Origin of the sequence: Wukongibacter baidiensis (assembly GCF_050888315.1) — a bacterium.
In the GTDB taxonomy this organism is placed as follows: Bacteria; Bacillota; Clostridia; order Peptostreptococcales; family Caminicellaceae; genus Wukongibacter; species Wukongibacter baidiensis.
On sequence record NZ_CP138202.1, the window covers coordinates 3,690,967 to 3,921,652 of the forward strand.

188 protein-coding genes, 19 tRNA genes, 12 rRNA genes, 1 other RNA gene, 1 pseudogene, 2 riboswitches and 1 other annotated feature (1 of these 224 cut by a window edge) are annotated in these 230,686 nt (G+C 35.6%); of the genes and pseudogenes, 170 read left to right on the top strand and 51 right to left on the bottom strand.

Annotation, left to right across the window (positions count from 1 at the left end):
- Positions 1-7: 7 nt before the first annotated feature.
- From R9X47_RS16635 to argC, 5 genes are all read right to left on the bottom strand, one after another.
- Positions 8-247 (bottom strand): HPr family phosphocarrier protein, encoded by a 240-nt coding sequence (locus R9X47_RS16635; protein ID WP_432662180.1) that lies wholly within the window; start codon positions 245-247, stop codon positions 8-10.
- Between the two features lie 93 nt (positions 248-340).
- Positions 341-1,219 carry a hypothetical protein gene (locus tag R9X47_RS16640; protein ID WP_432662181.1) on the bottom strand — a complete coding sequence of 293 codons (879 nt, stop codon included), beginning with the start codon at positions 1,217-1,219 and terminating at the stop codon, positions 341-343.
- A 40-nt stretch (positions 1,220-1,259) separates the two neighbouring features.
- On the bottom strand, positions 1,260-1,709 hold the full coding sequence (locus R9X47_RS16645; RefSeq protein WP_432662182.1) for a MarR family winged helix-turn-helix transcriptional regulator: 450 nt from the start codon (positions 1,707-1,709) through the stop codon (positions 1,260-1,262).
- A 233-nt stretch (positions 1,710-1,942) separates the two neighbouring features.
- Positions 1,943-3,157, bottom strand: a complete 1,215-nt coding sequence (gene argJ, locus R9X47_RS16650) for a bifunctional glutamate N-acetyltransferase/amino-acid acetyltransferase ArgJ (RefSeq protein WP_432662183.1) — start codon at positions 3,155-3,157, stop codon at positions 1,943-1,945.
- Positions 3,158-3,183: 26 nt separating this feature from the next.
- A complete protein-coding gene (argC, locus tag R9X47_RS16655) occupies positions 3,184-4,218 on the bottom strand; it encodes an N-acetyl-gamma-glutamyl-phosphate reductase (RefSeq protein ID WP_432662184.1) in 1,035 nt (344 codons plus the stop codon).
- A gap of 162 nt (positions 4,219-4,380) precedes the next feature.
- Here argC and argB point away from each other — a divergent pair, with 162 nt between their 5' ends.
- Genes argB through R9X47_RS16670 form a run of 3 tightly spaced genes read left to right on the top strand, consistent with a single transcriptional unit; the run spans position 4,381 to position 6,924 of the window.
- Positions 4,381-5,262 (top strand): acetylglutamate kinase, encoded by an 882-nt coding sequence (gene argB / locus R9X47_RS16660; RefSeq protein WP_432662185.1) that lies wholly within the window; start codon positions 4,381-4,383, stop codon positions 5,260-5,262.
- A 1-nt stretch (position 5,263) separates the two neighbouring features.
- On the top strand, positions 5,264-6,427 hold the full coding sequence (locus R9X47_RS16665) for an aspartate aminotransferase family protein (protein ID WP_432662186.1): 1,164 nt from the start codon (positions 5,264-5,266) through the stop codon (positions 6,425-6,427).
- 23 nt (positions 6,428-6,450) lie between these two features.
- The gene (locus R9X47_RS16670) at positions 6,451-6,924 is read left to right on the top strand and encodes a hypothetical protein (RefSeq protein WP_432662187.1); all 474 of its coding nucleotides are present in this window, start codon (positions 6,451-6,453) and stop codon (positions 6,922-6,924) included.
- Positions 6,925-7,031: 107 nt separating this feature from the next.
- On the opposite strand, the gene mtnN is transcribed toward R9X47_RS16670, so the two are convergent.
- Positions 7,032-7,754 carry a 5'-methylthioadenosine/S-adenosylhomocysteine nucleosidase gene (gene mtnN, locus R9X47_RS16675; RefSeq protein ID WP_432662188.1) on the bottom strand — a complete coding sequence of 241 codons (723 nt, stop codon included), beginning with the start codon at positions 7,752-7,754 and terminating at the stop codon, positions 7,032-7,034.
- Between the two features lie 327 nt (positions 7,755-8,081).
- Here mtnN and R9X47_RS16680 point away from each other — a divergent pair, with 327 nt between their 5' ends.
- On the top strand, positions 8,082-8,864 hold the full coding sequence (locus R9X47_RS16680) for a peptidylprolyl isomerase (protein WP_432662189.1): 783 nt from the start codon (positions 8,082-8,084) through the stop codon (positions 8,862-8,864).
- Positions 8,865-9,001: 137 nt separating this feature from the next.
- On the opposite strand, the gene R9X47_RS16685 is transcribed toward R9X47_RS16680, so the two are convergent.
- A complete protein-coding gene (locus R9X47_RS16685) occupies positions 9,002-9,802 on the bottom strand; it encodes a 5-deoxy-glucuronate isomerase (protein ID WP_432662190.1) in 801 nt (266 codons plus the stop codon).
- Positions 9,803-10,062: 260 nt separating this feature from the next.
- On the opposite strand from R9X47_RS16685, the gene R9X47_RS16690 reads away from it, so the two are divergent.
- The gene (locus R9X47_RS16690; protein ID WP_432662191.1) at positions 10,063-11,241 is read left to right on the top strand and encodes a Gfo/Idh/MocA family protein; all 1,179 of its coding nucleotides are present in this window, start codon (positions 10,063-10,065) and stop codon (positions 11,239-11,241) included.
- 452 nt (positions 11,242-11,693) lie between these two features.
- Here R9X47_RS16690 and R9X47_RS16695 read toward each other — a convergent pair whose 3' ends face one another.
- A complete protein-coding gene (locus R9X47_RS16695) occupies positions 11,694-12,257 on the bottom strand; it encodes an RNA polymerase sigma factor (protein WP_432662192.1) in 564 nt (187 codons plus the stop codon).
- 542 nt (positions 12,258-12,799) lie between these two features.
- Between R9X47_RS16695 and R9X47_RS16700 the strand changes: the two genes are divergently transcribed.
- From R9X47_RS16700 to R9X47_RS16795, 20 genes are all read left to right on the top strand, one after another.
- Positions 12,800-13,600 carry a lipid II flippase Amj family protein gene (locus R9X47_RS16700; protein WP_432662193.1) on the top strand — a complete coding sequence of 267 codons (801 nt, stop codon included), beginning with the start codon at positions 12,800-12,802 and terminating at the stop codon, positions 13,598-13,600.
- Positions 13,601-13,791: 191 nt separating this feature from the next.
- Entirely contained in the window at positions 13,792-14,784 is a 993-nt protein-coding gene (locus R9X47_RS16705) for a hypothetical protein (RefSeq protein WP_432662194.1), read from the top strand.
- Between the two features lie 235 nt (positions 14,785-15,019).
- Positions 15,020-15,520 carry a hypothetical protein gene (locus R9X47_RS16710; protein ID WP_432662195.1) on the top strand — a complete coding sequence of 167 codons (501 nt, stop codon included), beginning with the start codon at positions 15,020-15,022 and terminating at the stop codon, positions 15,518-15,520.
- A gap of 19 nt (positions 15,521-15,539) precedes the next feature.
- The gene (locus R9X47_RS16715) at positions 15,540-16,280 is read left to right on the top strand and encodes a 2-phosphosulfolactate phosphatase (protein ID WP_432662196.1); all 741 of its coding nucleotides are present in this window, start codon (positions 15,540-15,542) and stop codon (positions 16,278-16,280) included.
- Positions 16,270-16,839: an HD domain-containing protein gene (locus R9X47_RS16720; protein ID WP_432662197.1), complete on the top strand. Its 570-nt coding sequence runs from the start codon at positions 16,270-16,272 to the stop codon at positions 16,837-16,839. The genes R9X47_RS16715 and R9X47_RS16720 overlap by 11 nt, the downstream gene beginning before the upstream one ends.
- 58 nt (positions 16,840-16,897) lie before the next feature.
- Entirely contained in the window at positions 16,898-17,212 is a 315-nt protein-coding gene (locus R9X47_RS16725) for a MazG nucleotide pyrophosphohydrolase domain-containing protein (protein ID WP_432662198.1), read from the top strand.
- A gap of 33 nt (positions 17,213-17,245) precedes the next feature.
- A complete protein-coding gene (locus R9X47_RS16730; RefSeq protein WP_432662199.1) occupies positions 17,246-17,557 on the top strand; it encodes a DUF3795 domain-containing protein in 312 nt (103 codons plus the stop codon).
- A gap of 155 nt (positions 17,558-17,712) precedes the next feature.
- Entirely contained in the window at positions 17,713-19,254 is a 1,542-nt protein-coding gene (locus R9X47_RS16735; protein ID WP_432662200.1) for a M1 family metallopeptidase, read from the top strand.
- Between the two features lie 110 nt (positions 19,255-19,364).
- Positions 19,365-19,532, top strand: a complete 168-nt coding sequence (locus R9X47_RS16740) for a hypothetical protein (protein WP_432667645.1) — start codon at positions 19,365-19,367, stop codon at positions 19,530-19,532.
- Positions 19,533-19,744: 212 nt separating this feature from the next.
- Positions 19,745-19,821: transfer RNA gene (locus tag R9X47_RS16745), tRNA-Arg, on the top strand.
- Positions 19,822-19,858: 37 nt separating this feature from the next.
- Complete coding sequence (gene tadA / locus R9X47_RS16750) at positions 19,859-20,308, top strand: tRNA adenosine(34) deaminase TadA (protein ID WP_432662201.1); 450 nt, start codon at positions 19,859-19,861, stop codon at positions 20,306-20,308.
- Between the two features lie 4 nt (positions 20,309-20,312).
- Positions 20,313-20,401: transfer RNA gene (locus R9X47_RS16755), tRNA-Ser, on the top strand.
- Positions 20,402-20,465: 64 nt separating this feature from the next.
- Positions 20,466-20,731, top strand: an RNA gene (gene ffs, locus R9X47_RS16760) — signal recognition particle sRNA large type.
- A gap of 174 nt (positions 20,732-20,905) precedes the next feature.
- A complete protein-coding gene (locus R9X47_RS16765) occupies positions 20,906-23,551 on the top strand; it encodes an HD domain-containing phosphohydrolase (RefSeq protein WP_432662202.1) in 2,646 nt (881 codons plus the stop codon).
- A gap of 137 nt (positions 23,552-23,688) precedes the next feature.
- A complete protein-coding gene (gene dnaX, locus R9X47_RS16770) occupies positions 23,689-25,392 on the top strand; it encodes a DNA polymerase III subunit gamma/tau (RefSeq protein WP_432662203.1) in 1,704 nt (567 codons plus the stop codon).
- A gap of 183 nt (positions 25,393-25,575) precedes the next feature.
- On the top strand, positions 25,576-25,914 hold the full coding sequence (locus R9X47_RS16775; RefSeq protein WP_432662204.1) for a YbaB/EbfC family nucleoid-associated protein: 339 nt from the start codon (positions 25,576-25,578) through the stop codon (positions 25,912-25,914).
- Positions 25,915-25,987: 73 nt separating this feature from the next.
- Positions 25,988-26,587, top strand: a complete 600-nt coding sequence (gene recR / locus R9X47_RS16780; protein ID WP_432662205.1) for a recombination mediator RecR — start codon at positions 25,988-25,990, stop codon at positions 26,585-26,587.
- Positions 26,588-26,680: 93 nt separating this feature from the next.
- Positions 26,681-26,980 (top strand): DUF2508 family protein, encoded by a 300-nt coding sequence (locus tag R9X47_RS16785; RefSeq protein WP_432662206.1) that lies wholly within the window; start codon positions 26,681-26,683, stop codon positions 26,978-26,980.
- Positions 26,981-27,254: 274 nt separating this feature from the next.
- The gene (locus R9X47_RS16790) at positions 27,255-27,527 is read left to right on the top strand and encodes a pro-sigmaK processing inhibitor BofA family protein (RefSeq protein WP_432662207.1); all 273 of its coding nucleotides are present in this window, start codon (positions 27,255-27,257) and stop codon (positions 27,525-27,527) included.
- A 430-nt stretch (positions 27,528-27,957) separates the two neighbouring features.
- The gene (locus tag R9X47_RS16795; protein WP_432662208.1) at positions 27,958-28,578 is read left to right on the top strand and encodes a 50S ribosomal protein L25; all 621 of its coding nucleotides are present in this window, start codon (positions 27,958-27,960) and stop codon (positions 28,576-28,578) included.
- Positions 28,579-28,619: 41 nt separating this feature from the next.
- Here the strand turns inward: R9X47_RS16795 and R9X47_RS16800 are convergent, their stop codons facing one another.
- Complete coding sequence (locus R9X47_RS16800; protein WP_432662209.1) at positions 28,620-29,798, bottom strand: pyridoxal phosphate-dependent aminotransferase; 1,179 nt, start codon at positions 29,796-29,798, stop codon at positions 28,620-28,622.
- A gap of 520 nt (positions 29,799-30,318) precedes the next feature.
- Between R9X47_RS16800 and R9X47_RS16805 the strand changes: the two genes are divergently transcribed.
- From R9X47_RS16805 to R9X47_RS16970, 34 genes are all read left to right on the top strand, one after another.
- Positions 30,319-31,851, top strand: a 16S ribosomal RNA gene (locus R9X47_RS16805).
- Between the two features lie 158 nt (positions 31,852-32,009).
- A 23S ribosomal RNA gene (locus R9X47_RS16810) occupies positions 32,010-34,932 on the top strand.
- Between the two features lie 93 nt (positions 34,933-35,025).
- Positions 35,026-35,142: ribosomal RNA gene (rrf, locus tag R9X47_RS16815) — 5S ribosomal RNA — on the top strand.
- 318 nt (positions 35,143-35,460) lie between these two features.
- Positions 35,461-36,993 (top strand): 16S ribosomal RNA (locus tag R9X47_RS16820).
- A gap of 59 nt (positions 36,994-37,052) precedes the next feature.
- A tRNA-Ile gene (locus R9X47_RS16825) sits at positions 37,053-37,129 on the top strand.
- 190 nt (positions 37,130-37,319) lie between these two features.
- Positions 37,320-40,242 (top strand): 23S ribosomal RNA (locus tag R9X47_RS16830).
- A 94-nt stretch (positions 40,243-40,336) separates the two neighbouring features.
- Positions 40,337-40,453, top strand: a 5S ribosomal RNA gene (rrf, locus tag R9X47_RS16835).
- Between the two features lie 206 nt (positions 40,454-40,659).
- Positions 40,660-40,734: transfer RNA gene (locus R9X47_RS16840), tRNA-Glu, on the top strand.
- A 32-nt stretch (positions 40,735-40,766) separates the two neighbouring features.
- A tRNA-Val gene (locus R9X47_RS16845) sits at positions 40,767-40,842 on the top strand.
- A 41-nt stretch (positions 40,843-40,883) separates the two neighbouring features.
- Positions 40,884-40,960 (top strand) — tRNA-Asp (locus tag R9X47_RS16850).
- 4 nt (positions 40,961-40,964) lie between these two features.
- Positions 40,965-41,040, top strand: a tRNA-Thr gene (locus R9X47_RS16855).
- A 10-nt stretch (positions 41,041-41,050) separates the two neighbouring features.
- Positions 41,051-41,135: transfer RNA gene (locus R9X47_RS16860), tRNA-Tyr, on the top strand.
- A 6-nt stretch (positions 41,136-41,141) separates the two neighbouring features.
- Positions 41,142-41,225, top strand: a tRNA-Leu gene (locus R9X47_RS16865).
- Positions 41,226-41,237: 12 nt separating this feature from the next.
- Positions 41,238-41,313: transfer RNA gene (locus R9X47_RS16870), tRNA-Gln, on the top strand.
- Between the two features lie 5 nt (positions 41,314-41,318).
- Positions 41,319-41,394: transfer RNA gene (locus R9X47_RS16875), tRNA-Lys, on the top strand.
- 7 nt (positions 41,395-41,401) lie between these two features.
- Positions 41,402-41,490: transfer RNA gene (locus R9X47_RS16880), tRNA-Ser, on the top strand.
- Between the two features lie 6 nt (positions 41,491-41,496).
- A tRNA-Ser gene (locus tag R9X47_RS16885) sits at positions 41,497-41,589 on the top strand.
- Positions 41,590-41,595: 6 nt separating this feature from the next.
- Positions 41,596-41,672: transfer RNA gene (locus R9X47_RS16890), tRNA-Ile, on the top strand.
- A gap of 26 nt (positions 41,673-41,698) precedes the next feature.
- A tRNA-Trp gene (locus R9X47_RS16895) sits at positions 41,699-41,774 on the top strand.
- An 8-nt stretch (positions 41,775-41,782) separates the two neighbouring features.
- Positions 41,783-41,859, top strand: a tRNA-Pro gene (locus R9X47_RS16900).
- 6 nt (positions 41,860-41,865) lie between these two features.
- A tRNA-Val gene (locus R9X47_RS16905) sits at positions 41,866-41,941 on the top strand.
- 41 nt (positions 41,942-41,982) lie between these two features.
- Positions 41,983-42,059 (top strand) — tRNA-Asp (locus R9X47_RS16910).
- A gap of 4 nt (positions 42,060-42,063) precedes the next feature.
- Positions 42,064-42,139: transfer RNA gene (locus R9X47_RS16915), tRNA-Phe, on the top strand.
- Between the two features lie 216 nt (positions 42,140-42,355).
- A 16S ribosomal RNA gene (locus tag R9X47_RS16920) occupies positions 42,356-43,888 on the top strand.
- A gap of 158 nt (positions 43,889-44,046) precedes the next feature.
- Positions 44,047-46,969, top strand: a 23S ribosomal RNA gene (locus R9X47_RS16925).
- A gap of 93 nt (positions 46,970-47,062) precedes the next feature.
- Positions 47,063-47,179, top strand: a 5S ribosomal RNA gene (rrf, locus tag R9X47_RS16930).
- A 318-nt stretch (positions 47,180-47,497) separates the two neighbouring features.
- Positions 47,498-49,030: ribosomal RNA gene (locus R9X47_RS16935) — 16S ribosomal RNA — on the top strand.
- A gap of 158 nt (positions 49,031-49,188) precedes the next feature.
- Positions 49,189-52,110: ribosomal RNA gene (locus tag R9X47_RS16940) — 23S ribosomal RNA — on the top strand.
- A 93-nt stretch (positions 52,111-52,203) separates the two neighbouring features.
- A 5S ribosomal RNA gene (rrf, locus tag R9X47_RS16945) occupies positions 52,204-52,320 on the top strand.
- The 16S, 23S and 5S rRNA genes sit together here with 17 tRNA genes alongside, the layout of an rRNA operon.
- 468 nt (positions 52,321-52,788) lie before the next feature.
- Positions 52,789-53,850 (top strand): LacI family DNA-binding transcriptional regulator, encoded by a 1,062-nt coding sequence (locus tag R9X47_RS16950; RefSeq protein ID WP_432662210.1) that lies wholly within the window; start codon positions 52,789-52,791, stop codon positions 53,848-53,850.
- 99 nt (positions 53,851-53,949) lie between these two features.
- The gene (gene ebgA / locus R9X47_RS16955; RefSeq protein WP_432667646.1) at positions 53,950-57,033 is read left to right on the top strand and encodes a beta-galactosidase subunit alpha; all 3,084 of its coding nucleotides are present in this window, start codon (positions 53,950-53,952) and stop codon (positions 57,031-57,033) included.
- Positions 57,034-57,050: 17 nt separating this feature from the next.
- Positions 57,051-57,983, top strand: a complete 933-nt coding sequence (locus R9X47_RS16960; protein WP_432662211.1) for a carbohydrate ABC transporter permease — start codon at positions 57,051-57,053, stop codon at positions 57,981-57,983.
- A complete protein-coding gene (locus R9X47_RS16965) occupies positions 57,983-58,831 on the top strand; it encodes a carbohydrate ABC transporter permease (protein WP_432662212.1) in 849 nt (282 codons plus the stop codon). Before R9X47_RS16960 ends, R9X47_RS16965 begins: the two co-directional genes overlap by 1 nt.
- A gap of 257 nt (positions 58,832-59,088) precedes the next feature.
- Positions 59,089-60,402 (top strand): ABC transporter substrate-binding protein, encoded by a 1,314-nt coding sequence (locus tag R9X47_RS16970; protein WP_432662213.1) that lies wholly within the window; start codon positions 59,089-59,091, stop codon positions 60,400-60,402.
- A 189-nt stretch (positions 60,403-60,591) separates the two neighbouring features.
- Here R9X47_RS16970 and R9X47_RS16975 read toward each other — a convergent pair whose 3' ends face one another.
- Positions 60,592-62,334 carry a sigma-54 interaction domain-containing protein gene (locus R9X47_RS16975; protein WP_432662214.1) on the bottom strand — a complete coding sequence of 581 codons (1,743 nt, stop codon included), beginning with the start codon at positions 62,332-62,334 and terminating at the stop codon, positions 60,592-60,594.
- A 499-nt stretch (positions 62,335-62,833) separates the two neighbouring features.
- Between R9X47_RS16975 and R9X47_RS16980 the strand changes: the two genes are divergently transcribed.
- From R9X47_RS16980 to R9X47_RS17025, 10 genes are all read left to right on the top strand, one after another.
- The gene (locus tag R9X47_RS16980; RefSeq protein WP_432662215.1) at positions 62,834-63,628 is read left to right on the top strand and encodes an SDR family NAD(P)-dependent oxidoreductase; all 795 of its coding nucleotides are present in this window, start codon (positions 62,834-62,836) and stop codon (positions 63,626-63,628) included.
- Positions 63,629-63,664: 36 nt separating this feature from the next.
- Entirely contained in the window at positions 63,665-65,068 is a 1,404-nt protein-coding gene (gene gcvPA / locus R9X47_RS16985; RefSeq protein ID WP_432662216.1) for an aminomethyl-transferring glycine dehydrogenase subunit GcvPA, read from the top strand.
- 38 nt (positions 65,069-65,106) lie between these two features.
- Positions 65,107-66,690: an aminomethyl-transferring glycine dehydrogenase subunit GcvPB gene (gene gcvPB, locus R9X47_RS16990; protein WP_432662217.1), complete on the top strand. Its 1,584-nt coding sequence runs from the start codon at positions 65,107-65,109 to the stop codon at positions 66,688-66,690.
- 5 nt (positions 66,691-66,695) lie between these two features.
- Complete coding sequence (locus tag R9X47_RS16995) at positions 66,696-67,805, top strand: ATP-NAD kinase family protein (RefSeq protein ID WP_432662218.1); 1,110 nt, start codon at positions 66,696-66,698, stop codon at positions 67,803-67,805.
- Between the two features lie 449 nt (positions 67,806-68,254).
- Positions 68,255-69,736: a Na+/H+ antiporter NhaC family protein gene (locus R9X47_RS17000; protein ID WP_432662219.1), complete on the top strand. Its 1,482-nt coding sequence runs from the start codon at positions 68,255-68,257 to the stop codon at positions 69,734-69,736.
- A gap of 107 nt (positions 69,737-69,843) precedes the next feature.
- Positions 69,844-71,049: a M20 family metallopeptidase gene (locus R9X47_RS17005; protein WP_432662220.1), complete on the top strand. Its 1,206-nt coding sequence runs from the start codon at positions 69,844-69,846 to the stop codon at positions 71,047-71,049.
- Between the two features lie 129 nt (positions 71,050-71,178).
- Positions 71,179-71,976, top strand: a complete 798-nt coding sequence (locus tag R9X47_RS17010; protein WP_432662221.1) for a Cof-type HAD-IIB family hydrolase — start codon at positions 71,179-71,181, stop codon at positions 71,974-71,976.
- Positions 71,977-72,195: 219 nt separating this feature from the next.
- On the top strand, positions 72,196-73,149 hold the full coding sequence (locus R9X47_RS17015) for an ROK family protein (protein WP_432662222.1): 954 nt from the start codon (positions 72,196-72,198) through the stop codon (positions 73,147-73,149).
- A gap of 215 nt (positions 73,150-73,364) precedes the next feature.
- Entirely contained in the window at positions 73,365-74,705 is a 1,341-nt protein-coding gene (locus tag R9X47_RS17020) for a glucose-6-phosphate isomerase (RefSeq protein ID WP_432662223.1), read from the top strand.
- Between the two features lie 875 nt (positions 74,706-75,580).
- The gene (locus R9X47_RS17025) at positions 75,581-76,111 is read left to right on the top strand and encodes a hypothetical protein (RefSeq protein WP_432662224.1); all 531 of its coding nucleotides are present in this window, start codon (positions 75,581-75,583) and stop codon (positions 76,109-76,111) included.
- Positions 76,112-76,337: 226 nt separating this feature from the next.
- On the opposite strand, the gene R9X47_RS17030 is transcribed toward R9X47_RS17025, so the two are convergent.
- On the bottom strand, positions 76,338-76,505 hold the full coding sequence (locus R9X47_RS17030) for a hypothetical protein (RefSeq protein WP_432662225.1): 168 nt from the start codon (positions 76,503-76,505) through the stop codon (positions 76,338-76,340).
- A gap of 278 nt (positions 76,506-76,783) precedes the next feature.
- Here R9X47_RS17030 and R9X47_RS17035 point away from each other — a divergent pair, with 278 nt between their 5' ends.
- The 14 genes from R9X47_RS17035 (at position 76,784) to R9X47_RS17100 (ending at position 89,569) form a co-directional block, all read left to right on the top strand.
- Entirely contained in the window at positions 76,784-78,226 is a 1,443-nt protein-coding gene (locus R9X47_RS17035) for an aminotransferase class I/II-fold pyridoxal phosphate-dependent enzyme (protein WP_432662226.1), read from the top strand.
- Positions 78,227-78,241: 15 nt separating this feature from the next.
- Positions 78,242-78,868, top strand: coding sequence for a dTMP kinase (gene tmk, locus R9X47_RS17040; protein WP_432667647.1), 627 nt, complete (start codon positions 78,242-78,244; stop codon positions 78,866-78,868).
- 69 nt (positions 78,869-78,937) lie between these two features.
- Positions 78,938-79,264: a cyclic-di-AMP receptor gene (locus R9X47_RS17045; RefSeq protein ID WP_432662227.1), complete on the top strand. Its 327-nt coding sequence runs from the start codon at positions 78,938-78,940 to the stop codon at positions 79,262-79,264.
- A 125-nt stretch (positions 79,265-79,389) separates the two neighbouring features.
- Positions 79,390-80,370, top strand: a complete 981-nt coding sequence (gene holB, locus R9X47_RS17050; protein WP_432662228.1) for a DNA polymerase III subunit delta' — start codon at positions 79,390-79,392, stop codon at positions 80,368-80,370.
- 2 nt (positions 80,371-80,372) lie between these two features.
- A complete protein-coding gene (locus R9X47_RS17055; protein WP_432662229.1) occupies positions 80,373-81,266 on the top strand; it encodes a PSP1 domain-containing protein in 894 nt (297 codons plus the stop codon).
- A gap of 213 nt (positions 81,267-81,479) precedes the next feature.
- Entirely contained in the window at positions 81,480-81,650 is a 171-nt protein-coding gene (locus R9X47_RS17060; protein ID WP_432662230.1) for a 4Fe-4S binding protein, read from the top strand.
- 201 nt (positions 81,651-81,851) lie between these two features.
- Entirely contained in the window at positions 81,852-83,525 is a 1,674-nt protein-coding gene (locus R9X47_RS17065; RefSeq protein ID WP_432662231.1) for a LytS/YhcK type 5TM receptor domain-containing protein, read from the top strand.
- Between the two features lie 15 nt (positions 83,526-83,540).
- Positions 83,541-84,266, top strand: a complete 726-nt coding sequence (locus tag R9X47_RS17070) for a LytR/AlgR family response regulator transcription factor (RefSeq protein WP_432662232.1) — start codon at positions 83,541-83,543, stop codon at positions 84,264-84,266.
- Positions 84,267-84,418: 152 nt separating this feature from the next.
- Positions 84,419-85,840 (top strand): carbon starvation CstA family protein, encoded by a 1,422-nt coding sequence (locus R9X47_RS17075; RefSeq protein WP_432662233.1) that lies wholly within the window; start codon positions 84,419-84,421, stop codon positions 85,838-85,840.
- A 211-nt stretch (positions 85,841-86,051) separates the two neighbouring features.
- Positions 86,052-86,747, top strand: coding sequence for a cytochrome c biogenesis CcdA family protein (locus tag R9X47_RS17080; protein ID WP_432662234.1), 696 nt, complete (start codon positions 86,052-86,054; stop codon positions 86,745-86,747).
- Between the two features lie 72 nt (positions 86,748-86,819).
- Positions 86,820-87,446: a TlpA disulfide reductase family protein gene (locus R9X47_RS17085; RefSeq protein WP_432662235.1), complete on the top strand. Its 627-nt coding sequence runs from the start codon at positions 86,820-86,822 to the stop codon at positions 87,444-87,446.
- An 18-nt stretch (positions 87,447-87,464) separates the two neighbouring features.
- On the top strand, positions 87,465-88,220 hold the full coding sequence (locus R9X47_RS17090) for a tRNA1(Val) (adenine(37)-N6)-methyltransferase (RefSeq protein ID WP_432662236.1): 756 nt from the start codon (positions 87,465-87,467) through the stop codon (positions 88,218-88,220).
- 228 nt (positions 88,221-88,448) lie between these two features.
- Positions 88,449-89,291: a 16S rRNA (cytidine(1402)-2'-O)-methyltransferase gene (rsmI, locus tag R9X47_RS17095; protein ID WP_432662237.1), complete on the top strand. Its 843-nt coding sequence runs from the start codon at positions 88,449-88,451 to the stop codon at positions 89,289-89,291.
- Positions 89,292-89,377: 86 nt separating this feature from the next.
- A complete protein-coding gene (locus R9X47_RS17100) occupies positions 89,378-89,569 on the top strand; it encodes a DUF1858 domain-containing protein (RefSeq protein ID WP_432662238.1) in 192 nt (63 codons plus the stop codon).
- 125 nt (positions 89,570-89,694) lie between these two features.
- Here the strand turns inward: R9X47_RS17100 and R9X47_RS17105 are convergent, their stop codons facing one another.
- Positions 89,695-89,940 carry an AbrB/MazE/SpoVT family DNA-binding domain-containing protein gene (locus tag R9X47_RS17105; RefSeq protein ID WP_432406311.1) on the bottom strand — a complete coding sequence of 82 codons (246 nt, stop codon included), beginning with the start codon at positions 89,938-89,940 and terminating at the stop codon, positions 89,695-89,697.
- A 470-nt stretch (positions 89,941-90,410) separates the two neighbouring features.
- Between R9X47_RS17105 and R9X47_RS17110 the strand changes: the two genes are divergently transcribed.
- Together R9X47_RS17110 and R9X47_RS17115 are read left to right on the top strand one after the other, a co-directional pair.
- Complete coding sequence (locus tag R9X47_RS17110; protein WP_432662239.1) at positions 90,411-91,835, top strand: HD domain-containing protein; 1,425 nt, start codon at positions 90,411-90,413, stop codon at positions 91,833-91,835.
- Positions 91,836-91,859: 24 nt separating this feature from the next.
- A complete protein-coding gene (locus R9X47_RS17115; RefSeq protein ID WP_432662240.1) occupies positions 91,860-92,498 on the top strand; it encodes an MtnX-like HAD-IB family phosphatase in 639 nt (212 codons plus the stop codon).
- A gap of 92 nt (positions 92,499-92,590) precedes the next feature.
- Here the strand turns inward: R9X47_RS17115 and R9X47_RS17120 are convergent, their stop codons facing one another.
- The 3 genes from R9X47_RS17120 to R9X47_RS17130 all read right to left on the bottom strand — a co-directional run bounded on the left by R9X47_RS17120 (position 92,591) and on the right by R9X47_RS17130 (position 94,585).
- A complete protein-coding gene (locus R9X47_RS17120; protein ID WP_432662241.1) occupies positions 92,591-93,343 on the bottom strand; it encodes a thermonuclease family protein in 753 nt (250 codons plus the stop codon).
- A gap of 387 nt (positions 93,344-93,730) precedes the next feature.
- A complete protein-coding gene (locus tag R9X47_RS17125) occupies positions 93,731-94,132 on the bottom strand; it encodes a DUF948 domain-containing protein (RefSeq protein WP_432662242.1) in 402 nt (133 codons plus the stop codon).
- Between the two features lie 96 nt (positions 94,133-94,228).
- Positions 94,229-94,585, bottom strand: coding sequence for a YtxH domain-containing protein (locus R9X47_RS17130; RefSeq protein ID WP_432662243.1), 357 nt, complete (start codon positions 94,583-94,585; stop codon positions 94,229-94,231).
- 315 nt (positions 94,586-94,900) lie between these two features.
- Between R9X47_RS17130 and R9X47_RS17135 the strand changes: the two genes are divergently transcribed.
- A complete protein-coding gene (locus R9X47_RS17135; RefSeq protein WP_432662244.1) occupies positions 94,901-95,407 on the top strand; it encodes a flavin reductase family protein in 507 nt (168 codons plus the stop codon).
- A gap of 199 nt (positions 95,408-95,606) precedes the next feature.
- Here the strand turns inward: R9X47_RS17135 and R9X47_RS17140 are convergent, their stop codons facing one another.
- On the bottom strand, positions 95,607-96,020 hold the full coding sequence (locus R9X47_RS17140) for a YxiG family protein (RefSeq protein ID WP_432662245.1): 414 nt from the start codon (positions 96,018-96,020) through the stop codon (positions 95,607-95,609).
- A 388-nt stretch (positions 96,021-96,408) separates the two neighbouring features.
- Here R9X47_RS17140 and R9X47_RS17145 point away from each other — a divergent pair, with 388 nt between their 5' ends.
- From R9X47_RS17145 to R9X47_RS17175, 7 genes are all read left to right on the top strand, one after another.
- Positions 96,409-96,981: a nucleoside recognition domain-containing protein gene (locus R9X47_RS17145; RefSeq protein WP_432662246.1), complete on the top strand. Its 573-nt coding sequence runs from the start codon at positions 96,409-96,411 to the stop codon at positions 96,979-96,981.
- A 4-nt stretch (positions 96,982-96,985) separates the two neighbouring features.
- Positions 96,986-97,519 carry a spore maturation protein gene (locus tag R9X47_RS17150; protein WP_432662247.1) on the top strand — a complete coding sequence of 178 codons (534 nt, stop codon included), beginning with the start codon at positions 96,986-96,988 and terminating at the stop codon, positions 97,517-97,519.
- A gap of 421 nt (positions 97,520-97,940) precedes the next feature.
- Positions 97,941-99,218 (top strand): ATP-binding protein, encoded by a 1,278-nt coding sequence (locus R9X47_RS17155; RefSeq protein WP_432662248.1) that lies wholly within the window; start codon positions 97,941-97,943, stop codon positions 99,216-99,218.
- 538 nt (positions 99,219-99,756) lie between these two features.
- Positions 99,757-101,775, top strand: a complete 2,019-nt coding sequence (locus tag R9X47_RS17160; protein WP_432662249.1) for a transporter substrate-binding domain-containing protein — start codon at positions 99,757-99,759, stop codon at positions 101,773-101,775.
- Positions 101,765-103,126, top strand: coding sequence for a sigma-54-dependent transcriptional regulator (locus R9X47_RS17165; protein WP_432662250.1), 1,362 nt, complete (start codon positions 101,765-101,767; stop codon positions 103,124-103,126). The genes R9X47_RS17160 and R9X47_RS17165 overlap by 11 nt, the downstream gene beginning before the upstream one ends.
- Positions 103,127-103,500: 374 nt before the next feature.
- Positions 103,501-104,970 (top strand): alanine/glycine:cation symporter family protein, encoded by a 1,470-nt coding sequence (locus R9X47_RS17170; protein WP_432662251.1) that lies wholly within the window; start codon positions 103,501-103,503, stop codon positions 104,968-104,970.
- Positions 104,971-105,220: 250 nt separating this feature from the next.
- The gene (locus R9X47_RS17175; protein ID WP_432662252.1) at positions 105,221-106,225 is read left to right on the top strand and encodes an asparaginase; all 1,005 of its coding nucleotides are present in this window, start codon (positions 105,221-105,223) and stop codon (positions 106,223-106,225) included.
- Positions 106,226-106,294: 69 nt separating this feature from the next.
- On the opposite strand, the gene R9X47_RS17180 is transcribed toward R9X47_RS17175, so the two are convergent.
- Positions 106,295-106,834, bottom strand: coding sequence for a S4 domain-containing protein (locus tag R9X47_RS17180; protein ID WP_432662253.1), 540 nt, complete (start codon positions 106,832-106,834; stop codon positions 106,295-106,297).
- A 940-nt stretch (positions 106,835-107,774) separates the two neighbouring features.
- Positions 107,775-107,875, top strand: a riboswitch (glycine riboswitch).
- 3 nt (positions 107,876-107,878) lie between these two features.
- Positions 107,879-107,957: riboswitch (glycine riboswitch) on the top strand.
- Between the two features lie 213 nt (positions 107,958-108,170).
- Here R9X47_RS17180 and nuoE point away from each other — a divergent pair.
- From nuoE to R9X47_RS17200, 4 genes are all read left to right on the top strand, one after another.
- Complete coding sequence (gene nuoE, locus R9X47_RS17185) at positions 108,171-108,692, top strand: NADH-quinone oxidoreductase subunit NuoE (RefSeq protein ID WP_432662254.1); 522 nt, start codon at positions 108,171-108,173, stop codon at positions 108,690-108,692.
- Positions 108,693-108,695: 3 nt separating this feature from the next.
- On the top strand, positions 108,696-110,450 hold the full coding sequence (nuoF, locus tag R9X47_RS17190; RefSeq protein WP_432662255.1) for an NADH-quinone oxidoreductase subunit NuoF: 1,755 nt from the start codon (positions 108,696-108,698) through the stop codon (positions 110,448-110,450).
- A 19-nt stretch (positions 110,451-110,469) separates the two neighbouring features.
- Positions 110,470-114,054 (top strand): molybdopterin-dependent oxidoreductase, encoded by a 3,585-nt coding sequence (locus R9X47_RS17195; RefSeq protein ID WP_432662256.1) that lies wholly within the window; start codon positions 110,470-110,472, stop codon positions 114,052-114,054.
- A 401-nt stretch (positions 114,055-114,455) separates the two neighbouring features.
- Positions 114,456-116,549, top strand: a complete 2,094-nt coding sequence (locus tag R9X47_RS17200) for a putative bifunctional diguanylate cyclase/phosphodiesterase (RefSeq protein WP_432662257.1) — start codon at positions 114,456-114,458, stop codon at positions 116,547-116,549.
- Positions 116,550-116,619: 70 nt separating this feature from the next.
- Here the strand turns inward: R9X47_RS17200 and R9X47_RS17205 are convergent, their stop codons facing one another.
- Positions 116,620-117,669 carry a MerR family transcriptional regulator gene (locus R9X47_RS17205; protein ID WP_432662258.1) on the bottom strand — a complete coding sequence of 350 codons (1,050 nt, stop codon included), beginning with the start codon at positions 117,667-117,669 and terminating at the stop codon, positions 116,620-116,622.
- Positions 117,670-117,884: 215 nt separating this feature from the next.
- Positions 117,885-118,700: a polysaccharide deacetylase family protein gene (locus R9X47_RS17210; protein ID WP_432662259.1), complete on the bottom strand. Its 816-nt coding sequence runs from the start codon at positions 118,698-118,700 to the stop codon at positions 117,885-117,887.
- 260 nt (positions 118,701-118,960) lie between these two features.
- Positions 118,961-119,233 (top strand) — a binding site (T-box leader).
- A 127-nt stretch (positions 119,234-119,360) separates the two neighbouring features.
- On the opposite strand from R9X47_RS17210, the gene metG (R9X47_RS17215) reads away from it, so the two are divergent.
- From metG (R9X47_RS17215) to R9X47_RS17255, 9 genes are all read left to right on the top strand, one after another.
- Entirely contained in the window at positions 119,361-120,980 is a 1,620-nt protein-coding gene (gene metG, locus R9X47_RS17215) for a methionine--tRNA ligase (RefSeq protein ID WP_432662260.1), read from the top strand.
- Between the two features lie 152 nt (positions 120,981-121,132).
- Positions 121,133-123,079: a methionine--tRNA ligase gene (metG, locus tag R9X47_RS17220; RefSeq protein ID WP_432662261.1), complete on the top strand. Its 1,947-nt coding sequence runs from the start codon at positions 121,133-121,135 to the stop codon at positions 123,077-123,079.
- 118 nt (positions 123,080-123,197) lie between these two features.
- A complete protein-coding gene (locus tag R9X47_RS17225) occupies positions 123,198-123,965 on the top strand; it encodes a TatD family hydrolase (protein ID WP_432662262.1) in 768 nt (255 codons plus the stop codon).
- A 948-nt stretch (positions 123,966-124,913) separates the two neighbouring features.
- On the top strand, positions 124,914-125,951 hold the full coding sequence (locus R9X47_RS17230) for a 3D domain-containing protein (protein ID WP_432662263.1): 1,038 nt from the start codon (positions 124,914-124,916) through the stop codon (positions 125,949-125,951).
- Between the two features lie 86 nt (positions 125,952-126,037).
- A complete protein-coding gene (gene rnmV, locus R9X47_RS17235; RefSeq protein ID WP_432667648.1) occupies positions 126,038-126,568 on the top strand; it encodes a ribonuclease M5 in 531 nt (176 codons plus the stop codon).
- Between the two features lie 15 nt (positions 126,569-126,583).
- Positions 126,584-127,447, top strand: a complete 864-nt coding sequence (gene rsmA, locus R9X47_RS17240) for a 16S rRNA (adenine(1518)-N(6)/adenine(1519)-N(6))-dimethyltransferase RsmA (RefSeq protein ID WP_432662264.1) — start codon at positions 126,584-126,586, stop codon at positions 127,445-127,447.
- A gap of 448 nt (positions 127,448-127,895) precedes the next feature.
- A complete protein-coding gene (gene gpmI, locus R9X47_RS17245) occupies positions 127,896-129,458 on the top strand; it encodes a 2,3-bisphosphoglycerate-independent phosphoglycerate mutase (protein WP_432662265.1) in 1,563 nt (520 codons plus the stop codon).
- Positions 129,459-129,675: 217 nt separating this feature from the next.
- Entirely contained in the window at positions 129,676-131,373 is a 1,698-nt protein-coding gene (locus R9X47_RS17250; RefSeq protein ID WP_432662266.1) for a M3 family oligoendopeptidase, read from the top strand.
- A 152-nt stretch (positions 131,374-131,525) separates the two neighbouring features.
- Positions 131,526-132,995, top strand: coding sequence for a phospholipase D family protein (locus tag R9X47_RS17255; protein ID WP_432662267.1), 1,470 nt, complete (start codon positions 131,526-131,528; stop codon positions 132,993-132,995).
- A 70-nt stretch (positions 132,996-133,065) separates the two neighbouring features.
- On the opposite strand, the gene R9X47_RS17260 is transcribed toward R9X47_RS17255, so the two are convergent.
- The gene (locus tag R9X47_RS17260) at positions 133,066-134,205 is read right to left on the bottom strand and encodes a hypothetical protein (RefSeq protein ID WP_432662268.1); all 1,140 of its coding nucleotides are present in this window, start codon (positions 134,203-134,205) and stop codon (positions 133,066-133,068) included.
- 71 nt (positions 134,206-134,276) lie between these two features.
- On the opposite strand from R9X47_RS17260, the gene R9X47_RS17265 reads away from it, so the two are divergent.
- Positions 134,277-135,095, top strand: coding sequence for a hypothetical protein (locus R9X47_RS17265; RefSeq protein WP_432662269.1), 819 nt, complete (start codon positions 134,277-134,279; stop codon positions 135,093-135,095).
- Positions 135,096-135,413: 318 nt separating this feature from the next.
- Entirely contained in the window at positions 135,414-136,946 is a 1,533-nt protein-coding gene (locus R9X47_RS17270) for a hypothetical protein (protein WP_432662270.1), read from the top strand.
- A 33-nt stretch (positions 136,947-136,979) separates the two neighbouring features.
- On the opposite strand, the gene R9X47_RS17275 is transcribed toward R9X47_RS17270, so the two are convergent.
- Positions 136,980-137,429, bottom strand: coding sequence for a rhodanese-like domain-containing protein (locus R9X47_RS17275; protein WP_432662271.1), 450 nt, complete (start codon positions 137,427-137,429; stop codon positions 136,980-136,982).
- 396 nt (positions 137,430-137,825) lie between these two features.
- On the opposite strand from R9X47_RS17275, the gene R9X47_RS17280 reads away from it, so the two are divergent.
- The 7 genes from R9X47_RS17280 (at position 137,826) to R9X47_RS17310 (ending at position 143,119) form a co-directional block, all read left to right on the top strand.
- Complete coding sequence (locus tag R9X47_RS17280; protein WP_432662272.1) at positions 137,826-139,100, top strand: SLC13 family permease; 1,275 nt, start codon at positions 137,826-137,828, stop codon at positions 139,098-139,100.
- Positions 139,101-139,121: 21 nt separating this feature from the next.
- On the top strand, positions 139,122-139,601 hold the full coding sequence (locus R9X47_RS17285; RefSeq protein ID WP_432662273.1) for a hypothetical protein: 480 nt from the start codon (positions 139,122-139,124) through the stop codon (positions 139,599-139,601).
- A gap of 31 nt (positions 139,602-139,632) precedes the next feature.
- Positions 139,633-139,887: a hypothetical protein gene (locus tag R9X47_RS17290; protein ID WP_432662274.1), complete on the top strand. Its 255-nt coding sequence runs from the start codon at positions 139,633-139,635 to the stop codon at positions 139,885-139,887.
- A gap of 418 nt (positions 139,888-140,305) precedes the next feature.
- Positions 140,306-141,961, top strand: a complete 1,656-nt coding sequence (locus R9X47_RS17295; protein WP_432662275.1) for an FAD-dependent oxidoreductase — start codon at positions 140,306-140,308, stop codon at positions 141,959-141,961.
- Between the two features lie 77 nt (positions 141,962-142,038).
- A complete protein-coding gene (locus R9X47_RS17300) occupies positions 142,039-142,263 on the top strand; it encodes a sulfurtransferase TusA family protein (protein WP_432662276.1) in 225 nt (74 codons plus the stop codon).
- Between the two features lie 10 nt (positions 142,264-142,273).
- On the top strand, positions 142,274-142,747 hold the full coding sequence (locus R9X47_RS17305; RefSeq protein ID WP_432662277.1) for a DsrE/DsrF/DrsH-like family protein: 474 nt from the start codon (positions 142,274-142,276) through the stop codon (positions 142,745-142,747).
- Positions 142,748-142,846: 99 nt separating this feature from the next.
- Positions 142,847-143,119 (top strand): metal-sensitive transcriptional regulator, encoded by a 273-nt coding sequence (locus tag R9X47_RS17310; RefSeq protein ID WP_432662278.1) that lies wholly within the window; start codon positions 142,847-142,849, stop codon positions 143,117-143,119.
- A 96-nt stretch (positions 143,120-143,215) separates the two neighbouring features.
- Here R9X47_RS17310 and R9X47_RS17315 read toward each other — a convergent pair whose 3' ends face one another.
- Positions 143,216-143,677 (bottom strand): DUF3189 family protein, encoded by a 462-nt coding sequence (locus tag R9X47_RS17315; protein WP_432662279.1) that lies wholly within the window; start codon positions 143,675-143,677, stop codon positions 143,216-143,218.
- Between the two features lie 321 nt (positions 143,678-143,998).
- On the opposite strand from R9X47_RS17315, the gene R9X47_RS17320 reads away from it, so the two are divergent.
- From R9X47_RS17320 to R9X47_RS17360, 9 genes are all read left to right on the top strand, one after another.
- Positions 143,999-145,480, top strand: coding sequence for a hypothetical protein (locus R9X47_RS17320; protein ID WP_432662280.1), 1,482 nt, complete (start codon positions 143,999-144,001; stop codon positions 145,478-145,480).
- A 135-nt stretch (positions 145,481-145,615) separates the two neighbouring features.
- The gene (locus R9X47_RS17325) at positions 145,616-146,725 is read left to right on the top strand and encodes a M20/M25/M40 family metallo-hydrolase (protein ID WP_432662281.1); all 1,110 of its coding nucleotides are present in this window, start codon (positions 145,616-145,618) and stop codon (positions 146,723-146,725) included.
- A 297-nt stretch (positions 146,726-147,022) separates the two neighbouring features.
- Positions 147,023-147,382 (top strand): hypothetical protein, encoded by a 360-nt coding sequence (locus R9X47_RS17330; protein WP_432662282.1) that lies wholly within the window; start codon positions 147,023-147,025, stop codon positions 147,380-147,382.
- A gap of 55 nt (positions 147,383-147,437) precedes the next feature.
- Entirely contained in the window at positions 147,438-148,661 is a 1,224-nt protein-coding gene (locus tag R9X47_RS17335) for a MerR family transcriptional regulator (protein ID WP_432662283.1), read from the top strand.
- Positions 148,662-148,808: 147 nt separating this feature from the next.
- A complete protein-coding gene (locus R9X47_RS17340; protein WP_432662284.1) occupies positions 148,809-149,504 on the top strand; it encodes a hypothetical protein in 696 nt (231 codons plus the stop codon).
- Between the two features lie 983 nt (positions 149,505-150,487).
- Positions 150,488-151,276: an electron transfer flavoprotein subunit beta/FixA family protein gene (locus tag R9X47_RS17345; RefSeq protein ID WP_432662285.1), complete on the top strand. Its 789-nt coding sequence runs from the start codon at positions 150,488-150,490 to the stop codon at positions 151,274-151,276.
- A gap of 14 nt (positions 151,277-151,290) precedes the next feature.
- Positions 151,291-152,511 (top strand): FAD-binding protein, encoded by a 1,221-nt coding sequence (locus R9X47_RS17350; RefSeq protein ID WP_432662286.1) that lies wholly within the window; start codon positions 151,291-151,293, stop codon positions 152,509-152,511.
- Between the two features lie 12 nt (positions 152,512-152,523).
- On the top strand, positions 152,524-153,918 hold the full coding sequence (locus R9X47_RS17355; protein ID WP_432662287.1) for an FAD-binding oxidoreductase: 1,395 nt from the start codon (positions 152,524-152,526) through the stop codon (positions 153,916-153,918).
- Between the two features lie 364 nt (positions 153,919-154,282).
- Positions 154,283-155,938: an L-lactate permease gene (locus R9X47_RS17360; protein WP_432662288.1), complete on the top strand. Its 1,656-nt coding sequence runs from the start codon at positions 154,283-154,285 to the stop codon at positions 155,936-155,938.
- A gap of 211 nt (positions 155,939-156,149) precedes the next feature.
- On the opposite strand, the gene R9X47_RS17365 is transcribed toward R9X47_RS17360, so the two are convergent.
- Positions 156,150-156,947 (bottom strand): MerR family transcriptional regulator, encoded by a 798-nt coding sequence (locus tag R9X47_RS17365; RefSeq protein ID WP_432662289.1) that lies wholly within the window; start codon positions 156,945-156,947, stop codon positions 156,150-156,152.
- Between the two features lie 235 nt (positions 156,948-157,182).
- Between R9X47_RS17365 and R9X47_RS17370 the strand changes: the two genes are divergently transcribed.
- The 3 genes from R9X47_RS17370 to R9X47_RS17380 all read left to right on the top strand — a co-directional run bounded on the left by R9X47_RS17370 (position 157,183) and on the right by R9X47_RS17380 (position 160,268).
- A complete protein-coding gene (locus tag R9X47_RS17370) occupies positions 157,183-157,857 on the top strand; it encodes a hypothetical protein (protein WP_432662290.1) in 675 nt (224 codons plus the stop codon).
- Positions 157,858-158,032: 175 nt separating this feature from the next.
- Positions 158,033-158,602, top strand: a complete 570-nt coding sequence (locus R9X47_RS17375; RefSeq protein ID WP_432662291.1) for an HDIG domain-containing metalloprotein — start codon at positions 158,033-158,035, stop codon at positions 158,600-158,602.
- 250 nt (positions 158,603-158,852) lie between these two features.
- A complete protein-coding gene (locus tag R9X47_RS17380; RefSeq protein ID WP_432667649.1) occupies positions 158,853-160,268 on the top strand; it encodes an aminotransferase class I/II-fold pyridoxal phosphate-dependent enzyme in 1,416 nt (471 codons plus the stop codon).
- A gap of 163 nt (positions 160,269-160,431) precedes the next feature.
- Here R9X47_RS17380 and R9X47_RS17385 read toward each other — a convergent pair whose 3' ends face one another.
- From R9X47_RS17385 to R9X47_RS17395, 3 genes are all read right to left on the bottom strand, one after another.
- A complete protein-coding gene (locus R9X47_RS17385) occupies positions 160,432-162,204 on the bottom strand; it encodes an NADH-dependent [FeFe] hydrogenase, group A6 (protein WP_432662292.1) in 1,773 nt (590 codons plus the stop codon).
- Positions 162,205-162,280: 76 nt separating this feature from the next.
- Positions 162,281-163,546, bottom strand: a complete 1,266-nt coding sequence (locus tag R9X47_RS17390; protein ID WP_432662293.1) for a complex I 51 kDa subunit family protein — start codon at positions 163,544-163,546, stop codon at positions 162,281-162,283.
- Entirely contained in the window at positions 163,539-164,036 is a 498-nt protein-coding gene (locus tag R9X47_RS17395; RefSeq protein WP_432662294.1) for an NAD(P)H-dependent oxidoreductase subunit E, read from the bottom strand. The genes R9X47_RS17390 and R9X47_RS17395 overlap by 8 nt, the downstream gene beginning before the upstream one ends.
- 469 nt (positions 164,037-164,505) lie before the next feature.
- Here R9X47_RS17395 and R9X47_RS17400 point away from each other — a divergent pair, with 469 nt between their 5' ends.
- The 8 genes from R9X47_RS17400 to ftcD all read left to right on the top strand — a co-directional run bounded on the left by R9X47_RS17400 (position 164,506) and on the right by ftcD (position 175,137).
- Entirely contained in the window at positions 164,506-164,967 is a 462-nt protein-coding gene (locus R9X47_RS17400) for a hypothetical protein (protein ID WP_432662295.1), read from the top strand.
- Positions 164,968-165,220: 253 nt separating this feature from the next.
- Complete coding sequence (locus R9X47_RS17405; RefSeq protein ID WP_432662296.1) at positions 165,221-166,924, top strand: sigma-54 interaction domain-containing protein; 1,704 nt, start codon at positions 165,221-165,223, stop codon at positions 166,922-166,924.
- Positions 166,925-167,175: 251 nt separating this feature from the next.
- The gene (locus R9X47_RS17410) at positions 167,176-168,885 is read left to right on the top strand and encodes a urocanate hydratase (RefSeq protein WP_432662297.1); all 1,710 of its coding nucleotides are present in this window, start codon (positions 167,176-167,178) and stop codon (positions 168,883-168,885) included.
- Between the two features lie 333 nt (positions 168,886-169,218).
- Complete coding sequence (locus tag R9X47_RS17415) at positions 169,219-170,556, top strand: Na+/H+ antiporter family protein (protein WP_432662298.1); 1,338 nt, start codon at positions 169,219-169,221, stop codon at positions 170,554-170,556.
- Positions 170,557-170,686: 130 nt separating this feature from the next.
- The gene (gene hutH, locus R9X47_RS17420; RefSeq protein ID WP_432662299.1) at positions 170,687-172,213 is read left to right on the top strand and encodes a histidine ammonia-lyase; all 1,527 of its coding nucleotides are present in this window, start codon (positions 170,687-170,689) and stop codon (positions 172,211-172,213) included.
- 119 nt (positions 172,214-172,332) lie between these two features.
- Positions 172,333-173,601, top strand: a complete 1,269-nt coding sequence (gene hutI / locus R9X47_RS17425; protein ID WP_432662300.1) for an imidazolonepropionase — start codon at positions 172,333-172,335, stop codon at positions 173,599-173,601.
- A 72-nt stretch (positions 173,602-173,673) separates the two neighbouring features.
- Positions 173,674-174,249 carry a cyclodeaminase/cyclohydrolase family protein gene (locus R9X47_RS17430; RefSeq protein ID WP_432662301.1) on the top strand — a complete coding sequence of 192 codons (576 nt, stop codon included), beginning with the start codon at positions 173,674-173,676 and terminating at the stop codon, positions 174,247-174,249.
- A gap of 15 nt (positions 174,250-174,264) precedes the next feature.
- The gene (gene ftcD, locus R9X47_RS17435; RefSeq protein ID WP_432662302.1) at positions 174,265-175,137 is read left to right on the top strand and encodes a glutamate formimidoyltransferase; all 873 of its coding nucleotides are present in this window, start codon (positions 174,265-174,267) and stop codon (positions 175,135-175,137) included.
- A gap of 42 nt (positions 175,138-175,179) precedes the next feature.
- On the opposite strand, the gene R9X47_RS17440 is transcribed toward ftcD, so the two are convergent.
- Complete coding sequence (locus R9X47_RS17440; RefSeq protein WP_432662303.1) at positions 175,180-175,731, bottom strand: ribonuclease H family protein; 552 nt, start codon at positions 175,729-175,731, stop codon at positions 175,180-175,182.
- Between the two features lie 217 nt (positions 175,732-175,948).
- Here R9X47_RS17440 and R9X47_RS17445 point away from each other — a divergent pair, with 217 nt between their 5' ends.
- The gene (locus R9X47_RS17445) at positions 175,949-176,131 is read left to right on the top strand and encodes an asparagine synthase (RefSeq protein ID WP_432662304.1); all 183 of its coding nucleotides are present in this window, start codon (positions 175,949-175,951) and stop codon (positions 176,129-176,131) included.
- Between the two features lie 20 nt (positions 176,132-176,151).
- Here the strand turns inward: R9X47_RS17445 and R9X47_RS17450 are convergent, their stop codons facing one another.
- Positions 176,152-176,856, bottom strand: a complete 705-nt coding sequence (locus tag R9X47_RS17450) for a lysophospholipid acyltransferase family protein (protein WP_432662305.1) — start codon at positions 176,854-176,856, stop codon at positions 176,152-176,154.
- Between the two features lie 351 nt (positions 176,857-177,207).
- Between R9X47_RS17450 and R9X47_RS17455 the strand changes: the two genes are divergently transcribed.
- Together R9X47_RS17455 and glnA are read left to right on the top strand one after the other, a co-directional pair.
- Positions 177,208-177,666, top strand: a complete 459-nt coding sequence (locus tag R9X47_RS17455) for an Lrp/AsnC family transcriptional regulator (protein ID WP_432662306.1) — start codon at positions 177,208-177,210, stop codon at positions 177,664-177,666.
- A gap of 11 nt (positions 177,667-177,677) precedes the next feature.
- On the top strand, positions 177,678-179,108 hold the full coding sequence (glnA, locus tag R9X47_RS17460; protein ID WP_432662307.1) for a type I glutamate--ammonia ligase: 1,431 nt from the start codon (positions 177,678-177,680) through the stop codon (positions 179,106-179,108).
- A 73-nt stretch (positions 179,109-179,181) separates the two neighbouring features.
- On the opposite strand, the gene R9X47_RS17465 is transcribed toward glnA, so the two are convergent.
- Positions 179,182-179,448: a YkuS family protein gene (locus tag R9X47_RS17465; protein WP_432662308.1), complete on the bottom strand. Its 267-nt coding sequence runs from the start codon at positions 179,446-179,448 to the stop codon at positions 179,182-179,184.
- A gap of 260 nt (positions 179,449-179,708) precedes the next feature.
- On the opposite strand from R9X47_RS17465, the gene R9X47_RS17470 reads away from it, so the two are divergent.
- The 3 genes from R9X47_RS17470 to R9X47_RS17480 all read left to right on the top strand — a co-directional run bounded on the left by R9X47_RS17470 (position 179,709) and on the right by R9X47_RS17480 (position 183,491).
- Positions 179,709-181,040: a tetratricopeptide repeat protein gene (locus tag R9X47_RS17470; protein ID WP_432662309.1), complete on the top strand. Its 1,332-nt coding sequence runs from the start codon at positions 179,709-179,711 to the stop codon at positions 181,038-181,040.
- A gap of 127 nt (positions 181,041-181,167) precedes the next feature.
- The gene (locus R9X47_RS17475; protein ID WP_432662310.1) at positions 181,168-181,299 is read left to right on the top strand and encodes a hypothetical protein; all 132 of its coding nucleotides are present in this window, start codon (positions 181,168-181,170) and stop codon (positions 181,297-181,299) included.
- Between the two features lie 437 nt (positions 181,300-181,736).
- Entirely contained in the window at positions 181,737-183,491 is a 1,755-nt protein-coding gene (locus R9X47_RS17480; RefSeq protein WP_432662311.1) for a S8 family serine peptidase, read from the top strand.
- A 136-nt stretch (positions 183,492-183,627) separates the two neighbouring features.
- Here the strand turns inward: R9X47_RS17480 and R9X47_RS17485 are convergent, their stop codons facing one another.
- Positions 183,628-184,488 carry a 2-oxoacid:ferredoxin oxidoreductase subunit beta gene (locus R9X47_RS17485; protein ID WP_432662312.1) on the bottom strand — a complete coding sequence of 287 codons (861 nt, stop codon included), beginning with the start codon at positions 184,486-184,488 and terminating at the stop codon, positions 183,628-183,630.
- On the bottom strand, positions 184,489-186,210 hold the full coding sequence (locus tag R9X47_RS17490; protein ID WP_432662313.1) for a 2-oxoacid:acceptor oxidoreductase subunit alpha: 1,722 nt from the start codon (positions 186,208-186,210) through the stop codon (positions 184,489-184,491). It abuts the gene before it with no gap.
- A 163-nt stretch (positions 186,211-186,373) separates the two neighbouring features.
- Between R9X47_RS17490 and R9X47_RS17495 the strand changes: the two genes are divergently transcribed.
- The 3 genes from R9X47_RS17495 (at position 186,374) to R9X47_RS17505 (ending at position 188,040) form a co-directional block, all read left to right on the top strand.
- Positions 186,374-186,874 carry a hypothetical protein gene (locus R9X47_RS17495; protein WP_432662314.1) on the top strand — a complete coding sequence of 167 codons (501 nt, stop codon included), beginning with the start codon at positions 186,374-186,376 and terminating at the stop codon, positions 186,872-186,874.
- 73 nt (positions 186,875-186,947) lie between these two features.
- Positions 186,948-187,394: a GNAT family N-acetyltransferase gene (locus R9X47_RS17500; RefSeq protein ID WP_432662315.1), complete on the top strand. Its 447-nt coding sequence runs from the start codon at positions 186,948-186,950 to the stop codon at positions 187,392-187,394.
- Between the two features lie 37 nt (positions 187,395-187,431).
- Positions 187,432-188,040 (top strand): DNA-3-methyladenine glycosylase, encoded by a 609-nt coding sequence (locus R9X47_RS17505; protein WP_432662316.1) that lies wholly within the window; start codon positions 187,432-187,434, stop codon positions 188,038-188,040.
- A gap of 376 nt (positions 188,041-188,416) precedes the next feature.
- Here the strand turns inward: R9X47_RS17505 and R9X47_RS17510 are convergent, their stop codons facing one another.
- Entirely contained in the window at positions 188,417-189,190 is a 774-nt protein-coding gene (locus R9X47_RS17510) for an MBL fold metallo-hydrolase (RefSeq protein WP_432662317.1), read from the bottom strand.
- 149 nt (positions 189,191-189,339) lie between these two features.
- Between R9X47_RS17510 and mgsA the strand changes: the two genes are divergently transcribed.
- Positions 189,340-189,744 carry a methylglyoxal synthase gene (gene mgsA / locus R9X47_RS17515; protein ID WP_432662318.1) on the top strand — a complete coding sequence of 135 codons (405 nt, stop codon included), beginning with the start codon at positions 189,340-189,342 and terminating at the stop codon, positions 189,742-189,744.
- Positions 189,745-189,798: 54 nt separating this feature from the next.
- Here the strand turns inward: mgsA and R9X47_RS17520 are convergent, their stop codons facing one another.
- From R9X47_RS17520 to R9X47_RS17540, 5 genes are all read right to left on the bottom strand, one after another.
- Positions 189,799-189,954: a thioredoxin family protein gene (locus tag R9X47_RS17520; protein WP_432662319.1), complete on the bottom strand. Its 156-nt coding sequence runs from the start codon at positions 189,952-189,954 to the stop codon at positions 189,799-189,801.
- A gap of 114 nt (positions 189,955-190,068) precedes the next feature.
- Positions 190,069-190,302 (bottom strand): thioredoxin family protein, encoded by a 234-nt coding sequence (locus R9X47_RS17525; RefSeq protein ID WP_432662320.1) that lies wholly within the window; start codon positions 190,300-190,302, stop codon positions 190,069-190,071.
- 13 nt (positions 190,303-190,315) lie between these two features.
- A complete protein-coding gene (locus R9X47_RS17530) occupies positions 190,316-190,996 on the bottom strand; it encodes a permease (protein WP_432662321.1) in 681 nt (226 codons plus the stop codon).
- Between the two features lie 12 nt (positions 190,997-191,008).
- Positions 191,009-191,263, bottom strand: coding sequence for a hypothetical protein (locus R9X47_RS17535; RefSeq protein WP_432662322.1), 255 nt, complete (start codon positions 191,261-191,263; stop codon positions 191,009-191,011).
- A 15-nt stretch (positions 191,264-191,278) separates the two neighbouring features.
- Positions 191,279-191,596, bottom strand: a complete 318-nt coding sequence (locus R9X47_RS17540) for an ArsR/SmtB family transcription factor (protein WP_432662323.1) — start codon at positions 191,594-191,596, stop codon at positions 191,279-191,281.
- A 360-nt stretch (positions 191,597-191,956) separates the two neighbouring features.
- Between R9X47_RS17540 and R9X47_RS17545 the strand changes: the two genes are divergently transcribed.
- Positions 191,957-192,601, top strand: coding sequence for a YhcN/YlaJ family sporulation lipoprotein (locus R9X47_RS17545; RefSeq protein ID WP_432662324.1), 645 nt, complete (start codon positions 191,957-191,959; stop codon positions 192,599-192,601).
- Positions 192,602-192,651: 50 nt separating this feature from the next.
- Here R9X47_RS17545 and R9X47_RS17550 read toward each other — a convergent pair whose 3' ends face one another.
- The gene (locus R9X47_RS17550) at positions 192,652-193,038 is read right to left on the bottom strand and encodes a hypothetical protein (RefSeq protein WP_432662325.1); all 387 of its coding nucleotides are present in this window, start codon (positions 193,036-193,038) and stop codon (positions 192,652-192,654) included.
- A gap of 211 nt (positions 193,039-193,249) precedes the next feature.
- Here R9X47_RS17550 and R9X47_RS17555 point away from each other — a divergent pair, with 211 nt between their 5' ends.
- From R9X47_RS17555 to R9X47_RS17565, 3 genes are all read left to right on the top strand, one after another.
- Positions 193,250-194,617 (top strand): sulfite exporter TauE/SafE family protein, encoded by a 1,368-nt coding sequence (locus R9X47_RS17555; RefSeq protein WP_432662326.1) that lies wholly within the window; start codon positions 193,250-193,252, stop codon positions 194,615-194,617.
- Positions 194,618-194,746: 129 nt separating this feature from the next.
- The gene (locus R9X47_RS17560) at positions 194,747-195,499 is read left to right on the top strand and encodes a DUF2087 domain-containing protein (protein WP_432662327.1); all 753 of its coding nucleotides are present in this window, start codon (positions 194,747-194,749) and stop codon (positions 195,497-195,499) included.
- A 20-nt stretch (positions 195,500-195,519) separates the two neighbouring features.
- Complete coding sequence (locus R9X47_RS17565; protein WP_432662328.1) at positions 195,520-196,056, top strand: GNAT family N-acetyltransferase; 537 nt, start codon at positions 195,520-195,522, stop codon at positions 196,054-196,056.
- 113 nt (positions 196,057-196,169) lie between these two features.
- Here R9X47_RS17565 and R9X47_RS17570 read toward each other — a convergent pair whose 3' ends face one another.
- Positions 196,170-196,382: a hypothetical protein gene (locus R9X47_RS17570; protein WP_432662329.1), complete on the bottom strand. Its 213-nt coding sequence runs from the start codon at positions 196,380-196,382 to the stop codon at positions 196,170-196,172.
- A 146-nt stretch (positions 196,383-196,528) separates the two neighbouring features.
- On the opposite strand from R9X47_RS17570, the gene R9X47_RS17575 reads away from it, so the two are divergent.
- Positions 196,529-196,927 (top strand): helix-turn-helix domain-containing protein, encoded by a 399-nt coding sequence (locus R9X47_RS17575; RefSeq protein ID WP_432662330.1) that lies wholly within the window; start codon positions 196,529-196,531, stop codon positions 196,925-196,927.
- Between the two features lie 135 nt (positions 196,928-197,062).
- On the opposite strand, the gene R9X47_RS17580 is transcribed toward R9X47_RS17575, so the two are convergent.
- From R9X47_RS17580 to R9X47_RS17590, 3 genes are all read right to left on the bottom strand, one after another.
- A complete protein-coding gene (locus R9X47_RS17580) occupies positions 197,063-198,472 on the bottom strand; it encodes a sensor histidine kinase (RefSeq protein WP_432662331.1) in 1,410 nt (469 codons plus the stop codon).
- 3 nt (positions 198,473-198,475) lie between these two features.
- Entirely contained in the window at positions 198,476-199,171 is a 696-nt protein-coding gene (locus tag R9X47_RS17585; RefSeq protein ID WP_432662332.1) for a response regulator transcription factor, read from the bottom strand.
- Positions 199,172-199,426: 255 nt separating this feature from the next.
- Positions 199,427-199,663 carry an SHOCT domain-containing protein gene (locus R9X47_RS17590; protein WP_432662333.1) on the bottom strand — a complete coding sequence of 79 codons (237 nt, stop codon included), beginning with the start codon at positions 199,661-199,663 and terminating at the stop codon, positions 199,427-199,429.
- A gap of 210 nt (positions 199,664-199,873) precedes the next feature.
- Here R9X47_RS17590 and R9X47_RS17595 point away from each other — a divergent pair, with 210 nt between their 5' ends.
- From R9X47_RS17595 to R9X47_RS17620, 6 genes are all read left to right on the top strand, one after another.
- Positions 199,874-200,224 (top strand): DUF2680 domain-containing protein, encoded by a 351-nt coding sequence (locus R9X47_RS17595; RefSeq protein WP_432662334.1) that lies wholly within the window; start codon positions 199,874-199,876, stop codon positions 200,222-200,224.
- Between the two features lie 268 nt (positions 200,225-200,492).
- Positions 200,493-201,767 carry an HD-GYP domain-containing protein gene (locus R9X47_RS17600; protein ID WP_432662335.1) on the top strand — a complete coding sequence of 425 codons (1,275 nt, stop codon included), beginning with the start codon at positions 200,493-200,495 and terminating at the stop codon, positions 201,765-201,767.
- A gap of 262 nt (positions 201,768-202,029) precedes the next feature.
- A complete protein-coding gene (locus R9X47_RS17605) occupies positions 202,030-202,683 on the top strand; it encodes a CoA transferase subunit A (RefSeq protein ID WP_432662336.1) in 654 nt (217 codons plus the stop codon).
- Between the two features lies 1 nt (position 202,684).
- Entirely contained in the window at positions 202,685-203,344 is a 660-nt protein-coding gene (locus R9X47_RS17610; protein ID WP_432662337.1) for a 3-oxoacid CoA-transferase subunit B, read from the top strand.
- A gap of 235 nt (positions 203,345-203,579) precedes the next feature.
- Positions 203,580-203,873: a DUF1294 domain-containing protein gene (locus R9X47_RS17615; protein WP_432662338.1), complete on the top strand. Its 294-nt coding sequence runs from the start codon at positions 203,580-203,582 to the stop codon at positions 203,871-203,873.
- 325 nt (positions 203,874-204,198) lie between these two features.
- The gene (locus R9X47_RS17620) at positions 204,199-204,681 is read left to right on the top strand and encodes a C-GCAxxG-C-C family protein (RefSeq protein ID WP_432662339.1); all 483 of its coding nucleotides are present in this window, start codon (positions 204,199-204,201) and stop codon (positions 204,679-204,681) included.
- A gap of 165 nt (positions 204,682-204,846) precedes the next feature.
- Here R9X47_RS17620 and R9X47_RS17625 read toward each other — a convergent pair whose 3' ends face one another.
- Both R9X47_RS17625 and R9X47_RS17630 read right to left on the bottom strand, forming a co-directional pair.
- A complete protein-coding gene (locus R9X47_RS17625; protein ID WP_432662340.1) occupies positions 204,847-204,999 on the bottom strand; it encodes a helix-turn-helix domain-containing protein in 153 nt (50 codons plus the stop codon).
- A 234-nt stretch (positions 205,000-205,233) separates the two neighbouring features.
- A complete protein-coding gene (locus R9X47_RS17630) occupies positions 205,234-205,770 on the bottom strand; it encodes a sigma factor-like helix-turn-helix DNA-binding protein (protein ID WP_432662341.1) in 537 nt (178 codons plus the stop codon).
- Between the two features lie 372 nt (positions 205,771-206,142).
- Between R9X47_RS17630 and R9X47_RS17635 the strand changes: the two genes are divergently transcribed.
- A complete protein-coding gene (locus R9X47_RS17635) occupies positions 206,143-206,298 on the top strand; it encodes a hypothetical protein (protein ID WP_432662342.1) in 156 nt (51 codons plus the stop codon).
- Positions 206,299-207,207: 909 nt separating this feature from the next.
- Positions 207,208-207,672, top strand: a complete 465-nt coding sequence (locus tag R9X47_RS17640; protein WP_432662343.1) for a hypothetical protein — start codon at positions 207,208-207,210, stop codon at positions 207,670-207,672.
- A gap of 129 nt (positions 207,673-207,801) precedes the next feature.
- Here R9X47_RS17640 and R9X47_RS17645 read toward each other — a convergent pair whose 3' ends face one another.
- The 6 genes from R9X47_RS17645 to R9X47_RS17670 all read right to left on the bottom strand — a co-directional run bounded on the left by R9X47_RS17645 (position 207,802) and on the right by R9X47_RS17670 (position 211,136).
- The gene (locus R9X47_RS17645; RefSeq protein ID WP_432662344.1) at positions 207,802-208,182 is read right to left on the bottom strand and encodes a hypothetical protein; all 381 of its coding nucleotides are present in this window, start codon (positions 208,180-208,182) and stop codon (positions 207,802-207,804) included.
- Between the two features lie 25 nt (positions 208,183-208,207).
- Positions 208,208-208,597, bottom strand: coding sequence for a hypothetical protein (locus R9X47_RS17650; protein WP_432662345.1), 390 nt, complete (start codon positions 208,595-208,597; stop codon positions 208,208-208,210).
- A 20-nt stretch (positions 208,598-208,617) separates the two neighbouring features.
- The gene (locus tag R9X47_RS17655) at positions 208,618-209,190 is read right to left on the bottom strand and encodes an N-acetylmuramoyl-L-alanine amidase (RefSeq protein WP_432662346.1); all 573 of its coding nucleotides are present in this window, start codon (positions 209,188-209,190) and stop codon (positions 208,618-208,620) included.
- 160 nt (positions 209,191-209,350) lie between these two features.
- The gene (locus tag R9X47_RS17660) at positions 209,351-209,584 is read right to left on the bottom strand and encodes a BhlA/UviB family holin-like peptide (protein WP_432662347.1); all 234 of its coding nucleotides are present in this window, start codon (positions 209,582-209,584) and stop codon (positions 209,351-209,353) included.
- Positions 209,560-210,120, bottom strand: a complete 561-nt coding sequence (locus tag R9X47_RS17665) for an RNA polymerase sigma factor (protein WP_432662348.1) — start codon at positions 210,118-210,120, stop codon at positions 209,560-209,562. Before R9X47_RS17665 ends, R9X47_RS17660 begins: the two co-directional genes overlap by 25 nt.
- Before the next feature lie 590 nt (positions 210,121-210,710).
- The gene (locus R9X47_RS17670; RefSeq protein WP_432662349.1) at positions 210,711-211,136 is read right to left on the bottom strand and encodes a YjdF family protein; all 426 of its coding nucleotides are present in this window, start codon (positions 211,134-211,136) and stop codon (positions 210,711-210,713) included.
- Positions 211,137-211,549: 413 nt separating this feature from the next.
- On the opposite strand from R9X47_RS17670, the pseudogene R9X47_RS17675 reads away from it, so the two are divergent.
- The 8 genes and pseudogenes from R9X47_RS17675 to R9X47_RS17710 all read left to right on the top strand — a co-directional run bounded on the left by R9X47_RS17675 (position 211,550) and on the right by R9X47_RS17710 (position 226,234).
- Positions 211,550-214,000 (top strand): annotated as a pseudogene (locus R9X47_RS17675) (heavy metal translocating P-type ATPase).
- 36 nt (positions 214,001-214,036) lie between these two features.
- Positions 214,037-214,252, top strand: a complete 216-nt coding sequence (locus R9X47_RS17680) for a heavy-metal-associated domain-containing protein (RefSeq protein ID WP_432662350.1) — start codon at positions 214,037-214,039, stop codon at positions 214,250-214,252.
- 632 nt (positions 214,253-214,884) lie between these two features.
- On the top strand, positions 214,885-217,776 hold the full coding sequence (locus R9X47_RS17685; protein WP_432662351.1) for a beta-ketoacyl synthase N-terminal-like domain-containing protein: 2,892 nt from the start codon (positions 214,885-214,887) through the stop codon (positions 217,774-217,776).
- 12 nt (positions 217,777-217,788) lie between these two features.
- Positions 217,789-219,000: an aminotransferase class I/II-fold pyridoxal phosphate-dependent enzyme gene (locus R9X47_RS17690; protein WP_432662352.1), complete on the top strand. Its 1,212-nt coding sequence runs from the start codon at positions 217,789-217,791 to the stop codon at positions 218,998-219,000.
- Positions 219,001-219,012: 12 nt separating this feature from the next.
- Entirely contained in the window at positions 219,013-224,028 is a 5,016-nt protein-coding gene (locus tag R9X47_RS17695) for an SDR family NAD(P)-dependent oxidoreductase (RefSeq protein ID WP_432662353.1), read from the top strand.
- On the top strand, positions 223,955-224,737 hold the full coding sequence (locus tag R9X47_RS17700) for a 4'-phosphopantetheinyl transferase family protein (protein WP_432662354.1): 783 nt from the start codon (positions 223,955-223,957) through the stop codon (positions 224,735-224,737). Before R9X47_RS17695 ends, R9X47_RS17700 begins: the two co-directional genes overlap by 74 nt.
- Positions 224,738-224,758: 21 nt before the next feature.
- Positions 224,759-225,631: a nitroreductase family protein gene (locus R9X47_RS17705; RefSeq protein ID WP_432662355.1), complete on the top strand. Its 873-nt coding sequence runs from the start codon at positions 224,759-224,761 to the stop codon at positions 225,629-225,631.
- 57 nt (positions 225,632-225,688) lie between these two features.
- Positions 225,689-226,234 carry a dUTP diphosphatase gene (locus tag R9X47_RS17710; protein WP_432662356.1) on the top strand — a complete coding sequence of 182 codons (546 nt, stop codon included), beginning with the start codon at positions 225,689-225,691 and terminating at the stop codon, positions 226,232-226,234.
- Between the two features lie 70 nt (positions 226,235-226,304).
- On the opposite strand, the gene R9X47_RS17715 is transcribed toward R9X47_RS17710, so the two are convergent.
- Positions 226,305-226,733: an Lrp/AsnC family transcriptional regulator gene (locus tag R9X47_RS17715; RefSeq protein ID WP_432662357.1), complete on the bottom strand. Its 429-nt coding sequence runs from the start codon at positions 226,731-226,733 to the stop codon at positions 226,305-226,307.
- 241 nt (positions 226,734-226,974) lie between these two features.
- Here R9X47_RS17715 and R9X47_RS17720 point away from each other — a divergent pair, with 241 nt between their 5' ends.
- The 4 genes from R9X47_RS17720 to R9X47_RS17735 all read left to right on the top strand — a co-directional run.
- The gene (locus R9X47_RS17720; RefSeq protein WP_432662358.1) at positions 226,975-228,372 is read left to right on the top strand and encodes an oxaloacetate decarboxylase subunit alpha; all 1,398 of its coding nucleotides are present in this window, start codon (positions 226,975-226,977) and stop codon (positions 228,370-228,372) included.
- Positions 228,373-228,394: 22 nt separating this feature from the next.
- Complete coding sequence (locus R9X47_RS17725) at positions 228,395-229,585, top strand: pyridoxal phosphate-dependent aminotransferase (protein WP_432662359.1); 1,191 nt, start codon at positions 228,395-228,397, stop codon at positions 229,583-229,585.
- Positions 229,586-229,713: 128 nt separating this feature from the next.
- Positions 229,714-229,860 carry a hypothetical protein gene (locus R9X47_RS17730; RefSeq protein WP_432667651.1) on the top strand — a complete coding sequence of 49 codons (147 nt, stop codon included), beginning with the start codon at positions 229,714-229,716 and terminating at the stop codon, positions 229,858-229,860.
- A gap of 459 nt (positions 229,861-230,319) precedes the next feature.
- Positions 230,320-230,686, top strand: the start of a protein-coding gene (locus R9X47_RS17735; RefSeq protein WP_432662360.1) for a hypothetical protein. The gene runs 593 nt beyond the window's last position; only the first 367 of its 960 coding nucleotides appear in the window; its start codon is at positions 230,320-230,322; its stop codon lies beyond the right edge, outside the window.

A 230,686-nucleotide genomic window follows, 5' to 3' on the forward strand; every position in this document is an offset into this window, starting at 1 on the left:
CATCTTTTTAGCCTTTTTTCAAATGAGCACCCTGCATTAAAAAATCTAAAACAAGTTCTTTTTCCTTATCATCTTCAACTTCTACTATGATATTATCAGGATGTTCCTTTACAATATACATTGCGCCTATTATAGATTTTGCGTTTACCTTGATTTCTCCTGATTGTAAATAAACCTTTCCCTTTAATTTAGAAACGAAATTTACAAACTTGTCTATTTCCTCTATCTTTACAAAAGTTGCTTGCATAGTTTTAAACCTCCTTATGAAATTTGAAATATATATTAAATATACCCCAATTCATATAAAATAATAAATAAACTTAAGCAATTTGTTTTAATTCTATGCTGAATAGAGTCTAGACAGTTTGAGAAAACCTTCTATAAGCGAGTCTAAGTCCGATTTATTTGAAAGAGAAAAGGAGATAGTAATGTTATTGTCATTCTTAAAATTTACTACTAAATTTATAATATCCTTATTCTCAGTATCTTCTAGTGATATGAACTTTATTCTGTGAAGAGGGATATAACTCCATACGCCACCATAACTACAGTCTTTTGAGTTTTTTAGATTATTATATTCCTTTATGATAATCAATTCCTTATCGGTTAAAATCGTAATATGGGACGGGCTTAATCGCCTATTAAAGTGTTTTAGAAATTTAGTCCACATTTCAGGTTGATATACAATGTTACTAATCTTTTCACCCTGCATTATACTTCGCTTAGAATAATTTAAAAACTTTAAACTGATTGCCTTTAAATAATTTAGCTTGGCTATTTCATAACCTATATCGCCGTGATCAAATTCGTTTATTGATGATCTTATGGTCTTTATTATAGGAATAAATAGATCTTTCCTAGTTGTATTAAATTCAATGGTAGTAGAAGTTGATTCACCATTTAAGACACCATGTATCCTTAGCCATGAATTTAGAAGAATAGATGCTGTTTCAACATATGTAATGCTTTTAAATGGATAACAAATGGACTTAACTTCTCTTCTTAGTTTTTCCAAGATGTATACTTTATCATTTAAAATAGATATTAGCTTAGGCTTCGATTTTCTAGGGTTAAAGGGATTAGATGGTATAAAAACTGTATATGGGAAAGCATCTGTATCATACATCAATGCTTTAAATGAAATCTCAAAGATTTCAGGTAAATCATTGTAATTATCAATCTTTTTAGGCCAAGACTCCATAGTATCAACAAGATTCATGAAAATGCTCCTTTCATATTAATGAATGAATAACCTATGCTTAATCTTCAAAGTATAGTTTTGAAATTATCTTCTTCATATCTTTTGATGCTAAGAGTAACTGTTGTAAATCTTCCTCTGAGAGTTTTGAAAGTTTTAAGGCAACTTTATTTTCTACCTCCATCCTATGGTCCATTAGGATTTTTTCGCCTTTTTTTGTAAGTGCTATATTTTTTATTCTTCTATCCTTTTTATCAGGAACCTTTTCAACTAACATCATGTCTACAAGCTTATCAACCAGTGAAGTCATATAGGGCTTTGAAACAAAGAGCCTTTTAGCAATTTCAGACATAGGGGAAGTACCTATATCATCTAAGGCAAACATAACTTCGAAATGTGAACGAGTTAGGGACTCCTTCTTATTAGAGCTTGGTGGAGTGAAAATATTTTTATGAAATAAGCGAAATATAGTAAATAAATCTTCCGATAGAAAATTTAAATCATGATCCATAGAGAATACCTCCTAAGAAATATAGTTTTCACAAATAAATAGTTAATTTATTGAATAATTCACTAAACTAACTATATAATATATAAAATTTTCTGAAAAGTCAATAAGAGAAATAATAAAAAATTCAGGGCTATTGAGCCCGGTAGTTTTGGCTAGACTTCTCTTCAAAAAATGGCCACAATAAAAAAGTGCAGCTAAATTCTACTGCACTTTCTACATTCTTATAACAGATATTATGTTCTGTAGGCTCCATTAATCTTTACATAATCATAACTTAAATCACAGCCCCATGCCTTAGCGCTATACTTCCCATTTTTTAAGTCGATTACTACTTTAATATACTCTTCTAACAGGATTTCCTTTGCTAAAGCTTCGTCAAAGGATAGTCCCATACCATTCTTAACTATTTGTATTTTTCCCTTATCGCTTTCAAAGAATATTTCTACATGTTCGGGATTGAAATCTCCACCGGAATACCCCATAGAGCATAAAATTCTGCCCCAATTTGCATCGCTACCAAAGAAGGCCGATTTGACAAGGCTAGATGTTATGATTGACTTTGCACATAATTTTGCATCTTCCTTAGTCTTTCCTCCCGATAGGTCTACTTCAATTAGCTTTGTAGCACCTTCGCCGTCCTGTGCAATCATTTTAGCAAGCTCTGTGGAGACAATATCTAAAGCTTTTTTAAACTTCATGTAGTTTGGATCTGTGTTACCTATTGTCTTGTTATTAGCTTTTCCATTTGCAAGAATGATTACCATATCGTTTGTACTTGTATCACCATCAACGGATATCATGTTAAATGAATCATTAACACTATCCTTGAGGGCTTTGTTGAGTATTTTTTTATCTATAGAAGCATTAGTTAGAATAAATCCAAGCATAGTTGCCATATTTGGATGAATCATACCAGAACCCTTTGCCATACCGCTTATAATTATAGGCTTATCATCTATAGTAAATTCTATAGATATGGTTTTTGTAGATGAGTCGGTAGTAAGTATTCCCTTTGCAGCATCTTCGAAACCGTCGTAGGAGAGGAGTTTTGCAGCACCTTCAATTCCTGGAATGATTTTCTCCATAGGCATTGGAACTCCAATTATACCAGTAGATGCTACAAGAACTTCATTAGGCGATAGGTTTAACTCTTTAGCTGTAGTTGCAATCATAATCTCTGCGTCTTCAAAACCTTTTTTTCCCGTACATGCATTTGCATTACCGCTATTTATAACGATAGCCTGTGTATTACCATTTTGTACATGCTCCATATTTATCACAACAGGCGCAGCTTTAACCTTATTAGTAGTAAAGGTAGCTGCTGAAACAGCACTGTATTCACTATAAATTATACTTAAATCTTTCTTTGACGTGTTCTTCTTTACACCAGAATATATTCCAGTAGCCTTAAAACCCGGAACGGGTATGAATTTATCATACTTTTTCATGTTAAAAACTCCCTTCAATATTTTTATTAAGGTACCATTGCTGGGAAATTAAGCCCTTCCCATTCATCGAACCCACACATTATATTCATGTTTTGAATAGCCTGACCTGCAGCGCCCTTAATAAGATTATCTATGGCAGAAATGGCTATTATTTTATTGGTTCTTTTATCAAATCTAATACCTATATCACAGAAATTTGAACCTTTAACCCACCTTGTTTCGGGAATGTCCTCGGCTATCCTCACAAAATAATCCTCGGAATAAAAATCCCTATATACATCATGAAGGTCTTCGGATGAAAGCTCTCTGCTTGCCTTACTATAACAGGTAGCTAAGATCCCCCTATTCATTGGAATGAGGTGTGGGGTAAACAATAAATTTATATTTTCATTAGTTAAAAGTGATAGTTCCTGTTCAATTTCTGGGGTGTGTCTGTGCTCACCGACCTTGTAGGCTTTGACTGATTCATTACATTCACAGAATAAGGTACCCGTGCTTAGAGATCTTCCAGCTCCTGAAACTCCAGATTTTGCATCGATTACTATTGTGCTGGTATCAATAAGCTTATTCTTAATAAGTGGAGCAAGGGCTAAGATGCTTGCTGTAGGGTAACATCCAGGATTAGCAATAAGCTGTGCATTTTGAATCGACTCTTTATTCAATTCAGGTAAACCATAGACAGCATCTTTAAGTAGTTCATCACCTTGATGGTCTAATCCATACCATTCCTTGTATAGTTTTGAGTCATGTAGTCTAAAGTCAGCTCCTAAATCAATTACTTTAATACCTTCAGGGAGAAGAACTTTAGTTATATCCATTGATTTCCCATGGGGGAGTGCAATAAATACAATATCTACAGAGGTGAGTTTTTCATATATTTGTTGAATATTTATACAATAATTCTGTATAAATCCTCTATGGTTTTTGTAAATGGATGCATATTCATTACCTGAATAACTATGGGATGCTAAAAATGAAATATTTACTTCTTTATGATTGTTTAGAAACCAAACTAACTGTTGTCCAGCATAACCTGTGGAACCAATAACTCCTACTTTCATAAAATCACCAACCAACCTAATATTTATTAAAAATAATTATACATACCAACTTATAAAAATGCAATATTTTTTTAAAAAATATTGCATAAATATATAAAAATAGGTATAATTATAAACAATCGAAAAGAATGGGTTATTTTAATAAAAGGCTGGTGAGAAAGAGTGAAGGTATTAGAGGAAAAGGTCAGGGTCCTTGTAGAAGCCCTTCCCTATATCAAGAAATTTGCAGGTAAAACCTTTGTTATAAAGCTTGGTGGAAGTATTATGAGAAACAAAGAAGCAAAGGATGCTTTTATAAAGGATATAGTATTGATGAAATTAATAGGAGTAAATATAGTTATTGTTCATGGTGGTGGACCGGATATATCAAATAATCTTAATGCTTTAGGAATAAAAAGTAACTTTATAAATGGCCTAAGGGTAACTGATAAAGAAACGATGAAGGTAGTGGAGATGGTTTTAGCTGGATGTGTAAATAAGGAAATAGTTTTTGATATTAATAATCATGGAGTTAAGGCAATAGGAATAAGTGGTAAGGATGGAGGTTTTATTAAGGCTAAGAAAAAGTATATATACAATGATAATGAAAAAATTGATATAGGCTTTGTGGGTGATGTAGAAGAAGTAAATGTAGACTTCCTAGAGGACCTAATAGAAAAAAACTATATTCCCGTCATTGCCCCTACGGGATTTGACGAAGAGGGAAATAGTTATAATATAAATGCTGACTACGTGGCTTCTTCTGTAAGCTTTGCCATGAAAGCAGAGAAATTAATACTGCTTACGGATGTAGAGGGGTTATATAAAGATTTTGATGATAAAACAACATTTATTTCTCAGCTTACCATTGATGAGGGAAAGACGTTGATATCTGAGGAGATAATAAATGGAGGTATGAGGCCTAAGCTAGAGTGTTGTATATCGGCTATAGAGAGTGGAACAAAACGTGTTCACATGATAGATGGTAGGAAGGAGCATTGCTTGCTTCTGGAAATATTCACTGACAAAGGAATAGGAACAATGATAAAGGGAGGAGAGGATTAAAATGGGAAAAGAGTATCTTATGGAATCATACACTAGATTTGATGTGAATTTTGAGAAGGGTATAGGAACTAAACTTTACGATACAGAAGGGAAGGAGTACTTAGATTTTGTGGCTGGAGTAGCTGTTAACTGCCTTGGACACTGCCATGAGTCAATTGTTAAGGCACTTGATGAGCAGAGCAAGAAGCTCATACATGTTTCAAATCTTTACTGGACTCCTACTCAGACTAAGTTGGCCGAAAAATTAGTGACCCTAAGTGATCATGATACAGTTTTTTTCTGTAACAGTGGAACAGAAGCAAATGAAACAGCTATAAAAATAGCTAGAAAATACGGAAAGCTCACTGGTGATACTGAAAAGTATGAAATCATAACCATGGAAAACTCCTTCCATGGAAGAACCCTAGGCTCATTAACCATTACTGGACAGAAAAAATACCAAAAGGACTTTATGCCTCTGATGGGTGGGGTAAAGAGCGTAAAGTTTAATGACATAGGTGATTTAGAAAAAAATATATCTAAAAAAACCTGTGCAGTAATAATAGAGCCTGTACAGGGAGAAGGCGGTATAATAAATGCCGATATTAAATTTTTAGAGGCAGCAAAGAAGTTATGCGAAGAGTACAATGCTCTTTTGATATTTGATGAGGTCCAATGTGGCATAGGAAGAACTGGAGAGTTATTTGCATACAAGGGTTTTGGAGTGGTACCGGATATTGTATGTCTAGCAAAAGGACTTGGAGGAGGTTTTCCTATTGGCGCGGTTTTAGCTAATGAAAAGGCCTCTGTTTTTAAGCCCGGTGATCATGGCTGTACCTTTGGGGGAAATCCCTTAGGCTGTGCGGTTTCCTTGGCGGTATTAGAAGAGCTGACAGAAAACAAGGTGCTTGATGGAGTTAAGGAGAAGGAGATAGCCTTTAAGGAAGGAATAGAGAAGTTGGCATCGGAGTATAGCTTCATAAAAAAAATAGGTGGGAAAGGGCTAATGTTGGGACTGCATCTAGATATAGAAGCAAAAACAATAGTTAGTAAAGCCTTTGAGAAAGGACTCCTAATAATAGGAGCAGGTAGCAACGTGATTAGGATAGTTCCACCACTTAACATAACGGAAGATGAAATAAAAGATGGATTAAAAATTTTAGAAGAAGCTTTTCAGGAGTTGTAAATATTAAGAAGGGAGAGGAAGTTATGATATCGGTGTTAACCCATGACATGTTAAACATAGTCGATGTTAATGCTATACTGAGTTTAAATAAAGATGGATATGTTCATATAGAGCCTAAGGTAAAGAAGGTATCAATAATAGATTTAGGAATGGAAAAGAAGGATATAATAGCCTTTTCAGATTTTAATTTCAGCGTCAATATTTTTAGTGGGAAGTTTAAGATAAACCAGCTTTTATCCTTAAACAGCGATGCCTATATATTATGGGGAAATAAAAATAACCAAGTAAATATAGAATGCTTGATTAATAAGGTTAAGAAGCTTATAGGGAAGAAGACAATTATAGGAATTGGCAGTGGTAAAGAGATTTTAAAGACTATTATTAAGAATATGGGTGAAGATGATTGGAAAGAGAATGATGAAATGATGAAGCATTGTAAGTATGAAATATATTGTGTGGATGATGACAGTATAGAAAAAATAGGTAAGATAATATAGTTAGAACTATTTGAAGGGGGCTATCTCATAAAGGAATTTTATGAGTACCCCCTTTACTAATCACATAAAATTTGCAAAAAACAGTCAATGTAATCGGAATAAAATTACTAGTTAAAATCAGCAATATTAAGTTTATTTTGACAGTGTAATTGTGAGAGAACGCCTAATGTAACTTTCTGAGCATTTTGTGAAGCTAAAGCCCCAGATTTTTTAATATCTTCAGGTGAATTCTCATTTGAAAAATCAGATATTCCCCTATATACAACATAAGGAATATGATGTAAAAACGCTATCTGTCCAACGGCCGCCCCCTCTGTCTCAACACACAAACCATTAAGCTTTATCCTTAATTTATCGCGTAAATTAGTATTGGCAAGAAAAATATTAGATGTTAAGATTTTTCCAATATGAGTATTAAAATCAATATTTTTCACATTTTTAGCTAGTTGAATTAATTTCTTATTAGCTTTATATACTGAAATTTTAAGACTAGGATACTGGCCTATAGGAATTCCTATAGATGTATAATTAACATTCCAAAACAGACATCCGCTAGAGATAACCACATCTTTAAAATTTAAATCTTCAACTAATGAACCTCCTGCTCCGTTAAAAATAATTTTACTAACTTTAAATTTCTGTATTAAAAGGCATGAAGCCAATCCAGCATTAACAGTACCTTGTTTAGAAATGCAAATTACTACGGGTATTCCTTCTAAAATACCTATAAAAAAGGGAATGTCTGATATAGTGATTTTCTTCTTAATCTCTGTTTTTGAAAGAAGTAAACTTACCTCATTTAGATCAGACCCTATTATCCCAATAATCATTCTCTTTATCGGTAATCTAGTGCCCATTTAATCAATCCTTTCTAATATAAAATTTTTCCTCTTTGTCTCGATACACTATATGACTCAACGTTTTTAAAAGCTAATAAAATATTTAATAAATTTTTACTTTGAGTAGGAATAATAAGAAACCTAGTGATTTAAGATATTTCAACGCAATTGGAACAGTAGTCTTTTAATAGCGTACATTGAAGAGAAATAGAGGAGTAAGTTTTATCATCAATGGATTACCAAATTATTAAAGGAACTTGGCTTCATACACATATGATATAATTATGTGAAATCAATATGACAGAAAGGGAGATAAAAATGAAAAAAATTATAGTAGGATTAGTAATTTTGTTGCTAATAAGTACAGGCACAGCATTTACAGCGCCAATATCACAACAGATTGAGGTTCTATTTAACTCTATAAATATAGAGGTTAATGGATCGCAGGTAGAAGCCGATAACATACTCCATAATGGGACTACATATGTGCCCCTTAGAAAGGTAGCTGAGTTATTAAATAAGGAAGTTGCTTGGAATGCAGAAACTAATACGGCACAGATCAATGATAAGAATGCAAATTTACATAATCCAATTGTTACAATCGAAATGGAAAGTGGAGAAAAAATAAAGGTAGAATTGTATCCAGACGTAGCACCGAATACAGTGAACAATTTCATATCACTAATAAACAAAAAGTTTTATGACGGTCTTACCTTCCATAGAGTAATTCCAGGTTTTATGATTCAGGGTGGAGATCCTAATGGAAATGGAACAGGTGGACCAGGGTATGGAATTAAGGGAGAATTTATGCAAAATGGTGTAGAAAATAATCTGATGCATAAAAGAGGCGTAATATCTATGGCTAGATCATCTGCTCCAGATTCAGCAGGTTCACAATTTTTTATAATGGTAAAAGATTCACCATTTCTAAATGGAGAATATGCTGCATTTGGTAAAGTAATAGAGGGTATGGAAGCTGTAGATAAAATTGTAGGAACAGAAAGAGATGAGCGAGATAAACCGTTAAAGGCACAAGCGATTAAAACAGTGAGCGTTGAACTGTTTGGAAAAGAGTATAAGGATCCGGAAATAATAAAGTAAAGCTTTATACCTATGGTATTAAAAATAGTTAAAAGACGTATCTAGACGTCTTTTAACTATTTTTTAGTGCTTATATCTGTATATTACAAATTCATAACCAAGATTAAACTGTATATTGGTATTAATACAAAATAAATTTACTCTTTATCTGGCCATATTATGGCGCCAGGTTTTTCAACCCAAAGGTGATCCTCAATAAATGTGGGTTTAATATATGGATTACCATCTAAATGACGAATAGCGAAAATAAAGTACATGCCGTAACCTGGAGCGGCAACCTGTGGATGATCCTTTCCTGGAGGGATAAGTACAGTATCATTTTCCTCTAACAAAATAGCATCGTCACCAAGCTTTAAAAGTCCAAAACCTGACTTGTTAGCCGGTGTAAACTTATAAAAATAAATTTCTGGTTGCTCGTGGTGATGGGAAGGGAAACCTGCCCATTTTCCAGGATAATGCATATCTTCACCGAGCATTAAATTAGAATCAGGATCAATAGAGTAGTCGAGAATTGTACGAGTTATTCTTGTGCCTGCTTCATTCATGAAACCCCTACCACGCTCTTCAGCGACAACATCTTCAGGCATCCTTAACACATTATGTTCCAATTTTGTATTTACTGTTTTGAAAACTGCAATTTCCGTATCATTATTAAGGCATTCAATTTTCACCTCTGTATTTTGAGCTAATTGTAAGGTTACAGGATTATAGTCATAGAAATTTTCTCTTTTCAATAGCTCTATTTCATCTTCAAAAGATACTTTGATTTCACCATGGATAAGCAAATAAGCCCTTTCTAAGGCCTCATTATTAGAATAAGTATCACCTTTTTTAAGCTTTAGAATTTCAAAGTCCATTAAATAATTTCTATAGGGACCGTCAATAGCTACAATCTTGTTAATCCCATTGATAAATTCACCCGGTTGTTTGATTTTCATAAGCTTCCCCCTTAATGTTATTAAATATCTTTATATATCCATTATACCTATAAATAGCTAATAAGAAAGCATGTATTTCATTTAAAATTAGAGATAAATAAAGGAATAGTTATTGTTGAAAATATCATCATATAATAGTAAAATGATTTTATTAAAAGTTAACAGAATATTTTTAAAAATAACATTTACTGCAGGATATAAAAATATTCCAAGGGGAGTTTAGCTCAAGAGATTAAATCCATTTATTTAGGAGGGCTCTTATGTTTAATGAAGAATTCAGATTAGAAAGACCATTGAGATGGGGCATGGTTGGTGGAGGAAGAGGAAGCCAGATAGGGTATATCCATCGATCAGCAGCTCTGCGAGATGGATTATTCAAATTGGTTGCAGGTGCATTTGATATTAAACCCGATAGATGTGTTGAGTTTGGTACAAATATTGGACTTGACCCAGAGCGATGCTACGCTGACTATAAAGTGATGTTTGAAGAAGAGGCTAAACGAGAGGATGGAATTGAAGCCGTTTCAATCGCAACTCCTAATAAGTTTCACTATGAGATGACAAAGTCAGCATTAGAAGCTGGATTACATGTTATCTGTGAAAAGCCACTTTGCTTTACGGTAAAGGAAGCAGAAGAATTAAAGGCTATAGCGGAGAGAGAGAACAAAGTAATTGGTGTTACCTATGGATACACTGGTTTCCAAATGGTTCATCAAGCAAGAAAAATGATTGAAAATGGCGATCTTGGAGAAATACGTATTGTTAACATGCAATTTGCCCATGGATGGCATTCAGAAGAAGTAGAAAAGAATGACCCGGGATTAAAATGGAGAGTAACACCTGAGCAATCAGGACCAACCTACGTTTTAGGAGATATTGGTACCCATGCTTTATATTTAGCTGAAGTAATGATACCTAACTTAAAGATAAAAGAGTTAATGTGCAGCAGACAAAGCTTTATCGAAAGCCGTGCTCCGTTAGAGGATAATGCTATCGTACTTATGAATTTTGAAGGTGGAGCAGTAGGTAATCTATGGGCTTCAGCTGTAAATGCAGGAGCTATCCACGAACAGAAAATAAGAGTTGTTGGTTCGAAGGCCTCGATTGAATGGTGGGATGAGCACCCTAACCAATTAGTATATGAGGTTCAAGGAAAGCCAAAGCAATTACTTGATAGAGGACATGGATATCTATACCATAATGACAAAGCAGTTTCATCGGATCGTATTGGTACTGGCCATGCAGAGGGGTTATTTGAATCATGGTCAAACCTATATAGAAGATATGCAATTGCCATCGATGCTATGAATAAAGGAGATTTAGATACCCTAGATAACACTTGGTATCCTGGTATTAATGCAGGACTTGAAGGTGTAAGGTTTATTGAAAACTGTGTGAAATCAGCAGATGATGGATCAAAATGGGTAAAATATGAATAAAACTAATGAAAAGATGCCATGGTATGGCATCTTTATCTTGTAGACAAAGTCTACAAGATGACAGACAGTTGAGAAATTTGAAGTTCGAGGCGTGATGAAAGCAAGAGACCGCAGCGTATACAGACATACGTAAGGGTTCTTGCTTGAGACAACAACGAAGAAATTTGGGTTTGTCAACAGTCTCAAGATGCCATGGTATGGCATCTTTTTATTATAGAGAAATGCAAAGAAAGCTGGTAATGTATATTAAAAACTCTTTCGGACATTGAGTATCTGGATATGTATAGAGTAAGCTTTACTAGGGATGTAGATATTAAAAAAATATAATCGTATATAAAGTTTGAGGGTATTTTTATTTGTTTTTAAACTATGGTGCTACTGTTAATGATGTGAGCCAAAGCACCTCAAATTATCCTATCTCTATCCACAATAAGTTCACCAGCCGAAGTGTACTAGCAGATATTAGTTCCAGTATTTCTTCTTCCAAAAGCTTCTACACTCCCTTTCGTTAATTCTTTTCTAAGATTTTTAAGTCCCCTATTTTTAGTCCTATTAACAGCTTGTCTTGATATGCCAAGTAATTCGGATATTTCCCTATCGGTATATTGATATAGAAATTTTTTTATTATTATAGTCCTCTGCATAGGTGGCAAAGAGTCCAGTAGGTATGATATAAATATATTGCTGTTAAAGTCAGGGGTTTCACCAAACAAAATATCATAGTTTATATGTAAATGCTCTTTCCTTTTATTACGATGCTTTCTAAGTAGATCTATTGATTTGTTTTTTAAAAATTTACATATGAATTTAGCAATTTTTCTATCTTTCTTTTCGAATTTAGTTAAGTCAATCTTTTTAATAAACTCTAGAAAGGCTATAGTTAAATCCGTTTCGCCTTCTTCGTATTCAAGTTTTTTACTTAAATTTCTTATAATTGGACAGAACTTTAAACAGATATCATCTTCGACCTCTTTACTTCCTCCTTGCCATTTCTTTAATTGATAATATAATGACATGTGACCTCCTTGTAAAAAGCTTTAATAATTTAGAACGAATTTGAGTCTCAAAATGTAAACGGGTATTTTTTGACTTTATTTGTCGGAAATTTGTATATTTTACAAATTATACATCGTAATCGTTGGAAAATCTCATATTCTATAAAAAAGAAAAATTACATAAAAGACCATAAAAAAAGAACTTTGAGCGACGTAATCTGCTCAAGGTTCTTCAGAGTTTGATTGTGTTTATTCTATAAACTTTTTGACCTTTGACTTAAAGACTTTCTATTTAACAGTACTTCTATGTTAAATATTACCATGAAATTACATAGAAAACCGGCTGAATATCGGCAGTTTTACGGCAGTATTCCGGCGATATTTTAACGTATTAAGTAAAGATGAGATTTATACTCTGAAGGTATTTAGGTATGAATAAATAACTATTATCCTGGAGTATCTAAATAAAGAATCAGAAAGTGTCTATGATAATCTTATTAGGAAATAGTATTATATAATGGAGATAGATGTTAAAAGATATAAATAAGTTTTGGAGGAAGGTTATGATAATAAGAACTGAGTTGTTGTGGAGTTTAATATTACTAACTATAATCATACATTTTGTAGATACTTTATCTTATTCTGTAAGGCTAAACTCTGTAAAAAGTGGAAACTTCGCATTATCCCTCTCGCTCTTTAACTTAATAGCCCTAGGATCGAGAACTGCAAACTTATTTCAGGGGCCATTAATTGGACAGCTGATTGATAATAGCATAAAGATAAGCTATGACCCTATCATCCATGTTAGGCATGTTGTCTTTGCTACTACTGTAGGAACACTGCTTGGGATATTATTCATACCAACATTTTTAAAGCTGTTTTCCAAAGCGATATCGAGGCTTGAAGTGACTGGATCAGTGCCTGGTTTAGTTGTTCAATCCCTCAGTCTTGGAAATATAAAACGTATAGCTAAAAGTATAACTAAGCCCTCAAGGGGAATGCTTAAAGGATTAAAATTTAAAAATATACCGATAAAATTACTACTACTAAATGTATTGATAACAGGAGTATATACGATTGGTGTGCTGTCAGCATATTATTCAGCTATCTATGTTCCTGAAAATAGACTGGCTGCTTCTGCTTCGTCGGGGATGATTAATGGTGCGGCGAGTATTTTGCTTACGTTATTTATAGATCCAAAAGCCGCACTGATAACAGATGAAGCCTATAGAGGAAAGAGAGAGTATGGAGATGTAAAGGCATTGGTAGTAATGCTGATAGGGACTAAATTGATAGGGACTTTATTAGGACAACTTCTGCTGGTACCTGCTGCAAAACTTATAGCCTTTTTATATGGAGCTTAGGAAACTATTAAGGTTGGAATAGTATAGCCTGTAACTGTTTTGTAAGTATTTTGTAAGAGATTTAAGCTGTGTTTTTTGATATGCTTTAAAGGAGGGATAGAACTTTAAACCTAGACTATTCAAAAACGACTTGAACTATTTTTAATTTTCTATGAATCATCTAGGTTAAAATATAGCAAGGAGGATACAAAGTGAAAAGGCCAATCATTCTAGTACTTACAGCATTACTTTTGTTACCGGGTTGTACAGCTAAAAAAGTTGATGTACCTAATGAAGTTGAGATTGAAAATAGTGAAGAACAAACAGAAAAGGAAGCTGTTGAAGAAAAAAAAGATGCAACTAAAGAAAACAAAGAGGATTCAGAAAAAATCATGGCTGATTTTAAGGAATTGCTAAATAACAATAGTAAGCCATATGAGATACTAGTGTTTATAGATGGAAACGTTGAAAATATATCGGAGAAGGACGCAGATGTGATGGTTATGGAGCTGGAAAAAGCACAAAACCTTCATATTGAAAATTATACTGATATCCTATTTGAGGAAAATTATCAGGCGGAGCTAGATAAAGCTATAGACCATAATTCTGGAGAGGTCAAAGTTGACACTATAAAAGATGAAGAGATGAAAACGAATATCTCAGAAATGCTTTATGGTGGATATAAGTTTGTTATGTTAGAGGGATCATATTATCCAATTGTTAATTACGAGCTTTTAAAGAAATATGATGAATATCTGCCAACGGATTCAAAGGAATACATTAAATTGATGGCGGTAGAATCAAACCAATTGATGTCAGCTGATGCCGGACTGGTTATTTCGTGGGAAGAACTAGCTAATAGAACAGTGAATACAGAAGCGTTTTTAGATAAGTTTTCCGATAGCTCTAGAAAAGCTGTAGTAGGAAATATGTATCGTATGTATATGGAAGCATATATGTTTGGTATGAGTAATACTCCGATACATGAGTGGACTGATACTCAAAAAATATACGATGAGGTTTTAAATAGCTATAGAGATACAGTTGAAAGAAATGAGGGAACCATAACAGCTGGCATATTAAAAGAATATCTTAATATATTAAAGAAAAATGATTTTAAGATGAAAGACAATGTATCAAAAGAAATATATGAATTTTATAATGAAGCCATCAAGGGACTAGGTTTAAATAATGAAAGTAACTAATTTGACTGGTGAGAACTCTGGAGATAAAGAGTTCTCACTTTCTATATATAGAAAGATTTTTACAACTATAGAGAGTTCCAAGTAAATCTTAATTTATGTATATCAAAATATCCCATGCTTTTGGGGGGAGTTTTGATGTGTATAAATTGAAGTTTTGACTGGAATCTCTATATTATTTTCTGGTAAAATATAGAATTAGGAATGATTTTATAAACTTTTTAAGTGAGGCAGATATATGATAAAGAGAATAGCTTTTACTATGATATTTATTACTGTGATTAAATTTGCATATCAATACACTGAGCCGATCCAGATAAATAGATCTTTGGAGGGATGTATCTATTCAAATGAGAAAGAGATTGAAGAAATAGCTCAGGTTAGAGTTGAGGGCAAACTATATCGTAGAATTATAGGAGATGATGTATTTGAAGGATTTATTGAAGTTGATGGAAACAGGGAGCAAATAAAAACACCCATTAGTAAATCTCCGCTTCAAGGAACCCTGAATAGGATAAAAACCTCTTATTATGATGTCTATGCCGTGCCTGCAACAGACTCCAAAATTGAAGTTGTGACACTAGAGGATGCAACCTTTGTTATAGCAAAGGATTTTGAATTGTTATGGGGTAATATGCACGGAATCGATGAGAAATATGAAGCAAAGTGTTACATTGCTGCACCCTGTAAAGAGAAGAAAGACGGAAATAAAATAGCACAGAGGATTATTGGGAACTAAAGAAATAGAAGGAGAATAGATGATGAATATTGATGTTATAGATTCCGTTAAGGAAGTAAACTGTGAAAGGATTTCTGGGAGGAATGTAGTGGTTATTGATGTTTTAAGGGCTACATCGACTATAGTTACGGCCATGGCAAATAAGGCGTGCTGTGTGATCCCTGTAGAACATATAGAAGAGGCCTGGGAGACTTATAATAAGGAGGCTAAAGATGTAGCTATATTGGGTGGAGAAAGGGATGCTAAGATAATTAAGGGATTCCATTTTGGAAACTCACCTCTTCTCTATACTGAAGAAAATGTTAAGGGGAAAAAAGTAGTTTTGACTACAACAAATGGAACAAGAACTATTAAAGCCTGTGCAGAGGCAGAGAAACTTTATATCGCATCATTTCTAAATGCAAGGGCTGTAGCAAATCAGCTAATAAAGGATAAAGAAGATGTTGCTATTGTTTGTTCTGGAACATACGAAAAGTATTCTATGGATGATGCTCTTTGTGCAGGAATGATTACCTCTCTAATAGCTAGCCAGGCGGATATAAATACAACGGACTTAGGTTGGACTGTTAAAGAGTTATATGAAGCCTATGAGAAGGATATTCATGAAATTCTTAAAAAGTGTAGTCACTATAAGAGACTTGAGGCAAATGGATTTACAGAGGATTTGAGATATTGCTTACAAAGAGATATATATGATATAGTTCCGATTTATAAAGATGGATACATAAGAGTGGCAAAGGAGAGTAACCATGACAGCTAAAGATATAGTGCGAAAAGTAGAGGGAATTGTGGAAGATGCCTGTAAAAGAGAGAGCAATGCCTTTGGCTATGGAATATGGTCCCATCATATAGTCTATGTTGTAAAATACTCAAAAAAACTGGCTGAAAAGATAGGTGCCGATGAAGAAATAGTAGAGCTTGCGTCTTTGCTCCATGATTACGCCAGTATAAAGGATTTTAAATGTTATAAAGACCACCATATATATGGTGGGCAAGAAGCTGAGAAGATTCTTAAAGACTTAGATTATCCAACTAATAGGATTGAAAAAATAAAGGGGTGTATTTTATCCCATAGGGCAAGTATTGATAGCGATAGATTATCGAAGGAAGAGGTTTGCGTAGCTAGCGGAGATGCCATGGCCCATATTGATCAGGTTGTTTCCTTGTTATATTATGTGTACAAGGAAAAAAACATGGACATTGATGAGGGCAAGGAATGGGTAAGGAATAAGGTCATGAGGAGTTGGAATAAGTTAAATAAAGAAGGAAAAGAGCTTATTGAAGAGAAATACTATAGTGTATTAAAGATATTAGAGTAAAATTCAACCCATATTTTTCATGAATAATCTGGGTTGAATATAAGCAAAGGAGAATTAAATGGAACTAATAGAGATTCAAAAAAAGATTGAAAAGTTTACGAATGAGAAAAACTTAAATATATCTCCTAATGTTAGAATAATAGATCTAGTGTCTGAAGTAGGAGAAATGGCTAAAGAAATTTTAAAGGCTACGGATTATGGAAAAAAAAATTTTATAGCTAATGAAGATTGGCAGGAGGAAATGGGAGACGTCCTATTCTCTTTAATTTGTCTTGCGAATTCTACTGATATAAATCTAGAGGAAAGCCTATATAAGGTTCTTAAGAAATACGAGGAAAGATTTAACATCAAAGGAGATATAGGCTCAGATTAACAGAACTTGAAAAGACATGATAGGGGGGAGGATATGGATACTAACAAAGCCTATTGTGGTATAGATTGCTCAGCTTGTCCAGTTTATATTGCAACAATAAATGATGATGAAGATCTAAAAAGGAAAACGGCAGAGGAATGGGGAGTGACATACAATAGAAAATTTAATGAAGAAGACATTCTGTGTTATGGCTGCAAATCCCAAAGACTATTTTTTCTATGTGCAAAATGTGATATAAGGGACTGTAATATGAGTCAAGAAATCCAAACATGTAGTCAGTGTTATAAATACCCCTGTGATAGAATAGAAAAATTTTATAATTGGATAGAGATAAATGGATTCTAAAGGGCTTTAGAATAGAGTAAGCAATTATAGAGAAATATTGGAGTAATAAAGTTCATATAATATAAGAAGGTTGTCATCTAGAGATATGGAACTTTTCATGATTGAAGGAACGTGTAGGTAGGTTTCTATAAAATTTTCTAAAGGATTGATTGAATATGGCTAAAAGAATTATAAAATTAATATTGGTTATTTCAATTTTTTTATTAACCTTTACGGTATGTTCTCCAAAGGAAAAAGATAAGAGTGAGCCTCTTGATGAAGTGAAAAATGATCCCAAATATGTAGCAGTTTCTAAAGACGTAAATCAATATAACATTGATGTGGAGTTCTCTCCTGATGAAAAAAACATTAAGGGGACTCAACAGGTCATATATATCAACAATGAAGGAGTCGAAATTGATAAAGTGTATTTTCACCTCTACCCAAATGCCTTTAGGAAAAAAGAGACAGCACCCTTCTTGTTTGGTGACTTTATAAATGCATATCCTAATGGTTTTTCTGCAGGATACATAGATATTGAAGAGGTTTACGTTGACGGTGATAAGGGGAAATATAGTATTGGAGAATTAGACGAGACTATAATGGAGGTAAGTCTTCCACGGAAATTGAAGACCGGAGATCAGATAACAATAGATATGAAATACAATATAAAACTACCTCGTGCTGCTGAACGTTTTGGATACGGTGATAAAACCTATAATCTAGGGAACTGGTATCCTTCGATTGCCGTATATGATGAATCTGGATGGAACCTTGATCCATACTATGCTATAGGAGATCCTTTTTATGCTGATGTGAGTAATTACAAGGTTAATATAAAAGCGCCTGAAGATTTTGTCATTGCATCTACAGGAAACACACTTTCCAGTAGCGTAGTTGAAGGTATAAGAAAATGGGAACTTGAGGCTAATTCTGTAAGGGATTTTGCCTGGGTAGCAAGTAGTTCCTTTGAAGTAGTGGAAAAAGAAGTTGACGGAACCCTGTTGAAAATGTACTATCTTAAAGATGATGGAGATAATGATCAAGATATTAGAAATAAGGCATTGGGGTTTGCTGAGAAGTCTATAAAAACATTTAATAAAGTTTTTGGAGAGTATCCCTATAGGGAATACTCAGTTGTACAAACCAGCTTTCCCAGTGGTATGGAATATCCGGGAATTGTATTCATAGGGAGTCAATACTATGATAAAGGTTCTATTGGGTTCCTTGAAGTTGTAATTGTTCATGAAACAGCCCATCAATGGTGGTATGGCATAGTCGGGAATGACCAAATAGATGAGGCTTGGCTAGATGAGAGCTTTGCATCATATTCTGAAGTGATATATATGATGGAGAATTACGGAGAAAACAAAGGAGAAGCATATCATGAGTCTCAAAATGAGGATGGCTACTTTAGAACGGTAGACTCTCTAAAGGATAAGACGGTACTGAAATCTTTAAATAACTTTAAGTCGTGGAACGATTACGGCAAGTTAGTGTATACTAAGGGCGCCATATTTTTAGATGATATCAAAGATAGATATGGTAAAGAAAAATTTTATAAAATTCTAGAAATATATTATAATAGATATAAATTTAAGATTGCAACCACAGAGGATTTTCTAGCCGTATGTGAAGAGGTTACAGGAAAAGAATTGGATGATTATTTTGACAAGTGGTTGAAAGATAAAGGTGATGAGAAAAGTACATGGAAATAAAGATAGATGAAAGAGTAAAGGCATATTTAAAGAAAAAGAATAAAAATACCTTGAAGGTTGATTATCATATGGACGGTTGCTGAGTTAAGCTGCCGATCCCATACGTGTCTATGGAAGTTCCCAATAATAAAGCTGAATATACAAAGCATGAATGTGAAGGGATAGATGTATTCCTTAATAACACTATAAAGTCAAAAAATGACTTGATAACTATAACCCTTTCAAGATTCTTTATTTTTAGAAATCTAGAAGTTTCTGGGGTGGATATCAATTACTAAGTAATTGTGAGGAACAATCTGAGATGATTTGAATTTTATAGAAAACCATATTGACTATAGAGATTAAAGTAGAATTATACATAAAATAAAAACTATGAATAAAACATAAAGAATTACATAAAACTACCATATATACAAAAAAATTATATTTGCACTCTGAATTATTTTATGATATTATATTCTTTGCTGGTGGTTTTACGAATTATGGCTGTGCACCTGTAGCTCAGCAGGATAGAGCAGTGGTTTCCTAAACCACGTGCCGGGGGTTCGAATCCTCTCAGGTGCACCAAATTAACACAAATCGCTTTATGGGATAAAGGTGTAAAATGAAAGAGTTTTATATGAAGGAAGCCTTAAAAGAAGCAGATAAGGCTTTTAAACTTGGAGAAGTTCCCATCGGAGCAGTAATCGTCAGAAATAATGAGATTATTGCTAGAGGTTACAACTTGAGAGAAAGCGCTAAAGATCCTACCGCCCATGCCGAAATCCTTGCTATTAAAAGAGCTTCGGAGGCATTGGGTGGATGGAGGTTGACAAATTGTGATTTGTATGTTACGATAGAGCCCTGTCCTATGTGCGCTGGTGCAATAGTGATGGCTAGAATTGATAGAGTTTTTATTGGTTCTATGGATCCTAAAGGTGGAGCAGTTGGGTCGTTATATAACATTGTAAACGACGAGAGACTTAACCATAGAGCTGAGGTTATATATAATGTTTTGAGTGATGAATGTTCAAACATTATGAAAGAGTTTTTTAGAAATTTAAGGAAAAAATAGATTTGGAGAGATGTCCGAGTTGGCTAAGGGGCACGCCTGGAAAGCGTGTAAGGCCGCAAGGCCCCGCGGGTTCGAGTCCCGCTCTCTCCGCCAGTGAATATAATTGTTTTCTAGCTATGAATGAAGCAATTATATATTAAAAAGTTTATAAAGTTTGTCGTGCTAGATGGGGAGGTAGCGGTGCCCTGTAACCTGCAATCCGCTATAGCAGGATTGAAGTCCTATTGGAGGCATGATGTTTGTAGAGTCTGCCCTAAATAAGTGGTGAGGATAATTGGGTCCTACGCAACGGGAACTTATGAACCCCGCCAGGTCCGGAAGGAAGCAACGGTAAGTAAGCCCTCTCGTGTGCCGTGGGGGTGCCTGGTTTGAGCTAACTGTTTAGGTTACGTCTGTGGCAACATGTCGAGAGTAGGTGCACGACTATATATTGATAAATAAGCATGTGGAAAAAAACACATGCTTTTATATTTTTTGTTATCTTTATGAAATAACGACAAAATTGGATAAATTGGGACAGGATATCATAAAAAATGGTATAATAAAATAATATAAGATAAGATATTGATCTATGTCTATGCATATGGAGGCTTTCAAATGTTATTCGGAAAAAGCTTTAGAAATAGGTTAATTGTAATATTTTTGGGTGTTGTAATAATACCTTTCATTTTACTAGGTTCAGTTACCTACAGATATCTATTTAAATATATAGTACAGCAATATGACCAAAGGGTTTTAGCGGACGTGATTAATGACACGGAATCGGTAAACTTATCATTTGAAAGTAAGGCTACGGTACTTAAATCCTTAGCTAAATCCCTTAGATATAATATCCTAGACGCCCAAGATGAATTAAGTATTAATATGTACTTAAAGGATCAAAAGAAAAATATAGATAAGGAAGTTTTAAATCTATATGTTGCTACAAATAGTGGGGAAAAATATGATGCTAACTCTTGGACTAAGTACTTTGGAGAGACCGATCTCAGGAAAAGGGAATGGTATAAGGGTGCTGTAGAAAGAGATGGTATTTATTTGTGTAAACCCTATTTGGATATAGCGACAAAACAAGATGTGATGACTATATCTGTTCCCATACATGACAGAGAAGGTGGATTGTTGGGTGTTTTAGGTGTAGATTACTTATTTGATAATATAATAGAACAAATAAACAATATAGATATAAATGGGAAGGCATTTCATGTAGTTGTAGATGATAATGGAAACCTTATTTACGATAGTGGAGGACTGAAGGACATGGGATATACAATGTTTATAAGTCAGCCTGAAGAACTCGTAAAATCAAACTATAAAGGCAAAAAAATTATTGGTGTATACACAAAAGTAGAAAGTATGGGCTTGGGTGTTATAACCTTTCAGAATGCACAGGAGTATTATAAACAGATTAGAAAGGTTATAGAAACTTTTGTGCTTATATATCTGTTGATAATGTTCTTAATGCTTTTATACATAATATATATATCTAAAAAAGTATCTATCCCTGTTGTTCAATTGAAAAAAGGGGTGAGAGAAATTTTAAGTGGCAATTATGATACAAAACTTTCAATTTCAAAGGATCGTGACTTTGGTGAATTGATGAACTCCTTTAATTTGATGGCTAATACGATAAAGAACAATTATGAAAATCTAGTTAGTCAATCCGATGACTTGATTTCAAAAAATGAATTGTTGGAAGAAACTTATATTGAGCTAGAAGCATCCTATGAACAACTTCAAGCAACAACGGAACAGTTGAATTATTCAGAAACAAAGTATAGAACCCTTATTGAAAATATTACCGACTTAATCTGGGTTACAACTCCAGATGGTCAAATAACATATATCAATGATACGGTAAAAGAGATACTTGGATATGAACCGAATGATCTGATAGGAAAATCTATTTTCTCTATAATGTGTCCAATGCATAGCTACGAAGGTTGTAGCGACATTATTGAGGAGTTTAAAAAGAAGGATCTTAAGAATTTTGATCTATGGTTTTTGAAGGCTAGTAGTGAGGAAAGAGTTATTTTTGCTGCGAATATCAATAGAATTTTTCTTGACGGAAAGCTAGTATCTATACATGGAATAGGTAGAAATGTTACCGAAAAGAGAAGACTTCAAGATAAAATATTGAAGAAAAATAAAGAACTTAGAATTTTGAATAATATAAGCAGTATTCTCGCTTCTAAAGTTAAGATGGATGATTTGTTTGAGACTATAGTAGATAAAATACATGAGCTACTTGAAGTTGAACTGTGTACATTGAGATTATTGAAGGGTGAAGAGTTAGAGCTTAAAGCTTTATCTGGTGTATTAAAAGAATTTGCTTATAAAGGTCCTATCAATATAAAGTACAGAAAAATCAATGAAATGATTCTAAATAAAGATATGGTCATTCTACGAGATATGAATATAGAGGAAGACCCCTATTATGGTAAAAATAACGACGTGTTAAAAATATCAAAAAAGGTAGATTTCTTGATATTTATACCATTGAAATTAGAAGGTGAAGTTATTGGGACCTTAAATATAGGGGCCTTGAGGGAAATAGATGATGTGGAAATAGAAATTTTGATGGCTTTTTCAAATCATATTGCAGTGGCAATGGAAAAGGCTAAACTATATGAGAATTTAAAGGAGTCATATTTTAAGACAATAAAAACACTGGCAACTGCTGTTGAGGCAAAGGATTCATATACCGAAGGCCATTCCCTAAGGGTTGCAAAGTATTCTACTCTTATTGCTAAGCAGCTTGGGCTTGATGAAAAAAGAATAGAAGAGATACATATAGCTGGAATTCTTCATGATATAGGTAAAATAGGAATAGATGATGCGATATTAACAAAGCCAGGGAAGTTAAGCGAAGAGGAATATTTGACGATTACTAAGCATCCAGAGATAGGTGAAAGGATACTGAGTCATATTGGCTTATCGGAAAATATATTAAATGGCGTGTTATTACACCATAAAGGATACAATTTAAAGGGTTATCCCTATGATGTGAAAATAGATGATCTACCTCTAGAGGCCTGTATTATTGGGGCGGCCGATGCCTTTGATGCAATTACTACTACTAGATCCTATAGCAAAGCTAGAACTATAGATGAAGCTATGGATGAGCTTGAAAAACATAATGGCACTCAATTTTGCCCTTTCGTAGTGGATGCAGTAAGAAATATATGTGAAAACAATAGAGTGGAGATAGAGAGTCTTATTAAAGAACAAAATGTAGAGGTATGAAAATCTACAAACGATATACAGAGGAATTAAATGCTGTTCGATAGTCTGAGGTGGTTTTATTAAACTGCCTCTTTTTTTGTGGTATAATTAAAGGGCAGTAAAATAGGGCTGTAAATTAATTAAGGGTGATGAAATAGATGGGCTATACAGCATTATATAGAAAATGGAGACCGATAGTTTTTGGAGATGTAGTTGGGCAAACTCATATTACTATGACTTTGAAAAACCAAATAAAGAATGATAGTATTGCCCATGCATATCTGTTTTGTGGGACAAGGGGAACTGGAAAGACTTCTACAGCTAAGATTTTTGCCAGAGCTATAAACTGCTTGGCGCCAGAGGACTTTAACCCCTGTAATGAATGTGAAGTATGCAAGGGTATATTAAATGAAAGTATTATGGATGTTGTTGAAATAGATGCGGCGTCTAATAATGGAGTAGATAATATAAGAGAACTTAGGGAAAATGTAAAGTATCCGCCTTCACGGGCAAAATTTAAGGTATACATCATTGACGAGGTTCATATGCTATCTCAAGGTGCATTTAATGCACTACTTAAAACCTTAGAAGAACCACCGAGCTATGTGATATTTATATTGGCTACTACAGAGCCTCAAAAAATACCTGCTACTATTCTTTCGAGGTGTCAAAGGTTTGACTTTAAGAGGGTTGGTTCTGATGATATATTTGAAAGGTTGAAACATATATGTACTAGTATGGAAATCGATGCCCAAGATGAGGCATTGAGGATTGTGGTTAGAAATTCCGATGGTGCCGTAAGAGATGCTTTGAGTATACTTGATCAATGTATATCCTTTACTGAAGGCAGTTTGACCTATGAAAAGGTAATTGAAACTCTAGGAATGGTAACTGATGAATTCCTTTTCAAATTGACCAAGTCAATATATGAAGAGGACTCAAAAAAGGCAATGGAGTTAATAGATGAATTGGTTAATAGTGGTAAGGATATTAGTCAATTTATAAAGGAGCTTATAAATCATTTTAGAAATTTAATGATGACTAAGATGACTGAGAGCTTAGAAGAGGTAATTGATATATCTGTGGAAAATATAGAAAGATTGAAGGAACAGGGCAAAGAATTTGAGTTTAATACGATAATAAGGATAATAAATATACTAGCTCAAACTGAAGCGGAGATAAAATGGTCAAGCCAGCCTAGGGTTTTGTTGGAATTAGCAATGGTGAAAATTATGCAACCCCGTATAGATGACTCATATGAAGGTCTAATAGATAGAATAAATAAGCTGGAAAAGAAAATTCAGAATTTGAAATTTCAACCGACTAATGTGAACTACAATTTACCAAAAGAAGAGAGCACAAGAACTAAAGTGGTTGAAGCTCCTAAAAAAAGTATAAATAAAGCTGTTGGAGTTAAAGCTAGTGAGTCTGTACGTGAGGAAAGCGTGAATGAAGAAAGGTTTGCAGGACCTAGTGCTAGTGTGAATTTTAAAGAGATTAAAGCTAAGTGGAATGTGATTTTAAAGGAAATAAGAAAAAAGAAGGTTGCCATACATGCTGTCTTGATGGAGGGAAAACCTACAAGGACTGAAGAAAATAGGCTTATAATATCCTTTAAAGATGGGTTTTGGTTCCATAAAGATGCAACGAGTAAAAAAAGCAATAGTGAATTTATAGAAGGTGTGGTATATGAAGTAACTGGCCAAAAAATAAAAATAAAGTGTGTTATGGATGATGAAATTGCTGCTGTTGCTAATGAAGAAAGTGAAACTATAGAAGATGATTCTGGAAAAGAAGAAGAGGTTAGAATGGTAAAAGAGTATTTTTCGGATTTTCAGGATAAATTAGAGATAGTGGAGTAAAAGCGCTTTAAAGATGAGAAAATAGTAATGATTATAAATTTCTATATGTTATAATAATATAGAAATTGTAATAAATCTTTTGTATTTCAACTTTCTGGATATAGGGCATGAATTTGAGATAAAGATTTATAAATAAATTGCATATAAAATAATTTATATAATGAAGTGAATGGAGGTATTATAATGGCAAAGGGAAGAAAAATGGGTATGCCAGGTAATATGAATAATATGTTAAAGCAAGTACAAAAAATGCAAAAGCAAATGGAGCAGGTACAAGGGGAAGTTGAACAAAAAGAACTAGAGGTAACTGCTGGTGGAGGAGCCATTACTGTAAAAGTAAATGGAAAAAGAGAACTGCTAGATATACAAATAAAGCCTGAAGTTGTAGACCCTGATGATGTGGAAATGCTTCAAGATTTAATAGTAGCTGCTGTTAATCAAGCCTTGAGAGAAGCAGAAGAAATGGTCTCTAAAGAGATGGGCAAAGTTACAGGTGGAATGAATATACCAGGACTATTTTAATTTCAGGCGAGTCAGTTGACTCGTCTGTTTTAATCTTTCTGGAATTAAATTTATGACTAATGGAGGTGGAGCTATGGCGAACTTTGTACTACCCGTAGCTAGGCTTATTGAAGAATTTTCAAAGTTGCCTGGGATAGGGAAGAAAACTGCTCAAAGATTAGCCTTTCATGTGCTGAATTCAAGAGAAGATGACGCAATTCATTTGGCAGAAGCTATAATAGATGCGAAAAGAAAAACTAGATATTGCTCTATATGCTCTAACATTACGGATATGGACCCGTGTAATATATGTACAAGTCCTAAGAGAAAGAAGAGTGTTATTTGCGTTGTGGAAGATCCTAGGGATATAGCTGCTATGGAAAGAATAAGGGAATATAACGGGCTTTATCATGTTTTGCATGGCGCAATATCACCGATGGAAGGAGTAGGTCCAGAGGATATAAAGATAAAGGAGCTTCTTATGAGACTTCAAGGAGACGACGTAGATGAAATAATATTGGCTACAAACCCTAATATTGAAGGTGAAGCGACATCGATGTATATTTCAAAGCTTGTTAAGCCGATGGGAATCAAGGTGACGAGGATAGCTCATGGTGTGCCGGTTGGTGGAGATTTGGAGTATGCTGATGAGGTGACCTTGGCAAAGGCCTTAGAAGGAAGAAGAGAATTATAGAATGAAATATGTTATTGCACTACCCCTTTGAGTATATTAAACCCAGAAAATGGTTATAATAGCCAATAGAAAGTATGGTTGGGGGGAGAGACAATGACACAACAATATAGACAAGAAAAGAAAAAAGAAAGAACGGAAAATAAACTTTTAAACAATTTAGCTAGTGTATATGAAAAGTTTATGTATGGGCAAGTGAAAAGCGAAGGTGAACAAATACTAGAAAATATACGTATAGCCCATGAAGATTGGAAAAATGCAGAAAAATATTTTCAAAACGTAACCGACCCGGATTTGATTGATCATGCAATATTTAGAATAGAGGCTGCAAGAACTAGATATACCTACCTATTGAAGCTCGCTAGAGAAATGAATGTACATGGAGATATGCATTGAAGATAATTGCTAAGGCCTATTATTCCTATTGAATAATAGGCTATTTTTATGGGAGATTAAGAGGGAGAATAAAGTCTTTAGCAAAGATTTTTAAAGTGGAGTTTACCATGTAGAGATTCAAGTAGAACTATATACATATAATGTAAATTATTAAATCGGTAATGGTTTCAAAAGATTTATAATTTCCTACGTGATATAAAAAAGTGTAATATCTATGAGACAAACTCTATATAATATACTGTTAGACAACATACGTGGATATTGGAGGTCTAGTATGGGTATTGGAATAGAGCTTAGTGTTATTTTTGCATATGCCTTGGGACTGATATTGTTATATGTTATTGGTTATTTATTATTGTTTCCTCTCAAGTGGATACTTAAATTGATATACAATGGAATAATAGGGGGGATTCTACTTTTGGTAGTGAACCTTATAGGAAACGTAATTGGTTTTAGTATAGTCATCAATCCTGTGACGGCATTGATAGCCGGAATCCTAGGTATACCAGGTGTGATTATGCTGGTATTCTTGAAAGGGGTAATATAACCTAGGATAAGCAGTAGATAGAGAACTTTACGAAGATCGATATTTATATAAAGGTATATCATGAGTTAATACAGATTTAAATAGGTGAATAGCCTATTTATTTTTTTGCTCAAAATATTGGGCTTGACTAATACTGATTAAAGAAGATCTAATCCTGATTCCCTATAGAAAATTTGAATTATTGTAGTTGCTTTTGACGATCATTGCTTTCATTAAATAATCTGAGTTTTAGTATAAAACAAATCTGAGTGGCAATAATGACTAATGAAGATAAACAATTATATAGAGTTCATATAATGAAGCTTAATTTATGTATATGTAAATACTAAAGATTTCTAGGAAAAGATTTCTAGGAGTTTTAGATATGCATAAATTAATAGTTCTACTTGAAGCTCTATAACAGATGAGAAGAATTTGGGGAGGGAATAGTATGTTGAAATCATCTTTGAATAGTGAAATTAGAAATGATATCGGTTCGAATGCTAGTAATAGGGTTAGAAACAGTGGACATATACCTGGAGTTGTATACGGCTATGATATAGAACCTAGGGCAATTGAGATTGACCAGAGAGAGGTAAACAATATTCTAAGGAATCATGGTGCTAATGTGTTGTTAGACTTAGATATAGATGGAAAAAAGATAACCTCTGTGATCAAAGAATTACAAAGAGATCCAGTACATAAGCAGATAATACATATTGATTTTCAAAGCGTTTCCTTCGACAAGCCTATACAGGCTACTGTACCTATTACCTTGAGTGGTAGACAACTAGTAGAAGATAGTTTTTCTACCATACAGCATCAACTTAGAGAAGTTCAGATAGAATGTTTACCTCAAAACATACCAGAGAGTATAGAAGTGAGTGTTAAAGACTTGGTCTTTGGACATCCTATTAAGATTGGAGATATAGAATTCGCAGAAGAACTTACAGTTCTTAATGAAGATAAAGAAGTCATTGCTTCGCTGACTAAGGCAGGAAGACTTGATGATGAAGAAGTAGAAGAGCAACTTCTAACTGAGTCAGATTATGAACCGATTGAAGAAGAATAGAAAAAAAGCCCATGAGAAATAGTCTCGTGGGCTTCTACGTTTTATAATGACTTTGTAAACTCGTCCAGTCTTCTTATACCTTCTTCAACATCATTAATGTCAGCGCAATACACGATTCTAACATAGTCATCTATTCCAAAGGCTATTCCTGGAACTATGGCAACATTGTAATCTTCTAAAAATTTCTTGCAGAATTCAACGGAATAACTATCCTCAAAATCAAACTTATCTTTAAATGAAGATACATCTAAAAATATGTAAAAGGCTCCCTCGGGATTTATAAATGATATACCATCTAGTTTTGAAAGTAATGAAACTGCCTTGTCTCTACGTTGGGCATATATATCTACCATTTTAGCTATATCATCTTCGCATAAAGTAAGAGCTCCGTATGCAGTCCATTGGGAAATGGTAGAAGGATGAGAAACTAAATGCCCTTGAATAGTTGAAATGGCTCTTGCTATCTTTTTTGAAGAAGCCGAATAACCTACTCTCCAACCAGTCATTGCTGCGGATTTTGATAGACCATTTATAGTTATAGTGATTTCTTTAGCTTCGTCGGATAAGGCTGCGATACTTGTAAACTTACCAGTGTATCGTATTCTCTCATATATCTCATCAGCTAATATATACATGTTATTATTTAGAGCCACATCTACAATAGATCTTAGCTCTTCCTCTGTATATATAGCACCAGTAGGATTTGAAGGATTGTTGATTAGTAAGAGTTTTGTTTTAGAAGAAATAGCATTTTTAAGTTCGTCCGATGTCAACTTAAAGTCATTATCTTTTTTAGTCTCGATATAAACTGGCACACCTCCGACCATTTTAACCATTTCTGAATAACTTACCCAGAAAGGTTTGGGGATGATTACCTCATCACCAGGATCTAAAAGAGCCATTAATGTATTTGTAATGGAATGTTTAGCTCCGCTAGAAACAATTATCTCGTCTAATTCATAGTGAATATTGTTTTCTTCTCTCAATTTATCACAGATTGCCCTTCTAAGCTCCTTTAAACCTGCGGCGGCATCGTACTTAGTTCTGTTTTCTTGAATTGCTTCAAGGCCTTTCTTCTTTGCGGACTCGGGAGTAAAAAAATCTGGTTCCCCAATACTTAGGTTAATTATATCGATGCCTTGGCTTTTCAGTTCACTAACCTTTGTGCTTATCTCTATGGTATAAGAAGGGGTTACGTGGTCTAGCTTTTTTGATAACATTATAAATCACTCCTTAGTATAGAGTTCATAAAGTAAAACTCAATCTATACATATTAAAACCCTTAATGGCTCTTCATGGCTCTTCGAAAATTTTAGAGGTATAGATGTACATAAACATAATAGTTTTACTTAAATCCCTATAAAACTGTTTATTATTTAATGTATATTAAAGTGGTGAGTTTTGCAATAAAACAAAAAACTTTTTATGGGTTTTATTAATAAGAAAGCTGTATTCAATATAAAGTATTGTGCGACATAATCATTAGTTTTAAAAAGGGCATTACAAAAGAAAAATATACCAATTGACATTATGGGAGTAACGTGGTAATATATTACTTGTCGCTGAAAACGGCGATAAAAAATGTCGAAAAAAGTTATTGACAAGATGAAAAAGATTTGATATAATAATTCTTGTCGCTAAAACGACAGAAAAAACTTTGGACATTGAAAACTAAACAGTGTAAGGAATTAAACCTTAGTTTGATATAATTCAAGCTAAAGAAGTAATAAACGCCAGATTTTTTTTAAGAGTTTGATCCTGGCTCAGGATGAACGCTGGCGGCGTGCTTAACACATGCAAGTCGAGCGAGAAGGTTATGACTGATTCTTCGGATGAAGGATTAACTGGAAAGCGGCGGACGGGTGAGTAACGCGTGGGTAACCTGCCTTGTACAGAGGGATAGCCACTGGAAACGGTGATTAATACCTCATAAAACTATAGCGTCGCATGGCGCATTAGTCAAAACTCAGGTGGTACAAGATGGACCCGCGTCTGATTAGCTAGTTGGTGGGGTAAAGGCCTACCAAGGCGACGATCAGTAGCCGACCTGAGAGGGTGATCGGCCACACTGGAACTGAGACACGGTCCAGACTCCTACGGGAGGCAGCAGTGGGGAATATTGCACAATGGGCGAAAGCCTGATGCAGCAACGCCGCGTGAGTGAAGAAGGCTTTCGGGTCGTAAAACTCTGTCCTAAGGGAAGAATAATGACGGTACCTTAGGAGGAAGCCCCGGCTAACTACGTGCCAGCAGCCGCGGTAATACGTAGGGGGCAAGCGTTATCCGGAATCACTGGGCGTAAAGGGTGCGTAGGCGGCCAAATAAGCCAGAGGTGAAAGGCTACGGCTCAACCGTAGTAAGCCTTTGGAACTGTATGGCTTGAGTGCAGGAGAGGAGAGTGGAATTCCTAGTGTAGCGGTGAAATGCGTAGATATTAGGAGGAACACCAGTGGCGAAGGCGACTCTCTGGACTGCAACTGACGCTGAGGCACGAAAGCGTGGGGAGCGAACAGGATTAGATACCCTGGTAGTCCACGCCGTAAACGATGAGTGCTAGGTGTCGGGGGTTCACACCCTCGGTGCCGGAGTTAACGCATTAAGCACTCCGCCTGGGGAGTACGGTCGCAAGACTGAAACTCAAAGGAATTGACGGGGACCCGCACAAGTAGCGGAGCATGTGGTTTAATTCGAAGCAACGCGAAGAACCTTACCAGGACTTGACATCCCTGTGACCGGTACTTAATCGTACCTTTCCCTTCGGGGACAGAGGAGACAGGTGGTGCATGGTTGTCGTCAGCTCGTGTCGTGAGATGTTGGGTTAAGTCCCGCAACGAGCGCAACCCTTGTCTTTAGTTGCCAGCAGGTTAAGCTGGGCACTCTAGAGAGACTGCCGGTGACAAACCGGAGGAAGGTGGGGATGACGTCAAATCATCATGCCCCTTATGTTCTGGGCTACACACGTGCTACAATGGCTGGTACAACGGGAAGCGAATGAGTAATCTGGAGCGAATCCCAAAAAGCCAGTCCCAGTTCGGATTGTGGGCTGCAACTCGCCCACATGAAGTTGGAGTTACTAGTAATCGCGGATCAGAATGTCGCGGTGAATGCGTTCCCGGGTCTTGTACACACCGCCCGTCACACCATGGGAGTTGGGGGCACCCGAAGTCAGCTATCTAACTTTTTAAGAGGAAGCTGCCGAAGGTGAAATCAATGACTGGGGTGAAGTCGTAACAAGGTAGCCGTATCGGAAGGTGCGGCTGGATCACCTCCTTTCTAAGGAGAAAACCTTACACTGTTTAGTTTTGAATGTCTAAGGACATTCAAATTTTGTTCTTTGAAAACTGAACAATGGAGAGAAACAGAATTGCTATAAAAGCAATTTCACTGAGTTAATTTAACTTTTGTAAAAAGGTTTTATTGACTAATATAATGGTCAAGTTATTAAGGGCATAGGGTGAATGCCTTGGCACCAGGAGCCGATGAAGGACGTGGTAAGCTGCGATAAGTCTCGGGTAGCTGCAAGCAAGCTTTGATCCGGGAATTTCCGAATGGGGAAACCCATCTAAGTAAACCTTAGATACCTTCTGCTGAATACATAGGCAGTTGGAGGCAACCAGGGGAACTGAAACATCTAAGTACCCTGAGGAAGAGAAAGAAAAATCGATTCCCTCAGTAGCGGCGAGCGAAAGGGGAAGAGCCCAAACCTAGAGCTACGGCTTTAGGGGTTGTGGATAGAGCCATAAAGAGGAAGGTATTCTAACCGAAGAGGTCTGGAAAGGCCCACCGCAGAAGGTGAAAGTCCTGTAGGTGAAAGAAGAAGATCCTTGGCACTACTCCAGAGTACCACGAGGCACGTGAAACCTTGTGGGAAGCTGGGAGGACCACCTCCCAAGGCTAAATACTACCTGGTGACCGATAGAGGATAGTACCGTGAGGGAAAGGTGAAAAGAACCCCGGGAGGGGAGTGAAATAGAACCTGAAACCCTATGTCTACAAGCAGTGGAAGTTCTTTATATGAACGACCATGTACTTTTTGTAGAACGGGCCAACGAGTTACGGTATGCAGCAAGGTTAAGGACCTTTGGTCTGGAGCCGCAGCGAAAGCGAGTCTTAACTGGGCGAATTTAGTTGCATGCCGTAGACCCGAAACCGGGTGACCTATCCATGGGCAGGATGAAGCGAAAGTAAAATTTCGTGGAGGTCCGAACCGTTTAGCGTTGAAAAGCTATCGGATGACCTGTGGATAGCGGAGAAATTCCAATCGAACTCGGAGATAGCTGGTTCTCCCCGAAATAGCTTTAGGGCTAGCCTCAGATTTAGAGAAACGGAGGTAGAGCACTGAATGGCCTAGGGGGCTTCACCGCCTACCGAAGCCTATCAAACTCCGAATGCCGTATTCTTTTATCTGGGAGTCAGACTGCGGGTGATAAGATTCGTAGTCGAGAGGGAAACAGCCCAGACCATCAGCTAAGGTCCCTAAATACAGATTAAGTGGGAAAGGATGTGGAGCTGCTTAGACAACTAGGATGTTGGCTTAGAAGCAGCCACTCATTTAAAGAGTGCGTAATAGCTCACTAGTCGAGTGGCTCTGCGCCGAAAATTACCGGGGCTCAAATCTGTTACCGAAGCTATGGCTTGCCGTATGGCAGGGGTAGGGGAGCATTGTATATCGGCTGAAGCTGTACCGTAAGGAGCAGTGGACTTTATACAAGAGAGAATGTTGGCATAAGTAGCGAGAGGTAGGTGAGAATCCTACCCGCCGAAAACCTAAGGTTTCCTGAGGAAGGCTCGTCCGCTCAGGGTAAGTCGGGACCTAAGCCGAGGACGAAAGTCGTAGGCGATGGACAACAGGTGAAGATTCCTGTACCACCACTTTATCGTTTGAGGAATGGAGGGACGCAGGAGGATAGGCAAAGCCCACGGTTGGTTGAGTGGGTTCAAGCCCGTAGGGAGCAGAGATAGGCAAATCCGTCTTTGCAATCCTGAAAGGTGATGAGGAGCGAAAAATAAGTAGCGAACTTGCTGATTCCACACTGACAAGAAAAGCTTCTACCGAGATAAAAGGTGCCCGTACCGTAAACCGACACAGGTAGGTGAGGAGAGAATCCTAAGGCGAGCGAGATAACTACTGTTAAGGAACTCGGCAAAATGACCCCGTAACTTAGGGAGAAGGGGTGCCACGTTAGGGTGAATAGCCCGAGGTGGCCGCAGAGAATAGGCCCAAGCGACTGTTTAGCAAAAACACAGGTCTCTGCTAAATCGAAAGATGATGTATAGGGGCTGACGCCTGCCCGGTGCTGGAAGGTTAAGGGAAGTGGTTAGCGTATGCGAAGCTGTGAACCGAAGCCCCAGTAAACGGCGGCCGTAACTATAACGGTCCTAAGGTAGCGAAATTCCTTGTCGGGTAAGTTCCGACCCGCACGAAAGGCGTAACGATTTGGGCACTGTCTCAACAGTAGGCTCGGTGAAATTGTAGTACCGGTAAAGATGCCGGTTACCCGCAGCAGGACGGAAAGACCCCGTGGAGCTTTACTGTAGCTTGGCACTGGATTTTGGTATTGCATGTACAGGATAGGTGGGAGACTTAGAAGCATGGACGCCAGTTTGTGCGGAGTCGTTGTTGGGATACCACTCTTGTAATACTGAAGTTCTAACCAGAGACCGTGATCCGGTCTTGGGACACTGTCAGGTGGGCAGTTTGACTGGGGCGGTCGCCTCCCAAAAAGTAACGGAGGCGCCCAAAGGTTCCCTCAGCGCGGTTGGAAATCGCGCGAAGAGTGCAAAGGCAGAAGGGAGCTTGATTGCGAGACATACAGGTCGAGCAAGGACGAAAGTCGGGCTTAGTGATCCGGTGGTTCCGAGTGGAAGGGCCATCGCTCAACGGATAAAAGCTACCCCGGGGATAACAGGCTTATCTCCCCCAAGAGTCCACATCGACGGGGAGGTTTGGCACCTCGATGTCGGCTCGTCTCATCCTGGGGCTGTAGTAGGTCCCAAGGGTTGGGCTGTTCGCCCATTAAAGAGGCACGCGAGCTGGGTTCAGAACGTCGTGAGACAGTTCGGTCCCTATCCGCTGTGGGCGCAGGAAATTTGAGAGGAGCTGTCCTTAGTACGAGAGGACCGGGATGGACGTACCTCTGGTGCATCAGTTGTTCCGCCAGGAGCACCGCTGAGTAGCTATGTACGGAAGGGATAAGCGCTGAAGGCATCTAAGCGCGAAGCCCACCTTAAGATAAGATTTCCCATCCATTTATGGATTAAGACCCCAGAAAGACTATCTGGTTGATAGGCCTAAGGTGTAAGGGCAGTAATGTCTTTAGCTGATAGGTACTAATAGGTCGAGGACTTGACCATACTTTCCATTGTTCAGTTTTGAGAGAATAAAGTAATTTATTATCTCTAACTTAAAATTAAATTAATGACATTTATTCGCTTAAAAGCGAAAAATCCGGTGGCAATAGCGAAGAGGATACACCTGTTCCCATATCGAACACAGAAGTTAAGCTCTTCAGCGCTGATGGTACTTGGCGGGCAGCTGCCTGGGAGAGTAAGTCGTTGCCGGTTTGTGAAAGAGCCAGAAGACAAATTACTTCTGACTCTTTTATTTATCTAATAAAGGTTAAAGTTGCATATATGATTTAAAAAATATGCAATAAATACCAATTGACAAAGTAATAAAAGCATGGTAACATATTGTTTGTCGCTGAAAAACAGCGGCGAAAAAAATGTCGAAAAAAGTGTTGACAAGATGAAAAAGATTTGATATAATAATTCTTGTCGCTAAAACGACAGAAAAAAACTTTGGACATTGAAAACTAAACAGTGTAAGGAATTAAACCTTAGTTTGATATAATTCAAGCTAAAGATAATAAACGCCAGATTTTTTTTAAGAGTTTGATCCTGGCTCAGGATGAACGCTGGCGGCGTGCTTAACACATGCAAGTCGAGCGAGAAGGTTATGACTGATTCTTCGGATGAAGGATTAACTGGAAAGCGGCGGACGGGTGAGTAACGCGTGGGTAACCTGCCTTGTACAGAGGGATAGCCACTGGAAACGGTGATTAATACCTCATAAAACTATAGCGTCGCATGGCGCATTAGTCAAAACTCAGGTGGTACAAGATGGACCCGCGTCTGATTAGCTAGTTGGTGGGGTAAAGGCCTACCAAGGCGACGATCAGTAGCCGACCTGAGAGGGTGATCGGCCACACTGGAACTGAGACACGGTCCAGACTCCTACGGGAGGCAGCAGTGGGGAATATTGCACAATGGGCGAAAGCCTGATGCAGCAACGCCGCGTGAGTGAAGAAGGCTTTCGGGTCGTAAAACTCTGTCCTAAGGGAAGAATAATGACGGTACCTTAGGAGGAAGCCCCGGCTAACTACGTGCCAGCAGCCGCGGTAATACGTAGGGGGCAAGCGTTATCCGGAATCACTGGGCGTAAAGGGTGCGTAGGCGGCCAAATAAGCCAGAGGTGAAAGGCTACGGCTCAACCGTAGTAAGCCTTTGGAACTGTATGGCTTGAGTGCAGGAGAGGAGAGTGGAATTCCTAGTGTAGCGGTGAAATGCGTAGATATTAGGAGGAACACCAGTGGCGAAGGCGACTCTCTGGACTGCAACTGACGCTGAGGCACGAAAGCGTGGGGAGCGAACAGGATTAGATACCCTGGTAGTCCACGCCGTAAACGATGAGTGCTAGGTGTCGGGGGTTCACACCCTCGGTGCCGGAGTTAACGCATTAAGCACTCCGCCTGGGGAGTACGGTCGCAAGACTGAAACTCAAAGGAATTGACGGGGACCCGCACAAGTAGCGGAGCATGTGGTTTAATTCGAAGCAACGCGAAGAACCTTACCAGGACTTGACATCCCTGTGACCGGTACTTAATCGTACCTTTCCCTTCGGGGACAGAGGAGACAGGTGGTGCATGGTTGTCGTCAGCTCGTGTCGTGAGATGTTGGGTTAAGTCCCGCAACGAGCGCAACCCTTGTCTTTAGTTGCCAGCAGGTTAAGCTGGGCACTCTAGAGAGACTGCCGGTGACAAACCGGAGGAAGGTGGGGATGACGTCAAATCATCATGCCCCTTATGTTCTGGGCTACACACGTGCTACAATGGCTGGTACAACGGGAAGCGAATGAGTAATCTGGAGCGAATCCCAAAAAGCCAGTCCCAGTTCGGATTGTGGGCTGCAACTCGCCCACATGAAGTTGGAGTTACTAGTAATCGCGGATCAGAATGTCGCGGTGAATGCGTTCCCGGGTCTTGTACACACCGCCCGTCACACCATGGGAGTTGGGGGCACCCGAAGTCAGCTATCTAACTTTTTAAGAGGAAGCTGCCGAAGGTGAAATCAATGACTGGGGTGAAGTCGTAACAAGGTAGCCGTATCGGAAGGTGCGGCTGGATCACCTCCTTTCTAAGGAGAAAACCTTACACTGTTTAGTTTTGAATGTCTAAGGATGTTCAATAAAATATGGGCTTATAGCTCAGCTGGTTAGAGCGCACGCCTGATAAGCGTGAGGTCGGTGGTTCAAGTCCACTTAAGCCCACCAAGTCAACAAAATTTTATAGCGAACCTTTAGGTTTGAGGGAAATTTTGTGTTTTTTATCGAAAGGTAAAAAGACTACCATCATAATTTTGTTCTTTGAAAACTGAACAATGGAGAGAAACAGAATTGCTATAAAAGCAATTTCACTGAGTTAATTTAACTTTTGTAAAAAGGTTTTATTGACTAATATAATGGTCAAGTTATTAAGGGCATAGGGTGAATGCCTTGGCACCAGGAGCCGACGAAGGACGTGGTAAGCTGCGATAAGTCTCGGGTAGCTGCAAGCAAGCTTTGATCCGGGAATTTCCGAATGGGGAAACCCATCTAAGTAAACCTTAGATACCTTCTGCTGAATACATAGGCAGTTGGAGGCAACCAGGGGAACTGAAACATCTAAGTACCCTGAGGAAGAGAAAGAAAAATCGATTCCCTCAGTAGCGGCGAGCGAAAGGGGAAGAGCCCAAACCTAGAGCTACGGCTTTAGGGGTTGTGGATAGAGCCATAAAGAGGAAGGTATTCTAACCGAAGAGGTCTGGAAAGGCCCACCGCAGAAGGTGAAAGTCCTGTAGGTGAAAGAAGAAGATCCTTGGCACTACTCCAGAGTACCACGAGGCACGTGAAACCTTGTGGGAAGCTGGGAGGACCACCTCCCAAGGCTAAATACTACCTGGTGACCGATAGAGGATAGTACCGTGAGGGAAAGGTGAAAAGAACCCCGGGAGGGGAGTGAAATAGAACCTGAAACCCTATGTCTACAAGCAGTGGAAGTTCTTTATATGAACGACCATGTACTTTTTGTAGAACGGGCCAACGAGTTACGGTATGCAGCAAGGTTAAGGACCTTTGGTCTGGAGCCGCAGCGAAAGCGAGTCTTAACTGGGCGAATTTAGTTGCATGCCGTAGACCCGAAACCGGGTGACCTATCCATGGGCAGGATGAAGCGAAAGTAAAATTTCGTGGAGGTCCGAACCGTTTAGCGTTGAAAAGCTATCGGATGACCTGTGGATAGCGGAGAAATTCCAATCGAACTCGGAGATAGCTGGTTCTCCCCGAAATAGCTTTAGGGCTAGCCTCAGATTTAGAGAAACGGAGGTAGAGCACTGAATGGCCTAGGGGGCTTCACCGCCTACCGAAGCCTATCAAACTCCGAATGCCGTATTCTTTTATCTGGGAGTCAGACTGCGGGTGATAAGATTCGTAGTCGAGAGGGAAACAGCCCAGACCATCAGCTAAGGTCCCTAAATACAGATTAAGTGGGAAAGGATGTGGAGCTGCTTAGACAACTAGGATGTTGGCTTAGAAGCAGCCACTCATTTAAAGAGTGCGTAATAGCTCACTAGTCGAGTGGCTCTGCGCCGAAAATTACCGGGGCTCAAATCTGTTACCGAAGCTATGGCTTGCCGTATGGCAGGGGTAGGGGAGCATTGTATATCGGCTGAAGCTGTACCGTAAGGAGCAGTGGACTTTATACAAGAGAGAATGTTGGCATAAGTAGCGAGAGGTAGGTGAGAATCCTACCCGCCGAAAACCTAAGGTTTCCTGAGGAAGGCTCGTCCGCTCAGGGTAAGTCGGGACCTAAGCCGAGGACGAAAGTCGTAGGCGATGGACAACAGGTGAAGATTCCTGTACCACCACTTTATCGTTTGAGGAATGGAGGGACGCAGGAGGATAGGCAAAGCCCACGGTTGGTTGAGTGGGTTCAAGCCCGTAGGGAGCAGAGATAGGCAAATCCGTCTTTGCAATCCTGAAAGGTGATGAGGAGCGAAAAATAAGTAGCGAACTTGCTGATTCCACACTGACAAGAAAAGCTTCTACCGAGATAAAAGGTGCCCGTACCGTAAACCGACACAGGTAGGTGAGGAGAGAATCCTAAGGCGAGCGAGATAACTACTGTTAAGGAACTCGGCAAAATGACCCCGTAACTTAGGGAGAAGGGGTGCCACGTTAGGGTGAATAGCCCGAGGTGGCCGCAGAGAATAGGCCCAAGCGACTGTTTAGCAAAAACACAGGTCTCTGCTAAATCGAAAGATGATGTATAGGGGCTGACGCCTGCCCGGTGCTGGAAGGTTAAGGGAAGTGGTTAGCGTATGCGAAGCTGTGAACCGAAGCCCCAGTAAACGGCGGCCGTAACTATAACGGTCCTAAGGTAGCGAAATTCCTTGTCGGGTAAGTTCCGACCCGCACGAAAGGCGTAACGATTTGGGCACTGTCTCAACAGTAGGCTCGGTGAAATTGTAGTACCGGTAAAGATGCCGGTTACCCGCAGCAGGACGGAAAGACCCCGTGGAGCTTTACTGTAGCTTGGCACTGGATTTTGGTATTGCATGTACAGGATAGGTGGGAGACTTAGAAGCATGGACGCCAGTTTGTGCGGAGTCGTTGTTGGGATACCACTCTTGTAATACTGAAGTTCTAACCAGAGACCGTGATCCGGTCTTGGGACACTGTCAGGTGGGCAGTTTGACTGGGGCGGTCGCCTCCCAAAAAGTAACGGAGGCGCCCAAAGGTTCCCTCAGCGCGGTTGGAAATCGCGCGAAGAGTGCAAAGGCAGAAGGGAGCTTGATTGCGAGACATACAGGTCGAGCAAGGACGAAAGTCGGGCTTAGTGATCCGGTGGTTCCGAGTGGAAGGGCCATCGCTCAACGGATAAAAGCTACCCCGGGGATAACAGGCTTATCTCCCCCAAGAGTCCACATCGACGGGGAGGTTTGGCACCTCGATGTCGGCTCGTCTCATCCTGGGGCTGTAGTAGGTCCCAAGGGTTGGGCTGTTCGCCCATTAAAGAGGCACGCGAGCTGGGTTCAGAACGTCGTGAGACAGTTCGGTCCCTATCCGCTGTGGGCGCAGGAAATTTGAGAGGAGCTGTCCTTAGTACGAGAGGACCGGGATGGACGTACCTCTGGTGCATCAGTTGTTCCGCCAGGAGCACCGCTGAGTAGCTATGTACGGAAGGGATAAGCGCTGAAGGCATCTAAGCGCGAAGCCCACCTTAAGATAAGATTTCCCATCCATTTATGGATTAAGACCCCAGAAAGACTATCTGGTTGATAGGCCTAAGGTGTAAGGGCAGTAATGTCTTTAGCTGATAGGTACTAATAGGTCGAGGACTTGACCATACTTTCCATTGTTCAGTTTTGAGAGAATAAATACAATTTATTACCTCTAACTTAAAATTAAATTAATGATATTTATTCGCTTAAAAGCGAAAAATCCGGTGGCAATAGCGAAGAGGATACACCTGTTCCCATATCGAACACAGAAGTTAAGCTCTTCAGCGCTGATGGTACTTGGTGGGCAGCCGCCTGGGAGAGTAAGTCGTTGCCGGTTTGTGAAAGAGCCAGAAGATAAACTATTTCTGACTCTTTTACTTATCTAGTGAAGGGTATATTTGTATATATAAGCTAAAACATTTTTTAGAATTAAGACAATATACAAAAAATACCATTTGACAAAATAGCGGAAACATGGTAACATATTATTTGTCGCTGAAAAAAATAAAAAATTAGTAGAGCGACATTCAAGGCCAATAATTTGGCCCCTTGGTCAAGCGGTTAAGACACCGCCCTTTCACGGCGGTAACAGGGGTTCGAGTCCCCTAGGGGTCACCAATATTTAGCTTCTAGTTATTAGAAGCTGACTTGGGCGCATAGCTCAGCTGGGAGAGCACCTGCCTTACAAGCAGGGGGTCACAGGTTCAAGTCCTGTTGCGCCCACCAAGTTATTTGTCTAGTTGCAAATAAGCTATCATTTAAAATACGGTCCAGTAGTTCAGTTGGCTAGAACGCTAGCCTGTCACGCTAGAGGTCGAGGGTTCGAGTCCCTTCTGGATCGCCATTATGCTGGTGTAGCTCAATTGGCAGAGCAGCTGACTTGTAATCAGCAGGTTGCGGGTTCGAGTCCCATCACCAGCTCCACGATAAATATGGAGGGATGCCCGAGTGGCTAAAGGGGGCGGACTGTAAATCCGTTGACTGAGTCTACACTGGTTCGAATCCAGTTCCCTCCACCATACTATGCGGGTATGGCGGAATTGGCAGACGCGCTAGACTTAGGATCTAGTGTCTTGTACGTGGGGGTTCAAGTCCCTCTACCCGCACCATTAATAAAACAATGGGGATTAGCCAAGTCGGTAAGGCAACGGACTTTGACTCCGTCATTCACAGGTTCGAGTCCTGTATCCCCAGCCATATATGACCCATTAGCTCAGTCGGTAGAGCACCTGACTTTTAATCAGGGTGTCCCGCGTTCGAGTCGCGGATGGGTCACCAACAATCTGGAGGGGTGTCCGAGTGGCTTAAGGAGCTGGTCTTGAAAACCAGTGACTCCGCAAGGGGCCGTGGGTTCGAATCCCACCTCCTCCGCCAAATTATGGAGAAGTACTCAAGTAGGCTGAAGAGGACGGTTTGCTAAACCGTTAGGTCGGGTTTACCGGCGCGCGGGTTCGAATCCCGCTTTCTCCGCCATAACTTGGGCCTTTAGCTCAGTTGGTCAGAGCGTCCGGCTCATAACCGGCAGGTCCGGGGTTCGAATCCCTGAAGGCCCACCAAGTTAATAAAATCACATTTATATTTTAGGGGTATAGTTCAGTTGGTAGAACGACGGTCTCCAAAACCGTATGTCGTGGGTTCAAGTCCTGCTACCCCTGCCATATATAATCGGGGTGTAGCGCAGTTTGGTAGCGCATCTGGTTTGGGACCAGAGGGTCGCGGGTTCAAATCCTGCCACCCCGACCATTATTTGGGCGCATAGCTCAGCTGGGAGAGCACCTGCCTTACAAGCAGGGGGTCACAGGTTCAAGTCCTGTTGCGCCCACCAAGTTATTTGCTTATGTGCAAATAAACTATCATTTAAAATATGGTCCAGTAGTTCAGTTGGCTAGAACGCTAGCCTGTCACGCTAGAGGTCGAGGGTTCGAGTCCCTTCTGGATCGCCATTATGCCCAGATAGCTCAGTCGGTAGAGCAGGGGACTGAAAATCCCCGTGTCGGTGGTTCGATTCCGCCTCTGGGCACCATTTATTATCTAATTCATTAGGTAATGATAAAAGTTGCTGAAAAACAGCGGCGAAAAAAATGTCGAAAAAAGTGTTGACAAGATGAAAAAGATTTGATATAATAATTCTTGTCGCTAAAACGACAGAGAAAACTTTGGACATTGAAAACTAAACAGTGTAAGGAATTAAACCTTAGTTTGATATAATTCAAGCTAAAGAAGTAATAAACGCCAGATTTTTTTTAAGAGTTTGATCCTGGCTCAGGATGAACGCTGGCGGCGTGCTTAACACATGCAAGTCGAGCGAGAAGGTTATGACTGATTCTTCGGATGAAGGATTAACTGGAAAGCGGCGGACGGGTGAGTAACGCGTGGGTAACCTGCCTTGTACAGAGGGATAGCCACTGGAAACGGTGATTAATACCTCATAAAACTATAGCGTCGCATGGCGCATTAGTCAAAACTCAGGTGGTACAAGATGGACCCGCGTCTGATTAGCTAGTTGGTGGGGTAAAGGCCTACCAAGGCGACGATCAGTAGCCGACCTGAGAGGGTGATCGGCCACACTGGAACTGAGACACGGTCCAGACTCCTACGGGAGGCAGCAGTGGGGAATATTGCACAATGGGCGAAAGCCTGATGCAGCAACGCCGCGTGAGTGAAGAAGGCTTTCGGGTCGTAAAACTCTGTCCTAAGGGAAGAATAATGACGGTACCTTAGGAGGAAGCCCCGGCTAACTACGTGCCAGCAGCCGCGGTAATACGTAGGGGGCAAGCGTTATCCGGAATCACTGGGCGTAAAGGGTGCGTAGGCGGCCAAATAAGCCAGAGGTGAAAGGCTACGGCTCAACCGTAGTAAGCCTTTGGAACTGTATGGCTTGAGTGCAGGAGAGGAGAGTGGAATTCCTAGTGTAGCGGTGAAATGCGTAGATATTAGGAGGAACACCAGTGGCGAAGGCGACTCTCTGGACTGCAACTGACGCTGAGGCACGAAAGCGTGGGGAGCGAACAGGATTAGATACCCTGGTAGTCCACGCCGTAAACGATGAGTGCTAGGTGTCGGGGGTTCACACCCTCGGTGCCGGAGTTAACGCATTAAGCACTCCGCCTGGGGAGTACGGTCGCAAGACTGAAACTCAAAGGAATTGACGGGGACCCGCACAAGTAGCGGAGCATGTGGTTTAATTCGAAGCAACGCGAAGAACCTTACCAGGACTTGACATCCCTGTGACCGGTACTTAATCGTACCTTTCCCTTCGGGGACAGAGGAGACAGGTGGTGCATGGTTGTCGTCAGCTCGTGTCGTGAGATGTTGGGTTAAGTCCCGCAACGAGCGCAACCCTTGTCTTTAGTTGCCAGCAGGTTAAGCTGGGCACTCTAGAGAGACTGCCGGTGACAAACCGGAGGAAGGTGGGGATGACGTCAAATCATCATGCCCCTTATGTTCTGGGCTACACACGTGCTACAATGGCTGGTACAACGGGAAGCGAATGAGTAATCTGGAGCGAATCCCAAAAAGCCAGTCCCAGTTCGGATTGTGGGCTGCAACTCGCCCACATGAAGTTGGAGTTACTAGTAATCGCGGATCAGAATGTCGCGGTGAATGCGTTCCCGGGTCTTGTACACACCGCCCGTCACACCATGGGAGTTGGGGGCACCCGAAGTCAGCTATCTAACTTTTTAAGAGGAAGCTGCCGAAGGTGAAATCAATGACTGGGGTGAAGTCGTAACAAGGTAGCCGTATCGGAAGGTGCGGCTGGATCACCTCCTTTCTAAGGAGAAAACCTTACACTGTTTAGTTTTGAATGTCTAAGGACATTCAAATTTTGTTCTTTGAAAACTGAACAATGGAGAGAAACAGAATTGCTATAAAAGCAATTTCACTGAGTTAATTTAACTTTTGTAAAAAGGTTTTATTGACTAATATAATGGTCAAGTTATTAAGGGCATAGGGTGAATGCCTTGGCACCAGGAGCCGATGAAGGACGTGGTAAGCTGCGATAAGTCTCGGGTAGCTGCAAGCAAGCTTTGATCCGGGAATTTCCGAATGGGGAAACCCATCTAAGTAAACCTTAGATACCTTCTGCTGAATACATAGGCAGTTGGAGGCAACCAGGGGAACTGAAACATCTAAGTACCCTGAGGAAGAGAAAGAAAAATCGATTCCCTCAGTAGCGGCGAGCGAAAGGGGAAGAGCCCAAACCTAGAGCTACGGCTTTAGGGGTTGTGGATAGAGCCATAAAGAGGAAGGTATTCTAACCGAAGAGGTCTGGAAAGGCCCACCGCAGAAGGTGAAAGTCCTGTAGGTGAAAGAAGAAGATCCTTGGCACTACTCCAGAGTACCACGAGGCACGTGAAACCTTGTGGGAAGCTGGGAGGACCACCTCCCAAGGCTAAATACTACCTGGTGACCGATAGAGGATAGTACCGTGAGGGAAAGGTGAAAAGAACCCCGGGAGGGGAGTGAAATAGAACCTGAAACCCTATGTCTACAAGCAGTGGAAGTTCTTTATATGAACGACCATGTACTTTTTGTAGAACGGGCCAACGAGTTACGGTATGCAGCAAGGTTAAGGACCTTTGGTCTGGAGCCGCAGCGAAAGCGAGTCTTAACTGGGCGAATTTAGTTGCATGCCGTAGACCCGAAACCGGGTGACCTATCCATGGGCAGGATGAAGCGAAAGTAAAATTTCGTGGAGGTCCGAACCGTTTAGCGTTGAAAAGCTATCGGATGACCTGTGGATAGCGGAGAAATTCCAATCGAACTCGGAGATAGCTGGTTCTCCCCGAAATAGCTTTAGGGCTAGCCTCAGATTTAGAGAAACGGAGGTAGAGCACTGAATGGCCTAGGGGGCTTCACCGCCTACCGAAGCCTATCAAACTCCGAATGCCGTATTCTTTTATCTGGGAGTCAGACTGCGGGTGATAAGATTCGTAGTCGAGAGGGAAACAGCCCAGACCATCAGCTAAGGTCCCTAAATACAGATTAAGTGGGAAAGGATGTGGAGCTGCTTAGACAACTAGGATGTTGGCTTAGAAGCAGCCACTCATTTAAAGAGTGCGTAATAGCTCACTAGTCGAGTGGCTCTGCGCCGAAAATTACCGGGGCTCAAATCTGTTACCGAAGCTATGGCTTGCCGTATGGCAGGGGTAGGGGAGCATTGTATATCGGCTGAAGCTGTACCGTAAGGAGCAGTGGACTTTATACAAGAGAGAATGTTGGCATAAGTAGCGAGAGGTAGGTGAGAATCCTACCCGCCGAAAACCTAAGGTTTCCTGAGGAAGGCTCGTCCGCTCAGGGTAAGTCGGGACCTAAGCCGAGGACGAAAGTCGTAGGCGATGGACAACAGGTGAAGATTCCTGTACCACCACTTTATCGTTTGAGGAATGGAGGGACGCAGGAGGATAGGCAAAGCCCACGGTTGGTTGAGTGGGTTCAAGCCCGTAGGGAGCAGAGATAGGCAAATCCGTCTTTGCAATCCTGAAAGGTGATGAGGAGCGAAAAATAAGTAGCGAACTTGCTGATTCCACACTGACAAGAAAAGCTTCTACCGAGATAAAAGGTGCCCGTACCGTAAACCGACACAGGTAGGTGAGGAGAGAATCCTAAGGCGAGCGAGATAACTACTGTTAAGGAACTCGGCAAAATGACCCCGTAACTTAGGGAGAAGGGGTGCCACGTTAGGGTGAATAGCCCGAGGTGGCCGCAGAGAATAGGCCCAAGCGACTGTTTAGCAAAAACACAGGTCTCTGCTAAATCGAAAGATGATGTATAGGGGCTGACGCCTGCCCGGTGCTGGAAGGTTAAGGGAAGTGGTTAGCGTATGCGAAGCTGTGAACCGAAGCCCCAGTAAACGGCGGCCGTAACTATAACGGTCCTAAGGTAGCGAAATTCCTTGTCGGGTAAGTTCCGACCCGCACGAAAGGCGTAACGATTTGGGCACTGTCTCAACAGTAGGCTCGGTGAAATTGTAGTACCGGTAAAGATGCCGGTTACCCGCAGCAGGACGGAAAGACCCCGTGGAGCTTTACTGTAGCTTGGCACTGGATTTTGGTATTGCATGTACAGGATAGGTGGGAGACTTAGAAGCATGGACGCCAGTTTGTGCGGAGTCGTTGTTGGGATACCACTCTTGTAATACTGAAGTTCTAACCAGAGACCGTGATCCGGTCTTGGGACACTGTCAGGTGGGCAGTTTGACTGGGGCGGTCGCCTCCCAAAAAGTAACGGAGGCGCCCAAAGGTTCCCTCAGCGCGGTTGGAAATCGCGCGAAGAGTGCAAAGGCAGAAGGGAGCTTGATTGCGAGACATACAGGTCGAGCAAGGACGAAAGTCGGGCTTAGTGATCCGGTGGTTCCGAGTGGAAGGGCCATCGCTCAACGGATAAAAGCTACCCCGGGGATAACAGGCTTATCTCCCCCAAGAGTCCACATCGACGGGGAGGTTTGGCACCTCGATGTCGGCTCGTCTCATCCTGGGGCTGTAGTAGGTCCCAAGGGTTGGGCTGTTCGCCCATTAAAGAGGCACGCGAGCTGGGTTCAGAACGTCGTGAGACAGTTCGGTCCCTATCCGCTGTGGGCGCAGGAAATTTGAGAGGAGCTGTCCTTAGTACGAGAGGACCGGGATGGACGTACCTCTGGTGCATCAGTTGTTCCGCCAGGAGCACCGCTGAGTAGCTATGTACGGAAGGGATAAGCGCTGAAGGCATCTAAGCGCGAAGCCCACCTTAAGATAAGATTTCCCATCCATTTATGGATTAAGACCCCAGAAAGACTATCTGGTTGATAGGCCTAAGGTGTAAGGGCAGTAATGTCTTTAGCTGATAGGTACTAATAGGTCGAGGACTTGACCATACTTTCCATTGTTCAGTTTTGAGAGAATAAAGTAATTTATTATCTCTAACTTAAAATTAAATTAATGACATTTATTCGCTTAAAAGCGAAAAATCCGGTGGCAATAGCGAAGAGGATACACCTGTTCCCATATCGAACACAGAAGTTAAGCTCTTCAGCGCTGATGGTACTTGGCGGGCAGCTGCCTGGGAGAGTAAGTCGTTGCCGGTTTGTGAAAGAGCCAGAAGACAAATTACTTCTGACTCTTTTATTTATCTAATAAAGGTTAAAGTTGCATATATGATTTAAAAAATATGCAATAAATACCAATTGACAAAGTAATAAAAGCATGGTAACATATTGTTTGTCGCTGAAAAACAGCGGCGAAAAAAATGTCGAAAAAAGTGTTGACAAGATGAAAAAGATTTGATATAATAATTCTTGTCGCTAAAACGACAGAAAAAAACTTTGGACATTGAAAACTAAACAGTGTAAGGAATTAAACCTTAGTTTGATATAATTCAAGCTAAAGATAATAAACGCCAGATTTTTTTTAAGAGTTTGATCCTGGCTCAGGATGAACGCTGGCGGCGTGCTTAACACATGCAAGTCGAGCGAGAAGGTTATGACTGATTCTTCGGATGAAGGATTAACTGGAAAGCGGCGGACGGGTGAGTAACGCGTGGGTAACCTGCCTTGTACAGAGGGATAGCCACTGGAAACGGTGATTAATACCTCATAAAACTATAGCGTCGCATGGCGCATTAGTCAAAACTCAGGTGGTACAAGATGGACCCGCGTCTGATTAGCTAGTTGGTGGGGTAAAGGCCTACCAAGGCGACGATCAGTAGCCGACCTGAGAGGGTGATCGGCCACACTGGAACTGAGACACGGTCCAGACTCCTACGGGAGGCAGCAGTGGGGAATATTGCACAATGGGCGAAAGCCTGATGCAGCAACGCCGCGTGAGTGAAGAAGGCTTTCGGGTCGTAAAACTCTGTCCTAAGGGAAGAATAATGACGGTACCTTAGGAGGAAGCCCCGGCTAACTACGTGCCAGCAGCCGCGGTAATACGTAGGGGGCAAGCGTTATCCGGAATCACTGGGCGTAAAGGGTGCGTAGGCGGCCAAATAAGCCAGAGGTGAAAGGCTACGGCTCAACCGTAGTAAGCCTTTGGAACTGTATGGCTTGAGTGCAGGAGAGGAGAGTGGAATTCCTAGTGTAGCGGTGAAATGCGTAGATATTAGGAGGAACACCAGTGGCGAAGGCGACTCTCTGGACTGCAACTGACGCTGAGGCACGAAAGCGTGGGGAGCGAACAGGATTAGATACCCTGGTAGTCCACGCCGTAAACGATGAGTGCTAGGTGTCGGGGGTTCACACCCTCGGTGCCGGAGTTAACGCATTAAGCACTCCGCCTGGGGAGTACGGTCGCAAGACTGAAACTCAAAGGAATTGACGGGGACCCGCACAAGTAGCGGAGCATGTGGTTTAATTCGAAGCAACGCGAAGAACCTTACCAGGACTTGACATCCCTGTGACCGGTACTTAATCGTACCTTTCCCTTCGGGGACAGAGGAGACAGGTGGTGCATGGTTGTCGTCAGCTCGTGTCGTGAGATGTTGGGTTAAGTCCCGCAACGAGCGCAACCCTTGTCTTTAGTTGCCAGCAGGTTAAGCTGGGCACTCTAGAGAGACTGCCGGTGACAAACCGGAGGAAGGTGGGGATGACGTCAAATCATCATGCCCCTTATGTTCTGGGCTACACACGTGCTACAATGGCTGGTACAACGGGAAGCGAATGAGTAATCTGGAGCGAATCCCAAAAAGCCAGTCCCAGTTCGGATTGTGGGCTGCAACTCGCCCACATGAAGTTGGAGTTACTAGTAATCGCGGATCAGAATGTCGCGGTGAATGCGTTCCCGGGTCTTGTACACACCGCCCGTCACACCATGGGAGTTGGGGGCACCCGAAGTCAGCTATCTAACTTTTTAAGAGGAAGCTGCCGAAGGTGAAATCAATGACTGGGGTGAAGTCGTAACAAGGTAGCCGTATCGGAAGGTGCGGCTGGATCACCTCCTTTCTAAGGAGAAAACCTTACACTGTTTAGTTTTGAATGTCTAAGGACATTCAAATTTTGTTCTTTGAAAACTGAACAATGGAGAGAAACAGAATTGCTATAAAAGCAATTTCACTGAGTTAATTTAACTTTTGTAAAAAGGTTTTATTGACTAATATAATGGTCAAGTTATTAAGGGCATAGGGTGAATGCCTTGGCACCAGGAGCCGATGAAGGACGTGGTAAGCTGCGATAAGTCTCGGGTAGCTGCAAGCAAGCTTTGATCCGGGAATTTCCGAATGGGGAAACCCATCTAAGTAAACCTTAGATACCTTCTGCTGAATACATAGGCAGTTGGAGGCAACCAGGGGAACTGAAACATCTAAGTACCCTGAGGAAGAGAAAGAAAAATCGATTCCCTCAGTAGCGGCGAGCGAAAGGGGAAGAGCCCAAACCTAGAGCTACGGCTTTAGGGGTTGTGGATAGAGCCATAAAGAGGAAGGTATTCTAACCGAAGAGGTCTGGAAAGGCCCACCGCAGAAGGTGAAAGTCCTGTAGGTGAAAGAAGAAGATCCTTGGCACTACTCCAGAGTACCACGAGGCACGTGAAACCTTGTGGGAAGCTGGGAGGACCACCTCCCAAGGCTAAATACTACCTGGTGACCGATAGAGGATAGTACCGTGAGGGAAAGGTGAAAAGAACCCCGGGAGGGGAGTGAAATAGAACCTGAAACCCTATGTCTACAAGCAGTGGAAGTTCTTTATATGAACGACCATGTACTTTTTGTAGAACGGGCCAACGAGTTACGGTATGCAGCAAGGTTAAGGACCTTTGGTCTGGAGCCGCAGCGAAAGCGAGTCTTAACTGGGCGAATTTAGTTGCATGCCGTAGACCCGAAACCGGGTGACCTATCCATGGGCAGGATGAAGCGAAAGTAAAATTTCGTGGAGGTCCGAACCGTTTAGCGTTGAAAAGCTATCGGATGACCTGTGGATAGCGGAGAAATTCCAATCGAACTCGGAGATAGCTGGTTCTCCCCGAAATAGCTTTAGGGCTAGCCTCAGATTTAGAGAAACGGAGGTAGAGCACTGAATGGCCTAGGGGGCTTCACCGCCTACCGAAGCCTATCAAACTCCGAATGCCGTATTCTTTTATCTGGGAGTCAGACTGCGGGTGATAAGATTCGTAGTCGAGAGGGAAACAGCCCAGACCATCAGCTAAGGTCCCTAAATACAGATTAAGTGGGAAAGGATGTGGAGCTGCTTAGACAACTAGGATGTTGGCTTAGAAGCAGCCACTCATTTAAAGAGTGCGTAATAGCTCACTAGTCGAGTGGCTCTGCGCCGAAAATTACCGGGGCTCAAATCTGTTACCGAAGCTATGGCTTGCCGTATGGCAGGGGTAGGGGAGCATTGTATATCGGCTGAAGCTGTACCGTAAGGAGCAGTGGACTTTATACAAGAGAGAATGTTGGCATAAGTAGCGAGAGGTAGGTGAGAATCCTACCCGCCGAAAACCTAAGGTTTCCTGAGGAAGGCTCGTCCGCTCAGGGTAAGTCGGGACCTAAGCCGAGGACGAAAGTCGTAGGCGATGGACAACAGGTGAAGATTCCTGTACCACCACTTTATCGTTTGAGGAATGGAGGGACGCAGGAGGATAGGCAAAGCCCACGGTTGGTTGAGTGGGTTCAAGCCCGTAGGGAGCAGAGATAGGCAAATCCGTCTTTGCAATCCTGAAAGGTGATGAGGAGCGAAAAATAAGTAGCGAACTTGCTGATTCCACACTGACAAGAAAAGCTTCTACCGAGATAAAAGGTGCCCGTACCGTAAACCGACACAGGTAGGTGAGGAGAGAATCCTAAGGCGAGCGAGATAACTACTGTTAAGGAACTCGGCAAAATGACCCCGTAACTTAGGGAGAAGGGGTGCCACGTTAGGGTGAATAGCCCGAGGTGGCCGCAGAGAATAGGCCCAAGCGACTGTTTAGCAAAAACACAGGTCTCTGCTAAATCGAAAGATGATGTATAGGGGCTGACGCCTGCCCGGTGCTGGAAGGTTAAGGGAAGTGGTTAGCGTATGCGAAGCTGTGAACCGAAGCCCCAGTAAACGGCGGCCGTAACTATAACGGTCCTAAGGTAGCGAAATTCCTTGTCGGGTAAGTTCCGACCCGCACGAAAGGCGTAACGATTTGGGCACTGTCTCAACAGTAGGCTCGGTGAAATTGTAGTACCGGTAAAGATGCCGGTTACCCGCAGCAGGACGGAAAGACCCCGTGGAGCTTTACTGTAGCTTGGCACTGGATTTTGGTATTGCATGTACAGGATAGGTGGGAGACTTAGAAGCATGGACGCCAGTTTGTGCGGAGTCGTTGTTGGGATACCACTCTTGTAATACTGAAGTTCTAACCAGAGACCGTGATCCGGTCTTGGGACACTGTCAGGTGGGCAGTTTGACTGGGGCGGTCGCCTCCCAAAAAGTAACGGAGGCGCCCAAAGGTTCCCTCAGCGCGGTTGGAAATCGCGCGAAGAGTGCAAAGGCAGAAGGGAGCTTGATTGCGAGACATACAGGTCGAGCAAGGACGAAAGTCGGGCTTAGTGATCCGGTGGTTCCGAGTGGAAGGGCCATCGCTCAACGGATAAAAGCTACCCCGGGGATAACAGGCTTATCTCCCCCAAGAGTCCACATCGACGGGGAGGTTTGGCACCTCGATGTCGGCTCGTCTCATCCTGGGGCTGTAGTAGGTCCCAAGGGTTGGGCTGTTCGCCCATTAAAGAGGCACGCGAGCTGGGTTCAGAACGTCGTGAGACAGTTCGGTCCCTATCCGCTGTGGGCGCAGGAAATTTGAGAGGAGCTGTCCTTAGTACGAGAGGACCGGGATGGACGTACCTCTGGTGCATCAGTTGTTCCGCCAGGAGCACCGCTGAGTAGCTATGTACGGAAGGGATAAGCGCTGAAGGCATCTAAGCGCGAAGCCCACCTTAAGATAAGATTTCCCATCCATTATGGATTAAGACCCCAGAAAGACTATCTGGTTGATAGGCCTAAGGTGTAAGGGCAGTAATGTCTTTAGCTGATAGGTACTAATAGGTCGAGGACTTGACCATACTTTCCATTGTTCAGTTTTGAGAGAATAAAGTAATTTATTATCTCTAACTTAAAATTAAATTAATGACATTTATTCGCTTAAAAGCGAAAAATCTGGTGGCAATAGCGAAGAGGATACACCTGTTCCCATATCGAACACAGAAGTTAAGCTCTTCAGCGCTGATGGTACTTGGCGGGCAGCCGTCTGGGAGAGTAAGTCGTTGCCAGTTTGTAAATAGTGAAACCTGAAAAGAATTTTTCTTTTCAGGTTTTTTCTTTTTTTGCAACTTATGATATTGAAATAAGAAATATCTAGGTTCTATTATTTTTTAAAATTAGGGAATCAGACACAATATCTTTAATTAATAAGTAAAAAATCACTAGTAAAAAACAGTGGAGTTTTATTAGTAAAACTTATTAAATTTTTAGTAAAAAAGTGGAATTATTTATTGATGATCGAATATTTTATAACATATAGAAAATTATAGACTTCTTAAACTGTGGATAAATATAATTTGCGTTATGTATATAGAGTTCATATAGAAAAAGTTAACCTTGAGAATCTGTATAAAAGACTTTTTTATAATATAGAAATCGTGACATAGATTTGTAAGCAATTTTCACATAGATTAAAATTTTATTTTGAGCAATTATAATTCTTTTGTTGAGTACAGAAAACTAAAGATGTGAGGTGTAATATGGTTACAATAAAAGATATTGCGGAAAGAGCAGGGGTTTCGATATCAACTGTTTCAAGGACTTTAAATCAAGATAAAAACCTATCAATATCTGATGAAACTAGGCAGAGAATCCTTGAGATAGCAGAGGAGCTTCAATACAAGACTAGAAAGGAACGTAACAAGTACAGGAAGCAAGTAGTAAAGCAAAAACATAATGTAGGACTTTTGCTATTATATTCCCAAAGAGAAGAGCTTAACGATCCCTACTATTTATCTATAAGACATAGCATAAAGGAAGAGAGTATGCAGATTGGATTTAATATAATAGAGATGTTTTATGACTGTGAGAACAATAAAAATATAAAGAAACACTCCTTAAAAGGGTTAATTGTTGTTGGGAGCCAGGCCCAGTACGAAAAAATAGATTGTAATGATGTACTTGAGGAAATAGAGCACATTGTTTTTGTGGACTTTAACCCTGAAATTGAATCTGCCGATTCTATTTTAATGGACTTTGAAAGAACCGTTAAAGAGGCAATATATTACTTAATAGGTTCAGGCCATGATAAAATTGGATTTATTGGTGGAAAAGAGCTTCATAATGAGGTATTAAGCAATTCTTCTCCTGAAAAGATTCATGATATAAGAGAACATATATATTACGAAACTTTGAATAAGGAAAAGAAATATGATTTAAGATATGTATGTGTTGAAGGGCAATATTCATGCGAACAAGGATATGAGTCAATGAAAAGATTGATAGATCAAGAGGATATGCCTACAGCCGTTTTTATTGCAAGTGATACTATGGCTATTGGAGCATTAAAGGCGTTGAGAGAAAAAGAAATAAGGGTTCCGGAGGATGTATCTATAGTTAGCTGTAATGATATACCTACTGCAGAGTTTGTTATGCCAGCCTTAACAACTATTCGAGCCAATACTGAGCTAATGGGAATTATGGCTGTACGTACTATGAAAGAGCGAATGGTGAATGAGAGGTGCATAGGAATAAAGGTTTCAATACCTACAAAATTAATATTTAGACAGAGTAGTGGTAAAGTAAGTTCTCAAAATACCTAGAAAAGTTCTATATTTCTATGTCAGACTATCAACAACCATAATGAATTATAGATAAAGTTTCCTTGTAGAAGTTTTAGAAAGGAGTGATAACAAGTGAATATGCTAAGATTCCGTACTAATGATTGGGAAAATATCGATGTTTTACAAAGAAATAGGATGAAAAGTCGAAGTTTTTTTGTTCCACATGATGATGTAAATAGAGCTTTGACCTATGAAAAAGGTATGTCCTCTTCTTTTCTCTTGTTAAGTGGCATATGGCATTTCTATTATGCCGATTCTCCAGCAGAAATACCGAGGGAATGTACGGATAAAAATTATTCAACCCACAACTGGAATAAAATTAACGTTCCTAGTAATTGGCAGCTTGAAGGATATGATAAGATGCATTACACAGATTATCATTATCCGTTTCCAATAGATCCTCCAAATGTTCCTACTCAAAATCCGACGGGAGTTTATAAAAGAAAGTTTACTATTCCAATAGGCTGGAAGAATAAAAGGGTAATTTTAAGATTTGAGGGAGTTGACAGTGCTTTTCATGTTTGGATAAATGGAGCTGAGGCTGGTTATAGCCAAGGTAGTAGATTGAGCTCTGAGTTTGACATAACTGATCTTATAAAAGCCGATGAAAATGATTTAACAGTAATCGTATATAAATGGTCCGATGGAAGCTACCTTGAAGATCAGGATATGTGGTGGCTAAGTGGAATATTTAGAGATGTATCTCTAATATGTAGAGAATCTGTTCATGTGTTTGATTATTTTGTTAGAACAGACCTTGATGATGCCTATAAGAATGCAGAATTAGATGTAACCGTGGAGATACTCAACTCCCAAACTGAAGTTATAAAAGATCATGAAGTATGTTTTGAATTACTTGATGAGTTTCATGCGAAAGTAATGGGGGCTAAGGTATCGGAGATCAATGTAGACGGTGGAGAAAATAGAAGAATTAATATAAAATACGATATTAAAGATCCCAAAAAGTGGACTGCTGAAGCCCCAAATCTATACAATTTGCTTATTGTTTTAAAGGATAGCAATGGCCAAACTATTGAGACTATATCTCAAAGAGTAGGCTTTAGAAAAATAGAAATAAAGAATGGACTGATAACTGTTAATGGCACCGCTATAATGTTGAAGGGTGTAAATAGGCATGACCATCATCCAGACTTAGGAAGAGTTGTGACCTATGAAATAATGAAACAGGATATTATCATGATGAAAAAGCATAATATTAATGCAGTTAGAACTGCCCACTATCCAAATAGTCCAGACTTTTATGACTTATGTGATGAGTTCGGCTTATATGTTATTGATGAATCCGATCTAGAGTGCAATGGATTTGAATTAATAGGAAATATAAGCATGCTTAGTGATGATATAAATTGGCAAAAAGTCTATGTTGACCGTACTGAAAGAATGGTTCATAGAGATAAAAACCATCCATCTATTATCATGTGGTCCTTAGGTAATGAGTCAGGCTTTGGAAGGAACTTTGTAGAAGCAGCTAAAGTTTGTAAAGAAATAGATGATACTAGACTTATACATTATGAAGAGGATAGGGAAGCAGAGATCAGCGATGTTTTTAGCACTATGTACACAAGGGTTGAAGACCTTATAAAGCTTGGAGAACTTAAAGATATTGATAAGCCCCATATTATATGTGAATATGCCCATGCTATGGGTAATGGACCTGGCGGATTAAAGGAGTATTGGGATGCTTTTTATAAATATGAAAGACTTCAAGGCGGTTTTATCTGGGAATGGATTGATCACGGTATAAGGCAGAGGGATGAAAAAGGTAATGAATACTTTGCCTATGGAGGTGATTTTGGTGATGAACCGAATAACTCCAATTTCGTAATCGATGGTCTAGTTATGTCCGATAGAAAACCATCCCCTGGACTTATAGAGTTAAAAAAAATCATTGAGCCTATAAGGGTAGAGGTATTGGATATACATAAAGGAAAGTTTTTAATCCATAATTTATATGATTTTAACTCATTAGATCACTGCCTTTTAACATGGAATATTACAAAAGAAGATACGATTTTAAAATCAGGATGTACATCTCTTTCTGGTTTTAGGAGCAAAAAGAAAAAAGAAATTACCTTAGATTATAGTATGTCAGATATCATTGATTCGCGATATGATTATTGGCTGAATATTTCATTTGTCTTAAATCGGAAGGTATCATGGGCCGATGTAGGTCACGAAATAGCATGGACACAGCTTAAAATACTTGAAGGCAAAAATCAACCCAATAAGAGAAATGAAAATCCTATAGTCGTTGAAGAGGAAAACAATGAAATTATAATAAACGGAATGAATTTTAAAGTAGCTTTTCACAAGATTTATGGAAACATAACAAAGTGGAAATATAATGGGATGGATCTGATTATCGATGGGCCGAAACTGAATTTTTGGCGAGCTCAGATAGACAATGATATGCATGTCTCAAAGGAATGGAAAGAAAAGCTTTTACATCTACTTCAGGAAAAAGTTTTTTCAGTAGATTACAAGATATATGACAATATGGTCAAGCTAGATATACAAGCCCAGATTGCACCACCAACCTTTAAATGGGGAATGAAATGTAACTTCTCATATTTAATAAATGGAAATGGAGTTATAACAATTAAAACAAAGGGGAAACCCTATGGAGAAGTACCTTCTATGATTCCTAAAATCGGATTCAAAACAAAAATAAATCAAAGCCTTGAAAATGTAACTTGGTATGGAAGAGGTGATGGAGAAAGCTATAGTGATAGCAAGGAAGCAAATCCCTTTGGTGTATATACGAAGTATGTTGAAGACTTATATACTCCCTATGTATACCCACAGGAAAACGGTAATAGAACCGATGTGAAATGGGTGTCCTTAACGGATACGAGAGGAATGGGTTTGTTGGTAGTAGGAGAGGAGCCCATCAACTTTAGTGCCCACTATTATGAAGCAGAAGATTTTGAAAAAGCTAAGCATACTGTTGATTTAAAGAAGAGAGACTTTATATCATTTAATATAGATTATATGCAAAATGGTCTGGGGAGTGCGAGCTGGGGACCGGAGCAGCTTCCTCAATATAAACTGGAACTTAAGCCCTTTGAATTTACAATAGCTTTAAAGGCATTTTCAAAGGAAGAAGTTTCAGAAATAGAATTGAGTAAAGAATTATTATAACAAAGGGGCCTTAGAAAATGATTGAAAGTAAAGAGAATATAAAAAGGAAAGAGGGTTTAAAACATAACATTATAAAAACAATCAAAAATCTTAGAGTTACTAAAAAAACTGCGCCCTATTATTTTTTATCACCGATTCTAATAATATTTTGCATATTTATGATTTATCCAATAATAGATTCTCTTTTCTTGAGTTTTAAGGAATTTAAATATGGCGAATACAATTTTGTTGGACTCAGAAACTATATAATGTTATTTAAGGATGAAATATTTATTAAATCTCTAAAAAACACATTTACTTATCTAATAATACAAGTGCCTATAATGATAATGTTAGCATTAATCTTTGCCGTAGTATTAAATCAGCAATTCTTGAAATTCAAAGGCTTTTTCCGAATATCAATTTTTATGCCGGCCATCACTGGACTGGTTGCCTACGCACTAATATTCAAGTTATTGTTAAATAGCGACTATGGACTAATAAATCACTTCTTAAAAGCCCTTGGATTTCATGGAGTAGATTGGCTCAGCAGACCTTTAAGTGCAAAGGCTTCAATAATGATTGCTATTACATGGAGATGGACAGGATATAATATGGTAATTATGATAGCAGGCCTTCAGAGAATTCCCTATGAAATATATGAGGCATGTGATATAGACGGAGCAAACAGATTTCAAACATTTATGAAGATTACACTTCCTCTTATGAAGCCCATTATATTATTTTGTGCCATAACTTCTACCATTGGAACATTACAATTATTTGATGAAGCCTATATCTTGACAAATGGCGGACCCGATAATGCAACTACTACAGTAGCTCATTATTTATATAATCAAGGCTTTAGGTATCTCAAATTTGGTTATGCAGCAGCCATGAGCTATATACTTGTTGGGATAATAGCAATACTTTCCTTAATTCAATTTAAAATAGCGGGGAGTGATAGCTAATGGTTAAAGTAAATAGAAAGCCCAGAGACTCAGGAGTATTAGTAAAGATTATAACCTATATATTGTTATTTGCAGTAGTATTTATATCATTATTTCCATTCTATATGATGTTCGTATCTTCTACATTGTCTAATAAAGAAATACTCACAGAAAGACCAAGACTAATATTTGGATCTAATTTAGTTAACAATTATAAAAATCTCAATGATAGATTTAATGTGATGAAAATTCTATTCAATTCTATATTTATTACCATAATCTATACTATTTTATCACTGTTGCTGCACTCTATGGCAGGATACGCCCTTGCTAAGTTTGAATTCAAAGGAAAGAATCTCATTTTTAGTATAATACTTATTACTTTAATGATTCCATTACAAGTACTGCTTATTCCACTATTTAAGATGATGAACAGCATAGGGTGGCAAAATTCATATCAAGCCGTAATAGTACCATCTCTAGCAAATGCCTTCGGAATTTTCTTGATGAGACAAAATATGATTTCTTTTCCAGACTCCTTAATCGAAGCAGCAAGAATAGATGGAAGTGGAGAATTTGCTATATTTTTTAAAATAGTACTACCAACTATGAGACCTGCAATAGGAGCTCTCGGAATATATAACTTTATGGCGCAATGGGGTAACTTTATGTGGCCATTGATTATTTTAAGCACAAAGGATAAGTATACTCTACCGGTGGCCTTAGCAGCTTTAGAAGGGCTTCAGAGAAAGGACTTTGGAGTGATTATGTTTGGATCAACAATTGCAACCATACCGATTATGGTTATATTCCTAATATTCCAAAGGCAGTTTATATCTGGAATGCTAGGAGGGTCTGTTAAGGGCTAGACCTCTAATCGAATTAAATGTATAGGATCTACTATGATTTTACTTGTTGTGCTAGTTCCTGAGCAGCGGACTTTTAATATTTCCTTTTCGTTCATGCAATCAGCCTGTTTTTATATATAGTTTTGAAGGAAAAAAAAGTCGGATAAAAATCACTCAAATGAAATATCAAAAGTCCTTGAGGATATCAAAGATCGAGATGTTGCTTACTGGTACAATAGGTTAATTGCTATAAAATATAAAAGTTAGGGGGAGAAGGAATGAGATTTAAGAAGCTAGTATCAATTTTACTTGTAGCCATGATGATATTTTCATTGGCTGCATGTGGGCAAGGCGATGAGCCGGCAAACAATAGTACTGCTGACAGCAATTCGGGAGCGGCTGAGAGTAAAGAAGAAGGATTGTCAGGAACAATTGTAGTATGGAGCTGGGATGTTGCTTTAAAGTCTCTTCAAGTGGCAGCTGAGAATTTTAAGAAGATACATCCTAATGTAGAGTTCCAATTTGAAGACATGGGTACCGATCAAATCTATGACAAGATGCTTACTGGTCTTGCATCAGGTACTGGACTACCCGATGTTGTATCATTAGAGGGTGAACGGGTACCTCTATATGCGTCAAAGTTTCCTAAAGGATTTGTAGATTTGACGGATGTAGTTGAAGAGGATCATTTCTTACCTGTGAAGATGGCTGAAGTTACTGTAAATGGAAAGGTAATGGCTTTTCCTTGGGATGCAGCACCATGCGGTCTATTTTATAGAACAGATTTATTTGAACAGGCAGGGGTAAAGCCAGAGGATATAAAGACATGGGACGATTATATTGAGGCTGGAAAAAAATTAGATAAAATTGGTGTTAAGATGCTTCCATTAGCTGTATCTAAGAATGACACAGTATTTAGACTTATCCTTAACCAACTAGGAGCCTTCTATTTTGATGGAGAGGGTAAAACCGTACTAGATAGTGAGGCAGCCGTTAAGGCTATGACAATTGTTAAAAAGATGTATGATGCAAATATCACCTATGACAATGTTAACTGGGACGGGTTAGTAACATGTACAAAGGAAGGAAAGGTAGCTACTGTTGTGAATGCCGTTTGGTGGGCAGGGACACTACAGGATGAATGTGACAACTTAAGTGGCAAATGGGCCGTGATGGAATTGCCTTTAGCTGAAGCAGGAGGAAAGATCGGTGCTGTAAATGGCGGTTCTAATATAGTAATACCATCGGCATCACAAAACAAAAGAGCTGCCGTGGAATTTGTAAAGTTTGCTATGACCGATAAAGGCTCAGTAATCAAAGGGTTCTCGGACTATGGACTGTACCCATCCTATATACCAAGCTACTCAGATCCTATTTTTAATTCAGAAGTAGAGTACTTTAATGGTCAAAAAATATGGAAACTGTTTACCGAAGCTGGTAAAGAAGTTCCTAGACTAAACTTTACGGAGAACTTTGCTGAAGTTAATGATTTAGTTGTAGATGCTCAAGCCCGGATTACATTGAAGGGAGCCGAAGTGGAGGCTACCATGGACGAATTACAAAAGGGCGTTGTAAATAAATTAGGTAAGTAGAGGTAACGGTGTCTTACAATAGGTTATAAGTTAAACTTCTAAGATTAAGGCTATATTTTATATTTTTTAGCTAGAAAGTATCTATGGATAGAGAATTGATTCTAAGACTTTAAACTTAGAAAGAGGGTGGAGGCTGTCTCATAAAGGTTTCTTATGAGTTCAGCCTCAGGGTGTTTCAGAAATTCGCCATTATGAAACGCCCACACCTCCATTTTTTAACTTTCTATATAAGGTACGCACACCAATACCAAGTTCCTTGGCTGCAGCAGTTTTTCCTTTAACATCCCAACCGTACTTATCTAATGCAGCTATTATTGCTTCCAATTCTGTATTTTGGACCTTTTCTTTAATTTTATTTTCACTATGGATCTTATTTCTTAAGAATCTTTCAGGTAGGCTATCTAAAGTTATGGCTTCTGATTCCTCAATATTAACGCAATACTCAACTATATTTTGGAGCTCTCTGATGTTTCCAGGCCAGTCATAGGAGGTGAACAAGGACATAACATCATTAGAAAACTCAAGTATATTTTTATTAAGTCTTAAACTATACTGCTTTAGAAACTCAAGGGCTAAATCTTTGATATCGCTTTTCCTCAACTTCAAAGGGGGCAGATCTATGGGAATAACATTCAGACGATAATAAAGATCCGATCTAAATTCTTTTTTCTGAACCATTTCCTCGATATTTTGATTCGTTGCAGCTATGACCCGTACATCTACTGGAATAGAAGTAATACCCCCCACTCTTTCAAAGGAAAATTCCTGTAATACTCCTAAAAGCTTAGCCTGCATAGGCAAAGGCATTTCACCGATTTCATCTAAAAATAAGGTGCCGCCTGAAGCTAATTCAAAACGTCCAGGCTTTCCCCCTTTTTTAGCCCCTGTAAAAGCACCATCCTCGTATCCAAAAAGTTCACTTTCAAAAAGGGTTTCAGGTATACTGGCACAGTTAACAGAAATAAAGGGTCCATTAGAACGATTACTTACATGATGTATAGCCTTAGCCAAAAGACCTTTACCTGTACCGGTTTCACCAGTTATCAATACAGTTGAAGAACTATTTGCTATTTTTTTTGCCCTGGCTTTAAGGTTTTGTATTATTTGGCTACTTCCTTTTATACTGGCTAGAGAGATGCTCGGCTCAACATCAATAGAGTTCTTTTTATTTAGTGAAAATAGTTTCTTTTGACTTATATGTATGACCGAACCGGTAAAAACGCCATCGGTTTTAATAGGTGTTGAGGAAAAGTTGGCGTAAAAGTTATTGATCTTTACACGTTTATTTATAATGCTATGGCCACCTAATATTTTGTCAATCGTCTTTTGGGGGAATAGCTGAAATATAGATTTTGTATAAAAGTTGCAAAAGGAAAATAGATTAAGGGCTGAAGAATTGATGTGGGTTACTAAACCATTGCTGTCAATTGTCAACAAAGGGTCAGCTGACAAATCTAAAGCACCTTGAAGAGTTTTTTCTAAGCTCTCAAACTCATTTTTTCTATGTTTTTGAAAAACGATATTAGAAATAAGTTTTGTAACTATATTTAGAACTTCGATGTAATGATGGGTGTCCTCTGTTATTCTATCATGACCTTCCTTTGAAAAAGAGGTCAAGGTGATGACTCCGATTGGCTCATCTCCAATCTTGATACTACTTAGGATTTCGATGGTTGCAGGGCAATGTTCTCTAAATCTACAGCCAATACAGGATTTCATATAGCCCGGTTTATTCACTAAAACATTGCCATTAATGAGAACCTCCTTTATTGATGGTGCATGTACAGCCTTTCCTTTATGATGTAAATAGGATTCCGTGCTTGTGACTAATTGGCTTTGTGTATCAAATACAGCGGCATCAACCTTGATAAAGTTACTGATAACATCAATGACAGATTGTAAATCACTTCTGAACTCCATAAGTGGAAGCATCTAAAACACCTCAAATAAAATTATTATAAATACTATCTTTAATTATAAAATATACTGACAAATTTGACAAATAAAATGACATAAATGACAATTTGTGTTTGGGAAACTTTGAAATATTTAAAATGCTGTAAATCGAAGAAGAATTAATTTATTATAATTTAAAAATTTATTAAATTAAAAGTGTTGAAAATAGGCGGAGAAGAGAATAAGTTAAAAAAATATTTTCTAACTTGAACACATTGGCATAGAAAATGCTTATATAGAAAAGCAAGAAGTAAAAAGAACTACATTTTAAATGGAGGTGAGTAGTAGTTAACGAATATCTTTTAGAAGGATGTTGATTATTTTTTAATATATAGAGACTCCAGTGAAGGCTTAATTTAGCGCGTTGTACTAGTTCCAGCTGTCGGGAGTGATGATATTCCCTAGAAATATCGGATATTTTGATATGTATAAGCTAAGTTTCACTAGGAATTCTCTAGAGTTAGGGGGATTAAAGATGTTAGAAAGAAAAGATTTTTTATCGCTGGAAGGTAAGGTTGCAGTTATTACAGGCGCAGCTTCAGGTATTGGACTAGGGACAGCCCAGCTTTTAGCAGCACACGGAGCGGCAGTAGCAATGCTTGACGTTAACCCAATGGGTGAGGAAGAGGCTGAAAAAATTAGAGAAGCAGGAAAAGTAGCACAGTTTTACAAATGTGACGTCACTTCAAGCAGTGAGGTAAAAAATACAGTAAAGGATATTAAAGAGAATTTTGGTCGTATAGATATTTTATTCAACAATGCAGGAGTAACCGTTAGAAAAACTGTTGTAGAACTAGAAGAAAAAGAATGGGACTTTGTCTTGGATGTGGGACTAAAGGGAACGTTCTTACTATCTAAATTTGTTATCCCTGTAATGGCAGAAGGTGGCGGAGGAAGTATTATCAATACCGGCTCTGGATGGGGATTAAAGGGCGGAGATCAGGCTGCTGCCTACTGTGCAGTGAAGGGTGGAATTGTTAACTTAACCCGAGCAATGGCTATAGATCATGGGCCACAAAACATCCGTGTAAACAGCGTTAATCCAGGAGATACAGATACAGCAATGCTCAGGGATGAAGGAGTACAAACTGGAATAGTTGTAGATGAAAAGAGCAGGGATGAATATCTAGAGGAATGTGGTATAGATAGACCACTGAAAAGAATTGGGATGCCAGAGGACATTGCAAATGCAGTACTATTCCTTGCAAGTGATCTTTCTAGCTGGGTTACAGGAGCCGCTTTAGTTGTTGATGGTGGAGGAATAGCGTAGGAACATATTTACTTATCATATAGGAGGGAATTACTTATGGCTATAAAAGGTTTTGAAAGTCATCCATATATACCGAATTCTGTACCAGCGGTACAGGAAGAAATGTTAAAGGAATTGGGATTAAATAGTTTAGAAGACCTTCATGTAGAAGTGCCAGAAGAAATAAAGCTTAAAGAAAACATGAATTTGCCAAAGGCCTTTGGCTCAGAGTATGAACTGAGAAGACACGTTGAAGGATTATTAAACAAAAACAAGACATGCAAAGAATATATTAACTTTTTAGGAGCAGGGTGTTGGCAGCATTATGTACCTGCTATATGTGATGAAATAAATTCAAGGGGTGAATTCCTAACTGCCTATGGTGGAGAGCCATATAACGATCATGGAAGGTTCCAGACCCTGTTTGAGTATCAAAGTTTAGTGGCAGAGCTAGTAGATATGGATGTAGTGAACGTTCCAACTATGGATGGACCTCAAGCAGCTGCTACGTCCGCAAGAATGGCTTCAAGAATTACAGGAAGAAAAGAAGTGCTTGTTCCAAAGCTTATGGATAGACAAAAGTACTTAATAATGAAGAATTATTGTTCTCCTGATATGACCCTTGTTGAGGTAGATTTTAACAAAGAAACTGGACAATTGGATTTAGATGATTTAAAAAATAAAATTTCCGATAAAACTGCAGCAGTATACTTTGAAAATCCGTCCTTCCTAGGATTTATAGAAGAAAATGGTAGGGAAATTTCAGACATAGCCCACGGATTAGGAGCTATAAGTGTAGTATGCGTTGATCCAAGCTCATTGGGTGTATTAGCACCACCGTCTGAGTATGGTGCTGACATTATATGTGGAGATTTACAACCCTTAGGCATGCATATGAACTACGGTGGAGGACAGTCAGGCTTCATGGCCACCCGTGATGAAGAAGAGTATGTAATGGAATTCCCTTCACGCCTCTTCGGAATTGCACCTACTTCTGTAGAAGGAGAGTATGGATTTGGAGATGTTGCTTATGATAGAACATCCTTTGGACACCATAGAGAGCATGGAAAAGAGTATGTTGGAACTCAGTCGGCACTATGGGGAATTACCGCAGCCGTATATTTATCAACAATGGGACCTAAGGGTATGGAAGAACTAGGCCAAACCGTTATGCAAAAATCACAATATGCTATGAAGAAATTAAGCGAAATTAAGGACGTTAAAGGATCCCTATTTAGTGCAGTTAACTTCAAAGAATTTGTTGTGGACTTTAATGGTACGGGAAAAACCGTAAAGGAAATTAACAAACTTCTAATGGAAAAGGGAATCTTTGGTGGAAAGGACTTATCGTCAGATTTTCCAGAGCTCGGGCAAAGTGCACTATATTGTGTAACTGAAATCCATACTAAGGAAGATATTGATAAAATGATAGCGGCTATAGAAGAAGTTGTAGGACAGTAGACCTTAGTGTTAATTATCTATGGAAAGGAAGGATATAGATGAAGAGAATAGATAGAAGCCATAAAGTAAGAAGATTTCACCAAGCCAAGTGGGATGAAGCGATTATATTTGAATTAAGCAAAAAGGGAGAACGTGGAGTATTAGTTCCAAAGGCAGAAGAAGAAATAGTAGCAGAAGTAGGCGATGGAGTATCTAAGATACCTGAAAATATGAAAAGAAAAAAGGCAGCTAATCTACCGGAGGTTTCTCAGTCTAGAGTATTAAGACACTTCATGCGTTTATCCCAGGAAACCCTAGGAGCAGATGTTAATATAGAGATTGGACAGGGGACTTGTACGGTAAAGTATAGTCCAAAGGTTAATGAATTTTTATCTAGAATGCCTGGAATAACTGAAGTACATCCTCTTCAAGATGAGAGCACAATACAAGGAATATTAGAAGTTATGCACAAGACAGATCTTTGCATGAGAGAAATATCTGGTATGGATAGATTTACATTCCAGCCAAGCGGTGGAAGTCAAGGTATACTAACTATGGCTTCAATAGTAAGAGCTTATTTTGAAGAAAAGGGAGAAGTTGATACAAGGGATGAGATAATAACAACGATATATTCTCATCCTTCCGATGCAGCGGCTTCAGCCGTTAAGGGTTATAAAATCATTCACATACATCCTGATGAAAGCGGACAGCCAGACTTTGAAGCCTTTAAGGAAGCTGTTAGTGAAAGAACTGCCGCATTTTTTGTGGCTAACCCAGAGGATACAGGTATATACAATTCAAGAGTGCAGGAATTCACAGATTTAGTTCATCAATTTGGAGGACTATGCGGTTATGACCAAGCTAATGCCAATGGGCTCTTAGGTGTAACTAGAGCAAAGGAAGCTGGATTTGATATGTGCTTCTTCAACCTCCATAAGACCTTCTCGACACCTCACGGGTGTGGAGGTCCAGCTACAGGAGCAACAGGTGTTAGAGAGGAATTAGTAAAATATTTACCAGCTCCACTTATTGATTACGATGGAAGTAAATATTTCTTAAATTATGAAATCGTTGATAATCCATATAGCATTGGAAAGGTTAGACTATTTAATGGTGTAGCACCGGTTGTTCTAAAATCCTATGCTTGGATTATGAGTATGGGAGCAGAAGGACTGTATCAAGTAGCAAAAATTGCTGTACTAAATAACAACTACTTGTATAAGAAACTTATGGAGCTTGAATGTGTATCAGCACCATATGTGACAGAAACTCAGCGTATAGAACAAGTTAGATATACAATAGAAAAACTGGCAAAGGATACGGGAGTTACTACGGGAGATATTCAACGAAGGATGATGGATTTCGGTATGCACTATTGGACTAGTCACCATCCATATTACATTCCTGAACCTATAACCTTAGAGCCGACTGAAACTCCTTCAAAGGCAGATATTGATGAATATATAGAAACCCTAAAGCACATATTTAATGAAGCCTATGAAAATCCAGAAATAATTAAAACTGCACCCCATTGCAGTGTTACCCATCAAGTTGATGAATCAGGCTTGGATGATCCTAATGAATGGGCAATTACTTGGAGAAGCTATTTGAAGAAAACAGAAGCTGAATGTGCAGGAGCGTAATAGGAATGAAGAAACTAGGGCTGATTGTAAATCCCATTGCTGGAATGGGTGGCAGAGTTGGCCTTAAGGGCACCGATGGGGTAGTCGAGAGAGCAATAGAGCTCGGTGCCCTTCCAAGGGCCCCGGAAAGGGCTAAAAAGGCACTTGAAGCCCTCAAGGATATTAGTGATAATATAGAAATATTTACATGTTCCGGTGATATGGGAGAAAGGGAAGCAAAAGAACTGGGATTTAAAACAGAGGTAATATTAGATATTGCAGATAGATTAACTATTTCAAAGGATACGATTAATGCAGCGAAAAGAATGCTAGAAGAAAAGGTTGATTTAATTATTTTTGCTGGGGGAGATGGAACGGCTAGGGATATCTATAATGCAGTGGGAGCGGAAACGGTTGTAATAGGGATTCCTGCAGGAGTAAAGATTCATTCACCGGTTTACGCCCAGAGTCCCATTAGGGCTGGTGAGTTAGCTAGGCTATATCTTGAGGGGAAAGTAAAACAAGTTAAGGAAGTAGAGGTATTAGATATAGATGAAGATGCCTATAGAAATGGAAACGTAAAAACAAGGCTATATGGATATCTAAATATACCCTTTGAGAGAAGATATGTACAAAGTCGCAAGGCTGGTACACCTCTAAGTGAAAAGGCTGCTCAAAATACCATTTCACTAGATGTTATCGATAATATGAAGGAGGATACCCTATATATAATTGGTCCGGGGTCAACTACGAGGCCTATTATGCAGAACCTAAAGCTTCCATATACCCTTATAGGTGTGGATTTAGTATATAATAGAGAGCTTATAGCATCGGATGTCAATGAGGAGAGGCTGTTAAAGCACATTGGAAATAAGCCATGTAAGCTTGTAATAACACCAATAGGAGGACAGGGTTACCTATTTGGAAGAGGGAATCAGCAGCTTAGCCCAAAGGTTATAGAAAGAATAGGAAAAGACAATATCATTGTCGTTGCAACTAAAGAAAAGATTATTAATCTACGGGGCAATCCCTTCCTTGTAGATACGGGAGATATAAAAATAGATGAGATGCTAAGGGGCTATATAAGAGTGATTACAGGCTATAGAGAGCAGATAATTTATAAGATAAGCATATAACTCTTTATAAGAGGTTTTAAATACTCCCATATAAGAGAAGTACAAAGTACGTTTTATATAGAATATCTTTACCCACCTAATGCTTTGTACTTCTCATACAAACAACATACTTTATATATAAGGCCATTCACAGAAGTTAACCTATTTATACTTTTCATAAAGAAACTAAAATAGAGCAAAATCTCTTCTTTAACCCGAATTATTCATTAAAAGTTTGGAAGGGTGCAGGTAGTTTTGAATTTTTCATGAATAATTTGGATTTAATAAACATTCTTAAGAACCCATGACGTAAATAGAGAAGGAACATCCTTAGGCAATAATACCATAAAAAAATAACAGAATATTCTGAATAAATCTTTGGGAGGAGTGCATCAGAATGACATGATATTCATAGATGATAGGAAAACGTATTCATGAATTTTGTTAAATAAATATTAGGAGGTAGTAAAATGGCAATATTAGTTGGAATTTTAAAGTTTTCACCTATTTTTGTTCTTGCGGGGTTATTGATTAGCGGTATGGATGTATTGATAGCTGCACCTATTGCAACAACCTATGCAACGATTCTTGCAATGATAATAAAAAAATATAAATTCAAAGAACTATTAGAGAAGGCATTAAATAATGTAAGGGAAATCGTAATTGTATTTTTTATATTAATGTTTGCATACGGATTGGCTGAATCCTTTATGGCTACTGGAGTTGGCGCAGCGATTATCAACCTATCATTAAACATGGGTATAACTGCAAAGACCGTAGCTGTAGTTGGATTCCTTGTAACCTGTGTACTTTCTGTTGCAACTGGAACTTCATGGGGAACCTTTGCAGCATGTGCTCCAGTATTCTTGTGGTTAAATCATATAGTCGGTGGAAGTGTTTTGCTTACAGTTGCTTCAATAGCCGGTGGAGCATGCTTTGGAGATAATATCGGACTTATTTCAGATACAACGGTACTGAGTTCAGGGCTGCAAAAAGTAGAAATTATCCATAGAGTAAGACATCAGGGCGTTTGGTCAATACTTTGTGCTTTAATCACAGCAATCGTAATATTTATAGTTGGAGTATCCATGGGACTTCCTAGTACAGTTGGCAGCCCAGTAGAAGCAATAAATTCAATTCCACAGGAGGCATGGACTGCTTTAGCCGAAGAAAGGGCGTCGGCGGTAACGCTACTAGAGCAGGTTAAGGGTGGAGTTCCTATTTATATGATCATTCCACTAATAATAGTAATAGGGATGGCAGTAAAGGGATTCCAAACAATGATATGTTTGGGCGCTGGAATAGTATCTTCATTAATTTTAGGCTTTGCAGCGGGAACAGTTACTTCTCTAACTGGTTTTCTAGATCTACTCTACACAGGATTTTCCGATGCAGGAAGCTGGTCCATAGTTATGATGATGTGGGTTGCTGCCTTTGGGGCCATCATGAACAGTATGAATGCCTTTGAACCCCTTGTAAAGGGAATAGTAAATATATCTAAGAACGTTAGACAGCTTATGTTCTGGAATGCAATGCTTTGCCTAGGAGGGAATGCAGCCTTTGGAGATGAAACAGCAGAAATTGTTACTATCAGTCCTATCATTAGAACAATAACCGATGAAAATGTTGAGGCCAGTGAAGAAGACATGTATAAGCTTAGATTAAGAAATGCTACCTTTGCCGATGCGTTAGGGGTATATGGATCACAATTAATACCGTGGCACTGTTTCGTTCTATTCTATGTAGGAATTGCCAATGCAGTATATCCACTTCATAACTTTGTACCCTTTGACATCATCAAGTTGAATTTTATGGCATATATAGCAGTAGCATCAATACTAATTCTAACAGTAACAGGATTAGATAGATTTATACCACTGTTTGGGTTGCCTTCAGAACCAGATGTTAAACTAAAGAAAAAGCGCACCATAAATACCGATGAAACTGCATAGTATATAATACCATCTTAGCTCAGGTTATTTGCATAACGAATAATCTGGGCTTAGTTTCTTGAGGAAAGATAGACTATTAATTGATATATCAGAAAGGAAGTGCTGAAATGGGAAGAGATATTGACAAATATATAAATCGTAATAGGGTAGAAGCGCTTTTAGGAGATTTAGTAGAGATTTACAGTCCTTATCTTCGGGAAGAAAAAGTCATGGATTTTGTGTATGGTTGGTTTAAAGAAAGGGATATTCCAGTAGAGTATCACAGATACTATGAGGATAAGATAACCAATCATCAAGGAGTTAATGTTATTGGAAGAATTAAAGGGAAGAATCAAGGGATTGTAGTGTTACTTAACGGACATTTAGATACCGTAGAGATATGTGAGGGATGGACTAAGGAACCATTAAAGGCAACCATTGAAGGGAATAAACTTTTTGGCCTTGGAGCAGTTGATATGAAGGCTGGTGTTGTAGCTATTATGCTTGCTTTAGAGGCATTTAAAAATACTAATCTAGACTTTAATGGAGAGATACTATATACATTTGTATCCGATGAGGAAGGACCATTTGGATTGGGAACCGATTCACTAATATTAGATGGTATTACTGATAATGTTGATGTGGCACTTGTACCAGAGTCAAGTAATGGGTTTTGCAAGGTTAAGTATCCATGTTTATGCTTAGGAGCATTAGGAGGATGGAGCTATACTGTGAATTTCTTCGGAAGATCAGCCCATGCTGCCACTCCTGAGGATGGCATAAATGCCGTTACCGATGCAGCTAAGGTGGCTTTAGAATTAGAGAAAACTGAGCTAAGACTTGATGATAAGCTCGGTAAGGGATCGATTTGCATTACGAAACTCGAAGGTGGTGGAGCATTATGCAGTGTTCCTCAAAAAGCTTCATTTACAGTCTATCGACATGTAGTAAGAGGAGAGAATAGAGATACAATTAAAAAAGAGGTTATAGATGCTGTAAAAAAGGCAAATATTAAAAGTGAAGTTTCTGTTAGCTTTAGAAATGCTCCCCATAAGGACTGCGTAGGTTATGATCCATACATCGTTCTAGAGGATAGCATCTATACGGAAGCCATTAAGAGTAGTATATCTAGTATAACTGAAAAGGCTTGTATAGAATCATATATTCCAGGAGTCGGTGATTTTAATTATCTAGGTGGACGTAGTAATATTCCCACATATATATTTGGGCCCGATGGTGGAAATTTTCATACAGCTGATGAGTATGTGATGATAGATAGTGTAGTAGAAACATCGAAAGTGATATTTGATTTTCTCTGCAGACTTTTAACATAAGATATATCTATAGTCTATATTATTTAACCAAACTTTTCATGGATAACTCGGTCCTAATGTTGAATGAAAAAGAATTATAGTATATACTTTATTAATCATAGAAAACGATAGAGAAAAGAGGAACTATTTATGAAATATAAAGCAGTGATCTCAGACTTAGATGGAACTCTATTAAACAGTAATCATAAAGTAAGTGACTATTCTAAGAAGGTAATAAAAGAAATTGTCAATAAGGGAGTTAAGTTCTTTATAGCTACCGGTAGACATCATATGGATGCAGAGCATATTAGAAGAAATTTAGAGCTTGATACAATACTTATTACATCGAATGGATCTAGGGTGCATGATGTGGGTAGGAAGGAATTGTTTGCCCAAGATATTGATGCGAAGACGGTTAGAGATATCTTAAACATAGAAGTTGATAAGGAGATTTATGCAAATATCTATCAAGGAGATAGATGGTTTGTAGAGATAGAAAATGAAAAGTTCAAAGAATTTCATAAGGAGTCTGGGTTCACCTATGAGGTTATGGATTTTAAGGCATTAGAAGAGTATTCGTCTTCAAAGGTATTTTTTATCTGCAAAGATCATGAAAAATTAGTGATGCTAAAAGAAAAGATAGAAGACATGATTCCTGAAAAAATAAATATAACCTTTTCTACACCCCATTGTTTAGAAATCATGGCATCTGGAATATCAAAGGGCGCAGCATTAGAAAGTGTGTTGCAGCAGTATGACATCGGTCTAGATGAAGTAATTGCATTTGGCGACGGATTAAATGATTTTGAAATGCTTCAGCTTGTAGGGAAGGGCATAATAATGGGAAATGCCCATGACGAGCTTAAAAAAGCTCTACCACAAAACGAAGTGATACAAAGTAATGATGAGGATGGGGTAGTAAAATATCTAGAAAAACTCTTTTTATAGAGAGTTCTAAGTAAATCTTAATTTGCACACAACTCGAAGCGAGGCCATCGCTTCTATTTTTTTGCAAAAACTTATTAAAGTAACTTTATAAAGTATATTGAAAAACGTAATTCTATGGGTTATACTTAAAGTAAAAGATATAGAAATAATAATATAGCGTATTTAACTATAGAAATAATATAAATTAATCAGAACTAATAAGAAAGGGGATCGAAAACTGTGTTCATAGGAGTAGATTTAGGTGGAACAAATATTGCCGTTGGAATAGTTGATGAATCAGGTCAGTTAAAGCATCAAAAATCTGTGCCAACAAGAAGTGAAAGAAAGCCAGAAGCTATTATAAAGGATATTATTGATCTAATTTCTGAGGTTATTAAGGACTCTGGAAAAACAAAGGAAGAAGTTAAAGCAATCGGTATAGGTATACCGGGTTTAGCAGACCCTAAAACAGGTGATGTTATTGAGTGCGTTAATTTAAACTGGAGAAAGGTGCCCTTAAAAAAACCTATGGAAAAAGCACTAGGTATTCCGGTTTTTATTGATAATGATGCTACCCTAGCTGGCCTTGCAGAGTATGAGGCAGGAGCTATGAAAAATAAGAAAAATGGAGTGTTCATGACCCTTGGAACCGGCATCGGCGGAGGAGTTATTATAGATGGTAAAATTCATACGGGATCTAATGGTGTAGGATCAGAGATCGGACATATGATAGTTGGAGAAAATTATTATGATTGCAATTGTGGAAGAAATGGTTGTATAGAAACCTTTGCATCGTCCACAGCCCTTATTAATTATACTAAGAAGTTAATAAATGAAGAAAATAGTGAAACAATAATGACTGAGAAGTTAAATGGGAATATTGATAACCTAGATGGGAAAATAATCTTTCATGCTGCTATTAGAGGAGATGAACTTGCCAACAAAGCTGTAGATAGACTAGTAAAGTATTTGGCAATAGGTATTATGAACATTACTTCTGTAATAGACCCTGAAATTTTTGTTCTTGGAGGAGGAATTTCAAAGGCTGGAACATTTCTATTAGATAAGGTTAGGGCTGAGGTTTTGAAGAATAAATATTTTAAGACTTTACCTGTTGGTGATATAGTGCTAGCTGAGTTAAGTAATGATGCAGGAATAATTGGAGCTGCAATGCTTGGAAAGCATAATGTATAAAAAGATTAAAAAACTAAACATGAATTAAAGTCCAGAGTAACACATATGATATAAAGTAATGCTAATTTAAGGATTAACAAATTTTACTGAAAGAATGTAGAAGCGTTCATTATTTCAGTAAAATTTATTTTCGGTTTTAAGGTAGCATGACTATAATTGCGAAATTAAACTCATGAGGAACCATGAAAAATAATTTGAAATTTTGGAGGGTAATAATGAAAAACATTAATTTGGATTATTCAAATGCATTTACAAAGAACCATGAAATGGAATATTTAAAGGAGTCTGTTTTAGAGGCTCATAAAATGCTTCAAAATAAAACTGGAGCAGGAAATGACTTTTTAGGCTGGATTGATTACCCAGTAAACTACGATACAGAAGAGTTTGGAAGAATAAAAAAGGCTGCTGAAAAAATAAGAAGCAACTCGGAAGTATTCATAGTAATAGGAATAGGCGGCTCATACTTGGGAGCAAGAGCAGCTATTGAAGCACTTTCGCATTCCTTTTATAACATGTTGGCAAGGGATAAGAAGAATGGACCTGAAGTTTACTTTGTTGGTAATAATATAAGTGGAACTTACTTAAAACACTTATTTGATGCTATTGAAGGTAAGGATATCAGCATAAATGTAATATCTAAATCTGGAACAACAACAGAACCAGCAATTGCCTTTAGAGCTATAAAGGCATATATGGAAGAGAAATACGGTAAGGATGGCGCAAAGGAAAGAATATATGCGACAACTGATAAGAGCAAGGGTGCCTTAAGAGAATTATCTAATAAGGAAGGATACGAGACTTTTGTTATACCAGATGACGTAGGCGGAAGATTTTCGATATTTACTCCCGTTGGAATGCTTCCAATAGCAGTAGCTGGAATTGATATAGATAGTATGATTGAAGGTGCTAAGGCAGGAAGAGAAGAGTACATGGAGGAAGACTTTGATAAAAATCCTTGTTATCAATATGCAGCTATAAGAAATGTACTTTACAACAAAGGAAAAATGATAGAGGTGTTAGTAAATTATGAACCATCACTTCACTACATATCAGAATGGTGGAAGCAGCTTTATGGCGAAAGTGAAGGAAAGGATGGAAAGGGGATATTCCCAGCGGCAGTAGATTTTTCAACTGACCTTCACTCAATGGGTCAATATTTACAGGATGGAAGAAGACATTTATTTGAAACAGTTCTAAATATAGAAAGCCCGAAGGAAGATATTGAGATTGTAGAGGATGAAGCCAATCTTGATAATTTAAACTATCTAAGTGGAAAGACTATGGATTTCGTTAACAAAAATGCTTTTACTGGAACACTTCTTGCTCATGTAGATGGAGGTGTGCCAAATATAATAATCAATATACCAGAGATGAATGAATACTATTTTGGAAAGTTAATATATTTCTTTGAGAAGGCTTGTGGAATAAGCGGATATCTTTTAGGCGTAAACCCATTTGATCAACCAGGGGTTGAAAGCTATAAGAAAAATATGTTTGCACTTCTTGGAAAACCTGGATTTGAATCTCTCAGGGAAGAATTAATGCAAAGAATATAAATAGATCAGAAAAAGTCACTTGAAAATTAAAATTTTTAAGTGGCTTTTTTTATAATACATGAATAATTTAGGTTTATGTATAAACAAATATTCATTGGATTTGAGAGTTTTGGGCATGTATGAGTTAATAGTCCTACTTGAATCTCTGTAATTGTGGATAAACATAAAAATCCTTGTAAACTAGTAGCAAACTATATAATACACAAAAAAAATAAGGTTGAAATTTAACTTATTCACAATTTTTCCACAATTCTGTCGAATACATATGGTATTTGATAACTTTATCAACAACTACATAATGTGTTTTTAGCCGATGCAATCTACATGAAAAGACAAAACTAGAAGAAATAGTACAAAAGAACTAAGATTTCGATGAAGGAAAAATCAAATAAATATAGAATAGATATATGTAACAGAAATTAAGAGGAATGGTGAGCTATGGATATATTAAAAACATCACTTAGGATAGTATTTTTAGTATTGTTATGTATTCCAATTATATATATAGAATATTACATTATAAAAACTACTATGTCGGATGTAATGAAACTAAAGAAAAAGTCATCCAAAACTAATAATACCATAAATAACCATTATGGAAAAGAGTATATGAAGATTGCAAAATAATCTACATTAATTATGTATGTAGATTATTTTTTTTTGAGGTCTTTTTTTGAAGAAAAATCTGGTCCAAACAAAGGGACTTGATGTTTGTAAATCTTTATTCGGGAGTATTTCCTCCAGAAAAAATTTACCCTACATCTTAGTAAAAAAGATACTATCCAAAAATGGAAAACTGAGGGTCTCCATTTTTATTGTAATTATCAATGAATAATGATAATATGATAGTATCAAATTAAGTAGGGAGTTTTTCTATGTCACCGATACTTAAACAGACTGTAAAGAATAAGAACATAAGCTTTTGGAAGATATTAGCTATGATTATTATATCGGTTATAGTAACGAATATAGCTACTGATATTTTTAGTAGATATGGAGCTTCATTTGGAAGCTTAGCAGCACTAGGAGCTCTCTTACTATGCAGTACTATTTGTGGAAGGATAATATACAAAAATTTAGCTTATTATAACTATAGGATAATTGAAGATGAATTAATGGTAGAAAGAGTTATAGGAAGGGCAAATCATATATTTTTTCATATTAAACCAAAGGATATTAAATATATAAAGCCATATAAAGAGTTAAATGATCATGATAAAGAAATAAGAGAATATAAATTTGTTACAGGAAATAACAAAAATAATTGGTATGTAGTAGAGTTTTTGAAAGATGGTAGGCTATGTAGAGTCATATTAGAACCGAACGAAGCATTTTTAAGTGCATTAAATCGCAACCTTGAAAAAATTGAAGAAAATAAAGGGCTGTCTCACAAAGACATCTCATAAGTTCAGCCCAGAGTTTCAAGGGGTTGAAATTCAGGCGGTTTGGCTAGTTGTATAGAATTCTTAGTAAAACTCAATTTATAAAGGTACAAATACTCAGAGTTCCTAAGAGTTTTGTACCTTTATAAGTTGAAGTTTCTACTTGAATCTCTATAGTATACGTGCCAAGTCGCCTGAATTTTAGATAACGCATAAATTCGTCATCCTGAGACACTCTACTATAATCATATTAAACCTTTAATTGTATATCATCAACTTCTTTAGAAAACTCTTCTCTGACTGCCTTTATGTCATTTTCACTTATGTCAAACAAATAAGCAATCTCCGAATCGCTTTTGTAGGCAGAGTATATATAAATAAAATCTTTTAAAGTAGTTATTGGAGTATAACCTTTCATTTACACCCTCCTTTAAGATATAATGAGAACATATAAAAAATGATACCTAGATTAGATATATAGGGTTTAAATAGTGAAACTTAATTTATGCATATATGACTACTTAATGGTTTAGAAGACTTTTGATATGTATAAATTAATAGTTGTAATTGAACCTTTACAGCATAATTATAAGTGTGAAAGGATTATTCCACCTATTAAGATTATTCCCAAATCTTACAAAAAAATTGCAATATTTTAAATATTTGTGAAACTACTTGAAAGGAAGGGAAAATTTATTGAAAAGGCCCATAATATTTAATGAATTATTAAAGCTTTCAAAAAGAAATATGGTTTCATTTCATGTTCCAGGACATAAAAATGGGAAAATTTTCGAAAAATATAATTTGAATATTAATAATAACATCGGTCAGTTTGATATAACAGAAATACCGGGATCAGATAATTTACATGCTCCAGAGGGTATAATAAAAGAAGCACAGAAAAGAGCTGAGGCATTTTATGGAGGAGATCATACATTCTTCTTAGTAAATGGTACTACATGCGGTATTATATCTATGATAATGGCCGTGACAAATCCTGGTGATAAGATAATAGTACAAAGGGATTGCCATAGATCAGTTGTTAGCGGAATGATACTTGGAGGGGTGACTCCGATCTATGTTAAACCACAGGTGGATTCAAGTTTATTACTAAGTATGGCAGTTACTCCAGAGTCAATTGAAGAGGCTATTAAGGAGAACCCCGATGCAAAGGCAGTTATTATAACATATCCAAATTATTATGGAATATGTAGTGATATAGAAAAGATAGTTCAGACGGTACACAGATACAATAAAATACTGATTGTAGATGAAGCCCATGGTTCCCATCTTAAGTTAAGCGATAAGCTTCCCATATCGGCTTTAGATGCAGGTGCGGACATGGTCGTACAGAGTACTCACAAGACATTACCTTCCTTTACCCAGAGCTCTATGCTACATGTTAGAGATGGAAGAGTAGACATCGATAAGCTTAAGGTCATGCTAACATTAAATCAAAGCAGCAGTCCATCCTATCTGCTCATGGCATCACTTGATATGGCCATGACCATATTAGTGCAAGAAGGAAATTTCTTGATGGAGAAGCTTATTAAAAGTATTAATGATTTTACAAAAGAAATTGAAGAAATAGAAGGGTTAAGCCTAGTTTCTAAAGAACTTATAGGAAAATATGGTGTAAAGGATATAGACGTAACTAAGCTAACGATTAATATGAAAAGTTTAGGGATAGAGGGTACTAGACTGGAAGAAATATTAAGGAAAAAGTACAATATACAGGTTGAAATGGCCGATATATATAATGTATTAGCAGTTACATCTATAGCCAATGATAGGAATGATCTTAGTAGGCTTTCTAGGGCTTTAAGATCGATACATGATGATAAAAAGATTCCCCATAGAAAGACTGAACTTCCTGAGTTTAGTTTTGAAATACCTAAGATGAGAGTTTTACCTAGAGAAGCTGTGTACAGCGGGAAAAAAAGTGTAGAGCTTGCACAGAGCCGTGGAAGGATTAGTGGAGAATATATTATACCATATCCACCAGGGATTCCCCTTATTTGCCCTGGTGAGGTAATCAGCGAAGAAATAATTGAATATGTGCAGATATTAAAGAATTTAGGAATAAGTGTAATTGGAACAAGTGATGAGTCTTTAAATACTATAAAAGTAATAGAATAGAGCAGAGAGAGGGATATTATGAAAGGAATATTCATAACCTTTGAAGGACCAGATGGATCAGGCAAAACTACACAGATAAAGTTATTAGAAAAATATTTTAAAGAGAAGGGTTATGATATATTAATCACTAGAGAGCCCGGTGGAACCAATATAAGTGAACAAATTCGTTCGGTTATATTGGATAAGAACAATACTGAGATGGACAATGTAACAGAGGCATTGCTTTATGCAGCATCAAGAGCACAGCATGTTGCAGAGCTTATAAAACCTGCCCTTATAGAAGGGAAAGCTATAATTTGTGATAGATTTGTAGATTCTAGTATAGTGTACCAAGGTATAGGAAGAAACTTAGGCATAGATTTTGTTAAAGAAATTAATGATATGGCTATTAGAGGAACACAGCCCGATATAACCTTCCTTTTGAAGGTATCTCCGAAAGTGGGATTAAGTAGAAGATATTCATCAGACGAATGTGACAGACTAGATATGGAGAAGCTTGATTTTCATGATCAAGTTTACCAAGGATACCTTGAACTTGAAAAGCTATATCCCGAAAGAATAATTGGTATTGATGCCAGCAATTCAATTGAAGAAATCCATAGGGATATAATCAATATTGTTGGTAAAAAATTAAAATTATAGTAATAATCTTAGGTAATGAGTAGATTTCACAAAGATCTTTATTAGAATGATAAAGAAAGGGGAATGGAAATGAAACTTGTTATTGCTATAGTCCATGATGAGGACTCACATAGACTACTTGAGAAATTAACTGAAGCTAATTTTGGAGTTACAAAGCTGGCTTCAACAGGAGGTTTTTTAAGATCTGGAAACACCACTCTTTTAGTGGGGGTTGAAAAAGAAAAGACTGATGAAGTAATAGGTATAATAAAAGATGTATGTAAAACTCGAAAGGAAATAACGACGACATCGCCAATGATAGCAGATAATTCTAACTATATTCCCATTCCTATCGAGGTAGTAGTTGGAGGAGCTACAATATTTGTTGTTGACATAGAACGTTTTGAAAAAGTATAAGGAAATATAGAGATTCTAGTACAACTATTAACTTCTATACATCTAAAACTATGAGACACATCAAGTATTTGGAGATGTATAAGCTTTGCTATAGGAACTCTATGGTCTAGAAAGGAACATAAACTATGGGCTTTGAAAAAATTATAGGACACGATAATATAATAAGCTTTCTTAAAACAGCAATAAAAAATGACAAGCTTGCCCATGCATATATTTTTGAAGGACAAGAGGGTATTGGTAAAAAATTGATAGCAGTAGAATTTGCAAAGGCCATAAACTGTAAAAGTGGAGCCTTTGGTTGTGAAACTTGTTCTTCCTGTGTAAAGGTAAATAATGATAATCACCCTGATATATATACAATAAAACCCGATGGAAATAGTATAAAGAATAAGCAAATTGAAGAGTTTCAGAACAATATTCTTTTAAAACCCTATGAAAGTAATAAAAAAGTATTTATTATAGAGTCAGCAGGTACTATGACTGTAAGTGCACAAAATAGATTGCTAAAAATACTAGAAGAACCACCAAGTTATGGTATAATTATTCTTATTACTCAGAATCTTCATGGGCTTCTTCCTACTATAAGATCAAGAAGTCAAATAATAAAATTCAATAAAATCTCAAAAAAGTTAATAGAAGAGTACCTTATTGAAAATTATAATATTGAGGATACAGATTTAGCTATACTTTCAGGATTTTCTGATGGATCACTGGGAAAAGCAATTAACCTATATGAATCCGAGGAATTTAAAAATAGAAGAGAGACAACGCTAGATATAATCGACGAGGTAATACGAGGAGATAAATTAAAGCTTTTAGATTATGTAGATTTTTTTGAAAAGAATAAAGAGTATATCAGTGAAATATTAGACTTCTTTACAATTTGGTTTAGAGATTTACTACTATTAGCAGAGACTGGAGAAGATAAATATTTATTTAATATAGATAAAATAGATATTTTGGATACCCATGTAAATACAGTATCATATGAAGCAATTTCAAAATCCATAGGTATTGTTGGAAATACTAGAAAAAATATAGATGCAAATGTGAATTTTAGTCTAAGCATTGAGACGATGCTCTTGAATTTACAGGAGGCGGTATAATCATGGTAAAAGTTATTGGAGTAAGATTCAAAAAAGCAGGAAAAATATATTATTTTGATCCCGATGAGATAGATGTAAAAAAAGATCAAAATGTTATTGTTGAGACAGCAAGAGGTATAGAATTTGGAGAGGTAGTAGTAGGATCAAAGGAGATTACTGAAGAAGAAATTGTTGCTCCTCTAAAAAAGGTATTAAGAATTGCTACGCTTGAAGATGAAATTATAAATAAAGAGAATAAAGAAAAGCAGACGAAAGCATTTGAAATATGCTTAGAAAAAATAGAAGAACATGGTCTCGAAATGAAGCTTATCGATGTGGAATATACATTTGATAATAACAAGGTTATATTTTATTTTACTGCAGATGGTAGAGTAGATTTTAGAGAACTTGTTAAAGATCTAGCATCTATATTTAGAACGAGGATAGAGCTTAGACAGATTGGTGTTAGAGATGAAGCAAAAATGATAGGTGGAATAGGACCTTGTGGAGTTAGTTTATGTTGTTCGACTTGGCTTGGCGAATTTGATCCCGTTTCTATAAAAATGGCAAAGGAACAAAATCTATCACTTAATCCTACAAAAATTTCTGGTATTTGCGGCAGACTTATGTGTTGTTTGAGGTATGAATATGAAAGCTATACTCACTTAAGAAAGGGATTGCCTAACCAAGGAGAAAGAATAACGACTCCTGAAGGCCCCGCTATAGTTATGAATAATAATGTATTGCTTGAATCCGTTAAAGTTAGGCTAATAATCAAAGAGGATAAGGCAAAAAATATTATGAATCTAAGCGATGATATTTATATATTCCATAAAAAAGAGGTAAAAAGAATATATGAAAAAAAGGGTGAAGCAGAGGCAAAAGGAACTGAGGATATAAAAGATACGAAAGACTAGAAATGAAAAAAGTAATTTCCTACTAGAGAGTTCCAAGTAAATCTTAATTTATACATCTCAAAATATCCGATGATTCTGGGGATTTTTGATATGTATAAATTAAAGTTTTGACTGGAATCTCTGTATGTGTTATAAAAAAATAATAAAAAACACACTAACTGGATATAATCTAATAAGAAAGCAAAAGATTATATTTCGGAGGTGAAACAAATTATGGCATATTCTATAAATGACAGTTGTATTAGTTGTGGTGCATGTGAGCCAGAATGCCCTGTTGATGTAATTAGTGCCGGTGACAATATATATGTTATTGATGCGTCTGGATGTATTGACTGCGGAGCTTGTGCTAATGTATGCCCAGTAGATGCACCGCATCCTGAATAATTATGATAAGAAAGAGAGTGTCTCAGAATGATGAATTTCTGAAACACCCTGGGGCTGTACTCATAGGATTTCTTTATGAGTCAGCCTCTTTTTGTTTTTTGAGAGAAAGCATCAAAATTAATCTTGAATATTATTTTAAATAATATATATTAAAGATAACCACTTTAAAAGTATTAACAAAACTCTTTGGAGATGATTAAATTGATAGAGCTCTTAAAACAACTTGTAAATAATTTGGGATATATCATAGTAATAGCATTTTTTATATCTAGAGTTAAGACCCTTAAACAAATAGTTTTAAAGGAGAAATTAGGAAGGCTTGAAATAATAATTTTTTCATTAATGTTTGGCGCCTTTGGAATACTGGGAACATATATAGGAATTGACGTTAGAGGTGCAATAGCTAATACAAGAAATATCGGAGTTATGGTTGGAGGAATTCTATGTGGACCCTTTGTTGGAGTAGTTGCAGGTATTATCGCAGGACTCCATAGAATAGCTATAGATATTGGTGGAATTACCGCATTGCCCTGTGCAATAGCAACTGTTGCAGGAGGATATTTATCGGGGTTAATCTATAAAAAGTCAAGTGTGGAAAATCGGTGGATTTATGGACTAGTTGGAGGGATAATAGTAGAAAGTCTAAGTATGGGCCTAATTTTACTTCTTTCAAAGCCCTTCCATATAGCATTTTTAATAGTAAAACAGATATATATTCCCATGGTGATAGCAAATGCAGGAGGAATAGCCATAGTCATATTGATAACTGAGAATATTTTTGAGGCTAAAGAGGAAATTGCAGCTAAGCAGGCTAGGGTTGTATTACAGATAGCCAATAAGACCTTACCTTATTTTAGAGAAGTTACAAGGGAATCACTAAAGAATGTATGTATGATTATAAAGGATTCTGTTGAGGCAGATGCCGTTGCCATAACAGATACAGAATATATCTTGGCCCACGTTGGAATAGGAGAAGATCATCATATCGAGGGAAGCAAGTTTCTTACAAAGGCAACGGAAGAAGTAATTGAAAAGGGAGAAATCTTAATATTAAATAATCCTCAGTCTATAGAGTGCAAGAATGATACTTGCTCAATAAAATCTGCAATAGTTGTCCCCTTGAAGGACAAGGAAGAGGTTATAGGTACTCTCAAAATCTATTATAGAATTGAAAATGGAGTGACCTACAGAGACAAAACCTTGGCTGAAGGCCTATCACAGCTTATATCAACTCAACTTGAGCTAAGTAAACTTGAGAACTTGAAAAGTATGGCTAATAAAGCTGAAATAAAAGCTCTTCAAGCCCAAATAAATCCTCACTTTCTATTCAATGCTCTTCATACAATAGCATCATTTGTAAGGATGAATCCAAGTAAAGCCAGGGATCTAATAATAGACCTTTCTACCTACTTAAGATATAATATCGAAAAGGGTGATGAACTGGTAAGTATTGAAAGCGAACTCGAACAAGTAAAGGCCTATGTCAAAATTGAACAGGCTAGATATGGAGATAAGCTTAAGGTGATATATGATGTCGATAAGGACATAGATATAAAGGTACCAAGTCTAATAATCCAGCCATTAGTTGAAAATTCTATTAAACATGGGATATTAAAAGTCGATGAAAATGGAGTTGTAAAAATAGATATTAAGAAATATAAAGAAGATGATTTTGTTAAAATAACAATAGAGGATGATGGAGTCGGGATAGATGCTGAAGTTATAAGTGCCGTATATAATGATAGAATGAAGTGTAACAGAATAGGCTTAGCCAACGTACACAATAGATTAAAGCTGCTTTATGGAAAGGGACTGGAAATAGAAAGGCTAAAACAAGGGACTAGGATAAGCTTTATTGTCTGTAAAAAAGATTAGAGAGGTGTGACTGCATTGAGATGTATCATAGTAGATGATGAATATCCATCAAGGGAAGAACTCAAATACTTTATTAAAAATTATAGTGATATGGATATTGTTAAGGAATTTGATGATTCATTAGCTGCTTTGAAGTTTCTAGAAGGAAATAAGGTAGACTTGATATTCTTAGACATCAATATGCCAAACCTTGATGGAATGTGTCTTGGAAAAATTGTAAACAAATTTGAAGAGAAGCCTATCATAGTCTTTATTACAGCATATAAGGAATATGCTATTGAAGCCTTTGAAATAGAAGCAGCCGATTATATACTTAAACCATATTCGGAAGATCGTATTATAAATACAATAAAAAGAATTGAAAAAAACTATAGAGAAAATGAAAAACCAAGAAGAAATGAAAGTTCTTTAAATGAGAGAATTACTCTTTGGAGAAATGATAAGATGAAGGTAATAAATATTGAAGATATATGTTATTGTGAAGTTAAGGAAAGAGATACCATAGTTTATACAGCTAGTGAAGAATATATTGCTAATATGAGTATTTCAAGCTTTTATAATAAGCTTCCCGAGGAAAAGTTTTTTAGGAGTCATAGAGGATTCATAATAAATATTGATAAGGTAGTTGAGATAATTCCATGGTTTAACAATACCTACAATGTGAAACTGAGGGGTATGGAGGTCCAAATTCCCGTTAGTAGGAGTAAGATAAAGGCATTTAGGAAAATAATGAGGATATAGAGTTGTATTTAGAAACACGAAAAATCATTTCGTGTTATTTTTTTTGCACTTTATGAAGAAATTGTTACAAACCACGAGAATAATCGACAGAAAACTACAAAAATAACTTAAAATAAGTATTGCATAAACAATATTTCTAAAGGAGGACTTATATGGTTACTTTTATCACATCGATTATTGTCTTAATTCTAGGTTATTTCATTTATGGTAAGTTTGTGGAAAAGGTTTTCGGCATATCTGATTCTAAAGAAACTCCAGCAATTTCAATGGAAGATGGAGTAGACTACATTCCGATGAGTTGGCCAAGGATTTTCCTGATTCAGTTTTTGAATATTGCTGGACTGGGGCCAATTTTTGGAGCTATAGCAGGTGCGCTATGGGGGCCGGCAGCATTTTTATGGATAGTTTTCGGATGTATATTCGCAGGAGCTACACATGATTATTTTTCAGGAATGCTTTCAATAAGACATAAGGGAACAAGTGTATCAGAAATAGTAGGTATTTATCTTGGAAACAATGCCAAGCAGGTAATGAGGGTTTTCAGCGTTGTACTACTTATTTTGGTTGGTGTTGTATTCGTAAAGGGACCTGCGGGACTACTTAGTAATTTAACTGGTATGAATGCTACTATATGGGTTGGAATAATAATAGCCTATTACTTACTTGCAACGGTATTACCAGTTGATAAGCTTATCGGTAAGATTTATCCATTATTTGGAGCATCACTGCTTATTATGGCTGTAGGTATAGGGGTTGGAATTGTAGTTAAAGGATATACTATACCAGAAATGACTATAGCAAATCTTCATCCAAAGGGGACTTCAATCTTTCCATTTCTATTTATAACTATAGCATGTGGAGCAATTTCAGGATTCCATGCTACACAATCACCACTTATGGCTAGATGTGTAAGAAAGGAAAGTGAAGGTAGAAGAATATTCTATGGTTCAATGATTGCAGAGGGTATAATAGCTCTTATTTGGGCTGCGGCATCAATGGCATTTTTCGGAGGAACAGAAGGCCTTGCAGCTGCCCTTGGAAATGGTGGTCCAGCAGTGGCAGTAAATGAAATATCAGGAACACTTCTTGGGTCTGTAGGAGGAGTACTAGCTCTATTAGGTGTCGTTGCATGTCCAATAACATCTGGTGATACTGCATTTAGAAGTGCAAGATTAGTTATTGCAGACGCAATAAATTATAAGCAAGATAAAACTGGTAATAGATTCATGATAGCTATTCCATTATTTGTTATTGGTGTAGCCCTTACGCAGATAAACTTCGGTATAGTTTGGAGATATTTCTCATGGTCAAATCAAACACTTGCAATGATAGTTCTTTGGGCATCTGCAACATACCTTGCTAAGAGTGGAAAACTTCATTGGATTTGTACAATACCTGCAACATTTATGACAGGTGTTACAACGGCCTATATACTACAAGCTAAGGAAGGTTTTAAGCTTGCAGCCGGATTATCAAACTCTGTAGGTATATTAGCTGCAGTAGTGTGCTTAGGATTATTTATGGTTAAGGCTAAAAAGGGTTATAATATAGAGGAAGAGAAGATGACAGCATAAAATAATCATTTAGATATTTTACTACTATTGTGTCAATAAATGAGATTCGAGTTATAATAGTAAGAAATCAGGCAGCTAAACAGGCTGCCTTTTTGCTGTGTTAAGCAGGAAGCTATTAGTGCGATTGAATTTCTGTTTTTTACACTTTGAGAATGGGTATCATTATAGTATAATGATTGTATAACACGATACTAATGGGGGGTATATTTGATTGGAAAATAACATATCAACGATAGTAATATTATTGCAAGGGATGGCGTCCTTCTTATCACCGTGCATTGTGCCCTTAATGCCAATCTATTTAAGTTATTTGACAGGAGGGTCATTAGAAGAAATAGAGGCCGGTGGAAGAAGAAAGACCGTTTTAATCAATTCAATAGGATTTCTTCTAGGGTTAAGCTTGGTTTTCATAATACTTGGAGCTACTGCTACTGCTTTAGGAAGGTTTTTGTATTTCAATAATAATATAATTAGGAAAATTGGTGGGATAATAATTATAGTTTTTGGAATACACCATATAGGAATTATCAATTTAGGCTTCCTTAATATGGAGAGGAAATTTAATTTCAATGCTAAAACGCCGAAGTTTATTAATGCGGTAATATTAGGAATGGCATTTAGCTTTGGGTGGACACCTTGTATTGGACCAATTCTTAGCTCTGTACTTATGATGGCGGCTAGCTCAGAAACCTATACAAAAGCTATATATCTTCTTGTAATATATTCCCTAGGCTTTAGCATACCTTTTCTTGCGACTGCATTATCTTTAGATGTAATTCTCAAGAAGATTACCAACTTAGATAAGTATTTGAAGATAATTAAGGTTGCGAGTGGGATTTTACTTATAATAATGGGGATATTAGTATATACAAACAGCTTAAACACCCTTTCATCAATTTTTTCTTAAGAGTATAAACTTATAGAGATTCAAGTAGAGATCTACATTAAAAACAAAAAAAATTAAATGAGGTGTAATTTCATGAAAAAAGTATTTAGCTTATTACTAGTAGGATTGTTATCGGTAGTTTTGATTGCAGGATGCACAAATAAAGAAAATGTAGAAATTGATAAAGAGAAGGCTGCAACTGAAGAAGAAAAAAATATTGAAAAAACAGTTGAAATCGATGAAAATAATGAAGGAAAAACAGAGGAAGATGAAGAAGTAAAAGAAGGGATTTTTCCAGGAGATAAAGCCTATGATTTTACATTGCTTGATAGAGAAGGGAATGAAATAAGCCTTTCATCCTTAAAGGGTAAGGTAGTATTTTTGAACTTCTGGGCATCTTGGTGTGGACCTTGTAGAGCAGAAATGCCTCATATGCAAAAAGTACATGAAGAGTATAATGATGAAGATGTTGTGATACTGGCAGTAAATGTTACGGCTGTTGAAAAAAATGGTATTGAAGATGTTAACACCTACTTGGACGAGAACAAATTTACATTCCCTGTTTTATATGATAAAGATGGAGCAGTTGCTACGCAATATAGAGTAGGTGCTTTTCCGACGACATATATAATAAACAAAGAAGGAATTATTGTAAACTTTATAACAGGAGCAATGAGCGATGAAAGAATGAAAGCTCAAATAGAAGCAGCGAAGGAGTAAGAACAAGGAGAGATAACAATGGAGGAAGCTTTGCTTAAGGAAAATGAAAGAGTAGATGATTTACAATGCAAAGGACTTAAAATTATCCAGAACCCTAAGGGCTTTTGTTTTGGTGTAGACGCAGTACTTCTCAGCAATTTTTCTGAAATAAAAAGAGATGCCAAGGTAGTTGATTTAGGAACAGGAACGGGAATAATGCCTATTTTAATAGCCGGTAAAAGTAGTGCTAGTAAAATATATGGAATAGAGATTCAAGAGCAGGTTGCTGATATGGCAAAAAGAAGTATAAAGCTTAATGGACTAGATGATAGAATAGAGATAATAAACGAAGACCTCAAAAATATAGAAGAAATAATAGAGGTTAACTCAATAGATGTAGTTGTATCAAATCCACCATATATGAATCAAAATGGAGGCTTAAAAAATCCTGAGGATTTGAAGGCCATTTCAAGGCATGAGATAAAGTGTACACTAGAGGATGTTATAAAGGCAGCAGCGAGGCTTTTAAAGCATAATGGACACTTCTACTTAGTTCATAGACCCCATAGACTAGTGGATATTATGTGCCTATGTAGGCAGTATAAGCTTGAGCCAAAGAAGCTTATGTTTGTACATCCAAATAGAAATAAAAAGCCAAACCTGTTGTTGGTAAAATGCATAAAGGCTGCAAAGCCGGAACTTAAGTTGTTAGATCCATTATATGTTTATAATGAAGATGGTAGCTATACAGATGAAATTTACGAGATATATGGTAAGGAAAGTATTGAAAGCTAATATAGATTTGTGATAGAGAAGTTAAGTTTACGAGAGTAGTCACTGAGAACGAAGGAAAACTCAGAGTCTACTTTCGTTTATATAGTTTCTGAATTACATATAGAGAGTTCCAAGTAAATCTTAATTTATACATATAAAAATATCCGATATTTCTAGGGAATTTTGATGTGTGTAAATTAAAGTTTTGACTAGAATCTCTATATCTATAGACTAGATGGGAGTAAGGCTATGGAAACCAAAAGAGGAAAGTTATATGTATGTGCAACACCAATAGGAAATCTAGAGGATATAACTATAAGAGTTCTAAATACTCTAAAAGAGGTTGATTTAATAGCAGCTGAGGATACTAGGCATACCCTAAAGCTATTAAATCACTATGAGATAAAAAAACCTCTTACGAGTTATCATGAACATAATAAAGAAAAAAAAGGGATAGAGCTCATAAACAAGTTAATAGAAGGTGAAAACATTGCACTGGTTAGCGATGCAGGAATGCCTGGTATATCTGACCCTGGGGAAGATATGGTGAAGCTTTGTATAGAAAACTACATAGAAGTCGAAGTCTTACCTGGTGCTAGTGCAATAATAACTGCCTTGGTTGCTTCAGGATTATCTACAGAAAAGTTCTCATTTGAAGGATTTCTAGACAGAAACAAGAAAAGCAGACGTGAAAGGCTAAAAAAAATAAAGGGTGATGATAGAACATTGATTTTCTATGAATCCCCCCATAGATTAAAGGATACTCTCAAAGATATGAAAGAAGTCTTAGATGATAGATCGATAGTAGCGGCTAGAGAACTCACAAAAAAGTACGAGGAGCTTGTAAGAGGAAGTATATCTGATGTAATAAATCACTTTAAAGAAAATTCTCCAAAGGGAGAGTTTGTGATCTTGGTCGAAGGGAGTACCTCAGAAGAAAAGGAAGATGACAGCTTTGAGAATATTTCTATAGAGGAACATATACTATTGTATATTGATAAAGGCCTATCTAAAAAGGAAGCGGTAAAGGAAGTTGCGAAGGTAAGAAATATATCTAAAAGAGAGGTATATAAATATAGTATAGAAATATAATATGACAAATTAATACTCTTTCCTAGTCTTATAAAAGGAAAATGTACAACCTTTATAGAATAATATAATACTAGGGAGGGGATTAGATGAGATATAATAAGGATATGACTATTGCGGAAATATTGTTTACTAATCCTAATGTTCTTGAGGTTTTTAAGAAATATGGGCTTCACTGCCAACATTGTTTTGGAGCGGAGACAGAAACGCTTGAGATAGCATCGAGGGTAAATGGTATAAATTTAGAAGAAATACTTTTTGATCTAGAAAGTTTAGAATAAATAACAAGGGGCTGTCTCATAAAGGCATCTTATGAGTTCAGCCCCGGGGTGTTTCAGAAATTCGTCATTCTGAGACATACCCTCTTAAAAAAGAAAAGGCTTGTGGTCGATCACAAGCACTTTTACTATTTTGATTCTTTTAATTGCTCAACACAGTCTGGGCAGATATTTTTACCTTTGTAGTTGATGTTATCTCTAGCCTGTCCGCAGAAAATACATGCAGGTTCATATTTCTTTAAAATAATTTTACCACCGTCCACGAAAATTTCTAGCGCATCTTTTTCACCAATATTAAAAGTTTTTCTTAACTCTTTTGGTATAACAATTCTTCCTAGTTCGTCTACCTTTCTAACTATTCCTGTAGATTTCATCAAAATCATCCTCCTTTAGACATCGTTCGACATATTTCTCACTTTAAATAATACCATTACTACCAATAAAAGTCAACCTCTTAAATGCAATTTATTAGCATTAAATACATACTTTATTGCTAGTAATTTATGAGGATAATGGATATTATTGGTATAGGCGTTTGTATTAACGAGATTGACATGATTATTTAAAAAGTTTAAGATTAAAGAAAGTTGTATAGAATTCGACTTTTGAAAAATAAATGTAAGTATAAAGGGTTAAAATTCTATTATATGGAGTTCCAAGTAAATCTTAATTTATACATTATACATATTAAAATATCCGATGATTTTGGGGATTTTTAATGTGTATAAATTAAAGTTTTGACTGGAATGTCTATATTGACATATTAGTTGCCACTGTGAGAAACACAAAGTGCCAATGGTATCTTTGTTCAAATTTTGGCTTCATATGATTGGGAGTGAATAGGTTGGTTTTCACTAACGGATATATTGAAGAGATAAGTAAATTAACTGATAAAGATATATATTTAGTTGGAGGTTCAGTTAGAGACTACTTTATAAAAAAGGATATCTGGGATTTCGATATAGTAGCTAAAGGCGATGCGTCAAGTATTGCTGAGAACTTTGCAGGTTTAATGAAGGCTCAGGTTATACCTTTAGATAAAAAAAATAAGATCTTGAGAGTAGTAATAAATGATGATGATAAGAAAGTAACCTTTGATTTTTGCAGTATGAAGGGTAAGGACATATACGAGGATTTATCCAAAAGAGATTTTACAATGAATGCTCTAGCTGTAAAAATAGAAGGTGGGAACATAGACTTTGAACATGTGATTGATCCCTATAGCGGAGTAAATGATATAAGAAATACTGTAATAAGAGAAGTGACTGAAGAAATATTTGAAGAAGATCCTATAAGAATGCTAAGGGCAGTTAGATTTATGTCTCAGTTAAACTTTGACATATCCGATGCAATGTATGGACTCATAAAAAAGAATAGCAAAAGAATAAAAGAGATTCCAGGAGAAAAACTAAGTAATGAAATTTTTAAGATATTAGGGTTTAAGAGATCCTATTACTATTTTGGCTTTATGGATAAACATCTTGATATTCTCGGAGAGGTATTTCCAGAAATAGAGCCCATGAAGGAAGTCGGAAAGTGTAAATATCATGTTGTAGATGCTTGGACCCACTCTTTGCATACTATGAGAGTTCTTGAAAAAATCGTTTATGCCGAGGGTTACTTTGAAAAGCATCTTAGAAATGCCTATGAGGTTCATACCAATCAAATAGTTGTTAATGGACATACTAAGAGGCAACTTATGAAGCTTGCGGCACTATTTCATGATATTGGAAAACCAAAGGCTCGATGGATAGATGAAACTGGAAGAGTTAGATTTAGAGGACATGAAATAGTTGGTGCGGAAATAATGGCTAATATTTCTGAACGATTAGGTCTTAGTAAGAAAGAAAAAAGATATTTATGTAAAATTGTAAAGGAACATATGTGGCCCCTTACACTATATAAAACAAATGATGTAAGTGGAAGAGCCCTGTATGATTTATTTAAAAATTTTGGAGAAAGTACCTTAGATATAATTTTAATAGGACTTGCGGATATAATATCTACAAGACAGCTGCTAAAGCCACATGAAGAAATGGGTATGTATAAGGTCCATGCTGAATATCTTGCAAATAACTATCTCACAAGGTTCAAAGGACTACAGGATATATCTCATGTTATAAACGGAGACGATATTTTAGAAGAATTCAATATTGAAGATAATCGTATTATTGGAGATATACTTGACTCGGTTAAGAAAGCTATATTCTTCGGAGAGATCCCATTAGAAAGACAAAGGATAATGAAATACATTGAAGAGCATCTATAGCATAGCTTTGAAGGAGTTGTATAAATGAAGAGAACTATTATGGTAGATTTTGATGGAACCATTACAAAAAAAGATACCTGTGTAGCTGTAGCTAATGAGTTTTGTACAAAGGATTGGAAAGAATTAGATAAAGAATGGGCTGACGGAGACTTGACTACTAAGGCTTGTAGTGAGAAACTTTTCGGATTAATGGATTTTAATGAAAATAGCCTGAAAAGCTTTTTAGAAAGCATTGAAATTGATGATTACTTTTCAGAATTTATTAGGCTTTGTAGAGAAAAGGAATATAATATTTATGTAGTCAGTGATGGATTTGATTTTAACATAAACACTGTACTGGGAAAGCATGGGATAGATGATTTAGAGATTTACTGTAATAGCTTTTTGTTTGATGATTATGGCAAATATAATTTAGGATTTCCCCATGAATCTCAAAACTGTAAAAAATGTGGAACTTGTAAAACTGAAATTTATAATAGGTTGAAGCAAAACTCTGATGAAATCATATATATAGGTGATGGGTACTCTGATATGTGTGTGGCACCTAAGGCAGATACCTTATTTGCCAAAAGCTATTTGGCGAGGCATTGTGATGAAAAAGGTATAGAATATAAAAAATATGATAGCTTTAAAGATGTCATAGATTATGTGAAGGAATTATAAAAAGAGGATGTCTCAGAAATTTACTCATTCTGAAACACCCTGGGGCTGAACTCATAAGATGTTTTTATGAGACAGCCCCTTTTTTTAGAGAGCTATTTAAGCTGCCACAAGCCCTTTTTATTCTTTCTCGCTTCCTTTTCAAGATTAACAAAGGTCTGCTGATATTTTACATTAGGCTGGATGGTCATTACATTTCCATAGCCTTCTTTGAGTAAAATGGCATTAAACATATCTTCATTGAGTTTACCTTCCGAAGGATCCTTTAGCCATACATATCTTAGAAGTCGCCCGTATTTATCTTTATCACCTACATCTTTTTCGAAATAAACCATGCTGCCGAGTAACGAACGTTTTGTAAAGTTTGAAGCCTCTTTTCCGTAGGGTTGAGGATTGCCTTTATATTTTCCAGCACTTTCAGGAGTGTTTACCCCTATTAGTCTTACCTTTTCTTCTATACCATTTAAAACTACTACGATGGTATCTCCATCTACAACTCTTGTAACAAGAGCCTTTTCATAGTCTGAATCTACTAGGTTATTCCATATAGAATTATTGATTTCCTTAAAAAGATCAGCGGCCCGCTGTTTAATCTTTTTCAGTTCCTCATCGGTGATGATATTCTTTGCTTTATATATTAGGTCAGAAAAGCTTCTTTTAAAGCCTTCTTTATTCTCTGCTGTAAAAACTTTATCTATGCTAGATTTTATTCCCTGGATGCCATTCTTGAATACCGCAACATACTCTGATGTACCATTATCACTTTCAAAGGAAGAGTTGTCCTCGGAATTTGATACAAAAAAAAGAAAGATTAGACCTATAACTATAATAATAGAAAGTTTTTTCATGGTATCCTCCTGATGATAATAAAGAACTAGTAGAATCCCTGATTTTTTATGAATAATCAAGGATAAATAAAGTATACCAAACATTTGTACGTAATAAAAGCAGATAATAAAAACTTACGGACATAGATCCCTTTCGTTTTGATCTGATTTTTCTTCGAAAAATGACCTCAAAAAAAGAGAATCCTCTTTCAGGATTCTCCCAGATTGTTGACAAAGTCAACAAAATGACAGGCTGTTGAGAAAGCCGAAGTTCGAGGCGTGCTGAAAGCGAGAGACCGCAGCGTATATAGGCATACGTAAGGGTTCTTGATTGAAGCAACAACGAAGAAATTCGGGTTTGTCAACAGCCTGAGAGAATCCTCTTTCAGAATTCTCCAATTTCATATCTTAAATTACTCTACCTTTTTTAGGGAAGTTATTTTCCCAGAAATTCTTAATAAATATAGCCATTTGAATTATAGCAGTAATACCTGTAATTATACTGTCGGTGTCAGAAAGTGATTTTGCAGCAGCACCACTTTTCTCCGTTATCGTGTCGATAGTTTCTCTAACGGCTTTTACATCATGGGATACCTCACCGGTTATGGAATCGATATTCTTGGCTATTGAAGGTAATTCATTCAAGGTACCTTCGATATTTTCCTTATTATTACCAAGTATCTCCTGTACATCCTTCAAAGTATCGTTAAACCTCTTAAGAACTATTACTAAATAACAAATTAGAACTAATAAAGCAACCCATAATAGCATTAATCCTAAATCACTAAGTGTAAGAGTTATATTAGTCATGAAATCACTCCAATCTGAGTTTATCTTATGAATTATTATTTATTCGACAGAGAGGATTATTTTTCCTGCTTTTACATAGAGGTTCACATAGTATATCTATAAAGTATTTTCATTAGGCTCACTTTCTATAACCTCGACTGACGATTCTTCTTCTAGATCTCTTTTGGCAAATACTTGCTTAGCCTCGGCAACTTCCTTTCTCAGCCACTCAATTGATTGGGCAACTTCGTCGTTAATCTTACTTTTCATTTCGTTAAGGTCTTCTTCGATATTACTCTTTAGTTCAATAGCATTTTCTTGAATTTTTTTACGGGTATTTTCTCCAGAATCTGGAGCAGTTAATATAGCAGTTATGCCACCTAAGACCCCACCAACTATAGCTCCTATAGTAATTCCTTTTGAGAAGCCTTGCCTTCTGGCCTGTGCCTCTCTTCTTCTAATAAAATCAAACATAAAACGCCTCCTAAGCCTTATAGTAGTCATGCTACATTAAGACCTAAAACAAATTTTGCTGAAAGAATAAACGCTTCTACATTCTTTCAGTGAAATTTATTAAGCCTTAAACTAACATTACTAAGATTTTATTAAAATATATGCAACCTTTTGGAAAATAGTAGTTTTTGTCCTGATTTTTTAGCAAGATCGTTAGAAGGGAAATTTTATTGTTAATATTATATTATTAATGTGTATAATTATAATAGCATCTAGAGTTTGAAGTGAAAGGATAGACTTAAAGTAGCTTCAACTAAAAAATAGGAGGGTATAAATATGTTAAAGGATATTGCATATAACGAAATGTCGAAGGAAATGCTTGATCAGTTGAAAAAAGGAGCTTTTCTTACTGTAAAGGGTGATGACGAAATAAATACTATGACTATAGGCTGGGGCAGTATAGGTTTTATATGGAATAAGCCTATATTTATGGTAGCAGTACGTTATTCGAGATATACATACGAGCTCCTTGAAAAAACAGATGAATTCACTGTAAGTGTTCCACTTTCAAAGGATATGAAGAAAGAACTTGCTGTTTGCGGTACAAAATCAAAGAGAGAAATTGATAAATTCAAAGAATGCAATTTAACAGCTGAGAATGGTAAGGTAGTAGATACACCTATAATTGGTGAATGTGATCTCCACTATGAATGCAAGATAGTATATAAGCAAGCAATGGAACCTGGAATGATAGACAAGGGTATTAGAGATGCTAAATACTCTAATAATGATTTCCATGTACTTTACTATGGAGAGATAGTAGCGAGCTATATAAAAGAGTAGCCAGATTTGAGTTCAAAGTTCAGAGTTGCAAAAAAACAGGCGATTTAAAAGGCAAAGCCGAGGCTTTGCCTTTATTATATGCATTCAATGTTGAATAAGTATTTATATGTATTTGAAAAATATAATTATATTTTAAGTTCAAAAGAATGATTCGCAAACTTGTAATATGAAAGTTAGAATCTACTAACCAAGTTAATATCTATATACTAGGATAACCAACTCTAAATTTCTTATCATTTATCTTTATACTTCTAGCCTCAATAAACATAGAAGAGTTTAAAAGCTCAAGGGCAAAGTTTGGTAAAGAAATATCCTTTTCAGTTATTTCGTCCTCAGGACAATCCAAGTTAGCAAACTCGCCTACGCCATTTTCATAGTAACCTATTGAATTAAGCTTTGTATAATCAAAACAAGGGCTTGTGCTCAGATTTCCCTTTTCGTTTATGAAATAAAAAGAAAAAACTTCTTCAAAAATCAATTTTATATCATGGGCAGAGCTATCGTTGGCTTTAATATGTATAGATATCTTTTCCTTAGGAATATTTATATCAAATTTCTCAATAATACTCTGTCTCAAACTATCCAGAAGTGGTGAGAGTTTTGATTCTGTCAAATTATCACGTCCTTTCTAAGTCTATATAAGTTACGAAAAATCTATTACATTCTGGAGATTTACTATGCTCAGAAGAATTGGCATTCAAATCTTCTACGTGTGAAATAATCATAATATTAAATATATAGAGATTCAAGTCAAAACTTTAATTTATGCACATCAAAAATCCCCAGAAACGTCAGATATTTTGATATGTACAAATTAAGATTTACTTAGAACTCTCTATAACAAAAACTACTCACACTTATTTGTACCATAACGGAATACATAATTCAATAGAAAAATATTGTAGACCATGCCACTCTTTCCATAATATTTAATACCTAGTAATCATATAATTTTATAACTATATGAACTCTATAGGAAGGCGAATGGTTTGGAGGTAAAAATGATAAATGTTATTTGGTTTTTTATGATTGTTATTGGGATAGTTTTTGCAGCAATAAATGGAAAACTTGATATGATAAATGGAGTAGTGATAGAAAATACTGGTGATGCAGTTTCCTTTGCAATAGGGCTGACAGGAATAATGGCCACATGGCTTGGCCTTATGAGAATAGCAGAAAAATCGGGTTTGATAAAGAGTGTTGGAAGGGCTTTGAACCCCCTTATGAGACTAGTCTTTCCTGAGATACCAAAGAATCATCCTGCAAGTACTGCAATCGTCATGAATGTGGTTGCAAATATGTTTGGAGCTGGGAATTCTGCTACGGCCTTAGGTCTCAAGGCAATGGAGGAGCTGCAAAAGCTAAATAAAAAAAAGGATACAGCTACTAATGCCATGGCAATGTTTTTAGTAATCAATATGTCGTCGGTGCAGCTGATACCATTAACAGTATTAAAGGTAAGGTCTGATGCAGGATCTATAAATCCCACTGAAATAATAGCGACAACCTTAATAGCAACAGGAATATCGACTATAGTGGGGATTACAACTTGTAAACTAATGGGGAGGAAGTGAGTTTATGTATAGAGTATTAAGTATCATTTCAGTAACCTCTATTCCTCTTATGATAACTATAATATTAGTACATGGATATATTAAAGGGGTAAAGATATATGATACCTTCGTAGAGGGAGCTTCAGAGGGATTTAAAACTGCACTTAAGATAATGCCCTACCTAATCGCAATATTTTTAGCCATAGGTATTTTTAAGGAATCTGGTGCATTAGAGATGTTTTCAAATCTATTACTTATTCCTGGAAGATTAATTGGGCTTCCTAAGGAAATAATTCCACTAGTTCTTTTAAAGCCTATCTCTGGCAGTGGTTCCCTAGCTATGGTTAAGGACTTAGTAAATACCTATGGTCCAGATTCATTTGTGGGAAGGATCGCTTCAACAATGATGGGATCATCAGAAACAATATTTTATACTATGGCTATATACTTTGGAGCTGTAGGTATAAAAAAAGCAAGGCATACCTTGTTCTGTGCCATGATAGCTCATTTAGCAGGAGTAATTGCATCTGTTATGGTGTGTAAGTGGATTTTTTATTGATTGAGATGATTGCATAATTTTAACATGGCAGAATTGCATATGCGAATGTCATCCTTGATTTAATCTTTTAAAATAGAGCATATTTTGGTGGTATAGCTTTAGGGTTTTTAAGACTATATATAATAGAAAGTTTTTTAGGTGGTAATTATGCAATTTGCTCGATTGAATATGCAGCAATATAAAAGGTATAGTATAATGGTAATAGTTAACCATGAAATTATACAGATTAGCATATAATCAGAAGGAGTTTTAACTGTGTACATAAAAAATAGAATGGTGGATCATGATGAATAAGCTATTTCGCATATCTAACCCAATAAAGAGAATATCCATATCTACGCAATTATTTATAAACTACATATTCTTATTTATACTGCTAATATTAGTTTTAAGTTTCACTGTTTTTTATGGATTTAAGTATATGGCGAACTCCTTTGGTATATTTTATATGGATGCCTCCGACATATTAGAAAACATTGATACCTATGGACTACAACGAGCCTATGAAACATCAAATTTGCCCGAGGGATCATACATAGAAGTCCTAGATCAGGATCAGAAGGTGATAGACCAATATAAAAGCATACATGATGTTGGATATAAGTATTCCGATGAAGAATTTGATAAACTGACAATTAATAGTTATCAACATCTAATAGTGGGGATGAATGAAGAAAATGATAATATGCTACTCGTCTATAATCCAAAGTATCCGGAAAATGAAGAAAAAGCTGAGGCGTTAGCTCGTAGGATACTAATACAAACTATAATCCTTTTTATAGTTAGTATCTTTACAGTATTATTGATATATGCTAAATTCACATCTAAAACTATAGTTCGACCCATTAAAGAAATTTTAGAAGGGGTTAAAACCATTAGTCTGGGTGATTATTCTAAACGAATAAATTATAAGTCAAAAAGTGAACTTGGATACTTAATAGAGGCCATTAATCAAATGTCAGAAAAGATTGAGAAGGAGATAGGGCTTAGGGAAAAATCGGAAGACAATAGGAAAAGACTGATTCTAGATATATCTCATGATATCAAAACGCCCCTAACTAATATCCTTGGATATGCAGAAACCCTTCGCTTAAGCGACGATATAAGTAAGGAATCAAGGGATAATTATGTTGATATAATTATTTCAAATGGAAAGAAGGCCAATAATCTAATTCAGGACTTATTTGAACTATCCCATATAGAGAGTAGTAATAATTCAATCGCTATGGAGAGCTGTGACCTGAGCGAGTTTATAAGGAAAATATTATTGGACTATATTCCTGAACTGGAAGATAATGATATGTCCTTTGAATTCGATATACCTGATCAGAGGATTATGATAAAGATGAATGCTCAAAAGCTGGATAGGGCTATAAGCAACATTATAAATAATAGTATAAAGTACAGTGGGAAAGGTACTACCCTTAGGTTAGAGCTTAAGGACTTAGACAATAGAGCAGTCTTAATAATAGAGGATAGTGGAATAGGGATACCTATGGATTTGGCAAAGGATATATTTGAGCCCTTTGTAAGGGCAGATGTCTCTAGGAATTCCAAGACTGGAGGAACAGGTCTTGGATTAGGTATTACTAAGGCCATTATAGAAATGCATGGAGGAACAATCCATCTGGATACCTCTTATTTAGATGGCTGTAGATTCGTTATCTCCATACCCAAAGCAATGAATAATTTGAGTTAAAAACAAAAATACAAGACGGAGCATCTTAGATAAATGAGTTGAAATTAAGCCCTTTGATACCTGGATAATAACAGGACAAAGGGCTTTTGATTTAAGATTATTTCTTGGATAGAAATCCAATGAAAACAAAGTATTTGATGTTTTTCCATACTTATTTTATCCTTAGGATATATAAGCCAGAGATCCTGTTTTTCAAGCCGAGTGCTGGATTTATATGAAATTTTGAAACAATTAGAGCTTGCCTGCACCTGTATGGTATAGTCAAGTAATTCATATGCTATAATAGAGGTTGTATGATACAGATTTTGATATGTATAAATTAAGTTCTGATATATGAACTATATAGTTCTACGCATGTAAAGTCTAACTTACTCAAGTAGTCACTGAGAATCCTTTTGGCTCATCATATCAACCTTTTTTCTGTATAACTTTAAAGGAAAAAAAGGTTAATAAAAATCGCTCAAAAGGAAACCTCAGAGTCTACTTTCGATCCTTGAATTTTATTGGTGTAGAACTCTATAGCCTAGGAGGATTCATTTTGAAAAAACGAATTTTTTATGTTTCATTCTTTTTCTTAATAATATCTATAATCTTCATCAATGAATATTTAACTGTTGAATACAATATCAACCTTTATGAGTTCTTTAGAAATTCTACCCGCTTAACTTTAGAAGAACGTATATGGCTCAAGGAACACGGAGATATTGTATACGGTGCCGATAACAATTCACCGCCTCTTAGATATGTAGATACAGGTAATGAGCAGTACAGAGGAGTTGTGATTGACTATTTGAGTGCACTATCCATTGAGCTTGGAACAGATATAAAGGTAAAACCTATGGTTTGGGATGAAGCCCTTAAGAGTCTTGCCCGTGGTGAAACAGATATTTGTGACATGTATCCTTCGGAGGAACGTTCAAAGGTCTATCTCTTTTCTGATCCAATCTATTATCAAAGAGGAGTTATACTGGTTCCTAAGGATTACAAAGCAATTAAAAATTATAGGGACCTGAGGAACAAACGGGTAGCTGCCCAAAAAGGAGATTATGTATTGGAGTTTTTAAACTCTAATGTTACTGATGTGGATTACACCTTTACTGCTGATTATCTAGAAGCCTTAAGCCTGCTTAGAGCAGGAGAAGTCGATGCTGTTGTAGGTGACGAACCAGTTATAAGTTACTTCATTGAGGCTTTGGATATAAAGGAGGATTTTGTGATTCTTGAAGATCCCCTTTATGAAAAGGAAAGTGTTCTATCGGTACCTAAATCAGAAAAGATTCTTTTAAATATAATTAATAAGGGAATATATAATCTTAATAAAAAGAATACAATGAGTAAAATACAGCAAAAATGGTTTGGAATCTCTACTCCAATCACTAAAAGCAACTCGAACGAAAAGATGAGTCTAATTATTGCTTTTTTTAGCATGAACATTATGATAGCGTCATATCTCTTCTACACGTGGAATAAGGAACTGAAAAGGGAAGTTGATAAAAGAACAGAAGAGCTATATGTTAGCAGAAACGACTTGCAAACAACCTTCGATGGATTAACACATCTAATGATTGTTCTAAACAAAGATTGTACTATCTCCAGCGTGAATCAATCCTTTTGCGAGGTTATGGGTATAGAAAAAGAAAATGTTATAGGGAAAAACTGCTTTAAATACTTTAGAATGCTTGACAATGAATGTTTAATCCGAAAAACATTTGTTACAAAAACCCAACATCAAAAGGAAATTGAATATCAAAATAAACTTTATGAGGTAACCTCATTTCCTCTAGAGGACAAGCAGGGAATCGTCAATCGAGTACTTGTTATGATGAAGGATGTTACCCAAGTTCGTGTCAGTGAACAACAAATTTTGCATTCAAATAAAATGGCGGCGGTAGGACAATTAGCTGCCGGTGTTGCCCATGAAATTAGAAATCCCCTAGGGGTAATTCGAAACTCCAGCTATCTATTAAAGAAAAACATGAACTCCAATCCAGAAATTGCTAATAAGTCGATTGAGATGATTGAGAAATCAGTTGAACGTGCAAGTAACATTATTGACAACCTGTTGAACTTTTCAAGGCTATCTAGCACTAATTTAAGTGAGGTTAATATGTTGCAGTTTATCAAGGGCATAGTGGAATTGAATAAGAAGGCCATGATGAAGCAGAGCATTGTAGAAAATGTGATGTGTGATCCTTTTTTGAAATGCCGTGTTAATGTAGAAGCCCTAAAGCATATATTGATTAATCTTATTTCCAATGCAATTGACGTTATGCCTAACGGAGGAACCCTGACTATAGAATGTAGTGCAGATGATAAGAATATTAGTATTAGTTGCACCGATACGGGATATGGTATTGATGAAAAGAATTTTGATAAAATATTTAATCCATTCTACACAACAAAGGAACCTGGAAAGGGAACGGGTCTAGGGCTTTTTATAGCATATGACGAAGTGCAGAAAATGGGAGGAAATATTGGAGTAACAAGTGCCTTAGGATATGGGACAACCTTTACTGTAAACCTGCCTTTGAAGGAGGACGAAAAGAATGATCGATAGAAATCAATCATTTAAGATACTTATTGTAGATGACGAACAGGAATATCGAGAGACCTTAACTCTAATTTTAGAGAGTAATGGTTATAAGACGGACGCTGCGAGTAGTGGACATGAGGCTTTAGAAAAACTAAAGCATGAAAACTTTCACCTTGTACTGTCGGATTTTATAATGAGTGGTATGAATGGTGTTGAACTCTTAGAGGCGGTAAAAAGGGATTATAGTGAAACAGAGGTTATAATCTTTACTGGCTATGGGTCTGTGAAGAATGCAGTTGAAGCAATGAAAAAGGGGGCCTTTAGTTACTTTATAAAGAGTCATGATCCAGAAGAACTCTTGATGGAAATAAAGAAGCTGATTAAATTAATTGATCTTGAGCATAGAAACTTAGCCTTGCTTACGGATCAAATAAACCCTCAATTTATGCTAAGCACCTTAAGTGAAAAATTTCAAAAGGCATTGGATGTTGCGAGAAAGGCATCAGCCAGCAATGCGAATATTCTTATTCTGGGAGAATCGGGGGTAGGAAAAGAAGTATTCTCAAGATATATTCATCAGCACAGTGAAAGAAGTGAGGAGCCATTCGTAGCTGTAAATTGCCATGCTTTTTCAGAAACGTTACTTGAATCAGAATTATTTGGACACGAAAAGGGTGCGTTTACTGGTGCTCTAGAACGCAGAATCGGAAGATTTGAGGCTGCCCACGATGGAACCCTTTTCCTTGATGAAATTGGAGATACATCCTTCGATACTCAAGTTAAATTACTAAGAACTATCGAAAATAGGAGGATCGAAAGGATTGGAAGTAATCAGTCGATTGACGTCAATTTCAGGTTGATTTGTGCTACTAATAGAGACATTTATAGCATGGTCAAGGATAATACATTTAGAGAAGATCTATTTTATAGAATCAGTACAATAACAGTGGAGATTCCTCCGCTGAGGGAAAGAAAAGAAGATCTTCCTGAGCTAGTTAGCTTCTTCTTCAAAAAGATAGAAAACGAGCTTAAGAAGGATATAAAGGTAATTGAGCCAGATGTTATGCGCTTTTTATTAAATTATCATTATCCAGGTAATGTAAGGGAACTAAAAAATATTGTGGAAAGGCTAGTAGTTTTGTCTGACAATGGAGTTGTTAGGGCAGAGGACATTCCCGATATTAGGCATACTCGAAATGGTGTTCAAAATAGTGGAGGAATCAAAACACTGAAAGAATTTCGAAGTGAGGCAGAAGCAGACTATATTCAGGAAATTTTAAAGATATGTAATTATAGTATGACTGAGACGGCTAAAAAACTAGATATTAGTAGGCGACAGTTGTTTAATAAACTTACAGAATATGGTTTGAGATGATTAAGAAGTATACAATGATGAGAAAAAAATTTCCTGTAAAATGAGAAAAAAATTTCCCGAACGAAAAAAAGAGGACTTTGGTTCTCTTTTTATTTATTTTTCTCTAAATATTGAAAATACATAACTAGAGGATAATGTTACGGAATGTTAAAAAAATGGCATAGAACTTGCGAAATTATTTTAAGGAGAGGAACTACAAGTCAATGCTATAGATATTCGCTTTTAAAATTTAATAGTTTCAGAGAAAAAATGTAGGAACGTTCATTAGTTTCCCTGAAAATCAAATTAGAGTTTAAAAACGATTATCTTTAATGAAATTATATCTATGTTATTTTAGACTTGTGGTACACAATATCATAAGGAGGAGATTTTTTTTGAATCAATTTATCGGTTTTCTTAATGGCATTATTTGGAGTAAAGCACTTGTATTTCTTTGCTTAGGTGCCGGAGTATACTTTTCAGTATTGATGAAGTTTCCACAAGTACGTCTTATTAAAGATATGGTAAAGCAACTGTTTGGTGGTGGCGATTCGGAATCAGGTGTATCATCATTTCAGTCTTTCGCAATGGCTCTTGGTGGTCGTGTAGGTACAGGTAACATAGCCGGTGTTGCTTCAGCGATTGGTTTTGGTGGTCCTGGTGCAGTATTCTGGATGTGGGCAATCGCTTTCCTAGGTGCAGGTTCAGCTTACGTAGAAGCTGCTTTAGCACAGGTTTGGAAAGAAGAAATGGATGGAGAATACCGTGGTGGTCCTCAATACTTTATCGAAAAAGGTATTGGTCAAAAGTGGTATGCAGTAACCTTCGCAATATCTGCTATTATAGCCATGGGAGTATTTCTTCCAGGTGTACAAGCCAACTCAATTGCTTCGGCAATGAATAATGCATTTGGTATCCCAACAATCGTTAGTGGTATCGTTGTAGCTGGTGCTCTAGCTCTTATCATCTTTGGTGGTGTTAAGCGTATTGGTAAAGCTGCTGAGATACTTGTTCCATTCATGGCGATTGCATATATTATTGTTGCTGTTATCATAATTTTAATGAACGTTGACAAGGTTCCAGGTGTATTTAAATTAATTGTAACTTCTGCATTTAGTACTAAAGCTGCATTTGGTGCAATTATAGGTCAAGCAATCATGTGGGGAGTTAAGCGTGGTATCTACTCAAACGAAGCTGGTCAAGGTACTGGACCAATGGCTGCAGCTGCAGCAGAAGTATCTCACCCTGCTAAGCAAGGTCTTGTTCAGGCATTCTCTGTATACGTTGATACATTATTCGTTTGTTCGGCTACAGCATTTATGATTCTTATCACTGGAACTTATAACACATATGATGGAGCTGGCGGATACTTATTCCAAAATCCTGCTCTTAATGGTGCAGAACCAGGTCCTATATTTACACAAAGTGCTGTTGATACATTAATTCCTGGTTTCGGTAGTATGTTTGTAGCTATTGCATTACTATTCTTCGCATTCACTACATTATTAGCTTACTACTACTATTGTGAATCAAACGTAGCTTACCTTGCTAAGAAGATGAAGAATCACAAGCTTGTATTCAATATTACTCGTGTAGCACTTCTTCTAATGGTAATTTTAGGTTCAATAAACTCTGCAGGTTCGGCTTGGGCCCTTGGTGATGTTGGTGTTGGTCTTATGGCATGGCTTAACATTGTAGCGATAATTATTCTTACAAAGCCAGGTATTGCAACTCTTAAGGATTATGAAGCGCAAAAAGCACAAGGTCTTGATCCTGTATTTGATCCTAGAAAATTAGGAATTAAAAATGCTGATTTTTGGGTTGAGAGATTAAAATCTAAAAAATCATCTGAAAAAATTGGGTAATTATCAGTAAGTGAACTCAAGATAAAAAAATATAAATCTTAAATTAAACGGTGTCCTTGTTTGTGGCACCGTTTAATAGATTTTTTATGATTAAATTATGTTATAATCTGTATAGAGTTCATATAGTAAAACTTAATTTATACATATACAAATACTCAGTGCTTCTAGGAGTTTTGAATAGGTATAAGTTAATAGTTTACTTGAATCTCTATAAGGAAATTAATTATTTAATAGTATAGGGGAATGAAAAATGAAGCGTATACTTATAATAGCAACTGGAGGTACAATTGCATCCTCCGACGAAGGAAATGGACTTACACCACACTATGATGTTTCTGAGTTACTTTCCTTTGTGCCCCATGTAAAAGATAAGTGTAGTGTTACAGGGAAAATGATCATGAATATTGACAGTAGTAATATGACACCGAGCTGTTGGCTGGAAATAGCTAAGGCCATAGAAGCCGATTATGAGGAGTATGATGGATTTGTTATTACCCATGGTACCGATACTATGGCTTACTCATCTGCGGCCTTAACATATATGCTGCAAGGACTAAACAAGCCTGTCATATTAACTGGATCACAATATTCCATCGAAGAAAGATGTACTGATGCTATGCAGAACTTCAATGATGCAATTATTTTTGCCATGGAGGATATTGCAGGAGTATTCGTTGTCTTTGATGGTAAGTTAATTTGTGGTACACGTGCAATGAAGGTAAAGACCAAAAGCTATGATGCCTTTGAAAGCGTTAACTTTCCATATATTGCAGAGATTAAGCATGATAGGATCACATACAATAAATATATTTTGAGATATTTTAAGCCAGGTTTCGATACATTTAACGTAAGGGATAAGGTTTGTGATAACGTAGCTGTAATTAAGCTATTCCCGGGTATTGATCCTGAACTGTTTTCATTTATCCAAAGTCGATATAAGGGCGTCATCATTGAGAGTTTTGGTATAGGTGGTATTCCATTTGAGAACAAGGATATCATTTCTAAGGTAGGAAAAATGACCGATGCCAATATGGCGGTGGTGGTTACAACTCAATGTCTTGAAGAGGGCGTTGATCTAGGAATATATGAAGTGGGAAAAAAATTGCCCGCCAATAAAATAATCTATGCAAGCGATATTAACACAGAGGCTCTTGTAGCAAAGCTTATGTGCGGACTAGGGATGTCGGAGGATATTGCTGAAGTTAAGAAATTTATTGAAACACCTATAATGTTTGATATCAACACAGATTGTTAACCCAATCCTAATAAACATATATAAAGTAGTCATCCATAGATAGAAATATGGATGGCTACTTTATTATAATTAAATAAAAATAGTGATTTTATCCTTGTCTCTTATAAAATATTTAGCCTTAGATTTTTTTTCGTTTACTAATATTTGAGAATCTTTAATCCTCTGTTGTATTTGAGTTCGACTTGTATCTGTTAGATTTTCACTTAAAAGCTTATCCAATCTAACCTTATAGTTGTAATTCTTGATAAAAATATCTATCCTATCGATATTTTTTTCACTGTATTCTGAAATAGAGAATTTATCAATCCTCAGCTCTGGGGCACCTTCATTCTTATATTGTTCATCCTTAAGATATCCATTCTGTTCAAGGGAATCAGGATCACTAAGGCTATTTGACTTATTTGAAAGATACTTGTTCAGAATTTTATTCCACGTATGTCCCTTTTCACATTTATATATAGCGTATTTATATATATTTTTGCCATTAGCATTGTGTCTTCTTACCATAGAATCATAGAAGATAACCTTCCTTCCACAGCTTGAGCAATACCTCTCTACACTATCAATCTTTTCTTCGAATAACTCCCAATTTAATGTTAACTGACTCATTTACCTTACCTCCCGAAATTGTCCAGGCAAGGTAAATAGAATTAGTAGTTTTTATTTTTAATATCATATACAACACCTTACCTGTAGTTAGTTTTTAAAAGTCCCGTTGAAGTTTTCAGTAAATATCGGCATGGGTTCACCTCCTTAGCTTTTAATGGAATTGAAAACAAAAAAATAGAGGCGATTAAAATCGCCTCTGGGGTTAAACTATTAATTTATATCCAATCCAAGTGCTGACAGAATAAATCAAATTGAATATAAAAAAACCATGCATAAAATCAGCATGGTCTATAATTAATATTTATATAGCTAAACAATTTAGAAATACAATAATTTTCAATGCAAGAAAATAGGAATCTTCACTAATTTCTTTGAAATATATTTTGATGTTGTTTAACTATAGATAAAACCCTATGCAAATCTTAATTTTCAACATTGTCAAAGAAAGCATCAAAAAAACAGGCATACTATTTAGACGCCTCAAAAGCTTTCTCTAGAATTATTTATTTCCTCTACTTAACAATGTTAAAAAATAATCTTCTCATAAAGTCAATCTACTCCTTCATTTTGTTTTCATCATTTTGATTATACATGAGCTATACAAAGATGTCAAATCATGGAGAAACCAGCGAACAAATAGTACACAAAAAGATTATTCATACACAGTGATTAATAAATAACTAATGGGATTTGTGATGAAAATGAAATTTTTAAAAGTTTAAATTGCAAAATTGATAAAATAATTAGAAAAAATTAGGATAACGTTTGCCTAAAAACCTGTAATTGCATACAAATATTCATTGTATATGTAAAAAAATTAATAAACCATGAAAAATTTTACTTATCTTCTTGCAAATATTGAAATTTTTCGATAAACATGATAATATATATAGAAGTTAATAAATATTCGTAATTGAATGAAAATTTCATAGTTATCCATGTGATGGTAGCGAGAGATACCCCTAGGGGAGCCGAAGAAGCAATATATAGCCTCTCTCAATCTATATAGAATCTTTCAGGCAAAAGGATCGCTATCGGATGGAACTCTGGAAAGACCTTATAGGCGCCGAAGGAGCAATACAAAACATCTCTCTTGTAGAATCTCTCAGGCAAAGAAACAGAGAAGTATGAGTGACGTTTTATTGTGGATGTCATTCATATTTTTTTCTAAACGGATAGGAAACGCTAATGAGAAAGCAAAAAGATTACCTATGGCAAAAATTGTGGTTTTTTTCACAAATGTGGTAATCGTGATTATAAAATAATCAGAGTGACAATATGGGATTGAAGTTTTAATATTCATTTCACGTATATATTTTGAAAGGAGTGGAAACAAATGCAATGCTGTTGTGGGAAAAAGCAATCTAATATGAGTGATCCTCAGATTGATCTTAAAAAGTTAGATCCTGTACTAGAAAAATATAAGGGTGTGTCTGGGAGTCTTATTAGTATTCTTCAGGCGGTACAAGAAATATATAATTATTTGCCTCGCAGGGCTTTAAATTATGTAGCTGAGGAGACGGGAATAAAGCCATCTAAGATACTAGGCGTAGCAACCTTCTATACTCAGTTTAGACTAGAACCTGTAGGTAAATTTGTTATCATGCTATGTCAAGGGACTGCTTGCCATGTTAATGGATCAAAGGCTATTGAAGAGGCCATTTGTGATGAACTTGGTATAAATGAAGGTGAAACCACAAATGATGATTTATTTACATTAGAAAATGTTGCCTGTCTTGGCTGTTGTAGTTTATCACCGGTTATGATGATTAACGGAGAAACCTATGGAAACCTTACACCTGACAAGGCAAAGGAAATTGTAAGGGATATTAAGAAAAAAGAAGGTCAGGAGGTGTAGAGTATGAAGATAGTTATTGGGCAAGGAAGCTGCGGTATTGCAGCGGGAGCAAATAAAGTTCATAAGGAATTTGAAGATGAAATAAAGAATAAAGGTCTTGATGTAGAGCTTACACTTACTGGCTGTATAGGAATGTGCCATCTAGAGCCAATAGTGGATGTTATAGACGAGAAGAATGAAAAGATCACCTATGTAAAGGTAAATCCAGAGATGGTTACAGAGATAATAACAAAGCATATAGTGGGAAAAGAAGTAGCCCATGAGTATGTTATTAGTGGGAATGATCAAGATATATTGGATAAACAAGAAAGAATTGCCCTAAGAAATTGTGGAATCATCAATCCTGAATATATAGAAGAATATATGAAAGATGACGGATATAAGGCCGCTGAAAAATGTATTAAAGAAATGAGTCCCGATGAGGTAATCGAAGAGATTAAGAAATCTGGACTAAGGGGCAGAGGTGGAGCTGGATTCCCGACATGGTTCAAGTGGAATGCGGCTAGGAAATCTCCAGGAGAAACTAAATATATTGTTTGTAACGCAGATGAGGGAGACCCAGGTGCATTTATGGATAGGAGTATCCTAGAGGGTGATCCCCACAGTTTGATTGAGGGTATGATTATTGGAGGATATGCCATAGGTGCAAAGCAAGGTGTTATCTATGTTAGGGCAGAGTATCCTTTGGCGATAGTTCGCCTTGAAATAGCTATCAAACAAGCCAGAGAAAAGGGCTTCTTAGGTAAGGATATACTTGGTGAAGAAGGATTTGATTTTGATCTAAGGATAAAGGCTGGTGCCGGAGCCTTTGTATGTGGTGAAGAAACAGCTCTTATTGCCTCCTTAGAGGGTGAAAGAGGTATGCCTAGGCTAAAGCCTCCATTCCCAGCTCAAAAAGGATACTGGGGAAAACCTACAAACATAAACAACGTTGAAACCTTTGCAAATGTTCCTTGGATACTTGCAAATGGAGGAAAGGCATTTGCGGCTCTTGGAACTGAAAAAAGTAATGGGACTAAGGTTTTTGCCCTCACTGGAAAGATAGAAAAGGGCGGTTTGGTAGAAGTACCTATGGGAATGACTCTAAAAGAAATTATTTTCGATATAGGCGGAGGAATTAAAGATAATAAGGAGTTTAAGGCCGTTCAAATGGGAGGTCCTTCAGGGGGCTGTATTCCTTCGCAGCTTTTAGAAACTCCCGTTGATTATGATTCAATAAATAAGACCGGGGCTATCATGGGGTCCGGTGGAATGGTTGTTATGGATGAGACTACATGTATGGTAGACATGGCACGTTTCTTCCTAGAGTTTACCCGTAAAGAGTCCTGTGGTAAATGTATATATTGTAGAATCGGTACAAAGAGAATGCTGGAAATCCTTACTCGTATCTGTGATGGAGAAGGAAGGGATGGAGATATCGAGCTATTAGAAGAATTGGGTGTGAAGATAAAGGAAGGATCACTATGTGGTCTTGGACAGACGGCTCCAAATCCAGTTCTTAGTACTATCAGATATTTTAGAGACGAATATGAAAGTCATATATATGATAATAAATGTCCTTCTAAACAGTGCGTCAATCTCCTTACCTATAGTATTTTGGAAGATAAATGTATAGGATGTACGCTTTGCGCTAGGAAGTGTCCTGTTGATGCAATTACCGGCGAGACAAAGCAGACCCATAGAATAGATGAAGAGAAATGTATTAAATGCGGTCAGTGTGAAAAAGTATGTAAATTCAATGCAGTTAAAGTAATGTAGGTAGATAGGGGTGAAAAGTATGTCACAGATAAGATTGAATATAAATGGAAGAGAAGTCTTAGGATATAATGGCCAAACAATACTGGAGATTGCAAGGGCAAATAATGTAGAAATACCTACCCTCTGCTATGATGAAAGAGTTGAGGTTTATGGATCTTGTGGACTTTGTGTTGTGGAAATAGAAGGGATTCCAAAGCTGCTCAGAGCATGTGCCACCCAGGCAAGTGATGGAATGGTGATTCAGACAAATACAACTAGAGTTAGGGAGTCGAGAAAAACAGCACTTGAGTTACTCCTTTCCGACCATGTTGGAGACTGTCGCCCACCGTGTGTTTCGGCGTGTCCTGCTAATACTGACTGTCAAGGATATGTTGGACTTATCGCAAATGGTGAGTACAAAGAGTCTCTTAAACTCATAAAGGAGCAACTGCCACTACCGGCAAGTATAGGAAGGGTGTGTCCTCATCCTTGTGAAGATGCCTGTAGAAGACAGCTTGCAGATGAACCTGTATCTATCGCATGGCTGAAGAGCTTTGTAGCTGATATAGATCTTAAGGATGAAGAAGAATTTATACCAGAAATTAAGGAAGCTACAGGTAAAAGAGTTGCAGTTATAGGTGGAGGTCCTGGTGGACTTACGTCGGCATATTATCTTGCTAAGGAAGGACATAAGGTTGTAATATTTGAAGCAATGCCGGAAATGGGGGGAATGCTTAGATATGGTATACCTCAATATCGTTTGCCTAAGGAAGTTCTTAATAAAGAAATAAGTATCATCGAAAAAATGGGCGTAAAGATGGTTACAAACATAAGGATTGGTCAGAGCGTAGAGCTTAGTCATATAAGAAAGACCTTCGACGCAGTGTATGTTTCTATAGGAGCATGGAAAAGTGCCAGCTTAAACTGTCCTGGTTCAGATTTAGAAGGGGTTATTGGAGGTATCAACTTCCTAACCAAGTTTGCGATAAATGAACCTATCAGAACCGGCGACAGAATAGCGGTAGTAGGCGGAGGAAATACTGCCATGGATGCCTGTAGAACAGCCATAAGACTAGGAGCTAAGGAAGTTTATTTATTATATCGTAGAACAAAGGAAGAAATGCCTGCAGATTATAGCGAAATTGTTGAAGGTCAGGAAGAGGGTGTAACCTTTAAATACCTTGTAAATCCGATTGAGATAATTGGTGAGGATGGGAAGGTAAAGAAGGTAAGACTTCAGAAGATGAAACAGGGTAAGCCAGATAAAAGTGGAAGAAGAAGACCTGTACCTATCGAAGGAGAAGAAGAAATCATCGAAGTAGATTCAGTTATTTGTTCTATAGGACAGAAGGTTAATAGTGATGGTTTTGAGGAACTAGATATTACCGATTGGGGAACAATAAATGCCGATGAAAATAGCTACCAAACAAATCTATCCGGAGTATTTGCCGGTGGAGATGCCACTAATAAGGGAGCTGGCATAGCTATAGAGTCCATCGGGGAAGCCAAAAGGGCAGCTGAGGTTATATGTAGATACCTTGAGGGTGAGATTATCCCATATAAAAAGCCTTACTATGTTGAAAGACATGATCTTACAGAAGAAGATTTCAAGGATATAGAAAGAGCTTATAGACCTCCAATGCCTCATCTTTCACCGGAAGTAAGAAAGCAGAATTTTGAAGAGGTTGTAGAGGGTTACAGTGTGGAAGCAGCTAAGCAGGATGCCATGAGATGTCTTGAATGTGGATGCCATGACTTCTTTGAATGTGAGCTTATAAAATATGCCAACGAATATGATGTTAAGCCTGAAAGGATTACCGGTGAAGTTCATAAACGAGAAATAGATGATGGTCACCCGTTCATCTCTAGGAACGTAGACAAATGTATTCTTTGCGGTCTATGTGTAAGGGTTTGTGACGAAGTTATGGGAATATCTGCACTAGGCCTAGTAGATAGAGGTTTTGATACTGTAGTTAAGCCTGGTCTTGATATACCTCTTAAGGAAACAGATTGTATATCCTGTGGACAGTGTATCAGTGTGTGTCCAACGGGAGCTCTTGGAGAAAGACTTGCAATAGACAAATCTGTACCTATGAGAACAAAGGAAACCCATACGGTTTGTTCTGGATGTAGTGTTGGTTGTAACATGAATCTAAACACTAAGGGTGATTTATTAGTACGATCCCTTCCTGATAAAAATAGCAAGGTAGATGATGGACTTCTATGTGTGAAGGGAAGGTTTGGATTCGATACTGCTAAGAAGGGTGCAAGGATTACAAAGCCACTAGTTCGTAAGGAAGGTACTTTGCAGGAGGTTTCCTGGGAGGAAGCAGCTCTGCATGTTGCAAAGAAGGCAAAGAGTCTTACTCTGCTTTATGGAAGCAGCTCCTTAGCTTTATCAGTTTCTGATAGGTATACGAATGAAGAGATATATCTGGTTTCTAAGTTTGCTAAGGATGTACTAAAAACAGATAATATAGTTTCCTTCAATAGTTTACAAAGTGGTATTAAAGATGTGCTGGGATATGATGCTTCAACTAACACCTTTAATGAAATCCTTGGAGCTGAAACAATTGTATTGATTGGTTCTGATGTAATGAAGAATCACACTATAGTTGGATTAAAGATTAAGAAGGCTGTAGAAGATGGGTCAAAGCTTATATCAATCAATCCTTCTAAGACTCAAGCCGATGAATGGTCCTATAAAAATGTTAAGCCAGATAACAATATAGGACTTCTAAAGGAAATAGCAAAGGCTCTAATCGATAGTGGATTTAAACCAGCCGAAGGGAAAGCAGTAGGCTTTGAGGAGCTTAAGGCAAGCCTTGAAGACATAGAGGTAAGTGCAGCTGCTAGGGAAATAGCTGAGGTTTATGGAAAAGCAAAGAAGGCCATGATCGTGTTTGAACAGAACAATCTTACGGCAGACGCGGCAAAAATGATTGCAAATATAGCTGTTATAGCTGGACATATAGGTAAAGCCCGTAGTGGTATTATACAGCTTAAGGCTAACAATAACAGTCAGGGTCTTGTGGATATGGGTGTTTGTAAAGCTTCCGATGAAGTTGTTGATAGTATTGAAAGGAAGGATATTAAGGGATTATTAGTATTTGGAGAGGATATATCTGCAGTAGATTTAACTAATCTAGAATTCCTAATGGTTCAAGATACTCATATAACTGAAACCGCAGAAAAAGCAGATGTTGTATTACCGGCTGTTGGATTTGCAGAGTCTAGAGGAACATTTACGAGTAGTGAGAGAAGAATACAAAAAATAGACCAAGCTATACCTCCTCTTACAGAATTGGAGAACTGGCAGGTGGTAATAAAGCTAGCTAATGCGCTGAGTACTAATTTAGAATATATAAGCTCTGATGATATATTAGAAGAAATATCTATGAATATACCTGAGTACTTTAAGGTGAATAAGCAGACGGAAACAAGTACATTCTGGCCGGTTAATAAGAACCCTATTCTTTATACAAACGGGAATGGATTTAACTTCTCCGATAAGAAGGCTAGACTTAAAGTCGCTAAAGACGGCAAAATGTTTGAAAAGATTATTAACACTAACAATTTGATAAAAAGCTTTGAAAAGAGGTTAGAGGCAGAAGAGATAATCTAGATGTTTCAATTCAGAAGTTTTTCAAAATAAAACCACTGAAAAAGTATATATTGTTATTAAGTATGAAGATATGATATGGGGACTGGTACAACAGACATACAATATTTCTAGTATGTCTGGGTGCCTGTCCCTTTCATATTAACGTAAATTGAAGTAAAAAAACTGTTTTTTAAGAAGTTTCTTCTAATACCTTCCAGTTTGCATTATACTCTTGATAAGTAGCAGTGATATAGAGTATAATATCTACAAATAAATACAAATTTCTACAAAATTTTCAATTCGTGAAATACATATCATCTATTCAAGAGAAAATGGCGAAAACTCAAGGCTTTGAGGATTCTAAACCTTGTGTTTTTTTCTGAAATTTTTGAACCAAGATTTTAGGCTTTTGGGGGTGCATTATGTTAAAAATATTTAACTCTGGTAAGCTAACGAAGAAAATTTCCTGTAATGATTTAAACTTTCAAGATATGATTCAAAGCAAGCATACTCAAATCAGCCCAGCCAAGACAGCTCTTAAAATTGCTGCTTTTTATATAGTTATAGGAAGCTTATGGATATTGTTGTCGGATAAGCTCTTAGAAATATTGGTTGAGGACACAAAAAAAATCCAGATACTTCAAACCTATAAGGGATGGCTTTATATCATCATAACAGGAGCACTGTTGTTTTTAAGGATAAGGAAGTCCCTAGTAAAAATCGAAGTGGTTTCTAATAAGCTATTTCGAAGCTATGAAGAGCTCAATTCAGCCTATGAAGAGCTGATAGCCACTGAAGAAGATTTGAATAATCGTTTCCAGCAGCTTAAATCAAGCCAAGATGCCTTAGCGGAAAGCGAAGCAAGATATCACTTAGCTGTTATGGCCGCGAAGGATGGAATATGGGATTGGGACTTAAGAAACGATAGACGTTTTTTCTCTATTCGTTGTAAGGAAATGCTAGGTTACGATGCTTCTGAGTTGGAATACAACTTTGAAATTTGGAAGGACCTGTTACATCCTTTGGATAAGGAGGATGCATTAAAAAGTCTGAACGATTACCTAGATAAAAAAATAGATAATTATGCGAATACATATAGGCTAAGAACGAAAAATGGAGATTATAAGTGGATACTAAGTAGGGGAGAAGCCATATGGGATGAGAATGGAAGACCAATAAGGATGGCAGGATCCCACACAGATATAACTGAACAAAAGAAATATGAAGAAAGAGTATTGAGTTTAGCTTACTATGATTTGATAACAGGACTTCCGAATCGTGCGATGTTTGAAAAGGAACTTAACTCCATGATATTTAAAGCTAAAGAAAAGGGCGAAAAGTTTGCTCTATTATATCTAGATCTAGATGATTTTAAAAAGGTAAATGATACCCTTGGCCATGATTATGGAGATAAATTGTTAAAAATGGTAGCAAGTGAGTTCATGAAACATAAAAAAACAAATGAAATACTAGCCCGACTAGGTGGAGATGAATTTGCACTAATGGTTCCAGATGTAAAGGATATGAATAAAGTACATAATATATCAAATGAAATTATTAATGCTTTGAATAGACCTTGGATATTAAATTCTCAAGAGTTCTACATATCAGCAAGTATAGGGATTGCCATTTTCCCAGATCATGGGGAGGATTACCAGAGTCTATACAAAAGCGCTGATACTGCAATGTACTCTGCTAAGGAAAAGGGAAAAAGATCCTATGAGATATATAAACAAGAGATGTATATGCAGAAAATACAGCTTGTCGATATGGAAAAGAGTTTAAGATACGCGGTGAAGAATAACGAGTTTATTCTTAATTATCAATCTATGATTAATTTGAAAAATGATGAAATAAATGCTGCCGAGGCTTTAATTAGATGGGTGCATCCTAAAAAAGGCTTGATATCACCGGTTAATTTTATACCCATAGCGGAGAAAACGGGAATTATTAAGGAAATTGGAAAATGGACCATAGCAACGGGTTGTGAGCAAAATAAAGTCTGGATAGATAAAGGGTATAAACCTATAAAATTATCTATAAATATTTCTGCATTGGAATTTAAGCAAAATAATTTAGTCCAAAATATAAAGACTATTTTAGAAGAAACAGGACTTGATAGCAAATACATAATATTTGAAATAACTGAAAATACTGCTCTGGAAGACTTAGATCATACAATAAAAATTCTTAATGAGCTAAAGGAAATGAATATAAAAATTGCCCTAGATGACTTTGGTACGGGATATTCTTCGCTAAATTATTTAAAGCAATTGCCAATTGATTATCTGAAATTAGATAAATCATTTATAAAAAATGTAACTACTAAATCGAAGGATCAAGCAATAACTAAGTCTTTAATTGATTTAGCACATGAAATTGGCTTGGAGGTAATTGCTGAAGGGATAGAAACAGAAGAGCAGTATCGCTATTTAAAAGAAATTAATTGTGATATAGGACAGGGTTACTTCTTTAATAAACCTTCTTCTACTGAAGAGTTTGAAAGGATGTTTTAACTAAAGGACTCAATCCCACTACCTTGTAGGCAGTGGGATTGAGTCCTTTATTAAAGCAAATCGTTGATTTCTATTGAATTTCTATAACAAAAACTAAGGTATCTATCTTATAAGCACAAAGATCTTTGTTGTATTTAGTGCACTCATCTTTAAGTATCTTAATATTTGAATAATACTCATCTTCGATCTCTGATATCTGTCCCTTAGAAAGGTTTTTATAGATTTCTTTCTTATCCTCTTCGCTTTTAAACATAAGATCTCCAATAACTATTTTACCATTGTCCTTTAGAACCCTAAGCATTTCCTTGATTGCCACTGGTTTCTCTTCTTCACTTAAATGATGGAAAGCATAGGTTGAAACAATAAGGTCAAAAACACTATTTTCAAAGGGAATTTTTAAAAACTCACCGAGGCGTAATTTGAGATTTGGGAACTTACTTTTTGCTACATGTATCATCTCTCTAGATTGATCCAATCCAATTATATTACTATAACCATTTTCAAGGAATCTCTTTGAGAGGTTCCCGGTACCAACACCTATATCAAGAATCTTAGAATTGGTTTTGATGTTTTTTGTTGCTAAAGTATAAACTTTATTTAAAACATCATCGTATTTTCTATACATTTTCGTGGAGCTAATATCTTCTTCTACACTTATGTCATAGGTCTTAGCCCAGCTATCGAAACCCCATCTATCCCTCCAGTTTTCTTTAATTTCGTATATTTTCCCCATATTTTCAATGGAGCTATGAATCCTTTCTTGTAGCTCGTTATTATCAGAATCATATATTGAGTCCATTATGCCTTCTAGTGAATCTCTTATTAAAGCCATTCTATGAATTTCATCATTAACAGCCAGCCATTGTTTATTAAAGTGTTCAAGCATATTATGGCTGCAGTTATCATTGATTATGTTTTTAATATCTTTAATAGGCATATTCAATAATCTATATAATAGAATAGCCTGAAGCTTTATAAGGTCACTTTCTGTATAGTACCTGTAGTTATTCTCATCATCTCTTTTAGGTTGTATCATACCTTTTTTCTCATAAAATCTCAGCTTATTTGTTGAAATATTAAACTGTTTTGCTACTTCATTGATTAAATATCTCTTATTCAAATCCATCCACCCTTTATTTATAAATTTAACTTAAGTTTAGTATAAACCTTAGCCTAAGGCGAATGTCAACAAGTATAAAATAAATAATTAGAATTTTTTTTATAATACGTAGCAAATTATAAACCTTATAAAACTGTGGATAACTATATACTTAAACCCAGACTATTCATGAATAATCTGGGTTTAATAATATAGGCCTATATGATTTTACGGATTTATTTAACTCCAACTATTTTTTTAAATTTATCGATATCTATTTTAGGAGATATAGGATATCTCTTTAATTTCAACATGTTATCTCCTGGTTTTACTGTCCCAGAACGTGTAGTGAATGCCATTTTAATGCCTAGAGACTCTAGTATTCTAAAGGTCTCTCTATTGTATTGACCATAAGGGTATGCAAGCGAAGTTGTATTTAGCAATTCCTTTGATTTTTTAAGATCATCGTAAACAATTTCTTTAGGTTGTACCACTACAAAGCTTTTCTTATTATCTTTTAACTTATGTAAGTCATGGGTATGGCTTGCGTATTCAAATACTTTTTCCATTTCTTTCATCTCTGACCAGCTTAAGTATTGTAAAGCATTTGGGTTAAAAGTAGTTGTTTTATCTTCCATTAAAGAAGTAATTAAGAAAATAGATGCTTTGAAGTTATATTTTTTTAGAATGGGATATGCATATGTATAGTTACTTTTATATCCGTCATCAAATGTTATTAAGATACTATTCTTTTTAAGCTTTATCTCGCCATTTAAAAATTTTTCTAGCTCATTAAGAGTGATGGTATTGAAGTTATGATCATGTAAAAGCTTCATATGCTCTTCAAAGGCTTCAACCGATAAAACAGAAGCATTATCTTTGTATGGATTTTCATCGCTCTTTAAAAGATGGTGATACATTAAAATAGGAACTTTTTTTGTATATTCAGCATCTTCTTCATTGGCATCTAAAGCATATAGTGTTATTAAACTTGAAGAAATAATTAATAAAGCAAAAAAAATAATGAAATACTTCTTTGTAAATTTTTTCATGTAATAGTCCCCCTGTTATGAAAATTAATAGTAAGTATAAAATGGATATATAGTAAAATATACCACGAAATGTAGCAAATTGTAAATTGATATCGAAAAATCGAGAATAAAATATATATTTTCATCCAAATAAAAAAGCTATTAAGATGGATTCATATTATCTAAGAAGAGAATAAGCAAATAATTCATACAATATGCCTTGACAAAATATGTATAGTTCTATATATTTTATAGTATAATATAGGCATTACAAAATCATATTAAATGTAATGATGGGAAGAGTAAGTATATAGTTTTGGTCTTAGAGAGCCGGGGAAGGTGAAAGCCGGTACTAAAAAGTATACTGAAGATGGCCCCTGAACTATCTGATTGAAATTTAGATATACAACTTTATGTTTAGTGGATATCTACAGTAGATCAGGTCGGGTTTGCATCCGTTAAAAATGCAAGGTGATGACTAGTCACTTACCGAGTTCATTGTGGTAACATAATGATGAAATAGGGTGGTAGCGCGAGATATCCTCGTCCCTTTGTTAGGGACGGGGTTTTTATTTTTGGCCAAAATAAAACAGGAAAGCTTAAGCTAAAATATGCCTTTTGTTAGGGCGATCTGGATATCCAACATTAAAATATTTGATATTTAAGAAGGGAAGAGATAATATGAGTATATTTATTGGTGGGGCTTGGCCTTATGCTAATGGTTCCCTACATGTTGGACATATTGCTGGGCTAATAGCAGGAGATGTATTGGCTAGATATTTTAGATTAAAAGGGGAAGACGTACTGTATGTATCAGGGAGTGACTGTCATGGAACTCCTATATCAATCCGTGCAAAACAAGAAAATGTGACCCCAGAAGATATAGCAACTCGATATCATGATGAATTTAAATATTGCTTTGAAAAATTAGGTTTTTCCTATGATTTATACAGTAGAACAGATAATCAGTTTCATAGACAAGTAGTTCAACAAGTGTTTATAGAACTATTTAATAAAGGATACATTTATAAGAAATCCATAGAGCAAGTGTACTGTGAAGAATGCAGTCAATTTTTACCCGATAGATATGTTGAGGGTGATTGTCCAAACTGTGGAGAAGAAGCTAGAGGAGATCAATGTGACCATTGTGGAAGTATATTGAATCCCGATGAGTTAAATAACAAGAAATGTAAATTATGCGGTAGTGAGCCGAAACAAAGAGAGACAGAGCATTTTTATTTCACTCTATCTAAATTTCAAAGTGAACTTGAAAACTATTTAGATAGTAGTGAAAATTGGAGAGAAAATGCAGTTAAGTTTACCAAAAGATATTTAGACGAGGGATTGAAGGATAGAGCTGCAACAAGGGACTTGGATTTAGGTATTGATGTTCCTCTTAAGGGATTTGAAGACAAAAAGATCTACGTATGGATAGAAGCAGTTTGCGGATATCTATCTGCCAGCAAAGAGTGGGCAAATGATAATAATAAGGACTGGGAGAAGTTTTGGAAAGGAAAAGTTACCTCTTATTATGTACATGGCAAAGATAATATTCCATTTCATACATTAATATGGCCGGCCTTATTATTGGGCATTGAAGATTTACATTTGCCTGATAAAATTATATCTAGTGAGTATCTAACGCTAGAAGGGAAAAAGTTTTCTACCAGTAGAAATTGGGCAGTATGGGTTCCATATATAATAGAAAATTATGACTCTGACTCTATAAGATATTTTTTAACTATTAATGGCCCTGAAAAGAGGGATGCAGATTTTTCATGGAGAGAGTTTATTAATAGTCATAATGGAGAATTGTTGGGGGCCTTTGGAAACTTTGTAAATAGAACCTTGGTGTTTATCAATAAATCATTTGGAGGAAAGGTTCCTGAAGGTATTATGGATGAAAAAATACAAGAAGAACTTAATGATCTATATGATTTGGTAGGAGAAAAAATAGAGCATGGAGAATTAAGAAGTGCTTTAGAGAGTGTTTTTGCATTTATTAGGAATGCCAATAAATATTTTGATATACAAAAACCCTGGATACAAGTGAAGGAAGATACTAATGGTTGCAACAATACACTATATACATGTGTTCAGATTATCGCTAACCTTTCAAATTTATTATATCCATTCGTACCATTTGCTTGTGAAAAGATTAAGGGATTTTTAGATATTGATGAATATTGCTGGAACAATGTCTTGGTGCCTAAGCGCGCTAATGTAAATGATGTAGAAGTTTTATTTGAAAGAATTGATAAGAAAAGAATAGAAGAAGAGATTGAAAAACTAGGAAGATAGAGTAGATTAATATTATAAACAGAGTAAGAAATGATTATTAATATGAGATATAGGTGAAACTATAACCTAAATATAGATAATATCAGTATATTATGTGTAATTTTCAACTATAGAGATTTCTAAGTAAATCTTAATTACAAGGAGGAGTAAAAATGAGTAAAGGAAGATACTATATCACAACCCCTATATATTATCCAAGCTCAAAGCTTCATATAGGGCATACTTACACTACTGTAGCTGCCGATGCAATGGCTAGATTTAAAAGGGCTACTGGCTATGATGTAAAGTTCTTAACTGGTACAGATGAGCACGGTCAAAAGATTGAAAGAGTAGCTCAGGATCACGGAGTGGCTCCAAAGGAATACTTAGATAAGATAGTAGGTGAAATCAAGGATCTTTGGAAGACAATGGAGATTTCCTATGATATATTTATCAGAACAACCGATGACTATCATGAGAGAAGAGTACAGCAGATTTTCCAAAAGCTTTATGATAAGGGTGATATCTACAAGAGTAACTATGAGGGCTGGTACTGTACACCATGTGAGTCCTTCTGGACAGAAACACAATTAGAGGATGGAAAATGTCCTGACTGTGGAAGAGATGTAGAGATTACTAAAGAAGAAGCATACTTCTTTAAGCTTTCAAAATACCAAGATAGACTTTTAAAGTTGTTTGAGGAGAATGCAGAGTTTTTAGAGCCAGTATCAAGAAAAAATGAAATGGTTAACAATTTCCTAAAACCAGGATTAGAGGATCTTTGTATTACTAGAACTTCCTTTGATTGGGGTATTCCAGTACCATTTGATAAAAAACATGTTATCTATGTATGGCTTGACGCCCTAAGTAACTATATAACTGCTCTAGGTTATCCAGAGGAGCAAGAAGGTGACTACGCTAAGTTCTGGCCTGCTGACGTACATTTAGTAGGTAAAGAGATAGTAAGGTTCCATACAATAATATGGCCAGCAATGTTAATGGCTTTAGATATTCCTCTTCCTAAGAAGGTATTTGGACACGGATGGATTCTACTTGAGGGTGGAAAGATGTCTAAGTCTAAGGGAAATGTAGTAGATCCAGTAATATTAGTAGAAAGATATGGAGTTGACGCTCTAAAATATTTCTTACTTCGTGAGTACTCATTTGGTCAAGATGGGGTATTTACTAATGAAGTGTTATTAAATAGAATAAACTCTGATCTTGCAAACGATCTTGGAAATCTAGTGAGTAGAACGGTAGCTATGATAGAAAAATACAATAGTGGCATAGTACCTAAGCCAAATGCAGAGGGAGAATTTGATGGAGACCTTAAAAAGGTAGCCACTTCTGCATGGTCAAAGGTAGAAGAAAAAATGAATAACTTAGACTTTAGTAATGCCCTTGAGGAGATCTGGAAGATAGTAAGGAGATCGAATAAATATATAGATGAAACTATGCCATGGGTGTTAGCTAAGGAGGAAGAGAATAAAGATAGATTAGATACAGTACTATACAATTTAGCCGATACCATAAGAATTATTTCAGTTCTTATACAGCCATTTATGGACAATACAGCTAGAAGAATATGGGTACAGCTTGGAATAGATGAAGGTCCTTCTACAAGCTGGGAGGCTTCTATGGAGTTTGGCAGACTAGAAACAGGAGTTAAAGTTCATAAGAAAGAAGCTTTATTCCCGCGTATAGATGTAAAGAAGGAATTAGAAGAGCTTGAAAAGATGAATAAGAAAGATAGTAAGAAGGAAGAAAAGAAGCAAAAGAAGGAAAGTAAAAAGGAAGAAAAGGGCGAAATTACAATCGATGATTTCTTTAAGGTAGACCTTAAGGCTGCTGAGATTATAGAAGCTGAGAAGCACCCAAAGGCAGACAAATTAATTGTTTTACAGCTTAAAGTTGGAGAGGAAACGAGACAGGTAGTATCGGGAATAGCAAAACACTATAAGCCTGAAGACTTAGTAGGTATGAAGGTAGTGCTTGTGGCAAACTTAAAGCCTGTAAAGCTTAGAGGAATAGAATCTCAAGGTATGATACTTGCTGCAACAGCAGGTGATAAACTGACTTTAGTTGAGGCAGATATTGAAAGTGGAAGTACAGTAAGCTAACGGGTTTACTAGAAGCATAAGTTAGGTTAATATATAGCTAGCAGCATGGCGCTGCTAGCTATGTTAATATTTATTTGATATAGTTTCCGATATAAAACAATGAGAGAGGAGAAGAGCGATGCTATTTGATTCCCATGCACACTTAGATGCTAGAAGATTTGATAATGATAGAGACAATGTAATACAAAGAGCTAAGGAGAACGGAATATCACTTATAATGAATCCTGGAGCTGACTTTGAAAGTTCTGTAAAATCCGTAGAACTTGCTGAAAAATATGATATGATTTATGCTGCTGTTGGAGTTCATCCCCATGATGCTAAAACTATGGATGATATGATGCTTCAATTGCTAAAGAGTTTAACAAAGAAGCCAAAAGTTATGGCAATTGGTGAAATAGGCTTAGATTTTCACTATGATCATTCTCCGAGGGATGTACAAATAAAGTGGTTTAGAGAACAAATTAGGCTTGCTAAGGAAGTAAATTTACCGATTATTATTCATGATAGAGAAGCAAATAGTGAGGTCATGCATATATTAAAGGAGGAAGAGGCCTTTGATACTGGAGTTTTGATGCATTGCTACTCTGGTAGTGCAGAACTGGCAAGACAATATGTGAATAAGGGAGCATACATATCCATAGCAGGTCCAGTAACTTTCAAAAACGCTAGAAAAGCTGTAGAAGTAGTAAAAGCTGTACCCTTAGATCGTTTGATGATAGAAACTGACTCTCCATATTTAACTCCACATCCATATAGAGGCAAGAGAAATGAATCCAGTTACGTAAGATATGTTGCTGAAAAAATTGCAGAAATCAAGGAAATTTCATTTGAAGAAGTTGCACAAAAAACTACAGAAAATGCCAAAAAATACTTTAGAATAAAATAATGTTAAGGGGTGCGTAGTGCAAGGTATGTAGATTTCAAAAAGTTATTTAGGACCTTGCACAGCGTATTCGATAAAAATAAATCGTCGAAAATAGAAAATTTCCCGGGAAATATATAACAATTTTAGGAAAAATGGTAATTCTCGTCATATTATCTTAAAATTTATTAGTACCTTGAATGTAGCGTAATTTATAAAGTACATTTATAAATTTATATTATAACCCCTAGGACTTGAAATATAGAACCAACACCTTAAAAGATGAACTGAGATGACTTTATGTATAGAATAGATCTCAAAGGTTTAATATACAAGGAGAGCCATTACTTGAGAATATAAACCAGTAATTGTGTTAATAATAGCATAGTAACATATGAGATGAAGGGGTTAGTTGTTTTGGAACTGAAATACTAGTAAGGTATTGGTGATTAAAAGCGGTATAAATGTAGATTTATAAATGTACTATATATCCCCAGGATTATTTATGAAAAATTCAAAGATTTGCTACATACTTTCAAACTTTTCATGAATAATCTGTGTATACAATATAATATTTGACATAGGGTTTTATTTATTATAGACTAATGTGAGTTATAAAACAGTTCATAAAAACTCCCAACTATACATAAAATATAAAGCCCTTTATTTAATCGAGCAAATTGCATAATTACCATCTAAAAAAACTTTCTATTATATATAGTCTTAAAAACCCTAAAGCTATACCAGATTTATTATGCAATTCTGCCAAGTTAGAATTATGCAATTAACTCAATCCAAAATAGGTAAATAAAATTTAAATTTTTCTATGTCTTTTCTATATAGAGTATTGAACAGATCTTATAGGGTCTGATTATAAACAACTAAAAAATAGTAAAGACTTAGGAAGGAAAATGCCCTGAATATTCTTAGACATTCTTTGAATAAACGGGCTATTTATAAGGAGGTACACTTATGGAGCCATTTAATAAGCTTCGAAGTATATTAGACACAAAAAAAATTATAATCATAGCGACTATTATGATTATATTAACGGTTATTTCAGTGGAGAGTATATTTAGTAAAGAAATAACCATTAGAGATAAGGAAAAGGAGATAGCGATTGAAACCTTGTCCTCAAGAGTTGACAAAGCACTTAAGAAGGCTGACGTTACCCTAGGTGAACATGATCAGCTGAGTATTGATAAAGATACAAAATTAAAGGATGGAATGATAATAGAGGTTAAAAGGGCCTTTGATGTTAAGTTGAATGTAGATGGCAAGGAAGTAGATATATTAACTGCCAACAACAAAGTTGCAGATATATTGAATGAGTATGATATAACACTGGGAGAAAAAGATAAAACAGAGCCTTCTCTTGACGAAAAGATTGTTCCAAAGGATACAATAAACGTAATCAGAGTTAAAGAAGAGATTGTAAAGGAAACTGTAGGCATCCCATATAGAACCGTTATTAAATATAACAATGACATGGAAACAGGACAGATGAAGAAGATTAATGAAGGTGAAAATGGTACAAAAGAAGTAGAGTATAGGATAGTATATGAAAATGGAATAGAGGCTATCAAAGAAGTAATAAGTGAAAATATAAAGAAAGAACCTGTTGATGAAATGATTGAAAAGGGTTCAGAAAAGTATTTTGTTGCCTCTAGGGGAGAGGTTGTACGATATAAAAAAGTTATGATAATGTCGGCAACGGCATACGATCTATCCTATGAGAGCTGTGGTAAATATCCTGATCATCCAGAGTACGGAATTACCCGTAGTGGAACTAGAGCAAGACCTGGGGTAGTTGCAGTAGATCCTAGAGTTATACCACTGGGTACAAAGCTGTATGTAGAGTATCTAGATGGAAATAAGGACTATGGTCTTGCATCAGCAGAGGACACGGGAGGAGCCATAAAGGGAAACAAGATTGACCTGTTTATGGAGAATTCAAAGGATGTTTACAGATTTGGTAGAAGAAAAGTAAGGGTGTATATCCTTGAGTAGTCAGCTTGTAAGTTCTTATTCAAGAAAGAAGCTACCTAAAGATTAGGAGTTATGAAAAAGTTTGAAGGAGAAGGGTATTTTCTATGATAATAAAGGAAGTAATAGTTGTAGAAGGAAGAGACGATCTTTCAGCTGTAAAAAAAGCTGTTGATGCAGAAATAATTATCACACATGGCTTTGGAATAACTAAAGAGGCCCTTAAAAGAATCAAGTTCGCTCAGGAAAGAAAGGGTGTAATAATCTTTACAGATCCTGATTCTGCTGGTGAGAGAATTAGAAAGAATATTGCTAGCAAAGTAGAAGGCTGTAAACATGCTTTTTTGCCTAGAGATGAGGCTACTAAGGATGGCGATATAGGAATAGAAAATGCTACTCCTGAAAGTATTAGGACGGCTCTTTCAAAGGTAAGAAGTGAAGTCCAGGAAAATAGAAAAGAATTTCAAAAAATTGATTTAATTATAAACGATTTAGAGGGGTTACAAAATGCATCAAAAAGACGAGATGCTTTAGGAAAGCTACTTGGAATAGGCTATGGAAATTCAAAACAATTTTTAAATAGATTAAACAATTATGGTGTCACACGTGAAGAATTTGAAAATGCTCTAAAAAAAATATAGTAAAGCAGGGATACAATGGAAAAATTATCATCGCCTAAAAAAACTAAAGAGATTGTAAACAAATACGGATTTAGATTTTCAAAGAGCCTTGGTCAAAACTTTTTGATTGATGAAAATATAATATATAAAATAATTGATGGTGCAGAAATTACTAAGGATGATACCATTATCGAAGTTGGACCTGGAATAGGCACACTGACACAGTATCTTGCTGAAGAGGCAAAAAGGGTTTTATGCATAGAAATAGATAAGACTCTTATTCCAATATTAGGGGAAACCCTTAAGGATTATGAAAACACAGAAGTAATCAATACAGATGTCTTAAAGGTTGACCTAAAGGAATTAGTAGAGACCAAATTAGATGGAGAAAGGGTTAAGGTTGTGGCAAATCTACCTTATTATGTTACAACTCCTATTATAATGAAGTTTCTAGAGGAAGAGGTTCCTGTTAAAGATATAGTTGTAATGGTACAAAAAGAAGTTGCCGATAGACTCAAGGCAAAGCCAAATACTAAGGATTACGGTTCCCTTTCCGTGGCAGTTCAATACTTTTGTGAACCAGAGATTGTGACAAGAGTTCCTAAGACAGTATTTATACCAAATCCAAATGTAGAATCCACAGTAATTCGTTTAAAAGTATTAGATAATCCACCGGTAGAAGTGACTGACAGGAAGGTTTTCCACAGTGTAGTAAGGGCATCCTTCGCTAAAAGAAGAAAAACTTTACTTAATTCATTATCATTTGGTAATCTCGGAATAGATAAAGAACAGATCAAAGAGTGCCTAATGGCCTGTGATATTGATCCTAAAAGAAGAGGAGAAAGTCTAACTATAGAAGAATTTGCGGCTCTTTCAAATTGTGTTAGTAAGATGCTATAGAGTTATAGGACTTAAAGTAAAAGCTCTTAAAAAAGTGGCCCAAACATAAAAGGGTTAATGCATTGAAATTAGATAAAAATATATTTTTAACTCCAGTTTAACCTAAGCTTAGATGAAAATCTAAGCTTTTCTATATAGTACGATAAACATCTTAGATTCTGGAGATTTGACAGCCAGTGTTTTTGGGGATGTTAAATCTTCGGAATGTAATAGATTTTTTGTAATTTATCTATATTATAGAAAAATGCATAAAATTACTAGTAAATTTTAATATTTAAATTCTGTTTTTTAAAATACTAAAAGGCACTCAAAGGTTTATAAATAGCGAATTGAAATTCGTATATGGACACATTGCGACCCGTAGGAACTTTATTTGCCCTATTGACGATTTTCAAATATAATAGTATATAGAATGAAATATGATTTATGGAATTAAAGGAGGACGAAAATGAGAAAACCTACAGTGTTAATGATTTTAGATGGATATGGTATAAATGATAAAGAATATGGTAATGCAGTTAAGAAATCAAATACACCAAATTTAGAAAGCTACTTTGAAAAATATCCAAATGTTAATATCGAGGCGAGCGGATTAGAAGTTGGTCTTCCAGAAGGTCAAATGGGAAATTCCGAGGTAGGACACCTTAATATAGGAGCAGGAAGAATAGTATACCAAGACTTTACACGTATAACCAAAGCTATAAAGGATAGAGATTTCTTCGAAAATCCAACTTTCTTAGAGGCTATGGAAAATGCTAAAAAGAATGATTCAGCCCTTCACTTATGGGGTCTGCTTTCAGATGGTGGAGTACACAGTCATATTACCCATCTATATGCATTACTTGAGCTTGCTAAAAAACAAGGCTTATCAAAGGTATATGTACATTGCTTCTTAGATGGTAGAGACGTACCTCCATCAAGTGCGATCAATTATGTTAAAGACTTAGAAGCGAAAATGAAGGAAATCGGAGTAGGAAAGATTGCTACGATTTCAGGAAGATACTATGCAATGGATCGTGACAAGAGATGGGAAAGAGTTAAACTTGCATATGATGCTATGGTTTTAGGTGAAGGTGAGAAGGCAAGCTCTGCAGTAGATGCCGTAGAAAAATCCTATGCTGAGAATGTGGTTGACGAATTTGTTAAACCTACTGTTATCATGGATGAGAATAATCCTACAGCTATGGTATCTGAGAAGGACTCAATAATCATGTTTAACTTTAGACCTGATAGAGCTAGAGAGATAAGTAGATCCTTTGTAGATCCTGAGTTTGATGGATTTGAAAGAGCTAATGGATATTTTCCTGTAGGTTACGTATGTATGACTCAGTATGATGCGACACTTCCAAATGTTAGTTTAGCATATCCACCACAGGTACTAACAAATACACTTGGTGAATATTTAGCAAAGAATGGCCTAAAACAGCTTCGTATAGCTGAGACTGAGAAGTATGCCCATGTAACCTTCTTCTTTAATGGCGGTGTTGAAGAGGAAAATGAAGGAGAAAATAGGGTATTGATTCCTTCTCCAAAGGTAGCTACCTATGATATGCAGCCGGAAATGAGTGCATACGAGCTAACTGATAAACTAATTGAAGAAATGAACAAGGATATATACGATTTAATAATTATAAATTATGCTAATCCTGATATGGTAGGCCATACAGGAGTCATGGAAGCTGCTATAAAGGCAGTAGAAACCGTTGACGAATGTGTTGGAAGAGTAGTAGAAAAGGTTATAGAAAAGAATGGACAGCTAATAATTACATCTGACCACGGAAACTCCGATGAAATGTTGGATAAGGATGGAAATCCTATAACAAAGCATTCTACAAACCCAGTACCACTTGTATTAATAAATGCTGCTAAGGAATATGAACTGCAAGAAGGAAGATTAGCAGATATAGCTCCAACTCTACTTCAGCTTATGGACATTCCAAAACCAGAAGAAATGACAGGCAACTCTTTATTATTAGAGCCTGCATATGCAACAGAAGAAGAAACTGCATAATTAGATCATATATCACGCTTTTTCATAGATAATCATGTGAAAAGCGTGATTTTTTCTTTTAATGGACATAATAAATATCAAGTTTCTTTTTTTTTAATGGATCAGATCGATAAATATTAGAATTTTCATAATATCTTGTAAATACTTTAAAATGGACTATAATGTATAGTATATCAAAAAAAACATATATATAAATTTAATGATATGGGGGCTGGATATGTTAAAATTTAGAGATTACAAGTACAAAAGACCAGATATGAAGGTGTTAGAAGAAAAATTTGATAGGTTGTTAAATTCCTTTGACAATGCTTCTTCTTATGAGGAGCAGGAAAAAATAATGAATGAAATAAATGAACTTAGAAATGAGTTCGAAACTATGGAAACTTTAGTTGGGATAAGATATACAGTTGATACTACAGATGAGTTTTATCAGAAGGAAAGAGAGTTTATTGATGAGATTAAACCGATATATGAAGGGTTAATCTCAAAATACTACAATTCACTTGTGAAATCCAGATTTAGAAATCAGTTAGAAGAAAAGTGGGGAGATCAGTTATTTACTTTAGCAGAATTGAAAATAAAGACATTTTCACCTGAAATAATTGCTGATCTACAGCAAGAAAATAAGTTGGTAAGTGAGTATATTAAGCTAGTAGCTTCCGCAAAGATAATGTTTAAGGGAGAGGAAAGAAACATATCTCAATTAACGCCATTTACACAATCAAATGATAGAGAAACTAGAAAAAAGGCCTATGAGGCCGTTACAGGCTTTTTTGTGGAGCATGAGGAGAAATTTGATAATATCTATGATGGACTAGTTAAAGTCAGAGATAGGATAGCAAGGAAGCTCGGTTATAAAAACTTTATTGAGCTGGGATATGCTCGTATGAAGAGATCCGACTACAATGCTGATATGGTAGCAGGATATAGAAATCAAGTATTAAAGGACTTGGTTCCTTTATCTACTGAGTTAAGAAAAAGACAAATGAAAAGATTAGGGCTAGATAGTTTAAAATATTATGATGAGCCATTGGAGTTCTTGAGTGGAAATGCAATTCCAAAGGGAGAACCTGAATGGATTATAGACAATGGCAAAAGAATGTATAAGGAGATGTCCTCAGAGACCGATGAGTTTTTTACATATATGATTGAGCATGAACTATTAGATCTTGTAAGTAAAAAGGGGAAAGCAGGAGGCGGATATTGTACCTTTATAAATAACTATAAATCTCCATTTATATTCTCCAACTTTAATGGTACTGCTGGAGATGTCGATGTACTTACCCACGAGGCAGGTCATGCTTTCCAAGTATATTCAAGTAGAAATTATGAAGTACCAGAGTATGTTTGGCCAACCCTTGAGGCCTGTGAGATCCATTCAATGAGTATGGAGTTTTTTGCTTGGCCATGGATGAACCTTTTCTTTAAAGAGGATGAGGAAAAATATAAGTTTTCACATCTTAGCAGTAACGTGGTATTCATTCCATACGGAGTTTTAGTAGATGAATTCCAGCACTGGGTTTATGAAAATCCGCAGGCTAAGCCAGAAGAAAGAAAAGAGGCATGGAGAGAAATTGAGAAAAAATATTTGCCCCATAGGGACTATGAAGATAATGAATTCTTAGATAAAGGTGGATTTTGGTTTAGACAGGCACATATTTTTAAGACTCCTTTCTACTATATTGATTATACCTTAGCACAGGTTTGTGCCTTTGAATTCTGGATAAAAGCAAATGAAAACAGAGGAGAAGCATGGGATGATTATTTAAGTCTGTGTAAGGCTGGAGGAAGCAAATCATTCTTAGAGTTAATTGAACTGGCAAACCTTACAAATCCGTTTGAAGAAGGAAGTATAAAACAGGTTATTAAACCTATTGTAGAGTGGCTAGGTAAGGTAGATGATATGAGACTATAGAAAAGTACTATGTAGTAGCTTAAATGCAATAGAAAAAGATGGTTAATGGATTAAAATTGACCATCTTTTTAATTTTGCATAAAATTGTCTTTGTAAAGACTCCCATACTAAGTTATACTTGAATATGAATATAAATAGAAAGGGGTGTCTCTTTGGCAAAAGGATTGGCAGCTATAAAACATCATAACCGAAAAAAGTCAAAAAATAGGAAAAGTAAAATTATATTAAAAGCACTAATAGTAATCATAATAACCATTGTAATAATAAACGGCTTTTCAACACCTGTACCCGATGGCATATCGGTTGAGGGAGCAACATATGATGTTTCCAATATAGAATTTCTTCAAGACCTTACCTATAAAAGGGATGGAGAGGTCGTGCATGAGCAGGTTATTTTTAATGAGCAGCTTAAGCTTATTGAAAATGCTAGAGAATTTATTGTTGTCGATATGTTTTTATTTAACGATGACTATGATAGAAAGAATAGTTTTCCTCAAATAAGTGAAAGATTAACTACCGCGCTTATTAATCAAAAGAAGAAGTATCCTAATATAAAGGTGTATTTTATAACCGATGAAATTAATAACTTCTATGGTTCCTTCGAGTCAAAATATATTACAAGGTTAAAGGAAAATAATATTGAAGTTATAGTTACAGATTCAACAAAGATAAGGGATTCAAACCCTATTTATTCTGGTTTCTGGAGGACCTTTTTAAAAGGGTTTAAGACTTCAGGTAAAGGATGGCTTCCTAATCCATTTAGTCCAGATTCGCAAAAAGTAACTCTGAGAGGTTACCTGAAACTCCTTAACTTCAAAGCAAACCATAGAAAAACCTTAGTTACTGAAGAAGCAGCAATAATAGCTTCTGCAAACCCCCATGATGCTAGTGGATATCACTCTAATATTGCATTCAAATTAGACGGAGAAATCATTAATGATTTAGTTAAGTCGGAGCTAGCTGTAGCTCAGTTTTCAGGTAGTGACTTCGATGAATTTGAATATGTAAGCAGTGGAGAGCCTACTGAGGGGATTAAAGCAACACTTCTAACAGAGGGAAAGATAAAAAAGCATATTGTAAAAGAGATAAAAAACACAGAGTCAAATGATAAAATCTCCCTTGCTATGTTCTATTTAGCAGATCGTTCTATAGTTAAGGAATTAATAAATGCATCAAATCGAGGAGTAGATATTAAGCTAGTTTTAGATGCCAATAAAGATGCCTTTGGTATAGAGAAAAATGGTATACCTAATAGACAAGTGGCTTCTGAATTAGTAAAGAAATCCGATGGAAAGATAAATGTTAAATGGTATGATACAAATGGGGAACAATTCCATACAAAGTTAATATTTATTGAAAAGGATGACAAGGATATAATAATTGGTGGTTCAGCAAACTTTACAAGAAGAAATCTAGATGATTATAATTTAGAGACCGATGTGAAAATAGAAATGTACGGTAAAGAAAATGAACTTGCTACAGAAATATCTGAGTACCTCGATAGAATATGGAATAATGAAGATGGCCAATATACCGCTGATTATTCTAAATACCAAGATGATTCCTTTGTAAAGAAAGTTATATATCGCTTCCAAGAGTTTAGCGGACTATGTACTTTTTAAATTAACAATGAAATAAGAAGAAAATTACGTTCCTTAGATAAGTTTTATATCTGGAACGTAATTTTTTTAATCATTCAATAAATTTACTAATATCCCTTAAATTCTTCCCGTCTTTATCGCAGATATTGATATGATATTCATTGTCTTCATAGGTAAAGAATAGAATTTTATTACCATCACATGAAATACTCACAGGGCCTACTATAGGCTTATTTTTAATGATTTTAGTTACTTCATCATATTCTTGCTTAATGATAGAGCCCATATGATTTTCTTCAAAGCTTGTATAAATAGTTCTATAATTCCATCCGTCTATGGAGGGAATCTGGCCTAAGATATCTGTATTTTTAGGTATAGAATTTATTAAATTAGCCTCGTAAAAGCCTTTCCCTTTCCTCTTTAACCATTTTAAGTTATATATACCGTATCCATTTTCCACAGTCATTAATCCCTTAATTGAATCGTTACCTAGAGTATTTTTTAAACTTAAAATATTCTTAGCGATTAATCTGTTCTTAAACTGAATGTTATTCTCTATATTTAAATGGTAAAGATTTAGACCGTTTCTTTCTAATCTACTATAAAAGATACTGTCATTAATTGCTCCCAGCATGTTATTTTCAGGCTTAACAGAATAAACCCTTACAGCATCCTTATTGAAGTTCCTATCAAAGAAATTAAAGCTAAAAGATGAAAGTCCTTTAACGTATAAAAGCTTACCATTGTCCTTTGTATATAGAATTTTATTTGTAATATTTAGACCAATTACATCTGCAAAATCCTTTATCCTATAAAACTCTTCTAGTCTAGCTGAATAATCGTTATCGAGGGTAAGCCTATAAACACCTTCAGGTGAAGCTACATATAACCAGTGAGATAGAAGATCGGTCTTTTGAATATAATCTTCCAGATTTTTATGGGTTTTGAATTCATAAATTTCTGTAGTATTTCCCGTGTCTATATTTATAGCATACAGAGTTGAAATATTCTGATTGACTTCTTCATCTCTGTTTGAAGCCAATATTAGAATATAATCTTCATCGAAGTTAGACCATATCACATTATGAATATGTCCATATTTCTTTGATTTTATAGAGATTTGGGGATGATTATAATTTAAGTTGGGGAGATTAATGTTCTCATAGAAATATATAAGGACTGTGACAGATAGAATAAATAAAGTAAAAATCAACATGCCATATTTTTTCATGACTACCTCCAAAACTTAAGATATATATATTATAATATAATTAGAAAAAATTTCCTATAAGATGAGGTAAAATGATGAAGCTATTTGATATGCTAATTGAAGGATATAAAAAAATTATTAAAATAATATGGGTTGCACTAATACCTATTGGGATGGATTTAGTTAGCTATTTGTTATACATCAACACCTTTAATCTACCCTATAACGGTATAGATAAGTCCTTTGTTTTAAAGCTAGGCATTATACAGGCACCACCAACTGCAAAATTTATTTTAGAGGATTTTCCTACCGTATTATATAGCTATAATTCAGATTATGGCATGACGGGTATTGTTTCAGAATTAACTGTTTTTAACTGCTTTTTATTACTAACTATTGTCTTGATTCACGCATTTCTAACCTCCGGATATATGGGATGTTTAGAACGGGCAGGAATAGAAAGAGTTACACCAATAAGTTTTTTTAGTCTAGGCAATAAAAACTGGTTTAAATATTTTATACTTAATCTAGTATATTGTATTTCCTTCCTATTATGCTTTATTGGTATCATACCTAAAGGGCTATTATTATTTTTATTTTTTATTATCTTTATGGAATATGCGATTGTCGTAGATGATTTACCAATTAATGAAAGCTTTTCTAAGGCATTAAGAATATTCGTTAATAATATAATACTGGTAATTAGAATGGGAATCTGTTACGGACTTGTTTTTTCCTTAGCAAGTATAATACTTCTACCATTAAGTAGAAGTGGAACCATAGGAATTATTACAGTTATTTCAGCAGTAAATATATTAGGAATAGGAGTGAACAAAGCAGTTCTTGAAGTATATAGGAAAATATCCTTTGAAGATAGCAATGGAAACGATGATCCTATTATTAGTGGATAATAGGATATAGAGCTAGAGGCGAAAATAGTAGCTGTTTCATAAAGGTATCTTATAAGTTTCGCGTGGAGATGTTTCAGAATGAATTTCTATAAAGTAGAAATTCATTCTGAAACATCTCTTTTTTATAATACATATGAAATTATAAATGGATAAATATAATTTCCGTTATGTACTTTAAAAAATTAAAGATAAGCGCATATTTTGAAAATTTCTATGAATAATCTAGGATTTATACAAGTTTTTTAGATTTAGTAGTGAACTATTTCGAATAAGATACATATATTAGTATTAAATGGGTTTCTTGAAGGGGGGCTTTTAGTGGCTAACGATAGAAGATACAAAAGATATTTTATCATACTTGAAAACGAAGACAGAGGCTTCGAAAAGGCAGATAAGCGAGTTCCAAAGGGCTACGCAAAGATCGAAGTAAGAAACGGAAAGGGCTTGCTAAATGTTTATGTTCAGGATTTGAAGTATTTTAAGGATGCGAAATACATTTACAGAAACTACTTGATAAGTACAAAGGGAGACAAAAGTGTATTTGTAGATACCGGTGCATTTGTAATAGATGAAAAGGGAAAGGGCGAGTTAAAAGTAAAGTTTAACCCAGACAACGTTGAGGGTAGTAAAAGGACAATCGAAGATTTTAATGTAGTTGCTGTGATAGCTAAACCCATTGAAAGATCTTCAGAGGAAAATGAAATTTTTGGACCATTAGTAGGGTACATGGATAAGGAAAAAATAAACTGGAAAGACGTAGTAATTCATGAAAATAAAGAGTCCGAAGACAATGATGAACTAGATGAAGAATATAAAGAAAAATACGAGGAAATTATTGATGTAATAGAAAAGAGCTCAAAGGAATTGTACAAAGAAGACGCCCAGGATAATAAGGATAACAATAAGAAATCAGAGAAGAAAGGTTACAAGAAAGAATATAAAAATCATAACAAAAAATACGATAAGCACTATTATGAAGACGAAAAAGAAGAATGTGATGATTGCGTAGATTCCTTAGAAAAATATGATAATAAGAAAATGAAAGTAGAGAAAAAAGAAGAGAATAAAGAAAACGTCAAAGCTGAAAGTAAAAAAGAAAATAAGAAGGAAATTAATTACAAACATAAAAAATATGAGAATAAAGAAGCAGTAAAACCAAAGGAGAATGAAGAAGTAAAAGAGGAAAGTAAAGCAGATAAAAAACAAAAGGATTATAAAGACAAAAAGTATGAAAATAAGGAACCTGTAAAAGAAGAGAAGAAAGAAGACGTAAAAGAGAAGGCAGAAAAAGTAAAAGCGGAACATAAAGAAAAAACAAAAAAAGCAGATACTAAAAATTATTTTGAAAGAAAACCAGGAGTTCATTACAAAAAATATCATAAGATGGTCTATAAATATGTGAAGGATATCCTCAAATATTATGAGAAAATTGAGCCATTTGAAAAAAATATTAAAGGTTATTCATGGTGGAAGATACCATATGATAATCAAACCATGCATAGAGGATTTCTACCATTCTTTGGATATATATTAAGCAGCTGCTATTTCAATCCTTATATGTATTATATGAATAATGGCCAGAATCAAATGAACAAGTACGGACACTATATATTCGGAGTAGTTTATGATAAGGATATGGAACCAAAGTATTATGTATATGGAGTTCCTGGAAGATACATGTATATGGATCAACCATTCCAAGGTATGACTGGTTTTGTTTCGTGGTATCCACTAGAAGATAAAACTCCAGAACAAGGAGATTATGGATATTGGTTACTCCATATAGATGCGAAAACAGGTAATGTAGTATTTCCAATAAAACCTACAGTTCCTCCAATGTCTAGGTTTTAAGACCTAAAAAAGCACACCTGAATAGGTGTGCTTTTATTGTGTCTCTAAATCATAACTCCAATTTTCTATTCCGCCTGCAAGAAGATAGACCTTAGAAAAACCGTTGCTGCTAAGGATTTTAGCTATTTTTTCGCTCTTTTTTCCCGTATCACAATAGACTAAATACTTTTTCTGTTTATCTAATAGGGTATCATAATTTTTTTTTGCTTTTTTATAGGGGACCAAGATTGCATTTGGGATATGTCCGTCAAGGAACTCCCGTTCACTTCTTACATCCAAGACACTCAAATCTTCGTTATTACTTATTAGTACTTTGGCCTGCTGGGGCGTAATTTTTTTATAAGCGTACTTTAGTGTTTCCGAAAAAGTTTCATTGGATCTTGATAAAGCCACCAATACCATAATACCAACTATCAGGATTATTAAAGCTGCAAGTGCTATGTATAACTGTCTTCTCTTGATTACCAGAACCCTCAACATCATACCACCTCTCATTAATAGATATAGAGCATAACATTTACAAAAAAACATATTAGCCCCTATCCTTGTATCGTATTACTAATATATTTGAAGATGGACTATTTTATTACTTTAAATTTAAAGTGAACTTATGAATAATAAATATATCATTTATTCATAAGAATTAATTTTCAATAATTTAAAAAGTATGTAAGGTTATTAAAATTTTATTTAGTGTAAAAATATCGTACTTGAAAATAAATTTTATAGGAGTATAGTATAGAAATCGCAATAAATCTCTTTCATTTTTATTTCTTAAATATCCTAGAAACATTGGCTATTTAAGAAATAAAAACGTAGATTTATAAGTGCGTTCTATATAGGTGATGGAAAAATTTATGAATAGGAGATGAAGTAAAGGTGTTTCATAATCATGTACTTTTAGCAGTTCTGATTTTCACATTAACTTACACGGCAATAATATCTGAGAAGATCAACAGAACTGCAATTGCAATATTTGGAGCCGTGCTTATGATTGTTTTTCAAGTAATACCACAGGACCACGCCTTCGGTATAATCGATTTTAATACAATTGGTTTACTTATAGGTATGATGATAATAGTAAACATACTAAAGAAAACAGGGATTTTTCAGTATGTAGCCATTAAAACAGCCAAGGTAGCTAAAGGAGATCCATGGAAAATAATAGTATCATTTTCTGTTATAACGGCGATTTCATCAGCACTACTTGATAACGTTACAACGATTTTACTTATTGCCCCTGTAACCTTTGTAATTACAGATACTCTAGAAATGAATCCAATACCCTTCCTTATTCCAGAAGTAATATCTGCTAATGTTGGAGGAACAGCTACACTGATTGGTGATCCACCTAATATCATGATTGGCGGAGCAACGGGACTAGGATTCATGGACTTTTTGGTAAATCTAGCACCGGTTGTTATAATAATATTTATTATAACTATACTTATACTAAAAATAATATATCGTAAATCATTACAGGTTGATGAAAAAAATAAAATGAAAATCTTTGAGTTTGATGAAGCAAAAACAATTAAGGATAAGGTATTGTTAGTAAAAAGCCTTACAGTATTAGGTCTTACCATTATAGGCTTTGCACTACATCAATTTATAGGATTAGAATCGGCAACCGTTGCATTGTTTGGAGGAAGCTTTTTATTATTAATTAGCAAAATAGAGCCAGAAGAGATATTAATAGAAATAGAATGGACAACGATATTCTTCTTCATCGGATTATTTGTTTTAGTCGGATCTCTAGAAGAAGTAGGGGTTATAGAATTGCTTGCAAAAAAAATGATGGAACTTACTGGTGGAAATTTATTTATGACCACAATATTTGTACTATGGTTATCTGCAATAGCATCAGCATTCTTAGATAACATTCCATTTGTTGCAACCATGATCCCGCTTATAAAGAATGTCGCTGCTATTTCAGATATGAATGTAGCACCACTATGGTGGGCCCTAGCCCTAGGGGCATGTCTAGGTGGAAACGGAACATTGGTCGGAGCTTCTGCGAATGTTATAGTAGGCGGTATGCTTGAAAAGAATGGCCATAAATTAAGTTTTCTAAGTTTCATGAAGGTTGGTTTTCCTTTAATGATTATTTCAGTTGTTATTTCCACTGTGTATCTTATTATTTTTTATGTATAAAAAAAGAAACGGGGTGCTAATATGAGAAAATACATTAACTCAGAAGCAAGGCAGCACGATATGAAGCTTATTCAGTTAGGAGCAAAGGTTGAACAAATAAACGGTAAGATGTGTTATGTGAAGTTTGACATCGACGGATTTGAACTAGCCTATGTGTATAATATCAATAAAAAGGGCAAGTACTTCTTAGAACGTATTAAACCATATCCATTGCCTATGAAGGAATTTACATGTGAATCAGATGTAGTAGACATTATAAAAATAGATCTTGAGCAATTTAAAAATGCTGTACACAGTAGGAATATCAATGATTTTGTTACAATTAGCAGCGAACTAAATAAAACAATAAAACAATTTGAAGACTTATTTTTATACTACAATGTTCCAAAGATAGAAACACAGATTATTCTTGGAAAAATAGGAGAGATACAGAAGGAAATAAAAGAGACTAAAGAAAATAGTGAAAGAATTTATTTTACTAAAGATCCTGATAATTTGTAGATTAACAGTCTTAAGAAAGAAGGATGAGATATTGAAGAAGGTAGTTAGAGAAGGAGCGTTAGCATTTTTCCTCATACTAATTATTTGCACCATATATATTTGTGACAAGAATAATGGAAAGATGGAAAGTGCGGACAACAATATATTGTTAGAAGAGGCTAAGTTCTATGGAATAGATCTTAACATTCGCTCACTAGGTATAGATGTTAAACATGAAGATATAGAAAGAAAGATTTATGTGGAGGAAGCTAAATTTCAAGGAATTCCTATAAGCTTTTTTAATTAAAGTAATAAATAATTATCAATGTAGAGCACAATTAGTGCTCTTTTTTTTATTGAAAAATACAGACCTAAATGTAGATAACTCAAAGCTTGAGGCTATATTGTAAACAGTTACCAGTAAAATTTCATGAGAAAATTATTAATTTTTGTTGACAACATATTAACAAAAGGAGTATTATAATATTAAGAAAACCCCTCCGGAGGGGGGCGGATAATAGGAGGCGAAAAAATGCTCTCAAAGGATGATATCATATATGATGTTTTAATGAAGGACAAAGAGGCTGAGAAAATATTTAAAGATTTTGGAATTAGATGTTTTGGATGAGGCGGAGCACTATTTAAGAGCATTGGTAATGCTTGTGAAATATATAATGTAGATTGTAACGAATTGCTAGAAGAGCTTAATAATAGGGGTGAATAGAATGAGTGATCAAAAGATATTAATAATAGGAGCTGTTGCAGCGGGAACAAAAACTGCTGCGAAGCTAAAAAGAGAGAATCCAAGTTTAGATGTGACTGTAATTACAAGAGATGAATATATCTCATACGCTGGTTGTGGATTACCATATTACGTTGGTGGAGTAATAGAGGAAAAAAGAGAATTGGTTGTGAAGACACCAGAAGATTTTAAGTTGATAACAGGAGTAGATATCCTTATAAAGCATGAGGCTATAGATATTGATAAGGAAAACAAAATAGTTAAGGCCAAGGTTTTAACTACCGGGGAAATAAAGGATTTTGCATATGACAAATTAGTATTTGCAACAGGCGCATCGCCATTTATTCCCCCTATAGAAGGGGTAAATCTTAAAGGAGTCTTTTCCCTGAGAAAGGTTGAAGACGCCCTTGCTATTAGAGAGTTAGTAGAAAGTGAAAAGATAAATAAAGCAGTAGTAATCGGTGGAGGTTTTATAGGACTAGAAACTGCAGAAAACTTATTTGAAAAAGGTGTCGAGGTGACATTACTTGAATTAGCTCCCCATATACTACCTGGATTTGATGAAGAAGTAGCTTTATATGCCCAGAACTATCTACTTGAAAAAGGAATTAATATCTTAACAGGGGAAAAGGCAGTAGGTATTAAAGGACAAGGTAAAGTAGAAGGAGTTACAACAGATAAGAGAGAGCTGGATGCTGATTTAGTAATCATGTCGGTAGGAGTTAGAGCAAATGTAGAGATAACTAAGAATATTGGAGTAGAAGTAGGAACTACCGGTGCTATTAAAGTAAATGAAAATATGGAAACAAATATCCCGGGAGTTTATGCTGTGGGAGACTGTGCTGAAAGTACAAACTTAATTACTGGAAAGCCAGCTTGGTATCCTATGGGTTCAACGGCTAACAAGATGGGTAGAATAGCAGGAATTAATATAAATGGAAGTACGGAGAAAGATTCTCTAAGTGGAGTTCTAGGAACTACTGTAGTAAAACTATTCGGATTAAATGCTGCAAAAACAGGACTTTCTGAAATGGCGGCTAAGAAAGAAGGATATGATGCTATTAGTGTTTTAGTTCCAGGCAATGACAAAGCCCACTACTATCCTGGGTATAGAATGATACTTACAAAGCTTATCGCAGATAAGAAGACCCACAAGGTTTTAGGCGCTCAAGTAATAGGTGAAGGTGTGGTTGATAAGCCTATAGATATTATTGCAACTGCAATAACGCTTGGGGCTAAGGTAGAAGATCTAGAAAAGCTTGATCTAGCCTATGCACCACCGTTTTCAATGGCTATGTCAACGACTATTTTAGCAGCCAACGTACTTTTAAATAAGCTAAGTGGTAGGGTTGAAAGTATCTCCCCTGTAGAGCTTAAGGATAGAATAAATGAAGTTACTGTTTTAGATATCAGAGATGAGGCTTCTCACATGATATGTTCAATCCCAGATTCAGTAAATATTTATTCTGAAGAGCTATATATGAGAGAAAGTGAATTAGATAAGGATAAAGAAACTGTTCTTGTATGTAAGATAGGTAAAAATGCATATCTTTCATATATAAAGCTTAAGGAGATGGGCTTTAAAGATGTTAAGATTCTTGAAGGTGGAATGACAGCATACCCATATGAAACTATATAGTTATTTGAAGTCTTTTGTTAAGGGTATTTAATAGAGTTATAACATAAAAATTACAACTATTCTAAGGAGGAATTATAATGGCAGAGATAAATTTAAATTGTAAAGGGTTACAGTGTCCAGGACCAATAATGCAGGTATTTAAAGCAGCGAAGGAAGCTAATTCCGGAGATATTTTAAACGTTAAGGTTACTGACAGAGGATTTAAAAAGGATATTGAAGCTTGGTGTAAAAAGACTGGAAATGAGCTTGTGGAGATAAATGAAACTGATACTGAAATAGCCGCTAAAATAAAAGTTAAGTAGGGGTGGAAAAATGAATGATAAGAAGACTATGATAGTCTTTAGTGGGGACTTAGATAAGGTTATGGCAAGCTTTATCATTGCAAATGGTGCAGCTGCCATGGGAAACGAAGTAACAATGTTCTTTACCTTTTGGGGATTAAATGCCCTAAGAAAGGCAAAAAAAGTTAAAGTTAAGAAGGACTTTATGGAAAAGATGTTCGGATGGATGATGCCTAGAGGTGCAGAAAAATTAGGCTTATCTAAAATGAACTTTGCTGGTATGGGTGCAGAAATGATGAAGGGCATAATGAAGAAGAAGAATGTTAGCAGCCTGCCAGAGCTTATTGAGATGGCTCAAATGATGGGTGTTAAGATGGTTGTATGCACTATGTCTATGGATGTTATGGGAATAAAAGAAGAGGAACTAATTGATGGACTTGAATTTGCAGGTGTAGCTTCATATTTAGGAGAAGCCGATGAAGCAAATGTAAATCTATTTATATAAATCTAGATAATAATGTGGGAAAGGGTGGAAATATTTTCTACCCTTTATATTTATGATATAATTTCTTTATAAACAGTTATTATGAAGGAGTTGATAAGTATGGCAAATGAAGAATCAAGAAAAAAAATTACTAATAGATTAAGAACCCTTAAGGGTCATATTGCAGGTATAGAAAAAATGGTTGAAGAGGGCAAGGAATGTGAAGATATTTTAATCCAGATAGCAGCTGTGAAATCCTCTATGCATAAGATAGGTATGATCATAGTTGAAGAGCATGCTTTGGATTGCTTATTAAATCAAGAAGATGATGAATGTATTGATAAGGAAAAGGCTAAAAAGGTTATAAAAACTCTTCTAAACTATACAAAATAATCATAACTAAAAAAAAGCGCGATTTGCGCTTTTTCAGATTGTAGACAAAGTCTACAAGATGACAGGCAGTCTCAAAAAGCGCAATATGCGCTTTTTTTAGCTTGGTGCAATAGTCAGCTTAGTTTTATTTACAATGTCCACTATATTACTATAGGCCTTTGTTGTACCATAAGCAACTATTGGTCTTCCAAAGGTAACCATTTTCAATACTCTTGAACAGCTTCCTCCTAACTTCATATAGAAGTTTACTGAGGGAGAGGTATTAACTAGAACTATTTCATCTTCAGATAAGCCTATCATGTTAGGAACAGATGTTATAGCATTCTTCATGGGATGCTCATAATATTGTCTACTTAAGGTATAAACATCATTTCCATATTCATCTATACCATGAAAAATTAATCTTCCTCTCTGATGCTTTTCTAATTTATCAAACATAGGAACTTCTAATATTTCGTCAGAGGAGGGTATTCTATCCATAGGAAGCTTGTTTAGATGAACATAAGTTGCGACTACCGAAGAATGACTGCCACCAATATCGTGATAGATTACATGCATAATAACACCTCCAATTCAAATATTGGCTTATATAGAGATCGCAATAATTTTTAGAAATATTACTTATAAGCGATTTCTACATAGTTATTTTTCCATGAAAGAGTAAAAACTATGCAGATCAACTTTTTAAGGCTGAGTTACTTATTCAATGTCTTAATTTTCTATGAATATACGAGTTTAAGTACTAGAAAATCTTTCCTTATGATGATATAATCTTACCATATTGAATTTTACATATTATTCAATATATTTCATCAATAGTCACTATAATCTTAAAGTATAAAGTGGCTAAAAATTAATGATTTTGGGAGGAAATAGAGAATGAAAAAGAAGATAGTACTATTATTAGCAATGATCATGATCCTTGCTATTCCAATGACATCCTTTGCAAAGGATGAAGTTACCACAGCAGAGTTTCTTAAGGATGCATTAGAATTAGCAAAGGTAAAGGTTGGGGTAGATATTGAATCTGATTTAACAGATACCGTTGATGCAGAGTATATACCTTATGTAGAAGCAGCATACAGTAATGATTTTATTTCAGAAGACGCAAAAATGAAAGTAAATGAAGAAATAACCAAAGAAGAAGCAGTTGTAATCCTTGTAAAGGTTTTTGGACAAAGAGCAAAGGTTAGCGAAGTAACTGAAGAAATGATAGATAAGACAATGAAATTCAGTGACAATGAAAGTATTGACCCTTCAGCAAAGCCTTATATTACATATGCTATACAAAATGATTTAATTGAAAGAAGCAAAGCAGTATTTTATCCTTCAATGAATTTAAGCAAGCAGACAGCAAGGGATATGATGTATTATGCTAAGGAATCTGCTGAAAAGAATTTTACTCGTAAAGGATTATCAGCAGGACAGATGCTTTTAGAAGCAAATGAAAAGCTTCTAGAATTAAAAACATATAAAGCAAATGCAGACATGACAATGAATATGGAAATGAAGGCTGAGGGATTACCTGCTGATGATGAAATGGGCGAGCAATTGCTTAAGCAAGGTATGAATATGGATATGGATATGAAATTAGATATGCAGGTGAAAAATCCAGATCAGATATATATTAATCAAACAGCTAAAATGAATATTGACATGCCAGAGGAAGCTAATGTAGAGCAAGAAACTGTTGCAGAAACGTTTATGGATAAAGGTGTGATGTATCAAAAGACAGACTTAACTGGAGAAAAATGGATCAAGACTGATATGTCATCGGTTTTAGGCCAAATACAGTCACTACAAGGTAATAATCCTCAAAACATGATGCAATTATCAAGCGAACAACTTGAATTCTATAAGAATTATGCATGGTATAGTGATGATGAAAAGATAGATGGAAAAGATTATTATGTTATAAATGTAGATATTGATAAAGAAGCCTATAAGAAGTTTTTCCAAGAATATACAGAAAAGGTTATGGACGCTGTACTTGCACAGCAACAAGAAACGAATCCATTAGAAAATGAAGGCGAAGCTGAAATGGCAAAAATGATGGTTACTCAGATGCTTCAACAAATGGATATAGAAGTTAGTTATAAGTTCTATATAGATAAAGAGTCTATGGGTTATGATAAAATGTGGATGTCTCAAAATATGTATATGAACATGGATAGCTTAATTCAAATGATAGCTGCAATGTCTGAAGAAGAAGATACAGATTTATCAGAAGTAAAAATAGAGATGGTAATTCGTGCAGAGGGTGAAATAGATTATACTGACTTTAATGGAGAAGTTACTATGCCAGTAATCGGTGAAGAGGATATCTTCAATTTTAATGCAGAGATAATGACAGAGGAATAAAATATTATATTTAGAGGACGGCCTATGACGCCGTCCTTTATTTATTAATGTTAAAAAAAGTTTATGATTTTTTCATGGCAAGAATAGTATAATAAAGATATATACATAATGAAAAAATATACTGGAGGGTTTACCGTGGTTAATCAAGAAAGAATAGTAAAGGAATTTATCGAGTATGTACAAATCGATAGCCTTACAAGAAAAGAAGGAAACTTTGCAAAATTTATAAGGAAAGAGCTAGAGAATCTTGGATTAGAAATAGTAGTTGATAATGCAGGAGAGAAAATAGGGTCAGACACAAACAATATCATTGCTACTCTTAAGGGAGACAAAGACGTAGAGCCTATTATGTTATGTTGTCATATGGATACAGTTACACCTGGAGAAGGTATAAAGCCAATTATAAAGGATGATGTTATATATAGTGATGGAACAACTATTTTAGGTTCAGATGACAAAGCTGGTATAGCTGCTATAGTGGAAGCACTTAAGATCATCCGTGAAGAAAAGGTATCTCATGGAGATATAGAAGTAGTATTCACAATTGCAGAAGAGGGCGGACTTAACGGATCTAAAAACCTTGACTACTCAAAGATAAAATCTAAGGCAGCCTTTGTGTTAGATAGCGGTGGAGCTCCAGGTCAAATAATAATACAAGGACCAGCTCAGGATAAAATAGACGTAGTAATAAAAGGAAAGCCAGCCCATGCAGGAGTATGCCCAGAAGAGGGTATAAGTGCAATTCAAGTTGCAGCTGCAGCTATAAACAAAATGAACCTTTTAAGAATAGATGAAGACACTACTGCTAATATAGGAATAATAAACGGTGGAAAAGCAACTAACATCGTATGCCCAGAGGTAGAAATAAAGGCTGAGGCAAGAAGTCTTAGCAATGAAAAACTAGACAAGCAGACTGCACACATGGTAGAGTGTTTTGAAAAGGTAGCTGAAGAATTTGGAGCAGAAGTAGAAATAGAAACATCTAGAGCCTATGGAGCCTTCAAAATAGATGAGAATGATGAAATAGTTCAAACCATCAAAAAAGCATGTGATAACATTGGACTTAAGGCATTCACAGACTCAACTGGTGGTGGAAGTGACACTAACATATTAAATGTTAATGGAATTAAATGTGTGAACCTTGGTATAGGTATGAAGAAGCCTCATACATTAGAGGAGCATATATCAATTAAAGATCTTGTAGATAGTGCAAGATTAGTACTGGAAATAATCAAGACAGTTTAATAAAAGTATATTAAAAATAAAACTCCTATGGGCATTTTAAATGTTCGTAGGAGTTTTTTTATTTGTCAAGAATATATTGGTATATAAAGATATTAATGCTATAATTGTAATAAAAATGAACAGAAGGTAGGAGGAAAGAGTAGTTGCACATATCTATCCACCTATGACCAAATAAGATGTTACTACACAGTAGTAAGTTGTAGTAGTGGACAATCAGAAAAGAAAATTCCTATAGAGGAAGATCAAACATATCAACAAAATACATTGATTTAAAATTCCAAATAGGAGTAGATGACTATGAAATACAAAATATTATTTAGTTTAATATTGCTATTAATTGTATGCATTATTTTTCAACAAATACACATGTTTCACCTTAAAGAGCAGCTTGGAATGCAAATCATAAGAAGAATCGACAGTTTACGTGGAGTTGTACAATTGACTCAGGGGAATATGACTAGAGCTGATAATTTAGAAACCAGAGATTTAATTAAACTAAGGTGGATGTTCAATGAGCAAGATATTAAGATAGATTCTATATACTACTCTGTGATATTTATAGAAGAGGAACTAGAGAAATTCTCCGATCAATTAGAAAACAATGAAAAAAGTAGAGAGAATTTAAAAAAACAACTAATTTATATATATAATGGATAGTCGATCAAATAACTATGTATGATTAGAGAAAAATAGGCTGAGAAGTGGTGAAAATATGAAAATAGGAGAGTTTGCCCAAAAATTTAATGTGAAAAAGTCAACAATTCGCTATTATACAGACCAAAAAGTACTACTACCAGTAAAAACTACTAACAAGATTATTTATGACAGTATGTGTGAAGAAGATATGAAACAGGTACTGGAATTAAGGGAAATGGGATTTTCCATAGATGAAATTAAAAAGTTTTTAAACCTGTTCAGACTTAAAGGAGTCGTAAATGATGAAGGCAAGATGCAATTAGAACATATGATTAATAGTAAAAAACTTGAGTTACAACATGATATAGAGCTAATCCAACACCAAATAGTTCAATTGGAGCAGTTAAGAAATAGAATACAGTCTACAGAGGCGGTTCATTCTAGTGGTTTTCCATTAGAATGTCTTAGTTATTTAGAATGTCCGAGGTGTAGAGAATCCTTCAATCTATATAATGCAGAGATTAAAAACATGCAAATTATTAATGGTCAGTTATCCTGCATATGCGGATTTAAGTACGAAATTGAGAAAGGGATTTTGGTGCCAGAAGAACAAATAACCATAGATACCACTCTTGTTAAAGTAGAGCTAAGGAAATGGGAAGATTATATGAGCAGAATTCCCGAAGAATTAGTTGAATTAATGGCTAAATGCGGGCAATATTATTGTGAGAATAATGATTTTTGGCAAAATGGTACAGTTTTTATTTTTAACGAAGCTGCTGCTGACCAATTGATATATCGAATACATAAGTTATTTAGTGAAGATAAAATATATATTTTTGTAAATCCCAATAAAGAAGAACTAATAGAATTAAAGCATTTACTTGAGGCTCATAATAGTAAAGGAAAATGGATATTTGTTTGCTATAATAGGCTTCTTCCAATAAAGCCGGTCGTGGATCGTGTATTCGATGCACTGGGATACCTAGTAAGCATGTATTATTCAGCAGAAGATGGAAATAACCTTAAGTGGATATCTGATACTTGGAGCAATGGGGCAGAGATGTTATTTACTTGTGTCAAGTATGATTTGGAAAGTAACACATATAAGAAAATCCCACAGTATCACCAGTATTTTAACCAAGATAATGTCATTAAAATGCTTAAATCACTCGGTATAAAAATCGATAAATCAATTGTACATGGTTCGATTTATAACATGTCAAAGATGTTTAAGTTTCATATAGATGGAGATGCAATGGATTGCTGGAGCTGTAGAGGCCGCTACTATAAAAAATAGTAAGTGCCAATACGAAAGTATAAGAGATTTACATAAAAATATATTATTTCTCACAAATTTTCCACATTTATAATATTTTTATTCCATAACTATCTTCTATAATGTAACCATAGAAAGCAAACAAAACATTAAAGGAGAGTGTATAACATGTTAAATAATTCAAAAATAGTAAAGGGATTTGTAGTAGCTACATTATCAGCATCATTATTAATACCTTCAGCGGTATTTGCAAATACAGAGGATACAAGTGTAGATGTTACAGACAAAAAAGCTAGACCAGCATTTGCAAAAATGAAGGAATTTAAAAATAAAGTCAATAAAGCAGGAGAAAAAACACATGAAAAAATATTAAACCTAGTTGAGCAATATGCACCAGAAGATTTAGATGAATGGAATGCAGTATTTGAAGAAAATGAAGAATTACGAAGTGAACTTATAGAACTACGTGAACAGATAAAGGAAAACAGAACAGAAAACAAAGGTGAGAAAAAAGAAGAAACACAGGCCTATAGAGATGAGTTAAAGGCAAAGGTAGAGGCTGAAGAGATTACTGAAGAAGAAGCAAAGGAAGAATTCAAAAGCTATATAGAAGAATTAAAGGGCGATAGACAAGAAGGAAAAGAAGAACGAAAAGAAAAGTTTGAGGAAAAGAAAGAGAATTTAGAGGAAAGAAGAGAAGAAGCAAAGGCAGTAAGAGCCGAATTAAAGACTGCAGTAGAGGAAGAAGATACTGAAAAGATAAATGAAATACTAGATGAAATACTAGAAAATGTTAAAGAAAAAACAGAATCAATAAAAGAAAGAATAGAAGCTGTAAAGGAAAGATTAGAAGAAATTGAATAAAACTTTGAGAAATAAGGTGTAGAAATGCACCTTTTTCTTATGGAATAAAGGAAGCCATAACCTAATATTCAGTTAGAAAAAAAGTAGAACTATAAAAAAAGTATGAAAAGCTTGTTAAATTTTAAACTATTGTTGAAATTTTCTGAAAAATATAATATTATATTGGTAAGCTGGTAATACCACTTAAAAAGTTCTTATTACCAGCAGAGTTCAAAAACTATAAAGAGTGATGAAAATTCTTTTTTTGACTAACTGGTATTACCATATCACCAATAATCAAAAAAGATTTGAAATTACTAGAGTTGAGTAAACATACTCGAATTGAAATAGGATTGTATCTTTAGGGAAATCGTTTCTCTTGGATATAAAATAGTAGCGTAACATCCTGATAAGGATTTTGTTATATCTCGCTTCACTGCTAGGGAATATATAAAAATAGATATAAGATATAAAAGGAAATAATTCACATCGACTTGCTATATGCCGCTCAAAAAAACTAATCTTTGATTCATACTAAATATTAATATAAAATGCCGAAATAGATTTAATCCCGGATAATAAGTGTATTTGCAGGAGAAGGTCTAAAATCTCGCAAGCTGGGTATGGGGCGTATGAGGCCTTTCTAGGATTGAAATGTAAATGCAGATATTATTATCACTTCTAATGGCTATAATCCCACTAGACTGAATATATTTATTAATTATAGATATTAAGCTTCAAATATTGATTTATGTATTACAATAAAATAATGAAAGCTTCTACGTTTTCTTAACATGGAAATATATGTTTTATTAACGTAATGACTGCTAATAAAGCCATATGCAATACTGCACAGTCTTTTATGAGAAAGCAATAAATACTTTGTATCTAAATAAAGTTATTAAAGACTGAGATTTAGTTATTGTAGGGAATTTCTAGCAGAAAAATAAAACTAAAAAATTTTAACTAACTGGTAATACTATAATACCAAAGGAGGGAATTATATGGATATATTTGTTTGTATTAAGCAGGTACCGGGGACTTCAGAAGTTGAAGTTGATGAAAAAACAGGTGTATTAAAAAGGGATGGAGTAGATTCGAAGATGAATCCCTATGATCTTTATGCCGTTGAAACAGCCATTAGGATGAAAGAAGATAAGGGTGGAGAGGTTACAGTATTAAGTATGGGCCCACCACAAGCAGCTGAGATAATTGGAGAATCCTATATGATGGGAGCCGATAAGGGAGCACTTTTTACAGATAGGAAATTTGCAGGTGCTGACGTTCTTGCTACAGCATACACATTGGCTCAGGGAATTAAAAAACTAGGAAATCCCGATTTAATAATATGTGGAAAGATGACTACAGATGGAGATACTGCACAGGTTGGTCCGGAAATTGCTGAATTCTTAGATATACCTCACGTTGCAAATGTTAAGAAGATATTGGAGATAAAAGAGGACTCTATTGTTTTAGAAATGGATATGCCCCATACTATTGAAGTTGTAGATGTGAAATTGCCATGTCTGATCGCAGTAGACAAAGGTATATATCAGCCTAGACTTCCATCCTTTAAAAGAAAGCTGGCAACTAAGGATAGAGAGATACCTTTCTATAGCTTAAAGGACCTAGATGACCATGATGAAATGAAATATGGATTAAATGGTTCACCAACTCAGGTAAAAAGAATATTTCCACCAAAAGCTAATACTGATCATGAGATTTGGAAGGGTACAGGTGAGGAGTTGTCAGAGAGATTATTTGATAAATTGAAAGAATTAAAATTCATATAGGAGGGGTAGGTAATATGGCAAAAATAGTGATTCATCAAGAAAAGGTTACAAATCCTGAAGAACTTATAAAGCTATGTCCATTTTCGGCTATAGAATATATAAATGACTATCTTACAATAAATGCAGCCTGTAAGATGTGTAACATATGTATAAAGAAAGGCCCTGAGGGAGTTTTTGAGTTAATTGAAGAGACAGTTCACAGTGTGGATAAGGATAAATGGAAGGGGATAGCGGTTTATGTAGACCATTTAGAAGGTGACATTCACCCAGTAACCTTTGAACTTATTGGTAAAGCTAAAGAGCTTGCCGCAAAGATAAATCATCCAGTATATGCTTTGTTTATGGGGCACGATATTAAGAATAGAGCAAAGGAAATACTTCATTATGGTGTAGACGAAGTATTTGTATATGACGAAGAAGAGTTGAAAGACTTTAGAATAGAGCCATATACTGCAGTATTTGAGGACTTTATCAACAATATAATGCCTAGTATCGTACTTGTTGGAGGAACTACTATAGGAAGATCCCTGGCACCAAGGGCAGCGGCGAGATTTAGAACTGGACTTACTGCCGATTGTACAATACTAGATGTACAGGAAAACACGGATTTAGACCAAATAAGACCTGCCTTTGGCGGAAATATAATGGCACATATCCATACACCAAACCATAGACCACAGTTTGCAACAGTAAGATATAAAATATTCTCTGCGCCTGAGAGAAGTGGAGAATCCTATGGAAAAATTACTCATTGTAGCATAGAGACTGAAAAACTTGCATCAAAGATTGAGGTACTAGATATAAAGAAAAAGGAAAAGGAAGAAAGTATAGAGGATGCTGAGGTTATTATCGTTGCCGGTAGAGCAATTAAGAAGGAAGATGACTTATCGATGATCCATGAGTTAGCTGATCTACTGGGAGCCCATGTAGCTACTACGAGACCATTAATAGAGGCAGGATGGGCAGATCCAAGAAAACAAATTGGTCTCAGTGGTAGAACGGTAAAACCAAAGCTAATAATAACCTGCGGAGTTTCTGGTGCTATACAATTTGTTGCCGGAATGAATAATTCTGAATGTATTGTAGCAATAAATAAGGACGAAAAGGCATCGATATTTGGTGTAGCCCATTACGGAATAATAGGAGATGTCTATGAAGTGGTTCCACAGCTTATAGAAAAAATTAAAGCTGGAGAACTAAGTGCAGAAGAACTAGTTGCGGTCACTGCAAATTAAGGGGGGAATAATATGAACTTTAAAAAAATCGATAAAAATGACTTAGATTTCCTTGTATCCGTTTGTGGAGAAGACAGAGTGTTTACAGGTGAAAATATAAATGAAGATTATAGTCATGATGAGCTTGCTGGAATTCATAAATACCCAGAAGTGTTGATTCAGGTTAAGAGTACAGAAGAAGTGTCAAAGGTTATGAAATATGCCTTCGAGAACAATATCCCCGTTACGCCTAGAGGTCAAGGTACAGGACTTGTTGGTGGAGCAGTTGCCCTACATGGAGGGCTTATGATGGATATGAGTCCAATGAATAGCATTGTAGAACTTGATGAAGAGAACCTAACATTAACTGTTGAACCTGGAGTACTGTTGATGGAGATATCAAAGTATGTAGAAGATCATGATTTATTCTACCCACCAGATCCAGGAGAAAAGAGTGCCACCATAGGAGGAAATATTAACACCAATGCAGGTGGTATGAGGGCAGTAAAATATGGTGTAACTAGAGACTTTGTAAGGGGATTGGAAGTAGTATTGCCAAATGGCGAAATAATGGAGATTGGAGGTAAAGTAGTTAAAAACAGTTCAGGCTATAGCTTGAAGGATCTAATTGTTGGTTCAGAAGGAACTCTTGGCATTGTAACAAAGGCGATTTTGAGATTATTACCATTACCAAAGAAGGCAATAAGTCTATTGATACCATTTCCGAATCTAGAAATGGCAATAGAGACGGTACCACAAATTATTAAATCAAAGGTAATACCGACGGCAATAGAATACATGATTAGGGATGTAATTCTTGCATCAGAGGAGTTCCTAGGTAAAAAGTTCCCTGATAGTTCAGCAGATGCATATCTTTTACTTACCTTTGATGGCAACAGTAAAGAAGAGATAGAACAGGTATACGAAAAGGTTGCGCACATTTGTTTAGATGCAGGTGCAATAGATGTGTTGATATCTAACACACAAGAAAGACAGGAATCCATTTGGTCTGCCAGAGGAGCATTTCTTGAGGCAATAAAGGCATCTACAACCGAGATGGATGAGTGCGATGTAGTAGTTCCAAGAAATAGGATAGCTGAGTTTGTGAAGTTCTCAAATGACTTGCAGAAAAAATTTGACATAAGAATAAAGAGCTTTGGTCATGCGGGTGATGGAAACCTTCATATCTATGTACTTAAAGATGACCTGTCTGAAGATGTCTGGCATAAAAAACTAAATGATGTATTTGATTGCATGTATACAAAGGCTCATGAACTAGGCGGAAAGGTATCAGGTGAGCATGGAATAGGTTATGCTAAAAAACCTTATTTAGAAGAGTCCATGGGTAATAACGGAATGGGTATACTGAAGAATATAAAGCTTGCTTTTGATCCAAAGGGCATTTTAAATCCTGGTAAAGTTTGTTAGAATATGAATTAATAGTATCCCTCTAGATAAGGGGTTAGGCTTCGCATCGCTCCTTATCTAGACCATACATTATATGTACCAGCAATGTTATTATTAAAAAGATGTAGTAATAGTTAAATTATTGTTTTACAAAATTTTACTATATATAGTTATAGAAAATTCTTAGTATAATTAACTTATACAAAAAATAGAAAGTTTGTTGCCTTCAAAGAATTGATGGTAAGTATTAAAAATTGCCAAGAAGCTTGCTTTGAAAATACAGAAAATTCAAATAATACAATACGAAATGTCCTATAAACTTAGCAAAATATATAATAGAGGTTTTATGTTAGGAGCTTAAAACTAAGTTTGGGAGGCGTTATTTGTGTATGCATTTATGGCTTTTTTACCAATATTGGTAACCATTATATTAATGGTTGGATTTAACTGGTCAGCAAAAAAAGCGTTACCAGTTGCCTGGGTTTTGGCAGCAGGTGTAGCACTTGGAATATGGAAGATGGACTTTCATTATGTAATGTCCTATTCAGTATTTGGAGTATTAAAAGCAGTTGATGTACTTATAATAATCTTTGGTGCTATTTTACTTATGAATACATTAAAGCAGTCGGGAGCTATGGCTACAATTAATAGTGGTTTTAGTGGGATTACACAGGATAGAAGAATACAAGCTGTGATAATCGGCTGGATGTTTGGATCATTTATTGAGGGGGCTGCAGGGTTTGGTACACCAGCGGCTTTAGCAGGCCCATTACTTGTTGGACTTGGTTTTCCTCCATTAGCTGCGGCTATGGTAGCTCTTATATACGATAGTACATCTGTTTCCTTCGGTGCAGTTGGAACACCGATATTTGGTACAATGAGTACTATATCGAGCAACTTGGCTGCAGCCGGTGCAGATGCTGAGGTATTCAAACTAAGCTTAACAAAATGGGTAGCAATTACACATTCAATAGTAGGTATTTTTATACCTCTATTAGGGATATGTATGATGACTAAATTCTTTGGAAAGCAAAGATCTATTAAACCAGGATTAGCAGCAGCACCATTTGCAATATTTGCGGGCTTAGCATTTATTGTACCATATATATTAATAGCTACATTGTTTGGACCTGAGCTACCTTCTTTGGTTGGTGCATTTATAGGTCTAGCAATAGTTGTATTAGCAGCAAAGAGAGGATTTTTAATACCAAAGGATAAATGGGATTTCCCAGATGTTAGTGAATGGTCAGATGATTGGAAGTCAACTGTAGATATGGGTGATGTTGGAGCAGCAAAAATGTCATTAGTAAAGGCATGGACTCCATATGCGCTAATAGCATTGATTCTAGTAATAACAAGGATTCCATCACTAGGATTAAAATCCTTACTTGCTTCACAAGTCATAACTGTTAAAAATGTTATGGGTATGGAAGGTTTAAATTATGGACTGAAGTGGGCATATTTACCAGGGACAATTCCATTTATACTGGTAGCACTTTGCACACATTTTATACATGGAATGAGTTCTAAGGAAATTAAAACGGCATGGAAAACATCCTTTAAACAAATAACTGGTGCCGCTATAGCGTTGTTTGCCGGCATTGCTATGGTCAAATTAATGTTAAACTCAGGCGTAAATGGAGCAGGCGTAGAAAGTATGTTAACGGAAATGGCTCAGGCAGCAGCAAGGATTTCAGGGTCTGCATATCCATTCTTTGCTCCATTCATAGGTGTACTTGGAGCATTTATGTCGGGATCAAATACGGTTTCAAATATACTATTCTCATCCTTGCATTTTGAAACCGCATCTATACTAGGAATGCCTCAGGTTCTAATAGTTGCCCTTCAAGTTATAGGTGGAGCAGTTGGGAACATGATCTGCGTAAATAATGTAGTAGCTGTATGTGCTACAGTTGGAGCAATGGGATCAGAGGGTAAGATAATTCGACGAAACTCTATACCAACCTTTATTTATGGAATAGCCGTAGCAATCTTTGTTGCCATATTGATTTACTCTGGATTTAATCCATTACCTTTATAAAACATAGAAAAATAAACATATTTAAAATCAGATATTGATATGCAACATTAAGATTTAAAATAAATTTTTATAGAAATAATAAACGTTTCTACATTTTTCTATGAAAATTTATTTAATCTTGAAGTTGCTTATCTATAGTATGCCACAATTACAAATAGAAAACACCCATGATAGTAGCCTGGTCATGGGTGTTTTCCTTTTAATCTTAATATTATACCTTACAAACTGGGAAGTAAACCTCTGTAACAAATTCATCAAAGTTTATATCCCCATGTTTGACATACTTTTCAAATGGTGGAGAGGTTAGCCTATATCCTTTAGTTTCTAACCATTGGGTTAGCTTAGCATATGCACTAGACAAGCCAGAATAATTGCCTTTATGAACAGCCATGGCACATAGGCCACCATCCAAGATACGAGTATTATCACTTTCTCCTATAACAGGGACTGCAAGCTCCGTATCATTTGACTCTGGATCAAACTCCTTATCATGGTAAATCGCCATAGGAGCCCCCTTTATTTGCAAACCATCATCTTCAACTAGTTTATAAAGCTCTCCGAAGTATCTATGATATTCCTTTAAGCTCATTTTCTGTCTAATAGAAAGTATTTTCTCAGGCTTCATTTCTACTAAACTAACTTCTATCTCATTAATATAATCCATAATATTTATCCCCTTTTCTAATTTTTCCAGATCGTAAAGCATTCGACTCTTTAGATTTTCATACTTAGAAATTCTATCTGACATTTCATCAACTTGTTTTTTTATCTCATTTAGAAGCAATTTATCGTCATCTTCTTCAAGCATTTTTGCGATGGTATCAAGTGAAAAACCATACTCCTTAAGCCTCATGATAAATAACATATCCTTAAGCTGTGAAGTATCATAGAATCTGTATTTATTATCTAGATTAATATGTACAGGCTTTATTAAACCTATTTCAGCATAGTGGCGAAGGGTTCTTGTAGTAACACCACATATTTTAGAGAATTCTCCTATAGATAGCAAAATAATCCCCCCGTTTCAATTAATTCAGCTAGCTTAATCCTATTATAATGTTTTACGTTACGTTAAAGTCAATTAGTTTTTTGATTTTCTAAAAAATACTTATCTAAATACATACATAATCCGAGATAATTTCATTTTTCACAGATTTTCCACATTTATAATACTTTTATTCCATAACTAAAACCTATAATGTAACCATAGAAAGCAAACAAAACATTAAAGGAGAGTGTATAACATGTTAAAAAATTCAAAAATAGTAAAGGGATTTGTAGTAGCTACACTATCAGCATCATTATTAGTACCTTCAGCGGTATTTGCTAACACAGATGATACAATTGGAGATTCAACTGGAAGAAATATGAGGCCAGGTATTAGCAAAATAAAAGAATTTAGAAGTAATGTTCGTGAGAAAGTAGGGAATGGACAGGAGAAACTACTTGAATTAGTAGAAAAATATGCACCTGAGGATCTAGACGAGTGGAACGCATTACTTGAAGAGCAAAAGGAATTAAGGAGCGAACTTCAGGAAAACCATAAAGAGAGAGTAGAAAATTGGAAAGAAAATAGAAGCGAGAATAGAGAAGAAGTAAAGGGCTATAGAGACGAGTTGAAGGCAGAAGTAGAGTCTGGAGAAATCACTGAAGAAGAAGCAAAAGAAGAGTTTCAAAGCTATATGGAAGAATTAAAGGGCGACAGAGAAGAAAGAAAAGAAGAAGTGAACGAGAAGCTTGAAGAAAAGAAAGAAAACTTTGAGGAAAATAGAGAAGATGCAAAGGCAGTAAGAGAAGATTTAAGGACTGCAATTGAGGAAGAAGATACTGAAACTATAAATGAAATATTAGATGACATGTTTGAGAATCTTAAGGAGAGAGTTGAGTCATTAAAGGAAAAATTAGAGGGAATGGAATAGAGAATTAATTATAGATAAGAGAGATGTACAATTGTACATCTCTCTATTTTGAGTAATAATTCATAAAAAAATATAAATTCAAAAAATTATTAAAGGATTTTTAGGTATAAAGTAGAAAAATACAATAATGTGTCAACACTCTAGAGAGAATCAGTATTAAAAGGAGTTGGGGAGAATGGAAATAAAGAGAAAAGAAGCATTTGAACTTCTTAAGGAATATGTGGATTCCCACAGTTTGATAAAACACTGCCTAGCTGTTGAAGCTTCAATGATAGGCTATGCTAAGAAGTTTGGTGAAGATGTAGAAACCTGGGCATCCTGTGGTCTTTTACACGATATTGACTTTGAAAAGCACCCTGAAGAGCACCCACTAGTAGGAATAGAAATACTAAGAGAAAAGGGCTACCCAGAGGACTTTGTAATGGCCGTAAAGGGGCACGGAGATCATACAAATACACCTAGAGAAACTATGATGGCAAAAACTCTATATGCTGTAGATGAGCTTTCAGGTTTTGTTATAGCCTGTGTACTTGTAAGACCAAATAGGTTTGAGGGACTGAAGGTAAAATCCGTTAAGAAAAAGCTTAAGGATAAGGCTTTTGCAAAGGCTGTAAATAGAGATCAAATCAAAAAAGGTGCCGATGAGATGGGAGTAGATCTTACAGAGCATATCCAGACGGTTATAGATGCTTTGGTACAAAGAGAAGCTGAGTTACAAGAACAGGGACTGAGCTTAATAGAATAGATAGAAGGGGGTGTCTCATGAAGGAATCTTATGAGTACACCCCGTATTTTTATAAAAAACAAATAATCAAAATACAATAATTTCATATTGCATTTTAGGCAAAAATATATTTTAATATAGCTAGTAAAAAAAATTTTTAAAATTATTTTGCATAGAATATATTTGTGTAAGTCTATATTTAACCTTAATAAAGAAGGATGTGATTGAAATTATACTGTTAAATCAAAATCGAGCACCCTTATTTGAAGCAATGAAGGAATACCATAAAAAAGATGTTGTTCCCTTTGATGTTCCAGGTCATAAACATGGGATAGGAATTAAGGAGATGACCGACTACTTTGGTAATGCAATGCTAGAGTTAGATGTTAATGCCATGAAATGTCTTGATAATATATGTAACCCTATAGGAGTAATAAAGGAGGCTGAAGAGCTTGCTGCTAGGGCCTATGGAGCTAAGCATGCATTTTTCCTTGTGAATGGAACAACTTCAGGAGTACAAACAATGATTATGAGTCTCTGTAGTCCTGGGGATAAGATAATTCTTCCTCGTAATGCCCATAAATCTGCGACTACAGGTTTAATACTAAGTGGTGCTGTTCCAGTATATATTCAGCCAGAGGTAAATGAAGATTTAGGTATTGCCATGGGTGTAAGTCTAGATGAGGTAAAAATGGCAATAGCAGAACATCCTGATGCTAAAGCAATATTTCTAATTAATCCAACATATTATGGAGCAACCTCGGATTTAAAATCGATTGTACGTATTGCCCATGAAAATGGTATGGCTGTACTTGTGGACGAAGCCCATGGTGCCCATATGAGATTTCATGAAGAGCTACCAATAGAGGCCATGGATGTTGGAGTAGATATGTGTGCTGTTAGTACACATAAGACGGGAGGCTCACTCACACAAAGTTCTCTACTTCTGTTAAATGAAGGTTTTGTTGATGAAAAGACAGTAAAGACCACCCTTAATCTTACCCAGACAACAAGTGCATCATACTTGCTTATGGCGAGTATTGACCTCGCGAGAAAACAGCTTGCTACTATAGGGGATGAAATGCTTGAGAAAACATTAAGCCTATCTAGGTGGGCAAGAGACGAGATAAATAAGATACCTGGATTATATGCCTTTGGAAAAGAGCTTATAGGAACTCCAGGAGTCTTTAATTTCGATGAAACTAAGCTTGGAGTAAACGTAAGAAAGCTAGGATTAACTGGATTTGAGGTCTATGATATCCTAAGGGATGATTATAACATCCAGACTGAGCTGGGAGACATGTACAATGTGCTATCCATTGTAAGCTTAGGAGATACCGAAGAGTCACTTACGGCATTAGTAAATGCGCTAAAGGACATAGCAGAAAAATATAAAACTGATAGGGAAATTAAAGGCAAAAGAGGGATTTTAAAGAACCCAGAGGTAATAGTTTCCCCTAGAGATGCCTATTACAGTAGAAAGAAAAAAGTAAAACTTGGCGAAGCTGAGGGTCAAGTTAGCGGAGAGTCGATTATGGCCTATCCTCCAGGAATTCCAGTTGTCACACCCGGTGAGCGCATAACGCAGGAAATGATTGAATATGTAAATCGATTAAAAGAGCAACACAGCTTGCTTCAGGGGACAGAAGATGCATATGTTGAGTATATAAAGGTGTTAGGAGTATAGGGGTTGACTCATGAAGGCTTCTCATGAGTTCAGCCCCGGAGCGCTTCAGAATGAGTGAAGTTCAAGGTTTTGAAATTTCATCGGTTTGGCTAGTACTGGTGTACGTGCCAAGTCGATGAAATTTTAAATAACGCAGAAATTCGCCATTGTGAGACGCTCCAATTTATTGCTCTGTAGCTGCTACCTCATCAACCTTTCGTAAATGCCCTAGATCCACACTTTCATTACGTGGACTATAATGGGTATGAAGGATTTTGTGGGATATTTTCCCTAGTGGTTCACCTAAGAATTCTTCATATAACTTTGTTATAGCTGGATTTTCATGGGATTTTCTGAGCTTCATATTTTCATCTATATCATAAATACCTTTAATTCTTTCTTTTCTAACCTTCATATCTGTGCCTATTGGCTGGCCGCCACCGCCAATACATCCACCAGGACAGCACATTACTTCAACAAAGGTATAGTCGCACTTACCTTCTTCAATCAAGTCTAATATCTTTCTAGCGTTGTTAAGACCATGGGCTACTGCAACTTTTACAGGGGTTCCATCTAGATCTACAGTGGATTCCTTTATACCTTCAAGGCCTCTAACCTCTTTGAAGTCCAGTTTTTCTAGCTCATTACCTGTTACAACCTCATAAACAGTTCTAAGGGCTGCTTCCATAACTCCACCTGTAGCACCAAATATAACTCCAGCACCAGTAGTTATTCCAAATGGAGCATCAAAATCTTCATCATCAATATTTGCAAAATCAATACTAGCTGATTTAACCATTCTTGCAAGTTCCCTTGTGGTGAGGACTGCATCTACATCCTTATATCCGTAGGAGGACATTTCCTTTCTTTCCGCTTCATACTTCTTAGCCGTACATGGCATTATGGATACAGTATAAATCTGTGACGGATCAATATCCATCTTCTCAGCATAATAAGTTTTTGATAGTGCCCCAAACATCTGCTGAGGAGATTTACAACTAGATAAATGATCAAGTAAATTAGGATCAAAGCCCTCAATATAGTTGATCCATCCAGGACTACATGAAGTAATCATTGGAAGAGTTCCATTATTCTTTATTCTATGGATTAACTCATTACCCTCTTCTATAATAGTAAGATCCGCAGTGAAGTCAGTATCAAAGACCTTGTCAAAGCCTAGTCTTCTTAGAGAAGCAACAACCTTTCCAGTTACCTTAGTACCGGGCTTAAAACCAAATTCTTCCCCAATACTTACCCTAACAGCCGGTGCAATCTGAACAATAACATGTAGATTCTCATCGTAAAGGGCATTCCAAACCTTTTCAGTATCATCCTTTTCGTATAGAGCACCTACTGGACAGACAGAGGTACATTGACCGCAGAATACGCATAGAGTATTCATTAGTTTCTTTTCAAAGGCTGGTGTTATACAATAATCTACTGATCTATGGGCATGACTTAACACTCCAACACCTTGAACCTCCTGACAGACCTCAATACATCTGTTGCACTTAATACACTTTCTATGATCCCTTACAATGGCTGGGCTTGATTCGTCAACTTCTAAGGAATCTATCTCATCCTCTAAGTTACTCTTTGATATATGGAACATTTCACAAAGACTTTGAAGATCGCAGTTACCGTTTCTAATACACTTTAGACAATCCTGAGGATGATTGGCTAGAATTAGCTCTAGAACTCCTCTTTGAGTATCCCTAACCAATTTTGAATGGGTAGTTACCTTCATTCCATCCCAAACAGAGGTTGAACATGCAGTTACAAGTTTTTCAGGAGCAACCTGTACTAGACATATTCTACAGTTTGCCTTAACCTTTTGATCGGGATGGTTACAAAGGGTAGGAATATTCACACTAACTTCTTTTGCGGCTTCCAATATAGTAGTACCCTCCGGTACAGTCACTGTCTTATTATCTATTATAACCGTACAATTTTTCATAGTTATCCTCCTTAAATAAAAAAACGTTTTCCTAAGCTAGAAACCACTCTGCTTAGGGGAAAAGTTAAAGGGAAATTTAACTCGTCTTCCTTACCTTATGGATTTGCTGATAAAATTCTATTGGAAAATGCTCTATAGCCGAGAGCAGTGCTGTTGGAGCAGTTTTACCTAATCCACAGAAGGATGCATATTTCATTACATTGGAGAATTTTTCTATGGTTTGCAAATCCTCTACACTTGCATCCCCAGAAACAAATCTGTTAAGAACCTTAGTTATCTGTCTATTTCCCTCTCTACAAGGAGTACATTTACCGCAGCTTTCGTGCAGGAAGAAATCTTGAACTGATTTTAAGAAATCTACTACTCTATTTGTTTCGTCGGCTACAAGTATAGCTCCTGAGCCTATATCTATTCCGTTATCCTTTAATTCTTCATAGCAATATTTTAAGTCAAGAAGGCTTGCTGGAACTATTGCGCCTGAGGCTCCTCCAAGCTGAAGGAACTTAAGAGTCTTACCGTCCTTTATACCACCGCCGATGTCATAAATGATTTCTCTTAAAGTAACTCCAAAGGGTACTTCATAGGCGCCGGGCTTATTAATATTTCCACATAAACTTATTAGCTTTGTTCCTTTACTTTCTGGTGTTCCGTACTTAGCATATTCCTCTCCACCAGAGTATAATATGGAGGTTACTGCAGCCAAGGTTTCAACGTTGTTTGCTAGAGTAGGTAGCTGATAGAGACCCTTTTCACTTGTTCTATTAAGTTTAAGTCTAGGTCTTCCACTTTTACCTTCCATAGATTCAATTAGTGCAGTACTTTCACCACAAACATAGGCACCAGCACCAGAGAAAACAGTTATGTCAAAGTTAAACCCAGTATTTAGAATATTTTCTCCTAGGAAGCCATTTTCCTTTGCAAGCTCTACAGCTTTTCTAAACTTATCGTGGAGATATCTATACTCTTCCCTGATATATATATATCCTTCCTTTGCATTAAAGGTAATAGCCGCTATTGTCATACCCTCAATAACCTTATAGGGATCGTATTGAAGTAAATATCTATCCTTAAAGGTTGCAGGTTCACCCTCATCTGCATTACAAATAATAACCTTTCTATCACCAGTAACTCTAGCAGCCTGCTCCCACTTCTTACCTGTAGGATATGCAGCACCACCCCTGCCCTTAAGACCACTTAGCTTTAATTCTTCAATAATACCTCCGGGACCTAGATCAAAGGCTTTCTTAAGAGCATCAAAGCCTCCAAGACTAATATACTCATCAATTGATTCAATATCGTACTTTTTAAAGTTTTTTGAAATAATATTAACGGTTCTATCCATGATTAACCTCCCTGTAATCATTAATTATTTCAATTATTTTAGCTTCCGTTAAGTTTCCATAGACCTTCTCATCAATTCTAAAGGCAGGTGATACATCACAAGCTCCAAAGCAAGCACTATACTCTAAAGTAAAGGATCCATCTTTAGTTGTTCCACCCATTTCTATGCCGAGTTCCCTTTCAAGAATATCTCTGACTGTTTGATATTTATTTAACCTACATACCGAACTTTTACAGAGCTGAATTACATGTGTGCCTTTAGGTCTGTCATTAAGAGCTGAGAAGAAAGTCATAACATCATATACCTTACTGATAGGAACTCCGAGTTCTAAACCGATGTGCTTAGCTACAACCTCTGGAATGTAATGGTTTGGGATTAATGATTGGGATTCTTGAAGGATAGTTAGTAAATTATGTTTGTCAAAATCGTACTTCTTAATTATGTCGTCAATCCGGTTTAACAAACTTCTATTCACTATTGTTTTTTCCATGTACTTAAGCCTCTCCTTTCTAGAAACATGATAGTGTAACAAATAATTTTATGACTATAAAGAATATTTATAATTATATAATAATAAAAAAAATACAAAATATAAAGAATAGTCAAAAAAATAACATCGAAAGTCATATGCCATAAAATTGTAATTTAGCCAATCCTAAAGCGTTCTTCTATCTATTTCATATGCAAAAAAGAATAATTATAAATCATACTGACAATCATAATATTAAATTGTAGCTTAAAAAGATAGAAAGGCTATTCCTGTAAAACCTATTTATTGTTTTACCTAAGAAGCTTCTAAAATATATCAGTAAATTATGAATATTGCGAAAAATGCAAGTTGTGCAAAACATATTCCAAAAAAATGCAATTTTATAAGATGCTAGAAAAATGAAATTTCCCGTGAAAATAATTAAAAAAATATCAATTTTTTATAAAAATTTCAAAATGGAGGAGTTTTTATGGAAAAACTGACAATATATTCACAAGACAAATATGTTGAGGTTGAGAGTGAGGACATAAGAAATATTATAGAAAGCTTTGATGGCGTTGGTGAGGTAAGAAATATAAGTAATACTGTTGGAGAAGGTGTTATGTGTTTTGATGTAAGTCTCACCAGTGATTATGTAGGAGAGTTATTAAGAAATGAAGTAGAGGAGATGGACTATTCTTCAGATGAAGAACAGGAGGCAATATTGTTTGAACAGGCAGAATACATAAGTGACGCCTTAGTAGATAATATTAGAGAATTTATAGAAAGTAGATATAGTTTAAGTGATTTTCATGGGGCCTATGATGTATATGGGGCGAATTTAGAAGAGGGAATAGGTATCACATTTACATTATCCTTTGGCGAAGTTAAGCATGGGGGGCTTTATAAACTGGCAAGTAGTATAAACGATGGAAAAAATGAATTTAGGTAGGCTTTAAAATAAATTCTATATTTATGGGGTGAGGCTATTTAATAAAGCCATCTCATACTCATAAAGTTAGCTACATTGTGTCTCAGAATAGAGGAATTCCAGGTAATACAGAAATTTCTTATTCTGAGGCACTTTATTTTTTGAATATTCTATAAAAAATATAGAGGATTTTGGACAATAAAAAATTAATATGGATTAAAATATATAATATTAGATTTGCTTGAATATTTATTAAGAAAAGGGGGATAGATTTATGACAATACAAAGTATAGGTGAATTTTTAACAGAGTATATTAGCCGGATTGTAATTCTAGATGAGAACGAAGAGGTTATATGGACTAGTAAAAGTGCTGAGAAAATATACAACCAAAGGAAGATTATGCAGCATAAGCTTAATGATCTATTTTCGATAACACTAAGTGAGATTATGAACAAAAACAAAATTGTAAAAACGCCCTATGGAAAAAAATACAGTATGAAGGCAAGAGAAATGTATATAGCAGATAACAAATACTTCTTTGTGCTTATAGAGGATTTAGAAGATTTCACCAATGAGAAAACAATGCTATATTGTCTAAAAAAAATACTAGAATCCATTAACGATGGAGTTATCATGAGTGATTCTGAGGGAAGGATTATTTTATACAATGAAGCTCAGGAAAAACTTGAAGATTTATCGGCTGAAAAAATAGTAGGAAAATATCTATGGGAGGCCTACAACTATAAAGCTGTAGAGATGTCTGAGCATCAAAAAGTGTATAAAACGGGAATCCCTATTGTAAATAAATACAAAGCCCACGCTTATTCCGATGGAGTTCCCAAATACCTATCTTATAGTACATATCCAATTGAAAAGGATGGAGAAATAATAGCGGTATACTCAGTTAGTGAGAATGAAACGATGTTAAAGTCCCTACTATCGGAAACAATTGAGTTAAAACGTAAATTGCTTAGCAAAGCTAAGTCAAAGGAGCCCGAGAAAAATAATGGGACAACCTATGGATTTGCAGATATTGTAGGTGATAGTCAGCAGATGCAGAGAGTAATAAAGGAGGCTCAAACCATTGCATTATTAGAAAGCAACTTGTTAATTGTTGGAGAAACAGGTACGGGAAAGGAAGTCTTTGCCCAAAGCATCCATAACCTTGGAAAGAATAGCGAAGAACCCTTTGTTGCTATTAATTGTGCAGCAATTCCAGAAAATCTTCTTGAAAGTATTCTTTTCGGCACAACAAAGGGATCATATACCGGAGCTGTAGATCAAGTGGGTCTATTTAAAGAAGCTAAAAGGGGAACACTGTTTTTAGATGAATTGAACTCTATGCCTATAACCATGCAGACAAAATTACTCAGAGTCTTACAGGAAAGAAGGGTAAGACGTGTAGGGGGACTAGCTACTGAGCCGATATACTGTAGAGTTATTTGTGCAGTTAATGAAGATCCCCAGGAGATCATTAAACAGGGTAAGCTAAGACAGGACCTATTCTTTCGTATTGCTAGCTTTTGCTTATATATTCCGCCACTCAGGGAAAGAGCTCGAGATATATTGAGCTTAAGTAGTTATTTTATCGATAAATTTAACACAATTCTTAGCAAAAGAGTCGAAGGTTTTTCGAGGGAATTAAATGATGTGATGTTATCCTATAGCTGGCCGGGAAATGTAAGAGAATTAGAAAATGCTATTGAAAATCTCATGATTAGAGTAGGCGAAAGAGAAAAGAAATTAAGAATTGAACATCTTCCACATTACATAAAGACTACAATTATAGGTGAAAATGCATCGAGAATAATTCGAAAAAAAGAAAGCTCCTTGCCCGAAACTCTTAGAGATATAGAAAAGAGAATTATCATTGAAAGCTTAGATAAGAATGAATGGAATATAAGCAAAACATCAAGGGATTTGGGAATTATTCGCCAGAGCCTATTATATCGTATGAAAAAATTAGATATAAATTGAATGGGACCTGTATAAAAACTATACACCTGTAGAAAATTTCACTTCTATCAAAGTCAGAAGCTTTAAGGCCTATGTATAAAATCTATACGATTCACAAAGAAAATATTCAATAGAAAGATTTGCTTATAAAAGTTACCTAGCTAAGGATTCAACATATTTCCAGCATGCATAGAAAATTAAGAATGAACTTGGCATCCCCCTTGCTAATGATATAGATAAGTTCAATTTTAATATTAAAGGGGGAGAAATATATGTCAAAGCCAGAAATACTTTATGAGGTAAAAGCACAAAGAGGAGATACTCTAAGATGTAAGGGCTGGAAGCAAGAAACAATACTTAGAATGCTTGAGAACAACATGGAAAATGCTGAGATACCAGAGCTACTTGTAATCTATGGTGGTAACGGAAAATGTGCAAGAAACTGGGAGTCATACCATGCTATAGTAAAGTCCCTAAAGGAATTAGAGGATGATGAGACATTGGTAGTACAATCGGGAATGCCAGTAGCGATCTTTAAAACCCATAAGTTAGCTCCAACGGTAGTAATGGCAACAACGAATATAATGAAGGCAGACTGGGAAACCTTCTATGACTTACAAGACAAAAACCTTACAATGTTTGCCCAATATACAGCAGCTCCATGGGAATATATAGGAACACAGGGTGTTATTGAAGGAACATTTGAAACATTATCTGCAATAGCATTAAAGAGATTTAATAATGACCTTGCAGGTAAGATCTATCTGACTGCTGGAGCAGGAGGAATGGGTGGAAACCAAAGCTGGGCAATGAAGATGCACGGAGGAGTTGCCATAATAGTAGATGCCGATGAGAGAATTATCAAAAGACGTATAGAAAAGAACTATCTAGATCAGATGGTATATTCACTGGATGAAGCAATTGAAATAGCCCAGGAAGCAGTAGCAAAGAATGAGCCTACCTCTGTTGCTGTGGTAGGAAATGCAGCCGACGTATATGAAGAAGCATTAGAGAAAGGCTTCTTACCGGATATCGTAAGCGAAATGTGCCCATGCCATGATCCGATTTCATACATACCATCGGGATACACTGGAGAAGAAGCCGATGAGTACCGTGTAAGAGATCGTAATGCATACCTAAAAGATGCAAGGGAAACCATGAAGAGACAATTGGCAGCCATGATAGAGCTTTCTAAAAGGGGTGCGGAGGTATTTGAATACGGAACAAGCATAAGAAAAGAGTGTATGGATGCAGGAATGCCTAAGGATGAAGCGATGCAAATACCGGGATTCGTGGCGGAATATATAAGACCTCTATTTTGTGAAGGACGTGGACCATTCAGATGGACTTGTATATCAGGAGAACCAGAGGATTTAAGAAAGACAGATGACCTAGCCCTAGAAATCTGTAAAGGTGATCCACTAGTAGAGCGATGGATAAATCTAGCACGTAAGAATCTTCCTATAGAAGGATTACCAGCAAGGATTTGCTACATGGGATTCGGGCAAAGAAAGAGATTTGCTCTTGCAGTAAACGAATTAATCAAGAAGGGTGAATTGAAGGGTCCGGTAGCCTTTTCAAGGGATAACCTAGATTCAGGATCAATAGTAAATCCAACATTTGAGTCAGAGAACATGAAGGATGGAGGAGATTTAATCTCCGATTGGCCATATCTAAATGCTCTACTAAACTGTGCAGGAATGTGCGACCTTATAGCGATCCAAGCTAACTATTCAATGGGTGAGGCAGTACATACAGGAGTAACGATGATAGCCGATGGAACTGAGATAGCAGAAGTTAGACTAGAGGCAGCTATGACAGTAGATTCAGGAATAGGAGTAGTAAGACACGCCCAAGCAGGATACGAAACTGCAAGAGATGTTGCTAATGGTAAGGGGAAATTAACCGATGAGAGCATCAAGATTCCACTATGGTGGACGCCAACGGCAACCTTTGGGCCCGATGGGAAAGCGCCTCGTTAGAGATATGTAAAAGTAACTTGTTTAGCTAGTTTCTTTGAGCAGAGATTTTGGTGTTTGAATATAAAGGATCATAAATACTGCACTGATTACTTATCAAATCCTATAGATCAAACTCTAAGTTTAAAGACTATTTATTGTGAATTCACATTATAGGTGGCCACCTAATAAAAAGCAATCCCAAACTTAATTAGATAAAATGATCAGATATAGTAGTTTGTTATGTGCAAAAAAACAAATTGTAAGGAGGTGGATATCCTGGTTTGCAGACTTAAACAAGAGAATGCTGCTAGGGATCAAATATAAATAAACTAACTGACTTTACAGGACTTTATTATGGGTATAGTTTTCAAACCAGGGTTATTTATGATATTAACAAATCCTGTTGTGTTGTCGGTTATTGTAATGACGGTTTTATGTTTATTAAAGGTAGATGTGATTATTTCTCTGTTAGTTGCAGCAATTGTAGGAGGATTTACAGCCGGACTACCTATTGGAGACACCATGGGAGTACTGGTAGGTGGAATGGGAGGAAATGCAGAGACTGCTTTGAGTTATATACTACTAGGATCATTGGCTGCAGCAATTGCCAAGACTGGGGCTGCAGACATATTGACAATGAAGATTTCTAAAATGATTAAGGGCAAAGGTATAGTACTATTGATTGTCATAGCATTTGTAGCATGCCTATCGGGAACTGTTATACCCGTTCATATCGCCTTTATTCCAATCCTTATCCCACCACTTTTACCTCTTATGAGTAAAATGAGGATGGATAGAAGAGCAGCGGCTTCGGCCTTAGCCTTTGGATTAAAGGCACCCTATATAACCTTACCTGTTGGATATGGATTAATATATCATAACATTATTAGAGATCAAATGGGACTAAGCGGAATGGAGATAACAACTGGTATGGTTTGGAGAGCTAATTGGGTAGCAGGTCTTGCCATGCTTGTAGGGTTTATTATCGCACTATTTGTATATAGAAAGCCTAGAGAGTATCAGATTATTGACAGCGCCGAATCTGAAGTAGCAACTACATCGGAAGAGATAGTAGTAACAAAAAAACATTATGCTACATTGATAGCGGGTATAGCGGCATTAGCAGTTCAATTAAAATTTGGTTCAATGCCCCTTGGAGCATTAGCAGGTATCATGATTATGTTGATTTTCCGCGCTATTAAAGTCAATGATATGGTAGAGCTTATGAAGGATGGAATCAAGCTGATGGGCTTTATAGCCTTTGTTATGCTTGTTGCATCAGGATATGCTGCGGTTATGAGAGAAACCGGTGGTATACAATCCCTTGTAGATGCAGCGGCAAACATAATGGCTGGAAGCAAGTTTATTGCAGCCACTGTTATGATTCTATTAGGTCTCATTATAACAATGGGAATAGGAACATCCTTTGGAACAGTGCCTATTATAGCAGCAATCTATGTTCCTCTAGCATTGGCTATAGGATTTAGCCCAAAGGCTACAATTCTTCTAATAGCTGTTGCTGCTGCATTAGGAGATGCTGGTTCACCGGCTTCCGATACAACCTTAGGACCTACTGCAGGTTTAAATGCCGATGGACAACATGATCACATTTGGGATACATGTGTACCGACCTTCTTGTGCTACAATGTACCACTTGTAGTATTTGGTATTATAGGTGCAATGATTTTCTAGAGCTAAGGATATAATTTACTGAATTAAATTCCATATGTAAGAGGGGTTCATATAGCAAAGCTTCTAATATATGAACCTCATTACATATTTAAATACGGGTTAGAAAACGTTATTTCAAGGGGGAGAGTCTATGCAAACAATAGGGATTGATGGAAATAGCTTAACTTTAGAGGACCTCATAAGGGTATCCAGGGAAAACTATAGAATTGAACTTACTGAAGAAGCCATAGAAAAGATAGAAAAATCTAGAGCTATAATCGATGAGTTCGTTGATGAAGGAAAGGTTATCTATGGAATCACAACGGGATTTGGACTCTTCAGCAATGTTCTAATCTCAAAGGAAGATACAAAGACCTTGCAAAGAAATTTAATCGTAAGTGATTGCTGTGGTGTTGGAAACCCATATCCTGAAGAAGTCGTAAGGGCATCAATGCTGCTTAGAATAAATGCTTTAGCAAAGGGCTTTTCCGGTATTAGGCTCAGTACCTTAAATGTATTGATAGAGATGTTGAATAAGGGAGTACATCCAATTATTCCTGAAAAAGGTTCCGTTGGTGCAAGTGGCGATCTATGCCCGTTAGCCCATATGGTTTTAGTCATGCTAGGAGAAGGAGAGGCCTACTATAAGGGAGAAATGATGCCTGGTGCGGAGGTCATGAGAAAAGCTGACATTGAGACCGTAGAGTTAGTGTCTAAAGAGGGATTGGCTCTAATTAATGGGACTTGTGTATTGACCGCAGTTGGAGCATTGGCCGCATATGATGCTAAAATGATTACTAAGCTTGCAGATATTAGTGCAGCCATGACCATAGAAGCTTTGAATGGGATTATAGATGCATATGATCCAAGAATACATGAGGCAAGACCCCACGAAGGTCAGATTGAATGTGCTCAAAACATGCTAAAGCTGCTAAAGGAAAGTAAATCTACAAGCAGGCAAGGAGAAATAAGGGTACAGGATGCCTATACTCTAAGATGCATACCTCAAATCCATGGAGCAAGTAGAGATGCCATTGATTATATAATCAGAAAAGTGAGTATAGAGCTAAATGCCGCAACTGATAATCCTTTAATTTTTGCTGGGAGTAAAGATGTAATTTCAGGAGGAAATTTCCATGGACAGCCGATGGCATTGATATTTGATTTCCTAGGAATTGCAGTTGCCGAGTTAGCAAATGTATGTGAGAGAAGAATTGAAAGACTTGTAAATCCAACCTTAAGTGGACTACCTGCTTTTTTGGTTGAAGATGGAGGCCTGAACACAGGATTTATGATTCCACAATACGTTGCAGCGGCTCTTGTATCTGAGAACAAAGTATTAGCACATCCAGCCTGTGTGGATTCTATTCCAACCTCAGCTAATCAGGAGGACCATGTAAGCATGGGATCTATTTCTGCTAGACAATCGAGAGAAATATTGAATAACGTTATGAATGTACTAGGTATAGAGCTTATGACAGCATCCCAAGCAATAGAGTTTGGAGCAAAAGAGAATCTGGCTGAAGGCACAAAAGCAGCCTATGATAAGGTGAGAGAATATGTAGAACCTGTTAAAAATGATAGGGTCTTCTATAGGGATATGAAGAAATGTTTTGACTTAGTAGCCAGCCACGAAATTGTAAAGGCAGTGGAAGAAAAAATTGGGGAATTGAATTAATAAAATATATGATTTATTGCAATTTCTATTGAAAGGACTTGTTTGAGGAGAACAGGTTTTTTCTATTCGGTATATAATTGCATCGGTTAATTATTTGCCAAAGCGGGGAGTGATGGGGATTGGACAATAAAAAGATAAAAGCAGATTTAGTAATATCCAATTGTAAGCAGCTTATAACTTGTAAAGAAAATGGAGAGGACTTAATTGGAAAGATCAATAATGGTTGGATAGCTATATCAGAGGAAAAGGTTGTAGCTGTTGGGACAAAGGAAGAAGTTGAAAATATCATAGATTATGATGATGGTTGTATCATAGATGGAAGTGAAAAAATTGTTTTACCAGGATTTATAGATTGCCATACCCATCTTGTATTTGGAGGGTCCCGTGTAAAGGAATATGCAGCTCGTATGACTACCGATGATCTAGGAACTCTAAAGAAGATGGGAATAAAGACAGGGATTATGGCAACTGTAGATATGACTAGGGATGCTGAGGCACAATTATTATTTGATGATGCTGCCAGTAGGCTAAGGCAAATGCTTGAAGCTGGAACGACTACAGTAGAAAGTAAGAGTGGATATGGTCTAACAACATCATCAGAAATAAAAATGCTAAAGATAAATCAAAAACTAAATGGCAACCTGCCCATAGACATTGTATCCACTTTTCTAGGTGCTCATGGATGGCCTGAGGATATTCCAAAGGACAAATATATTGAAATGTTATTACTGGAAATGATTCCATGGGTTGCAGAGCTAGACTTGGCACAGTTTTGTGACATTTGGTGTGATGAGGGACATTACACTGCAAGAGAATGTGAAAAAATATTACTTGCTGCAAGGGAAGCCGGGCTAGAACCTAAAATTCACACAGATGCTTATTCCTACATAGGAGGATCAGATCTGGCTGTAGATATGAAAATGGTATCGGCAGATCACCTCAACTATACACCTAGGTCAGTAATGAGTAAATTAGCAGAGGCGAAGGTTCCAGGAGTGCTATTGCCGGCTATAGATTTTGCAGTAAAGCACCCAAAGCCCTTTGATCCCAGACCAATGCTTGAAGAGGGTATGACACTAGCCCTTGCTACAAATTGCTGCCCAGGATGCTGGAATGTATCCTTGCAATTTGTCATGATGCTCGCATGTAGACAGCATGGAATGACTCCTGCCGAGGCCCTTAGAGCAGCTACGATTGGTGGGGCCATGGCACTTAACCTACAGGAAGATAGAGGTTCATTAGAAGTAGGAAAGTTAGCTGATATTCAGATTTGGAATGCTTCTACCTATGAAGATGCAATTTATAGACTTGGCTCAAACCTTGTGGAGAAAGTAATAAAAAGAGGAAAGCTTGTGATAGATAATACACATAGAAACCCTTACATGTAAATCTAGAGCGTATAGAGAGTTCTCAGTGGAGTCAAATTTATACATATTAAAATATCAGATGGTTTAAGGGGAGTGAATATAGATATGTCGGGAACAGAAATGATGAAAAAAGTCATTGACTCAGACAATTTTACAGTGGGAGGAGGAGCAGCATCTGCTTTGGCAGGTGCCATGGCAGCTGGGATGATATCAATGGTTGCCAAACTATCATTAAAGAAGGCGTATGGACTTACGGTAGATGAGTATAAGGCGATATCTGAAGAGGCGGACAAGTTAGCCAAAGAATTACTCTTAGGAGCTCAAGAGGATGAAAAAGCTTTTTCTATGATAAAGGATGCATATGGTCTTCCAAAATCAACCGACGAAGAAAAAAAGCGTCGCTCTATAGCAATACAAAATGGAGGAATAGCTGCTGCAACAGTTCCAAAGAATAATGGATTTATGTGTAAAAGAATATATGAATTAGGGATGATGCTTAAGGAGCGGTCAAATCCTAATGCAAGTTCAGATTTAGCAGAAGCAATTATGCTGGCAAATGCAGGAATCAAAGGCTGTATATTAAATGTTGAAGCAAATCTCCCACTTATTAAAGATCAAGAAAAAAAATCTGAATTTCAAAGCCATGTTGATGATATGAATAGGTATTAAGGGGGGCATAGAAAAATGAAGAGTCTACTAGCTGAGGTTAACATCAGTGAAGGGAGATGCCTAGGTACTGTTAATAAAGTAAAAGAAGCTCTTTTAGAAAAAGAAGATGTGAGACTCATTGACCTTGATTCTGATAGAGACCACAACAGAACTGTTTTTACATATATAGGAGAACCAGAGGTTGTACTTGAATCTACAAAGAGACTTGCTGCAAAGGCTATTGAACTAATAGATATGACGAGACATGAGGGAAGTCATCCAAGAATGGGAGCTGTAGATGTTGTTCCGTTTATTCCAGTTAAAAATGTTACTAACGAAGAAGCAGTTGAGATTGCTAAAGGATTTGGAAGATTTCTAGGAAAACTAGGAGTACCTGTATACTACTATGAAGATGCCGCAACAAAGCCGGAAAGAAAGAGTTTAGTAAAAATTAGGAAGGGTCAGTATGAAGCACTTGAAGAAAAAATGAAGAGCCCAGAATGGAAACCCGATGAAGGACCTCATGAATTTATTGCTAAAAGCGGCGCTACTGTAACGGGAGTTCGATTTCCATTAGTGGCCTTTAATGTAAACCTAAGAACGGAAGATTTAGAAATAGGAAAGAAGATTGTATCGGCTATTAGGGGGGCAAAAGGAGGATATAAATATGTTAGAGCAATTGCCCTTAGATTAGAAGATAAAAAAATGGTTCAGGTATCTATGAACCTTGTTAATTACGAAAAAACTCCAATTCCTAGAGTTATGGAAACTATTAGATCAGAGGCTGCTCGTTATGGAGTCATAGTAGGAGGAGCTGAATTGATTGGACCAGTTCCCCTTATGGCACTGGAAGAAGTACTTAAGCACTATCTTCAGGTCCATGATTTTTCTATGGAACAGATTTATTGATATGTAAAAATAGTGAAAACGGGGCTGGCTCATAAAGATTTCTTATGAGACACCCCTATTTTCGTCAATACCCAGATTTGCTAGCTCATCGGCCCTTATATTCATTTTTGTTATGTAGATAAAATCTTCCTTGGTAAAGCTATCACCATTCCAAGACTTAAACTTTGTAAGCCATTTATTTACTTGAGATGCATTACTGAGATTAATATGACCCTTAACCCTATAAAAATTAACGTTTTTATGATTCTTTATTAGTGATAATATACTTTCCCAAAGTTCCTTATTTTCAACAGGCTTCTTTTGAGAGGTTTGCCAACCGTTTTGCTGCCATTTTACATACCATTTTTTTGTGAAGCATTCTACCACATAGGAGCTATCAGAAAAAATATTAATATTTAATCCATCTTTTTTAAGGGATTCAAGAGCCTTTACAACTGCTGTAAGTTCCATTTTGTTATTCGTAGTATTTATCTCGCCACCGAATAACTCTTTTTTATTTTCGCCATATTCTAAAATAGCACCCCAACCACCAATATTATCTTTGTTTTGATTTCCAGAACATGCACCATCTGTATAGATGTTTAAAAATTTCATATAATCACCTCAATTAGTAAAAAATTAAAGACCCTATTTTGTTCTTTTTTAACAGGGATATTTATTTGTAAATTACTCATCATAATTATATATAGTTCTACACCGATAAAACTTGAGTAAGTTAAACTTTACAAGTGTAGAACTATAGATATAGGCTTTGAAAAGCTATGAAGCCTTAGATCTATAAAATCCTTAAATTTAAGGAGGTTGTCACTCAGTGAATGGAAAACGTGAAGGTTTAATCCCAACAGTACTTGGAACTGCTGTGGCCACAACAGGAGCCCTTATGTCAAGAAACTCCCGTGGTAAAAACGACAAAGTGGCATGGGGAATAATGGGATTTGGTCTAGCACACGTAGTTTTAGGAGCGATAGATATAGTTCAGCATAGAAACGAGTAAGGGATTTCTCCCTTACTTTTCTATTTATATACACCACGATACTTAGGATCTAAAAGCTCTGCAATTTTCTTCATAGAATATTCCGTAGCTAGTTCCGTCCATCCAGATTTATTATCTTCTGTTTTTTCTGGAAGACTAAATGGTTCGCCTAAAGTTACCTTAACCTTGGAATGGTTAAAGTTCTCCCTACTCATACTATCACTATTTATAGGTAATAGCTTTTCGGTACCTTCCAGACCTATAGGAACAAATTGAGCCTTAGACATTTTAGACAATAGAATGAAGCCTTTTTTAGCCTTTATCATAGAGCTCGTTCTACTTCTAGTACCTTCGGGGAAAATAAATATAGACCCTCCGCTTTTTAAGTATTTTATTGCTTCCTTTATAGCTTTTTTATCAGCAGTATTAGGGGTTATGTGTATGGTTTTTACAGTTTCAAGAACTAAATTGGTTACCATATTCTTACTCAATTTTACTCCAGCCATGAAAGCTACATCATTATCCTTTAATAACCTGTTCAAGACTACCCCATCTACATTACTAAGATGGTTTCCTATATATATTGTTGGAACGCCCCTTCTTCTCTCGACCACTTCTTTATTTATAACTTCGATCTCAGAATAGGTATCTAAAAATTTATCGATTAGCTTACGAGTTAAGCTTATTCTTGCATTCTTAGGCAATATTCTAGATACATTAGCAAACGCATTAAGTATTAGACTCATTATTTAAGCTGGTAGAAACCAGCCCCTCCTCTCTAACTAAAAAGATATATAATTATATTCATCAATCACTATTATATCATTAGTATGACCAATTTGTATTTAGGGTTATTAGGAAGTATATAAAAAATAGTAAAAAAGAATGAGTAATATCTAGTTCTATATATGAAAAAGAACTAATTTACATATATATTAGGAAACAATCTGTAAAGTTGAAATGGCTAAAACGACTATTGAGATATAAAATTATAGTTGAAATAACTATAAAAATTTAACGTAATACTTGAAACGACTAAAAAGTATAGACAAATTAGATTGTTTGATATAAAATTTAATTAAGAAAGGAATGAAATCATGGATAGATTTGATTACTTAATACTTACGGAGTTACAAAATAATGGAAGGATTAGTACAGCGGAACTTGGTAGAAAAATAGGACTTTCAACAACCGCCACAAAGGAAAGAATTAAAAAATTAGAACAGGAGGGGATAATAAAAGGGTATACAGCAATAATAGATAGTGATAAGGTAGGCATGGATATAACTGCATTTATATCTGTTCCCATTGGTGAGCTTCCAATAGACAAAATGGCTGAGTTTTTATCTGAAATACCTGAGGTTTTAGAGTGTCATAAGGTAACAGGAGACACATGTTATTTAATAAAAGTAAAGACAATGAATACAAAAAAATTAGAGCAATTAATAGACAAGATAAACAACATAGCAAAAAGTACATATACTTATCTGGTATTATCTACGGCAAAGGAAACGATTAAAATTAGTCTCGAGGAAAACGATTCCAAACAAAAATAGGGGGTACGAATATGTTTAAAGATTTAAATGATTTTAGACACTATTGTATAGATCATGAGATAAAGCTTATAGATTTTAAGGTGATTGACCTTGCTGGAAGATGGCACCATCTAACTATACCTGCCTCTAAATTTTCTCAAAAGATAATAGAGGATGGAATAGGCTTTGATGGCTCAAGTTATGGATTCTTGACGGTTGAAAAATCTGATATGGTTTTTAAACCGGATTTAGCAAGTGCATTTGTAGATCCCTTTAATGAAATTCCTACAATAACTATGATAGGTAATATATATGCTCTGAGAGATGAAACTGAGAGGTTTGAAGGAGACCCAAGGTATGTTGCACAAAAGGCAGAAGAATATATGAGTAGTACAGGAATTGCTGATAAAGCTATGTTTGGACCAGAGTTTGAATTCTATATACTGGATCATATCTCCTATATAAATTCACCAAACCATATGGAAGTTTACTTAGATGCTGAGCAGGCTGAATGGAATACAGGAAAAAAAGACACTAAAAACCTAGGATTTAAGGTACATCATAAGAAGGGTTACCATGTAGATGTTCCATATGATGTTAACTTTAATTTGAGAAACAGCATGGCTCTTAAGCTAGAAGAACATGGAGTTCCCGTAAAATACCACCATGCAGAGGTTGGTGGTCCAGGACAGCTTGAAATTGAACTTAGCTTTGGTGGGCTACTTGAAATGGCTGACAAAACTATGCTTAGTAAGTATATCATAAAAAACGAGGCTATAAGTCATAATAAAACCGTTACATTTATGCCAAAACCATTCTTTGGGGAAGCCGGTAATGGAATGCATGTACATCTTCAGCTATTTAAAGATGAAGAGCCAATTTTCTATGATGATCTTGGATACTCAAATTTGAGTAAGACGGCACTGTATGCAATCGGAGGAATACTTAAGCATTCTCCTGCCCTAATGGCATTTACAAATCCAAGTACAAATTCATACAAGAGACTCGTTCCAGGATACGAAGCACCGGTTAGCATCTGTTTTGCAACTGCAAATAGAAGCTCTGTAATAAGGATACCAGGCTATGCTAAAAAGCCTGAAGCCAAAAGGTTTGAGTTTAGGCCTTCAGATGCAACCTGTAATCCATACCTAGCTTATTCAGCCCTACTTATGGCTATGCTTGACGGTATAAGGAATGAAATAGACCCAGTAGAAGAAGGGTATGGACCATACGATGTAAACATCTTCGACTTAAATGATGCAGAAAAGGCAAAGATAAAAGGGCTACCTAAATCTTTAGATGAAGCAGCTGATGCTTTAGAAAAGGATTATGAATTTTTACTTGAAGGTGGAGTATTTTCACAGGGCATCATTAATGATCAAATAAAACAAATTAGACAGGACGCTTCAAGGGTTAATATTGTTCCTCATCCTGTCGAATATGAGATGTATTTTGATTTATAAAAAACTTTTAAATATTTGCAACTTAAAATATTCAATTTGCTCGTAAAAAAAAGTGTCGTAGACACTTTTTTTTTTATGAGCACTTAATATTCTCAACATATTCTAAAACTTTCTCTGGAGAAAGAGTTGTTGCATTTATAACTAGCATTGTATCGTCGGGGCCACAAACTCTACACTGTGCAGTTTCGATCTCTTCGTATGCAGAATCCACTCCTGATATTATTGTAATATCGATATCATCCTTAGAAGTTTCAAATTCAACTACATCATGTCCATTATCCTTTAATAATTCAGCAATCTCATTTAAGCCCTGCTGTACAGCTATCCTATATTTTTTCATGATATCCCCTCCCGTATTGTAGTATTAAATATTTACCCGATATGATATATGACAAAACAATAAAAGCTATAAGAACATAAATTGGTGAATCCTAGCTAAAATACAAGTAAATACAATCGCTAAAATATAGATAAGAAAAGTAATAGAAAATTAGTAATATTATTTACATTCCGATAATATATATGTTAATATAAGGTAGACATGTACAGTAGATACGGACATATTGTAGATAAGTTACAGTAAAATAGGGAGGAAAACAGATGTATTTTTTAGATGAAGTTATTCTACCTCCAGGGGAAAAGATACGACGGATACGAAGTTACCTTGGACTTAAGCAGTATGAGATAACAGGTGGAAAAGTGACTAGAAACTTAATAAGTTATATAGAAAATGGTAAGACAAAACTTGTAAGGGATACCGCAGCGATAATCGTAGAGTCTATGAACGAATTGGCTGAGAAAAAGAAAATTCCCCTTAACATAGATGTAGAATACTTAATGAGGGATGAAACTGCGCAGGCTAAACTTTTGTTAGAAAGATATTTAAACAATCTAAAAAAATATATAAAGGCAGAAAATGAAGAATTTGAAAATGAATTGAATAAAGCAAAGAATATTTTCAGAAACTGGGACATTACTGATAAAAAGGCGGAAATATATGAGTTGGCTGGAGATTATTACTATGAAAAACAACAATTTAGTGAAAGCCATATAAATTATCTAAAATCACTAGAATGCTATATTCGAAGTTCAAACCATTTGAAAACGGCTGAATTATATATGAAGCTAGGAAGATGTGCCAATTGGCTCAAAAACTATCAAGAGTCTATAAATCTAAACAACTATGCTCTTGCTATCTTAGAGAATGGAGATTCGAGCAAAGAATATATAGGAAAACGAGTACTATTCAATAATGCATTATCATACAAAAAGTTGGGATTATTCGATGAAGCCTTGTCTTCGTTAGAAGAATTAGAGTCTGAAATGGGTGATAAACTAACTGAATCACAATACTGTGACATATTACTATTAAAGGGAAATTGCTATTTTCAGAAGCAAAATTATTCTATTGCAAAAAAAATATTTGAACAAATCGTAGACATAACGAAGAACAATGGAAATCAAGAATTCTTGGCATTAACCTATATGAACTTAAGTGAGTTATATTTAAAAACAAATGAAGAAGAAAAATCTATTGAATATATAAATGATAGTTTGAAAATTAGAATTAATACAAATTATGAGTACTTAGAAGAGATATATATTGAGCTAGGTAAAAGATATAGGGATATAAAAAAATATGATCTGTCAGAAAAATACCTAATGAAAGCTTTAAAAGAAACTAATATAAAAGAGAAAAGGCACTTTCAAATAGATATATATGAAGAACTTTTATACAGCTATATATATTGGAAGAAGGACAGTAGGATAGATGAACTCATAAAAAATGTAAAGAAAATTTTTGATAATAAAGATTGTAGGGGTAATGAAGCGAAGAATGTATTTTTTAAAGCAGCACATTACTACATTGAAAAAGACATTGAAAAAAGTAAAGAGCTTCTGGAGTTTGGCTTAAATATAGAAAGCTCTTAGTAAAAACTTAATGTATATATATCCAAATACTCAGTGTTTCTGGGCGTTTTGAATATGTATAAATTAATAGATTTACTGGAATACATAGAATGTATACTAATAATATTAATATTGAGGAGGACTTATAATGAAATTGAAAAAATTATTTGTAATCACCTTAGTTGTATTAATGCTGAATGCTGCACTAGGGGTGACAGCCATGGCTGGAGTCGATCCACATGCATGGTACCTTCAGTCTAATATTATGCAAGCAAAGTAAAATAAAGAATTCTAAAACTGCTATAAGATATCTTATAGCAGTTTTTTTTAGTTCATCTATCGGAGAGAAATCTGACCAAAAAAAAGGTTCGATTTATCTTCGTTTTTATTATGTTTAGAGCTAGTACTTTCTAACTAATTTTTACAAAATTCATAAAATTATCAAAATAATATTGACATAGGTAAAAAATGGTAGTATTATTAAGTAAATGATAAGTCACGGAAACATTTACTTTATATAAGCGAAATATGAACAAATGATTTACCAAATTTGACTTTAAATTTAATATATAGATAACTAACTGCAGTGATCAATAAATTTGAAAAGCTGGTGTTGGTTATCCACATATAAAGGGGGGTGATTCCAATGTACTTAGAAATTGGGCTTCTAGGTGATGAAAACGGAGGTTAAACACAATATGAATAGGGGGAAAAAAAATGAAAAACATGTTCAATGGTAAAAAAATTGTTGCGGGCTTACTATGCACATTAATGGTTAGTTCACTTATGACTTATGGTTTTGCGAATGATGATGGAATCATAAAAGAAGGCAAAGAAAAGATGAAAGAGTTTAGCATACAGAAGAAATCCAAAGATATCAAGACATTGTTTGATAATAATAAGGACAAGCTAGTAGAAAGTTTATCCGTAGAGATGGATAAGGTTAAAGGCGATGAAAAGCTTCCTGTTATAGTAGTATTTAAAGAGGATCTAAGTATGACAAAAAGTAGTGATGATAGTGTAAGAACGTTATTAAGTGAGAATAAAACTAAGTATGAATTTAAAAATATTCCTGCTGTGGCTATGGAGTTAAGCAAGGACCAGATTAGCGATTTATCAAAGAGTGATGCTGTAGAACACATAGAATATGATGAGGAAATAATAGCATTCAATGATACAGCTGATTATTGGTTTGGAACGGAGAAAGCTAGAACAGACTTTGGATTAGATGGAGATAGAGATGGAAACTTAAGTAGCTATTCAAAGGATGACGTGGTTGTTGCAGTAATCGATACTGGTATAGACGCAGATCACGTTGACTTAGATGGTGGAAAGGTAATTGCATGGAAGGATTATATAAACGATAAAACTTCACCTTACGATGATAACGGACATGGAACCCATGTTGCAGGAACAATTGCTGGAGAAGGCGACGGAAATTCCAAATATGAGGGTGTTGCAAAGGGAGCTGCTCTTATAGGACTTAAAGTTCTTGCTGCCAACGGTACAGGCCCATCAAGTGGTTCTGCAGCAGCAGTAGACTGGTGTATTACTAACAAAGATACCTATGGTATTGATATTATAAGCATGAGTCTTGGAGTTCCTGGAAGCTCTGATGGTACAGATGCTACATCATTAGCAGTAAATAAGGCTGTTGAAAATGGTATCACAGTAGTTGTAGCCGCTGGAAACGAAGGCCCAACCACATATACAATAGGGGCTCCAGCAGCAGCATCAAAGGCTATAACAGTTGGTAATATGATAGATGTAGGTGAAGATGGTTTTGGACTTGCATTCTTATCAAGTAGAGGACCTACTGCAGATGGAAGAATGAAGCCTGACATAGGAGCACCAGGAACAAATATCACATCACCAAAGACAAATTCAGGAGATGGTTATGTAACATATAGTGGAACTAGTATGGCTACTCCATTTACTTCTGGAACTATAGCCTTAATGTTAGATGCTAACGAAAACTTAACACCTACTCAAATAAAGAATATTATTACTTCTACCGCTGAAGATTGGTCAGAAAATGGTCAAGATGTTGATTATGGACATGGTAGATTAGATGGATACAAGGCTATTGAAGAGGCCGGTGGATTTAATGGAACTAATATAGCTACACCTGACCATATGTATGCTTCTGAAGATTTAGCACAAAAAGGTGCAATAGATACTTGGGAATTCACAGTTGATAATACTGATTACCCTATTTCTATAACACTAATAATGCCTGACTGGAAAAGAGTTTTTTGGAGTGGAAAGCCTGATTTTGATGTATACCTTTATGATCCAAGTGGAAATCAAGTAGAAAAGTCAACTAGCTCAGCTAGACAGGAAAATATCGGATTCAAACCGACAAGCACAGGTACATACCAAATTAAGGTATACGCATATTCTGATAGCGGAGATTATTTCTTTGATCTAAGTGCCGGTGGAAGTAATTTGAAACTAGTACAGGATCAATAAAAAAGAAAGGACTAAATAATCAGCAAACAAATATATAATAAGCGCTGATATCCAATCCTCCATTAAAATATAGCTATAGCTTCAACCTACACCCTTTGGTTTTATAATCAAGGGGTGTAGGCCTGTATATATATAATTATATAAAATCTTTTACTAAGTTGTCAAAATCTTTTAAAATATTTAAATCTTGGTTAATTGCAGAGGTGATTTTTTTATTATTAAGTTCCTCACAAAACTCTGCCTCTTTACTTTCATAGAGTAATCCAGTAAAAAGACCATCGGTTTCGATGTACTTATCCATAGCCTTTTTATAATCACTTGTATCATAGTGCTGATGCTCATCTAAATTTATTAGGTTTTCACGAAACCATTCATAAGTATTTGTTTTATTAAATGTAACGCAGGGACTGAAAACATTTATAAAGGAAAAACCCTTGTGGTTTATGGCCTTAATTATTAGATCAACCAATTGCTTCTGATAAGCTGAAAAACCTTGGGCAATAAATGAAGCTCCCGAAGCAAGAGCTAAGAGACCTGGCTTTAATGGAGAATCGTTACAACCTAATGGAGTACTTTTAGTAATAAAACCCTTTTCACTTAAGGGGGATGTATGGCCCTTTGTAAGTCCATATATCTGATTATTCATAACTATATATGTTATATCTATATTTCTTCTCATGGCATGGACAGTATGATTCGTTCCTATGGCAAAGCCATCACCATCACCGCCCATGGCAATCACAGTAAGATCTCTATTAGCAAGCTTGATACCTTGAGCTATAGGAAGAGCTCTACCATGAATACTGTGAAACCCATAAGAATTAACATATCCAGATATTCTACCAGAACACCCAATACCTGAAACAATTGATAGATTATGATTTTCTATATTAAGATGAGAAGCCGCTGCCTTAACAGAACGAAGAACGGAAAAATCACCACAACCGGGACACCAAGTAGGAGTCACGTCATTACTATACTTATCAATTATATTCATTTATATCAACTCCTCTACCTTGTCTTTTATTTCCTCGATCATGAAGGGGGTTCCATCGTATTTAATGAGACTATGTAGTTTTTCTCCATAGCCCATCTTCTGCCTAATTATTGAAATAAGTTGACCTGTAGCATTATTTTCAATAATAAGAATTTTAGAATACTTCTCTAATAGAGCTTGAAGTTGCTTAATAGGTAAGGGCTTTATCATCTTAAATACTCCGTAGGTTACAGGAAGATTAAAGTCTTCTACTGCCTTTTTAATGATTCCATAATTTGAACCTATAGAAAGCACCAATAACTCATTATTTGAATCTCCAAAAAGATCAATATTGTCTTCATTTTCAAGATCCCTTATTTTACCTAACCTTTTATCCATCATGCGTTTTCTGTTTCCAGGTGTACTATTGGGTACGCCGATTACCGAGTGTTCTAGCCCGGTAACCTTGTGGATTCCATTTTTCATTCCTGGAAAAGATCTTAGGGATATATTATCCTCAGAAAAATCATATCTCCTGAAATCCTTAGTGGCGGTTGATAAGTTTTTGTCATCGGCAATTTTCCCTCTATCAATAGTTATTTTGCTCTTATCTAAGTCATCGATTGTTTGACGAGATAAACCCAGAGAAAGATCGCTCAAAACAATCACTGGACACTGATATTTTTCAGCTAAGTTGAAGGCATTTATTGTTTGGTAAAAACACTCTTCAACGGAATATGGGGTTACAATAATTAGAGGTATTTCACCATGGGGTCCGTAATAGAGAAGTTGTATATCACTTTGCTCATGCTTAGTAGGAAGCCCAGTACTTGGACCGGTCCTCTGAGAATCTACTATTACTATAGGTATCTCAGCCATCCCAGCAAGGCTGATACCTTCCATCATAAGAGCGATACCGGGACCAGAGGTCGCAGTCATGCTTCTCACACCACCGTAGGCACCGCCTATAGCCATGGTAACTGCTGCTATTTCATCCTCGGTTTGTACTAACAAACCATCATACTTTTCAATATTTTTAGATAGATATTCCATTATTTCTGAAGCAGGAGTAATTGGATATGCTGTCATTAATCTACAGCCTCCCATTAAGGCACCTAAGGCTATAGCCTCGTTGCCAAGCATTGTAGGTCTTTTTTTTATGGCGACAGATTCTAAGCCATACTTTTTAATAAAGGACTTAATATCTATAGGAAAATTATAGCTTTTCTCAAGAATAAATAGATTTTGTAGTACTATATTTTCGCCCTTCTTGAGGAAGGTCTCTCTTAGAACTTCATCTAGACTTTTCATAGGAATATTTAATAACCTTCCTAAAAAACCTATTAAAGAAGTATTTTTCATGATGAAGCTGCCATGCTCCTTAGCTATATCAATGAAGGGCAAAGATAATATATGCAGATCCCGTCTAGAAAAATAACCTTTAGGATCGATTGAAGAATCATGAATGAGTAATCCTCCGTTTTTCACTTTATCTATGTTAATCTCTAGGGATTCCATATCTGAAGCAACAAGCATATCTAGCTTATCACTACAGGCTAGAACCTTTTTAGTGCTTATTTCTATTACATAGTTAGTATGACCACCCTTTATTCTTGAAGAAAAATTTCTAAATCCATAGGTATAATATCCAAGCCGTGAAAGAGCTCTTATTAGTGTATTACCAATACTAGCTGTTCCATCTCCCTGAATTCCGGTAATCATTAAATTAACATTGTTTGCCAAAGCTAGCACCTCCTCATAATTTATTATTACCAAATATTTTTGCTCTTTAACCACAATAAGTTTTTATAATTTCTTTGAATATATATAGAAAATGAAAAAAGTGAAGATTTATAGTATAATATATAATATGAATTTTTAAACAATTCATGAGGAGGAGATGAAATTGAAAAAATCTTTAGTAGTAGTTTTAGTTTTAGCTGTACTTGTTGCTTTTGTAGGATGTACCAAAGAAGATACTGCATTTAATTATGAAAGTATCGATAAGGAATGGAGTATTGAGATACCAAAGGAATATAAGGAGGATAAGAAAGAATCTAAAGATGGTTTTTATTATGTTTCGTATAGGGATGAAAATGGTGGGATTTTAAGTATACATGAAGTAAATGATAAGGATATTGTTGTAAATGAAGAGAGCCTTGAAGCAGACCTTGGTGACGATGAGTACTTACATATGACAAGAAAAGAAACCCTGGATGTAGAGGGAATAGGAAAAGTATATGGGGGACTTATCAAGGATATTTCGACCCATGGGTATATGTTCTATTATAAACTTAGGATAAATGATAAAGTAGTAAATGTCCTAATTTTTAAAAAGAGTGAATTTACATTGGAAGAAGAAGGTGAAATCAAAAATATGATTGGAACCATCAAGAAGTTAAAATAAATGGAATACTGTGTAGAGCATTTTTATTAAAATTAAGGGACCTAGTGTCCCTATTTTATTTGAGGTGATAAGTATGGATATACTATTTGAAAAGTTTCAAATAGATTATGGACTAGAAGTAGAAAAAATGATAATCAATCTTTATAAAGAAGACCCAGAAGGAGAATCTATAACTAGGGAGAAGATTGGAGATACATTTAAGCAAGTAATGAGCTTTCCGGAGAAGTGTACCATAGTAGTCTTTAAATCAAGCAAGGATATAGTGGGATATGCATTACTAGTGTTTTATTGGAGCAATGAATATGGGGGCGATATTTTAAATATAGATGAACTGTATGTAAAATCTGACTGGAGAGGCAAAGGGATTGCTAGCCAGTTTTTCAAATATTTAAATGAAAAATACGATGAAAAGGTAGCGGCCTTTGGGCTTGAAGTTACACCATCAAATAAAAAGGCTCTAAATTACTATAAGAATCTCGGATTCCATGAAACCGAAAATTCACACTTGATAAAGAATTGAGACATAGAGAGTTAAACATATGAAAGGCAGGGCAATAATGAAAAAACTAAACAGAAGTTTTTATAGAGGAGAGACCATTGAAGTTGCAAAAAGACTGTTAGGAAAGATATTGGTCCATAAAGATAACGGAAGGGAATTGATGGGGAGAATAGTCGAGGTGGAGGCCTATGTAGGGTCTACTGATAAGGCTTGTCATTGTTATGATAATAAACGTACAAAGAGAACTGAGGTCATGTTTGGTCCACCGGGGTATGCTTATGTATACCTGATATATGGCATGTATAATTGCATGAATATAGTGACCGGTGAAGAGGGTGAGGGAGCTGCAATTCTTATAAGGGCACTAGAGCCAGTAGGTGAAATAGAAGATATAGCATTAAATAGATACAAGAAAGGACTAAAAGAGCTAAGCAAGAGGCAGATAAGAAACCTTACCAATGGTCCAGGCAAGCTATGCAAAGCCCTTGATATTACAAAAAATAATTATGGAGATGATTTGACGGGAGACGATTTGTTTCTTTTAGATGACGGATACATTCCCTCGGATATAGGTGTATCTCAAAGGATAAATATAGACTATGCAGAGGAAGCAAAGGACTTTGAATGGAGATTTTTCATTGAGGGTAATCCATACGTATCAAAATAAATGGGGCGTCTCAGAATGGCGAATTTCTGCGTTGTTTGAAATGTTCATCGACTTGGCACGTACGTTAGTACTAGCCAAACCGCTGAAATTTCAAAACCTTAACCCCGGATTATTTATAGAAAATTTAAAAGGGTGCAAGTAGTTTTGATTCTAAGGCTTTTATCAACTTCGAAGGCATACCTACGCCGTACGTCAAGAATTTGATAGATGTCTTAGAATCAAAAGGACGTAGCAGAGTTCTAAATTTACTATGAATAATCTGGGGTTGACTTCACTCATTCTGAAACACCCCGGGGCTGAACTCATAAGAAACTTTTATGAGACAGCCCCCTTGGTCAGAGTTCTATTTAGGAAGTGATCTAAATAATAATTTAGGTTAAAAAAACCTTTTGAAATATTTACAATTAATATCATGCCACTTAGTGCATCCGTAATATTCTAAAGGTTCTTTTAGACAATCCTCAGCACTTAGGTTACCTTTGGATTGTTGAACATTTTTTAAATAATATATTCTATCATCTATTGCAGTATCGATTTTTTCCTGATCCACCATAGGTGATCCGTGGGCTAGAAGAAGATTCTTAATGTGTAATTCCTTAACCAGCTCAAGACTTGATATGTGTTCGAAAAAGCTTCCGTTAAGAGTAACTATTGGTAATAGAGGTTTTCCTGTGTTCGAAGCCATAATCAAGTCACCTACATGGATGAATTTATCATTAATTATGGTTGAAATACTGCAATTACTATGACCCGGTGTGTAAAGAAATCTTAGCTTAAAGGGGCCAAATTCCATTCTATCATCGTTTTTTACTAGAACATTTGGTTCGAGATATTTGTACTCCGGAGCCCATCTGCGACAATTATTAATATTAACCTTATAGAACTTACTTCCAATTATTTCGCAGTCACTAAAAATAGAGCTTCCACCTGCGTGGTCGGGATGAAAATGAGATATTATGACCTTTTCTGGTCTGATGCCCTTTTTCTCTAGGTCATCTCTAACCTGTTGAGCCTGTATAGTATATGCAGTATCGATAATAAGAGCCTTATCCTTTGCTATCAAGGCAAAAATATTATACCCCATATCTGCTTCTTCATCATCATTAAAGCAATACTGAAAAATACCTTCATCAATCTTAATTATTTTCATGATATTTACAACTCCTAAATAATTTGAAATAAGATTATTATTTCGTTAAATAACTTCAATTTATCTTTCTTAAATCCTTTTTATTTGATAAAATACTCTTTAAAAGAAAATGTTAATAAATATTAGACTTATATGAAAGGAAGATTACTTTGAATATTGCACTCATAGCCCACGATAAAAAGAAACAACAAATGGTCAATTTTACAAAAAAATATAAAGATATGCTTAAGAATCATAAACTTTGTGCAACTGGGACAACGGGAAGAATTATCAATGAAGAAACAGGTCTAGAAATTAAAAGATATCTTTCAGGACCACTTGGAGGAGACCAACAGATAGGATCTAAAATTGCATGTGATGAAATCGACTTAGTTGTATTTTTAAGGGATCCTCTTACGGCACAGCCCCATGAACCGGATATATTAGCCTTAATAAGACTGTGCGATGTACATTCCATTCCAGTAGCTACAAATATAACAACGGCAGAAATTTTATTAGAATCATTGCATAAAGAAGAAAATCCTAATTGGCGTGAAATTAAAGATAGGTATTAAAGAATAAAAAAAGGTATGTTTCAGAAATTTGTTATTCTGAAACATACCTTTTGACTATATCTCTTCCTGTATAGCTTTTCTAACCTCATTTAAGCTAGGAATTTTACCAACAAACTTAAGACTTCCATTAATCATTAAGGTTGGAGTTTCCGTTATATCTGCCTCTGCTAAGGATGGAATATCAGCTATGATTTGGAAATCGTCATCCAAACCTAACTCAGTTAAGACCGCATCAACGATGGGTGCAACTTTACTGCCGCCTCAGCAAATACTTTCAAAAATCTTTATTTCCATAAACAAACACTCCCTTTATAAAAGACTTCATTATTTTGATATAAGTTTCTTTATTTCATCCTTAGAAGGAACTCTTCCAGAAACCTTTAAATCTCCGTCTATTACTAGGCCAGGAGTTTTAATTACACCATAGGCTAGTATATCCTTAAAGGCAGTCACTTTCTCAATGTTTGCATCTACTCCCGCTTCTTTAACAGCTTCTTTGGCAAGCTCAGAAAGAGTATCACACTTCTTACATCCAGCACCTAAAATTTTAATATCCATTAAAGCACCTCCGTTATAATATTATATTAAACAAATAGCCAACCAAAATAATTGATGTTCCAGTTATTGCAACAAATATAGCAATTAGTTTGGGTTTAATAACTTGTTTTAAAAGAATCATTTCTGGAGCAGATAAGGCAACTACTGACATCATAAATGATAGAGCGGTACCCACGCCAGCCCCCTTGGCAATTAAAGCCTCGATAATTGGGATAGTTCCTACGGCGTTGGAATAAAGGGGTATACCTAATAAAACGCTAGCAAAGACAGCAAAGTGATTATCTGGACCTGTATATTTCACTATAAGGTCTCGAGGGAACCAGCCATGCAATACAGCACCTATCCCAATACCTACTAAAACGTAGATCCAAACTCTCTTAACTATATCCTTTACTGCATCTAAAGCAAAGCTTGCTCTTTCTTTCAAATCCATATCTGGAGTTTCTGCCTGACCAACATGCATTTGATAAACATATTCTTCTACTAAATGAGTCAAATTAAGCTTTTCAATTATCATTCCCGAAATAATACCTATAACCATTCCGGCTACAGTATAAAGAATAGCTATTTTTAATCCAAAGCTAATAAATAAAAAGCCTATTGCTATTTCATTAACTATAGGAGACGTAACTAAAAAAGTAAATGTAACACCTAGTGGAATACCCGATTCCACGAAACCTATAAATATAGGCACTGTTGAGCACGATCAGAAGGGAGATAAAACTCCTAAAACAGAAGCCATAAAATGTGCTCCAAAACCACCAAACTTAGCAAGAGTTTTTTTAACCTTTTCCGGTGGAAAATAGCTTCTGATATATGAAATAGTAAATATCATAAAACTAAGTAGTAAAATAATCTTTAAAGTATCATAGATGAAAAAGTTGATACTATCACCTAACTTAGAGTGAAGATCTAACCCTAAAAGTCTTTCAACTATGAAATCCGCAATAGATTTTAGCAAATGTAAAGCACCTCCTTATATTTCAAAATGTTTTTGATCTTCCTTTAATTGATTGTGTAGAGCAGTTTTAACAAGGTCAATTATTTCCAAAACTTCCTTATGTCTTATTCTATACATAACTTGAAGACCATCTTTCCTACTAGTTAGTATGCCTTGGTCCTTTAACACCTTTAAATGTTGAGAAACATTAGATTGTTCAAGATCAAGGTCTTCATAAATATGACAGACACATAATTCATCTTCACTTCTTAAACGATCTATGATTTTAAGACGAGTAGGATGAGCTAGGGCCTTTAAAAATGATGATGTAAGTGTGAAATATATATTTGACATAAAAACCTCCTTAAAAAATTCAAAATAACTATATTAGAATATTCTAATGTTATTATATGATTTTGCCGAAAAAAAGCAATAGTTTAATGAAAAAAAATTATAAATATTTGTTTTGTAAATAATAGAAAGTATTGAAAAAAGTACAACAGATAATTGCATGTAAAAGAACAAAAAATATAGATGTATCAAATATAGATATTCAATCTCGTAATAAGAAATATTCTTCATAAGAAGATAGTTGTTTCTACGTTTTTTTGAAGAGTATCTTAGACAGAAGTTTGTTTGTCTATATGAAGAAACAATATTAAGTTAAACACGAAAAAAATGCTTTAAACTATGAAGTTAGAGAGGAGAATTTTAGTGAGAGACAATAAACTTAGAGTTATAACTCTTGCCATATCCTTAATGTTGATAACATCTGCATTTATTGTAGGATGTACGACACCGGAACCGCAAGAGAGACCTGTGCCAGATAATAGATATGGTACAAGGTACTATATGGAAAATGATAGATATACTACAAGAAATGGAACAAACTATGGTGTAACAGACAACACAAGAAATGCTAGAAATTACGGACAGATGTATACACCAGATAACAGATTATATGGATTTTTTGATACAGGAAACGATGCAAGAGGCTTTGGGTATGACAATATACCAGAAAATATGCAAGTACCATCAAGGACTGGAACAAACAACACCCAAGTAAGACAAATGGAAAATTCATGTAACAATATAAAAGGTGTTAATGATGCCACTGTTGTGAAAAACGGTGATACTGCCTATGTTGGATGTGATACTACACCAGGAACAAATGAAAACGTTGCTGCATTACGTACAGAGTGTGCCAACAGGATTAGAAATATAGATCCATCTATTAAAAAGGTAGTTGTTACAGTAGATCCAAATAAATTGTCAAAGTTAAAAAATATGGCTAGAGATATAAATATAGGAAGACCAGCAAGAGGTTTTATGAACGACTTAGAAAATTTATTTAGATAGATATAGAAAAAGCTTCCCACCATTATAAGGTGGGAAGTTTCTTTTAGTTTTTATTTTTCTATTTTATTCATGTATTCCATGGCTTTAAGTCTATATGCCTCAGCTTCATATGTATAAGCCATATATTTATTCATATTAATCATATAGTTCATGTAGTCTTCATCGTCTATATTATCATCCAGTGTTATAGGATCCATGTCAATTCTCATCATCATTGGATCCATTGGCATCATAGACTGCATACTCATCATATGCATATTCATAGGATTCATGTTCATCACCTGATGCATAGCTAGATTTGGCATTAGATTATGATATCCCATCGGCATCATTGACATCATAGGGTGCATGTACATTCCCATATATGGATTCATTCCCATACCTAGATTCGTGTCCCTATTATCCTCAAATGAGTAGTAAGTATCTTTTTTATCCATAAATTAAATCCCCCTTAAAATGAAAAAAAGTATTATGCTATATTTATAACTTATGAGGATATAGGCTTGTTCCATACTAAGAAAATAGGTGAGTTTTGAAAAAATAAATGTGAAGTTTATATAAGCAATATTCTAAAAGTTTTGAAAAAAATTTAACGATGTGATAAAATTAAGAAAATGAATCTATATAGGTATAGGGGGTAATAGTATATTGGAAAAGATATCCTTTAATATTGATGGTATGGTGTGTGCAAATTGTGAAAGACGTATCGAAGGAAACCTATTAATGGTTGAAGGCGTTGAAGAAGCAAAAGCAAGTATGAAAAAATCTAAAGTAGATATTATCTATGATGGAAACAAAGTCGATACAAGTAGTTTGATAAAGACCATTGAAAAGCAAGGTTATGAAGTTATATTTGAAGCCAGAAGTTCCTTTAAAACTGTTATACCATTAGTTATACTTCTCTTTGCAGGGTTTTATATAATTCAAAATACTATTGGTTTCAATTTTATACCTAAGGTCACGGAAGAAATGGGATATGGCTTAATACTTATGGTAGGGCTTTTAACCTCCATTCATTGTATTGCTATGTGTGGTGGTTTAGCATTATCTCAGAGCGTAGGATCAGAGACTAAAGCAAGGAAATTCACACCTTCTCTTCTATACAATGGAGGTAGAATTATATCATATACGATAATTGGTGGACTTGTTGGGGGATTAGGAGGAATAATATCTCCATCCGGTCAATTTAAAGGAATTGTAGCTGTCTTTGCAGGGGTGTTTATGTTCGCACTAGGGCTTAAAATGTTAAATATTATTCATCTACCAAGCTGGATCAAGCTTAAGATGCCAAAACTTAACTTAAGAGTTAATAATGTATCTAGTCCTCTAGCTCCATTATTTGTTGGACTACTAAATGGTTTTATGCCATGCGGTCCTCTACAAACTATGCAGTTGTATGCCCTAGGGACTGGAAGTGTAATGAAGGGTGCTCTATCTATGTTCTTCTTTAGCTTGGGAACAGTGCCACTGATGTTTGGCTTCGGAGCAATAACTTCATTAATTGGTAGAAAATCTGGTAAGAAAATAATGAAATTAAGTGCTGTTCTGGTAATGGCTTTAGGAATTATAATGCTCAATAGAGGATTAGCATTATCGGGGATATCTCTAAACATAGGAGGAACAGAAGAGAAAATAAGTGAAACGAATCAAATTGAAATGAAAGATGGAAAACAGATTATTAACTTGACAATAAAGTCAAACCAATATGTACCCGATGTTAAGGTTGTCAAAGCAGGAGTACCTGTACAAATAAACCTAGATGTTTTGAGTGTTAATGGCTGCAATAATCCAATAAGTATTCCCCAATATGGGATTGAAAGAAATCTTATGTCGAAGGATAACATCATAGAGTTTACTCCGGATAAAGAAGGGTCAGTTACTATTACTTGTTGGATGGGAATGATTACAACACAGCTTGTAGCCGTTAATGACCTAAATGATGTAGATACAAAGGACTTAGAAGAGTCTACGGAATTTTCACTGCCGCAGTCTGATGGTTGTAGCGATTGCCAATAGCAATAGTTTTTTCAGTTAACAGCCTAAATCAGGAGCAAAGCTCCTGATTTTAATTTTGCTCAATTTAAGTTTGACAAACGATATCCAAAAATGTTAATGTATAATCAAACGAAAACAAGGAGTGTTTGAATGAATAGTGGTGAATTGTTTTGGAATGCAACTATAGAGGAGATAAAACAGGGATACTTATATAGCAAGAAGCTAGACCAATATATTTGTCTAATATGTGGAGAAAGTTTTGAAAAGGGAGTAATTTATCCACAAGGAGATATTTTATATGATGCAGAAAGAGCTGCTAAAAATCATATAAACAATGAGCATGGTTCAGTTTTTGAGTATCTAATAAATATGAATAAAAAATATACTGGACTTACAGATATTCAAAATGAGTTGATGAGATATTTCTATCAAGGATTAAGTGATAAGGAAATTGTGAAGAAGACCGATGGAGGAAGCACATCCACTATAAGAAACCATCGTTTTAGGCTAAAGGAAAAGGAAAAACAGGCAAAGGTATTCTTAGCTCTGATGGCTTTGCTTGAAAATAAGAGTGAAAAGGATGAGGGTCTAATTGACATCCATAAGGGGGCTACAATGGTGGATGAGAGATATGCAATCACAGAGTCAGAGAAGGAAAAGGTAATAAAAACCTATGTGAAGGATGGAGTGCTAACTACTATTCCTAGGAAGGAAAAGAGAAAGATCATCGTACTTAGGTATATAGCAGAAAAGTTTAAGAATAACGTAAAGTATAACGAGAAACAGGTAAACAATATACTCAGTAAAATACATGATGACTATGTTACCCTTAGAAGATATCTTATAGAATACGGCTTTTTAGATAGAAGCAATGATTGCAGTAGCTATTGGGTGAAAAACTAGGTGGTGTGGGGGTAGAGGAAATGGAAAAAGATAAAGACCTTCTATTTCAAATGAAAGATCATAAGGTTAAGATGCTAAGACATGAGGAAGATATAGAAGATGTACTGAGGCTTTGCCAAAACTGCTTAGACTATTATGCGCTGGAAGGGATAAAATCAGTGGATATACAGAATGCCAAGGAGATATTCGAGGGCTTACCTCAAGGCAAAACAAGTGAAGATAAAATGGTTATAGGAATTTATGGTGAAAAAGATAATTTAATTGGAATTATTGAAGGCATAAGGGAATTTCCACAAAAAGATATATGGTATGTTGGTCTAATGATGATTGCAAAGGAAAAGAGAAATGAGGGCTTAGGAGAAAAATTTTACAAAGCTTTCGAAAAATGGTCTTCAGAGCATGATGTAAACAGTATAAGACTAGGTGTATTAGAAGAGAACGCAATGGGTCTAGGATTTTGGAAAAAAGTTGGGTTTAATGTTATAAAGAAAATAGATAATTTTAAGATTGGTAATATAGAAACGACGGTGTTTTCCATGGAAAATAATCTTTTCTAAAATATGAAATAGAAAAAACATTAGGTACCATCTTATATAGATAAAGTGTGTAAACTCTGTATTTTAAGGAGAATACACACTTTATCTATATAGTCTTAGGGTTTTAAACTAGATTATAACACCCTTCTTTTAATCATAATATACTGCCACAGGCTTTCTACAAACTCTTCTGCCCTTATATCTTTTAGAAAAAGAATATTGTTTGCTAATAAATGATTCATGGTTTGTTCAAGGGCGTCTTCAAACTCATCGTCTTCAAAATAGAAGGATCCATCGTATTTAGATCTGATTATTTTAGCGATAGTACTTTCAAACTCTTTTAGCATATTAATTCACCTCGTAGAATTACAAAAAAAGTAATATAATTCCATTATACGACACAATTAGTTGCCAATTCAAGCATAATACACTATTTGTTTCGAAAAACTATCTTGTATATAGCTTTGTGCTAACATATATAAGAGGTGATAGTGTGGATTTCTCAACAAGGTTAAAGGAAATAAGAGAGAAAAATGCCATGACACAGGATGATTTGGCCAAGATTCTTAAGATTACCAGACAAGCAGTTGGTAACTATGAGCAAGGTAGTAGATTTCCAAATGATATAGAATTACTAACAAAAATAGCCGATATATTCGATGTGTCTCTGGATTATTTACTTGGAAGAATAAATGCAGATATAAAGGCTGACTGTGTAGATTCTATAGATAAAATAGTTATAGAGCATATTAGTGAAAAGAAAGAAAACTATTACACTAATAGAACAATGGCCTTAAGAAAATTGCTTATGTCAGTGGATGATTTGCCCAATGAGACCATTGATAAAATTATTCAAGTAATTGAAATATTAAAAGACTCCTTAGATAAATAGTCATATTCATCAAGGAGTCTTTTGTTATAGAGAGTTGCAAGTAAATCTTAATTTATACATATCAAAATATTCGATGCTTCTGGGGATTATTGATGTGTATAAATTAAAGCTTTGACTGGAATCTCTATATGAAATCTATTCTCTAGTGATATTTTCCAACGGAAATTTAATTGTAAATATAGTCCCATTATTAACATCAGACTTGGCTTCAATAGTTCCACCATGGGCCTCTATCAAGGTTTTTGTTATAGTCAAACCAATTCCAGACCCACCTGTAGTCCTGGTTCTTGACGAGTCACCTCTATAAAGGTGTTCAAATATATGGGGTAAATCCTTTGGAGAAATTCCTATTCCAAAGTCTTCAACGGCAATGTAAAGATTATTATCTTCTATATAGGACTTAATATTTACAATACTATTTTCGAAGGAGTATTTAAATGCGTTTGAAAGCAAATTATACATTATTTGCTTAAACTTAGCCCTGTCCATAAAAGCTTCTAAAGTAGTTTTGCTGTCTAGGCTAAGGCTTAGGTTTTTCTTGCTAAACTGAGGTATTAGAGAATTAACTATTTTTTCTAGTTCATCATCTATTCTAAAATCCGATTTATTTAAAACGTAGTTCATCTTTTCAAGTTTATTAATATCCTCAAGGTTTTCTACCAAACTATGAAGCCTAGTTACTTCATCATAACAATCCTCTAGCTTTTCTGGTGTTGGATTCCATATGCCGTCTATAAATGCCTCAATATGACTTTTTATAGTTGTTAAGGGAGTTCTTATTTCATGGGCCATATCCGATGTAAGACGATTTCTCAAGGCCTCCTGCTGCTGTAGCGTATCAGCCAAGTTATTAATAGAAGAAGAAAGCTCTGAAATCTCGTCTATATTAGTCTTAATATCGGTTCGGACTGACAAATCGCCTTCCTTAATCTTTCTTGATGCCTGTGTAATCCTTTTAATAGGTACTCCTAATTGACGAGAAATTACAATACCTATAAAAACACTTACCATAACTGCTATAAAGCTTGATATAAGTATAGATTGATAGAGGGTTAATTTAAATGACATTGCTTCGTTGGATATGTTTGAAGCACCTAAATAACCTATTGTTATCTTTCCAATATCTTCATCTCTGTATGTGAGTGGATAAGTATTTTCGTTATAGCTCTCAAACATATTTTTAAACATTCTTCCCATCATCGGTCCCATCATATGCCCATTGCTTTGGTGTCCCATAAGTGGATACATCCCAGTAGTATACAATAGGTTGTTATTTAAATCGAAGATCTCAATAACGTAGCCCTCTGAAATAGCATATCTAGTAAGACCTGCCCCTTCAAAATCTGGTGTCGTTGGATCCTTATTGATAGTTGAGGCTATAATAGACCTAATATTATCAATTTTTTCCTCATGCTCTTTAAGCAAATACAAATTAAACTTTTTATCAATCATATATGTTGATGTAATCCCTGTAATTAAAAGGGAAATAAGAATTATTGATATAAAGCTTATAAGTAATTTTCTATTTAGGCTTATCTTTTTCATAGTTTATCCTCCGAACTTATAACCGACTCCATAGACTGTAAGTAGGTATTTAGGGGTTTTAGGATTATCTTCAATTTTATGCCTTATGTTTTTTATATGGGTGTCTACTGTTCTATCAAAACCGTCATAATCGATTCCAAAGGCCTTTTCTACCAGTTGTTCACGAGAGAAGATTTGTCCAGGATTTGAAGCCAGTATAAGTAAAATTTTATATTCGTTTGGTGTTAAGTTGGCTATTACACCTGCTTTTAAAACCTCATGCTTTCTTATATCAATTTTGAGATTATCATTATCAAAGGAAAGTATATCCGATAGGGGTCCTTTATCTCTATAGCTTCTTCTAAGGATTGCCCTAACACGTTGAACCAACTCCCTTGGACTAAATGGCTTAGTTACATAATCATCGGCACCCAATGAAAATCCTTCAATTTTCGAAGCTTCAGCAATTTTAGCAGTAAGCATAATTACTGGTACGTCAGAAGAACTTCTAATGTTTTTGCATATTTCTTCTCCAGATAAGCCTGGAAGCATTAGATCTAAAATCACTAGATGGGGAGATTCTTTTCTGAAAATATTTAGTCCATCGGTACCATTGGTTGATTTAAGAACCTCATAACCGTCCTTTTCAAGATATGCTTCTATAACGTTCAAAATCTTTTCCTCGTCCTCAACAATTAAAATTTTAAATTTATTTTTCATATTATCACACCTCTAATACGATTTTAGCACTTTTTTGTGGGTTTTAATAATAATAAAATAAAAAATAGCAAGGGGAAACCCTTGCTCAGATTGTTAACAAAGTTAACAAGATGTTAGGCTGTTAAGAAACTTGAAGTTCAAGGTGTGCTGAAATCAAGAGACCGCAGCGTATATAGACATACGTAAGGGTTCTTGATTGAAGTAACAACGAAGAAATTCGTGTTTGTTAACAGCCTCGGCAAGGGAAAATCCTTGCTATTTAGTAATTAACTTCTTCTTATGCAAATATTCCTCTTCAGCAATTTCTCCAGAAGCAAATTTTTCATCTAAAATCTCAAGTGCTCTACTGTTATCATTATACATAGGCATACAATGTCTTCTATTATGTCTAAAAACAAAATAGAAAATCAATCCCATCATCAATGGCCAAAGGATCATCATAAAACCGCCTCCCATCCATCCAAATCTATTAAAGCCCATCCAGTGCATCATTTTGTAAACCTCCTCTATATTCTTTTCTTTAATAACATGATATCTAAAACTTGTGGAGGAAATATGAAGAAAAGTTTTTTCTCAGATTGTTGAAAATTCGAAAGCCTAAAGAAATTTTTTTTCTTTTTTCTATGAATCTCCATATTTCCTTCATAAGTTCAATCTATAATTAAGGTGTAAAATACTTCAACCCAAGAAAGGAGAATGAAAATGAAAAAAATTATTGTTTTAGCTATTGTAGCTGTAATGGTACTATCATTTGGAGTGTTAGCCTTTGCAGAGACTGCTAATGAAAGTCCAGACTGGTATAAGGAAATGATTAAATGGAAAAAGGATCAAATTGAGAAGGCAGTAGAAGACAAACAAATCACAGAGGAACAAGCAAAGTACTGGAACGAGAGAATTGATGCTATGGAAAAATACCACAATGAAAATGGTTTTAACTTCCCAGGAGGATGTGGTGGCCCAGGAAGAGGTCAAGGCAGAGGCTTTGGAGGCGGTTTTGGCCAAGGCATGAGAGGCGGATTCAATAGAACTAATGTAACTACAAATGGCATATAAATAAGTAAAAAAATCTATGTTTTTTCTAAAAAGTGATAATTATAATTAAGAGAGTGCTAATTTTAGTGCTCTTTTATTTTTTATTTTTGATAGTTTAGTACTATGAGAAATTGTGAAAAACATGTAAAATAAGAAAGATAAATGTCTAAATTTGTGTTAAGATATAAATGAAGATAAGCAACTTGGAGGTTTAATAAATTTCAAAGAAAAAATGTTGTTTATCCATAATAAGTAAATTGATCGATTTAGTTGTGTTGGAGGTTTTTTTATGGAGGAAAAGAATGTTCCTAAAGTTGATTTGATTCTGGCTTTATCAGAGAGCTTGGATTTGATTAGTCCTGCTATAGTAGGACATCATATAAGAGTTGCATTTTTATCTTTAAATATTGCATTGATGCTTAATATGCAAAAAGATGATGTTAAGAGTTTAATTTATAGTGCACTTTTACATGATGTAGGAGCATTATCTTTAAAGGATAGATTGGATGGCCTCGAATTTGACTTGAAAGATCCTCACCTTCATTCACTGGTTGGACATAGTTTACTTAAGATGCACAAACCCTTTGAAAGGGTTTCCAATATAGTAAGGTGTCATCATGTTAGCTGGAACAATATTAATAAATTTAATGAGAAAAATATAGATGTTCCTTTAAGTAGCCAAGTTATACATTTAGCCGACAGGGTAGATGTTTTAATGGATTGGAGAAGAGATTTACCAAATCAGATGGATTGTATAATGGAACAGATTACAAAGGAGAAGGGGAAAAAATTTAACCCTGATATTGTTGAGGCCTTTGCAGAGACCTCAAGATCAAAACTAATTTGGCAAAATTTGAGTTCGAATAATACACTAACTCTTTTTAATGCCATTCTAGGCGATGATTTATTAGACATGGATGAAATGCTTAATATCTCGAAGATATTTGAAAAAATAATTGATTTTAGAAGTAGGTTTACTGCCACCCATTCCAGTGGGGTCGCCCATGTTGCTTGTAATCTTGCAGAAATCTCAGGAATGACAAAGAGAGAAATAAAGATGATGAGAATCGCTGGAAACTTACATGACCTAGGAAAGCTGGCCGTTCCAAAGAAATTATTAGAAAAGCCTGCTAGCCTTTCTCATGATGAATTTGACATAGTTAAAAAACATGTTTATTATACATATTCTATTTTAAAGAAAATAAGGGGCATTGGAGAAATATATGAGTGGGCAGGATTGCATCACGAAAGATTAAATGGGAAAGGGTACCCTTTCAATAAAACAGATGCGGAGTTATCCTTGGGTTCTAGAATCATGGCTGTAGCAGATATTTTTACTGCTATTACAGAAGACAGACCCTATCGAGAAGGTATGAAAAAGGAAAGGGCATTATTTGTCCTAGAAGATATGGCCAGGAGAAATGAAATTGATAAAGATATTGTATCGATGTTAAAGACCAACTATAACGTAATAAATGAAGGCCGTATATGTATTCAAAAAGAAATCGTAAATGAGTTTAAAGGCTTTTGGGATGAGGTTAATTTAAATCATCAGGCAGTTTAAGTATATAAAATATTATTCCAGTACATTATAAAGCAAAGTGATTAGGCTTCTATGTACTGGATTTTTTATTTTCTTTAAACAATCTGGAGTAAAGGATTTAAGTAAAGACTTTGATTTATACATGTCCAAAACTCCCAGAAACGTTGAGTATTTGTACATGTATAAATTAAGTTTTACTATATAAACCCTATATATCTGCTATAATTATAAATGAGGCAAAATTACGGATTTTCAAAAAATTAAGTAGAGGTGATAATGGGCCATGAATAAGGTAAAGACCATTGAGGAAGTTGTTGATCATATCAAGGATGGTATGACAGTTATGATAGCTGGGTTCATGGGAGTAGGTACTCCTCATAGTATAGTTGACAAGATGATTGAAAAGGGAATTAAAGACTTAACTATTATTTGTACCGATACTGCTAGGCCAGATTTTGGTATAGGAAGGCTTATATCTAATAAAATGGCGAAAAAAGTAATAGCTTCACACATAGGAACAAATGCTGAAACCGGTAGACAAATGAATGAGGGAGAATTAGAAGTAACACTAACGCCTCAAGGGACCTTGGCAGAACAGATTAGAAGTGGCGGAGCAGGACTGGGAGGCTTCCTGACACCTACTGGAATAGGAACTATAGTAGAAGAAGGCAAGAAAAAAATAGAAGTAGATGGTAAGGAATACATATTGGAGTTGCCACTTAAAGCTGATATTGCACTTATAAAGGGTGCGAAGGTAGATAAGAAAGGCAATATCTATTATGATTTAGCTGCAAGAAACTTTAACCCATTAATGGCAACGGCAGCAGACCTTGTAATAGTTGAAGCGGATGAAATAGTTGAAGTAGGAGAAATAAATGCAAATGACGTTATGACACCGGGAATATTTGTTGACGTTATCACTGAGGGGAGGAAGTAGTATGGATAAGGCTAAAATGAAGGAAATTATAGCTAAAAGGGTAGCTAAGGAGCTTAATGACGGAGATGTTGTTAATCTAGGAATAGGTTTACCGACCATGGTAGCAAACTATATTCCTGATGGTGTAGAGGTTATACTTCAATCTGAGAACGGATTCCTAGGCATGGGACCTGCTCCTGAAGAAGGAAAGGAAATTGAGAACCTTGTGAATGCTGGAGGTATGCCCGTTACTACAGTATCGGGAGCAGCTTTTTTCGATAGCGCAGCTTCATTTGGTATAATCAGAGGCGGTCATGTAGATGCTACAGTACTTGGGGCGTTACAGGTGGATGGAGAAGGAAACTTGGCAAACTGGATGATACCTGGAAAAATGGTACCAGGCATGGGTGGCGCTATGGATCTAGTTGTAGGAGCAAAAAAGGTTATAGTTGCAATGACCCATACTGCAAAGGGCAATGTTAAAATATTAGAGAAATGTACCCTTCCTCTAACTGCAAAGGGACAGGTTAACTTAATAGTTACAGAAATGGGAGTGATGGAGGTTACAGAATCGGGATTAATACTTCAAGAAATAAATCCTGAGTTTACAGTAAAAGAAGTTGAGGCTGCGACGGAGGCAACTCTCATAATCCCAGAGTATTTAAAGGAAATGGAAGTTTAAGAGAAGCTCTAATATTCGAGTGGTTTTTAAAAGACTATAAGTAAGAAAGCGTGTTATCCATAAAGGTGCATAACACGCTTTTTTTATTGAGATCATTTCTCGAAGAGGAATCTGCTAAAAAATGAAGAGACTCGATGCCCCCCCCTAAATTTTTATTTAAAATAATGTAACTAAAGAACTTGGAACCTTGGGGTATAATTATCTTAGGAAACAAAATGCAAAAGGAGAGGTTAAGATGCAATTGTTAAAATATAAGGAGTTCTACTTTATACTTTATATTCTTTTGGTTAACTTATTTGGATTTAGCATTATGCTTATAGACAAATATAAAGCTAAAAAGAACAAGTGGAGAATAAAGGAACAAAACTTTTTTATAACAGCCGCTATTGGTGGAGCAGCAGGGGTGCTTTTAGGAATGACAATGGCGAGACATAAAACTCAGCATAAAAGCTTTTATATAGGAATACCTATACTCTACTTGCTCAATATAAGCTATGTAGTTATATATTTTGTATATTTTTCTATATAAATCTGTGAATGAGAAATCAAGCTAACTCAAGCTTAGGAATCACAGGTCTACGAACTATAGGGGGAGGTAAAATTTCCCTATTGATTATCTTTATAGATAGGTAACTAACTATAAAGAACTTCAATCAATCCTCTAGATTATTCTATGATATACTGAAATCCAAGAGTCATAAAGAACGAAATAAAACCGTTGGAATTTCTATATAGAAATTCCAGTCAAAACTATAATTATACACATCAAAAATCCCTAGAAACATCGGATATTTTGATATGTATAAATTAAGATTTACTTGGAACTCTATATAGGATAGTTTGGAGAGATGAATGTGAAAATAAGTAATGCAGAGCTTATAAAAGAAGCTAAGGAATTGGCTGAAAAGTACTATAGTGATGGAAAGTATCTTTGCTCAGAAGCCGTGCTTTCTTCTGTTAATGAAGTATTAGAATGTGGAATGCCTGAAGAGTATGTGAGGCTTACCTCAGGATTCCCAGTTGGAATGGGTGGCGGTGGCTGCTCATGTGGAGCTTTAACTGGAGGCCAGTGTGCTATAGGCCTAGTTTATGGAAGGAAAAAGCCAGGAGGAAGCAATAGAAAAATTATGAAGCTATCAAAGGAGCTACATGATAAATTTAGAAAAGAATATGGCAGCGCATGCTGTAGAGTACTTATTAAAGACTATGAATTTGGATCTAAGGAACACATAAAGAGATGTACTAAGGTTACGGGGGATATAACGGAATTGGTTATGTCGATAATATTAGAAAACAAAAATATAGTATCGAAAATTTTAAACACAAAAGCACTTTAGAGGGCTTTTGTGTTTTTAACTGTTATAGTTCACAACCTTCGGGTATATAATGAAAGTAGCTAAAAAGGGGCTATTTCATAGAGGTTTCTTATAAATAAAGCCCCAGGGTGTTTCAGAATAAATGAATTTCAAATAACGCAGAAATTAGCCATTATGAGACACGCCCTATTTGAATTGAAAATAGCTATGCAGGTCACTAACATTATTGAATTGAAAGTTTTCAATACATCTCATTAATTCTATATTTAACTCTTGAAAGCAGTCTTCATCAAACGCCCCTTTGGTGAAGCTGTTTTTATATATGAGAGGTTTAAACATCTCTAATATTTCTTTTAAGGAACTACAGTCACCATTTTGAGCTGATTCAAAAGTTCTTCTAAAATTTCTATGGTTGATAAAAATCCCTCCTACTATTTTTATGAAAAGATTTCTGTCATTTCCATAAGAGTTGAATTTAGCTTGTCCAACTTTTTCCTAACAATAACTAGTAGAAAAGCTGTTACAGCTATAAGAAAGCAATCTGCAATATAAAATCACTAAAACCCTACATAGTTATGCTCCTTTCAATTCCCTATTTAACTTTTTTAATGCTGAATTCTTTATTTTATTTACTGCCTGTCTAGAGATTCCAAGGTCTTTAGCAACATTTGCTTGAGACCTATCATTTACAACGCACTCCTTTATAATCTCTTTTTCCTTACTGGTCAGCCTAATAAATGCATTTGAAAGTCTTTTGTTGGAGAAAACCTGAGTATAATCAAAGTTCTTTTGGGACTCAAAAATCTTATCAATTATATCTATTTCTTTATCTGGAACAAGGTTCAATCTTTCCTCCTGAAAATTCACATCTATAACATTTAGGTACAATTTTTCTCGATTTACTATTTTATTTTTCTTTTTTTTGATTCTTAGTGAAGAAAAGCCAATAGATTTTTTGATATATGCACATAAGCATGCTTTAAATAAATAGTCATTAAAGTCTTGTTCAAGGATTTTGAGTGTTTTGGGGTCATTTAGAATTATCCCATCAACGTAGAGTTTCTTGTGTTCATCATTTTCACTTAAATACTTTTTTGCTAAATTACTCATATTAACTACCCCCCCTGTAAAAAAATCATTGCATTATATTGCGAAGATTGTTAGGAGATGTTTATGTATACATATTTACCCAACAATGATGTAGAATTAACATATAGAAGAAACCCCTATATTCTATAGAAGCTAGTTATAATGCCATTTGTAAACCCTGTAATAAATTTGTAAGAGTATTGTAATTATATGTTAAGGTAGATAGAAATTATATATATTGCATGTACGGAAACCAGTACAGTTGCTAAATATGGGGAACAAGTAATTGAGAAAAGTATGCAAACCCTCTCTTTCCTATCTTTTAACTCTATGTAAGTATATGGTAAAATCAAAATATGAAAATTAGGTTACGGTTGATAACAGGAGGGCTTTATGGTTATCGAAATTAATTTTATTTTAGGAGTAATAATCTCAGTTATTATTTCTGTTGTTGTAACAAATTTTTTTATGAAAATTGCTAATTTTATTGGAGATAAACTTAAAATAGGTGAATTTTTTCTAAATTTATTGAAGATATATCCTTTTTAAACATTGGAACTATTGAGAATGGAATTGTAAGGCTTAAGGCTAAACTTAATGATAAGGTATCTAATGGACTGATAATATTTATATGATTTTAAAAGTATTTGTCTTAGAGCCAATAAGTAGATGAAGCAAAGAGCTAAGTAAAGACTTATCCTCCTTGCGAACATTATGAGGGAGTTAAAAGAAGACAAGATATAAAGGTAAAAATTCTTAAGCTATATCTCTATAAGGTTTTAGCAATGAAGGAAGTAGAGACCAGAAACCTTGAGGCTGTCAATAGATTGGTGTAAACAGTTCTAATTGCTTTTCAAGATTGCTTTCTAAGTCAATCAACGGTTCGAACCAAGACTATTCTAAACATAAATTTAAGATAGTCTTTATTGGCCCAGTACCAGCATGTGTTTCACTAGGTGCAAAGTGAAACTTTAAACAAAGCAATTCCAACACTTTTTGTTTAGCCTATAAGATAAGTATTTTCTTAAAATTTATGAATGAATTGGATGTTTGAAATGTACTATTTTACTAGCTTCATAACTTCACTTTGCCCCTGATGACATGTTTGCTGATTCTAGGCTTATTAAAAGCCTTGCTCTTTCTGACAATATATGGTAAAATTGTTATATTGTTGTTTGCTTAAATTTTATAAGATGTCTACTAAAGTTTTGTTGGAGGTGATTTGTTATTCAATTTAATACAAAAAAAATGAAATATATTTGTATAATATTAATTATATCGATACTTTCTTTTGTTGTTTATTTGCTAAATACTGTTGATTTTGATTTTTTTGAATTTAAGTTATCGATTAAAGCTATATTGAAGCAAGAACTTACTTTAGAAGAACTAAAAGAGTCACAAATATATAGAAACTATAATATGGTAGAACAAGGGATTACAATAGGCGAGTTAAACAAAATGTTTAACAAAAAGGGGCAACTAAATGAAACTGAGATTGCAACATTATGGAAATTACCTTATGGATCATTTGGAGTTTCAGGATATAATGAAGATATAAAAGTAATACATAAGGGAATTTATATAAAAAATCCTCCTACAAAAAAAATAAATGAAAAGGAACTATACGAACTATTAAATTGTAAGACTTTACATGATGTTAATAATCTTTTGGGAGAATCACCAATGCAAACAGGAATGCTTTGGAATCATAGAGGAGACATTGAAATATACTCATATTCTTGGTATATAGAGACAAACATATCCAAAGATTTAGCTAAAAAAATGGATAATATAAATATAGAGAAAAAAAATATTTATATTATACACGATGATAAGCAATCAATTGGAAAAGGGAAATATAAATTTGAAGTAAATATAAATCTTGAAGAAAAAATTAGAAGTATTAGAATTTCTAAAATATAAGCAGTTATGTTGTTTAGAGTATCTTAGAAATTTCAGCTTACATTGAAGAAGTTTCTATTTAGTAAATAAGGCTATCGATAAAATATTTTATCGATAGCCTTAGATTTATTAATCTAAAAATTTTTACTACTAGCCAACATATTCTGCTTCAGCTTTTAATAGTTTCCCAATTTCATGTGTTCCATCTTCTTTGCCAAGATATTCATATTCTGTATATAATCTAACATAACCTTCTCCATCACTTAGGATCCACTCTCTAACAGCACCTTTTGAAGCATTAGTTATTTTCATAACTGCTTCATCGAAAGCGGCAACGCTTATAAGAGTGGTAATAAAAGCTACTCCATCTCTAGTATTTTTATAAAAATCCCACAACCAGTCTGCATAGGAGTTGTTTGAACCTCCTTGTGCAACGACAATTAACCCGCGGTCTAATAACTGTTTACCATCTAACAATTCTGAAAAACCTATTTTTCCACTTCCTATATTTGGCTCTGAAGGTATTCCCATTATAATTCACTCCTTTTAATACTTTCTATTTTTTAGGAACATGTGTAGCTACGGCAGAGTCAAATACTACTCGATCAACTACACTTCCTCTTCCTATCTCAACTTTTCCAATTACACTTCTTACTGTTAATCTTACATAACCACCCTCAACAATTACCTTTTTACATGGTTCAGCCATAACTTCTTTTATTTCTTTTTCGGCTTCATCTTCATAGTTTTGAGATGCTTGTACTCCTACTAGAACAGCACTAGCTAAAGCACACATGTTTTGTGCTAAGAATTGCAACCACTGTTGACTAGGAGTATATATATAATCAGCTTCCTTTATAAAACCTTCTTCATATAAGTCGCTTAGATCATATAGATACGTTATCTCAAAATAGTTACCTCCGCCACCGCCTACATCATTACTCATAATAACAACTCCTCTATTTTTTATATAATCCTAAGTATTTGATTAGGATAAATCAAGTTACCATTTAAACAATTTAACCTGATTAATGTATTAACTGAGATATTAAACAATTTAGATATAGACCATAAAGTATCTCCTACCTTAACAGTATAGGTATCAAAATTGGCTAGAATTTTGCTTCTAACCTTAACTAAAGGAAAGTTTAGTCCAGGACACCTAGTAGATGTTAATTCCCTATGACCTTTTATAGTCCCTACATTATATTTGTCACATAGATACTGGCATAACTCTATAAGAGCTTCAAATCCTTTTTCTACGTCATAGTCCCCTTGTATACATATCCCAAGAGAAATATTATTGTAGCCCTTTGTGTGTGCTCCTATAGCATTTTCAGGCCTGCCCCTGTAGACTTGTCCATCCTTAGTTACTAAAAAGTGATATCCAAATCCACTCCATCCATTTTCTAGATGCCATCTATGTATATCAAGTACTGTTGCACTGCTGTGTGCAGCATGATGAATTATTACCATAGAAGGACACTTAAGTTTTTTGAGTTTGTTTCTAAATTTCAAGTTGCTTTCTACAATATTCATCCTGCTCACACATCCTATATATTTTTACTGAGAAAGTTTAACCGGTTAAGTGCCTCTCATATATAAAAGACGAATTTTTTGCCCAAAATGTAAACCTCTAGTTTAAAATTTTTTCAAAAAACTTTTTTGGCAATTCCTAAAACCTTGTAAATTACTCACTTTAAGATTCTTTCTTAAAAACATACTCTTTTATCTCCTCAACATCCTTTTTTACACCCTCAACCAGATTCAACTTGCCAGTTAAGTTTGATATAATCTCTTGATATTTTTTCTCCCTATCTTCTTGACGGAGATCTCTTTTCTCTTGATTTTTCAGAATATAAAAAATCAGAGCTACGGTGAGCGCCGTCCATATTCCTTGGATTGACGCTAATTCAAAAAAAATTTCTTCCAATTTTTTCTTACCTTCATAACGCTTAGTTCTTTTCTAAGATTTTTAAGCCCTCTATTTTTAGCTCTATTTACTGCTTGTCTTGATATTCCAAACATAAGAGCTATTTCATTATCAGAAAAACCCTGTATAAATTTTCTTTTTAAAATTGTTTTTTGTAGTGGTGGTAAAGAATTAAGTAGCATAGAAACAAGTAATTTATTCTCCATATAATAAGATGTATCATTGGCTATAATATCTAGATTTAAGTTAGTAGTTTTAATGCTTTGTAATACATTTTTTCTAAACAAATCTATAGATTTATTCTTTAAAAAAAACCATATATAGTTAGTAATTCCTCCATCATTTTTCATACAGATCTCATTTAAGTCTATTTCTTTGATTGTCTGTAGAAACTCTATTATCATATCTGTTTCCGCTTCCTCATAACCTAGTTTTTCACTCAATTTTTTCATAGCTCTTTGAAACTTTAAAAATACGCTTAGTATAGCTTCTTTATCTCCTTTTTGAGCTTTTTCTATCAGGTCATATAATTCCATGTCAAATCCCCCTTTAGTCCTAGAAATAGACAAGCCTTTGATATATAAAGACGAATTTCGAGTTGATTTTGTAAACTGGTCTAATTTGACTTTTTTTATATTTTTCCATAATTAAGTGTTCTTCTGTATTTTTAACCATTATTTTTCTATCGTATTTTTAATCTTGATTATAAATAAGCTACAAAGACTAATTTTGTTATATCTATAGTGTTTTCACTTTTTACTCATATTTCAGCTTGTAAGTTGACATTAAATAATTAGTAGTGCTCTATTATTATGCATAATAAGTGGTACCAACACTTTGATTGCACACGACGAAAGTCAACAAATAGCCATTTATTAACTTTCGAGGAGATAAGAATTATATTTTAGGACAAGAAAAGGTAAAGAGTAAGAGAGGAAAAAAATGGGATTAGGACAAGGGAAAATTAAACTCTAAACTATAGAGTTTACATGCTGAGTTTATTCGGCGGAGAAAAGTATAGACATTAAAGAAGCCCAATACATTTTGGATTATAAAAAAAGAGGCCTATCTTTCTATAACTAGAAAAATAGACCTCTTCTTTTGATTGATTCAAGTCACTATAGCTTTAATGTCCTCGTTTCTTTTGCTTCTTCTTTTCCTGCTTTAGGATAAACTTTCTCTTTTCAAGCTCCTGTTTTCTAAGCTTAGAAAGTTCTTTTCTCTCATGTTTCTTTTCCTCATATTGAAGTTTTAAAGCTTCCTGGGCCTTTGTGGAGACACCTCTGTCCGCCATAGCCTTTGTAGCTTCTCGCTGTCTTCTCTTAGGATTTATTTTTTTCCTAGTTATCTTAGTGATCTCTTCATTTGGCTTACTATAGCTTAGCCTATTTGGATAATACCTTACGATAAAATTGTACAGTTCAGGACCAGTAGGTTCCTTTCCAAATACGAACTTTGAAACAGAATAACCTTCATCATCATTTCTTTCAAAAATTCCAATCCAATAAGGAGTCTCAAAAAGAATAGAAAATGAAGTATTGATGTTTTTCATAACATCACCCCTTCTAAAAAATATATATTCACTAGGAATGGACGACCCGAAGGGGAAGGTTACTGACATCTATAAATATCAAACTTCAAATCTTTATTGAAGTTATATATCCCTATATGAAATCGTAAATACATATAGATGCGCCTGGACTACCAACCAGAACTGTGTTTCTATCCTAGGATTTAACCTAGACTATTCAAGTTATAGGCTAGGTTTAACCATATTATACCATATTCGTAAAAAGATATCTTAAATTGCCATCAAAATGGGTAAGATATAAACTAGATAAAGATATCGTAGGTTGATATATAAATAAAATAACCTTCGTCAGTTTTTTATCAAAAAAACTATTTACATATACCCTGTATGGGTATATAATGTAATAGAAATAACCTTACAAAAGGGGTGAGAAAATGGCATTAGAAAAAAACTTTAAAATAGAAGGTATGACCTGTGCGGCTTGTGTTCGCGCAGTGGAGAGAGCTATAAATAAGATTGATGGAATAGAAGAGGTTAGTGTAAACCTTGCAACAGAGAAAATGGTTGTAAAATATGATGAAGGAAAGGTTTCAGAAGACCAAATAGCTCAGACGGTAAACAAGGCGGGATACAAGGCTTTAGCAGATGAAGACCGAAAGGAAGTTGTAATACCAGTAGAGGGAATGACTTGAGCAGCCTGCGTGAAAGCTGTTGATAGGTCTATCAACAAACTAGAAGGTATTAAATCTGTAAATGTAAATATTGCTACTAATAAGGCAACGGTTGAATATGATGCAAATATCGTGAGATTATCAGAGATAAAAGGTGCTATTAAAAAGGCCGGATATACTCCCTTAGATATAGAGAGGGATGAAGTACAGGATGAGGATCAGGATAAGAAAGAAAGGGAAATAAAGGTGATGTGGACAAAGTTTATAATTGCCATTGCCTTTACTATACCACTTTTCTATATTTCCATGGGACATATGGTAGGTATGCCTCTACCGAAGTTCATAAATCCCCATTTCAATCCATTAAATTTTGCACTTATTCAATTGGTGCTAACTATCCCTATAATGATTGCAGGAAACAAGTTCTACACAGTGGGCTTCAAGGCTTTGTTTAGAAGAAGTCCAAATATGGATTCACTAATAGCCGTGGGAACTAGTGCAGCAGTTGTTTATGGATTATATGCAACCTATAAGATTATGAATGGATATACTGAATTTGCTAAGGATTTATACTTTGAAACGGCCGGAGTAATTATAGCCCTTATTATGCTTGGAAAGTATCTAGAAACACGCTCAAAGGGTAAAACATCCGAGGCGATAAAGAAACTAGTAGGTCTTCAGCCTAAAACAGCTACTATAGTACAAGGAAAAGAAGAAATAAGCATACCTATAGAAGAGGTTGAAGAAGGAGACATTATACTAGTAAAACCAGGAGAAAAGATTCCTGTAGATGGTGAAGTAGTTGAAGGACACAGTTCAGTTGACGAATCGATGCTTACGGGAGAAAGTATTCCAGTAGAGAAAAACATAGGTGATAAGGTTGTAGGAGCAAGTATAAATAAAAACGGTGTACTGAAGTTTAGAGCGACAAATGTAGGTAAGGATACTGCTCTAGCACAAATTATCAAATTGGTTGAAGAAGCTCAGGGAAGTAAGGCTCCAATAGCAAAGCTAGCAGATATAATATCAGGATACTTTGTACCAATAGTTATGGCGATTGCCATTGTTTCAGGGCTTATATGGTATATTACCGGTAGCGGTGCTGAATTTGCACTTACCATTTTTATCTCGGTTTTAGTAGTAGCTTGCCCATGCGCCCTAGGACTAGCGACACCAACGGCAATAATGGTTGGGACTGGTAAGGGAGCTGAGCTTGGGGTACTAATAAAAAGTGGTGTAGCCCTTGAGTCAGCATACAAAATAGAAACCATAGTTTTTGATAAGACTGGTACCATAACAGAAGGTAAACCTAGAGTTACCGATATAATAACAAGGGATAACTTAGACGAAGATAAAATTCTTGAAATAGCAGCTACTGCCGAAAAGGGTTCTGAACATCCCCTTGGAGAGGCTATCGTTAAGGAAGCCGAAGCAAGAAATATTGCATTCTTGGATGCTAAGGACTTCTATGCAATACCCGGACATGGAATAGAAGTAGATATAGAAGGGGATAAAGTCTTACTTGGAAATGAAAAGCTCATGAGGGATAGAAATATTGAGCCAGCCCTAATTGATGAATCAGCTAGGTTGGCAGATGAAGGCAAGACTCCAATGTTTATAGCCATAAATAATAGGTTAGAGGGTATAATAGCCGTAGCAGATGTTGTGAAGGAAAATAGTAAAGAGGCAATAAAGAGACTACACGATATGGGAATAGAAGTAGCAATGATTACTGGAGATAACAAAAGAACAGCAGAAGCAATAGCAAAGCAGGTTGGGATAGATATTGTTTTAGCCGAGGTTTTACCAGAAGATAAATCTAATGAGGTTAAGAAGCTTCAAGAAAAGGGTAAAAAAGTTGCTATGGTTGGAGACGGTATAAATGATGCACCAGCCTTGGCTATGGCTGATATAGGTATGGCCATTGGTTCCGGTACGGATGTCGCAATGGAATCAGCCGACATAGTACTGATGAAGAGCGACCTTTTAGATGTAGTTACAGCAATCAAACTAAGTAAGAACACTATAAGAAACATTAAGCAAAACCTATTCTGGGCATTTGCTTACAATACAGCAGGAATACCATTGGCAGCAGGATTACTCTTTGCCTTTGGAGGACCAAAGCTAAATCCAATGTTTGCAGCAGCTGCAATGTCCATGAGTTCGGTATCTGTAGTAACAAATGCCCTTAGACTCAGAAGGTTTAAGGGATAGATATAAGACTATATATGAGAGAGAGGATGTTATACAATGAAAAAAATGATTTTAATTGAAGGAATGAGCTGTGGTCACTGTACTGGTAGAGTAGAGAGAGCTTTAAATGAATTAGACGGAGTTACAGTTGAGAGCAGCAGTGTAGATGAGAAAAATGTAATAGTAACCTTGGAAAAGGAGATTGATGAAAAAGTTATTAGAGATACCGTAGATGATGCAGGGTACGATGTTGTAGATATTAAGGAAATATAAATAGACACAAATTAAAACCGAATTATCAACCTATGGAAATTTCTTTTGATAAAAGTAAAGAAATTTCCATAGGTTTTATTTTTTTTGAAGTTAAAGGTTTTTCATGAAGAAATTATGATCAAAACAAAGTGTCGATGAGTGTACTTATCTGTAAATTAAAGAATAAACCACCACTTTAAGAGTCGGTATCCAGAACCATAAATGTAAAAAAATATAAAAAAGTAAATAGAAAATTTATATTTTATTTACAAAATAATAAAAATATCTTGATTATGTTTACTTTTCGAGGTATAATTGTATAAATAGTCAGAAAATAACAAAAATTACAAAATAAATTATATAGATTTCTTAACTAAAAAACTTGTCTTAAATAATAGCTTAAAGACGCTATATCTTAATTATTTTCGAAAAAACAAACATCCAATTGCGTTAAAGTTCATCATGTTAAATTACCTAATAAACTTTCTGATAGAGTTTGTTAATTAAAATACAAACTTAGTGTCATAAAATTACATAAATGGAAAAAAGCGAAATCGCAAATGCTACAAAATCTCTAATGCATGTTATCCCAAAAAGTTTAAACTCAAGGGCTTTGCCCCTTGCAATAAATGATATACAAAGGAGGACAAAACATGAAAAATAATCTTTTTTACCCCTTGGCCATTGTAGGATATGGGTGTGTACTGCCGCCCGATGGCTATAATGCTGACTTGTTTTGGGAAACTATTATATCGGGAAAATCAGGTATTAGAGTAACCCCGAAGGAAAGATGGAACTGGGAGTACTACTATGATGAGGATCGGACTGCAGAGGATAAGACCTATTGTAAATTAGGGGCATACATAGAAGACTATAAATTTCCCTACCAGGAGCATGAATACAGTGATAAGGAAATTAACAAGCTAAATCGTGCACAGCTTATGATGCTAGATTCAATACTACAAGCATTAAGTAAATCACAAAATAAAAATAGGATAATTGATAGCTTTGATACAGGACTATTCTTAGGAAATATGCTAGGTGATGAAGCATTTGCTAACTATTCTATCAATTTTAGAGGAAAAGAGTTTTTGTATTATCTAGAGCAAAATGAGGAATTCAGAGGGCTAAATAACAGTCAAAAAGAAGAAATTAAAAAGCAGTTTCAAAAAATATTAGATAATAAATTTAACGGAATAGATGATTCTAACTATCAAAAAGTGTTCCATAGTACATTGGCTAAATCCGTTAGGGACGTACTGAATATAAAGGGGACAACCCTAGTAGTAGACGCAGCTTGTTCCGCAGGGGCATTAGTAATCGACGAAGCAGTAAAGCACCTTCAAAATGACAACCTTAAAACATGCATTGTATCTGGTGTACTGGGTAACATAAGCGTTACAGGAAATGTTGCATTTGCAAAGGTTGGTGGGTTATCTCCGACTCATTCCGCTCCACTGGATATCACTGCTAATGGATTAATCCCAGGAGAAGGTGCAGCCACTATCATAGTAAAAAGATTGGATCAAGCTGTAAAGGATAATGACAATATCTATGCAGTTATTAGAGGTGTAGGAACAGCCAGCGATGGGAAAGGAAAATCAATCTATGCACCTAGTTCAGCGGGACAAGTTAAGGCGATGAAAAAGGCTCTCGAAAAGGCCCGTTTAAAGCCACGAGATGTTGAGTATATTGAGGCCCATGCTACAGGAACTAAGGTAGGCGATAAGGTAGAGCTAGGGACAATAAAACTACTTTATGAAGATGAAGACCTACCATCAAAATCCGTTGCAATAGGAACTATAAAGTCCCAAATTGGGCATAGTTTTTCAGCTGCTGGAATGGCAAACCTGATAAAAGTGCTAGAGGGAATGCAAAATGATATACTTCCTCCTACCCATGATTTTACGGAGGAACCCGAAGGCGTAGAGTTAGAGAAAACACCTTTTTACATTAATACCAGTCCTCAACCTTGGACAAGCAAAAAAGAAGGAGAGCCAAGAAGAGCCTCAGTAAATGCCTTTGGTTTTGGCGGAATCAATGCAAGTGTTGTAGTAGAGGAATATAAACAAGAATACCATAGGAACCTGTTAGAAAAAATGAAAGAAAGCAAGCAAAGGTCATCTGGCTCTATGGATGTTGCAGTTGTAGGGGTTGGGTGTATAGATTCTGAATCAGTAGGAGCCATAGATTGGTGGAAGAATATCGGAAAGAATAAGAAAGTACATAATGAACTTCCTAAGAAGAGATGGAATGAGGAAATAAATGAAATATTTTCTCAGAAGAGCAAAATACAAGGAAGCTTCATAGAAAAGCTAGAATTTCCATGGCTGAAATATAAAATACCTCCGAAGATTTTAGCAGAGATTGATAAGGGACAACAAATGGGGTTAATGGCTGCTGGTGAAGCAATCGAAGATTATGGTTTAGAAAAACTAAATAGTAAAACCACCGGTGTATATGTAGGATCAGCATTAGGCATGGAATCTTCTATATTAGCTAACCTAAGAATAAGATTTGTAGAATATTTTGAGATATTAAAAGAAATACCTGAATTTAATAAGTTAAAAGAAGAGATAAAAGCAAGTGTACTCGAGGAAATAACGAAAAAATTCCGAAGTTACATACCTAAAATTGGAGAAGATACCTTGCCAGGCTATATGGATAACATAACGGCAGGAAGAATTGCAAACTTCTTTAATATTCAAGGGCCAAATGTTGTTGTAGATAGCGACAGTACATCCTTTATAAATGCTATTGAACAAGGCGTTATGAGCCTAGAATCAGGCGAAAATGATACCGTTGTTGTTGGTGGAGTACACGCCAATATGACTCCTGAGTTAATGGAAGTCTTTAATATCCTAAAGAGCGATAAAAAAGAAAGCTGTTCTTTCTGTGGTAGTAAAATAGAAGATTTTGTTATGGGTGAAGGAGCCGTCTTTTTCGTTCTTAAAAAATTCAGTGATGTAAGTGATGAAGATAAGGTATATGCAAGAATAAAAGGTCTATTAAATAAAGGTAATATGATAGACAAGTCAAAGGACGCATTAATAAAAGATATGGGGATAAGCCATTATGAATGCTGTAATAGCATGAAAACAGAAAATGGCAAAAACGCATTCTATTTTGGAGCACAAGCAGGTTTTGCACTTCTCAAAGTAGTTTTGTCACAACATCATAAAAATCTAAGCAATTTAAACAAAGCAAATGAGAAAGCTAAGAGTAATCTAACATCCATATATTCATATTCTATTTTAGGTGGAGACTATATGATATTTGTCGATGACAAGGATTCTAAAGAAAAAATCGGAAGCGGAATCAATGTTGATACAGACAAGGTGAATCAAGAAGATATCAGAGATGACTACGTATTTTACTTAGGAGCTCAGAGCTTTGAAAAATTGTGTGAGAAAGCCAATTCTATGATGAAATCAAAGAAAGTAATCTCAGAGGAAAAAGAATATGTAGCAAACTCTGAATATCGCTTAGCCATAGTATATAAAAACTATGAGGAATTACTAAAAAAACTAAAAATGGTTCGATAAGGGGGAAAAAATATGAATAGCACAGCTTTGATGCCTCAGGCATATAGAGAAGATTTTGACGGATATCTTAGAAGCATAAAAGAAGGTAAAAAAATGAACTTGTACGTCTTTGAACCACCCTTTGAAGGTCCACAGCAAGGCTCAACTATTTATAACGGTAAAGAAGTGATAATGTTGACTTCAAATAACTACTTAGGTCTATCAACACATCCGGAAATTATAAAGGCTACGAAGGATGCCCTTGACAAATATGGCACCGGCACATGTGGAGCAAGACTTCACAATGGAACAACAATACTCCATAAAAAGTTAGAAGAACGAATGGCAGAATATATGAGAACAGAGTCGGCCGTTGTAGTTAGTGCTGGATACATGGCAAATCTGGCAGCGATAACCGCCTTGGCAAGTGATGAAAAAACAGTAATCATTACGGACCAATTAAACCATATGAGTATCGTTGATGGAATACAAATGGCTAATGGTCATGTTAGAATTTTTCAACATAACAATATGGAAAAGTTAGAATACATACTTTCACGATCAGAAAAGTATAAGAAAAAATTAATCGTTGTCGATGGAGTTTATTCTATGGATGGAGATTTAGCTCCATTAGATAAAATAGTTGAGTTATCAGAAAAATATGATGCTTGTGTAATGGTTGATGATGCCCATGCATTAGGATTCTTTGGTAAAACTGGGAGAGGTAGCGCGGAGCATTTTGATTTGGAAGACAAAGTGCAAGTTAAAATGGCAACCTTTAGTAAATCCTTAGCCGGTGTTGGAGGATGTATATCTTCAGATGCAGATACATGCGACTATATAAAGCACGTATCACATCAATACATATTTAATGCAAGTCTTCCTCCTTCTATTGTAGCAGGAGTTATAAAGGCCATAGATATAATGGAAGAAGAAACATGGAGAAGGGAAAAGCTTTGGGCAAATACTATAAGGTTTAGAAAAGGGCTTATAGAATTAGGCTTTGATATTTTAGATAGTGTTTCACCAGTAATACCTATATTTATAGGGGATGATTTAACAACCATGAAGATGACAAAGAAACTAATGGAAGAAGGCGTATACATAGCTACTGCAGTATTCCCGGCAGTACCACAGAATAAAAGTAGATTTAGAGCTACAATAACAGCTTCGCTTAGTGAAAAAGAAATAGATATTGCCTTAGATAAAATTGCAAAGGTCGCTAGAGAATTTCAAGTGATTTAAGGGGGGAGAAGAATGAGATTAAATAGAGAATTGACAAGAGAAAAATTAGACTTCTTTAATGTTCAGGGGATATACCTAGGTAATAATAAGACTTCAGAAGGGAAGACTGCTCTACTGTTTCCTGGTCACGGAGCACAGTATCCAAATATGCTAAAGGAGCTTGTTGATGTCTATCCTATAGTCAGGGATACATTTAAAGAAGCAGATGAGGAATACAAGAACTTAACAGGAGAAAAATTGAGTGATTGTATATTTTATGATAATGAAGAGAATAAGTCCATAATAGAAGAAAAAATGACCAAGGCCGAAGTAATGCAGCCTGCTATCTTCACTGCTAACATGGCATTATACAGACTCCTCAGATCCTTTGGAATTGATGGGGATGTATATATAGGCCATAGTTTAGGTGAAATAGCTGCATTAGCCGCAGCAGAAGTATTTACCTTTAGAGAAGGCTTGAAGATTACCTACTATAGAGCCTGGTCTCTTAATCAGATTGAGGAGAAAAACCGAGGAACAATGATTAGCCTTAAGCTTAGGAGGCAGGACACGGCCCTAAAAAAGGTACTTAATGAAGCAAAGGGATATTGTAACATCGCACTTCATAATTCACCGCAGCAAGTTATCATATCAGGAGAAGAAAGAGCCCTTAATAATATAAATGATTATTGCAGCAAAAACAATATAATCTCTACAAAACTACCTGTATCCCACGGTTTCCATTCAAATCTTCTAGATCCTGCCGTTAGCCATTTTGAAGAAAAGCTTAAGGCATTTAAATATAGAAAGCCTAAAAAGTTAGTATTCTCAACAATTAGCAGTAAACTCTATGATAATGAAATTTTATCAAATGAAAAAATGCCATCCTTCTTATCAAGCCAATTAATAACTCCATTTAGCTTTTGCGATATAGTTACGGATTTATATGAAACAATGGATATAAAAAACTATATTGAAGTAGGTCCAAGAAATATTTTGTCCAAGCTGGTAAAGGTCATTCTAAAAGATAAAGATATCCATAGCATGGCTTCAAACATACCAAAGGTTGGGGACTTAATCTCTGTTGAGAGATTAAAAGCCTATATGTATATCAATAGATTAAATGAAAGGGGACAAGATGAGATGATGAAGAGTTCATTGCCAGTAGAGCAAAATAAAAAAGGTATAGAGATATCAATTAGAAATATTATCATGAATCTTACAGGATATCCAGATAGTCTTGTAAAGATAGATTCAGAGCCAATGCTATCTTCATTAGCTCTTAACAAAAAAATATTTAGTCAAGTGGTAGAAAAAATTAGAGAAGAGTTTGAGTTAACAGAAGATATGATACAAATTGATGAAAAGATCAGCCTTAAGCAAATTGTTGATGCTATTAAGGGTAATGATGAGGTTGCGAAACAAGTAGCAATAACAATTAAGGATGAAAATAATTCTGATATAGATAATTACGTAGATATAAATACAAAAGATGTAGAAAAAGAAGTTAAGACCATAATAGAATTAAAAACAGGCTATCCAGTTGAAATGCTAGAGGGCGATCTAGATTTAGAAGCAGACCTAGGAATCGATTCAGTAAAGCAAGCAGAGATACTAGGTATGATAAGGGAAAAATACGGATATGAGTTAGATACAAATGTAGATATTAAAGAATTCAATACAATAGATAAAATAACCCAATATACGATTAGTAGACTAGATACTGGTGGGGTGTCAATTCAAGAAAGTAGTGTATCAGAAGTAGCAGGATCAATAAATATAGAAGAAGTCGAGAAGGAAGTAAAGGAGATAATCGAACTTAAAACCGGTTATCCAGTAGAAATGCTAGAAGGAGACTTGGATTTAGAAGCAGATCTAGGAATAGATTCGGTAAAGCAGGCAGAAATCCTAGGCATGATAAGGGAGAAATATGGATATGAATTAGATACAAATGTAGACATTAAAGAGTTCAACACAATAGATAAAATTACTCAGTATACAATTGGTAGATTAAATACTGATGGGGCAACAACCCAGGAGAATAGTGTATCGGAAGTGGCAGCATCAATAGATACAGAAAAAGTCGAGAAGGAAGTAAAGGAGATAATCGAACTTAAAACCGGTTATCCAGTAGAAATGTTAGAAGGAGCGTTAGATTTAGAAGCAGATTTAGGAATAGACTCTGTAAAACAAGCGGAAATACTGGGTATGATAAGAGAAAAATATGGATACGAATTAGACCCTAACGTAGATATTAAGGAATTTAATACAATCGATAGGATAGTTGAATATACATTAAATAGATTGTCTAAAGACGCCCCTATTAATGTAGAAAAAGAATCAGTACTTGATAGAATAAATGAGTATTGTCAAGATGAGAAGGCAAAAAGATATATACCTATTACAGTAGAAAGGGAGTACAACCCCAATAATGGTAAAAAATACTCCTTTAAGAATAAAAATTTCATCATTATAGAAGATAGGATAGATGGAGAAATAACAAAGGGTATAGCTAGATTTGTTACGAATGAAGGCGGAAAGCTTGTAATTATAACCGATAATGAAGATAAGTTCGATTCATTTAGGACAGTTACAACAAAATACACTAGTATAGATGAAATCAAGTTCACCTTTAAAAAAGCTAAAGAACTTCTAAAGACAGTTCATGGATTTATCAACTTGTATCCTCTGATTAATGATTTTTCCCTTGAGGATGTAGATTGGAGTACATGGGAGGATGAAGTAGAAACAAGCTATAACATCATGTTTTACGGAGGACGCTCAATATATGAAGACTTAGAAGGATTAGGACAAGATGCAGCCGTTTTTGCGGCAACTAGCACTGGTGGGATATTTGGACTTGAAGAAGGAACATCATTAAATCCAATAGGCGGTATAACGTCGGGATTTGTAAAAAGTCTATATAAAGAGATTCCAACCATTAATGCTAAGGTTGTAGACTTTACTGATACTAAGAACATCGAAGGGATGATTGAAATTCTAAGTAAAGAGTTTAGCCTCATAGAGCAGCTTGTGGAGATTGGATATGTAAATGGAAGACGTAAAACTATCTGCATCGTTCCTAAGGAAGTTCAAGTGGAAAGAAAAGAACAGCCCTATAACATAACTAGTGAAGATGTGATTCTAGTTACTGGAGGCGGCCGGGGTATCAACTATGAATTTGCAAAGGGGTTAGCGGAGATTCACAATCCTACTATAGTTGTGAGTGGTCGAACAAAGTTCCCTTCAGAAGATGAAATCTGGATAAAAATGAGTGACGAAGAATTTATCAATTATGAGAAAGTATTTTTAAAAGAAACGAAGTTAAAGAACACTAAATTAACTCCTATAGAAATAAAACAAAGATTTGGCAAAATCAAAGCTGCCCGTGAGCTATTTAACAATGTTAAAAAAGCTAAGGAAAAGGGTTATAAGCTGTACTACGTAGCCTGTGATGTGGTAGACAACAAGGCTGTTGTAGAGATGGCAGAAGAAATAGAGAAAAGATTTGGAAGGGTGACTGCAATAGTAAATGGTGCAGGACTGCCATCCTTCGGAAGACTACCAAAGAAGCCTGAGCAGCACTCCTTGAATGTGGTTAGAGTCAAGGCCCACGGATTTTACAACCTATATCATGCCTTTAAAGAATCACCTTTGAAATTCTTCCTTAGCATAGGTTCTATTTCAGGAAGATTTGGAATGGATGGTCAAGTTGACTATGTGGCAGGTGCAGATATTATAGCAAAAATGTCCTTCCAGCTCTTTAGACATAGACCGGACTTACAATGGTTCGTTATAGGCTGGACAGCATGGTCGGGAGTGGGTATGGCGGCTAACCCTCAAGTAGAAAAAGTACAAAAAGAACAAAGAGGACTAGAGTACTTATCGGTAAATGAAGGGGTACAAAAATTCTTAAAGGAAGTAATCTATGGTGGAGAATACCCTGAAGTTCTCGTATTTTCTAAAATCGGTACCAATAAGCCCCTTGGTCAATTCGATTTACTAGATGAGTCGGAAGAAAAATTTGTTGTAACCCAGGGAAATAATGGAGAAATATACGACCGTATAAAATATCCTTTACTACAAAAAATTGAGAAGGTAGAAAAAGATAGAGAAATAACTATATCAAAGGATCTTACTTTACATGAAGATATATATTTAAAGGACCATATGGTGGAAGGCAAATACGTATATGCTGGAGTAATGCATGTGGAAGCCTTCTGTGAAATAGGAACATTGATGAATGAAATGTCATATAGCAATAATCAGCTTATAGCAAGAAAGGTACATGATATTGATTTTAGTCAATTTGTTAAGCATTTTGAGCAGAATCCTCTACAATTAAGATTTGAGGGTAAAGTAACTAAGGATACAAATGAAGAAAAAGAGTTGTATATAGAGGTTAAATCCGATTTTTGCAATAGTAAAGGCCATGTATTACAGAAAGATAGACTCCACTCATCGGGTTATGTGATATTAGATAAGAATGTGAAGCAGGTAGAGCCTTTGGTAGATATCAATAGCTTAATAAGTATTACAACTCCAATGAACATAGATAAGTTCTATGAATTGACGGACAAGTACATAAACTTTGGTACTACCTTTAGGAACTTAAACTATGTAGGATATATCAATGAAGATGAGATTGTGGGAGAAATTACTGTAACCGATGATGCTAAGATTTTCGGATATACGGGTATAGCTGACACCATTATATCACCTATTACAATTGACAATGCAGGAAGATTATTACTATTTAATGATTTTCAAAATACAGGACATGTCGTTGTTCCAAGGTATATAAAGGAGAGTGTTCTTATTAGGCCATTCCGTAAGAATGAAAAAGTCTATGTCTACTGTAAACGTCTAAGGGACAATGGAGATACTGTGGACTTTAGAGTACAAGTGATGGATAAAAAGGGCGAGGTAATATTTGATATTATAGAAATCAGCTTAATAAGAATTAATAAATATAATGGAGATCATAGCCTCTTTACAGAGGATAATACCCCACAAGAGTTATTACACTCAGGATCACAAGCAGTATAATGCTGCATTTAAGTGGTCACCTTTACCATCGCCGTTAAAAACAGATGAAAGCTTCTACTCTCAGATTCAGGATATATTCTTAAGTCCTGAGGAAATACAGTCGGTAGCTAGATATTATAGAAATAGAAAAAGGCAGTATCAGTATATATTTGCAAGGGTTGTTACAAAAAAAATATTATGCAAATGGAGAAAAGAAGAATATCTAAGCAATCAATTTGACTACAAGGATATCTCAATAAGTAATGTAAAGGAGGGCATTCACAAAGGGATGCCCTTACTAAAAATAAATGATGTAGATATTGATTTAAACCTCTCGTTAAGCCACACTGACGGAATGATAGGAGGGGCAGCTGGGAAAGGGTGTAGAGTAGGTATTGATATAGAAGAAATAGCTAAATTTAGCGAGAGCTTTCTGACAACTGCATTTTCTGAAAGAGAAAGAAGTTCCAGCGTGGAATTTGCACCTCACTTATCAACTGATCAGAAGACAGCTTTGTTTTGGAGCATTAAAGAATCAATTGTTAAAACAATGGGAATAGGCTTTCATTTTGGTTTGAAATCAATACAAGTTGAACCATATAAAGAAAATTTCTTTAAAATCATACTTAACAAAGAGTATAAGAAATATCTTATGAAGACTAATGGGATTTTACGTATAGGCTATTTCTTTACAAAAAACTCTTGTTGTGTGTGTTGTATATTATATTAACTAAATATAGGGGGGTTCTAAATGTCATTAATACAAGTTGATAATAATTCGTGTTTAAAGTGTGGATTATGTATAGAAGCATGTCCCGGAAATATAATGCATAAAGATGCAATTGGTGGCTTTGCTGCAGTACAGCACGAGGAGTTATGTGTAAGTTGTGGGCAATGTGTAGCCATATGTCCAGATGATGTTATTTCACATAAAAACTTCCTTGGTGGCTCTTTGGAGAGCATTGATAAAGAGAAATCATTGACGGCAGAACAGGTTTTCAACCTTATTAAAACAAGAAGATCTATAAGGTCATTTAAGGATATGCCTGTAGAAAAGGAAAAAATTGAAAAAATAATTGAAGCTGCATGTTATGCACCGAATGCCCATAACCATCAAAGTACAGAATATATAGTTATTCGAAATAAAGATGTATTAGATGAAATATCAAAATACACAGCAGAATATCTAAAGGATCTGGTTAACACGTTCAAAAGCGCTACAGTAAGAAAAACAGCAGGTTTTTTTGTTCCCGGTGTCATAAAAGATTTGTTTAGTATGTTAGAAGATTTTAATAAGGTAGCCGAGGCATACAGCCATGGAAAGGACTTAATATTACGCGATTGTCCAGCTCTTATTGTCTTTCATGGAAGTGATAGGATAGGTTTTTCCGATGTTAATGCATCGCTGGCACTTCAAAACGCAACATATATGGCTCAGGGACTGGAACTGGGATCTTTCTACTGTGGTTATGTAGTTGCAACTGCCCAAAGGACAAAAAATATAAACAAACTGTTAGGACTGCCTAAACATAATAAAATTCTGGGGGCTCTAGCCATAGGACATCCAAATATTAAGCATAAAAGATGGATTGAAAGAAAAACACCTAAAACAATATGGCTTTAGTAGTTAAGATTGTTGTTATTTTTAATGAGAAGAGAGGAGGAAAGGAGGTAAGAATATATGGGTTTAAGGGAATTGTTTAAGAGTCAAGAGATTATTGAAAATAGAATCAAGAGTTTATCTGACATAGAAGAAGATTCCATAGGAAAAGAAAATATATTTGATTTAAAGTTTTTAGCCCTTCAAGTAAAGACTAGTGAAATAGCCAATATTACAAAATGCTATAAATATTATAAATTGGAAAGAAAAATATTAAAGGAAGAAATAATATCAAGATATATAGATGCTCTGAAATTTATATTATCAATAGGAAATACCAATGACTTTAATATAATAAATGAAGAAGCTATTAGACAAACCAATAGAACTGACAATGTTATTAAGCTTTTTTCGAGTATTTTCGATGATATTAGTACCCTCAGAAAATCTATATTACGCAAGGAATATGTGAATTCCCTTTCAATTTATATAAAGCTATTTGGTAAATATGTAAACTTAGGTGAATGTCTTGGGATTAGCTTTGAAGAGATGTACAATTACTATATGGAAAACAATTGTATTGAAAAAAGTGAGGCGTTAGTAAGATTTGATAGAAAAACAGTTTAAATGACTGGGGCTGATTTTTTGTGGTCAGCCCCAGAATATTTCAGAATAAATGTGATTTAAAACCTTTAAGCTATATTATAATTTTGCTTTCAATAGGTGTAGAAAGAATAAGATTAGTTTCCGTATTTCCAAATCTTTTAAGATCGTCAATTAACCTCTCTAGCTCTTCCATATCCTTTACCATAACCTTAATGGTCATACAATCCCCACCTGTTATATGATGACACTCGATTATGTTTGAACAATCAGGAGCAAATTCAAGAAATCTTTTATATCTTTCAGCCTTTATGGCAATATTGATAAAAGCTTTAATGCTTTTATTAACCTTATTCGGATTGACAATTGCTTTGTAGCCGGTAATTACACCATTTTCCTCAAGTCTTTTAACCCTTTCAGATACAGCTGGAGAAGTAAGACCAACCTCTTTACCTAGGTCCTTCATTGATATTCGGCCATCCAACTGCAATATTTCTAAGATTTTCATATCCGTAGAATCCATAATTAACCTCCCATATTAAATAGATATAATACAATAAATCGTCAGAATATAACAGATTTTTCGTAACTTAAATAATAAAGAAAACACAAAAATTAACTTAAATATTAAAGCAATATAATTATAACACTTTATTTGAAAACTGTACACCGATAGTATTGCTTGGTAAAATGTTGGTATAAGGATCATAACATTTCGAATAGAAAAAGGGACAGATTCCCTTATGAATATAGGAGGTATTTTTATGGCTAAGGTAAAAATAACGGAAACTATTTTAAGAGATGCCCATCAATCTCTAATTGCCACTAGAATGAAAACAGAAGAAATGATACCAATTTTAGAAAAACTAGATGAAGCAGGATATCACTCATTAGAGATGTGGGGAGGAGCTACATATGATGCTTCTCTAAGATTCCTAAATGAAGATCCATGGGAAAGACTTAGAACAATAAGAAAAAAAGTTAAGAATACAAACCTGCAAATGCTTTTAAGAGGACAAAATATATTAGGATACAAGCATTATGCCGATGATGTTGTTGAAGAATTTGTAAAAAGAGCCGTTGGAAACGGAATCGACATAATTAGAATATTTGATGCACTTAACGATGTAAGAAATCTTAGAGTTGCTTTAGAAACTACAAAAAAAGAAGGAGCACATGCTCAAGCGGCTATTTCATATACAATAAGTCCTGTTCATACTACGGAGACTTATGTGAATCTAGCTAAGAAGATGGAGAATATGGGTGCCGATTCAATATGTATAAAGGATATGTCAGGTCTTTTAACTCCATACTACGCATATGAACTTATCACAGCACTTAAAGGAGCAGTTAAAGTACCACTTGAACTACATTCCCATGCAACTAGTGGATTGGCATCAATGACTTACCTTAAAGGAATTGAGGCAGGTGTAGACATTATTGATACGGCTATTTCTCCATTCGCATTGGGTACGTCTCAACCGCCGACAGAGGCTTTCGTAGCAACTCTAGAAAATACTGGATTTGATACTGGATTAAAGCTTGATAAACTTAATGAAATTGCTGAATACTTTAAGCCTATAAGGGAAAAGAGTATGGAAAGTGGACTTTTAAATCCTAAGGTTCTTGGAGTAAACATTAATACATTAATATATCAAGTACCAGGAGGAATGCTTTCAAACCTTGTTTCTCAACTTCAAATGCAAAATGCCCTTGATAAATTTGATGATGTGTTAAAGGAAGTACCAAGGGTAAGGGAAGATTTAGGATATCCACCGCTAGTAACTCCAACTAGCCAAATTGTTGGGACTCAAGCGGTATTAAACGTTATAACCGGTGAAAGATATAAAATGGTTCCAAAGGAAGTAAAGGCCTATGTTAAGGGCATGTACGGAAAACCTACAGTTCAAATAAAGGAAGAAATAGTTAAAAAGATAATTGGTGATGAGAAAGTTATAACATGTAGACCAGCGGATCTAATTAAGCCTGAGCTGCAAGCCATAAGAAATGAAATGAAGGAATACCTAGAGCAAGAAGAAGACGTATTATCATATGCATTATTCCCACAAGTTGCAACAAACTACTTTAAATACAGACGTGCTTTGAAGTATAATATTGATAGTGAAGTTGTAGACATGGGTCAAAAGACCTATGCCGTGTAAATCGATAAAGGGGAGAGTAATTATGAACAATAACTTATCTAGAAAAAACGGAGCAATATCTCCATCAGTAACTCTAGCTATCACAGCTAAAGCAAAGAAAATGAAGGCTGAGGGTGTTGATGTAATCAGCTTTAGTGCAGGAGAACCAGACTTCAAAACACCTGAGCATATTAGAAAAGCAGCTATAGAGGTAATAGAAAAGGGACTTACAGGCTACACTGCTTCAGCTGGTTTACCTCAGCTTAAGGAAGCTATTTGTGGTAAGTTAAAAGAAGATAACAATTTAGATTATTTACCTGAAAATATAGTTGTTTCAAATGGAGCAAAGCATTCGCTGTTTAACACTCTTCAAGCAATATGTAATCCGGGGGATGAAGTAATTATTGCTGTTCCATATTGGGTTAGCTATCCAGCAATGGTAAAAATGGCAGATGCAAAGCCCGTATTCGTTGAAACTCAAGAGGAAAATGGATTTAAGTACACTATAGAAGGCTTAACTGAGGCTATTAATGAAAAAACAAAAGCAATAATTTTAAATAGCCCTAACAATCCTACAGGAACTCTTTATACTGAGGAAGAGCTTAAGGCAATTGCTGAGCTTGCAGTTAAGAACAACATTTACGTTATATCCGATGAAATATATGAGAAATTAACGTATGAAGGTAATCATGTAAGTATCGCTTCCTTTGGAGAAGACATTAAGAAGCTTACAATCGTAATAAATGGTATGTCAAAGGCCTATGCAATGACAGGCTGGAGAATAGGATACTTAGCTGCCGATAAGGAAATAGCGCAGATTATTACTAACATTCAAAGTCATGCTACATCCAATCCAAATACAATAGCACAACATGCTAGTATAGAAGCATTAAAAGGAGATCAAGAGCCTATAGATCAAATGGTAAAGGCCTTTGATGAAAGAAGAAAATATATGGTAGAAAGAATCAATTCTATAGATAATCTATCATGTAGAATGCCAAAGGGAGCATTTTATGTTATGGTTAACATATCAAAGCTTATTGGCAAAACAGTAGGTGGAAAGAGCATCGGAAGCTCTATGGATTTTGCTGAGTACCTATTAGAAACAGCTAAGGTAGCAGTAATACCAGGATCAGGCTTTGGAACAGATAACTACGTTAGACTTTCCTACGCTACTTCCCTTGAAAATATAAAAGAGGGATTAACTAGAATTGAAAATGCAATAGCAGAATAGATGATGTCGTACTAAAGAAGCTAGCCTTTAATGGGTTAGCTTTTTTTAGTTTAGAAATTTAAAAATTTTAACCTTTCATAAATGAAATTAGCCTTTAGAATACAGTCTATTTATCAAAAACAATAAATATTTTAAAAGAAAAAGAAGAGTTTAGAGAAGATTTAGTAAGTCATGTTTCTCCACTTGCATGGGAAGACATTAATTTTGTAGGAGAGTATAAATTTAATAATAATGAATTCTACAGTTTAGAAAATTTAAGGGGTATAGGAATATAAAAATACTCCTCAAATATGTTAATATATGGTAAAACATTGTATTGTAGTTTTTTTTAATCCATCAAAAATAAATTTTGTTATTATATAATAACGCCAAAAACTTTGTCATACACGTAGCTGTATCAGATAGGGATAGTCCCAGTAACTGCCAGCTTTGATGATATTACCCCATTATCTGAAATTAAGTTTTCAAAATAATACCCTAAACATAAATTTAGGATATGAACTGGTTCTAAGAGCTCTTTCTTTTGTGTCTTGATATTCTAAATTTTGCATAAGGACTTTTTAAGTTGTCTCACAGTTATTGCTTGATTTTTACCTAAAATATGGTAAAATTATTGATGTTCCTTATTTTTTAACGTTATAGGCTTACAAATCAATTTTAATCAAACAGTTATCTACCAATCTAAATTATTTATTTGCAGTTTATTCTAGCAAATAAGAAAAGGTGGCGGGAAAATGTTTAAACTAAGTAATGTTATGCTATTTCTTATGATCGTATTATTATTTACAGGTTGCAATACTCAAGATAAGAAATCTACAAGCTTCAGTAAAGCAGAACAAAACACTGAAGAATTAAAAATCAAAGAAGAACAAGAAGAGAGTGAATACAAATTACTAGATGTTGAATGTATAGAGTATGTATCTAAAAGTTGGAGCAGTTCAGGCGTTTACTCTGTTTTAAACGATACTTACGGTAATGATGTTCATGTTTTTAAGAATGGTAAATTATTATATACAAAAGATACTTTGAAGTTAGAAGAAAAAGATAAATATTTTGATGTGAAAATATCTCCTTCGGGTAAAGAATTCATTGCAACTAAGT

Bases quoted from the DNA above. Each gene is read 5' to 3' on its own strand.
- gcvPB (WP_432662217.1), top strand. From the start codon at position 65,107: ATGAAGAGAATAGATAGAAGCCATAAAGTAAGAAGATTTCACCAAGCC.
- R9X47_RS17285 (WP_432662273.1), top strand. From the start codon at position 139,122: ATGAGAAAATACATTAACTCAGAAGCAAGGCAGCACGATATGAAGCTT.
- ftcD (WP_432662302.1), top strand. From the start codon at position 174,265: ATGAAGAGTCTACTAGCTGAGGTTAACATCAGTGAAGGGAGATGCCTA.
- R9X47_RS17105 (WP_432406311.1), bottom strand. From the start codon at position 89,940: ATGAAATCTACAGGAATAGTTAGAAAGGTAGACGAACTAGGAAGAATT.
- R9X47_RS17655 (WP_432662346.1), bottom strand. From the start codon at position 209,190: ATGAATATTGTAGAAAGCAACTTGAAATTTAGAAACAAACTCAAAAAA.
- R9X47_RS17230 (WP_432662263.1), top strand. From the start codon at position 124,914: ATGGAGCCATTTAATAAGCTTCGAAGTATATTAGACACAAAAAAAATT.
- R9X47_RS17690 (WP_432662352.1), top strand. From the start codon at position 217,789: ATGAATAGCACAGCTTTGATGCCTCAGGCATATAGAGAAGATTTTGAC.
- R9X47_RS17580 (WP_432662331.1), bottom strand. From the start codon at position 198,472: ATGAAAAAGATAAGCCTAAATAGAAAATTACTTATAAGCTTTATATCA.
- R9X47_RS17585 (WP_432662332.1), bottom strand. From the start codon at position 199,171: ATGAAAAATAAATTTAAAATTTTAATTGTTGAGGACGAGGAAAAGATT.
- R9X47_RS17340 (WP_432662284.1), top strand. From the start codon at position 148,809: ATGTTAAATAATTCAAAAATAGTAAAGGGATTTGTAGTAGCTACATTA.
- R9X47_RS17380 (WP_432667649.1), top strand. From the start codon at position 158,853: ATGAAGGAATACCATAAAAAAGATGTTGTTCCCTTTGATGTTCCAGGT.
- R9X47_RS17710 (WP_432662356.1), top strand. From the start codon at position 225,689: ATGGGTTTAAGGGAATTGTTTAAGAGTCAAGAGATTATTGAAAATAGA.
- R9X47_RS17550 (WP_432662325.1), bottom strand. From the start codon at position 193,038: ATGGATAAAAAAGATACTTACTACTCATTTGAGGATAATAGGGACACG.
- R9X47_RS17725 (WP_432662359.1), top strand. From the start codon at position 228,395: ATGAACAATAACTTATCTAGAAAAAACGGAGCAATATCTCCATCAGTA.
- R9X47_RS17250 (WP_432662266.1), top strand. From the start codon at position 129,676: ATGTTAAAATTTAGAGATTACAAGTACAAAAGACCAGATATGAAGGTG.
- R9X47_RS17320 (WP_432662280.1), top strand. From the start codon at position 143,999: ATGAAAAAGAAGATAGTACTATTATTAGCAATGATCATGATCCTTGCT.
- R9X47_RS17155 (WP_432662248.1), top strand. From the start codon at position 97,941: ATGGCGAACTCCTTTGGTATATTTTATATGGATGCCTCCGACATATTA.
- R9X47_RS16965 (WP_432662212.1), top strand. From the start codon at position 57,983: ATGGTTAAAGTAAATAGAAAGCCCAGAGACTCAGGAGTATTAGTAAAG.
- recR (WP_432662205.1), top strand. From the start codon at position 25,988: ATGGCGAACTTTGTACTACCCGTAGCTAGGCTTATTGAAGAATTTTCA.
- R9X47_RS17630 (WP_432662341.1), bottom strand. From the start codon at position 205,770: ATGAGTAATTTAGCAAAAAAGTATTTAAGTGAAAATGATGAACACAAG.
- R9X47_RS17525 (WP_432662320.1), bottom strand. From the start codon at position 190,302: ATGGATATTAAAATTTTAGGTGCTGGATGTAAGAAGTGTGATACTCTT.
- gpmI (WP_432662265.1), top strand. From the start codon at position 127,896: ATGAGAAAACCTACAGTGTTAATGATTTTAGATGGATATGGTATAAAT.
- R9X47_RS17305 (WP_432662277.1), top strand. From the start codon at position 142,274: ATGAATGATAAGAAGACTATGATAGTCTTTAGTGGGGACTTAGATAAG.
- R9X47_RS17210 (WP_432662259.1), bottom strand. From the start codon at position 118,700: ATGAAAAAATTTACAAAGAAGTATTTCATTATTTTTTTTGCTTTATTA.
- R9X47_RS17645 (WP_432662344.1), bottom strand. From the start codon at position 208,182: ATGGGAATACCTTCAGAGCCAAATATAGGAAGTGGAAAAATAGGTTTT.
- R9X47_RS16715 (WP_432662196.1), top strand. From the start codon at position 15,540: ATGATGAATATTGATGTTATAGATTCCGTTAAGGAAGTAAACTGTGAA.
- R9X47_RS17020 (WP_432662223.1), top strand. From the start codon at position 73,365: ATGAAAAACATTAATTTGGATTATTCAAATGCATTTACAAAGAACCAT.
- R9X47_RS16735 (WP_432662200.1), top strand. From the start codon at position 17,713: ATGGCTAAAAGAATTATAAAATTAATATTGGTTATTTCAATTTTTTTA.
- R9X47_RS17455 (WP_432662306.1), top strand. From the start codon at position 177,208: ATGGATAGATTTGATTACTTAATACTTACGGAGTTACAAAATAATGGA.
- R9X47_RS16685 (WP_432662190.1), bottom strand. From the start codon at position 9,802: ATGAAAATCAAACAACCGGGTGAATTTATCAATGGGATTAACAAGATT.
- R9X47_RS17470 (WP_432662309.1), top strand. From the start codon at position 179,709: ATGTATTTTTTAGATGAAGTTATTCTACCTCCAGGGGAAAAGATACGA.
- R9X47_RS17475 (WP_432662310.1), top strand. From the start codon at position 181,168: ATGAAATTGAAAAAATTATTTGTAATCACCTTAGTTGTATTAATGCTG.
- R9X47_RS17180 (WP_432662253.1), bottom strand. From the start codon at position 106,834: ATGAGTCAGTTAACATTAAATTGGGAGTTATTCGAAGAAAAGATTGAT.
- R9X47_RS17415 (WP_432662298.1), top strand. From the start codon at position 169,219: ATGGGTATAGTTTTCAAACCAGGGTTATTTATGATATTAACAAATCCT.
- nuoF (WP_432662255.1), top strand. From the start codon at position 108,696: ATGAAGATAGTTATTGGGCAAGGAAGCTGCGGTATTGCAGCGGGAGCA.
- R9X47_RS16665 (WP_432662186.1), top strand. From the start codon at position 5,264: ATGGGAAAAGAGTATCTTATGGAATCATACACTAGATTTGATGTGAAT.
- R9X47_RS17075 (WP_432662233.1), top strand. From the start codon at position 84,419: ATGGTTACTTTTATCACATCGATTATTGTCTTAATTCTAGGTTATTTC.
- R9X47_RS17610 (WP_432662337.1), top strand. From the start codon at position 202,685: ATGGATAAGGCTAAAATGAAGGAAATTATAGCTAAAAGGGTAGCTAAG.
- mtnN (WP_432662188.1), bottom strand. From the start codon at position 7,754: ATGATTATTGGGATAATAGGGTCTGATCTAAATGAGGTAAGTTTACTT.
- R9X47_RS17680 (WP_432662350.1), top strand. From the start codon at position 214,037: ATGAAAAAAATGATTTTAATTGAAGGAATGAGCTGTGGTCACTGTACT.
- R9X47_RS17500 (WP_432662315.1), top strand. From the start codon at position 186,948: ATGGATATACTATTTGAAAAGTTTCAAATAGATTATGGACTAGAAGTA.
- R9X47_RS17045 (WP_432662227.1), top strand. From the start codon at position 78,938: ATGAAACTTGTTATTGCTATAGTCCATGATGAGGACTCACATAGACTA.
- R9X47_RS16765 (WP_432662202.1), top strand. From the start codon at position 20,906: ATGTTATTCGGAAAAAGCTTTAGAAATAGGTTAATTGTAATATTTTTG.
- R9X47_RS16720 (WP_432662197.1), top strand. From the start codon at position 16,270: ATGACAGCTAAAGATATAGTGCGAAAAGTAGAGGGAATTGTGGAAGAT.
- R9X47_RS16695 (WP_432662192.1), bottom strand. From the start codon at position 12,257: ATGTCATTATATTATCAATTAAAGAAATGGCAAGGAGGAAGTAAAGAG.
- R9X47_RS17720 (WP_432662358.1), top strand. From the start codon at position 226,975: ATGGCTAAGGTAAAAATAACGGAAACTATTTTAAGAGATGCCCATCAA.
- R9X47_RS17665 (WP_432662348.1), bottom strand. From the start codon at position 210,120: ATGGAATTATATGACCTGATAGAAAAAGCTCAAAAAGGAGATAAAGAA.
- R9X47_RS17400 (WP_432662295.1), top strand. From the start codon at position 164,506: ATGGAAAAACTGACAATATATTCACAAGACAAATATGTTGAGGTTGAG.
- rsmI (WP_432662237.1), top strand. From the start codon at position 88,449: ATGGAAACCAAAAGAGGAAAGTTATATGTATGTGCAACACCAATAGGA.
- R9X47_RS16775 (WP_432662204.1), top strand. From the start codon at position 25,576: ATGGCAAAGGGAAGAAAAATGGGTATGCCAGGTAATATGAATAATATG.
- R9X47_RS16670 (WP_432662187.1), top strand. From the start codon at position 6,451: ATGATATCGGTGTTAACCCATGACATGTTAAACATAGTCGATGTTAAT.
- R9X47_RS17570 (WP_432662329.1), bottom strand. From the start codon at position 196,382: ATGCTAAAAGAGTTTGAAAGTACTATCGCTAAAATAATCAGATCTAAA.
- R9X47_RS17090 (WP_432662236.1), top strand. From the start codon at position 87,465: ATGGAGGAAGCTTTGCTTAAGGAAAATGAAAGAGTAGATGATTTACAA.
- R9X47_RS17010 (WP_432662221.1), top strand. From the start codon at position 71,179: ATGAAATATAAAGCAGTGATCTCAGACTTAGATGGAACTCTATTAAAC.
- tadA (WP_432662201.1), top strand. From the start codon at position 19,859: ATGAAAGAGTTTTATATGAAGGAAGCCTTAAAAGAAGCAGATAAGGCT.
- R9X47_RS17125 (WP_432662242.1), bottom strand. From the start codon at position 94,132: ATGACTAATATAACTCTTACACTTAGTGATTTAGGATTAATGCTATTA.
- R9X47_RS16640 (WP_432662181.1), bottom strand. From the start codon at position 1,219: ATGAATCTTGTTGATACTATGGAGTCTTGGCCTAAAAAGATTGATAAT.
- R9X47_RS17635 (WP_432662342.1), top strand. From the start codon at position 206,143: ATGGTTATCGAAATTAATTTTATTTTAGGAGTAATAATCTCAGTTATT.
- R9X47_RS16980 (WP_432662215.1), top strand. From the start codon at position 62,834: ATGTTAGAAAGAAAAGATTTTTTATCGCTGGAAGGTAAGGTTGCAGTT.
- R9X47_RS17565 (WP_432662328.1), top strand. From the start codon at position 195,520: ATGGAAAAAGATAAAGACCTTCTATTTCAAATGAAAGATCATAAGGTT.
- R9X47_RS17295 (WP_432662275.1), top strand. From the start codon at position 140,306: ATGAGTGATCAAAAGATATTAATAATAGGAGCTGTTGCAGCGGGAACA.
- R9X47_RS17150 (WP_432662247.1), top strand. From the start codon at position 96,986: ATGTATAGAGTATTAAGTATCATTTCAGTAACCTCTATTCCTCTTATG.
- gcvPA (WP_432662216.1), top strand. From the start codon at position 63,665: ATGGCTATAAAAGGTTTTGAAAGTCATCCATATATACCGAATTCTGTA.
- nuoE (WP_432662254.1), top strand. From the start codon at position 108,171: ATGCAATGCTGTTGTGGGAAAAAGCAATCTAATATGAGTGATCCTCAG.
- R9X47_RS16970 (WP_432662213.1), top strand. From the start codon at position 59,089: ATGAGATTTAAGAAGCTAGTATCAATTTTACTTGTAGCCATGATGATA.
- ebgA (WP_432667646.1), top strand. From the start codon at position 53,950: ATGCTAAGATTCCGTACTAATGATTGGGAAAATATCGATGTTTTACAA.
- argC (WP_432662184.1), bottom strand. From the start codon at position 4,218: ATGAAAGTAGGAGTTATTGGTTCCACAGGTTATGCTGGACAACAGTTA.
- R9X47_RS17195 (WP_432662256.1), top strand. From the start codon at position 110,470: ATGTCACAGATAAGATTGAATATAAATGGAAGAGAAGTCTTAGGATAT.
- R9X47_RS17000 (WP_432662219.1), top strand. From the start codon at position 68,255: ATGGCAATATTAGTTGGAATTTTAAAGTTTTCACCTATTTTTGTTCTT.
- R9X47_RS17715 (WP_432662357.1), bottom strand. From the start codon at position 226,733: ATGGATTCTACGGATATGAAAATCTTAGAAATATTGCAGTTGGATGGC.
- R9X47_RS16800 (WP_432662209.1), bottom strand. From the start codon at position 29,798: ATGTTATCAAAAAAGCTAGACCACGTAACCCCTTCTTATACCATAGAG.
- rsmA (WP_432662264.1), top strand. From the start codon at position 126,584: ATGGAAAAATTATCATCGCCTAAAAAAACTAAAGAGATTGTAAACAAA.
- R9X47_RS17145 (WP_432662246.1), top strand. From the start codon at position 96,409: ATGATAAATGTTATTTGGTTTTTTATGATTGTTATTGGGATAGTTTTT.
- R9X47_RS17640 (WP_432662343.1), top strand. From the start codon at position 207,208: ATGTTTAACAAAAAGGGGCAACTAAATGAAACTGAGATTGCAACATTA.
- R9X47_RS17310 (WP_432662278.1), top strand. From the start codon at position 142,847: ATGGCAAATGAAGAATCAAGAAAAAAAATTACTAATAGATTAAGAACC.
- R9X47_RS16730 (WP_432662199.1), top strand. From the start codon at position 17,246: ATGGATACTAACAAAGCCTATTGTGGTATAGATTGCTCAGCTTGTCCA.
- R9X47_RS16740 (WP_432667645.1), top strand. From the start codon at position 19,365: ATGGAAGTTCCCAATAATAAAGCTGAATATACAAAGCATGAATGTGAA.
- R9X47_RS17695 (WP_432662353.1), top strand. From the start codon at position 219,013: ATGAGATTAAATAGAGAATTGACAAGAGAAAAATTAGACTTCTTTAAT.
- R9X47_RS17450 (WP_432662305.1), bottom strand. From the start codon at position 176,856: ATGAGTCTAATACTTAATGCGTTTGCTAATGTATCTAGAATATTGCCT.
- R9X47_RS17100 (WP_432662238.1), top strand. From the start codon at position 89,378: ATGAGATATAATAAGGATATGACTATTGCGGAAATATTGTTTACTAAT.
- R9X47_RS17030 (WP_432662225.1), bottom strand. From the start codon at position 76,505: ATGAAAGGTTATACTCCAATAACTACTTTAAAAGATTTTATTTATATA.
- metG (WP_432662260.1), top strand. From the start codon at position 119,361: ATGAGTATATTTATTGGTGGGGCTTGGCCTTATGCTAATGGTTCCCTA.
- R9X47_RS17165 (WP_432662250.1), top strand. From the start codon at position 101,765: ATGATCGATAGAAATCAATCATTTAAGATACTTATTGTAGATGACGAA.
- R9X47_RS17300 (WP_432662276.1), top strand. From the start codon at position 142,039: ATGGCAGAGATAAATTTAAATTGTAAAGGGTTACAGTGTCCAGGACCA.
- R9X47_RS17405 (WP_432662296.1), top strand. From the start codon at position 165,221: ATGACAATACAAAGTATAGGTGAATTTTTAACAGAGTATATTAGCCGG.
- metG (WP_432662261.1), top strand. From the start codon at position 121,133: ATGAGTAAAGGAAGATACTATATCACAACCCCTATATATTATCCAAGC.
- R9X47_RS17410 (WP_432662297.1), top strand. From the start codon at position 167,176: ATGTCAAAGCCAGAAATACTTTATGAGGTAAAAGCACAAAGAGGAGAT.
- R9X47_RS16645 (WP_432662182.1), bottom strand. From the start codon at position 1,709: ATGGATCATGATTTAAATTTTCTATCGGAAGATTTATTTACTATATTT.
- R9X47_RS16680 (WP_432662189.1), top strand. From the start codon at position 8,082: ATGAAAAAAATTATAGTAGGATTAGTAATTTTGTTGCTAATAAGTACA.
- R9X47_RS17440 (WP_432662303.1), bottom strand. From the start codon at position 175,731: ATGAAATTTTTAAACATCTATACAGATGGTGCATGTTCTGGAAATCAA.
- R9X47_RS17600 (WP_432662335.1), top strand. From the start codon at position 200,493: ATGGAGGAAAAGAATGTTCCTAAAGTTGATTTGATTCTGGCTTTATCA.
- R9X47_RS16790 (WP_432662207.1), top strand. From the start codon at position 27,255: ATGGGTATTGGAATAGAGCTTAGTGTTATTTTTGCATATGCCTTGGGA.
- R9X47_RS17510 (WP_432662317.1), bottom strand. From the start codon at position 189,190: ATGAAAATAATTAAGATTGATGAAGGTATTTTTCAGTATTGCTTTAAT.
- R9X47_RS16795 (WP_432662208.1), top strand. From the start codon at position 27,958: ATGTTGAAATCATCTTTGAATAGTGAAATTAGAAATGATATCGGTTCG.
- R9X47_RS17670 (WP_432662349.1), bottom strand. From the start codon at position 211,136: ATGAAAAACATCAATACTTCATTTTCTATTCTTTTTGAGACTCCTTAT.
- R9X47_RS17540 (WP_432662323.1), bottom strand. From the start codon at position 191,596: ATGTCAAATATATATTTCACACTTACATCATCATTTTTAAAGGCCCTA.
- R9X47_RS17120 (WP_432662241.1), bottom strand. From the start codon at position 93,343: ATGAAAAAACTTTCTATTATTATAGTTATAGGTCTAATCTTTCTTTTT.
- R9X47_RS17350 (WP_432662286.1), top strand. From the start codon at position 151,291: ATGGCAAAAATAGTGATTCATCAAGAAAAGGTTACAAATCCTGAAGAA.
- R9X47_RS17465 (WP_432662308.1), bottom strand. From the start codon at position 179,448: ATGAAAAAATATAGGATAGCTGTACAGCAGGGCTTAAATGAGATTGCT.
- R9X47_RS16690 (WP_432662191.1), top strand. From the start codon at position 10,063: ATGTTTAATGAAGAATTCAGATTAGAAAGACCATTGAGATGGGGCATG.
- R9X47_RS17130 (WP_432662243.1), bottom strand. From the start codon at position 94,585: ATGTTTGATTTTATTAGAAGAAGAGAGGCACAGGCCAGAAGGCAAGGC.
- dnaX (WP_432662203.1), top strand. From the start codon at position 23,689: ATGGGCTATACAGCATTATATAGAAAATGGAGACCGATAGTTTTTGGA.
- R9X47_RS17005 (WP_432662220.1), top strand. From the start codon at position 69,844: ATGGGAAGAGATATTGACAAATATATAAATCGTAATAGGGTAGAAGCG.
- R9X47_RS17275 (WP_432662271.1), bottom strand. From the start codon at position 137,429: ATGATGTTGAGGGTTCTGGTAATCAAGAGAAGACAGTTATACATAGCA.
- R9X47_RS16725 (WP_432662198.1), top strand. From the start codon at position 16,898: ATGGAACTAATAGAGATTCAAAAAAAGATTGAAAAGTTTACGAATGAG.
- R9X47_RS17200 (WP_432662257.1), top strand. From the start codon at position 114,456: ATGTTAAAAATATTTAACTCTGGTAAGCTAACGAAGAAAATTTCCTGT.
- R9X47_RS17225 (WP_432662262.1), top strand. From the start codon at position 123,198: ATGCTATTTGATTCCCATGCACACTTAGATGCTAGAAGATTTGATAAT.
- R9X47_RS17265 (WP_432662269.1), top strand. From the start codon at position 134,277: ATGATGAAGCTATTTGATATGCTAATTGAAGGATATAAAAAAATTATT.
- R9X47_RS17115 (WP_432662240.1), top strand. From the start codon at position 91,860: ATGAAGAGAACTATTATGGTAGATTTTGATGGAACCATTACAAAAAAA.
- R9X47_RS17605 (WP_432662336.1), top strand. From the start codon at position 202,030: ATGAATAAGGTAAAGACCATTGAGGAAGTTGTTGATCATATCAAGGAT.
- R9X47_RS17625 (WP_432662340.1), bottom strand. From the start codon at position 204,999: ATGTTTAAACCTCTCATATATAAAAACAGCTTCACCAAAGGGGCGTTT.
- R9X47_RS17135 (WP_432662244.1), top strand. From the start codon at position 94,901: ATGTTAAAGGATATTGCATATAACGAAATGTCGAAGGAAATGCTTGAT.
- R9X47_RS17595 (WP_432662334.1), top strand. From the start codon at position 199,874: ATGAAAAAAATTATTGTTTTAGCTATTGTAGCTGTAATGGTACTATCA.
- R9X47_RS17390 (WP_432662293.1), bottom strand. From the start codon at position 163,546: ATGGATAGAACCGTTAATATTATTTCAAAAAACTTTAAAAAGTACGAT.
- R9X47_RS17395 (WP_432662294.1), bottom strand. From the start codon at position 164,036: ATGGAAAAAACAATAGTGAATAGAAGTTTGTTAAACCGGATTGACGAC.
- holB (WP_432662228.1), top strand. From the start codon at position 79,390: ATGGGCTTTGAAAAAATTATAGGACACGATAATATAATAAGCTTTCTT.
- R9X47_RS17315 (WP_432662279.1), bottom strand. From the start codon at position 143,677: ATGCATGTAATCTATCACGATATTGGTGGCAGTCATTCTTCGGTAGTC.
- argJ (WP_432662183.1), bottom strand. From the start codon at position 3,157: ATGAAAAAGTATGATAAATTCATACCCGTTCCGGGTTTTAAGGCTACT.
- R9X47_RS17685 (WP_432662351.1), top strand. From the start codon at position 214,885: ATGAAAAATAATCTTTTTTACCCCTTGGCCATTGTAGGATATGGGTGT.
- R9X47_RS17505 (WP_432662316.1), top strand. From the start codon at position 187,432: ATGAAAAAACTAAACAGAAGTTTTTATAGAGGAGAGACCATTGAAGTT.
- R9X47_RS17650 (WP_432662345.1), bottom strand. From the start codon at position 208,597: ATGAGTAATGATGTAGGCGGTGGCGGAGGTAACTATTTTGAGATAACG.
- R9X47_RS17375 (WP_432662291.1), top strand. From the start codon at position 158,033: ATGGAAATAAAGAGAAAAGAAGCATTTGAACTTCTTAAGGAATATGTG.
- R9X47_RS16710 (WP_432662195.1), top strand. From the start codon at position 15,020: ATGATAAAGAGAATAGCTTTTACTATGATATTTATTACTGTGATTAAA.
- R9X47_RS16975 (WP_432662214.1), bottom strand. From the start codon at position 62,334: ATGCTTCCACTTATGGAGTTCAGAAGTGATTTACAATCTGTCATTGAT.
- R9X47_RS17025 (WP_432662224.1), top strand. From the start codon at position 75,581: ATGTCACCGATACTTAAACAGACTGTAAAGAATAAGAACATAAGCTTT.
- R9X47_RS17370 (WP_432662290.1), top strand. From the start codon at position 157,183: ATGTTAAAAAATTCAAAAATAGTAAAGGGATTTGTAGTAGCTACACTA.
- R9X47_RS17055 (WP_432662229.1), top strand. From the start codon at position 80,373: ATGGTAAAAGTTATTGGAGTAAGATTCAAAAAAGCAGGAAAAATATAT.
- R9X47_RS17385 (WP_432662292.1), bottom strand. From the start codon at position 162,204: ATGAAAAATTGTACGGTTATAATAGATAATAAGACAGTGACTGTACCG.
- R9X47_RS17560 (WP_432662327.1), top strand. From the start codon at position 194,747: ATGAATAGTGGTGAATTGTTTTGGAATGCAACTATAGAGGAGATAAAA.
- R9X47_RS17485 (WP_432662312.1), bottom strand. From the start codon at position 184,488: ATGAATATAATTGATAAGTATAGTAATGACGTGACTCCTACTTGGTGT.
- R9X47_RS17615 (WP_432662338.1), top strand. From the start codon at position 203,580: ATGCAATTGTTAAAATATAAGGAGTTCTACTTTATACTTTATATTCTT.
- R9X47_RS16950 (WP_432662210.1), top strand. From the start codon at position 52,789: ATGGTTACAATAAAAGATATTGCGGAAAGAGCAGGGGTTTCGATATCA.
- R9X47_RS17085 (WP_432662235.1), top strand. From the start codon at position 86,820: ATGAAAAAAGTATTTAGCTTATTACTAGTAGGATTGTTATCGGTAGTT.
- R9X47_RS17355 (WP_432662287.1), top strand. From the start codon at position 152,524: ATGAACTTTAAAAAAATCGATAAAAATGACTTAGATTTCCTTGTATCC.
- R9X47_RS17700 (WP_432662354.1), top strand. From the start codon at position 223,955: ATGGAGATCATAGCCTCTTTACAGAGGATAATACCCCACAAGAGTTAT.
- R9X47_RS17330 (WP_432662282.1), top strand. From the start codon at position 147,023: ATGAAATACAAAATATTATTTAGTTTAATATTGCTATTAATTGTATGC.
- R9X47_RS16785 (WP_432662206.1), top strand. From the start codon at position 26,681: ATGACACAACAATATAGACAAGAAAAGAAAAAAGAAAGAACGGAAAAT.
- R9X47_RS17480 (WP_432662311.1), top strand. From the start codon at position 181,737: ATGAAAAACATGTTCAATGGTAAAAAAATTGTTGCGGGCTTACTATGC.
- R9X47_RS16700 (WP_432662193.1), top strand. From the start codon at position 12,800: ATGATAATAAGAACTGAGTTGTTGTGGAGTTTAATATTACTAACTATA.
- R9X47_RS16960 (WP_432662211.1), top strand. From the start codon at position 57,051: ATGATTGAAAGTAAAGAGAATATAAAAAGGAAAGAGGGTTTAAAACAT.
- R9X47_RS17175 (WP_432662252.1), top strand. From the start codon at position 105,221: ATGAAGCGTATACTTATAATAGCAACTGGAGGTACAATTGCATCCTCC.
- R9X47_RS17335 (WP_432662283.1), top strand. From the start codon at position 147,438: ATGAAAATAGGAGAGTTTGCCCAAAAATTTAATGTGAAAAAGTCAACA.
- hutH (WP_432662299.1), top strand. From the start codon at position 170,687: ATGCAAACAATAGGGATTGATGGAAATAGCTTAACTTTAGAGGACCTC.
- R9X47_RS16635 (WP_432662180.1), bottom strand. From the start codon at position 247: ATGCAAGCAACTTTTGTAAAGATAGAGGAAATAGACAAGTTTGTAAAT.
- R9X47_RS17590 (WP_432662333.1), bottom strand. From the start codon at position 199,663: ATGATGCACTGGATGGGCTTTAATAGATTTGGATGGATGGGAGGCGGT.
- R9X47_RS17260 (WP_432662268.1), bottom strand. From the start codon at position 134,205: ATGAAAAAATATGGCATGTTGATTTTTACTTTATTTATTCTATCTGTC.
- R9X47_RS17345 (WP_432662285.1), top strand. From the start codon at position 150,488: ATGGATATATTTGTTTGTATTAAGCAGGTACCGGGGACTTCAGAAGTT.
- R9X47_RS17060 (WP_432662230.1), top strand. From the start codon at position 81,480: ATGGCATATTCTATAAATGACAGTTGTATTAGTTGTGGTGCATGTGAG.
- glnA (WP_432662307.1), top strand. From the start codon at position 177,678: ATGTTTAAAGATTTAAATGATTTTAGACACTATTGTATAGATCATGAG.
- R9X47_RS17705 (WP_432662355.1), top strand. From the start codon at position 224,759: ATGTCATTAATACAAGTTGATAATAATTCGTGTTTAAAGTGTGGATTA.
- R9X47_RS16995 (WP_432662218.1), top strand. From the start codon at position 66,696: ATGAAGAAACTAGGGCTGATTGTAAATCCCATTGCTGGAATGGGTGGC.